The 230686-nt window shown below is 42.9% G+C and carries 194 protein-coding genes and 7 tRNA genes (2 of these 201 cut by a window edge); 88 read left to right on the top strand and 113 right to left on the bottom strand.

Features of this window, described 5'->3' with window-relative positions; genetic code table 11:
* On the bottom strand, positions 1 to 806 hold the 5' portion of the coding sequence (gene icd, locus ACT3TH_RS06485; RefSeq protein WP_444755027.1) for an NADP-dependent isocitrate dehydrogenase. It extends 454 nt beyond the left edge of the window; only the first 806 of its 1260 coding nucleotides appear in the window; the start codon lies at positions 804 to 806; its stop codon lies beyond the left edge, outside the window.
* 509 nt (positions 807 to 1315) lie between these two features.
* Here icd and ACT3TH_RS06480 point away from each other — a divergent pair.
* Both ACT3TH_RS06480 and copM read left to right on the top strand, forming a co-directional pair.
* Positions 1316 to 1930, top strand: a complete 615-nt coding sequence (locus ACT3TH_RS06480; protein ID WP_444755026.1) for a pseudouridine synthase — start codon at positions 1316 to 1318, stop codon at positions 1928 to 1930.
* A gap of 231 nt (positions 1931 to 2161) precedes the next feature.
* A complete protein-coding gene (gene copM / locus ACT3TH_RS06475; RefSeq protein WP_444755025.1) occupies positions 2162 to 2980 on the top strand; it encodes a CopM family metallochaperone in 819 nt (272 codons plus the stop codon).
* A gap of 150 nt (positions 2981 to 3130) precedes the next feature.
* Here the strand turns inward: copM and ACT3TH_RS06470 are convergent, their stop codons facing one another.
* Positions 3131 to 5095 carry a M61 family metallopeptidase gene (locus ACT3TH_RS06470; RefSeq protein WP_444755024.1) on the bottom strand — a complete coding sequence of 655 codons (1965 nt, stop codon included), beginning with the start codon at positions 5093 to 5095 and terminating at the stop codon, positions 3131 to 3133.
* A gap of 338 nt (positions 5096 to 5433) precedes the next feature.
* Between ACT3TH_RS06470 and ACT3TH_RS06465 the strand changes: the two genes are divergently transcribed.
* Complete coding sequence (locus tag ACT3TH_RS06465) at positions 5434 to 5919, top strand: FKBP-type peptidyl-prolyl cis-trans isomerase (protein WP_062843751.1); 486 nt, start codon at positions 5434 to 5436, stop codon at positions 5917 to 5919.
* Positions 5920 to 6422: 503 nt separating this feature from the next.
* Here the strand turns inward: ACT3TH_RS06465 and ACT3TH_RS06460 are convergent.
* A complete protein-coding gene (locus ACT3TH_RS06460; RefSeq protein WP_444755023.1) occupies positions 6423 to 8633 on the bottom strand; it encodes a carboxy terminal-processing peptidase in 2211 nt (736 codons plus the stop codon).
* Between the two features lie 566 nt (positions 8634 to 9199).
* On the opposite strand from ACT3TH_RS06460, the gene nagZ reads away from it, so the two are divergent.
* Positions 9200 to 10285 (top strand): beta-N-acetylhexosaminidase, encoded by a 1086-nt coding sequence (nagZ, locus tag ACT3TH_RS06455; protein WP_444755022.1) that lies wholly within the window; start codon positions 9200 to 9202, stop codon positions 10283 to 10285.
* Positions 10286 to 10390: 105 nt separating this feature from the next.
* On the opposite strand, the gene ACT3TH_RS06450 is transcribed toward nagZ, so the two are convergent.
* Both ACT3TH_RS06450 and ACT3TH_RS06445 read right to left on the bottom strand, forming a co-directional pair.
* A complete protein-coding gene (locus ACT3TH_RS06450) occupies positions 10391 to 12004 on the bottom strand; it encodes an OmpA family protein (protein WP_444755021.1) in 1614 nt (537 codons plus the stop codon).
* 613 nt (positions 12005 to 12617) lie between these two features.
* On the bottom strand, positions 12618 to 14270 hold the full coding sequence (locus tag ACT3TH_RS06445; protein ID WP_444755020.1) for a hypothetical protein: 1653 nt from the start codon (positions 14268 to 14270) through the stop codon (positions 12618 to 12620).
* A 374-nt stretch (positions 14271 to 14644) separates the two neighbouring features.
* On the opposite strand from ACT3TH_RS06445, the gene ACT3TH_RS06440 reads away from it, so the two are divergent.
* The 6 genes from ACT3TH_RS06440 to ACT3TH_RS06415 all read left to right on the top strand — a co-directional run bounded on the left by ACT3TH_RS06440 (position 14645) and on the right by ACT3TH_RS06415 (position 20038).
* Positions 14645 to 15253: a rhomboid family intramembrane serine protease gene (locus tag ACT3TH_RS06440; RefSeq protein ID WP_444755019.1), complete on the top strand. Its 609-nt coding sequence runs from the start codon at positions 14645 to 14647 to the stop codon at positions 15251 to 15253.
* Between the two features lie 112 nt (positions 15254 to 15365).
* Positions 15366 to 16331 (top strand): metallophosphoesterase, encoded by a 966-nt coding sequence (locus ACT3TH_RS06435; protein ID WP_444755018.1) that lies wholly within the window; start codon positions 15366 to 15368, stop codon positions 16329 to 16331.
* A 120-nt stretch (positions 16332 to 16451) separates the two neighbouring features.
* A complete protein-coding gene (gene purE, locus ACT3TH_RS06430) occupies positions 16452 to 17012 on the top strand; it encodes a 5-(carboxyamino)imidazole ribonucleotide mutase (RefSeq protein ID WP_444755017.1) in 561 nt (186 codons plus the stop codon).
* Between the two features lie 211 nt (positions 17013 to 17223).
* Positions 17224 to 18567 carry a 5-(carboxyamino)imidazole ribonucleotide synthase gene (locus ACT3TH_RS06425; RefSeq protein ID WP_444755016.1) on the top strand — a complete coding sequence of 448 codons (1344 nt, stop codon included), beginning with the start codon at positions 17224 to 17226 and terminating at the stop codon, positions 18565 to 18567.
* A complete protein-coding gene (locus ACT3TH_RS06420; RefSeq protein WP_444755015.1) occupies positions 18567 to 19016 on the top strand; it encodes a YaiI/YqxD family protein in 450 nt (149 codons plus the stop codon). The genes ACT3TH_RS06425 and ACT3TH_RS06420 overlap by 1 nt, the downstream gene beginning before the upstream one ends.
* Before the next feature lie 386 nt (positions 19017 to 19402).
* Entirely contained in the window at positions 19403 to 20038 is a 636-nt protein-coding gene (locus ACT3TH_RS06415) for an NAD(P)H-binding protein (RefSeq protein ID WP_444755014.1), read from the top strand.
* Positions 20039 to 20167: 129 nt separating this feature from the next.
* Here the strand turns inward: ACT3TH_RS06415 and epmA are convergent, their stop codons facing one another.
* The 3 genes from epmA to ACT3TH_RS06400 all read right to left on the bottom strand — a co-directional run bounded on the left by epmA (position 20168) and on the right by ACT3TH_RS06400 (position 23587).
* A complete protein-coding gene (epmA, locus tag ACT3TH_RS06410; protein ID WP_444755013.1) occupies positions 20168 to 21193 on the bottom strand; it encodes an EF-P lysine aminoacylase EpmA in 1026 nt (341 codons plus the stop codon).
* Between the two features lie 71 nt (positions 21194 to 21264).
* Complete coding sequence (locus ACT3TH_RS06405; RefSeq protein WP_444755121.1) at positions 21265 to 22395, bottom strand: 4-phosphoerythronate dehydrogenase; 1131 nt, start codon at positions 22393 to 22395, stop codon at positions 21265 to 21267.
* 64 nt (positions 22396 to 22459) lie between these two features.
* On the bottom strand, positions 22460 to 23587 hold the full coding sequence (locus tag ACT3TH_RS06400) for an AI-2E family transporter (RefSeq protein ID WP_444755012.1): 1128 nt from the start codon (positions 23585 to 23587) through the stop codon (positions 22460 to 22462).
* 833 nt (positions 23588 to 24420) lie between these two features.
* On the opposite strand from ACT3TH_RS06400, the gene ACT3TH_RS06395 reads away from it, so the two are divergent.
* The 3 genes from ACT3TH_RS06395 (at position 24421) to ACT3TH_RS06385 (ending at position 28678) form a co-directional block, all read left to right on the top strand.
* Positions 24421 to 26112 carry an NAD+ synthase gene (locus ACT3TH_RS06395; RefSeq protein WP_444755011.1) on the top strand — a complete coding sequence of 564 codons (1692 nt, stop codon included), beginning with the start codon at positions 24421 to 24423 and terminating at the stop codon, positions 26110 to 26112.
* Positions 26113 to 26487: 375 nt separating this feature from the next.
* Positions 26488 to 27762, top strand: a complete 1275-nt coding sequence (locus tag ACT3TH_RS06390) for a hemolysin family protein (RefSeq protein WP_444755010.1) — start codon at positions 26488 to 26490, stop codon at positions 27760 to 27762.
* A 175-nt stretch (positions 27763 to 27937) separates the two neighbouring features.
* The gene (locus ACT3TH_RS06385; RefSeq protein ID WP_444755009.1) at positions 27938 to 28678 is read left to right on the top strand and encodes a phosphatase PAP2 family protein; all 741 of its coding nucleotides are present in this window, start codon (positions 27938 to 27940) and stop codon (positions 28676 to 28678) included.
* 81 nt (positions 28679 to 28759) lie between these two features.
* Here the strand turns inward: ACT3TH_RS06385 and ACT3TH_RS06380 are convergent, their stop codons facing one another.
* Positions 28760 to 29482 (bottom strand): YggS family pyridoxal phosphate-dependent enzyme, encoded by a 723-nt coding sequence (locus tag ACT3TH_RS06380; protein ID WP_444755008.1) that lies wholly within the window; start codon positions 29480 to 29482, stop codon positions 28760 to 28762.
* 375 nt (positions 29483 to 29857) lie between these two features.
* On the opposite strand from ACT3TH_RS06380, the gene ACT3TH_RS06375 reads away from it, so the two are divergent.
* A complete protein-coding gene (locus ACT3TH_RS06375) occupies positions 29858 to 30913 on the top strand; it encodes a type IV pilus twitching motility protein PilT (protein ID WP_444755007.1) in 1056 nt (351 codons plus the stop codon).
* A gap of 150 nt (positions 30914 to 31063) precedes the next feature.
* On the top strand, positions 31064 to 32185 hold the full coding sequence (locus ACT3TH_RS06370) for a PilT/PilU family type 4a pilus ATPase (RefSeq protein WP_444755006.1): 1122 nt from the start codon (positions 31064 to 31066) through the stop codon (positions 32183 to 32185).
* Positions 32186 to 32352: 167 nt separating this feature from the next.
* Here ACT3TH_RS06370 and fur read toward each other — a convergent pair whose 3' ends face one another.
* On the bottom strand, positions 32353 to 32787 hold the full coding sequence (gene fur, locus ACT3TH_RS06365) for a ferric iron uptake transcriptional regulator (protein WP_444755005.1): 435 nt from the start codon (positions 32785 to 32787) through the stop codon (positions 32353 to 32355).
* A 326-nt stretch (positions 32788 to 33113) separates the two neighbouring features.
* On the opposite strand from fur, the gene ACT3TH_RS06360 reads away from it, so the two are divergent.
* Positions 33114 to 33533, top strand: a complete 420-nt coding sequence (locus tag ACT3TH_RS06360) for an outer membrane protein assembly factor BamE (RefSeq protein WP_444755120.1) — start codon at positions 33114 to 33116, stop codon at positions 33531 to 33533.
* Between the two features lie 41 nt (positions 33534 to 33574).
* Here the strand turns inward: ACT3TH_RS06360 and ACT3TH_RS06355 are convergent, their stop codons facing one another.
* From ACT3TH_RS06355 to ACT3TH_RS06340, 4 genes are all read right to left on the bottom strand, one after another.
* Entirely contained in the window at positions 33575 to 33958 is a 384-nt protein-coding gene (locus tag ACT3TH_RS06355; RefSeq protein WP_444755004.1) for an RnfH family protein, read from the bottom strand.
* Positions 33946 to 35070, bottom strand: coding sequence for a hypothetical protein (locus ACT3TH_RS06350; RefSeq protein WP_444755003.1), 1125 nt, complete (start codon positions 35068 to 35070; stop codon positions 33946 to 33948). The genes ACT3TH_RS06355 and ACT3TH_RS06350 overlap by 13 nt, the downstream gene beginning before the upstream one ends.
* Positions 35071 to 35315: 245 nt before the next feature.
* Positions 35316 to 35984, bottom strand: coding sequence for a c-type cytochrome (locus tag ACT3TH_RS06345; RefSeq protein WP_444755002.1), 669 nt, complete (start codon positions 35982 to 35984; stop codon positions 35316 to 35318).
* Between the two features lie 316 nt (positions 35985 to 36300).
* Positions 36301 to 36636 (bottom strand): c-type cytochrome, encoded by a 336-nt coding sequence (locus tag ACT3TH_RS06340; RefSeq protein ID WP_444755001.1) that lies wholly within the window; start codon positions 36634 to 36636, stop codon positions 36301 to 36303.
* A 410-nt stretch (positions 36637 to 37046) separates the two neighbouring features.
* Here ACT3TH_RS06340 and yihA point away from each other — a divergent pair, with 410 nt between their 5' ends.
* Positions 37047 to 37829, top strand: coding sequence for a ribosome biogenesis GTP-binding protein YihA/YsxC (yihA, locus tag ACT3TH_RS06335; protein ID WP_444755000.1), 783 nt, complete (start codon positions 37047 to 37049; stop codon positions 37827 to 37829).
* Between the two features lie 128 nt (positions 37830 to 37957).
* Here the strand turns inward: yihA and ACT3TH_RS06330 are convergent, their stop codons facing one another.
* Together ACT3TH_RS06330 and ACT3TH_RS06325 are read right to left on the bottom strand one after the other, a co-directional pair.
* Positions 37958 to 38674: an HAD-IA family hydrolase gene (locus ACT3TH_RS06330; protein WP_444754999.1), complete on the bottom strand. Its 717-nt coding sequence runs from the start codon at positions 38672 to 38674 to the stop codon at positions 37958 to 37960.
* 276 nt (positions 38675 to 38950) lie between these two features.
* On the bottom strand, positions 38951 to 39961 hold the full coding sequence (locus ACT3TH_RS06325; protein ID WP_444754998.1) for an RluA family pseudouridine synthase: 1011 nt from the start codon (positions 39959 to 39961) through the stop codon (positions 38951 to 38953).
* 1201 nt (positions 39962 to 41162) lie between these two features.
* Between ACT3TH_RS06325 and ACT3TH_RS06320 the strand changes: the two genes are divergently transcribed.
* The gene (locus ACT3TH_RS06320) at positions 41163 to 45455 is read left to right on the top strand and encodes an Rne/Rng family ribonuclease (RefSeq protein ID WP_444754997.1); all 4293 of its coding nucleotides are present in this window, start codon (positions 41163 to 41165) and stop codon (positions 45453 to 45455) included.
* A gap of 158 nt (positions 45456 to 45613) precedes the next feature.
* Here the strand turns inward: ACT3TH_RS06320 and ACT3TH_RS06315 are convergent, their stop codons facing one another.
* Entirely contained in the window at positions 45614 to 46543 is a 930-nt protein-coding gene (locus ACT3TH_RS06315) for a DUF808 domain-containing protein (RefSeq protein ID WP_444754996.1), read from the bottom strand.
* Between the two features lie 402 nt (positions 46544 to 46945).
* Between ACT3TH_RS06315 and ACT3TH_RS06310 the strand changes: the two genes are divergently transcribed.
* From ACT3TH_RS06310 to ACT3TH_RS06290, 5 genes are all read left to right on the top strand, one after another.
* The gene (locus ACT3TH_RS06310; RefSeq protein ID WP_444754995.1) at positions 46946 to 47800 is read left to right on the top strand and encodes a DsbC family protein; all 855 of its coding nucleotides are present in this window, start codon (positions 46946 to 46948) and stop codon (positions 47798 to 47800) included.
* A 166-nt stretch (positions 47801 to 47966) separates the two neighbouring features.
* Positions 47967 to 49310: a homoserine dehydrogenase gene (locus tag ACT3TH_RS06305; protein ID WP_444754994.1), complete on the top strand. Its 1344-nt coding sequence runs from the start codon at positions 47967 to 47969 to the stop codon at positions 49308 to 49310.
* Between the two features lie 164 nt (positions 49311 to 49474).
* Positions 49475 to 50656, top strand: coding sequence for a thiolase family protein (locus ACT3TH_RS06300; protein ID WP_444754993.1), 1182 nt, complete (start codon positions 49475 to 49477; stop codon positions 50654 to 50656).
* 459 nt (positions 50657 to 51115) lie between these two features.
* On the top strand, positions 51116 to 51964 hold the full coding sequence (locus ACT3TH_RS06295; RefSeq protein WP_444754992.1) for a DUF2382 domain-containing protein: 849 nt from the start codon (positions 51116 to 51118) through the stop codon (positions 51962 to 51964).
* Positions 51965 to 52200: 236 nt separating this feature from the next.
* Positions 52201 to 52812, top strand: a complete 612-nt coding sequence (locus ACT3TH_RS06290; RefSeq protein ID WP_444754991.1) for a YsnF/AvaK domain-containing protein — start codon at positions 52201 to 52203, stop codon at positions 52810 to 52812.
* 101 nt (positions 52813 to 52913) lie between these two features.
* Here the strand turns inward: ACT3TH_RS06290 and ACT3TH_RS06285 are convergent, their stop codons facing one another.
* Positions 52914 to 53459, bottom strand: a complete 546-nt coding sequence (locus tag ACT3TH_RS06285; protein ID WP_444754990.1) for a hypothetical protein — start codon at positions 53457 to 53459, stop codon at positions 52914 to 52916.
* Between the two features lie 242 nt (positions 53460 to 53701).
* On the bottom strand, positions 53702 to 56497 hold the full coding sequence (secA, locus tag ACT3TH_RS06280) for a preprotein translocase subunit SecA (protein ID WP_444754989.1): 2796 nt from the start codon (positions 56495 to 56497) through the stop codon (positions 53702 to 53704).
* A 1028-nt stretch (positions 56498 to 57525) separates the two neighbouring features.
* Here secA and mutS point away from each other — a divergent pair.
* Positions 57526 to 60672, top strand: a complete 3147-nt coding sequence (mutS, locus tag ACT3TH_RS06275) for a DNA mismatch repair protein MutS (protein WP_444754988.1) — start codon at positions 57526 to 57528, stop codon at positions 60670 to 60672.
* 97 nt (positions 60673 to 60769) lie between these two features.
* The gene (gene fdxA, locus ACT3TH_RS06270; protein WP_057758216.1) at positions 60770 to 61093 is read left to right on the top strand and encodes a ferredoxin FdxA; all 324 of its coding nucleotides are present in this window, start codon (positions 60770 to 60772) and stop codon (positions 61091 to 61093) included.
* A gap of 81 nt (positions 61094 to 61174) precedes the next feature.
* Here fdxA and ACT3TH_RS06265 read toward each other — a convergent pair whose 3' ends face one another.
* The 36 genes from ACT3TH_RS06265 to ACT3TH_RS06090 form a co-directional block, all read right to left on the bottom strand.
* Positions 61175 to 61990, bottom strand: coding sequence for a glycosyltransferase (locus ACT3TH_RS06265; RefSeq protein WP_444754987.1), 816 nt, complete (start codon positions 61988 to 61990; stop codon positions 61175 to 61177).
* A gap of 51 nt (positions 61991 to 62041) precedes the next feature.
* The gene (locus ACT3TH_RS06260) at positions 62042 to 62824 is read right to left on the bottom strand and encodes an FkbM family methyltransferase (RefSeq protein ID WP_444754986.1); all 783 of its coding nucleotides are present in this window, start codon (positions 62822 to 62824) and stop codon (positions 62042 to 62044) included.
* Between the two features lie 33 nt (positions 62825 to 62857).
* Positions 62858 to 63796 (bottom strand): glycosyltransferase family 2 protein, encoded by a 939-nt coding sequence (locus ACT3TH_RS06255; RefSeq protein ID WP_444754985.1) that lies wholly within the window; start codon positions 63794 to 63796, stop codon positions 62858 to 62860.
* 85 nt (positions 63797 to 63881) lie between these two features.
* Positions 63882 to 64835: a glycosyltransferase family 2 protein gene (locus tag ACT3TH_RS06250; RefSeq protein ID WP_444754984.1), complete on the bottom strand. Its 954-nt coding sequence runs from the start codon at positions 64833 to 64835 to the stop codon at positions 63882 to 63884.
* The gene (gene fcl, locus ACT3TH_RS06245) at positions 64798 to 65769 is read right to left on the bottom strand and encodes a GDP-L-fucose synthase (RefSeq protein ID WP_444754983.1); all 972 of its coding nucleotides are present in this window, start codon (positions 65767 to 65769) and stop codon (positions 64798 to 64800) included. Before fcl ends, ACT3TH_RS06250 begins: the two co-directional genes overlap by 38 nt.
* 35 nt (positions 65770 to 65804) lie before the next feature.
* Complete coding sequence (gene gmd / locus ACT3TH_RS06240; RefSeq protein ID WP_444754982.1) at positions 65805 to 66923, bottom strand: GDP-mannose 4,6-dehydratase; 1119 nt, start codon at positions 66921 to 66923, stop codon at positions 65805 to 65807.
* Between the two features lie 33 nt (positions 66924 to 66956).
* Positions 66957 to 67916: a GDP-mannose 4,6-dehydratase gene (locus ACT3TH_RS06235; RefSeq protein ID WP_444754981.1), complete on the bottom strand. Its 960-nt coding sequence runs from the start codon at positions 67914 to 67916 to the stop codon at positions 66957 to 66959.
* Complete coding sequence (locus ACT3TH_RS06230) at positions 67913 to 69019, bottom strand: glycosyltransferase family 4 protein (RefSeq protein ID WP_444754980.1); 1107 nt, start codon at positions 69017 to 69019, stop codon at positions 67913 to 67915. Before ACT3TH_RS06230 ends, ACT3TH_RS06235 begins: the two co-directional genes overlap by 4 nt.
* A gap of 16 nt (positions 69020 to 69035) precedes the next feature.
* Positions 69036 to 69803, bottom strand: coding sequence for a class I SAM-dependent methyltransferase (locus ACT3TH_RS06225; protein ID WP_444754979.1), 768 nt, complete (start codon positions 69801 to 69803; stop codon positions 69036 to 69038).
* Positions 69796 to 70947, bottom strand: coding sequence for a glycosyltransferase (locus ACT3TH_RS06220; RefSeq protein WP_444754978.1), 1152 nt, complete (start codon positions 70945 to 70947; stop codon positions 69796 to 69798). The genes ACT3TH_RS06225 and ACT3TH_RS06220 overlap by 8 nt, the downstream gene beginning before the upstream one ends.
* Complete coding sequence (locus tag ACT3TH_RS06215) at positions 70928 to 72253, bottom strand: flippase (protein WP_444754977.1); 1326 nt, start codon at positions 72251 to 72253, stop codon at positions 70928 to 70930. Before ACT3TH_RS06215 ends, ACT3TH_RS06220 begins: the two co-directional genes overlap by 20 nt.
* A gap of 9 nt (positions 72254 to 72262) precedes the next feature.
* A complete protein-coding gene (locus tag ACT3TH_RS06210; RefSeq protein ID WP_444754976.1) occupies positions 72263 to 73744 on the bottom strand; it encodes a mannose-1-phosphate guanylyltransferase/mannose-6-phosphate isomerase in 1482 nt (493 codons plus the stop codon).
* A gap of 2 nt (positions 73745 to 73746) precedes the next feature.
* Positions 73747 to 75015 carry a sugar transferase gene (locus ACT3TH_RS06205; protein ID WP_444754975.1) on the bottom strand — a complete coding sequence of 423 codons (1269 nt, stop codon included), beginning with the start codon at positions 75013 to 75015 and terminating at the stop codon, positions 73747 to 73749.
* Between the two features lie 42 nt (positions 75016 to 75057).
* Entirely contained in the window at positions 75058 to 75558 is a 501-nt protein-coding gene (locus ACT3TH_RS06200) for a pilin (RefSeq protein WP_444754974.1), read from the bottom strand.
* A 125-nt stretch (positions 75559 to 75683) separates the two neighbouring features.
* Complete coding sequence (locus tag ACT3TH_RS06195) at positions 75684 to 76976, bottom strand: O-antigen ligase family protein (RefSeq protein ID WP_444754973.1); 1293 nt, start codon at positions 76974 to 76976, stop codon at positions 75684 to 75686.
* A complete protein-coding gene (locus tag ACT3TH_RS06190) occupies positions 76976 to 77428 on the bottom strand; it encodes a pilin (protein ID WP_444754972.1) in 453 nt (150 codons plus the stop codon). The genes ACT3TH_RS06195 and ACT3TH_RS06190 overlap by 1 nt, the downstream gene beginning before the upstream one ends.
* Positions 77429 to 77736: 308 nt before the next feature.
* Positions 77737 to 78177 (bottom strand): type IV pilin protein, encoded by a 441-nt coding sequence (locus ACT3TH_RS06185; RefSeq protein WP_444754971.1) that lies wholly within the window; start codon positions 78175 to 78177, stop codon positions 77737 to 77739.
* On the bottom strand, positions 78177 to 78725 hold the full coding sequence (locus tag ACT3TH_RS06180; protein ID WP_444754970.1) for a type IV pilin protein: 549 nt from the start codon (positions 78723 to 78725) through the stop codon (positions 78177 to 78179). The genes ACT3TH_RS06185 and ACT3TH_RS06180 overlap by 1 nt, the downstream gene beginning before the upstream one ends.
* A gap of 12 nt (positions 78726 to 78737) precedes the next feature.
* A complete protein-coding gene (locus tag ACT3TH_RS06175) occupies positions 78738 to 82859 on the bottom strand; it encodes a pilus assembly protein PilY (protein ID WP_444754969.1) in 4122 nt (1373 codons plus the stop codon).
* Between the two features lie 42 nt (positions 82860 to 82901).
* Complete coding sequence (locus tag ACT3TH_RS06170; RefSeq protein WP_444754968.1) at positions 82902 to 83765, bottom strand: pilus assembly protein PilX; 864 nt, start codon at positions 83763 to 83765, stop codon at positions 82902 to 82904.
* Between the two features lie 15 nt (positions 83766 to 83780).
* On the bottom strand, positions 83781 to 84776 hold the full coding sequence (locus tag ACT3TH_RS06165; RefSeq protein ID WP_444754967.1) for a prepilin-type N-terminal cleavage/methylation domain-containing protein: 996 nt from the start codon (positions 84774 to 84776) through the stop codon (positions 83781 to 83783).
* Positions 84776 to 85336, bottom strand: coding sequence for a type IV pilus modification protein PilV (gene pilV / locus ACT3TH_RS06160; protein WP_444754966.1), 561 nt, complete (start codon positions 85334 to 85336; stop codon positions 84776 to 84778). Before pilV ends, ACT3TH_RS06165 begins: the two co-directional genes overlap by 1 nt.
* A complete protein-coding gene (locus tag ACT3TH_RS06155) occupies positions 85336 to 85842 on the bottom strand; it encodes a pilus assembly FimT family protein (protein ID WP_444754965.1) in 507 nt (168 codons plus the stop codon). Before ACT3TH_RS06155 ends, pilV begins: the two co-directional genes overlap by 1 nt.
* A 342-nt stretch (positions 85843 to 86184) precedes the next feature.
* Positions 86185 to 87030, bottom strand: coding sequence for a ComF family protein (locus ACT3TH_RS06150; protein ID WP_444754964.1), 846 nt, complete (start codon positions 87028 to 87030; stop codon positions 86185 to 86187).
* Between the two features lie 24 nt (positions 87031 to 87054).
* Complete coding sequence (locus tag ACT3TH_RS06145) at positions 87055 to 88464, bottom strand: phospholipase A (RefSeq protein WP_444754963.1); 1410 nt, start codon at positions 88462 to 88464, stop codon at positions 87055 to 87057.
* 400 nt (positions 88465 to 88864) lie between these two features.
* Positions 88865 to 90943 carry a protein-disulfide reductase DsbD gene (gene dsbD / locus ACT3TH_RS06140; protein WP_444754962.1) on the bottom strand — a complete coding sequence of 693 codons (2079 nt, stop codon included), beginning with the start codon at positions 90941 to 90943 and terminating at the stop codon, positions 88865 to 88867.
* A gap of 92 nt (positions 90944 to 91035) precedes the next feature.
* The gene (locus ACT3TH_RS06135) at positions 91036 to 91599 is read right to left on the bottom strand and encodes a protein-disulfide reductase DsbD domain-containing protein (protein ID WP_444754961.1); all 564 of its coding nucleotides are present in this window, start codon (positions 91597 to 91599) and stop codon (positions 91036 to 91038) included.
* 201 nt (positions 91600 to 91800) lie between these two features.
* The gene (gene gspG, locus ACT3TH_RS06130; protein ID WP_444755119.1) at positions 91801 to 92334 is read right to left on the bottom strand and encodes a type II secretion system major pseudopilin GspG; all 534 of its coding nucleotides are present in this window, start codon (positions 92332 to 92334) and stop codon (positions 91801 to 91803) included.
* A 380-nt stretch (positions 92335 to 92714) separates the two neighbouring features.
* Positions 92715 to 93917, bottom strand: a complete 1203-nt coding sequence (gene gspF, locus ACT3TH_RS06125; protein ID WP_444754960.1) for a type II secretion system inner membrane protein GspF — start codon at positions 93915 to 93917, stop codon at positions 92715 to 92717.
* A gap of 84 nt (positions 93918 to 94001) precedes the next feature.
* A complete protein-coding gene (locus ACT3TH_RS06120) occupies positions 94002 to 95063 on the bottom strand; it encodes a hypothetical protein (RefSeq protein ID WP_444754959.1) in 1062 nt (353 codons plus the stop codon).
* A gap of 322 nt (positions 95064 to 95385) precedes the next feature.
* Positions 95386 to 96321, bottom strand: coding sequence for an AraC family transcriptional regulator (locus ACT3TH_RS06115; protein ID WP_444754958.1), 936 nt, complete (start codon positions 96319 to 96321; stop codon positions 95386 to 95388).
* A 487-nt stretch (positions 96322 to 96808) separates the two neighbouring features.
* Positions 96809 to 96884: transfer RNA gene (locus ACT3TH_RS06110), tRNA-His, on the bottom strand.
* Positions 96885 to 96924: 40 nt separating this feature from the next.
* Positions 96925 to 97001 (bottom strand) — tRNA-Arg (locus tag ACT3TH_RS06105).
* 95 nt (positions 97002 to 97096) lie between these two features.
* Positions 97097 to 97173, bottom strand: a tRNA-Pro gene (locus ACT3TH_RS06100).
* 236 nt (positions 97174 to 97409) lie between these two features.
* Positions 97410 to 98957 carry an McrC family protein gene (locus ACT3TH_RS06095; protein WP_444754957.1) on the bottom strand — a complete coding sequence of 516 codons (1548 nt, stop codon included), beginning with the start codon at positions 98955 to 98957 and terminating at the stop codon, positions 97410 to 97412.
* Between the two features lie 12 nt (positions 98958 to 98969).
* The gene (locus ACT3TH_RS06090; RefSeq protein WP_444754956.1) at positions 98970 to 100466 is read right to left on the bottom strand and encodes an McrB family protein; all 1497 of its coding nucleotides are present in this window, start codon (positions 100464 to 100466) and stop codon (positions 98970 to 98972) included.
* A gap of 595 nt (positions 100467 to 101061) precedes the next feature.
* On the opposite strand from ACT3TH_RS06090, the gene ACT3TH_RS06085 reads away from it, so the two are divergent.
* Positions 101062 to 101772 carry a DUF4442 domain-containing protein gene (locus tag ACT3TH_RS06085; protein WP_444754955.1) on the top strand — a complete coding sequence of 237 codons (711 nt, stop codon included), beginning with the start codon at positions 101062 to 101064 and terminating at the stop codon, positions 101770 to 101772.
* A 153-nt stretch (positions 101773 to 101925) separates the two neighbouring features.
* Complete coding sequence (locus tag ACT3TH_RS06080; RefSeq protein WP_444754954.1) at positions 101926 to 102420, top strand: RidA family protein; 495 nt, start codon at positions 101926 to 101928, stop codon at positions 102418 to 102420.
* Between the two features lie 279 nt (positions 102421 to 102699).
* On the opposite strand, the gene gspE is transcribed toward ACT3TH_RS06080, so the two are convergent.
* Complete coding sequence (gene gspE / locus ACT3TH_RS06075; RefSeq protein ID WP_444754953.1) at positions 102700 to 104241, bottom strand: type II secretion system ATPase GspE; 1542 nt, start codon at positions 104239 to 104241, stop codon at positions 102700 to 102702.
* Positions 104242 to 104580: 339 nt separating this feature from the next.
* On the opposite strand from gspE, the gene ACT3TH_RS06070 reads away from it, so the two are divergent.
* Both ACT3TH_RS06070 and ACT3TH_RS06065 read left to right on the top strand, forming a co-directional pair.
* The gene (locus ACT3TH_RS06070; protein ID WP_444754952.1) at positions 104581 to 105405 is read left to right on the top strand and encodes a thiazole synthase; all 825 of its coding nucleotides are present in this window, start codon (positions 104581 to 104583) and stop codon (positions 105403 to 105405) included.
* A gap of 165 nt (positions 105406 to 105570) precedes the next feature.
* Positions 105571 to 106998, top strand: a complete 1428-nt coding sequence (locus tag ACT3TH_RS06065; protein WP_444754951.1) for a WS/DGAT/MGAT family O-acyltransferase — start codon at positions 105571 to 105573, stop codon at positions 106996 to 106998.
* 203 nt (positions 106999 to 107201) lie between these two features.
* Here ACT3TH_RS06065 and ACT3TH_RS06060 read toward each other — a convergent pair whose 3' ends face one another.
* Together ACT3TH_RS06060 and dxs are read right to left on the bottom strand one after the other, a co-directional pair.
* Positions 107202 to 108029, bottom strand: a complete 828-nt coding sequence (locus ACT3TH_RS06060) for an inositol monophosphatase family protein (RefSeq protein ID WP_444754950.1) — start codon at positions 108027 to 108029, stop codon at positions 107202 to 107204.
* A 501-nt stretch (positions 108030 to 108530) separates the two neighbouring features.
* Positions 108531 to 110582 (bottom strand): 1-deoxy-D-xylulose-5-phosphate synthase, encoded by a 2052-nt coding sequence (gene dxs / locus ACT3TH_RS06055; protein ID WP_444754949.1) that lies wholly within the window; start codon positions 110580 to 110582, stop codon positions 108531 to 108533.
* Between the two features lie 562 nt (positions 110583 to 111144).
* Between dxs and ribA the strand changes: the two genes are divergently transcribed.
* The 3 genes from ribA (at position 111145) to ACT3TH_RS06040 (ending at position 113504) form a co-directional block, all read left to right on the top strand.
* Positions 111145 to 111810: a GTP cyclohydrolase II gene (gene ribA / locus ACT3TH_RS06050; protein WP_444754948.1), complete on the top strand. Its 666-nt coding sequence runs from the start codon at positions 111145 to 111147 to the stop codon at positions 111808 to 111810.
* An 11-nt stretch (positions 111811 to 111821) separates the two neighbouring features.
* Positions 111822 to 112820: an oxygen-dependent coproporphyrinogen oxidase gene (gene hemF, locus ACT3TH_RS06045; RefSeq protein ID WP_444754947.1), complete on the top strand. Its 999-nt coding sequence runs from the start codon at positions 111822 to 111824 to the stop codon at positions 112818 to 112820.
* A gap of 213 nt (positions 112821 to 113033) precedes the next feature.
* Positions 113034 to 113504 (top strand): c-type cytochrome, encoded by a 471-nt coding sequence (locus tag ACT3TH_RS06040; protein ID WP_444754946.1) that lies wholly within the window; start codon positions 113034 to 113036, stop codon positions 113502 to 113504.
* 148 nt (positions 113505 to 113652) lie between these two features.
* Here ACT3TH_RS06040 and ACT3TH_RS06035 read toward each other — a convergent pair whose 3' ends face one another.
* The 4 genes from ACT3TH_RS06035 to ACT3TH_RS06020 all read right to left on the bottom strand — a co-directional run bounded on the left by ACT3TH_RS06035 (position 113653) and on the right by ACT3TH_RS06020 (position 116049).
* Positions 113653 to 113781 carry a hypothetical protein gene (locus ACT3TH_RS06035; RefSeq protein WP_444754945.1) on the bottom strand — a complete coding sequence of 43 codons (129 nt, stop codon included), beginning with the start codon at positions 113779 to 113781 and terminating at the stop codon, positions 113653 to 113655.
* A gap of 87 nt (positions 113782 to 113868) precedes the next feature.
* On the bottom strand, positions 113869 to 114636 hold the full coding sequence (locus ACT3TH_RS06030; protein WP_444754944.1) for a mechanosensitive ion channel family protein: 768 nt from the start codon (positions 114634 to 114636) through the stop codon (positions 113869 to 113871).
* A gap of 44 nt (positions 114637 to 114680) precedes the next feature.
* Complete coding sequence (gloA, locus tag ACT3TH_RS06025; RefSeq protein ID WP_444754943.1) at positions 114681 to 115250, bottom strand: lactoylglutathione lyase; 570 nt, start codon at positions 115248 to 115250, stop codon at positions 114681 to 114683.
* 160 nt (positions 115251 to 115410) lie between these two features.
* Positions 115411 to 116049, bottom strand: a complete 639-nt coding sequence (locus tag ACT3TH_RS06020) for a carbonic anhydrase (protein WP_444754942.1) — start codon at positions 116047 to 116049, stop codon at positions 115411 to 115413.
* Between the two features lie 454 nt (positions 116050 to 116503).
* Here ACT3TH_RS06020 and potA point away from each other — a divergent pair, with 454 nt between their 5' ends.
* From potA to ACT3TH_RS06000, 4 genes are all read left to right on the top strand, one after another.
* Positions 116504 to 117775, top strand: coding sequence for a spermidine/putrescine ABC transporter ATP-binding protein PotA (gene potA / locus ACT3TH_RS06015; protein ID WP_444754941.1), 1272 nt, complete (start codon positions 116504 to 116506; stop codon positions 117773 to 117775).
* Positions 117775 to 118653 carry a spermidine/putrescine ABC transporter permease PotB gene (gene potB, locus ACT3TH_RS06010; protein WP_444754940.1) on the top strand — a complete coding sequence of 293 codons (879 nt, stop codon included), beginning with the start codon at positions 117775 to 117777 and terminating at the stop codon, positions 118651 to 118653. The genes potA and potB overlap by 1 nt, the downstream gene beginning before the upstream one ends.
* Positions 118653 to 119483, top strand: a complete 831-nt coding sequence (gene potC / locus ACT3TH_RS06005) for a spermidine/putrescine ABC transporter permease PotC (protein WP_444754939.1) — start codon at positions 118653 to 118655, stop codon at positions 119481 to 119483. Before potB ends, potC begins: the two co-directional genes overlap by 1 nt.
* Positions 119484 to 119576: 93 nt before the next feature.
* Positions 119577 to 120467, top strand: coding sequence for a LysR family transcriptional regulator (locus tag ACT3TH_RS06000; protein ID WP_444754938.1), 891 nt, complete (start codon positions 119577 to 119579; stop codon positions 120465 to 120467).
* 250 nt (positions 120468 to 120717) lie between these two features.
* On the opposite strand, the gene ACT3TH_RS05995 is transcribed toward ACT3TH_RS06000, so the two are convergent.
* The 6 genes from ACT3TH_RS05995 to ACT3TH_RS05970 form a co-directional block, all read right to left on the bottom strand.
* Positions 120718 to 120936, bottom strand: a complete 219-nt coding sequence (locus tag ACT3TH_RS05995) for a DUF4926 domain-containing protein (RefSeq protein ID WP_201571752.1) — start codon at positions 120934 to 120936, stop codon at positions 120718 to 120720.
* 134 nt (positions 120937 to 121070) lie between these two features.
* Entirely contained in the window at positions 121071 to 121493 is a 423-nt protein-coding gene (locus ACT3TH_RS05990) for a hypothetical protein (protein ID WP_444754937.1), read from the bottom strand.
* 283 nt (positions 121494 to 121776) lie between these two features.
* Entirely contained in the window at positions 121777 to 122148 is a 372-nt protein-coding gene (gene crcB / locus ACT3TH_RS05985; protein ID WP_444754936.1) for a fluoride efflux transporter CrcB, read from the bottom strand.
* A gap of 213 nt (positions 122149 to 122361) precedes the next feature.
* Positions 122362 to 123399: a tRNA (adenosine(37)-N6)-threonylcarbamoyltransferase complex transferase subunit TsaD gene (tsaD, locus tag ACT3TH_RS05980; RefSeq protein WP_444754935.1), complete on the bottom strand. Its 1038-nt coding sequence runs from the start codon at positions 123397 to 123399 to the stop codon at positions 122362 to 122364.
* A 171-nt stretch (positions 123400 to 123570) separates the two neighbouring features.
* Positions 123571 to 124080, bottom strand: a complete 510-nt coding sequence (locus tag ACT3TH_RS05975; protein WP_444754934.1) for a c-type cytochrome — start codon at positions 124078 to 124080, stop codon at positions 123571 to 123573.
* A gap of 144 nt (positions 124081 to 124224) precedes the next feature.
* Positions 124225 to 124638 (bottom strand): hypothetical protein, encoded by a 414-nt coding sequence (locus tag ACT3TH_RS05970; RefSeq protein ID WP_444754933.1) that lies wholly within the window; start codon positions 124636 to 124638, stop codon positions 124225 to 124227.
* Positions 124639 to 125079: 441 nt separating this feature from the next.
* Here ACT3TH_RS05970 and rpsU point away from each other — a divergent pair, with 441 nt between their 5' ends.
* Positions 125080 to 125295: a 30S ribosomal protein S21 gene (rpsU, locus tag ACT3TH_RS05965; RefSeq protein ID WP_010195908.1), complete on the top strand. Its 216-nt coding sequence runs from the start codon at positions 125080 to 125082 to the stop codon at positions 125293 to 125295.
* 183 nt (positions 125296 to 125478) lie between these two features.
* Positions 125479 to 125928: a GatB/YqeY domain-containing protein gene (locus tag ACT3TH_RS05960; protein ID WP_444754932.1), complete on the top strand. Its 450-nt coding sequence runs from the start codon at positions 125479 to 125481 to the stop codon at positions 125926 to 125928.
* Between the two features lie 44 nt (positions 125929 to 125972).
* Here ACT3TH_RS05960 and ACT3TH_RS05955 read toward each other — a convergent pair whose 3' ends face one another.
* A complete protein-coding gene (locus ACT3TH_RS05955; protein WP_444754931.1) occupies positions 125973 to 127628 on the bottom strand; it encodes a M48 family metalloprotease in 1656 nt (551 codons plus the stop codon).
* Positions 127629 to 128016: 388 nt separating this feature from the next.
* Here ACT3TH_RS05955 and ACT3TH_RS05950 point away from each other — a divergent pair, with 388 nt between their 5' ends.
* The 4 genes from ACT3TH_RS05950 (at position 128017) to thiS (ending at position 130382) form a co-directional block, all read left to right on the top strand.
* Positions 128017 to 128475 carry a sulfurtransferase TusA family protein gene (locus ACT3TH_RS05950; protein WP_444754930.1) on the top strand — a complete coding sequence of 153 codons (459 nt, stop codon included), beginning with the start codon at positions 128017 to 128019 and terminating at the stop codon, positions 128473 to 128475.
* A 241-nt stretch (positions 128476 to 128716) separates the two neighbouring features.
* On the top strand, positions 128717 to 129580 hold the full coding sequence (rpoH, locus tag ACT3TH_RS05945) for an RNA polymerase sigma factor RpoH (protein WP_444755118.1): 864 nt from the start codon (positions 128717 to 128719) through the stop codon (positions 129578 to 129580).
* 125 nt (positions 129581 to 129705) lie between these two features.
* The gene (locus tag ACT3TH_RS05940) at positions 129706 to 130080 is read left to right on the top strand and encodes a DUF423 domain-containing protein (protein WP_444754929.1); all 375 of its coding nucleotides are present in this window, start codon (positions 129706 to 129708) and stop codon (positions 130078 to 130080) included.
* Between the two features lie 101 nt (positions 130081 to 130181).
* A complete protein-coding gene (gene thiS / locus ACT3TH_RS05935) occupies positions 130182 to 130382 on the top strand; it encodes a sulfur carrier protein ThiS (RefSeq protein WP_444754928.1) in 201 nt (66 codons plus the stop codon).
* Between the two features lie 206 nt (positions 130383 to 130588).
* Here the strand turns inward: thiS and hpf are convergent, their stop codons facing one another.
* Both hpf and rpoN read right to left on the bottom strand, forming a co-directional pair.
* Entirely contained in the window at positions 130589 to 130969 is a 381-nt protein-coding gene (hpf, locus tag ACT3TH_RS05930; protein WP_444754927.1) for a ribosome hibernation-promoting factor, HPF/YfiA family, read from the bottom strand.
* 360 nt (positions 130970 to 131329) lie between these two features.
* Positions 131330 to 132985, bottom strand: coding sequence for an RNA polymerase factor sigma-54 (gene rpoN, locus ACT3TH_RS05925; RefSeq protein WP_444754926.1), 1656 nt, complete (start codon positions 132983 to 132985; stop codon positions 131330 to 131332).
* 329 nt (positions 132986 to 133314) lie between these two features.
* Between rpoN and ACT3TH_RS05920 the strand changes: the two genes are divergently transcribed.
* On the top strand, positions 133315 to 134196 hold the full coding sequence (locus ACT3TH_RS05920; protein WP_444754925.1) for a nitrilase-related carbon-nitrogen hydrolase: 882 nt from the start codon (positions 133315 to 133317) through the stop codon (positions 134194 to 134196).
* 66 nt (positions 134197 to 134262) lie between these two features.
* Here the strand turns inward: ACT3TH_RS05920 and ACT3TH_RS05915 are convergent, their stop codons facing one another.
* The 4 genes from ACT3TH_RS05915 to lptM all read right to left on the bottom strand — a co-directional run bounded on the left by ACT3TH_RS05915 (position 134263) and on the right by lptM (position 138498).
* On the bottom strand, positions 134263 to 135297 hold the full coding sequence (locus tag ACT3TH_RS05915) for a tyrosine recombinase XerC (RefSeq protein ID WP_444754924.1): 1035 nt from the start codon (positions 135295 to 135297) through the stop codon (positions 134263 to 134265).
* A 30-nt stretch (positions 135298 to 135327) separates the two neighbouring features.
* Positions 135328 to 136215 carry a diaminopimelate epimerase gene (gene dapF, locus ACT3TH_RS05910; protein ID WP_444754923.1) on the bottom strand — a complete coding sequence of 296 codons (888 nt, stop codon included), beginning with the start codon at positions 136213 to 136215 and terminating at the stop codon, positions 135328 to 135330.
* A 343-nt stretch (positions 136216 to 136558) separates the two neighbouring features.
* Complete coding sequence (gene lysA, locus ACT3TH_RS05905) at positions 136559 to 137926, bottom strand: diaminopimelate decarboxylase (RefSeq protein WP_444754922.1); 1368 nt, start codon at positions 137924 to 137926, stop codon at positions 136559 to 136561.
* A gap of 59 nt (positions 137927 to 137985) precedes the next feature.
* Positions 137986 to 138498 carry an LPS translocon maturation chaperone LptM gene (gene lptM, locus ACT3TH_RS05900; RefSeq protein WP_444754921.1) on the bottom strand — a complete coding sequence of 171 codons (513 nt, stop codon included), beginning with the start codon at positions 138496 to 138498 and terminating at the stop codon, positions 137986 to 137988.
* Positions 138499 to 138879: 381 nt separating this feature from the next.
* Between lptM and ACT3TH_RS05895 the strand changes: the two genes are divergently transcribed.
* The 10 genes from ACT3TH_RS05895 to tdh all read left to right on the top strand — a co-directional run bounded on the left by ACT3TH_RS05895 (position 138880) and on the right by tdh (position 149827).
* On the top strand, positions 138880 to 140112 hold the full coding sequence (locus tag ACT3TH_RS05895) for an acetate/propionate family kinase (protein WP_444754920.1): 1233 nt from the start codon (positions 138880 to 138882) through the stop codon (positions 140110 to 140112).
* Between the two features lie 139 nt (positions 140113 to 140251).
* Positions 140252 to 142399 carry a phosphate acetyltransferase gene (gene pta, locus ACT3TH_RS05890; RefSeq protein ID WP_444754919.1) on the top strand — a complete coding sequence of 716 codons (2148 nt, stop codon included), beginning with the start codon at positions 140252 to 140254 and terminating at the stop codon, positions 142397 to 142399.
* Positions 142400 to 142613: 214 nt separating this feature from the next.
* A complete protein-coding gene (gene nadD / locus ACT3TH_RS05885) occupies positions 142614 to 143636 on the top strand; it encodes a nicotinate (nicotinamide) nucleotide adenylyltransferase (protein WP_444754918.1) in 1023 nt (340 codons plus the stop codon).
* A gap of 131 nt (positions 143637 to 143767) precedes the next feature.
* On the top strand, positions 143768 to 144181 hold the full coding sequence (rsfS, locus tag ACT3TH_RS05880; protein WP_444754917.1) for a ribosome silencing factor: 414 nt from the start codon (positions 143768 to 143770) through the stop codon (positions 144179 to 144181).
* Between the two features lie 359 nt (positions 144182 to 144540).
* Positions 144541 to 145308 (top strand): MOSC domain-containing protein, encoded by a 768-nt coding sequence (locus tag ACT3TH_RS05875; RefSeq protein ID WP_444754916.1) that lies wholly within the window; start codon positions 144541 to 144543, stop codon positions 145306 to 145308.
* 29 nt (positions 145309 to 145337) lie between these two features.
* Positions 145338 to 145829 carry a hypothetical protein gene (locus tag ACT3TH_RS05870; RefSeq protein ID WP_444754915.1) on the top strand — a complete coding sequence of 164 codons (492 nt, stop codon included), beginning with the start codon at positions 145338 to 145340 and terminating at the stop codon, positions 145827 to 145829.
* A 69-nt stretch (positions 145830 to 145898) separates the two neighbouring features.
* Positions 145899 to 146783 carry an N-acetylmuramoyl-L-alanine amidase gene (locus tag ACT3TH_RS05865; RefSeq protein ID WP_444754914.1) on the top strand — a complete coding sequence of 295 codons (885 nt, stop codon included), beginning with the start codon at positions 145899 to 145901 and terminating at the stop codon, positions 146781 to 146783.
* A 27-nt stretch (positions 146784 to 146810) separates the two neighbouring features.
* Positions 146811 to 147014, top strand: coding sequence for a hypothetical protein (locus tag ACT3TH_RS05860; protein ID WP_444754913.1), 204 nt, complete (start codon positions 146811 to 146813; stop codon positions 147012 to 147014).
* A gap of 533 nt (positions 147015 to 147547) precedes the next feature.
* Complete coding sequence (gene kbl, locus ACT3TH_RS05855; RefSeq protein ID WP_444754912.1) at positions 147548 to 148738, top strand: glycine C-acetyltransferase; 1191 nt, start codon at positions 147548 to 147550, stop codon at positions 148736 to 148738.
* A 63-nt stretch (positions 148739 to 148801) separates the two neighbouring features.
* Entirely contained in the window at positions 148802 to 149827 is a 1026-nt protein-coding gene (tdh, locus tag ACT3TH_RS05850; RefSeq protein ID WP_444754911.1) for an L-threonine 3-dehydrogenase, read from the top strand.
* A gap of 253 nt (positions 149828 to 150080) precedes the next feature.
* Here tdh and ACT3TH_RS05845 read toward each other — a convergent pair whose 3' ends face one another.
* The 4 genes from ACT3TH_RS05845 to purL all read right to left on the bottom strand — a co-directional run bounded on the left by ACT3TH_RS05845 (position 150081) and on the right by purL (position 157354).
* Positions 150081 to 151871, bottom strand: coding sequence for a hypothetical protein (locus tag ACT3TH_RS05845; RefSeq protein WP_444754910.1), 1791 nt, complete (start codon positions 151869 to 151871; stop codon positions 150081 to 150083).
* Positions 151871 to 152110 carry an ABC-three component system middle component 8 gene (locus ACT3TH_RS05840; RefSeq protein ID WP_444754909.1) on the bottom strand — a complete coding sequence of 80 codons (240 nt, stop codon included), beginning with the start codon at positions 152108 to 152110 and terminating at the stop codon, positions 151871 to 151873. The genes ACT3TH_RS05845 and ACT3TH_RS05840 overlap by 1 nt, the downstream gene beginning before the upstream one ends.
* Complete coding sequence (locus ACT3TH_RS05835) at positions 152103 to 153053, bottom strand: ABC-three component system protein (protein ID WP_444754908.1); 951 nt, start codon at positions 153051 to 153053, stop codon at positions 152103 to 152105. Before ACT3TH_RS05835 ends, ACT3TH_RS05840 begins: the two co-directional genes overlap by 8 nt.
* Positions 153054 to 153361: 308 nt before the next feature.
* Positions 153362 to 157354, bottom strand: coding sequence for a phosphoribosylformylglycinamidine synthase (gene purL, locus ACT3TH_RS05830; protein WP_444754907.1), 3993 nt, complete (start codon positions 157352 to 157354; stop codon positions 153362 to 153364).
* Between the two features lie 363 nt (positions 157355 to 157717).
* Here purL and ACT3TH_RS05825 point away from each other — a divergent pair, with 363 nt between their 5' ends.
* Both ACT3TH_RS05825 and ACT3TH_RS05820 read left to right on the top strand, forming a co-directional pair.
* Complete coding sequence (locus ACT3TH_RS05825) at positions 157718 to 158212, top strand: pyridoxamine 5'-phosphate oxidase family protein (RefSeq protein WP_444754906.1); 495 nt, start codon at positions 157718 to 157720, stop codon at positions 158210 to 158212.
* Between the two features lie 343 nt (positions 158213 to 158555).
* Positions 158556 to 159050: a pyridoxamine 5'-phosphate oxidase family protein gene (locus ACT3TH_RS05820; RefSeq protein ID WP_444754905.1), complete on the top strand. Its 495-nt coding sequence runs from the start codon at positions 158556 to 158558 to the stop codon at positions 159048 to 159050.
* A gap of 99 nt (positions 159051 to 159149) precedes the next feature.
* Here the strand turns inward: ACT3TH_RS05820 and pgsA are convergent, their stop codons facing one another.
* Entirely contained in the window at positions 159150 to 159812 is a 663-nt protein-coding gene (gene pgsA, locus ACT3TH_RS05815) for a CDP-diacylglycerol--glycerol-3-phosphate 3-phosphatidyltransferase (protein ID WP_444755117.1), read from the bottom strand.
* A gap of 1003 nt (positions 159813 to 160815) precedes the next feature.
* Here pgsA and ACT3TH_RS05810 point away from each other — a divergent pair.
* Positions 160816 to 161091: an excalibur calcium-binding domain-containing protein gene (locus ACT3TH_RS05810; protein ID WP_444754904.1), complete on the top strand. Its 276-nt coding sequence runs from the start codon at positions 160816 to 160818 to the stop codon at positions 161089 to 161091.
* Between the two features lie 65 nt (positions 161092 to 161156).
* On the opposite strand, the gene ACT3TH_RS05805 is transcribed toward ACT3TH_RS05810, so the two are convergent.
* From ACT3TH_RS05805 to acs, 3 genes are all read right to left on the bottom strand, one after another.
* Positions 161157 to 161588 carry an MgtC/SapB family protein gene (locus ACT3TH_RS05805; RefSeq protein WP_444754903.1) on the bottom strand — a complete coding sequence of 144 codons (432 nt, stop codon included), beginning with the start codon at positions 161586 to 161588 and terminating at the stop codon, positions 161157 to 161159.
* Positions 161589 to 161702: 114 nt separating this feature from the next.
* The gene (locus ACT3TH_RS05800) at positions 161703 to 162884 is read right to left on the bottom strand and encodes an NAD(P)/FAD-dependent oxidoreductase (protein WP_444754902.1); all 1182 of its coding nucleotides are present in this window, start codon (positions 162882 to 162884) and stop codon (positions 161703 to 161705) included.
* A 353-nt stretch (positions 162885 to 163237) separates the two neighbouring features.
* The gene (acs, locus tag ACT3TH_RS05795; protein ID WP_444754901.1) at positions 163238 to 165199 is read right to left on the bottom strand and encodes an acetate--CoA ligase; all 1962 of its coding nucleotides are present in this window, start codon (positions 165197 to 165199) and stop codon (positions 163238 to 163240) included.
* Between the two features lie 440 nt (positions 165200 to 165639).
* Between acs and ACT3TH_RS05790 the strand changes: the two genes are divergently transcribed.
* Both ACT3TH_RS05790 and ACT3TH_RS05785 read left to right on the top strand, forming a co-directional pair.
* On the top strand, positions 165640 to 166941 hold the full coding sequence (locus ACT3TH_RS05790) for an NAD(P)/FAD-dependent oxidoreductase (RefSeq protein ID WP_444754900.1): 1302 nt from the start codon (positions 165640 to 165642) through the stop codon (positions 166939 to 166941).
* Between the two features lie 92 nt (positions 166942 to 167033).
* A complete protein-coding gene (locus ACT3TH_RS05785) occupies positions 167034 to 168014 on the top strand; it encodes a pirin family protein (RefSeq protein WP_444754899.1) in 981 nt (326 codons plus the stop codon).
* Positions 168015 to 168129: 115 nt separating this feature from the next.
* On the opposite strand, the gene ACT3TH_RS05780 is transcribed toward ACT3TH_RS05785, so the two are convergent.
* On the bottom strand, positions 168130 to 169233 hold the full coding sequence (locus ACT3TH_RS05780) for an alkene reductase (RefSeq protein ID WP_444754898.1): 1104 nt from the start codon (positions 169231 to 169233) through the stop codon (positions 168130 to 168132).
* 351 nt (positions 169234 to 169584) lie between these two features.
* On the opposite strand from ACT3TH_RS05780, the gene ACT3TH_RS05775 reads away from it, so the two are divergent.
* On the top strand, positions 169585 to 170724 hold the full coding sequence (locus tag ACT3TH_RS05775; protein ID WP_444754897.1) for a hypothetical protein: 1140 nt from the start codon (positions 169585 to 169587) through the stop codon (positions 170722 to 170724).
* A gap of 47 nt (positions 170725 to 170771) precedes the next feature.
* Here ACT3TH_RS05775 and ACT3TH_RS05770 read toward each other — a convergent pair whose 3' ends face one another.
* A complete protein-coding gene (locus tag ACT3TH_RS05770; protein ID WP_444754896.1) occupies positions 170772 to 171668 on the bottom strand; it encodes a DMT family transporter in 897 nt (298 codons plus the stop codon).
* A gap of 288 nt (positions 171669 to 171956) precedes the next feature.
* Here ACT3TH_RS05770 and ACT3TH_RS05765 point away from each other — a divergent pair, with 288 nt between their 5' ends.
* From ACT3TH_RS05765 to ACT3TH_RS05735, 7 genes are all read left to right on the top strand, one after another.
* Positions 171957 to 172961, top strand: a complete 1005-nt coding sequence (locus ACT3TH_RS05765) for a lipoate--protein ligase (protein WP_444754895.1) — start codon at positions 171957 to 171959, stop codon at positions 172959 to 172961.
* Between the two features lie 218 nt (positions 172962 to 173179).
* A complete protein-coding gene (locus ACT3TH_RS05760) occupies positions 173180 to 174331 on the top strand; it encodes a PAAR domain-containing protein (protein WP_444754894.1) in 1152 nt (383 codons plus the stop codon).
* Entirely contained in the window at positions 174312 to 174782 is a 471-nt protein-coding gene (locus ACT3TH_RS05755) for a hypothetical protein (RefSeq protein ID WP_444754893.1), read from the top strand. Before ACT3TH_RS05760 ends, ACT3TH_RS05755 begins: the two co-directional genes overlap by 20 nt.
* Positions 174783 to 174861: 79 nt before the next feature.
* Positions 174862 to 175638, top strand: a complete 777-nt coding sequence (locus ACT3TH_RS05750) for a tetratricopeptide repeat protein (RefSeq protein ID WP_444754892.1) — start codon at positions 174862 to 174864, stop codon at positions 175636 to 175638.
* A 115-nt stretch (positions 175639 to 175753) separates the two neighbouring features.
* Positions 175754 to 176158, top strand: a complete 405-nt coding sequence (locus ACT3TH_RS05745; RefSeq protein ID WP_444754891.1) for a hypothetical protein — start codon at positions 175754 to 175756, stop codon at positions 176156 to 176158.
* A gap of 49 nt (positions 176159 to 176207) precedes the next feature.
* On the top strand, positions 176208 to 176624 hold the full coding sequence (locus ACT3TH_RS05740; protein WP_444754890.1) for a VOC family protein: 417 nt from the start codon (positions 176208 to 176210) through the stop codon (positions 176622 to 176624).
* 78 nt (positions 176625 to 176702) lie between these two features.
* A complete protein-coding gene (locus ACT3TH_RS05735) occupies positions 176703 to 177470 on the top strand; it encodes a lysozyme inhibitor LprI family protein (protein ID WP_444754889.1) in 768 nt (255 codons plus the stop codon).
* A 153-nt stretch (positions 177471 to 177623) separates the two neighbouring features.
* On the opposite strand, the gene ACT3TH_RS05730 is transcribed toward ACT3TH_RS05735, so the two are convergent.
* From ACT3TH_RS05730 to hemA, 3 genes are all read right to left on the bottom strand, one after another.
* Positions 177624 to 179753, bottom strand: a complete 2130-nt coding sequence (locus tag ACT3TH_RS05730; protein ID WP_444754888.1) for an FAD-dependent oxidoreductase — start codon at positions 179751 to 179753, stop codon at positions 177624 to 177626.
* Positions 179754 to 180080: 327 nt separating this feature from the next.
* On the bottom strand, positions 180081 to 181217 hold the full coding sequence (locus tag ACT3TH_RS05725; RefSeq protein ID WP_444754887.1) for an aminotransferase class V-fold PLP-dependent enzyme: 1137 nt from the start codon (positions 181215 to 181217) through the stop codon (positions 180081 to 180083).
* Between the two features lie 316 nt (positions 181218 to 181533).
* On the bottom strand, positions 181534 to 182910 hold the full coding sequence (gene hemA, locus ACT3TH_RS05720) for a glutamyl-tRNA reductase (protein WP_444754886.1): 1377 nt from the start codon (positions 182908 to 182910) through the stop codon (positions 181534 to 181536).
* Between the two features lie 563 nt (positions 182911 to 183473).
* Between hemA and ACT3TH_RS05715 the strand changes: the two genes are divergently transcribed.
* From ACT3TH_RS05715 to ACT3TH_RS05670, 10 genes are all read left to right on the top strand, one after another.
* Entirely contained in the window at positions 183474 to 185426 is a 1953-nt protein-coding gene (locus tag ACT3TH_RS05715; protein WP_444754885.1) for a tetratricopeptide repeat protein, read from the top strand.
* A gap of 160 nt (positions 185427 to 185586) precedes the next feature.
* The gene (lolB, locus tag ACT3TH_RS05710) at positions 185587 to 186219 is read left to right on the top strand and encodes a lipoprotein insertase outer membrane protein LolB (RefSeq protein ID WP_444754884.1); all 633 of its coding nucleotides are present in this window, start codon (positions 185587 to 185589) and stop codon (positions 186217 to 186219) included.
* Positions 186220 to 186266: 47 nt separating this feature from the next.
* Complete coding sequence (gene ispE, locus ACT3TH_RS05705; RefSeq protein WP_444754883.1) at positions 186267 to 187235, top strand: 4-(cytidine 5'-diphospho)-2-C-methyl-D-erythritol kinase; 969 nt, start codon at positions 186267 to 186269, stop codon at positions 187233 to 187235.
* A gap of 99 nt (positions 187236 to 187334) precedes the next feature.
* A tRNA-Gln gene (locus tag ACT3TH_RS05700) sits at positions 187335 to 187410 on the top strand.
* A 250-nt stretch (positions 187411 to 187660) separates the two neighbouring features.
* Positions 187661 to 187736, top strand: a tRNA-Gln gene (locus tag ACT3TH_RS05695).
* Positions 187737 to 187846: 110 nt separating this feature from the next.
* On the top strand, positions 187847 to 188794 hold the full coding sequence (locus ACT3TH_RS05690) for a ribose-phosphate pyrophosphokinase (protein WP_444754882.1): 948 nt from the start codon (positions 187847 to 187849) through the stop codon (positions 188792 to 188794).
* Between the two features lie 391 nt (positions 188795 to 189185).
* Positions 189186 to 189869 (top strand): 50S ribosomal protein L25/general stress protein Ctc, encoded by a 684-nt coding sequence (locus tag ACT3TH_RS05685; protein ID WP_444754881.1) that lies wholly within the window; start codon positions 189186 to 189188, stop codon positions 189867 to 189869.
* 319 nt (positions 189870 to 190188) lie between these two features.
* Positions 190189 to 190770 carry an aminoacyl-tRNA hydrolase gene (gene pth, locus ACT3TH_RS05680; RefSeq protein WP_444754880.1) on the top strand — a complete coding sequence of 194 codons (582 nt, stop codon included), beginning with the start codon at positions 190189 to 190191 and terminating at the stop codon, positions 190768 to 190770.
* Positions 190771 to 190870: 100 nt separating this feature from the next.
* Positions 190871 to 191251, top strand: coding sequence for an aspartate 1-decarboxylase (gene panD, locus ACT3TH_RS05675; RefSeq protein WP_010196068.1), 381 nt, complete (start codon positions 190871 to 190873; stop codon positions 191249 to 191251).
* 203 nt (positions 191252 to 191454) lie between these two features.
* Positions 191455 to 192435 carry a calcium/sodium antiporter gene (locus ACT3TH_RS05670; protein WP_444754879.1) on the top strand — a complete coding sequence of 327 codons (981 nt, stop codon included), beginning with the start codon at positions 191455 to 191457 and terminating at the stop codon, positions 192433 to 192435.
* A gap of 63 nt (positions 192436 to 192498) precedes the next feature.
* Here ACT3TH_RS05670 and ACT3TH_RS05665 read toward each other — a convergent pair whose 3' ends face one another.
* The 3 genes from ACT3TH_RS05665 to ACT3TH_RS05655 form a co-directional block, all read right to left on the bottom strand.
* Positions 192499 to 193113 (bottom strand): RDD family protein, encoded by a 615-nt coding sequence (locus ACT3TH_RS05665; protein ID WP_444754878.1) that lies wholly within the window; start codon positions 193111 to 193113, stop codon positions 192499 to 192501.
* A gap of 249 nt (positions 193114 to 193362) precedes the next feature.
* Positions 193363 to 193439: transfer RNA gene (locus ACT3TH_RS05660), tRNA-Arg, on the bottom strand.
* A 185-nt stretch (positions 193440 to 193624) separates the two neighbouring features.
* Positions 193625 to 193714: transfer RNA gene (locus ACT3TH_RS05655), tRNA-Ser, on the bottom strand.
* Between the two features lie 336 nt (positions 193715 to 194050).
* On the opposite strand from ACT3TH_RS05655, the gene ACT3TH_RS05650 reads away from it, so the two are divergent.
* Positions 194051 to 194845 carry a hydroxymethylpyrimidine/phosphomethylpyrimidine kinase gene (locus tag ACT3TH_RS05650; protein ID WP_444754877.1) on the top strand — a complete coding sequence of 265 codons (795 nt, stop codon included), beginning with the start codon at positions 194051 to 194053 and terminating at the stop codon, positions 194843 to 194845.
* Positions 194846 to 195030: 185 nt separating this feature from the next.
* Here ACT3TH_RS05650 and ACT3TH_RS05645 read toward each other — a convergent pair whose 3' ends face one another.
* Both ACT3TH_RS05645 and proC read right to left on the bottom strand, forming a co-directional pair.
* Positions 195031 to 195600 (bottom strand): YggT family protein, encoded by a 570-nt coding sequence (locus tag ACT3TH_RS05645; protein ID WP_444754876.1) that lies wholly within the window; start codon positions 195598 to 195600, stop codon positions 195031 to 195033.
* Between the two features lie 132 nt (positions 195601 to 195732).
* Positions 195733 to 196566, bottom strand: a complete 834-nt coding sequence (gene proC / locus ACT3TH_RS05640) for a pyrroline-5-carboxylate reductase (RefSeq protein ID WP_444754875.1) — start codon at positions 196564 to 196566, stop codon at positions 195733 to 195735.
* Between the two features lie 219 nt (positions 196567 to 196785).
* Here proC and ACT3TH_RS05635 point away from each other — a divergent pair, with 219 nt between their 5' ends.
* Positions 196786 to 197298, top strand: a complete 513-nt coding sequence (locus ACT3TH_RS05635) for a GNAT family N-acetyltransferase (protein ID WP_444754874.1) — start codon at positions 196786 to 196788, stop codon at positions 197296 to 197298.
* Between the two features lie 13 nt (positions 197299 to 197311).
* On the opposite strand, the gene tilS is transcribed toward ACT3TH_RS05635, so the two are convergent.
* The 3 genes from tilS to ppx all read right to left on the bottom strand — a co-directional run bounded on the left by tilS (position 197312) and on the right by ppx (position 201635).
* A complete protein-coding gene (gene tilS, locus ACT3TH_RS05630) occupies positions 197312 to 198853 on the bottom strand; it encodes a tRNA lysidine(34) synthetase TilS (protein ID WP_444754873.1) in 1542 nt (513 codons plus the stop codon).
* A gap of 248 nt (positions 198854 to 199101) precedes the next feature.
* Positions 199102 to 199905 (bottom strand): acetyl-CoA carboxylase carboxyltransferase subunit alpha, encoded by an 804-nt coding sequence (locus ACT3TH_RS05625; RefSeq protein WP_444754872.1) that lies wholly within the window; start codon positions 199903 to 199905, stop codon positions 199102 to 199104.
* 203 nt (positions 199906 to 200108) lie between these two features.
* On the bottom strand, positions 200109 to 201635 hold the full coding sequence (ppx, locus tag ACT3TH_RS05620) for an exopolyphosphatase (RefSeq protein ID WP_444754871.1): 1527 nt from the start codon (positions 201633 to 201635) through the stop codon (positions 200109 to 200111).
* 423 nt (positions 201636 to 202058) lie between these two features.
* On the opposite strand from ppx, the gene ACT3TH_RS05615 reads away from it, so the two are divergent.
* Positions 202059 to 202475, top strand: coding sequence for an Mpo1-like protein (locus ACT3TH_RS05615; RefSeq protein ID WP_444754870.1), 417 nt, complete (start codon positions 202059 to 202061; stop codon positions 202473 to 202475).
* Positions 202476 to 202734: 259 nt separating this feature from the next.
* Here the strand turns inward: ACT3TH_RS05615 and hemL are convergent, their stop codons facing one another.
* Positions 202735 to 204036: a glutamate-1-semialdehyde 2,1-aminomutase gene (hemL, locus tag ACT3TH_RS05610; protein WP_444754869.1), complete on the bottom strand. Its 1302-nt coding sequence runs from the start codon at positions 204034 to 204036 to the stop codon at positions 202735 to 202737.
* Positions 204037 to 204328: 292 nt separating this feature from the next.
* Positions 204329 to 204682, bottom strand: coding sequence for a zinc ribbon domain-containing protein YjdM (locus tag ACT3TH_RS05605; RefSeq protein ID WP_444754868.1), 354 nt, complete (start codon positions 204680 to 204682; stop codon positions 204329 to 204331).
* 383 nt (positions 204683 to 205065) lie between these two features.
* Here ACT3TH_RS05605 and ygfZ point away from each other — a divergent pair, with 383 nt between their 5' ends.
* Together ygfZ and ACT3TH_RS05595 are read left to right on the top strand one after the other, a co-directional pair.
* Positions 205066 to 205818 (top strand): CAF17-like 4Fe-4S cluster assembly/insertion protein YgfZ, encoded by a 753-nt coding sequence (ygfZ, locus tag ACT3TH_RS05600; RefSeq protein WP_444754867.1) that lies wholly within the window; start codon positions 205066 to 205068, stop codon positions 205816 to 205818.
* Positions 205819 to 205874: 56 nt separating this feature from the next.
* Positions 205875 to 207200 carry a D-amino acid dehydrogenase gene (locus ACT3TH_RS05595; RefSeq protein WP_444754866.1) on the top strand — a complete coding sequence of 442 codons (1326 nt, stop codon included), beginning with the start codon at positions 205875 to 205877 and terminating at the stop codon, positions 207198 to 207200.
* 78 nt (positions 207201 to 207278) lie between these two features.
* Here ACT3TH_RS05595 and ACT3TH_RS05590 read toward each other — a convergent pair whose 3' ends face one another.
* The gene (locus ACT3TH_RS05590) at positions 207279 to 209510 is read right to left on the bottom strand and encodes a molybdopterin oxidoreductase family protein (RefSeq protein ID WP_444754865.1); all 2232 of its coding nucleotides are present in this window, start codon (positions 209508 to 209510) and stop codon (positions 207279 to 207281) included.
* Between the two features lie 87 nt (positions 209511 to 209597).
* Positions 209598 to 210344: a TetR/AcrR family transcriptional regulator gene (locus ACT3TH_RS05585; protein ID WP_444754864.1), complete on the bottom strand. Its 747-nt coding sequence runs from the start codon at positions 210342 to 210344 to the stop codon at positions 209598 to 209600.
* A gap of 529 nt (positions 210345 to 210873) precedes the next feature.
* On the opposite strand from ACT3TH_RS05585, the gene ACT3TH_RS05580 reads away from it, so the two are divergent.
* Positions 210874 to 211077, top strand: coding sequence for a CsbD family protein (locus ACT3TH_RS05580; RefSeq protein ID WP_444754863.1), 204 nt, complete (start codon positions 210874 to 210876; stop codon positions 211075 to 211077).
* 820 nt (positions 211078 to 211897) lie between these two features.
* The gene (locus ACT3TH_RS05575) at positions 211898 to 212371 is read left to right on the top strand and encodes a hypothetical protein (protein ID WP_444754862.1); all 474 of its coding nucleotides are present in this window, start codon (positions 211898 to 211900) and stop codon (positions 212369 to 212371) included.
* Positions 212372 to 212477: 106 nt separating this feature from the next.
* On the opposite strand, the gene ACT3TH_RS05570 is transcribed toward ACT3TH_RS05575, so the two are convergent.
* The 4 genes from ACT3TH_RS05570 to ACT3TH_RS05555 form a co-directional block, all read right to left on the bottom strand.
* The gene (locus ACT3TH_RS05570; protein ID WP_444754861.1) at positions 212478 to 212789 is read right to left on the bottom strand and encodes an NGG1p interacting factor NIF3; all 312 of its coding nucleotides are present in this window, start codon (positions 212787 to 212789) and stop codon (positions 212478 to 212480) included.
* Between the two features lie 47 nt (positions 212790 to 212836).
* The gene (locus ACT3TH_RS05565) at positions 212837 to 213469 is read right to left on the bottom strand and encodes a DNA-3-methyladenine glycosylase (protein ID WP_444754860.1); all 633 of its coding nucleotides are present in this window, start codon (positions 213467 to 213469) and stop codon (positions 212837 to 212839) included.
* Positions 213470 to 213915: 446 nt separating this feature from the next.
* Complete coding sequence (locus tag ACT3TH_RS05560) at positions 213916 to 214194, bottom strand: hypothetical protein (protein WP_444754859.1); 279 nt, start codon at positions 214192 to 214194, stop codon at positions 213916 to 213918.
* 800 nt (positions 214195 to 214994) lie between these two features.
* Positions 214995 to 215297: a hypothetical protein gene (locus tag ACT3TH_RS05555; protein WP_444754858.1), complete on the bottom strand. Its 303-nt coding sequence runs from the start codon at positions 215295 to 215297 to the stop codon at positions 214995 to 214997.
* Between the two features lie 132 nt (positions 215298 to 215429).
* Here ACT3TH_RS05555 and ACT3TH_RS05550 point away from each other — a divergent pair, with 132 nt between their 5' ends.
* Entirely contained in the window at positions 215430 to 215714 is a 285-nt protein-coding gene (locus tag ACT3TH_RS05550) for a hypothetical protein (RefSeq protein ID WP_444754857.1), read from the top strand.
* Positions 215715 to 215938: 224 nt separating this feature from the next.
* On the opposite strand, the gene purC is transcribed toward ACT3TH_RS05550, so the two are convergent.
* The 5 genes from purC to ACT3TH_RS05525 all read right to left on the bottom strand — a co-directional run bounded on the left by purC (position 215939) and on the right by ACT3TH_RS05525 (position 221450).
* On the bottom strand, positions 215939 to 216652 hold the full coding sequence (gene purC, locus ACT3TH_RS05545; protein WP_444754856.1) for a phosphoribosylaminoimidazolesuccinocarboxamide synthase: 714 nt from the start codon (positions 216650 to 216652) through the stop codon (positions 215939 to 215941).
* A gap of 130 nt (positions 216653 to 216782) precedes the next feature.
* Entirely contained in the window at positions 216783 to 217109 is a 327-nt protein-coding gene (locus ACT3TH_RS05540; RefSeq protein WP_444754855.1) for a hypothetical protein, read from the bottom strand.
* A 127-nt stretch (positions 217110 to 217236) separates the two neighbouring features.
* The gene (gene dapA / locus ACT3TH_RS05535; RefSeq protein ID WP_444754854.1) at positions 217237 to 218142 is read right to left on the bottom strand and encodes a 4-hydroxy-tetrahydrodipicolinate synthase; all 906 of its coding nucleotides are present in this window, start codon (positions 218140 to 218142) and stop codon (positions 217237 to 217239) included.
* A gap of 362 nt (positions 218143 to 218504) precedes the next feature.
* A complete protein-coding gene (locus ACT3TH_RS05530) occupies positions 218505 to 219728 on the bottom strand; it encodes a hypothetical protein (protein ID WP_444754853.1) in 1224 nt (407 codons plus the stop codon).
* A 306-nt stretch (positions 219729 to 220034) separates the two neighbouring features.
* A complete protein-coding gene (locus ACT3TH_RS05525; RefSeq protein WP_444755116.1) occupies positions 220035 to 221450 on the bottom strand; it encodes a Do family serine endopeptidase in 1416 nt (471 codons plus the stop codon).
* A 674-nt stretch (positions 221451 to 222124) separates the two neighbouring features.
* On the opposite strand from ACT3TH_RS05525, the gene ACT3TH_RS05520 reads away from it, so the two are divergent.
* Positions 222125 to 224407 carry a cation:proton antiporter gene (locus tag ACT3TH_RS05520; RefSeq protein WP_444754852.1) on the top strand — a complete coding sequence of 761 codons (2283 nt, stop codon included), beginning with the start codon at positions 222125 to 222127 and terminating at the stop codon, positions 224405 to 224407.
* Positions 224408 to 224498: 91 nt separating this feature from the next.
* Here ACT3TH_RS05520 and tmk read toward each other — a convergent pair whose 3' ends face one another.
* Positions 224499 to 225233, bottom strand: a complete 735-nt coding sequence (tmk, locus tag ACT3TH_RS05515; RefSeq protein WP_444754851.1) for a dTMP kinase — start codon at positions 225231 to 225233, stop codon at positions 224499 to 224501.
* A gap of 93 nt (positions 225234 to 225326) precedes the next feature.
* Complete coding sequence (mltG, locus tag ACT3TH_RS05510; protein ID WP_444754850.1) at positions 225327 to 226583, bottom strand: endolytic transglycosylase MltG; 1257 nt, start codon at positions 226581 to 226583, stop codon at positions 225327 to 225329.
* Positions 226584 to 226753: 170 nt separating this feature from the next.
* Between mltG and ACT3TH_RS05505 the strand changes: the two genes are divergently transcribed.
* Together ACT3TH_RS05505 and ACT3TH_RS05500 are read left to right on the top strand one after the other, a co-directional pair.
* The gene (locus ACT3TH_RS05505) at positions 226754 to 227518 is read left to right on the top strand and encodes a DpnI domain-containing protein (RefSeq protein ID WP_444755115.1); all 765 of its coding nucleotides are present in this window, start codon (positions 226754 to 226756) and stop codon (positions 227516 to 227518) included.
* A 97-nt stretch (positions 227519 to 227615) separates the two neighbouring features.
* Positions 227616 to 227807, top strand: a complete 192-nt coding sequence (locus ACT3TH_RS05500; RefSeq protein WP_444754849.1) for a DpnD/PcfM family protein — start codon at positions 227616 to 227618, stop codon at positions 227805 to 227807.
* Between the two features lie 4 nt (positions 227808 to 227811).
* Here ACT3TH_RS05500 and ACT3TH_RS05495 read toward each other — a convergent pair whose 3' ends face one another.
* The gene (locus ACT3TH_RS05495; RefSeq protein WP_444754848.1) at positions 227812 to 228816 is read right to left on the bottom strand and encodes an aminotransferase class IV; all 1005 of its coding nucleotides are present in this window, start codon (positions 228814 to 228816) and stop codon (positions 227812 to 227814) included.
* A 3-nt stretch (positions 228817 to 228819) separates the two neighbouring features.
* Positions 228820 to 229494 (bottom strand): hypothetical protein, encoded by a 675-nt coding sequence (locus ACT3TH_RS05490; RefSeq protein WP_444754847.1) that lies wholly within the window; start codon positions 229492 to 229494, stop codon positions 228820 to 228822.
* Positions 229495 to 229890: 396 nt separating this feature from the next.
* Here ACT3TH_RS05490 and aroE point away from each other — a divergent pair, with 396 nt between their 5' ends.
* On the top strand, positions 229891 to 230686 hold the 5' portion of the coding sequence (aroE, locus tag ACT3TH_RS05485) for a shikimate dehydrogenase (protein WP_444754846.1). It continues 65 nt past the right edge of the window; only the first 796 of its 861 coding nucleotides appear in the window; it begins with the start codon at positions 229891 to 229893; its stop codon lies beyond the right edge, outside the window.

Below are 230686 nucleotides of genomic sequence, written 5' to 3'. Positions count from 1 at the left end.
TTTTTTATAGTCATCCAAGGACCACCGTCCAACAGCTCTGCACCAAAATTCTCTGCCGCTACCTCGTAGCCCCACTCTTTGAACGCGCCTTCAGTGAACTTCATGATGTTACCTTTGTGGACTAAGGTCACACTTGGCAAGTCATTATCGATGGCATGTTGAATCGCTTTTTGTACCAGACGTTGTGAGCCTTCTTTTGATACAGGCTTGATACCGATACCGCAGTCGTCAGAGAAACGGATATTGGTAACGCCCATCTCATTCTCTAAGAAGTTAATGACCTTCTTGGCCTCTTCACTACCCGCTTTCCACTCAATTCCGGCATAGATATCTTCTGAGTTTTCGCGGAAGATTACCATCTCGGTTTGCTCAGGATGCTGAACAGGGCTTGGCACACCCTCAAACCAGCGTACTGGACGCTGACACACATACAAGTCAAGCTCTTGACGTATCGCGACGTTTAATGAGCGAAAGCCGCCGCCAACAGGTGTGGTCAGTGGACCTTTAATGCTAATGACGTAGTCTTTTAAAATCTCTAGCGTCTCGTTTGGTAAGTACTCACCATCATAAATCTTAGCCGCTTTTTCGCCAAGATACGCTTCCATCCAAATGATGGATTTTTTACCGTAATAGGCTTTGTCCACTGCTGCGTTTACAACCTTTATCATGACAGGCGTGATATCCACTCCGATACCATCCCCTTCGATAAACGGGATGATGGGATTGTTGGGCACACTTAACGACAGATCAGCGTTTACGGTAATTTTTTCTCCGTCTCTTGGTACGATAACTTTCTCGTAAGACATGAATAAAACTCCTTGTTTTTATTTTAGGTGTCACAAGCGCATTTACTATTTTTTATAACTGTGCTGATTTCAACTATGATAGTTACGCTTGTTCGTTAAAATGATAATTACGCTTGTTCGTTAAAATTCTGATGAGCAAAACCATATAGTATAGGATTGCATACGATTGAAAAATTGCTTTATAGAAGCGTGAAAACGCAAACTGCTACAGGACAGTTTTTAATGATATGAGTCAAACTCACTGTATTGTATTAAAATAGAGAGTTAAGCAATAATTTTTCTCTCACATTACCGGTAGTCGATGATCAATATTACAGATACTACCCATATAATGGGGGATTTTGTTTCTAAAAATTCATACTGATGATGCCCTATTTTTGTAGTTCAATATGTAAACTATAGTAATTTGAACTCGACCTTTTCGACCTTATTTTCAGCAACAAGTGCCGCTTGCTCGGGCTTTTGCTGCGATGATCCACCTATGATTTGCCTTTAGGAAATACCATTTTATGTCGACTTCCAGTCTCATTTTATTCAATAAACCTTATGGGGTGCAAAGTCAGTTTCGTAATGACAGCAACAATGACCACACCACCTTATCGCACTATTTTACGGATAAATCCCTGCGAGTCGCGGGTAGGCTCGATGCTACCTCAGAAGGGTTACTAATTCTGACAAGTGATGGACGGGTAAATAAGGCCATTACTCATCCACCAAAAGCTAATGCTGGTCGTAAACAAGGCAAAACTTACTTAGTGCAAGTTGAAGGCATCCCTACTGCTGAGCAACTTGATAAGCTTAGAGACGGCGTGATTCTTAAAGACGGTAAAACCCTACCCGCCGATGTCAAACACGTCAATGAGGAGACATTACCAATGCCACTCTGGCAGCGTAATCCACCGGTTCGCGAACGTAAAAGCGTGCCAGACTCATGGCTGATGTTGACTATTTATGAAGGTAAAAACCGTCAAGTAAGACGCATGACCGCGCATGTTGGATTGCCTTGCTTACGTTTGATCCGCTGGTCGGTAGCAGGGTTTGAACTGGGTGATTTGGCAGTTGGTGAATTTACACGTGTTCATTTGAGTAAAGAGCGCTGCCAGCAGTTGGGTATTACCAGTTAATTAACGCTGTTTGATGAGGGATAGCTAAGCATTCATAAATAGGCCACTGCTATCCAATGCCTAGTATCTTGCCATGAATGAAGGGTTTTAATATTAAGTAAATATATTACGCCCTATTAAACGTAGCGTCTCGAATGCGTAAGGTTCATCTGCTAAACTTTAGCACTTCTTATATTATGTATAGTAGACCTCATCCACTGATCCATTAGTTTTTTACAATAGGGATATGCCATGATTGCTTCTCGTCGTTTTGTCTTGTTGACCACCAGTATTTCTGCTGCGCTTATGCTGAGTGCGTGTCAGCCAACAACAAAAGACAATGAGGCAGCAGTCGAAAATGAAGTCACGCCACCTGTCACTGACACCGCCCCTGCCCAACATCACAGTGAGCATGAAGATCACGGAGCAAGCGAAGATATTACAGTCGAAACGCCAATGAGCGACATGCTCAGAGACTACACAAAGTCAATGACAGGAATGCATGATGAGATGATGGTTGGGATGGGTTACAACGATCCTGATACAGCCTTTGCCAAAAGCATGCTTGGACACCATCATGGCGCGGTAGACATGGCAAAAATCCAGCTGAAATATGGCAATGATGATGTCATGCGTCAGCTCGCTCAAGAAATTATCGACAATCAGCAGGTCGAAATCGATATTTTGAACAAATGGCTCGCCAGCCATCCTGATACGGCCAAACCCAAACCCAATACCGAAGCAATGCAGCAAGCATATGCTAGAAGTATGGATGTCTTACATGGTGACATGATACTCGGTATCGCCGATCCTGTACCCGATGTGGCATTTGCACGCGGTATGTTACCGCATCATATGGGCGCGGTAGAAATGGCAGAGATTCAGCTGAAATACGGTACTGATGCAGAGATGCGTCAATTGGCACAAAATATCATCGATACCCAGCAGCCTGAGATTACGTTGATGCAAAATTGGCTTGCAAACGTTGAGACAGATGAGAATTCTCAAGACGTAAATGCTGAAAACAAAAATGAAGGTAATGAAAATAAGCCGCAGCAGCCTGTTTCTTAGAGGCTCTTTTACTTTTTTGGTCATTCTATAGCGCTATCGTTATCATAATAAACTCCCTGCTAAACAAGTCTTTTAGCGGGGAGTTTTTGTTTATGAATGACTAGAATATTATATAAACAGCAACTGACTTATAAATACTGACGTATAAACTTAGTCACGATCCATCACGTTGAGCCATGCCTGTGATAACGCGTTGCTACCTTCTACCAGATGCAGGCTCACTTTATAAGGCGCGACTTTTTTGGCATCGTCCGCATTGCCATTTATTTCCTGTGCTTCAGCAGCAGCTTTGGGTCGCACATTGACGCACATTAGCTCATCGCGGCGAAACAGATGGCATTCAACATCGCGCTCTGCCTGACTGAGCGCCGTTAATTGCTTATTAGTGGCTTTTATACCATCAATTGCAATGATGACATCGTGTGCTGATAGTCCAGCTTTGGCAGCAGGGCTATCACGCTGTACGCGATTGATTTGCAGTCCCGCTGGTGTCTCAGTACATCTTAGTCCCCAAGGCATGTGCTTGTCTGCCGTTTCCTTAGTATTGGTACGAAGCTTGATACCATTTGCCGTTAGCATTGCTTCAAGAGGTAGCTCTTCCACACCATTGACATAACGACGCTCAAAATCTTTCCAGTCTGCAAGCGGCATAAACTGTCCAATCACTGTATCCATGTCAGCATTGCTGATACCAATACGTTTATTGTCGTTTTGCTTGGCTTGCTCATAGAAGGATTTGACCACATCAAATAAGCGATAGCGACCCGCACTCTTTTGTAGCAGTGTCAAATCCAAGCATAAAGCAACTAGCGCCCCTTTATTGTAATAACTGATACCTGCATTGCCTGTATTTTCATCATTGCGGTAGAGCTTAATCCACGCATCAAAGCTCGACTCTGCGACACTTTGATGGGCGCGACCTGGGGTTTGGTAATAGCGGTTGATTTGTTCAGAAAGCAGTTTGAGATAACTGGTTTTATCAATCACGCCTGACGCTTGCAACATAAAGTCGTCGATATAAGACGTAAACCCTTCAAATACCCATAGCAATGGTGTAAAAGCCTCACGGCGCAAATCTACTTCTAGCATCACATCAGGGCGTACGGTTTTAACCCACCATGAGTGAAAATACTCGTGGCTACACAGTCCCAAAAATCGCTGATAATCTGCGCTTGGTATGGCTGGCTCATTAGTATTTGGTAGGTCAGCGCGCGGCGTAATTAGGCTGGTAGAGTTGATGTGCTCAAGCCCGCCGTAATCTTGCCCGCTGGCAAACGTCATAAAAGTATAATCGTTAAAAGGCGCATCACCCAACCAATCTAGATATGTCTGGCAAATCTGAGTCACATCCTGCTGTAATCTGCCCATATTGGCGCGATGCTTGCCTGAGAGATAAAACCTATGGGGCAATGTCTGATGCCCATTATCGTGAATAATAAAATCAAAAATGTCTTGTTCTGCGATTTCAAAAGGATAATCAATCAGCTCGTGATAACTGTCTGCCTCTAACGTATAGCTGTACTGTGCGGTATCATCTGATCCATCGAGACGTAGATGGGTCGAATTTAAGCCACATGCTAGTAGTACGCGATTGTCGTCTTTATCTGCCAAAAATGCGGCTGGCACAATTAAGCTTGCTTTTATTGATGCCCGCTCTTGCCCATCTATGGCAAGCGCTAAAGAGGTAAAGTTCCCGTACAAGCGCTGCTGATCAACATAGGCAGTACGCACTGATAAATCGTAACAGTAGACTTCATAGGCCACGGTTACTGTCTGTCCTGCCCCCGCTTCTGGCAGCTGCCACGTATGTTTATCTATCTTTTGTGCGCGACAAGTCTCGGATAATTTGTCACCATCCGTCACTTGGTACTGCACCGCCGTGATGTTTCGAGCAAACTCGCGCATCAAATAACTGCCCGGTATCCACGCTGGTAACCAAAGCTGAGGACAGTCGGACGTTGCTGTAAAACTAAGAGTGACGTCAACCAAATGCTCAAAGAAGCGTTCGAAATCGAATCGATAACGGATATCTGCTTTTATCTCAGTACTTAAACTGCTAGTACTGCCATCCGTATTCGTTAGCGAATTATTAGAAGTAGAGGTAAGTGAAGTCATTTTTTTATCCTTATTTTTATCTTCATGGTAGAAGCCCTGACCCAAAAACGCAACTGACAAATCATCTCCGTCAATACTCAATAACTTACCCTAAACAATAAAAAACAGTATTTATTTTTGGAAAATGGGATATTTATGAATATTAAATAACATTTTTTCTTATTTTTACCTTGAAAGTTATGTGACCCATCGCAATTAAAGATGCTAACTGCTAAAGTTACTTTAATAAACTGATGATAATGGACTAATGACGTGCCTATTTGGCTTGCTGATTGGGTTTTTTAGGTTTATTTCAACCGCATTTATTTTTTTACATAGATATATATTTAGGATAAATTATGACTACTATCGCAAAAGACACCGCCGTCACATTCAATTACACTCTAAAAGACGACGAAGGCAATATCCTTGACCAATCACCAGAAGGTCAGCCACTTGCTTACCTACATGGCCACAGCAATATCATTCCAGGTCTTGAGCAACAGTTAGAAGGCAAATCTGCAGGCGAAAAAGTCAATGCAGTTGTTGAGCCAGCTGACGGTTACGGCGAATACCAAGAGCAAGCGGTACAACATGTACCACGTGATAACTTCCAAGGCGTTGATGATATCCAGCCAGGTATGCAATTTCAGTCAGAAGCTGGTGGCCAAGTAATGCTAGTCACTGTTACTGATGTAAACGATCAAGAAGTGACTGTTGATGCAAACCATCCATTGGCTGGTAAGCGTTTGACTTTTGATGTTGAAATCCAAGAAGTACGTGCAGCAACTGAAGACGAGCTAAACCACGGCCATGTACATGGGGCAGGTGGCGTTGAGCACTAATCTCTATTAGAGATACAGCAAAAAGGTATTAAATGATAGGTTCATATTGAGCTTGTTACTTAATCCAAAAAGGTCAGTGGCTTTGTCTACTGGCCTTTTTTTATGGAATGTATGTCTATAAAAAGTTTTATGAAAAACTCATATACGATCAAGCGATAATTATAAATTACTCTCTTACAGACGTAACAAAGCCGCATAACGACAAGCATTATGCGGCTTTTATCACCAACCATCCATGTTAACGTTATATGATATCTAATCCCGAGATATCTTATAACCGACAGGCATCCAGCCTTATTATCCTTAATTAACAAACCACCTATCCCTGGTGCGACTTTCAAGATACTAATCCCTAGTACCAATGAACCGTTCCGTTCAATCATGCCGTACAGTTATAATCGCAGATTGCCCTATGATTAGTAAGAGGTCTGGGCGTCAATTGATGTAAGCATATGCTTACATCAACTTTTTACGGTGATTTTGAAAATTACCGTATTGCCTACTTATAACTTTTCTTGAGGGCTTTGTAAGGCCTCAGGTTCAGCGCTGAGCATAATATAAGCGGCTTCATTGATAAAGGCTTCGTCTTCAGGCAGTTGTGGGCGCTCATTAGCTTTCATGCGACTACGTTCTTCAAACTTTGCGTCCATTGCGGCTTGATAAGTATTCCAGTTCGAATATGGGCGCTCACCCGTTGCGATGAGGCGTCTGTTTTCAGCTTCTAATGAGCGCTTTTCAATCAGTTGCATTTTGGCACGGCGACTATTGATATCGAGAGGGATTGGTTTTTTCTCATCGTCCATATCGCGAATGTCATTCAACGCTGACAAATACACAAACTGTGGGTTTTGTTCTTGACGGATTTTAGACTGCTGATTGAGCGTTGCAAGCGTCGCATCAGTGAACTTGCCTTCAGGCTTATAAGGCGCTGTTTTGATGGTGTCCCAAGGCAATGCTTTTTTCTGCGCACGCTCACCAAAGGTTGCATCATCATAAATGTTGACCAACTCAACATCAGGCACGACCCCTTTATTTTGCGTACTACCACCAGTGACACGGTAGAATTTACGCTGCGTTAGGGTCGCTGAACCCAAAGCCAAGTTGTCGAGCTGAATTTGGGCAGAACCTTTACCAGTGGTGGTACTACCAACGATTAAGCCACGACCATAATCTTGAATAGCGGCAGCAAATATCTCACTGGCTGAAGCTGAAGCTAAGTTGGTGATAACAACCATCTTGCCATCATAGAGTTGCTCGTCGCCATCATCATCACGGTATACTTGGACATTGCCACGATTGTCGCGGATCTGTACCATTGGCCCGCTCTTGATGAAAAACCCGAGCATCTTGGCAACTTCATCCAGCGAGCCACCAGGATTGTTGCGTAGATCGACTACCAGACCATCGATATTTTCTTTATTTAATTCTTTTAACGCTTTTTCAGTATCTATACTGACACTACGATAATCTTCTCCGTTACGGCGCGCACGGTAGTTCAAATAAAAGCTTGGTATCTCAAGCACACCAATTCGTTTTGGCGTCTTATCAATGTTAGGTCGTTGTACTTGGACGACGCGATGAGTAACGCCCGACTCTTCTTGCTGAATAATGTCACGAACTACTGTGACGTTACGGGCACTGGCATCAGGGGAATTTGGCTGACGTACCTTTATCGTCACTGATGTTCCACGTTTACCACGAATCAAGCTCACGATTTCGCGCGTTGACCAGCCGACCACATCGACCATATTTTCGCCGTCTTTTGCGATACCTATAATCAAATCATTGGGCTTAATCTGACCAGACTTGGCCGCTGGCCCACCATCTACTAAGGTGACAATACGGGTATAATCTGGGTTCTTACGATCAGGACGGATCGATACGCCAATCCCTTCTAGTTGTAGACTTGATTGAATCTGCAACTCATTGGCCTGAATCGGCGCATAGTAGTTACTATGTGGGTCATAGGTCAGCATCGCTGTGTTTAAGATGGTCTCCATGATCTCGTCGCTGGTAAGACGCGTAAACTGCTCCTGCTGGCGCGATAAGCGATTTTGTAAAATCTGACTGGGTGTGCGCTGATCGTTACGTACCAAATCCTGTCCACGCGTGATGTCAGGATTATTCAAAAACACCGCTTCTTTGGCTTTCTCGTCTTCTTGACCCAAAGTGATGCTCATCAACTGAAACTTTAACTGACGCGCCCAATAATCACGCTGCTCTTTTTTGGTTTTAAAATGACTGAGCTTTTCACGGTCAAGGACAATGGTGTCATCACTCGTCAGATCGAGATCTGTTTTTAGCATTTTGCTCGCCATAGTAAAATACTCGTTTGAGCGCGTACGGTAACGCTCAAATATCTCTACTCCGGCAGATAAATCACCACGTTTGAGACGAGCACCGAAATCATCAGCGTATTTTTTCTTAAACTCATCGACATCAGATTGTAAAAACAGAGTATGGTTGGTATCTAGGCTATCGATGTACATAGACAAAATCTCACTACCAGTCTTACTGTCTAGTGGCTGATTAAGATAATGACTACGATCCAGCAAAGCGGCGACTTGACGAGTGGTAATTTTTTGTTCTGGTGTCTGTACGAAGCCTTCAGTGTTGGTATCTGCTACCGCTGTGCCGTAGCTTTGGGTAAGAATAATACCGGCGATGCCCACTGACGCTGCACTGAGTAACCACTGTGCTGGTTGTTTTTTCATCATATGTACCTAGTTATTTTGAGTTAAAAATATTACTTATTTGGTCAGAACTTTTGGTCTTAAATAAAGAGTGTTAAATCGGCTATTGTCTATCGAACTTATTGTCTTATCTGTTGCTTTGTACGTCATACAATTGCTTGCACACTACAATTCAAATAAATTGACTTACTATAAGTCTAATCTTTGGGCCTCATTATTGGCGGCCAATATAACGTTAAAAATCAATCAATATTATCATGCCTGTAAACCATGAACTGTCTCAAACTGTATAAGCAATCTTACACCCTACGTCTGCACATACCAAACTTTCTATCACATTTATTGTGGCTATTCTTATTGTGACGTTTGTCACGCGCTTCATCAAAATTCTCATTACAACTTTCGCCACGATTCTACTCGAGATAGTGACCTGTTTTTAGATCATAACGCCATCAGATTATGCGCATGTCATAATAACTGTCATAATAAGACCATTGTGACAATCCTGATAGCGGACTAAAGCCCCATTCTCATTGGCCTTTGTCCTCAAAATTTACCACACGGCATAACACAATAAGGATTACGCTATGTACGGCGTTTTAATGATTGATATTGATAGTACGGCACTGACTGCTGAAGATGTGAGCTTAATCAAACAAGCACAAGTTGGTGGCGTGATATTGTTTGCACGTAACGTCGCCGATGCCGCACAGGTGCGAGCATTGTGTGATGATATTCGCTACCATAATCCTGATATATTGATTGGGGTTGATCAAGAAGGTGGCCGCGTCGCCCGACTACGCGAAGGGTTCACCCCACTACCCGCTATGGGCAGGCTTGGTGACTTATTTAACCGAGACCCAAACCGTGCACTTAACTGTGCTTACGACTGTGGCTATTTGATGGCAGCCGAAGTTTTGGCTGTAGGCATCGATTTAAGCTTTGCACCCGTGCTCGATAGAGATGGTATCAGTCAAGTCATCGGTGATCGTAGCTTTCATCATGAGACGCAGGCCATTACTGCTTTGGCGACCCAGTTTATGCGCGGTATGAAGACAGCAGGCATGGCAACCACGGGCAAGCACTTCCCAGGACATGGCGCTATCGCACCTGATTCTCATGTAGCAGAAGCCATCGACACGCGTAGCTTAGATGAGATTATCAATAGTGACATGCAGCCGTTTGCTCAAACATTGTCATGGCTAGATGCTCTCATGCCAGCTCATGTGATTTTCTCGCAAGTGGACAATAAACCAGCAGGGTTTTCCAAAATCTGGTTACAAGAGATCCTTCGTCATCAGCTTAAGTTCGATGGTGTCATTTTCTCAGATGATTTATCAATGGCAGGAGCAAAAGCCGCAGGAAATGTGAGCGACCGCGTTAAGGCTGCGATTGAAGCTGGCTGTGATATTGCGCTGGTTTGTAATGACCGCGTTGCCGCTCATGAAGCAGCAGAAGCGGCGCAAGAGCTACCTTATCCTCATCAAAACCGCGTCAAAACCATGTGCGGCAATATTCCTATCTGGCAAGGCGATCTTGAGTCTACTTGTCAGCAGTTTGACTATTGGCAACAAGCCAAACAAAACATCACACAGACTTTTTTTGATACGCAATCCCTAACCCAGACAGCTACTAGCATCGCTGAGGCAACAGACCCTACCAACTATAAATAGCGCTTTATCAAAAATAATTAACACCAAAATAAAAACCGCTCCTTTATAAGAAGCGGTTTTTTGATGGCTAATACGTATTTACTATGTTGAAGTAAGAATAGAAGCTTAGTTTGTTGGATCTAATGCCGTACCTTGAGTGGCATCATCACCGTCTGGCAATATGTCATCATTATTGTTATCAAGTGGATTCAAATCTGGATCCAGCTCATTATTAGTACCTAACGCAGTGTTAGTAATGGGCGCATCAGTATTAGCATTGACTGCTTCATCAATAACCACAAACTCGATACGGCGGTTACGGAAACGGCCCTGTTCAGTTGAGTTGTCTGCAACAGGCTCTGTTTCACCCATGCCTTTTGTAGATAACTTACTTTCATCGACACCTTGAGAGACTAAGTACTCTTTTACAGACTCAGCACGCTCACGCGATAGCTCCATATTGTATTCATTTGATGCTTGAGCATCGGTATGACCAACAATCATCAAATTCATGTCTGGTACTTCAACCATGATCTTAGCGGCACGGTCAAGGAACGCTTTATTAACTTCAGGAATTTCAGCTTTGTCCAACTCAAAGTTAATCACCTGTATGCTCAAAGCACGAGCAACATCACGAGGATCTGGATTTTCTCCAAGGTTTGTCATAGCCAAATCGGCCGCTGCTAAACTGTCATCGATTTCACCCTGCAAATCTAGTGGACCTTCCGCTTCTACTGTCATCGATGGTGCAGCTGCCTGTAAATCAGACACTAACTGGTCCAGTGCTGCTGCGTCTGGCGCGTTGACTACAATTGTGTCGCCTTTGATAATCATGCTGGCGTTTGGTACATTTTTGACGATAGGTAGAATGGTCGCAAGTTGCGCAGCTGCAGGCATGTCTGCCGCAAAGTTATCATCAACATCAGCACGGCACTTATTGGCTTCGTCACCGAACGCACTGGTTAACGCATTCATTACGTTGGTCTGTAATGTCTCATCACCAACACTCATACTACAAGCATACAACTCGTTATTCTCACCTGTCGCGATACGTAGTGAAGCAGGCTCTATATCTGCGGCGACTGCTACTTGCTCATTACTGTTATCTGCTTGTTGTTCAGTCACAACTGGCGTTGCTACAGGCTCAGGGTTTTCTTGACAACCGCGCAACAGCGCCCAAGCAAGTGCGCCCAAAATAATCAAACCAATAATAGGTAACAAGGCTTTCATAAAGCTGCCTTGCTTTTCTTCTTCACGCTGTAACGGCGCTGTGCTGACCGTATCTGATATACGCTCACCAGCAACAGGCGTGGCAGCCAGCATACCAGCTGGTAAGACAGTACTTGCCCACGCTGGAATATGGTGCTGATAGCTATCAAGATTGTCGTTCAAAAACTGCGGTACAGGAGTGTTACCTGCTAAGCTTTTAATTTCGTGAAAAGCAAGGGGCGCAGCCATTGCAATCAAACCGCGGGTGGCTGTGGTATCGACGTTGTGTTTGTCCGCCAATTCACGTGCAATTTGATCGCGATGTGTATCGTCTGTCCAAACGCGATCATAAAACTTTTGATCTTCACGTGCGATGTTTTCATTGGCAAAGCGATCGTAGGTCTCTCTGTCAGCAAGGCGAGCAGCAAAAATCGCATAAAATTGCTCAAGCAAATTTTGCTTAGCGGGACTGCTTTCATCCCCTAATACTGCTGGGCTGACCGTTCGTGTCAAATGATTGATAATATCCATAGTATATTTTCTCCATTACTTATTAATATAATTTGAGTGCTAAAAGTCTTAAATGCTAAAAAATTTTGTATGACAAAAAGCCATACTAGAAAATTCTGACAAAAAACCACTAATATAAAATAAAAAGGCCTGACAGCTAAAACCGTCAAAGGCCATATTTAACCAGTACCATTATAAAAATTTTAAGCCCTAGTTCACAATCGGCACGTTGTTGTGCAAATGATACGTTAAGTAATGTTTCAGTTATGACACGTAACCAAAAGAGGGCTAAGGTACAAGTCACTAACATATCAACAACCATAAGGAAGAAACCGTATTTTAAATTATGATATGAGAGAGAATGGTTTGAAATTCACCACTAATAAATCTCTTGAAGTAAAGAAGCAGAAACTCACCTCTAAAAATAGCACTGTATAAAATACTGAGTATGCTATCCGAATGATGGATAGAGATACAAAACAACGCGTCTTATTTTAAAATGCTTATAACTTATATAAAAAAAGGCAGTATGATTATTCACTCATACCGCCCTTTTGGTTTGTCTTTTGATTTGATAGCCACTCGGTCTTATAAATTCTAATGAGAAGCGACAACGTTCTTATTAAAATAATTGTTATCTTACCTGCGCGGGTTCAACGACGATGACACTACTTGCCATGTCATCTACTTCTGACAGAGAGATAGGACCTGAGGGTCTAGTTGGTGCGTTGTTAGTCGGTACGCTATTAGACGGGGAGTTATTAGGTACATTGGCAGGGAGCGTGCTGGTATTATTATTAAAACTGCCATTATTGGGTGCAGGTGAGTTGGGTGCAGGCAGTACCCTATCGCCCGTATTATCATCTGATGCCTGATACTCGCCTGATCCACTGCCATTATAGTTATTATATTGGTTATTAGACACTACACCGCCATTTTCAAACTGACTGTTCGCTCCATTCATACTTGTCATACCATTGATAGGATCACCGTTGCTGTTATTAGGCAATGGCAGAGGCGCAGTGCTGTCAATAACCATAGTTGGCGCTAAGGCGCGGATGTCTGTGACCAAACGTTGTAACAGTATACTATCTGGCGCTTCCAACGTCAGACGGTCGTTTTGTAAATGGAGACGGGCAAATGGGGTTGATCTGAGCATGGTGAAGATATTAGGCAGCACCGGTGCTGGCATAGCGGCAATATCAGTTGCTACCCCTGCCCGTACGGTAAATTGACAAATACTCGCTTGCTCACCAAAGCTTGCATTGAGCGCTTGTTGCAAGGTGCTCTGTAATGCTTCATCACCGACGGTGGCGCTACAGTTGTACAAACTGCCGTTATTGTCTACTCCAACGATCAGCTCAACTGGTGTCATGACCTGTGCTGGTGGTGCAGTTGATGATGGAGGCACTACAGGCTCTGCTACTACTGGTACAACAGGTGGCGCATTGTTGGGTCTAATCAGCATTGCCCAAGCAGCAAAGGCAATGGCAGTGAGGGCGATGATTAATAAAAACACTCGTACCAGTAGGTCATTGCGTTGGTTGCGGGTGCGTATCTTTTCTCGCTTCATGCTGCCGTTGTCGCTCCAATGATGCGCTGACGGATTGGCATGAATGGCATCTGTACTGGCAGTAAAATCAGTAGCAGTACGGTTCTCATCCGCGTTTTTTAAGTAGTTCGCGTTTGCCACATCAGATGCGATCGACGTAGCGCTGATACCCGTATCTGTATCAGGTTTATGGATTGCAGCTAAAGGAGTCTCACTCATTAATGCAGTAGTAATGTCTGCTACGGTTTTTGAGTCAAGGTTTGGGTTTAAGTTGGATTCATTGCTGTGGTTTTGTGGTCCGTCAATCACAGGCACCGACCATATCGGTAGATATTGACGCAATGCTGTCTGCTCTGGCTGTAAAAACGCTGGCAAAAATTGCCCATTGGCCAATATCTTGAGTTCACGATATGCCAGTGGTGAAGCATTAATGAGCAGCTGTGACGTCGTTAATGCATCGATATGATGCGTGGCAGACAGTTCTTGAATGAGAATTTGCTGTATGTCTGGGTCTTGCCACAACTGTTCAAACAATGGGCTTTCTACTGCTCTCTCAGTCGTTATCACGTTATCGTTACGAATGAGGTGCGAGTAAACCTGCGGCAATGCCAAACGCGCCACTAAAATAGCGTAAAACTGCTCAAGTAGACTGACATAAGCCACACTACTTTTACGGTCACTCTCGCCCAATACAGCAGGCGTAACCGTTCTTTCTAACTGGTCGATTATACTCATAAACCCTTGCCTCTGTCGGCCGTCACTTTAATGCCATAAAAAACTGTATATTTGACTTATTTATCGTACTGTACTTAAAAATAATTCTGTTGTTTATTCACTATTATTATCAATAATGTGACTATTGCTCACTTTCTTTAACACCTTAATATATTATTCACTATAAAAGCATAAAAATGCATTGTTTTGTCACATAATAAATTTTTTCGCAGTTCTAACTACTGTTAGTATTAGCCTACTATAAAGACCTAATATCTAATAATGTGTCATTGGTTATGTTTTTTTATTCAGCCGTAACGCTTCGGCGTTGAACCTTGTCATTTATACCCATTTATAACCTTGTCACATATCAGGCACGGCCTAAGGATTTTCCTTTGTTTAACCATACGACTCTTATCATTATTATTACTGTTATTGTCAGCTTATTGGCATGGCAAAACAAGGCGTTATTTAACCGATTTATTTTTTATCCACCAGCGGTAAATAATGGTCAGTGGGATCGTTTTGTGACGCATGGTTTTATTCATGCTGATAGCATGCACTTACTGTTTAATATGTTTACCTTATATTTTTTCGGTCGCGCTATCGAAGGTCTCTACCGTCCCTTCTTATTTGGTTATGGTTTTGTGGTTTTTTATGTGCTTGCTATTATTGTTGCAATGCTACCAAGCTATATTAAAAACAAAAATAATGCCAGTTACTTAAGCCTTGGTGCTTCAGGCGGTGTGTCAGCCGTATTGTTTGCTTTTATTTTGCTCGCGCCATGGGAAAAAATATATCTATTTGCCATTATTCCTATCCCTGCGATACTGTTTGCTGTCGCTTATATAGTTTATAGCATTTACGCTGATAAACGGGGCGGCTCAAACATCAATCACATGGCACATCTGTGGGGCGGCGCGTTTGGTGTTATTGCCACGATTGTTCTAGAGCCAAAAGTACTGCCACACTTCTTAAACGCATTGTTATCGCCTGGTTTTTAGATTGACTAATAATTAGATAAAGTGCTTTAGAATAGATCTGAGTAACAGAAAACCTTACAGCACTGCGTTAATACACGACGCTCTTTTATACATTGAGATTTGATAGTTCATTATGATTATAGATATTATCGGTGATATTCACGGTTACGCAGATAAGCTAGTTGGCCTATTAACACAGCTAGGCTACCATCATAACGGGCAGTATTTTGTCCCACCAGTTGGTCATCGAGCCTTATTCATCGGAGACTTGATTGATCGCGGTCCACAGCAAATTGCTACGTTAGAGATTGTCTTTGCCATGCTTGATGCCGACGTGGCCGATGCCGTGATGGGCAATCACGAATACAATGCTTTGGCTTTTGCTACGATTGATCCAAACAACCCTACTCAGTATTTGCGCGTGCATAATGACGTACATATGCGTCAACATGAGGCATTTTTAGCCGAAGTGCCATTTGGATCAGACAGTCATCAATATTGGCTACAGCGTTTTTATGAAATACCTTTGTGGCTTGAGAGCGACGACGCCTGCTTTGTACATGCTTGCTGGGATGTCGATAGTATGGCCATATTAAAGCCATTATTGACGGAAGATAATTGCCTAACAACGCGGGGACTAGTAGTGACTGCTAGCGAACCTAGCGTCCCGTTTGATGCACTAGAGCGGGTATTAAAAGGTGTAGAAACACCGCTACCTGACGGTATGGCAATGGTTGATAAAGAAGGAACAAGGCGCACGCGAGTACGGGTACGCTGGTGGCTTAATGAGCTTAACAAGCGCACGCTTTATGAGGTAGCTCGCGCCCCTTCATCTGCCTTGGCTCAAATCCCAAATGATGCCTTAGCTGAAAATATCGATTTTGCATTAAAAACCGATAAGCCTGTGTTTGTTGGTCATTATTGGTTGACTGGCATGCCTGAACCGCTCAGCCCGCAGGTGGTTTGTACCGATTATTCGGCAGCAGTAGATAATGGTTATTTAACTTGTTATCAGTTTGATACTGAGCAGCCACTGCCCTTAAATCCTAGTAATTTTGTGCAGTATATTCACGATTCTCCTTTAGATACCAATCATTAGAGTGATAAGTACCAACTGGTAGAGCGACGCTATTTGCCTTGCTTTGTGATTAAACATCAAACTTGGCTTTACGAGGGCGGCAAAATTTTTGTATGATGGTCTTTTTGAGGATATGCAAGCATGAGCACGACATCGGCTACCCATAATACTGCTGAGCAAAACGGCCCTATCACCTCTCCTGCTGGTCAGCCAAAAGTTGGCATCATCATGGGATCACAATCTGATTGGGCAACCATGAGCGCTGCAGCACAATTGCTTGCAGACTTTGATATTGCCTTTGACTGCGAAGTGGTTTCTGCACACCGTACGCCCGATAGATTGTTTGACTATGCCAAAAGTGCAAAAGACCATGGCTTACAAGTGATCATCGCAGGTGCTGGTGGAGCCGCGCATCTGCCGGGTATGTGCGCGAGCCAAACGCCGCTGCCTGTGTTTGGCGTTCCTGTCAAATCTTCTATGCTCAGTGGTTGGGATAGCTTATTGTCTATCGTACAAATGCCCAAAGGCGTTGCCGTTGGCACGTTAGCGATTGGGACGGCTGGGGCATATAACGCAGCCCTTCTTGCGATTCAAGTTCTTGCCTTGCATGATGATTCGATTGCCACTAAGCTGGATGCGTTACGTACGGCGCAAACCGATACCATTCTTGCCAGCCCAACGCCAGGTATCATTAACACCTAACCGTTAATCTTCAATAAATGAAAGATAATGGATATCAAATACTGTTAATACCAGTCATATAAGCTCAAACGATTTTGGCTGAATAAGTAAGTTTAGATAGGTTTTGCTTAACACAAGGTGCATACAATGCACCTTTTCCTATTTTAATAGGTAAATCTTCAGATTTTAATATACCAAATACATTCTTCATTTTTAACTTAAAGAGCCTGCCATGACTACAGCGAACGCTTACCCTGTTACCCAAACCATTCGTACCATCGGTATTTTAGGCGGTGGTCAACTTGGTATGATGCTTGCCGAAGCTGCCATGCCATTGGGATATCAATGTGTATTTTTAGAAGACAGTATTGATTGCCCAGCAAGCCTATATGGTCGCGTTTTTCATAGCGAACAATTGGAAGATTTTATTGCGGCAGCAGACGTCTTTACGTTGGAGTTTGAAAACACGCCAACGGCCACCGTTGAGAGACTAACGGATTTGTCAAAATCTGGCAGCAAGCAAGGCATGTTTCCGCCGCTTATTGCCCTTGATATCGCCCAAGACCGTTTAAAAGAAAAGCAAATGTTTCAGTCGCTTGATATCGCAACCGTCCCCTTTATGACCGTCAACTCTGAAGCTGAATTGCAGCAAGCTTGTCTTGAATTGGGACTACCGATTGTGCTCAAAACCAGTCGCGGCGGTTATGACGGTAAAGGTCAGTTTGTCATCAAGGAAGACCACGATATCAAAGCCGCTTGGCAAGATCTCAAAGATGCCGTTAGTGGTAAAGGCGAGCTCACACCAACGCCCGCTCCCTTGATTGCTGAGGGTTTTATTAACTTTAGCCGTGAGGTGTCTATCATTGCGGCACGAGCGCAAAATGGTCAAGTACGCAGTTATGATTTGGTCGAAAACCATCATCATCAGGGCATTTTAGCCAAAACTCAAGCCCCCGCCGTTGGTACCAGTCATTTGCTCAAGCAAGCAACGGATGCCATCACCACCGTCATGAATCATTTGGACTATGTCGGGGTTATGGCGCTTGAATTGTTCGTCGTTAAAGATGAGCGCGGTAATGATACGGTACTTGCCAACGAGATTGCGCCCCGTGTACACAACTCAGGGCATTGGAGTATCGAAGGTGCTATCACCAGCCAATTTGAAAACCATATTCGCGCTGTGGTCGATTTACCCTTGGGTGATACGGACAATATCCATCCGGCCATTATGATAAATGTGTTGGGACAATATCCGGATATTAGTGCTGTACTAAACATTGATGGTGCTCATTATCACAGCTACCACAAGGCTGAACGTGACGGTCGAAAAATTGCGCATATCACCTTGATGCCCAATGACGTGACTGATTTAGAGCCAGCGCTTGCCAAGCTTGTCGCAGTATTGCCTAATAAAGTAGGTCTTGATAAAAAATCAGAGATTGAAGAGAGTCAGCTAGAAGCAGTAGACAGCCTAACGACTTTCGATGACAAGAACGTAAATAATGCAAAGCGAGCAGCGCACCAAGCGGATGATATGGTAGACGCTGAACCACAAATACAGAAGGTGCAAAAATAATGCAGATTTGGGTGGATGCAGATTCAGTGCCATTAATTGCCAAAGACTTGATTATCAAAACCGCTGAACGTACACAAACGACAGCGATATTCGTCGCCAATCAACTGATTAAACTGCGCAAGTCACCACTCCTCATTATGAGAGTGGTGCCATCAGGATTCGATAAGGCTGATGATTATATTGTGGAGCAAATCCAACCAGGTGATCTTGCCATCACCAGTGACATTCCTTTAGCCAATGACATTTTGGACAAAGGTGGTATGGTATTGACGACGCGCGGTATGATCTACGACAAAAATAACATTAAGCAAAAGCTCAATATGCGCGATTTTATGGATACCATGCGCGGCACGGGTGTGTTAGAGCTACAAGAAATGAGCGGACAAAAACCTTACGGTGACCGTGACAAAAAAGCATTCGCTGATGGTTTAAATCGTTTGGTTCGTTAGTGTCTTTTATAATTGCAGTTTGAGTCTTATCTATAGTCTATCCACTATAAAATAAATACAGTGCTGTTAAGATAAATTTTTGCAGCCTCTATCAGCAAAGGCATAGCAAGCAAGAAAATATTATTTTAGCAGTACGACTATAATGGTTGTGTCTCTTTGATCTAGAATAAACTGTATCTGATAAACTTTGCTTCCTTGCAAACGGTATACATTCTATAACTAAACTTCATGTAATCGGCACGCATCATAACGAAGCATACCGTCCATTCTTGTTACGCTATAGTCAGTTTTTAGAACGACGTTTTTCCAGCATTAGAGCAATAATCGTCTCTAATGCTAGACAAATGCTACTTTTAAAAAAACTCTCTATAAAAATAGGAATGATTATGAAAATTTTAGTGATTGGCGCAAGTGGTCGCGTAGGTACTGAACTGGTTAAGCAGTTGTTAGCAGACGATCATCAGGTCATTGGAACCACCCGTCAGGCAGAAACTTTATTCGATGCTGACAACTACAGCCAGCTTGATCTGGACATCACAGCCGAAAAAGATGATATTCAAGACCAAATTGATGAAGATATTGATGCTGTTTATTTTGTGGCAGGTTCTGGCGGTAAAGATGTCTTAGAAGTTGACTTGCACGGCGCAGTTAAGACTATCCAAGCAACCGAGGACAAGGGTATCAAACGTTATATCATGCTCAGCGCCGCATTTTCACTAGACACCAGTAAGTGGGACAGCCCTGGCATTGCTGACCTAAAAGAATACTATATCTGTAAGCATTATGCCGATCAGTGGTTGGTAAACAACAGTACGCTTGACTATACAATCGTACAGCCGGGTGCCCTAAAAGAACGTGCTGGTACTGGCAAGATTGCTATTGACGACAGCGCTGGTGAAAACTCAATTGAAGACGTTGCCACTACCCTAGCAGCTGTACTCAATGCCAGTAATACCATCAAAAAAGCCTTTAACATGCATAATGGTGACATCGATATTGCTGAAGCCATTGCTACGGTATAAATCGATTCATAATTAATAGTTAAATAACCAATATATTAATTGATTATAAGAAAGGGCCGCTCATTATTCAGCACTGTTTAGACAGGCTGATAATAAGTGGCCCTTTTCGTTATATCGCATTAGACTTAATTAGGCCAATCCGCTCGGAAAAGCAATGACATCTTCTAAGCTACTTGCTCCTGTAATCACCATGATTAATCTGTCTATCCCCACAGCGATACCACTACAAGGCATGAGATCATCAGAGGCAGCGATTAAATGCTCATCAATGGGCATCACAGGTAAATTATGGCGCTTGCGCAGTTGATTGTCTTTCTCAAAACGCGCCCTTAAGGCTTGCCCATCTGCCAGCTCGTCATAGGCGTTGGCAATCTCAATGCCGTTGATATACAGCTCAAAACGCTTGGCGACCTCATTACCCTCTTTATCAAGGGAGGTCTTTGCCAATGCTGCCGTCGCAGGCGGATAATCTATAATTAAAGTGGGCAAATCATGACCCAAGTTCGGCTCTACTGCATGACTAAACAACAAATCAAGCCAGCTTTGGCGACGATCGTCTTCACTGTCATTTGCACAACTCGCCTCACTATTAAAATCAAACCCTATCAGACCCTTGTCTTCTGCCACAGCTTGTAAGGCCGCAAGACTCGCTGTCAGCGGATGTATGCCAACGAAATCCATAAACGCATCGACGTAGCGATAGTGATTCATGACCACGGGATAGCCGTATAGCATCTCTAATAACTCACCAACCTCAGCTGCCATATCCGCTAAGCTGTAATTTGGCTGATACCATTCGAGCATAGTAAATTCGATATTGTGTCTCACGCCTATTTCATTATCTCGAAACACAGGACAAATTTGATAAATAGGCACTTGCCAGCTCGCCAATAAACGCTTCATGGCAAACTCAGGTGAAGTATGCAGATAATACGTGCGCGGTCGATCTTGATAAGTCACTTGAGCAGCAACGGACTGCAAAAAAGTATCCGTATTACCAGCTTGTGACAGTAACGGTGTCTGCACCTCCAGTACATGCCGATTGGCAAAAAACTGACGGATATTGCTTATCAATTGCGCACGCTGCTGTGCCATTGTTAGTGACATGGTAGGTGCGTAGCTTGGTTTTTGAGGGGAACTAAAAGATTGAGTCATGATTGCCTACTGCGACTGACGAATGCTAAAGAGCCAAATCGTTTTTATAAATAATTTTTTAGCCTTTGAGTTTAAGATTGCCATTCACGGCGTAAATGATAATCGCGTCTTAATCCATCAAAATCAGTACCCTCTATATGACCATCTACTGCTTTACTTCTCAGTGCCGCATCGTCTTGCATGATGTCATAAAACTTAATCAATCTGTCTGGATGCATTTTTAACTCAGACCACAAAAACATATTGACTGGCAACAGCGCCTGCATAGATTGAGCCGGTATGACGGTCAATTTTTCACATAGCGCATCATAGATGATCTGCGTACCGCGCAGCTTACCTTCTAGTGTGTAACCAGCAATATGCGGTGTGGCAATAGTTAGTTTAGATAATAAACGCTCTGAAATTTGAGGCTCATGTTCAAATACATCGAGCACCACTTGTCGCTTCGTACGCTCAATATCTGCTTTCAGGTCGCTTGCACGAATAACAGGCCCACGTGCGCTATTAATCAACATAGTATGCGCGGGCATCATAGCTAGCGCAGCGGCATCAATAAGATGACGTGTTGGATAATCAAAGTCGCTGCTAATACGTCCAGTGTCTTTTCTACTTACTGTACTTGTGCCTTTTTTGTCTGTGAGCGGCACATGCAGACTGACAACGTCACTTTGGCTAAGTACCTGCTCAAGGCTGGCATTATTCATATCTGACGCGGGTAACAATGGATCATATCCTAACACCTGCCAGTCCAAATCGCTTGCATACTGCGCAAGCGTGCTGCCAATATTACCAAGTCCGATGATACCGAGTGTGATTGATTGCTGCCAATACTGCGGGCGTAAGGTCAAGATGGCGGTCAACACATACTGCGCGACAGAGTGCTTACTACAGCCAGCCGCATTGGCAAAAGTAATCTCTCGCGTTGCCAAATAGTCTTGATCAACATGATCGGTACCGATAGTTGCAGAACCCACAAACTGTACACTGTTATTATCCGCCAACAACGCCTCGTTTACTTGCGTTACAGAGCGTATCAATAGAACATCAGGCTGCGTGTCTGCCAATAATGCGGCAGTGATATCACGTCCAGCGACCGTAACGATATTGACGGTCTGTCCTGTTGCGTGCCCAAGCGTTAACGCATTAAAAAATTCGTCTAAGCTTGCGATATTGTTGTCTGCAATTATAGTAATAGGTTTAATCGTATCCATCTTGGCCTTCATGACAGTTGCAACATCATTGTGAATATTTTTATAACCGGTATGTTTACTCTGGCTTTTCAGTCGGTGGTAACATTTGGCTATCAGATAACTCTTGCTCTTGCGCCGCAAATAGCTCATTTTTATGGTTTGAGATCCATTCACGCCATACTGCAAGTCCGATTGCTAGTACTACAGGGCCGATAAATAAGCCCACGAAACCGAAAGCCGTTAGACCGCCTAATACACCAATAAAAATAATGATAAAAGGAATCTTGGTCGCACCACTAATCACAATAGGGCGAATCAAATTGTCAACCCAACTAATAACCAGCGTGCCCCACAGTGCCAAACCAATACCCTCTACTGTATGACCTTGGCTCAACAGCCAAATGGACACACCACCCCAAACAAACGGCGTACCAAAGGGGATCAAAGCAATCACAAAAGTGACAATAGTCAATAAAATAGGACTTGGCGCACCCGCAAAATAGTAACCGACACCTGCTAGCAGTGCCTGTGCTAGGGCTGTCAGCCCAATACCATATACCACAGCGCGCGTGGTGGTGCCCACTGAGTCAATATACCCATCGATACGATTACCAATGATATTACGTAGTGCTTGGCGGATTTGACGAATCAAACTTGTGCCATCGCGATAAAAAAAGAACAGCGTCATCAGTGCCATACCGAGCTTAGCAAGACTGCTCAACACCACATCTAATGCGACCTTGCCATAATATAAATGTGACTGAACCCAAAGACGAAAAGCTTCGAGCGTGCCCTCAGGGTTTTTGTTGATGCGCCACAGTACATCTTTGACTTGCTGACCGATAATTGGCAAGTCTTTAATGGAGTTTGGCACATCTAAATAGCCGACTCTAATCCGATAGACTAAATTGCTGATTAAGCTCAGGGCTTCTTGTTGTAAAATAAATACCCCAACGACAAGCGGCACACCTATTATCAAAGAGATACTTACCGTCATAATAGCAGCGCTAAAATTGGGACTCAGCTTTACTTTTTGATAAAAAAAGTTATAAATGGGAAAAGTCACATACGCTAAAATTGCCGCCCAAATTGCGGGCACAATAAAAAACTGTACCACCTGAAAACACAATACAAATAACACAACCAATAAAGTAATGGCCAGCAAGCGCTGAATAATAAATTCTTTTGTCCAATTTTCAATCATAGCGCATAAACCAAAAGCAGACAGCATGGCTTTATTTAAGCCCTACTGGCAAGTTTATAAATATGTGATGAACGTCAACTTACAGACCATGTCCATAAACTGTATCCATTAGCGAGTGTTGTGGGTCGTCGGTATAAGGGTACAAAAACCTGTTTTGTAAGCGCCAAACTATAGAGTACCGTACCATATTTCCATTCAAAAATTCTATCAGAACCGAGTAAAATATGGTCGTTGTTGTTTCTCATTATGCAATAAAATAGGCCAGTTATATAACTCTATGTTGTAATTTTTACTTACAACTTTCTCTATCTAAGCTTACTAGACCATGACAACACTGGATAAGATGCCATACATATGCTTAACCAGTAAAAACAATGGCACCAAAACTGCTTTTGTCTTTACGCTTTAAACAAATATCTTGCAAGCTAATTCACTGGCGCGTTCTATTTGTCGTGACAATTGATGTTATACTAAAGATACTATTGTAAGATTTTCAACACAGTTACGTTGGTTTGACCTTATTTATTTTGATAATTATAAAGACATAGCATTTTTTGAATCATAAACCAAAACCCTCTTTTATCGTCCTTCTCTAGACTCTCATAAGATCTAATTTTTAGAGTGGCGCCATAATTTTGGATATTATGCGTAAGCGTTATATAGAGGTTTAAGCAAGATTTAGGCGCATCATCTAGGTTCCACATTAGAACTGAATATGAAAAGGTGATATTTTGAGTGAGTTTCGGACCTACTTTGATTTTATTTTAAATCAACACTGACCGACCAAATTTTAAATACTATTTTTAAATACTATATCGATAGGAAAAATAACAATGTCAAAAGACACTGATAATCCCAATACCACTACTTCAAACGAGACCAGCCAGAACAGTGCATCACAAGAGACCGTCACTTTTGCGTTAGCCCAGTCACATTTTTTGGTTGGTGATATCACAACCAATACTGAGAAAATGCGCACACTTGCCTTACAAGCGCGCGAGCAAGGGGCAGATGTTATTATTTTCCCTGAACTGGCGTTATTGGGTTATCCCCCTCAGGATTTATTGCTACGCCCAAGCTTGTCAGGTCGTGTGAAAAACGCGTTGTCAACTTTGAGCGATATTGATGATATCGTCATGATTGTCGGCTATCCGCATGTCGATCATCATGGTACTTTTAACTCCGCCGCTATCTTGCACAATGGTCATCAAAAAGGCTTTTATCATAAGCAAGTTCTGCCAAATTATGGCGTATTTGATGAGCGTCGCTATTTTGATAAAGGTCGCAACCAAGTTTTATTTGACTATAAAGGCATCACCATCGGTCTCCTCATTTGTGAAGACTTATGGGAAAAAAGCCCTATCTCTGAGCTAAAAAAGCAAGGGGCTGATCTGATTGTTAGCTTAAATGCCTCGCCTTTTGAGATCGAAAAACAAGACAATCGCAAAGCCATGCTCGCCAAACGCAGTCGTGAGAACAATCTGCCCATCGTATATGTGAACGCGGTCGGTGGTCAAGACGACCTAGTATTTGACGGTGGCTCTATGGCGGTACAAGCTGACGGTAGCATTGCACACGAAGCTCCGCGCTTTATGAATCAATTACTACTGGCTACGTTGGATGTCAAAACAGCCAAATTTAATAACCAATCCAAAGCGCCATTGACCCTGAGCCGCGAGTCTGAGATGTATCAGGCTTTGGTGGTTGGTCTACGTGACTATGTCAATCACTCGGGATTCTCTGGCATTATCGTTGGTTTATCTGGCGGTATTGATTCAGCATTAACACTATGTATCGCCGTTGACGCCTTGGGTGCGGATAAGGTATACGCAGTCATGATGCCGTACGAGTATACGTCTCAAATCAGCTTAGAAGATGCACAAGCACAGGCTCGCCGCTTGAATGTCTCTTACACGGTGTGTCCGATTTTTGATGCAGTTGAAGGTATTCGCCATACTTTAGCGCCATTATTTAATAAATCACCAGCAGACACCACAGAAGAAAATATCCAAGCACGTGCGCGCGGTGTGGTCTTGATGGCTTTGTCTAACAAGTTTGGTCATTTGGTTATCACTACTGGTAATAAATCAGAGTTAGCCGTTGGCTATTCGACGTTATATGGTGATATGGCAGGCGGCTTTGATGTACTAAAAGACGTTTATAAGTCACAGGTTTATAAGCTTGCAAGCTATCGCAACCGTTTGGAAGACACACCCGTCATCCCTGAGCGCGTCATCACTCGTCCTCCATCAGCTGAGCTACGTCCAGATCAAAAAGATCAAGACAGCTTGCCTGACTATGATGTACTAGACGGCATCTTGATGTCCTACATCGATGAAGACATGGGTTATCAAGACATTATAGATAAAGGTTTTGATGCAGAATTGGTCGCAAAAGTCATTCAGATGGTCGACAATAGCGAATACAAACGTTTGCAATCGCCGATTGGCACGAAAATTAGCCACAAAGCCTTTGGACGTGAGCGTCGTTACCCATTAGTGAATAAGTGGTCGATAAAAGGCTAATTGTTTTAGCTAGGTTGGCTTTTAATTTTTAAAATCTGGCCTAGGCTAATAACTTTACTTTTTATAAATAATTGAACTTTTATAATTGGCTGGGAGCTCTCCCAGCTTTTTTAGTTTCTATAAACCGAACGCCCCTGTATAGACAATGAAACGCAATGTTGATACACCACCTCGATACAGCAGTAGGTACTACTGGCACAATTTTACGCGATTGCAGTGCGTTTGCCACTCGGGAAACTCAAAAAATCTGTTCCAGTAACACTATAACCTTTTAAACTATTACAACTACCTAAAATGATTTTTCGTTAAGTCTAATCAAACCTTTTCATTTTTGACCCCTACATTGTTACCTTCACATTTTTTACCGAGACTGTCATGAGTTTGCTAACTGCTAGTGTCTTTCTTATTCTACTACTGGCTCTGAGTGGTTTCGTCTCCGCTGCCGAAATTGCCATTGCCGCTGCTCGCAAGATTAAGCTACAAATCATGGCAAAAGAAGGCGAAGTTCGGGCGTTTGATGTCCTAAAAATGCAAGAGCATCCTGGTAGTTTTATCACTGTCGTGCAAGTAGTACTAAACGCGGTCGCCATCTCAGCAGGCGCGGTGGGTGAATCAGCCATTAGCCCTTATTTGCGACTTTTAGTGAACAATGAAGCGGTGTCGTCCGTTATATCATTCGTATTGATCACCAGCTCATTCTCCTTGCTCGCTGATTTGATGCCCAGACGTTTGGCCATGTCAAACGCTGAAATTGTCGCTGTGCGGCTCGTAAGACCCATGATGCTTTTAATTTTCATATTTAAACCCGTCATTTGGGTGTTTGATGGTGGCGCCAATGTCATTTTTAAGCTACTAGGCATTTCAACCATACGCCAAGACGATATGACGCCAGAAGATATCTATGCTGTCATGGACGCAGGTGCAGAAGCAGGCGTGCTCAAAAAACAAGAACACCATCTGATAGAAAATATCTTTGATATGCAAGAACGTACGGTTACTTCGGTAATGAATCCACGCGAAAATATCGTTTATTTCGACACCAAGACCAGTACCGAAAAAGTTGTCGAGGTCATGATTGATCAGCCACATAATAAGTTTTTGGTCTGTCATGACGATGACTTAGAACACATTATGGGTTATGTAGAGTCACGCAGTTTTTTAGCATTAGTCCTGAATCAACAAGAGGTCAGCTTGACCGACAAAGCCCTACTAAAGCCTGCACTCTTCGTTCCTGATACGTTGTCTTTGTTTGAAGTATTAGAGATGTTTAAGTCTACTGGCTCTGACTTTGCGGTCATCGTTAACGAGTATGGCATGGTCGTCGGTGTCATCACGCTTAAAGACGTGATGAGTATCGTCATGGGTGAGCTTGTGACGCTAGAGGAGCAGCCTATTGTTCAGCGTACCGATAACTCTTGGCTGATTGATGGTATGACCCCTATTGAAGATGTGGTTCGAGCTTTGGATATTGTCAATCTGCCACGCAGTCAAAACTATGAAACCATTAGTGGCTTTATGATGTATATGCTACGCAAAATCCCCAAGAAAACCGATACCATTGAGTATGCTAATTACCGATTTGAGATTATCGCCACTGACAATCTCAAAATCACTCAAATGCTAGTCACCAAATTCGAAGACCCTGCATAAAAGTATTTATAAAAGCCATGCGGTTATACAAAGTACTTAAGTAGGGTTTTACTAAGCGTTCATGCTGATTGATTGCTATGCTGTCGTCCTGCATCCATAATTAAAAAGTGTTAAGGTAAGCGTTTTTGCGTGCCCATTGCCATAACAATGGGTTCATTCAAAAGGCAAGTGCATTATGGAAGTAGAAACTAAGAAAGCAGGCTTTTTAGCAATGGGTTTGATGATTGGCTTGCGAATCGCTGTTTTATTCATTTGGATGTTTGCCAAACTGGCAGAAGAAGTGTTGGAAGACAACTTAGAGAGGTTTGACAGCAGTATCATCGGATTTTTTGAAACCCTTGAAACGTCTACACTTAATGCTGTTTATACCTTGCTTACTGAAATGGGCTCGGTCTGGTTTGTGGCAAGTTTATCGGTGATATTGATTTTATTTTTGTGGTTTAAAGCCAAAGACAAATGGGCGACGCTTGTATTTGTGGTCGCCATAGGTGGCAACGGGGCGCTAACGTGGTTATTAAAACAAATTTATGAGCGAGGACGGCCTTCTATCAATGAGGCAATCGATGCAGTGGGCTTTAGTTTTCCAAGTGGCCATTCGATGGGCTCGCTGGTCTTTTACGGATTCCTCATCTATCTGACGATAAGAAGCCACCAAAAGAGAGCGGTAAAAATAGCATTATCAATGGCTTTAGGTCTTCTTATTTTGCTTATTGGTACGAGCCGAGTTTATTTAGGCGCACATTTCCCAAGTGACATCATTGCAGGTTATCTGGCGGGGACCATCTGGTTGATGCTTTGTATATTGGTACTTGAGTGGATACGCTGGCAAAGCAATAGTCAGGTAAATCTTGGCCATGCCTTGCAAGGACTTTTCTTCTCCAGCTATGGGACTACAACGCAGCAACGCAAACATTGATGGACAATCAAAAATGGCGTGCTTTGAGATACTCAAATGCACGCCACTTTGTACAAACGTATTGATAGAAATAACTCCAACTTAAAATGACTCTCTTGCCCCAAAGATTGCTGTGCCAACTCGCACCATTGTAGAGCCATTGGCTATCGCTTCCGTCATATCATCACTCATACCCATACTTAGCGTATCCCAACTATCCAGCTCTGGGTGGCGATTCTTTACTTCTTCAAATAACTGCTTGGTTCGAGCAAAAGCATCGGTATCGGCCTTAGCAGGAATAATCATCAAACCGCGCAATCGCAAGCGTTCATAACCTTTGATGGTATTTATCAATTCAGGTAGTTGTTCTGGCAAACACCCTGATTTGCTTTCTTCATTGTCGATATTCAATTGAATCAGTACATTCAATGGCGACATCTCAACTGGACGTTGATCGTTTAAGCGCTTGGCAATAATGTCACGCTCAACCGTTTGTACCCAATCAAAATGCTCAGCGATATCGCGAGTTTTGTTGCGCTGAATACTACCGATGTAATGCCAGACGATCTTTTCACATTCAGGTTGTGCTTTTAAAGTAGCGATTTTTTCGATAGCTTCTTGTAAATAGTTTTCGCCAAAATGCACTTGTCCTTGCTTGGCCAACGTTGCAATCTTCTCAGCAGGTTTGGTCTTAGAGACAGCCAATAGCATAACACTCTCAACTTGTCTTCCCGCATGTTCACACGCTTGTATCACCTGTTTACCAACCTGCTGCCAATCATTAATAAGATTTTGATTGTCCATATTATTTTCACTGTTTTTCATACGTCACTCACGAGAATATCGAATCAGTTATTTTTAATTCGCTATGATAACTGTTTTTTAATAGCAGTTTTTAGGCGTCATAGTCCGTTCACAATAAAGGAGATATCATTAAAATAGTTGTCGCCTGAAATATAGTCATTTGTCATAAGCATAACTAATTTTGCATTTTGTTGATGTAGTAGATGGTTAAATGTCAGTAGTCTTGTTATTATATTGTTACACAGATTAACATTCGCTACCAAACAAAGTAGTAATGGTACATCTTCCTAATTTTCTTTCATCAAAGTCATTGGCCTAAACAAGGTCATCTATCGATTGGCAATCGTACACTTTTATGCTCTTTTGTCTTACCCTTATTGATAGGAATATCCGATTATGGCTGAAAAAAGCACCTTAAGCATCGAAGACTTACTTCGTTTTACGGTCAAACACAAAGCATCAGATTTACATATTTCGGCTGGAATGCCGGCCATGATTCGAGCTGATGGCGAGATGACGCGAATCAATATGCCGTCGATGACGCATCAAGTGGTTCATCAGCTTATTTATGACATCATGAATGATAGGCAGCGCGCCGATTTTGAAGAGTTTTTCGAGACAGATTTCTCTTTTGAAATTCCTAACTTGGCCCGTTTCCGAGTAAATGCTTTTAATCAAAATCGCGGCGCAGGTGCAGTATTCCGTACCATTCCCTCTAAAGTCCTGACCATGGAAGACTTAGGGATGGGTGAGGTATTCAAACGCGTTTCAGAGTTTAAGCGTGGCGTGGTACTGGTTACAGGTCCAACAGGTTCAGGCAAGTCAACCACGCTTGCGGCCATGATTGACTACATTAATGAAACTCGTAAAGAGCATATTTTAACCATTGAGGACCCGATTGAATTTGTCCACGAGTCCAAGAAAAGTCTGATTAACCAGCGTGAGGTTCACCGCGACACATTAGGTTTTGAGCCTGCGCTACGCTCTGCATTACGTGAAGATCCCGATGTGATTTTGGTGGGTGAGCTACGTGACCTTGAGACCATTCGCTTGGCATTGACTGCCGCTGAAACAGGACACTTAGTGTTTGGTACCCTACACACCAGCTCAGCCGCCAAAACGATTGACCGTGTCATTGATGTGTTTCCAGCTGCAGAAAAGGACATGATTCGTGCGATGCTGTCAGAATCATTGCAGGCGGTTATCTCACAAACGCTGCTTCGTCGCCAAACAGGAGGACGTGTCGCTGCGCACGAAATCATGCTGGGCACACCTGCGATTCGTAACTTAATCCGCGAGAATAAAATCGCTCAGATGTATTCTGCGATTCAAACAGGGGCTGGTGACGGTATGATTACACTTGATCAAACACTGAAGAACCTGGTGGGAAAAGGCACCATTAGTAAAGATGTTGCCCGCCCTTATGCCAAACAACCTGAAGCGTTTTTATAGTAATATCAAGTGTGGGTCACTAATTCATAATTATTGACATAAGAGTTAGTGACACACGATATCTTTTCTTCCTATTGATCATTATTAGCGATTTTTAAAACATGATTTTAGACACTTTTTTAATCGATTTACATCGAGTGCAGGTACGATATGGACATTGATAAGCTGTTGCAACTAATGATTAATAAAAATGGCTCTGACCTTTTTATTACTGCTGACGTCGCGCCTTCCATGAAAATAAATGGAAAAATCCTGCCAGTAGGTAAAACGCCTTTGACTGCTGACCAAACCATGAGGCTGGTGAAGGGTGTGATGACGCCAAGCCAGCAAAAAGAGTTTGAAGAGACGAATGAGTGTCAATTTGCCATCTCTGATGAGGCACAACAAGCACGTTTTCGAGTCAGCGCTTTCATACAGCGTGATATGGCCGGGATGATTTTACGAAAAATCGAGAATAAAATCCCGACCGTTGAGGAACTACGGTTACCACCAGCACTAAAAGAGCTGGCAATGAAAAAACGGGGTATTATCTTGTTGGTTGGGGCAACAGGTACAGGTAAATCCACTACCCTTGCTTCTATGATTGGACATCGCAACCAGAACTCTCATGGTCATATCATCACCATCGAAGACCCTATCGAGTTCGTTCACAAGCACCGTGGCTGTATCATCACTCAGCGTGAAGTCGGTATCGATACACATTCCTTTGAGGCGGGTCTAAAAAATACCTTGCGCCAAGCCCCTGACGTTATCTTGATTGGTGAAATTCGTAATCGCGAAGTCATGAGCTACGCCATTCAGTATGCCGAGACAGGTCACTTGGTTTTTGCCACCTTACACGCCAACAACGCCAACCAAGCAATTGACCGTATCATTCATTTCTTCGAAACCAGTCGTCATAATCAACTGTTTATGGATTTGTCGCTTAACCTCCAAGCCATTATTGCTCAGCAGCTTATTCCAACCCCTGACGGTAAAGGACGACGTGCTGCCATTGAGATTTTGTTAAACTCACAACTGATTAGTGACTATATCCGTAAGGGTGAGGTTCATGAAATCAAAGATGTTATGACGCGCTCGCGCGATAGCGGAATGCAAACCTTTGACCAAGCCCTCTTTGACTTATATGAGCAAGGAGAAATTACGTATAAAGAAGCCATTCTCCATGCTGACTCTCCAAATGATTTACGCTTAAAAATCAAACTTAGCAGCAAAAACGGTACGGCCAATTTGGATGAAGGCGCTGACAGCTTGTCATTAGACATCACTTAGACAATGCTATTTTCTCAAGCTTGCTCTTAGCTTTTGTTAAAAAAATAAAAGTCACTGTCACAAAAAAAGCCTTTACTACAAAGAGTAAAGGCTTTTTTATTTTGAACATATCATATTGAACGTAGCATAAAATCCTACTTAGTTCACAATCCCAAATTCACATACAGCTACTTGGCGCTGTCCCGACACTCTTGATTATTGCAGATACCATAGAGTACGAGTGAGTGACCTGATAATTTAAAACCGTGCCTCTCTGCTACTTTGAGCTGCTCGTCTTCAATCACCTCATTGTGGAACTCTATAATCTTCCCGCAAACATCGCAAACCAGATGATCATGGTGACCTTCTTGGGTAATTTCAAACACGGACAAATTGTTTTCAAAGTTATGACGTTCGACGATTCCTGCCTGTTCAAACTGGGTTAATACGCGGTAAACAGTCGCTAGACCCACATCTTCGCCTTGTTCAATCAGTGCTTTGTAGATCTCTTCTGCACTCATGTGATGTAGCTCAGCACTTTCGAGTAGCTCTAAAATCTTGATACGAGGTAACGTAACCTTTAATCCGGCTTTACGTAAATCCTGATTGGTAAAAGAAGCCATAATATTCCTTCTGACTGTGACAGTCTTGATAAATTAAGATCCAAATATGTGAGATAAATAATCGTTACTGATTACTTTTTATTCAATATAAAATATTTTGATAATTGCAAACTGGGATGTTCTAAATGAATTACTGTCTTGTTATTTTTAAGAAAATCTCAATGCAAGTCTATGAATTTAAAATATAAATAATAAAACCACTTAGGTGGTGTTTGGTAAATAATGTCGTAAGTGGTAGGAAATTGCAAGTAAATGACGTATCATTTGTCCAAGATTGTCGGCCAGATATGCACCAATCAAATTTGGCCTTGCCTAATTCATTTCTTATGAGTCATCTTATCATGATAAAGACATTAACTTTTCGTCCATTAAGCCGTACCAGCGCATTGCGCAAAATTGTTATCACCAGTGTGCTGAGTGCTACTGTTGCGATGTCTGGCTGCTCATTATTGAGTGTTTATAAGATTGATTTGCCACAAGGCACTGCTATTACTCAAACTCAAGCACAAAAAGTGCAAGTGGGTATGAATCAAAACCAAGTACTTTATATCCTTGGTAGTCCAGCCATCAGAGACACCCTTGAACCTAAGCGTTGGGACTATATTTACGACTATCAAGCAGGTACCGAAGGCCAGCGTCGCGGCATTGCAGATGTCAAAAACGCCAGCCAACATTTGATTATTTATTTTAATGATAGTGGCTTGGTCAATCGAATTGAAGGTATAGAAAGCCTTCCAGCTTCTTAATTAAGACCGTTAATTGACTTCAAAGATTGGTAGCTTAGCCATTAGCCACGCGATTTGCTCTTGCGCTGAGACATTGGATCAGCGCTTAAGCTGCGGTACACTTCAATACGGTCAAAAGGCTGCAATATATAGTTAAGCGGCTGCTTTTTTGCATAGACGCCGATGTGCCAACGCTTAGCAGTTGGCGTGGCGATATTCATGACTTCTTGACACCAGCTCGCAAGATCTGGAAACTGAGTCAACCAGCCTGCTTGCGCAAGTGCTTCATATAGACTGGTATTATGACTTACTTGTAAAGCCAAATAATGCTGGCGCTGGACGTCTTCGGCATATGCCAAATATACTGTCATCAGCATTGACTGCGCTAAAGCTTTCACAATATTACCACTGCTCGTTTTATTACCTTCATCTATCAGTTCAACCACTGCATCACCCAGCCTATCAGCGCTAATAATAGAGCAAGCGGCACAACCAAACGTATCGCAATGCGCCACAAGTTGTAAAACGCTTCATTATTAAAGTTCAATGACTTGCGTAAATGACTGATTTTCATCTGCCAGCCCACGAATATTGATAACAATAACACGGCTATGCTACTGATGATGACTAGAATACCGACCAACCATGTAGTCGGAATAGCAACGACCAATACTAGCGCCAATACAAAAGTGGCGACCAAACTGATCAATAACCCAAACTTGTGCGCTAATTGCTGAGTGCTATAGTGTAGTAAGTAACTAACAACAAACAACACCCCTACCCAATATAACAGCTGCCCAATGGGTGGTAACGACATACCACTAAGCAGTAACGCAACCACGCCAACAAGCAACTGCAATATCCAAATCGGTAATACCAGTTTGGTTGCGCGATATTCATTGGTCGCGCGATTACGAACAGCATTTTGAGTATTTGCTGGGACTATCTGTTTGGTCACAAGATTTTGACCAAACCAATATAGGCCTGTCCCTGCCCCAACACTGACCAAGGCCAATGCTACAGCACGCGCCCATTCACTCAAATTGATATCCGTCATGGCAAAATCAATCGTAGGCAGACCATTAGCCACACCCAGTAACAACCCTACTACCATCAACCCCAACCCAATCGGTAAAGGTGCGACGCCAAGCAAGCTCAGCAATACTGTGATGACCATCAAGCCTGCTGCAATCGCAAAGCTTGGTATAACAGGAGCACTATTGAGCTCAGTGAGTGCCGCCAATATACTCGTACTGGCACCAGATATGACCAGTGCTGCGATAACGATAGACACTAGGGCTGCTAACCAACCAAAGCTACGCCATACTGGGCTGGCATCTGCTTCACGAGTAAGCTTTTGCATACCCGCCAATGGCGCATCAACACTTCGATAGGCCAAGGCTATCTCTGCATAAACGACTGGCAGCGATACCACTATCATTGCGAGTAGCCAAAGCAACCAAAAATCAATCTCCCCGACTGATGCAGGGGCAAACCAGCGAAACAGCAACAATGGTAGCAAGGCTGCGATAAAATAAGAAGCATAACGGATCATCATAATCTAAATCCAAACGATCTAAAGGTCTAAAGGGAATAACGACAATTTATAATCATACAGAGCGATGACAATTATCTATCAATGATTCTACTGCGATATTGTCTCTATAATATAGGGGACAGACAGTTATAAAAAAACCCCGAAATCGGGGTTTGATAACTAAATAGCGACGAATATATGGTCAAACACTGAGTGGCCCCAGTTACGAGAACACACTTTATGTACTCGTAAAAGACGCTGATGCGTTAGTGTACGGCGCTTATGTAGTCTGACAAGATACGAATATCACGATCCGATAGCTTTGATGCTACTGTCTGCATCATACCCATCTCGCCTTCTTTAGCAGCATCATTGACACGCTTCTGCTCATCACTGTCGATATCATCAACACGACCAGCAGCACGGAACAATTTTAGCTGAGTGGCGATATATTGTGCATGTTGACCACCCAAACGTGGAAACGCCGCCCAAACATTACCAGCAGCGTCTGGACCATGACAACCAGCACAGCCGATAATGCCACGTGATTTATCGCCGCCTAAGAAAAGCTTAGTTGCTTCTTGGTTGGTTGCAGGATTACCAAAACCAACACCCCAAGGCGCTTGGCTAGCATAGTAACCCGCCACATTGGCCAAGTCTTGTTGAGACAAGTTCGCCACTTGCGATTGCATGATACCATTCTTACGGTAGCCGGCTTTAAAGTTGACCAACTGTTTGTAGAGATATTTTACGTTTTGACCACCTAGATTAGGCTGTGCAGGAACCACGCTGACACCGTCAACACCATGACAAGCCGCGCAAACGGCTTCTGCAACTTGCTTACCAGCATTGACATCGTATTCAGGAACAATAATAGCAGCTTGTACGCTGAAACTTGCAACGCATAAGCTGGCAGCAGCGATTAACTTTTTCATTGATACAAATCCTACTAGCTCGACGTAAGCATTATTTAGAGTGATTGCACTGAGAAGATACCTGATATAAGCTGCCCTTTTATTGTCAGGCAGACATCTATTTTAAGGTCTTGGACACAAGCAGTCTGAAAGTACTTACTAACATCAGGGTTTATTTTCAATTATTATAGCAAGACTTTGTAGCATTTGCCTACTTAATCGTTACATCTGCCAGTTTTTATGAGGACGCACTAACATGTCCACTGAACAATAAGTACGTTTGTCATTATAAACCCCTTGTTCTCTTGGGTACTGCTCAATCTGATACTTAAGCCAATTATTTACTCATGTACTCAATCAGCTTGCGATAATCTTCATCACTACAGCTGCTACAAAGTCCGCCAGCTGGCATTTGTGTCATACCGCTCTTTACTGAATTGATCAATGCTGGCATGCTTTTTTGTTTCATAAGCTGTTGCCATTTGGCACTGTCACCTTTTTTTATAGCATTTAGTGCGCCACTATCGTGACAAGCAGCACATGAGTTATTATAGGTAGTAGCAATGTCAGCCGCATTGGCGCTGGTCATCATGACACTACTTAATAGTAATGCAGCCCCGCTACCTATCAAAATACGATAAGTTTGGCTGAAAATTGTGGTGATTGAGAACATAGAACACCTCCATTTGATGTTGCATTCGTTTAATCAACCATTCTATTAAACGGTGTTCATTCAACATATCTTACTAAACATTGTAACAATGTATGTCATATAAACATAGATAAATATAGTTTGGCTTTAGTAACGCGTTTCCTGCTAGCAATAACTTGGGCTAATAAGTAATTCATTTAATGTTATGCTGGCATTTATATGATGTTAATCATCGTTATTTCAATAAGTAAGACAGGTAATAGTATAGAATAGTCAGTAATTTAAGATAATTGCTTTTTGCCTATTGGACGCCGACATTGTCCGAGATAGCTTCTTATATTTATATAATGAACTTATCTTGTGTCTTGCCTATGACCTGCTGACTAGATTTTACGACCGTATCCATTTTTTTGAAGATTAATGAGCCATTTATGAGTACCCCGTTTACAGATGTTGCCGCCGAACATGCGTTGTTCAATACTAAGTCTCGTCAAAAAATTCAGCAGACTGAATTTATGACGTCAGCGCCTACCTTCCGTCTCTGTCCTCCTGATGTGGGATTGGAGGTTGCGTTTGCAGGACGCTCAAACGCGGGCAAATCTTCGGCTATCAATGCCTTAACCAATCAACGCCAGTTGGCCCGCTCATCCAAGACGCCTGGGCGTACGCAAATGATCAACTTTTTTAGTATTGGTGATAGTGATAGAAGATTGGTTGATTTGCCAGGTTATGGCTATGCTGCCGTACCACTTGAGATGAAAAAAGAGTGGCAGGTCGAGCTAGAAGAATACCTGGTATCACGCTCAAGCCTTGCAGGTTTGGTGCTGATGACTGATATTCGTCATCCGCTCAAGTTTTTTGACGAGCAAATGCTGCATTGGGCAAAAGATGGAGAGCTGCCAGTACATATCTTATTGACTAAAGCGGATAAGCTCAAATACGGTGCTTCTAAAAACGCCCTTCTTAACACCCGTAAGCGCCTTAAAAAACTAGGACTGAAGTGCACCATTCAGTTATTTTCAGCTCTAAGAAAAGAAGGCCTTGACGAGTTGGCTGGAGTGATGGGTAATTGGTACGATTATCAATTAAACGACGAAAAAATCGTTGAGACCGATCTTAGTGAGCCAGAGGGTGCTGACTATGATGTCACTGAAAACGGCGACGAACCACTGGATACTGCACACAAGAGTAATGAGCAGAAAGACGCTGAGTAAATGTCGTCTATCATAAAAAAGGGCTTATCGTACATTACGATAAGCCCTTTTTCGTCATTATATTTTATTACTCTACCTAGATTGCTTAATGGGTGAGGCTCATAAAAACTTACTATCCACAACCTATGCTACCCGTATAATAAATCCGCCAATGCTTGTGGCGTATCTACTTGATACGTGGGCTGTTCGTCAGCCAGCTCGTCACTAGAAGCCGTACCATAATTAACCGCAATACTGGTCATACCCAGTTGAGTGGCCATTTGAATATCGTAGATACTATCGCCGATAAAAACCGCGTCAGAGATTTGTTGCTGAGTATAATCCAAGATATCAAGAAGCATCTGTGGATCAGGTTTTGAACCCGCCTCATCAGCACAGCGTGTCATAACAAAATAGTGATGACTCTCGGAGGCATCCAATACCCGATCTAGCCCTTTTCTTTTTTTGCCTGTAGCGACTGCAAGGCTTTTGCCTTGACTTTGTAAGGTCTGAAGCATAACTTCTATTGGAGGAAAAAATGGGGTCCGATGACTATTAGGAATATAGTAATCGGCGTAGCTCTGCTGAATAGCCAGCTTTTGCTTACCACTTGCCTGCGGGTATAAAATCTCAATGCCATTCATTAAGCTTAGCCCGATAATGTCCTTGACTGCCTTATCCGTCGTCTGGAACCCATGTGCTTCTCCTGCCACATGCATAGACTCTACGATTAGACCAATTGAGTCCATCAGCGTCCCATCCCAATCAAAAATAATCAGCGTTTTATTAGATAAGTGATGATCGGATACTAACTGGCAAGTTCTGGTAGAGGCTAACGTACTGGCGGCTGCAGATTGTTCACTCATAAATTTACCTTGGCGAATAGCGATAGGAGATATAGTCGGTCTTAAATAAAATAAGAACAAACCTTATAACACGCGACTAAGATAAATTTGCTTGCTGTGCGTGCCCACACAGAGGCTACGAAAAATTCATCTTAGTCGCATTGTCATTGTTTTATAGTGGATAAGCTATAGTAAATACGGCAACGTCACGGCAGCTTATTGATAATAAGGTGTCGTGACGTTTCGTTCATGCTTAAGAATCAGTAGACTTGAGACTAAAGTCTATACATTAAAGTCTTATTCGGGCAACTTGGTTTGCGCTGGTAACCAGTCGATCATATCTTCTGGTGGCGGTGCCGTAATGGTGTCGTAACCGGGGATATCTAAGCGCCACGCATGCAAACACAGACGATGGACGCCTGATTTGTCATGCACATTGTATTTATCATCACCCAAGATAGCGTGACCAATGTGCGCTAAGTGTACACGGATTTGATGAGTACGCCCTGTCAACGGTTTGGCTTCAATCAAGCTAACTGGTTGACCTGCAAGCTCAAAACGACTATGGACAATGAAATCTGTCTGACTTTCTTTGGCTTGCGGATCTTGAGCATCAACTTTAACACGGCGCTCACCGCTGGCAAGCGTATAACGCAACAATGGCGCATCAACACGCTGCTCATTAAGCGCAGGCTGTCCTTTTGCCAGACACAGATAGTGCTTTTGGATGGTTTTGTCCACCAGATGCTGCTGCAATGTTTTTAGCGCTGAGCGTTTTTTGGAAATCATTAACAGCCCTGAGGTGTCTTTGTCGATGCGATGCACCAGCTCTAGGTATTTTTTACCTGTCACTTCGCGCATGGCTTCGATGACCCCAAAGTCCAAACCACTACCGCCATGAACGGCGATACCAGAAGGCTTGTTAAGAACGAGCATGCCTTCATCTTCATAGACCACACGTGCCAACAAGCTTTTGGCAAATTCAGTGCTAATAATGGGTTTGTCGCGAGTCGCAAGCTCTACTGGTGCAATACGTACCACGTCTTCACGCTGTACTCTATCATGCGCTTTACAACGCTTATTATTGACGCGCACCTCATCGGAGCGAATCATTTTATAGATATGCGATTTTGGCAATCCCTTTAAGCGATTAAGCAAAAAGTTATCTAAGCGCTGATCGTGTTGATGCCGCGTTACTTCAAGATAGTTTACCTTACCAAAGTTGCTGATCTCATCGTCAGCGCTTTGCGGGCGTGTTTTGCTATTGAAAATAGCAGGGGCTTCATGGGTCGGTGCGTCATCAGTCATTTTTGAGTTCGTCATTTTTAGTTAGGTATTTACACAAAGATTTGTTATAGTTTAGCATGTTGAGCGACAATTAAGCAGAAGCTGTGGCAATAATCATTGTTGTTTCAGATAGCCTATCATCATTTTTATTACTTGTTAATAAAACGGTATAAGCTATACACCCTGTAAAGATTGGACGTTTCATCTGATTTTAGGGCGCATTGTCTATTTACAGATATCATTTATAGATATTAAAAGATATGACCCCATAAATTGAAGAAACCGCGCTGATTATAATCAATTACATGAAATAGCCAGCGCCATAAAACAATCAGTGTTATACAATAGATAGTGACACTACATACCTTTGTGTTTATAAAATCAGCGTGAATGAACATGGCAAAGCGCCTGTTTGTTGACCGATAATGACACAACATTGACTTACAACCCGCATAACAACGACTTATTGATAATTAATTGTCTGACGGTCCTTTACGCGAGTGTGGTTGAGCAAGTATGGATGGTTTAATATTAGGATCGAGAAATATATCGATAGCTGCCTAAGTATTGGTGGTCAAACAGATAACGATAGATAAGATATGAATACTGCATCACACCGATAGTTTGGTCATGTATTCTGTTTGCCAAGTACGCCCCGCTGATAACAAAAGCTGCGATACCTAATTTTAAAGCGCCCCAGATATTATTGACACGATATATGACAGAACGATAAATAAAGAGTGACCAATTGCTTCACCTAAATGGATAATTGCTGATACGGCTATTTTATATAATAGCTCTTATTGCAGCGATATTATTGCTAGACTTTGATGGAATGGATTGCAACAGCACGATACTGCTTTAGTATCAGTATTTTTAGACCAGTACCTAATCGCTCACTCTTACAATGTGCGCAGCTTTAGCTACCAATAGAACTTACTGATTATTGAATAGTATGCTTACGCACTAATACTTAAACTAAGCCTACCAATAATAGAATATAAACACATAGTCTTACACCCTATAATCTTTATATTCATGTTAGCTCCATTAACGACTTTAGGTAAAAAGCCATTGAAAAGCCAATGTTTTTTATTAAACCCATCATTTACGTTCTGCCGTTAAGTAATATCTGTCAAAGCTAATGTCAACATTAGCGGTATTTGCCAACACACCCGAAAGCCCGTCTCATCGTTGTTATGCGTACTCATAGGATATAAATATGAAACGCATTTTGATCAACGCTACTCAAAACGAAGAAATTCGTGTCGCCTTATGTAAAGGCAACCATCTGTACGATTTCGATTTAGAAAACCGTACTCGCGAACAAAAAAAATCTAACATCTATAAAGGTCACGTCACTCGTGTCGAACCATCACTTGAAGCTGTTTTCGTTGAGTATGGCTCACAGCGCCAAGGTTTTTTACCCATTCGTGAAATTTCTGCTGAATATTTGAGCGGCAACCCACGTGATGAAAATATCAAAAAACTGATCAAAGAAGGTGATGAGTTAATCGTTCAAGTCGAAAAAGAAGAGCGCGGTAATAAAGGCGCTGCCTTATCGACTTATGTGTCATTAGCAGGACGCTATCTTGTACTGATGCCAAACAACCCTCGCGGCGGTGGTATCTCACGTCAAATCTCGGGCAAACTGCGCGAAGATATGAAGCGTATGCTGAGCAATCTTGATTTGCCAAAAGGTATGAGCGTTATCATTCGTACCGCTGGTATTGGCAAAACCCAAGAAGATTTACAACACGATCTCAACCATCTGCTTAACATTTGGCAAGCCATTCAAGAACAAAACCAAAAATATCCATCGCCGCGTTTGGTTCACCAAGAAGCAGGCGTTGTCACACGTGCTGTCCGTGACTATCTGCGCGATGATATTGCTGAGATTTGGATCGATAATGAAAACGCTTACATTGAAGCGGCAGGTTTTATCGATGCAGTGATGCCAAAGCAAGCTGAAAAACTACGCAAATATACCGATTATGAGCCGATGTTTTCGCGCTTCAATATCGAAAAACAAATCGAAACCGCGTATCAGCGTGAGGTTCGTCTGCCATCAGGTGGTTCAATTGTTATTGACCAAACGGAAGCACTGGTCTCTATCGATATCAACTCAGCCAAATCGACCAAAGGCTCAGACGTTGCCGAGACTGCTTACCATACCAACTTAGAAGCGGCGGACGAGATTGCCCGTCAGCTGCGTCTGCGTGATATGGGCGGCTTGATTGTTATTGATTTCATCGATATGAATGACAATAAGCATCAAAAAGAAGTCGAAAAACGCCTGATTGATGCCACCAAATACGATCGTGCCCGTGTACAGTTTGGCGATATTTCTAAGTTTGGTTTGATGGAAATGAGCCGTCAGCGTTTGCGTCCGTCATTAGAAGAATCAACGGGCTACATCTGCCCACGCTGCCATGGTAATGGCATGATTCGCGACTTGCGTTCATTGTCGCTATCGATCATGCGTCAAATTGAGCAAATCGCCCTAAAAGAACGTCAAGGGGAAGTGCAGGCAGAAGTACCGACTGACATCGCAGCGTTCTTATTGAATGAAAAGCGTGACAGTTTGGTCTATCTTGAGCAAGACAGCGGTACTCGCATTACTATTTTACCGCACGCGCATTTAGAATCGCCGAACTTTAAACTACACTTTAATCGCGATGGTTTTGCACCATCAAGTTACGAGCGTATTACTGACACTCAGCTGCAAGAGCACAGCGACCTTGGCTACAATGTTGATTGGCAAACTGCTGAAAAAGAACGTCCTGAACAGCAGCCGACTCGCCAGCCACGCCAGACGCCAGATAGTAGCGCCGCCAATAAGCAAAGCAACACGGTTGATCATAGTAATGATCATCGCAACAATAAAAACAACGTCACCTCTACACGCGCACCCCAAGCCAGCGAGAGTCAAAGCGTTACAGCACCTGCTGCTCCAGTAGCAATACCACCTAAAAGCGTCGAGACGCCTGCCCAGCCGCAAGCAGTGGCTTGGTTGTCTAATTTATTTGCACAAGCGCCGCAAGCATCAACAACGCCTAGTATCAGTAGCCGTGACGCTGCAGAAGCTATCGAGGCGCTAGTAAACACGGGCGCTCAAAGCTTAGGGTCATTTGGACAAATTGATAGCAGCGCTTTAAATACAGCATCGACCAATGTGCCCGCAGCTCAGCAAAACGACCAGCAAAAAAATGACGATCAATCGTCAGACAGCAATGCCAATCGTCAGCAGACGCGTCGTGGCTCAGACAGCGACACGGATGATAGCAGTAGTGAAGATAGAAGAAGACGTAAATCACGCAAGTCTAGATCTTCTAAGCCGCGTCAAAGAAAAGATCAAGCTGATGATACCAGTAATGACGTCACCAGCAATACAGATGAGCAGACGTCAAACAGTACTGATGATAAAAAGTCTGATAATCAAGACTCGCGTCAGCAGGACAACAGACGTACCAATGATCGTAGTCGCAACAGTCGTCAAGATCATAACCGTCAAGACACCAAGCGCCATGCAAATGAGAACAATGACTCTGATAATGACGGCAGCGCAGCAACTGAGCAAAACCGTACTAAGCGCAAATCGCATAGTCAACGTGGCTCACGTGGGAAATTAGAGCGCGGTGAGACGTTAACGGCTAACAATGATCAACAACACAGCGAGCAGTCGACTAAGGGTACTAACGGTAACGGCAGCAAAAACCAAGCTAACAATCGCCGCAACCAAGATCCTAATGAAGTGGTACTACAGGTCAACGAAGCGCCGGTTACGCTCAAGTCGCCAGAAGTGGTTCATCTGTCTTTAGACGATAGTAAGTCTACACAGACAAAACACCAATCAACCAACAAGCAAAGTTCAGCGAATGATGCGACAAAAGAGGACAATATAAAAGCGCAACCGACTCAGCACAATGATAATCAGCAAGACATCAATACACAAAGCTCTGATGAGAAAAGCTCTGTTGAAGAAGTGTCCACTGAGAAAATGGTAGTCGAAAGCGCTGTAGATAATCATGAGGCTAAGAGTCGTGAAGCTAAAAGTCATGAGGCTAAAGATGCTGTAAGCACTACTGATGAAAAAGTGCAGAACAGTGCTCCAAAAGCGGATCTTACTGACCAGCTTGCTGATGACAAAAATGTCAGGGACAACAACGAAGCAATAGAAACGCCCCTACCTTCCACGCACTCAGTGGACAGTCAAGTCAGTAGCTCAAAGCAAGCAACGGCTGAAGTAGATAGCGAAAAAGCATCATCAGAGAGCCAAGAAGTAAGTACTGCTGTCGATGCTAGCGAAAATGCCAGTGCGAAAACCGCTCTGGAAGATACCAGCAGTCTAGACGCTAGCAATACAAGTGACTCAGCGCTTCAACTGACACATGAAGACTTTTTTGCGGCACGCTATGTGACGGCCGAAAAATTTGGTCAAGCCAGCAATGATCCACGTGTAGTACTTAGCCAGCATTCACACGCCGTTCAAAAGTCACAAGCTAATGAGCAAACAGTAATCAATGCGCCAACTATTCGCGGCACGGTTGGCGAGTTTATTCGTGCGACTTTACCGGAAGCACAAACTCGCCTAACGGAAGATGGAGTGATTCACTGTTTCATCGACACAATTGCTTTATATAAGAAGCAAGTGCAGCAGGCTGATAGTAGTACAGATGTCAACAGCACAGCAAAGCATAGTGGAAGTAATACTGAGCTTGCCAGTCAAAGCTTTGACTTTAGTAACTATGGCTATCAACCACTCGCCGTGGATTACCTAGCGCGCTTTGAGACTATGACACAAGCGGTCAGTCAGTTCGCAGCGGCGCAAGGTAAAACCGATGTTGAACCACGTGCTATTGGCAAACGTGCAAGCAACGATCCCCGTGGTCAACATCCTGACTATGCAGAGCCTGTGCAGAAAGAAACCGCAAGTGTAAGTGCATTTGCCGAAAAAGACGCTGAAATAGAATCAGAGGTTGCTAATGAATCAGCCATTGATACTGATTCTGAGCAAATGGTTTCTAAGCAACATGAGAACGACATTGAGGCTCACGATGTTGAGGCAACGGCCTTAACCAATCAGGTGCAAACAGATAGTGTCAGTGCGGACAGCGAGCAATTGTTAGAACAAGCAATTGAAGCACAAGCTGAGACCACTAATGAACAGTCTGAAGGTAAGCGTACTGATACTCAAAACGTAGAAGCAGAAAGTACTGATAGCGCAAGCGATGAGGTGCAGGCAACTACTACTGAGGAAGCGGAGCAAATGACTGAATCCAAAGTCGAGCAACCGACCAAAGAAGAAAGTCAGGCAGCTAAGTCAAAAACCACGATTGCGAGTTATAAAAACATGATCGAAAATGTGGCTGAGCAACTTTTGCCACAAACAGGCATGTTTAATTTAACTACACCAAAAGTGCCAAAGGCGCGCAGCCGTAAGCCCAAAATCGACCATAAGAAGCCCACGCAAGCTGAAAAGCTAGAGGCTGACGATGTAGACAGTGACAGCTAGCCCTATAAGCTAAAACAAGAAACCCCCAAAGTTGGTGACAACTTTGGGGGTTTCTTGTTTTAAGGCTCTTTACTTTGAATGTCTTATACTTAAACGTTCAATCATACAGTCTGATTAAGCTTTTAAATAAAAAACGTATCTATTAGGAAGCAGTACAATTAGTGTGCAGATGACGCATGATCATCTTTACCTCGGATTTTACCAATGACTGTGAAAATAGCCACAACTACTGCACCAATGATAAAGCCAACCACACCATTTAAAATCGCGGTCGTCAGACTCTCAAAGATACCAGTTAAATGGGCAATATCTTCTACGCCATGATGTAGAAAGCCAATACCGTGTACTAAGATACCGCCACCAACCAAGAACATCGCCAATGTACCAGCGATAGACAAAAACTTCATCAGCTTTGGTGCAGCTGCAAACATAATCTTGCCAAGTTTTTGTTTGAACGTCCCTTCTTGCTCCATCAGATGCAAACCCGCGTCATCTATTTTCACAATACCAGCGACCAATCCATAAATACCAATGGTAATACTAATGGCCAAAATAGAAAGCACTAAGCTTCGTTCTAGTAATGTGGCACTGGCCGTTGAGCCTAATGCAATCACAATAATTTCAGCCGACAGAATAAAATCCGTGCGTATCGCGCCTTTAATTTTTTCTTTTTCAAAAGCAACCAGATCTATCGTTTCATCAGCATTCGCTTTTCGACGGGCATTTTGTTCTTCATCATGTGGTAACGCATGTGGCCAGAATCGGTGAATGACCTTCTCAGCGCCTTCATAAACCAAGAACAAACCGCCACACATTAATAAGAAAGTAACCAACGGCGGATAAATGGCACTAATTAGTAGTGCTGCTGGTACTAAAATAAGCTTATTAATAAATGAGCCTTTGGCTACTGCCCAAACCACTGGCAGCTCGCGATTGGCCTTAACGCCAGAGACTTGCTCAGCGTTTAGCGCTAAATCATCGCCCAATACGCCAGCGGTTTTTTTGGCAGCGATTTTGGTCATGACGGAAACGTCATCCAATATCACACTGATATCATCAAGTAGGGTTAATAAACTGGCACCTGCCATATGTGCTCCTTAATGCAATTTTTTTGAAGTAAATGGTTCGCAATTGTCCAAGACAAAAGATTTTTTATACAGATTCATGCAGACACTGTGTTAGCAGTAGCGTACCTAGACAAGCAGCAATATTACATAGTGCAAGTGTATCTCACGTTTGGAGTGGCGCTTATTAGCGTCCTTTAAACGCCTCCTTATTTACATCGTGCGCTCAATCGCTGTTGGCTGTTATTTATCATAAATATGGTAATATAGTAGATACTGTCATCCATCTTTTATTATCAATAAGTTATAAAATGCCTTTACCATTGGTTTTTAAAATACGGTTAATACCCAGTACTACATACAAAAATTTATAGCGCTTTTCTAGCGTGAATTCATGATTAGACGTGATGTCTACAGGATACCCATATGCCCTCTCCTATTATCAGAAATGCCGTTCCTCGTAATCTTTTTTCTCGAACCACCCTATCTCGTTTTATGATGAGTGCGTTATTGGTCGTCATCGCTGCTGGTTGTTCAAACAACGCGGCAGACGCCACCAGTAATACCAGTGTTGTCAATGGTACTAAAACCAAAGTCAGCTCTGCCCAAACATCAGCGGATAGTGATGCAGCAGTAGTAAAGTCTCTACAAGCGAATTTAAGCGCATCCGGTATCGAAGAGACCATCGTTTCAGCAGTGCCGACAGATATGGACGGTATTTACTGGGTAACGGCTGAAGGGTTGCCTTCGTTTTTTACGGATAAGTCTGGCAAGCATATTATTCAAGGTCAAATCATTGCAGTTGGCGAAGGCGAGCCTGTAGACATTAGTGCCGCATTGGTTGCCAGTACGGCGCAAGAAGCCTTAAAAGCTGTCGATAAGAAAGAGATGATCATTTATCCAGCAAAAGGCGAAACCAAATCTGTCATTTATGCCTTCACTGATGCAGATTGTGGCTACTGCCGTAAACTGCATGAAGAGATGAATGACATCAATGCGCGCGGTATCGAGGTGCGTTATTTGGCATGGCCACGCAGTCAGGAATCCGTACCAAAAATGGAAGCGATTTGGTGCAGTCAGGATCGAAAGGCGGCCATGGATCAAGCAAAAATGGGGGCGGATGTACAAGCGCCTAGCTGTGCCAATCCTGTCCAAGCACACATGGCATTGGGGGCAAAACTGGGTGTACGCGGTACGCCTGCTGTCTTCACAGAAACAGGAGAGCAAGTGGGTGGCTATCTTCCTGCAGCAGAATTGGCACAAGCCGTAGGTGCTAACTAAGGGCTTAGGGATTGGATAGCTTTTGATATCCAATCCTGATGGCGACATTGTATAGACGCCACAACTGCTTGTCGGTATGATACGATAAAGCGTTATGTAAAATCAGCAACTTACTTTTATTTGAGCATTTTTTATTCAACGATATATCTAACCTTTTGAGGATACTGTGAGTAACTCCATCAAACTAGCGATACTTGGTCTGGGCACCGTCGGAACGGGCGTGATCAATCTAATCAATGATAACTTAGATGAGCTAAAACGCCGTAGTGGACGCGACATTATCATTACCGAAGTAGGTACACGTCGTCAGCGTGATGATATTGATGCTAATATCATGCAAAACAGCGACTTGATGGCAATTGCTGCAAGCGATAATGTCGATATTATTATCGAAGTGATCGGCGGTACAACGTTGGCAAAAGACGTCATTATGCACGCCATCAAACACGGCAAGCATGTGGTTACGGCAAACAAAGCGTTATTGGCTGAGCATGGCAATGAGATTTTTGCATTCGCTGAAGCAAACAACGTCCATGTCGCTTATGAAGCCGCAGTCGCAGGCGGTATCCCCATTATTAAAGTCATGCGTGAGGCATTGGCAGCCAATAAAATCGATTGGCTTGCAGGTATCATCAATGGTACTGGCAACTTTATCATGACCGAAATGCGTGATAAGGGTCGCCCATTTGCAGATGTGCTGAGTGAAGCTCAAGAGCTGGGTTATGCAGAAGCTGATCCAACGTTTGATGTCGAAGGTATCGACGCGGCGCACAAATTGGCACTACTTGCCTCGATTGCCTTTGGTATCCCGTTACAGTTCGATAGTGTTTATTGTGAAGGTATCACTGGCATCACCTTACAAGATGTCAATTATGCTGAAGAGCTTGGCTACCGTATCAAGCATTTGGGCTTTGCCGTACGCCGTAATGGCAAAGGTGATACTGACGCCGCTGGTATTGAGCTGCGAGTCCACCCAACGCTGATTCCACAAGACGCTTTACTGGCTAACGTCAATGGCGTAAAAAATGCAGTACTGGTTAACTCACATCCACTCGGACAAACGCTTTACTGCGGTGATGGTGCTGGTGCTGGTGCAACTGCGTCTGCTGTGATGGCTGACGTCATGGACTTGGTTCGTGTGTTAGGAAGCAAAGACAATGATGACCAAAGCAATAACGGTCACCATGTCCCGCATTTGGCATTTATACCTGAACAGTTATCAGACACACCGATATTGCGTGCTGAACAAATGATCACGGGTTATTATTTACGAGTTCATGCTTACGATAGTCCAGGTGTATTGGCAGATATCACTCGCATCCTAAGTGATGCTGGGATCAATATCGATGCCATTTTACAAAAGCCTGCGCATAAAGTAGGTCAAGTACCAGTCATTATCTTGACGCTGCCTGTGGTTGAGAGTCAAATGAATCTCGCCATTGAAAAAATAGAAAAATTAGACACTATTACTGATAAAGTAGTACGCATTCGCTTAGATGAACTGGCATAAATCAGGCGCTCAGTAGCTCTGTTATTAGCGACTAGTTATTAGCAAACTGGTTATTGGTGAGCTAGGCAAACGCTTGCTAATAATCGGTTGATAATCAATCAGCACTTGCCTTTACTATGAGTAAAACCCTTTCATTTAAAATACGTAAAAAAGGAATAATAACGATGACAAATGATGCAATTGTAATTGTAAACGGCGCACGTACACCAATGGGTGGCTTTCAAGGCGCGTTAAAAGACATGAGTGCTACAGATCTTGGCGGCGCTGCTATTAAGGCCGCTGTCGAGCGTTCAGGTGTTCGTATTGACGATATTGATGAAGTCATCATGGGCTGTATCTTGACCGCAGGTTTGGGTCAAGGTCCTGCTCGTCAGGCAATGCGTAAAGCAGGTTTGGCTGATGCGACTGGTGCTGTGACCATCAATAAGCTTTGTGGCTCAGGTCTAAAAGCGGTGATGCAAGCCCATGATGGTATCAAAGCGGGTAGCTTCAATGTGGCAGTTGCTGGTGGTATGGAGTCGATGACCAACGCGCCTTACATCATGCCAGGCTCTCGTGGTGGTTACCGCATGGGACATCAAGACGTGAAAGACCATATGTTCCTAGATGGGTTAGAAGATGCCGAAACAGGTAAGCTAATGGGCAAGTTTGCTCAAGAGATGGCTGATGAAAAAGGTTATACGCGCGAAAAAATGGATGCGTTTGCCATCGAATCGTTGAATCGTGCTCTGACGGCTATCAAAGACGACCATTTTAAAGACGAAATCGAGCCTGTGACTTTTAGTACTCGTAAAGGCGAGCAAACGGTTGATACCGATGAGCAACCTGCTCTTGCCAATGCGGAACGTATCCCCACTTTGCGTCCAGCATTTGCTAAAGACGGTACAATCACCGCGGCAAACGCCAGTTCAATCTCTGATGGTGCCGCTGCGGTTGTAGTGATGAAAGAATCACAAGCGAAAGCGGAAGGTCTTGATTATCAAGCGCGTATCATCGCTACTGCCTCAAACTCACGTCACCCAAGCGAATTCACTATCGCCCCAATCGGAGCGATTGAAAAAGTTTTGACCAATGCTGGTTGGTCAGTGGCTGATGTTGATCTTTGGGAAATCAATGAAGCTTTTGCGATGGTTACGATGGCTGCGATGGACGAGCTAAATATAGAGCACTCGAAAGTCAACGTTGAAGGCGGTGCTTGTGCGCTCGGTCATCCAGTTGGCTGTTCAGGTGCGCGTATTTTAGTCACTCTTATCAACTCTTTGAAGCGTACAGGTGGCAAAAAAGGGGTAGCTACTCTTTGTATTGGAGGCGGTGAAGCCGTCGCGGTGGCCATTGAGTTGCCTTAAACGTCTATCAATAGATAGCTTAATGTTTTAAAACTACCTCCTACTGTACAATTGCGCTATGTGTCACTATTAAATCTTATTAAAATCAAAAGCCGTAGCGTTGATTACTCTGCGGCTTTTCTGTGTCTGCCCCCCTCTAACTGCGAGAAAACATTTCATTGTGTAAAATCGCGTTAACTTATACCCCCATCTGTGTTATGCCACTTACAGCCTATTACACGCAATTACTGCAAGTCCACACTTTGCTACCTTGCTCATATATCTCATCTAAAATCTCGATGTTACGATAATCACAAGTTGAGGTAGTGGCTACGCATTAAGTCTATAGCTGACTACAGAAATCAATTTAGATAAATTTTTTGTTTTATAAGATCTATCTTATAAAAGAATTTAATTACAAGAATTTTACTATTGAAACAATAACTATTATTCATTAACTCATAAAAAAGGAAGACAATAATGAGCCAACTAATTCGTTTAAAAGACATTCAAGCCACGCACCGCGACCTAATCGGTGATGACTATTATGATCCAACAAGCAAAACAGCTTACGGCGTTAACGAAGAAAAAATCGGTAAAATCGAAGGCGCTTTAGTAGAAGATACTACTGGTCGTATTCGTTACCTAATCGTTGATGCAGGTGGCTGGTTCAGCTCAAAAGAAGTACTTGTACCAGCAGGTTTGGCACGTATCGTTGGTGATGATGTATTCTTTGATAGCTTAACCAAGTCACAAGTTGAAGCAATGGAAGTATACGATCACGATTACCAGTACAGCTACAAAGAGCAGTATGAAAAAGATCGTCAAGCATTTACTGCCGATACACTTCCAGTAGAAGATCGTATGGATATTGAAGATCATGCGTATGATGCACCAAATACACTAGAGCTGCTAGAAGAGCGTCTAACCGTAAATAAAGATCGCATCGTCGCGGGTCTAGTAAAAGTTGGTAAGCATGTCGTTACTGAAGAACGTAATGTCAATGTTGAGTTGGAAGAAGAGCACGCTAACATTCAGCGTACTAATGTAGATCGTCCTACAGATCGCCGTATTGGTGATGTTGATGTCAATGACTCTGTTGAAGTTCAACTAGAAGCTGAACGCGCTCGCGTTGCTAAAGAAACTTATGTTGCTGAAGAAGTGAGCGTTGGTAAAACTTCTGAGCGTCATACTGAGACCATCGTTGAAACCATCCAACGTGAAGAGTTAGATATTGACCGTGATGGTAACGTCGTTGACCGTGAAGGCAACATCGTTGACCGTGATGGAATTACTGCTGAAGACGTACGCCGCGCTCGTGGTATGTAATTAGCTAATGTGTCACTTCTTTTGTCGAATAGATCTATAAAAGACAAAAGATGGTGATTCTGATAAGCAGCTGAATTTTCTAATTCAGTGATTAAGACCAGAGCATGTCTCTGGTCTTTTTTATGCTTTTCTATCTTGTATTTGTCTGCTTTGTTCGCGTTATTACTTGTATCATCGAATGATAACGTCGGTTTTGAAAATTATCTAAATTAACGAATAATAATAAGGAAATAATAATGTCTATCGATAAGCCGCATACCCTACCCAAGACTAGTTTAGAGACTACCGATAACAACTTGAGGGAAGATCAATTATTAACCAATCAAGACAACACGTTGAACTCAGAGAATGCGTTGAATAAAGCAGGACAAGTGGGCTATTTAGAGTTATTGGAAGAGCGTCCTGTCGTTAATAAAGAACGCTTAGATGTTGGCAAAGTGACTGTTACTAAGCATTCTCGCACTAAGACTATTGAAGTACCCATTGAGCTGGTAGAAGAGTACATCACTGTTCGCACTGAGTTTCATGATGCTGAAAGCCAAGATTTACTCTCTGGAAATTATGATGAGAAAGATGTACTGCGTCATGTCGAACCGTCATTGGATAGCAAAGCAGTCGTGACTATTAATGGCAAGCAGATTGAAATTGGCGAAGCACCAATTGAGATTGTATTATCGCGTCAAGTAGCGACCGTTACTAAAGAGACGTACGCCATTCAAGAAATTGATATTAGTAAAACCACGCACACGCATACGGATACAATTCAAGTCGCGCTTAAGCACGAAGAGCTTGATGTTAAAGAAGAAGGGTTTTTAGATCACGATACAGACGCTACTTATAACAAATAACATTCTGGATGTAGCATTGACATAAGAAAAGCAACGCGAGCGTTGCTTTTTTTATTGGTTTTCTTTTACTACAAGCTTTATAAAGCAGCATAGGCCTTACTTTATACGGCCCCTTCTTCTGTTTTCTTACACTCATAAGTACTGACATTGGTAGCATCTGTACCAGCCGTACGCATCACGCCTGTTTCGCGCTCTTGATGAGCAACACGCCATTGTATAAAACCTTCACCGCCCTCAATAGCATTGGCTGCTTCGAATACTTCAGGATTGGTAGCATCATTGGTCTTTGTCAACGTCGTGGTGCCTTTTGCCGTAGCGATAACCACTTGATTGTCCGCGTCTTTATAAGTGGCTTCAACTGTCAGCTCAGGTGAACATGAGTAAGTAATCTGATTCACACCAGTGTTCACAGAAGCAACGGTATCGCTTTCGACTTCATTGAGAGTAGGATCTTGAGTATCAACCACCACGTCATTTGGCTCTGCAGGCTCAGCTGACATAGGTACTGACTGTTCAGCACTAATGCTGTCCTCTAGACTTGGCTCCGTCTCTTGCTGCTGCTGGCAAGCACTGATGGTCAATGCACCAGCGAGCAAACCGGTTAAGGCAATAGAGGTGCGCCACTGTTTTAATAATTCTGTTTTCATAACACTCTCCCAAATAAATATGTTAAACACTATAGCGTGTCCATAAATGCACGCCTACGTTGAATTTGTAAGTAATCACTACAAAGCCATCCCTGATTCTAAAATCGCTATTTCTCGTCCATGATAAGTCGCTTAATACTTTTAGCGAATCTAAAAAAAGCCCCTATCTTTTGTAGATAAGGGCTATTTATCATAGCTTAACGATTTTTACTTAGCAATATTTATACTATTTGAGACAAGTATTAAATCTTACCATGACATTGCTTATACTTAAGTCCTGAACCACAAGGGCAAGGCGCATTACGACTGACATTCATACCAGCATATGGATTTGAATCATTAGCATTGTTGCTATTGCCAGCCATAGCACCACTCACGCCAGCGGCAGCAACACTGCCACCTAGATTACGGTTTTGTGGCTGGGGTGCTGATTGGTTTGAATTGCTGTCTAAATTGTCTACATCATCATGCTCAAACTGCATCTGCATATGAGCGGCATTCTCACGTTGCTGAATTTCCAACGCTTCTAGCTCTTCTTTGGTCGGAATATGCACACGTGATAAGTCTTGCACTGTTTCAGACTTGATGGCACCAAGCATCATTTGAAACAATTCAAACGACTCACGCTTATATTCTTGCTCAGGATTTTTTTGGGCATAACCGCGCAAATGAATGCCTTTACGTAATTGATCCATCTGCGTCAGATGCTCTTTCCAATGCTTATCTAAGCTTTGTAGCATAAAGTGACGCTCAAGCTGCGCGGCATCCTTTTCGCCCATCTGTTCACGGCGATCATGATAGCGATCAAGAGCAGTTTGAATGATTTTTTCACGCAATCCCTCTTCATCCAAACGGCGATCTTCGTCCAACCAATCGTTAATCGGCATTGGATTTCTAAACTCGTCCTCAAGCTCATCCTCTAGACCGTCTACATTCCACTGGTCATCGACGGAACCTGGTGGAATAAACTGACTGATCATGGCGTTGTAAACTTCACGATGCATTACTTCGATGGCTTCGAGCAAATCCATCTCTGCCAATAAGTCATCGCGCTGACCGTATATCACTTTACGCTGCTCATTGGCAACATCATCGTATTTCAGTAGATTTTTACGAGCATCAAAATCGCGACTCTCAACTTTCCCTTGTGCATTTTCAATCGATTTGGAAACCATCTTATGCTCAATGGCTTCGTCTTCTTTTAAGCCCATCGCACGCATCATATTGACCACACGATCGCCTGCGAAAATACGCATCAAGTCATCTTCAAGTGATAGGAAGAAACGCGACATCCCAGGGTCACCCTGACGGCCCGCACGACCACGTAGCTGGTTATCAATGCGGCGTGATTCATGACGCTCTGAACCAATGATATGCAAGCCACCAGCTGCCACCACTTGATCGTGCTTCACTTGCCACTGGGCTTTTAGGCGTTGCATCTCTTCCTTACTGACCGATTCTGGATCTTCGATAAACGACTGCCAGTTACCACCAAGGATAATATCGGTACCACGACCAGCCATGTTGGTAGCGATAGTGACCGATTTTGGACTACCTGCTTGGGCGATAATTTCAGCTTCACGCTCATGCTGCTTTGCATTTAGAACGTTGTGCTTGACGCCTTCTTGATCCAGTAAATACGATAACTCTTCACTGGCTTCAATGGTCGCCGTACCGACCAATACTGGCGCACCTTTGGCTTGAATTTCTTTGATTTCGCGAATGATACCTTTATATTTGCCTAACTTGGTTAAGAAAATCTGGTCATCCATATCGATACGAGCAATCGGCTCATGCGTCGGAATCACGATGACGTCTAAGTCATACGTTGATTTAAATTCTGCTGCTTCGGTATCCGCCGTACCTGTCATACCAGACAATTTGTCGTACAAACGGAAGTAGTTCTGAAAAGTCGTGGTCGCAAGCGTTTGGTTCTCGGCCTGAATCTCAACGTTTTCTTTGGCTTCTACCGCTTGGTGCAGACCTTCTGACCAGCGACGACCCGGCATAGTACGGCCCGTATTTTCATCAACGATGATGACTTCACCATCATCGACGATATAGTGGACGTTTTTGACAAAAACATGATGGGCACGAATGGCGGCTTGTACGTGTGCAAGCAGTGGTAAACGACTTGGACTATATAAGCTTTCGTTTTCACCAAGCTCGCCCACTTCGATTAAGAAGCGCTCAATTTTTTCATAACCCTTTTCGCTGATTTCAATCTGGCGGTTCTTTTCATCAATCCAGAAGTCTTCTTCTTCGTTATTCTTATTGGCTTCTTCGTCTTTTGAGCGTATCAACAATGGGATGATGGTGTTAATCAGCGCATACATGCGTGATGAATCTTCGGCTTGACCTGAGATAATCAGTGGCGTACGGGCTTCATCAATTAAGATAGAGTCGATTTCATCGATAATACAGAAGTTCAGGGGACGCTGCTTTTTTTCCGCAAGGCTAAAGACCATGTTATCGCGTAGGTAATCAAAACCGTATTCGTTGTTCGTACCATAAGTAATGTCAGCTTGATAAGCATCGATTTTTTCTTGTGGTGGCTGCTGTGAATAAATCACACCAACGTTCATGCCCAAAAACCCAAATAAAGGACGGTTCAACTCAGCATCACGTGCCGCCAAGTAATCGTTGACCGTGACCAGATGTACGCCTTTACCACTGATGGCGTTGAGATACATGGCCAAGGTTCCCATTAGGGTTTTACCTTCACCGGTCTTCATCTCAGCGATTTTGCCTTCGTGCAAAGTGATACCACCGATCAGCTGCACATCATAATGGCGCATACCATTGATACGTAGAGATGCTTCGCGGCAGACAGCAAACGCTTCTGGCAATAGGGCATCTAAGCTCTCGCCATTTTGATGACGAGCCTTAAACTCTGCGGTTTTTTGCTGTAACTGCTCATCAGATAGGGCTTGTATAGCAGCCTCTTGTGCGTTGATCTTGCTGACCACTTTACGCATGCGTTTTAGTTCGCGGTCGTTTTTGGTGCCAACGACACCGCCTATAATCTTTGATAACATAATTTTTTGACCTATGGAAATATTCGATAATTAGTGCGCATTAGCCAACGCTCAGCTTGCCGCCTTGTCATCATCCGACTAAGTACTACCTAATTAAGTATCGCCCAATTAGGGACTGTATAGAATTCACAAATAGGCACTGCTGATCGCTAAAATGGTTCCAGACAAGGCACAAGTCGATGATAATGTTAACACCTTATCAAGACTTGCAACGCAGTATGGGGCAATTTTAGCATCAGCCCTGAGGACAGAGTAAGTAAAGCACTGCTTTGCCCGTAAGCAAGACAAGAGTGATGCTCAAATCAGGACAGGACTCTTTTTTGCCGCTTCATTGCTAAAAATAGACGCTTAGAATGACTAAACTTACTATTTTTTGCGTCGAATCGCCTAAAAAATAGTCTCTGTCAGTGCCATGGTCGAATTCTATACAGTCCCTAAGTGTGACGTCATTATATATGGTTATGACGCTGATGGATACAAGGGCAGTGACCGGATATTCGCAGGCATAAAAACTCAACAAGACGTGTTAAAATAGTCCTTACCTTATTAAATTTACTCGTTTTTTCTGCTTCTTAATCTGATTGCTGTTATCCGTTTTCACTAAAACCGCGTTAAAGGTGATGGATTGCTATTGAGATGATCGTTTGATGCCCTTGTCATGCTTGCAAGCAGCACGCCATAAAGCACATAGCTGTAGCACATACTCATCGATCTATAGTCAGTTGAAAATAAAACAGTGATATAAATTTAAACGCGCTACTAGCACAAATTTTACTTGCTTGCTGTGCCGTTGCTGACAGAGGCCGCATAAAATTCATCCTAGTAGCGCTATAACACTTTTGAAGTGCATCGACTATACCCATTTAACTAGGATCTAACGCCACCAGTCAACGTTGATTTTATAAATCGGTAACTCTTGACCCTTTACTCTTCTTTTTCATTTATCCACTAGATTTTCATTTATCCAACGTCGGATAAACCAAATAACCCATTAAAAATATCTATTTAAACATTATAAGAGATACTGCATGACCGCTAAGCCATTTGCTCAAAACCCTACTGTCTCAAAATCTGCGCCATCAGAATACGTATCATCAAAAAAACCTGCCGCTGACCCATCACTCTCGGAACGACTGGTCATAGGCGATGCCGTTTATCACTTAGCAGATCACACACCGATGATGGTGCAGTATCTGACTATGAAGGCCAACTATCCACAAGCACTACTGCTCTACCGGATGGGCGACTTTTATGAGCTATTTTTTGATGATGCCAAGCGTGCAGCACAGATATTAGACATTACTTTGACTCGGCGCGGGACGGATAAAGCAGGTAATACGATTGCAATGGCAGGTGTGCCTTTTCATGCAGCTGACAGTTATATGGCACGTCTGATTGCGGCCGGACAAACAGTCGTGGTTTGCGAACAAATCGATGAATCGGCGAATAATAATACCGATGACACGGACTCCTCTCTTCCTAATATCGGCAATAAGCAGAAAAAAGACAAAAGCAAATCAGCTGCTGGCAGTATTATGCGCCGTGAAGTGGTCAAAACGCTGACCGCAGGAACGATTACCGATGATGCTTTGATTGCACCCAATCACACACCTACCGTCGTCGCTATAGATATCTCTATTCCGACTTCAAAAGTAAGCAGTAAGCAGCCTTTGCAAGCTGCCATCAGTCAAATGGATTTGGCAGCTGGCACACTCACCACACAAACATTGAATGCGCAAAACGATGACAGTGAAGGGTTACGGACCCAAATGCTAACGGTGTTGGCACGCTTTGCGCCTAGTGAGTGTATTATCAGTGAAGCTCTAAACGAGAACGCGGGGGAAGACTGGATGCTGTGGTTACGCCAACATCTTGACTGCCCTATTATAGAAGTGGCAGCAAATGACTTTCATCGTGAGCATGCGACTGCGACGCTGTGTCAGCAATTTGACGTACAGCGCCTTGATGGGCTCGGTATTAGTGATGCGCCCCTTAGTCAAGCCAGCTGTGCCGCCCTCATTCATTATGCGCGGCAAACCCAGCAACGTCATGTGCCGCAAGTAAATCAGCTGATCGTTGAACACAGCGGCGACTATTTGATTATCGATGCCAATAGTCAACAAAACCTTGAATTGTTTGCGCCTGTTAGCAGTAACGGCACATCATTAATATCGGTGCTCAATCATTGCCAAACGCCGATGGGACGACGCCTACTCGTACAGCAAATGAAGCGACCGCTTCGTCAACATACGCGTATCAATTTGCGTTTGGATGCGATAGCAAGACTGTTAAAAACAGATAGTCAATCTGACCATATTGAGCGGCCTGAGCAGTCTGAGCAAAAAAAGACAGACCTAAAAATGGCAGACAAATCTCTCGTAATGAATTTGCGAGAGACGTTACATGCCATTGGCGATATTGAGCGTATCAGTAGTCGTATCGGTCTAATGAGCGCCAAACCCCGAGATTTACGAAAGCTGGCCGATGGTATTGCCAGTAGCGCCCATCTCACCACCCTACTGAAAAATTCTAGAATCAACAGCGACGATGCAGGTTTATTGTCAATGCTGATGCAACAACTACCCGCTCAGTTACCAGCGATACAGTCTGTCGCCAAATTGATTGAGCGTGCCATTGTCATAGAGCCGCCTGCTCATATCCGTGATGGCGGTATGATAGCAGCAGGGTACGATGAAGAATTTGATCGTTTGACGCACCTGCATGACAACATTCAAGTCACTCTTGACGACATGGTAGAGCGCGCGCGGCAAGAAAATCAACTACCCAGCCTCAAAGTTGGCTTTAATAAAGTGAGTGGTTTTTATTTTGAACTGCCCAAAATGCAGGCAAAAAATGCGCCTGCTCACTTTATCCGTCGGCAAACGCTCAAAAGTAGCGAGCGCTTTATCACTGATGAGTTAAAAGACGTTGAGACCGAATATCTGAGTGCGCAAACCTTGGCATTAACGCGTGAAAAGCAGCTGTATCAAACGCTGTTGACCACACTCAGTAGCCACTTAGCGGAGTTGCAACAGCTCAGTGCTGCCATTGCACAAATAGATGTGCTGAGCAATTGGGCACAGCTTGCGGTCACTTATAACTGGCAGCGTCCGGTCATGAGTGACAATTGTGACAGCCTTAAGTTAAACCATACTTCAAGCACTAACAGTCAAACCAGTATTTATATTAACCAAGGCCGTCATGTCGTGGTCGAAGCTGCATTAAATCCTGCGAATACTGATAATAAAAAAGCCAGTAGTAACGCTAGCAGTCATTTTGTCGCCAATGATTGCGTATTGGGCAGCAACACAAATCCTGAAAGACTTCTGATGATTACTGGCCCCAATATGGGTGGCAAATCAACCTATATGCGTCAAACGGCATTGATTGTCTTACTCGCGCATTGCGGCAGCTTTGTGCCAGCAGCGCAAGCTTACATCGGTGATATCGATCGCATTTTTACGCGTATTGGTTCAGCCGATGATTTGGCTGGTGGCAAATCTACCTTTATGGTTGAGATGATAGAAACGGCCAATATCTTAAATCAAGCAACAGATAAGTCGCTGGTGCTGATGGATGAAGTCGGACGCGGTACCGCAACTACTGACGGGATGGCTATCGCCCACGCTTGTGTCAACAGGCTAGTAGAAATTGGTTGCCTGACATTATTTGCCACCCACTACTTTGAGTTGACACAATTAGCAAAGGATACGGAAGACAATCATGCTAGCATCCGTAACGTGCATGTGGCCGCCAGCGAAGTCGATGGTCAACTACTGCTCCTCCATCAAATCAGAGAAGGTGCGGCAAGCTCTAGCTTTGGATTGCATGTGGCTAAGATGGCGGGTATTCCGACTCAGGTACTCAATGACGCCAAGCGTTACTTGGTAGAAAACTTAAATACAGACCATACAAAAATAGATCATGCCAAAGCCATTGATGACAAAAATGACTTAGCTAAGTCAGTAACGGATACAAGCCTAAAGGTGAATCATTATGAGACAGAAACTCTTGATATGAACCACAGTAGTAACAATCAAAATACGACTAACATTCCTAAACAAAATCAGTTATTTAGCTTACAAGATGAGCTGAGTGCGACTGATCCTGACAGTTTAACGCCCAAACAGGCACATGATTTGCTGTATCACCTCAAAAAAATCATTAGTCATTAAAGGGAATTGTCAAATAGTGGTAAAGGCGCTAAAATACGCCTTATTTTCGACTATTCTATTTAGCCAAAAGCCAAATCAATAACAGGTAGACATTACTATGACCTTTGTCGTTACAGATAACTGCATTCTTTGCAAATACACCGACTGTGTAGAAGTCTGTCCTGTGGACTGCTTTTATGAAGGTCCAAACTTCCTTGTCATTGACCCTGATGAGTGCATCGACTGCGCGCTATGCGAGCCTGAATGTCCGGCTAATGCTATCTTCTCAGAAGATGAAGTGCCAAAAGGACAAGAGATGTTTACTCAACTCAACGAAGAGCTGGCACAAAAGTGGCCAAACATCACTGAGATGAAAGGTCAAATGCCAGAAGCTGAAAAGTGGGATGGTGTGGAAGGTAAGATTCAGTATTTAGAGAAGTAAGTAAATTTGGAAGTAGCCATATTCAAAATCAAACCCTATACCATTCAGTGGTATAGGGTTTAATTTTGAACTGCTTTATACTTATTGATCACGTAGCAGTTTAGAGTAAACTATACCTCTTACCTTATTAGGTAATAGCCTTACAGGTATTCTTAACGTCAAATTTTTACTCAACTGAAAAAGAGAAATAAATCCTATATCAAAAAAATTTATTTGCATACGTATTTCTTGTTTCAAATAATTTAACCCTCCACGCCTATCATACATTCTTTCTCCAGCACGAGCATAAACTAGAACTTCATCCATATTTGCAAGTTTACAGCCTTTTAACAACATTCTCACCCATAAATCGTAATCCTCATAGTATGGGGCATTTTGATAATTTCCTGCTGCTATAACAGCTGACTTCCTAAACATAACTGTCATATGATTCATAGGATTACGTGATTTGGCATAACTATAGATATCATCGTTAATAATAGGAACACGTTTTCTTTTCATTTTTTGTTCATAAGGATCCTGATTAAACTCAACGATTTGCCCGCCTAGTACATCAATATTAGGATTATTTTCTATAAAATTTATCTGCTTCTCAAATCTAATTAAGTCACAGATGTCGTCAGCATCGAATCGAGCAATCCATTCGTATTGACAATATCTAATACCTAATTGTAACGCAATACCTAGACCCATATTGCTATCTAACCGAATCAAGTTCAACGCCAGCTTAGTCTTATATCTGACGATCACTTGTTCTAGCTCGTCAGTTAGTAATCCATCGCAGACTAAGACAACCTCAGTTGGCTTTATTGTATTCGAGTTCACACTTTGTAAAGCCTGTTCAAAAAATCGAGGCACATCATTTTTATACACTGACATTAGTACTGAAAACTTCATAGAAATTCCGATTACATATGCGTTAATATTCAGTTTTCATGTTAATGATTATTAACTTAGTACTCTATTAATAGCGATTAGCATACCACCACTTTCATGTGGGTTCTGCACACTGATGGCAAAATTCTTTTCTAAAGCTTCTATTAGCAATAAATGACCATTATCTATATCGAAATTGTGGTATTCAATAAACATAACTTCTACTTTTTGATTGATAAAGTTCAGATCATATTTAATAACATCATACTCACCTCCTTCAATATCGATCTTTAAGAGATTAATTCTATTAATATTATTCAATTCACAAAAAGTCGAAAGCCTTGTAGTTGTCACTTCAATTGAGCGATCACTTTTAGTATTTAACTTAAAGGAATCAAATGCTCCTGAAATATCAAATGATGCCGTCCCATTTCGTCCTGCTACTGCTTTCTGTATTATATGATAATTTTCTATGTTGTTTCTGTTGAAATTCGACAAAGTAAGAGCAGCATTATCAGGATAAGGTTCAAAAGCATAAATGATAGGTTTTAGCGATTTATTGATTTGATGAGCATAAATACTAAATGAACCGATATTCGCGCCAATATCTACTATGATAGGACTGGTTGTGCTCTTCAATTTACAGTATTGTTCAGGGTACTCTATACCTGATAAAACTACGATAGCTTCGTTAATATCAGTGCTTTTTGTACGACATTCAATCACTTCACCACTACGAAACTGATATAGAATATTTTTTCCACCGATAGCTTTATCTTTGAGCAACATTGGCCAATTTTTTAAATACGTTATTAAAATTAAAAATTTACCAACTGATTTTTTTGGCTTATTCATTTTATTACTCATTCATACGCAATTTGAATAAAACTATTTTTTTATCTTACCAATAGTGGAAATATAGATAATAATTCTAGCTAAGTTTACGAACCTAGAGTCTAATAACCATGCTTTATAGATATTTTTTATATAACTACTATTTTTAGCAGTCTGTATAAAAATGGAAGAATCAACAATCCTATTTATCTTCCTAAGTGATTGTAAATTATTTTTATCAAAATCTATGGCGAACGATCTCTCTAACTCTTCGAAATAAGACTTGGAAACCCTTAGTTTTTCTATTACTTGTTGAGGCGGCATTTCTCTTTGAGTAACCGATCTTTTATGAACTCTATAAACATACATTTCTTTATTAATAGTTAACGCCGTTTTACAGTATATAGCCACGCAAAATAGGAAGTAGCAGTCTTCGTAAAGTTCTATTCTGATATCTTTGTAGCTTATGATACTTAATGCTTGCTTAGCTACCATAGTTCTAATTAACTTACCACCCATATAACCTGCTATAGCATTGTTATTGAGAAACATAGTTTTAGAAATACTTGAACCGATTTCATAGTATGGTAAATATGGCTTTGTTTTGAATAGTGACTTTTGGCCTATAAGTTTTACGTCAAAGAAGACAATATCATAGCTTTTTTTTCTCACTAATCTTATTAAGTGTTCAATAGCTCCTTCTACTAAGTAATCGTCAGCATCTAGAAATATTACATATTCTCCCCTAACATGAACCAATCCATTATTCCTAGCTGAAAATACTCCTTGGTTATCTTGATTTAGGAATTGAATATTATTATATGAATGATAGTATTCAATTGCGATTTCTTTTGAACCATCGTCAGAACCATCATTAACTAAAATAATTTCAATAGTATTTTCTAGTTTTTTAGAGATAAGACTATCTAAACATTTTCTGAGGTAAGGCTGAGCATTGAAAATAGGTATTACTATAGAAATAATTATAGGCATATTTAACGTACTCAGTATTAGCCATAAATTCGAGTAAACAAGATTTTTTCATTTTTCTATAAAAAGAAAAAATCTACAAGCGACTCTATGGACAATTTTTCTTCCACACTCTACTTTTATCTATAAAAAATTTAAATTTATTGGTAAGGTATACTGATTTTTCTTTACCCAAATATGCTATCAAGTTGGTTTTGCATATGTATTTAGCTTTTCCTATTATACGTATACCATAAGGTGCCTTTAGTCCTAGGAACTCTCTCGCATATTTCATTTCAGTATAAATTATAGGGTAACTCTCGTAACGATCTGATACACCACCAGCAACAAACTTATCTATGATAATGTTCATAAATAACATTTCATTGTTAGTTTGAAGTACTTCTAGAATAAAGAGACTATCTGCTGATATCTTAAAATTACTATCAAAATCGTATCTTTCGAATAAGCAACGATGATGGTAGATCGATGGATGATCAGGAATTTCAGGGCGAACGTAGGTACTCCACTTCCCACGATACTTCTCCCAAGGTCCACCCGAAACACAAAGCTCTTTTCTTTCTTTTTCACTGATGTGCATGACTTGACCATAGGCTAATTCATACTTTGGATAAGCATCTTTTAAATAATTGGCGACTTTTTCTAGAGTATGTTTCTCATATAGCTCATCGCCTGCACCGATAAACTGCACCCAGTCCCCTTTTATATATTCTAGTGCTTTATTCCAAGCATCGTAAATACCTGTATCTGGCTCACTAAACCAATAGTCGATAATATCATCATGCTCTTTGAGTATTTCGATCGTACCATCAGTTGAATTTCCATCAACTATTATCCACTGTAGATTCGGATAACTCTGATTTCTAATCGAATCTATCGTCCAATGTAAATCCGAGGCAACATTATAGGTTGAGGTGATGATAGTAATGATGGGCTGCTCATTATATTTGCGTACCTCATCCCAATCTCTTTGCCTTCCGCCCTCTAACCTTTGAACACTCATTTTACTCTCTAATCTCATCAGATTGACAGAACCATTCATAAGTACGTTTAATGCCTTGCTCCAATGATAGCTGTGGTTGCCATCCAAGATCTGCTAATAAGCGACTGTCTAATAGCTTGCGCGGCGTACCATCAGGTTTTGACTCATCAAAGACGATTCGCCCTTGATAACCAACAGTTTTACTAATAAGTAACGCAAGTTCCTTGACACTGATGTCTGAGCCATAGCCAATATTAATGTGAGAACACATAGGCATCACCACTTGTTCCCATATAGCTTTATCCGTATTTATAGCATGAATACAGGCTGATGCCATATCATCAACATGTAAAAACTCACGTTTCGCTACACCGCTTCCCCAAACAATAACTTCAGGCGCATTGTCTTGTAGGGCTTCGTGGAATCGACGCAGCAATGCAGGTAGTACATGGCTATTCTCAGGATGAAAATTATCGTCTTGACCATACAGGTTGGTCGGCATCACGCTCCGAAAGTCTGTACCATACTGTCTATTATAGCTTTCACACATCTTTATCCCTGCTATCTTTGCAATAGCATAAGGCTCATTAGTCGGTTCTAGTTGTCCTGATAATAAAGAGTCTTCGGTCATTGGTTGATCTGCATTCTTCGGATAAATACAACTAGAGCCCAAGAATAATAACCTTTTAACTTTACCTTGGTGAGCCGCATGAATAATATTGCTCTGAATCATTAAGTTATCGTAGATAAAATCTGCAGGATAGCTGTTGTTGGCTTGAATACCACCCACTTTTGCTGCCGCTAAAAATACATAATCCGGCTGATGCGTAGCAAAAAATTCCGTTACTTGCTGCTGTGACATCAAATCTAACGCTCTACGATCTGCGGTAAGTAAGTTACTATAGCCTCGCTTAACTAATAGGCGAACGATAGCCCTACCCACCATACCTCGATGACCAGCGACATAAATCTTATCTTCATATTGCATAGGCATTAATTGCGCACCTTTATATTTGTTCTTTGTATATATCAGTCTTCATGCATAAGTGGCAATGAATAACCATTGGCTAACAATAAAGCATGTCGCTTAGCGATTAATAAATCATGGTTAACCATTTCTTGGCACATCTCTTGCGCTGTGATTTCTGGCTCCCAATCAAGTTGTGCTTTGGCTTTACTCGGATCGCCTAGTAAGGTTTCAACCTCGGTGGGTCTGAAATATCGAGGATCTACTTGGATAATGACATCACCTACTTTGACAGCCAGTGCTGGATCAGATGACACCTGAGTAACTATACCTTTTTCTTCTACGCCTTTGCCCTCAAACGCAATAGTAATCCCTAAAGCAGTAGCTGACCACTGTACAAACTCACGCACGCTATATTGCTTACCAGTAGCGATAACATAATCGTCTGGCTTATCTTGCTGTAGCATCAACCACTGCATTTTTACATAGTCCTTAGCATGGCCCCAATCTCGTAGAGCATCCATATTACCTAAGTATAAGCACTGCTCCAAACCTTGAGAGATATTGGCTAGGCCACGAGTGATCTTACGGGTAACGAAGGTCTCACCGCGGCGTGGCGACTCATGGTTAAATAAAATGCCATTGCAGGCGTACATGCCATAAGCTTCACGATAGTTTACCGTCATCCAATAAGCATAAAGTTTCGCTACTGCATAAGGAGAACGAGGATAGAATGGTGTAGTCTCCGATTGCGGCGATTCTTGTACCAGTCCGTAGAGCTCTGAGGTAGACGCTTGATAAAATCGAGTCTTCTTCTCTAGCCCTAATAGTCTAATGGCTTCTAGCAATCGTAGCGTGCCTATCGCATCAACATCAGCAGTGTACTCTGGCGATTCAAAGCTAACTGCAACATGGGACTGGGCACCTAAGTTATAGACTTCGTCTGGCTGTATCTCTTGAATGATGCGAGTTAAATTAGAGGAATCGGTCAGATCACCATAGTGCAATATTAGGTTTTGGTGTTCAACATGTGGGTCTTGGTAAATATGATCGATACGCTGGGTATTAAATGATGAAGCACGGCGCTTGATACCATGAACCTCATAGCCTTTTTCTAGTAATAGCTCTGCGAGATAAGAGCCATCTTGTCCTGTGATACCAGTGATGAGGGCTTTTTTCATATTAATTAATCCTATCTTCATTAGTCACAAAATTCACCAATACTGCTTTTCAATCATTTTTTCAATTATTTGAGGTAACATAACCTTAGCACGCCAGCCTAGTTTATTATTTATCTTATTGGGATTGGCCTGACTAAAAATGATATCTGAAGGACGATAAAATTCATTTGATTGAACAATATGGTTTTGCCACTCTAATCCAAAACTTTGAAAAGCTATACTAATAAATTCCTCTAAAGAGTGACTGTGTCCTGTTGCCACTATAAAATCATCTGGTTCATTTTGTTGAAGCATTAGCCACATGGCTTCTATATACTCTGGAGCCCAGCCCCAATCCCTATTAATATCTATGCGACCTAAAGTAAGTCTATCAATTTTACCTTCGGAGATTGCTCTAGCACTTTCAATTATCTTTTGAGTTACAAACCTTTTAGGTCTTAAAGGAGATTCATGATTGAACAAGATTCCTGTGCAAGCGTAAAGACCATATGATTTACGATAGTTGTCTACTAACCAATATGCTGATGCTTTAGCAACTGCATAAGGAGAGCTTGGTTTGAAAGGAAAGCTTTCGTCAGCTATGTTTTTGCCGACATCTCCGTAGCATTCGCTTGAACCTGCTTGATATAGACGTACGGGTTTCGCGCTCATCCGACAAGCTTCTAAGATGTTTAAAGTACCTAATACTATACTTTGTATAGTTTCAGAAGGGAGCTCAAATGACAAACCAACGGATGACTGGCCAGCTAAATAATATATTTCGTCAGGCTCTACATGATTTATAGTAGTCAATACACTTCTAAAATCCAAAGGATCCATCGTAACAAGCTTTGTTTTATTGACTATATTTAATCTAATTAAGTTAGTATTATTAGAGTTTGTGGCATCTCTTGATGTACCCCAAACTCTATAACCTTTACTGAGCAAAAATTGAGCTAAATAACTTCCGTCTTGTCCTGTCATCCCGCAAATAAGTGCTACTTTTTGGCTCATAATATAGACCTATATACTTTCAAAGTATTAGCAGCACATTTTTCCCATGAGAAATTCTTCGTACGTTCTAATCCGGCTAATACTAGGTTATCTCTAATAGAACAATCATATATTGCTTTTTCCATAGTACAATTCATATCTTCAATATCTAAAGGCGAGAATTTCAATGCAGCGTTACCTACTACTTCTGGGATAGAGCTAGTGTTGCTACATATGACTGGACAGCCGTGATCCATTGCTTCAAGAGGGGGTAAGCCAAAACCTTCATACAGTGAAGGATAAACAAAAAGTGTGGCTTTACTATATAGAATTGATAAGATATCATCCCCACCTTGAATATTTTTGACTTGGTCTTCATGAAATCCTAATTCAGAAATATATCTTTTTTCATCTAGAGAAAACTTACCTCCGCCAAACGCAACAATGTCGAAGTCTTTCACTAGTCTCTTGGAGATAGATACAGCTTTTAAAAACTTTAAGAAATTTTTATATCCACCTCGATGCCCTACAAACAGCAAAAAAGGTCTGTCAAGATTATCTATATTTCCATCCTCAATAAAATTTGATTTTATATTTCGTAAAGAATGATAGCCTAGATAAGTGACTGAAACATTTGATTCTGGAATATCATAGATCTTGAGTAGATCTTTTTTGGTGGATTCGGAAATACAAATAACATGATCTGCCTGCTTGATAGTAATGCTCTTTAAATCAGCAGTATTGTCTTTAGCTGAAAAATCATCAGGAAACAATTCGTGAATCATGTCATAGACGGTGATTACATTGATAGATTTTTTAAGCTTGTTTTTATTGTTGTAGTAAGTACGATGTACGATATCTGGTCTTTTTATATTGAAGTAACTATCTGCTAAGACATTATTTGTGTTCAGAAATATACTTGCCGTTTTCGGTAAGTAAGTTATCTGCTTACCTATTACGAAGCTAGCGTCATACTTTTTGATGTACTCATTTCTATGGAGTCCAGCAAATATCTTCGTGTCTATGCTCTTGTCATACAGTTGTGACGCTAGTTCAGTATAATATCTCGATATTCCGCCATATTTCTGCAAATTAAATATTTGATTGTCATAAGCTATTTTCATCTAAGTAGTCCGTTTATTATCTGACGATCTGCTGATGATCTGCAAATGTTTTAGAAGTCATCAAAAACCTACTAATTACCTTAGATAGACCATAATTTGAGAGTCTGGATAATTTTAGCTTGGTAGAAGATATATGATTACGAGTCAGAATATGAATAAATCCATCTGAATAGAATTTCAAACTGTATTTTTTAGCTATGTATTCTAAGGTCTGTCTAGAATAGAAGGAAATGTGTTGACCATGATCTAATCCAAAATACCACCATTCTGTAGGTGAAGGATTATTATCTGGATAAAGCTCCGTTGTAAATACTATAGTATTAGATATTCTTAATAGATTTTCTATCTCTTCTATTGGGTTAACAAAGTGTTCAAAGACTTCAAAAGCTGTAACGGCTTTGATATTACTTTTTTCATCCCATTCAAAACCTTGAGCAAAAATATTCTCTGTATACTTATCCTCCCAATAAAAATCAAAGCCAACATCTCTCATCATTCTTACTAGAACGCCATAACCTGCAGCATAATCAAGATATTTTTCATCTTTATTAAATAAAAAATAAAGTAATAATGTAAGCTTTTTAGATATTAATAAATTTCTAGATATATAACCTGTATCGCTTATATTTATTGGTTGACTGTAAGCTTCATCTAGCCAATAAGGTTCTTCAGTTTGTACATACCTACATTTGGGACAAAAATAATACTTAATCGTATATTTATTAAGGATAAATCCTTTAAATTTTTCGATTAAAACGGCTCTACAAATTTTACATTTAGTCATTTAGTATCAGTTCCAATGATTTTTTTAGATTCATTAAGTAATTACTATGACTATTATTTATCTTAAAGTATTCTAAATTATTTCTTTGCATAGTTATTATATCTTCATTACTCAAATCCATGGTTTTCTTGATAACTTTATCAATTTCATTATAACTAAAACCATTTATAATAATACCATTTTCCAAGTTAATACTAGTTTCTTTAGTTGCAATAGGAATTAATGCGCCGTTTATTATAGTTGTTACTAAACTTGGACACCCTCCTTCTGAACAAGATGGAAATATAGAAAAGCTACATTTTTTTAAAATATTTTCAAATTTATTCGTCGTGATATCAACAAAACCATGAACGTAAATATTCTTTGATTCTAATAGTTCTTTGCTATACAACTCTATAAACTCTTTCTCATGAAATATATCACCACATATATGTAAGTTGAGATGGCTGTTTTTGGAAAAATAGTCTAGTAGTAAATCTAGTCCTTTATGTATCAACCCTAAACTTCCAAACCATAAGTAATTTCTATTGGCGTCTGGCTCTCTTTTCTTAAAGATTTCTATAGCATTTTGAGTTGTATAACATGGTACAGGAATAGAGTGAACAACCCCTGTATAATGCTTTCTATAAGTTGAAGCGCATTCCTCGTTACCTAAAGCAATAATCCCGTCAACTAGTGTTGTCTGATATGACCAAGCATTATCAACATATCTAACTGATTTTGTAATCCATTTTCCTTTCTTATTATAAACATCTTTCAAACGTCCAAGAGTAGCTGTATTTTGATGACAAACATGCATACCAGTGCCGTAGTATATAGTTTTAATGTCTTTGGTAGAGTTTTCAAAGTAGAATTGAAATATATCACCAAAACCTAGGATTACATCATAGTCATTTATATTACTTATACTACTAGTTGTGTACTCAACAATATCTACTATGTAGCCTAAATCATCCATTGATTTCGCTAAAGCTATAGCTTCGTAATAATTAGTATGAGAAAAACTCTGTTTTCTAAACGGATGAGTGATATAAGATATTAATACCTTTCTATGATAAGCTTTATTATAGTAGTTACTTATTGGTCTTTTTCGCCATAGATTCACTAAATATATTAATTTTTCTCTAAAGGTATTTTTTAGCATTTTGAATAAACTCCAAAGTAAAGATTATTTTTATAATTTTCCTCATACTCAAATCGAAGGTAGAAAACAGCAGCATAGTGATTAATAAAGCTATTATTATTGAAACTGAAGCTCCATAAGCTCCATATTTAGGAATCAAAATTATATTAAATATAATGTTTAATATCGCTGTTAGACTATGAAAATATAATATTGAATATTCTTTGCCTTGTATAATTTTAGAATAGTTCCAAGATGAGTTTAAATATATAAATACGTTGACCCATATTAGAATAACTATTATATTTGCAGCTCCTTTGTACTGAATTCCATAAGTTAGTGATACAATGTATTTGGAAAAAATCGTAGTAAGTAGCGCGATAGTGAAGGCTATCCAAAATAGAAAAGATGTCACTAAGCCCAATCTGCTATCATAATTTATTGGATCGTTTTTAACATTAATGAGTGCTGGTGCTAAAGAACTAAGTAATAGTCCAGGTAGGAAATACCAGAGATTAGTTAGTCTATAAGCAGCAGAATATAATCCAACCTGTTTTTCACTGGTGAATTGCTTCAACATTATTATGTCTATATTCGAGAAAGTTACGAAGCATAGCCCACCTATTAGCAAAGGCCAAGAGTCTCTTAACAACCGCTTCGCCACTACCTTATCAAATCGCCAATCTCGCAACGAATGATGCGTCTTTTGCCAATAGAAGTAAATCAAACCTAGCGATAGAACAATGGCATCAAATACTCCGACTATAGCAAAAGTTAACAACGATGCTTGATTTAGTATTAGAACGATTTTGACGATACTCGATATTGCCAAAGTTATCGTATTAGCAAAAGCAACATACTTCGATAGCACAGACGATTGATAATAGAAGTCGATGACATTGAAGCTTTGAAATATCGTACCGCTAGCAATGATAAAGATAATCAGATTGGTATAGCTATCATTACTAGTGAACTGCACACCGAACCATAATAGCGGCAATATACAAATAGATCCAACTAGCTTTAAGACAAATGCTGTCCCTAATAATACGTTTCGCTGAGCATTATTTTTTACCAGCTCTCTGACAACGATACTGTCGAGGCCGAGTGTCGCAATAGCCGTAAATAAGAACACAAAACTCTGCGCGTAGCTGAGGAGTCCAAACTGTTCAGGTCCCAGGTAACGTGCCACCCAAATTACTACGAATAGACCCATAAACATACGCAAGACTTTTTCGCCCATCAGCCATGCTGTATTAGCGCCATAGCGCTTGATACCTTCATGCCCTAGGAGCTGGGCTTTCAGTAGTAGTAACCTATTCCACATTAGTAACTGTTACTCACGGCCGTATTCATCATCTAATCTAACGATATCGTCTTCTTCTAAATAACTTCCCGACTGTACCTCTATCATCTCTAAGGGAATATTACCTGGATTGGACAGGCGATGAACTGCACCTAGTGGAATATAAGTAGATTGGTTTTCACTCAGTAGCATGGTTTTGTCATCGCATAATACCTGTGCTGTTCCCTTCACCACGACCCAATGCTCAGCACGGTGATGATGTTTCTGCAAGCTCAAGCTTGCTTTTGGCTGGACGCAAATGCGCTTTACCTTAAAGCGTTCACACTCATCGATACTTTGATACCAGCCCCATGGTCTATGCACTTTTTGATGAGTAGTGACCTCTACTCGCTTATCTTTTTTAAGCCGGTTGACGATCTCTTTAACCTCTTGGCTATGCGACTTATGGGCGATTAATAACGCGTCATCAGTATCGACAATAATTAAATCATTTACCCCTAATAGACTGACTAAGCGCTGCTCTGCATGTACATAGCAATTCGTAGTGTCTATACCTAATACATCCCCTAGCCAAACATTGTCATGCGTATCGGCATTATCAATCTTTTGGTAATCACTAACGGCTTGCCAAGTGCCCAAATCACTCCATCCTGTAGACAATTCAAACATGCCTAGCTCGTAGTTGTTCTCTGCATCTGTAGTGCAAGGCTCTATTACTGCATAGTCGATAGAGTTACTGGGTACTGCTTTGAACAAATCAGCATTGGGCCTAATAAAAGGCGTATCTAACTTTTTATTATGCCAAGCGGCAGTAACACCCTCAAAAATACTGTTATCAAATTTCTCAATAGCAGTTAGCCAAAACTGATCTTTTATAATAAAAATGCCGCTGTTCCAATAAAAATTGGACTGTACGATATAGTCTTGTGCCACAGAGAGGTTAGGCTTTTCGACAAACTTAGCAATTTTATGATAGCTAAACTCGGTATTATTAGTTTTACATTTAATATAGCCGTAGCCAGTCTCAGGATAAGTAGGCTTCACGCCCAGTGTAGCTATCGCAATATCATCATCGGCTACCGCAGTAATGGCATCGGCCAAAGTCATGCAGAAGTCATTGTCATCATTGATAGCATGATCGGCAGGTAAGACGACCATTACTACATCCTCGTATAGGGCACTAATATGTAAAGCAGCCAGCGTCAAAGAGGGCGCAGTGTTCTTACCCGTAGGTTCTAAAATAATTTGACCTGTGTGATCAATCTGGTGCAACTGATCCAAAACTAAAAATCGATGCGCTTCATTAGTCACAATAATTGGTTTTTCTAGCGTTAAGTTACTCTGACTCAAAAAATCCAGTCTTAATATAGTCTGTTGAAATAAAGAGTACTCACCCGTTAATTTTAGAAACTGTTTAGGATAGCTTTCACGCGATAGTGGCCATAGGCGCGTGCCCGAGCCCCCACATAGAATGATGGGCACGATAACGGTCTTATTTTTGTTATGACTCATGATTACCTCGCCCCGAACCCAGTGATCATTGTTTGAATGGTCTTAATCACGATCAACAAATCTAATGTCAGTGAGAAGTTTTTAATATAAAAAAAATCATGCTCCAGCTTTACCTTTGTCTCGTCCTCATTACTTACATAGCCATGCATCACTTGCGCCCATCCTGATATGCCAGGTTTGATAATATGGCGATAGCGATAGAAAGGAATAGTTTCATTAAATCGCCTGACAAAGTCTAACTGCTCCGGCCTTGGGCCAATAAGACTCATCTCACCTTTCAATACATTGATAAATTGTGGCAATTCATCTAAGCGTGTTTTTCTAATATAGCTGCCGAACTTTGTCACTCGCATATCGGCATCAGTAGCCATTTTGGCACCATCTTCCTCAGCATTGGGAATCATACTGCGAAATTTGTACATCGTGAATAGCTTTCCGCCCTGCCCTATGCGACACTGCTTAAATAGTATCGTACTATTACTATGACGACTTTCCCATTTGATGGCTATTCCTATTAGGATAGCTAGGGGAAGGGTAATAGGTATACTAAACAACACAACGATGGTATCCATCAGCCGTTTTACTAATAGATAACTAGGCGAAGGCAATAGTGAGCCAAGATTATTCTCATAGAGGTGTTTGATAGGTAAACGCCCTGTCAAAGACTCACTTACTTGTAGGATGTTATATACTGGTATGCCCTGTAAAGCAGACTCTGCCAGCAATTGCTCCCACCCTAAACACAAATCACTATCTGAAAGATCGACGACTACCGCATGAAAAGGCAAGTCTTGATGGCTTACTGGTTGGAAGTCTTTTGATAGCTGTACCCAAGTAACATCTTTGATATCTAATAAACTTTGATAACGTCCTATAGGTACATAACCTATCTTTACTCGGGTCACTGCCCGCAAAATCACTTGTGAGATAAAGCAGAATACCACGCCCAGCACACCACTGAATAATAGGTAATAAACGGAGTAAGGTAGCCGAAATATAAGCAAGATTAACCCTGCTAATAAACCGCTCGCCAATAGCGTTGGCAACACAGTTACCATAGATTTTTGGCCGGGAAATTGGGTCAAGCGCTCCAGTCCAATGAGACTAAAAACGATAGCGCCGCTACTTGCGATAATACTATTTATTTGAGTGATAAGAATATTATCAGTGACAATGAAATCCCAAAATAATAGTAAAGCTGGGATTATAGAAACAAGCAACCAGCCTACCAATATACGTATAACTAAATATTGCCATAAGTTTCGCTGCATAATCCTGTTATAGGCCTTTATTGGATGTAGTATACCGATTGCTTATAAACCAGCATCATTTTCGCAAGAACTAGGTAAGTAGACTGATTCGATACTACTAGTACAGTTCCATGAACCATTACTAGTTCGTAACCACTTTACCTTTTTACCTATCAGGACTGGTGTGACTTGATTAGAAACTGTTGCGGTGATACTGGTGATTGAGGTCAGCGGATTAGTAATTTGTGCTACACCCATATCATTAGGCAACATTAAACCCACTTGAGAGGCACCCATAATGAGATTAGAGGCTGATGCGCGGGGATCACAATCATTAGTACCTAATCCAATCACGTCCCTACCCGTTTGTAGACATTCTTCTACAGTCATACGCAACTGCCCTAACTCATTAATAATTCTGGTTGCCTGAGTCTTAGCAATGTATATCTGATATTGAGGAATAGCAATAGCAGCTAAAACACCGACAATAGCAACAACTATCATTAGTTCAATCAACGTAAATCCAGACTGACTAATATAGTGACATTTTTTAGTCGATAACATAGTGGTAGCCAAATTCGTGATCATATTTATACTATGCATACTCAATGCCATAAGCTTTAAATTAAGTATGAAATCTTTCAAATAACATAGTAGATGACATGTTTTTTTATAATTACTGATTTACTCTATAATAATTTATAACCATACTCCCAAAATCTTGGAGGTGTCGCGAGCATATCACTGTCTAGAAATACACTTGTGGTTGTAAAAATATAAATAAAGATAGCCATCAAAACAAAATAAATAATACTACAAACAACTATTTTACCTAATGAATTAACTTCCGGTACTTTATTGAAATAAGATGCATGCTGGAATACACGATTTTTTAATAAAAACACGAGCAACCATAATAATGCTATTTGTGTTATTGGGTATATGTGAGCGCCTGATAATGAGAGGTCTACCCCTATGGCTAATAAAGCTGCGATCGTGAAGTAGTTTTTCTCTGAACGCCAATCTACATTTTTAAAAATAACAAATATCATCGCCAACAAAAAACCCAATCCTATTAGGCCAGTTTCAGTCAATACTTGAATAAGCAGATTATGTGGATGTGCCGCTAAATACTCATAACTACCTAGTTGATAAAACCCACAACCGACTATTGGACTTTGTAACCAGCATTCAAAAGCATTCACCCATAGGTCATAACGTAAGCTAGTAGTGGTTCTAGCTATTTGTATTTCTAAAGCTGAAGAGGAATTAACGAAATTGGTAGCAGCAAGATATGTGATAGCAATATAGGCAAGCCATGCGGCAGTATAAGTTGTAAGTAGCTGCCATCGTACTGTACGGTTAAAGATAATGACAATGAATATTGTATAAGCCAGGGTCGCTGAGCGACCTGCATTCAATAAAATAGAAAAAAAGGCCAGTAATATAAATAATAGGTAAAGGCTTTTATACTTGGTCTCAGTAATATAGAGCCAAATTGCAAATATAGATATAATGAGCAAATAGCTATCATATACCCTTATATTCCATGGCATCGGATGCCAAATAGGATAATAGATACCAGTGTTAATGTAGTCTAAGACAGATAGAGGAAGCAGAGGAAAAATCAATAAGCTAGCAAATACGATGATCTTAGTCACAAGCTCATTGTATTCAAGTGAAAAAAAGCTTTTATACAATAAATAGGCCAATAGCAAGTCAACTACTATAAATTCGTAATTCTGCCAAAATAGACTAGCGACACCTATATACGCTAAAAATAATAGCTCTATCTTTGAGGTATGCTGTTGTTTATTAACAAGACTATAGACTCCAAAGCCAAACAGCAATGCTAATTCTAGCACTCTAAATTCATTATAAAATTTAGAGGTAATACCGACTGTCACTCCTAAAATGAAAAGCAAAAAATAAAGAGCTATGAATAGCTCTTTATTTTTAAATCTTCTAACAACACTAAACATTAGGTACCTGAACAACCTGCTGGCTTATATTTAGCATTGGCTGTAGTAGCACACGACCAAGTACCATTAGCTGTACGAGTCCAAGTTAAAGTACTTGCTGTACCGTCTTTAAGCGCAGCTGCAGCATTATTGTTAAACGTTGCTACAATTGGAGTAGTTGCTGTTAAAATAGCTCCGTTATTACCGTCAGTATTAGGTGCAGCACCTGCAACTGTAGTAGACTGGATATTAGAATTAGTAATACCAAGCGGACAATCACCAATAGCTGTTTTGCCTTCGTTTAAACAAGTTTCGACAGCGGTCTTAACAGCTGAAGTCTCGCCCATAGCACGGCTAACTTGTGACTTAGCGATGTAGTTCTGATACTGTGGAATAGCGATCGCAGCTAGGATACCGATAATAGCAACAACGATCATTAGTTCAATTAAGGTAAAACCTTTTTGAGTGTTCATAAGAACTCCTTTGGGGATATATGAAGATTAGATAATGAATATATTTTCTATCTTCAGGGATAAAATTATTTTTTCCATCTATATGTCTTCTTGTTGCACTTGGCGTGCCAACTTACGAATTAAATATAAAACTTTCAAATAATTCCACTTATTAGTTCTTAAATAGATCTACCCTATGATAAAGATTACAAAATGTCACTTATGTTACTAAGAGTCTACTGAAAATTGTCTATAGATATAAAGATTAAAGGTAATTAGTAACAAAAACTGACATTTTTTGTCATTATTTTCCATTCAAACGTTTTTTGTCACTTATTCCATTCATTGCTACTACCACAAATGCTAGCACGACATTTGACACCTTGATGATTTAAAGTTAGCGCACCGTCGTTATTCAATTGGGCTCCTAGAACAGGTGTAGCAGTGATTGTCCATGTGCGGTTGAGTGGCGTAGGAGCTACTGTAACGGTATACAGTGCATTGCCTTGTCTAGGATAATTTCCCATCAAATCCGTTGTAACTATCCCACCATAGTTACCCTGCACCAATTTTCGGCTCTCAATTTGGCTAGCGATATTTTGCATCTCACTCATCATATCAGTACGCTTAGTCTTGATGGTATATCGCTGATAGCTCGGAAGAGCAATAGCTGCTAGTACACCGATGATAACGACAACGATCATTACCTCAATGAGTGTCAAACCCTGTTGTTTAGATAATCCTGTAAGTGTCTTAACTGATACTGACATTACCAGTTCTCCCCTGTAGTACCACAATTGGTAGAAGCAATCGTAACCGTTCTGTCTTTAGTTTTGCACTGTACGCCTGTACTACTGGTCATTAAAATAGAAGCATTTGATTGTTTGAGTGAATCATTTGGCTGTGCCAATATTCGCCATGAGTTACCTGCTGTCGAATAGCTAGTACTTGCTGGTGCCAACGTATTGCCTGTGTTGCCATCTACTAATGTGATCAAATAGCTATAATTGGTAATATCACTGCCCTTAGGTACATAGATGGTCTTGTTATCAGCAGCATCGTAAGTATAAGTAGGCGTACCATTAGCGGTGAGTTTCTTTGGTCTAAACCCTTTATAAGTCAACGCATTGGCACGCCAGCGATTAAGCTCTATTTCTAGCTGCTGCATGCTTGCCTGCGCTTGTGACTCCGCGTTTCGCACCACAAACTGACGGTAAGATGGTACCGCGACGGCTGCTAAGATTGCCATTATGATAACGACTACCATCAGCTCGATAAGGGTAAAGCCTGACTGTTTCTCAAATATCTGTGCTTTCATATAGCTATTCCATCAGTCTGCTTCGTACCACGTTTTTGGCTGTAGCGTAAAACGATCATTGTGTAACAGACTAGGAGCAGAACCATTACCAAGTATTTGATCAGCAGCTGTCAGATTTTGTGACACACCTTTCGAATCTTGTTCACTAAGATCATAGATACCTTTGCCACCATCAGAGCCGAAGTTCACTCGATCATTCTGCAGTTCTGACAAGGTACGTGTACCAATGAGCACGCGTAGATTGGAAAGGCTGGAGCTAGCTGGTCCAAGTGTCAACTCTTGAATACCTTTACCCGCTCTAACAAAACCAGCGGTACCATTCTTGGATTCGCCAGTACCTACATCATCCAAACAGATACCGTAAGGCAAACAGTACAGCTGTCGCTCTGACCCGCCAGTGATTCTGGCAGAACAAGAGTCAACAGCGCCATAGTTCATGTCTGGATTGTAGGCAGTGGTGTACAAAAAGCTGTCAATAACCTCAGATTTGCCAATACCTTTGGTATATCTGACATTACCATAACCGTCAAACCGTGTAAGAGGATAATACCATCCTTGTCTTGTGCCTGCTTTCATCATATCGATGACGGTATTTTTTTGAGCTCTTGTATATCCTGCATCCGTCAAAGTGCCAATAGTGGATGGTAACTCAGCCAGATTACTGCTTGCTGTATTATTTGCTGTTAAATTTACTATTCTTTGGCCATTAACATTGGTTGAATCGGTAAAGTTGGTAGCGTAAAACACGTTGTCAGGTCTGGTTACATCGCTATCAATAATGCCATAGAGTCTATCTGCTTTACTGAGATCGCGTACCTTTGACAAAGGCGAGCTACGATCGCCTGAAATCACATTGACCATCGCAAACAAAGTATTGGTTATTGTGTTGCGATAAAAACTCACTACAGGTCGTTCATAAAAACGATGATTGTACTTGGTATCAGCGCCAGTATAGGCACCTTGGAGAACTCGAGTCACTCTGGTATTGGTAAAGGAAGTCTCAGGTGCTGATGCTGAAGGCTTTACAAAACCAGCATTGGTAAAATCAGCACGGAACAACTGACCACCCAAGTCTGCAAAATAGATGTGATCCATAAAGCCATCGTTATCACGATCTAGCGTAGTAACACCCGCAACGATACTGTTGGTCATCGTAGGGACTGTTCTTGAGGCACCAGAAGCACCAGATGCTGACCAGATTAGACTGCCATCCTGAGCATTGATAATATACACCGCGTTGCCTCTGGTTGACGATATATTTGAACAAGCGCCAAGTGCCGTGTCTGTCACCCCAACTTGAAAACCTTCATTTTCATAACACATATCATAGCCACCACCGAATACCAATACATCGGTCCCAGTATCAGTTGACCTGGTTTTTATTTTGGCTTTAGTAGGCTGTGACCAAATTTGTCCCATACGTGCAAATCCAGTAGTCGCCGGCGTAATAGTAAACATCATGTTAGGGTTGTCAGGATCATTAAGGTTGAGACCATAAAAAGCCTCACCGCCCATACGTAGACCACCATAAGCATAAATACCTTGGTTACCTGATGTATCGATATTTACTCGCCTATTAGCAAAATCATACCTATAGTCAGCGCTGACTAACCAAGGTGCGTCAATACCAAATTCTGGCGACCCTATTTCGGGTTTGGTTGCCTCTTTAACGAGTGCTTCTGACTGACTACTATTTCTAAGCATTTCTCTAGGAATAATAACGAATCTTTCTCTGCCGCCATTATTAGCACCAGAATCAGAAGCATTGACCAGATGTAGTCCGCCCTCTGTCGAGCCAAATAACACATAATCATCACGCGCTGCAGTGACTCGGCCATCATCATCTAAAGTCGCTGAATAGGATACTGAGGCAGGGGTAGAGTGTATCGTAGCACCGAGCACTTTGATAGGTTGAGTGGCGTTGGCACTGGTAAGCGTCATATCTTTGACACTTACCGTTGATGCTGGTAAGTTTTCGAACCCTAAAAAATTCAATAGCTTTCTTAGAGTTGCTTGATTATATGTGGCCGTGTCATTAAAAGAAGTATCAGTTAATGCCTGGTTGTTTACCAATACTTTACCTGCACCACTCACGCTCACTCTTCTTAAAACAGGAAATTGATCCGTTTTACTTCTCCAATCTTCTACAAACAAGACTCTAGTTGAATTAATGCCAGCGCCAGTGTCAGGCGTATTTAATTGCGAGTAGAACCCACCAGACTCTACCTTATCATTGGCACCCGGATAGTTTCGATCTGACCAAAAGTCTTGTGCAGCTGGATTTAGCTCACCTGCTACGTTTCTAAAGAGCCTTGTATTATTTCTACCAAAAAGCGTAGCTTCATTTAGGCGATACTTTTTCATATTACCTTCCCAAATCACTGAATTTTCAGCGACTTTGGGTTGTAATGTTGGATAATAAGCGACAGCAAGCTGACTGTCAGCACGATAAGGATCATCTGGAATGATGATAGTACCTGAAGGCGTAGATGGTAACGTTTGATTCAAATCACTAACAAAGGTGATGATACTATTGACGATGTCTTCCGTAGACTGCGCCGAATAGAAGCCGCCTTCACCAAAACCGCCTACCCCTGGCAATTCACTAGTTGCTTTTTCACCCCAGTTACAGGCATTTCTAGCATCAATATTAGTGATATTTGAACAGTTATAAAAATCACGATTAGCAGTAACACCGGTTTTTGGATTGGTATAAGGTAGGTTACGAATGACTCGATCCGCTACAAGTTTATCAGCATCTACTGCTCTATTGACGTCAAATATTGAACCAAAACCAACCACAGCGGTATAAACTTCTTTATCTGTTCCTAGGGGATTAATTGTCGGATCACGTAGGGCTTTAGCAAAAGCGCCTACTTCTGGCATACCACTACTAGCTTGACTCCCATTCGGTAAGGTTATAGATGGTACGCTGAATGATGATGAACCTAAAGCCGATCTCATTAAGGGTAAAGGAGCAGGAGAGCTGTTTGGCTCACCATCGGTCAAGAAATATATCCCTCGACCGTCACAGCTAGACGCTGATGACAAAGGACTAACATAATTGCTGCCAGATTTCGCATTTGATATAGAATTGGCAAAGCCACTAAAGCCCCACGCTTCTGCACTTTGGGTTAAATCTCTTACTAGACAGTTGTTATTAGTGTATATGCCACATCTTCTAGTCGTATAGCCACTTGAAGACATAGTTATAGTAGTGCTAGTAAGCCCGCTACATCTAGATATATCGGTAGTCTCATTCCAAGCGTTACACACGCGATATGAGTTAGTTCCCACGTTTACAAATGATTCTCTTGGACGGGTAATAGAAGTAGATGTATTCTTGCCTAACATATAGGCACCGACTTCTGCATAAGCATTGGCTGTTGGTGTGCCATTCTCGCCTGTCAAAGCCGCAACCGCTCGTCTAATCTCGGCGCGCTGTGTCGGATCAACTAACTTAGCGGGTACAACGATCTTGCCACTAGTACCATCAGCTCCTATATAGGTATTACTACTATTGCTTTGTGTTGAAAATTGCCCAATACCAATTGCGACTTTTTTGGGGTCTAGTTTAGGGTTGTCCATTAGCGCAAAAATGGCGTCTTTTAGTCGTGTCAGGCGATCATAAGATTTAGCATTTTCTGTAAAATAATAAGTATTACCGCTATTAGTCCCAGCTTGCAATCCAGTGGTTGTTGGTCTTGCTATCTCAGTCGCACACTCTGTCGTTCCAAAATTAAAACTTCCTGAACCATCACTCGCGCCGCAGCGATACCATCGATTATCGGTCAGCCGATAAAAAAACTTTCTTGTTTCACAATATCTTCTATCGTAACTAGGTGTCGTTAAAGATTTCTCAATACCTACTCCATTAGAAGAAACACCTGAAGGTAAGTCGCAAGCTCCCGTCGTAACATTAGCTGCCATACTGCCAGACGTATCTAACATCATGGTGATCGTCGTCTTACCGCCTTCTGCTGCTTTATAAATCTCTAGATCACCGATTTTTTTACCAGCCACATCTGCATGTGCTACTGGTATCGCCATCATTGATGCCACGACAACGACCAGATACTTGATGGACGATGCCTTCATATCAGTAGCTGCTAATGGTTTGTCAAAATGTCTCATGACATCTGTCCTTATATGAGATAAAAATAATCAGCAAGCTTTTTAGGGTGTTGATGGTGAAAACATGCATTGTGGATTCATCGGACCTTTACCAAAAGGAATACAAATAGTGGTAGAAGAAACGTTTTCAACTTCTGCTTGCTCATATAGCATTTTACTGGGTGTACTTGCTTGCAATAGACACTCACTCAATGATTGGTTGCCTGTTAACACATTCGATTTTATGCTGGTTTGTTCAAAGCATTTGGTACTACCTACTTTAGGTTCATTGTAGGCAGGCAGAGCAGAGGTTGCTCGAACATCAAACTTATATTTTTTACTGGTTCTATCTTCAATCTCTTTACCAATAACCATATGTCCGAATCTTTCCGCATTAGGATCAGGCGGCGTAAGGCTGACACTCATTTGTGTCATAACAGTCTGCCTAGCGCTTGTATAGCCATTAGCATTGGTATAATCACATATACCATTATTTAGACTATCAATATAACCACCCGAAACATCCTTTACGGTTGCATTTGCTTTCACGTACGTTTGGGTACGCGGATTAAAGCAGTATATAAATTCGTTAGTTGCACTCTTTTCATCTAATAAAAAATGACCAAACACACCTGAGAAGCTGGTTGCATCTTCATACTCTTTAGATGACGGATTTCCATTAATCATCATCTCTAACCTTTGATTGGCACTGTCTGATGATTGTAATAAGACAGTATTAATCTGATCACTAGTAGCAATTTTTAGATCTGTGTTACTTTGTCTAACCGCTATGGCGCCTGCCAACATAATGAGCACTAAAAATAGTAAGACCACTATCAAAGTTGCACCTTGTTCTGTGCTTCCATATATCTGATTGATACTGACATTTCTTTTTGTCTGATATGATAGGTATTGGTTGTGAATCATCTGTAGTCTCCCTACTTAAGGTAATAAGCTAGTACTTACGCTTACCACACGGGCATTACGCAGTAACGTGGTAGTCTCATAACTCGTACGCACCTGTTTACTGCGACTGGCATCCGTTTTTAATACATTGCTCTGACCTAGTAGAGTGAATGAGGTTTGATCATCACTGCTTAAGACAGGTGTCGTACCATGGACAATCAGCCCCATCTTAATAGATGTGATAGCAGGTCTATCAGCAGTGATGGCAAGATAAGCACTACTTGGTAAATACATGGTTCTTCCTACATTGGCGCCTTTGGTGTACTGTACGCCCAATAGAACTTTAAACTGATCCGCATTGACGATCAGCTCTTGCCCGGCCTGCCCAAACTGCCGTGAATCTGTTGCTGCCATCGTATTGTCTATACCACCTGCTTTATTGACACGTCCTGCATCACAAGCCAATACTAGATTTTTGATCACGCCAGCGCTTGAATCACCTGTTACTTGACGTAAAAAGTAACGTTCAATAATAATATCATTTACCGCAGCCTCAGCCCCTTCACAGTCTCTTATCGGACTACCAGTAATGTTAGTGTATTGAATGGTCAATTGGTCACTATTGATATTGGTGTTCGATATACCCGTCCAGCCATTTGAACCAACTGACGTGTCTCCTGCCCGTCTCGTCAAATACCCTGTATTGGCATAAGGCGTAGGTGTCGCTGGAACACCAATATTAAGACCTGTTAATACAACGCCTCCATTGACTGTAGTGCTATCAATTTGCGTACTGGGATTACCAAGATTTGCTAGACGCACTTTTTTTTCTAGCTGCTGCAAACCAAAAACACTGGCGTCCTGCAACTCACTACCACTGGCTTGAATACTACTTGTCTTTACATTAATTAGGTAGACCTGAATGACAGCGGCAGACACAATCAAACCGAGCACTAAAGAAATCATAAGCTCTATGAGGGTAAAGCCTGCTTGATAGTTATCGCTATATCTATACGAATGGTTAGATGACATTAGTATGCCTCCATAATAAAGCACTCTGCACCATTTTTATAAGTACCATCTGCATTAGCACAAGCATTTGGAGCGGTATCGTTTAGCTGAACTGTCGTATCACCCCAGCTTGCGACAAAACACTGACGTCGATCCGACGTACCTGGACAACCATTAGGTACCATCCCCATATTAATATCATTAGCAGCTGCATATGACTTTAGCAATAGCCCATCACGTGTCGCCAACTGGTTGATTGTACAGCTTGCTGCTGCCGCAGGGGCTGCATTGGTATTTTGCACACAGCTGTCTTTTGTAATGGCACTGCCATCGATAGTGACAGAGACTGAATCGCCATTTAGCGCTGTTCTAAAAGCATTACTGCCTGTAGGGTTGGCGCGTATCGCCTCTGCCCCTCCTCTCATAATAGTCAAAGAACGAGTGCGCATTAAGCTCTCGTCTGTCGCTTTTATGGCGGTCATTTGCATGGCACTAAACCCCAAAACAGCTACCGCAAGCAATAGTAATGCAACCATTACTTCTATGAGACCTACGCCTTCCTGTATGGTTTTAAGCTTCATCAACATCTCCCCGCATTTGTCGTATCAACGTTACCAATACGACTAAGACTCACTTGTCTAGGTGTCTCATTATTAGAACCACTATCGCAGATGGTATAGAGTACTGTTGCACCATTAGCTATTGTTTTATCAGGTCGAAAGACAATACTATTGACACCAGATGGGGAAATGGTTGGGGTAACACCGCTTTTATTATTGATATTGTAACTAGCTATATTGTTACTATTGGCTCGTAGCGTTAATGTCTTAGGTGTCGTAGTGGCATTATATATAACTTCGACATTTTGACGACGAATGATACTCTCAACTTTCGCTTCTTTTAACGCATTAGCAAGCGTAGCAGCTGTCGATTTCACCCGCTGATTGGCCAGTTGGGTACTGATATTGGGCGCGGCAATACTGACAATAATGGCAAGCACAGCAATCGTTACCATCAGCTCAATCAGAGTGAATCCTGAGCTGGTTGTTTGTCGCTTAAGTGGTAAATCATTTGCAGATGCGTTCACATCAGATTCCTATTTATAACTGCCATTGTGTGTCTAATACCAAAGCTGATTTAAAGTAGATAATGCGGGGTTCACATTATTATTTCTTTTCCATGCATTACCTTCAGATACTTAACATATACAATGCAATTTTTATTCCATGATGTTTAAAAGACATCCTATATAGTCATATTAACAATATCAGCAAGCTGACTAAGACTCGCATTTTCTGTATGTTGTTTCATCAAATAAGACACCAGAAACAACATTTATAGATAACAGTTTGATATATTTGATTTTTATAATATAGCGTTAAGATCATGCATTAGCAACACAATAGTAATGCAGAGAAACTTAAATTAGCTATGAGGAATGGCTACCATGTGCTAGCGCATAAGCAGAGATATGATATTGGTTTGCAATATAAGACTCAGTCACAGTTAAGCCAGTTACTTGAGTATACAAAGCCCGCCCCAACGCTTGCAAACTTGCCCCTGTGGTCGCAACATCGTCGAACAATATCACACGCTTAACGGGTAACTTCTCGGTTAAAGCAAAAGCATTGTCTAGATTACTTAAGCGTTCGGCACGTGTCAGACCTTGCTGACTGACCGTATTATCGATACGTTGAACGCCCTGCCACAGCGGTATTCGCCAGTGTTCGGACAATTGCGCTGCCAAAACCATGACGGGATCAAATCCACGTTTAACCAATCGTTGCTCGGTGGTTGGCATAGCGACAATCACGCTATTGTTTTGATGGCAGCCATGAGGACGTGGTAATTGGCGCAAAACATGTAACAACAATGGCAGCTTGGTCATATTTTCATGATATTTGAACGCTCTTATCGCCTGACGTATTGGATAATCATAATAAGTAGCCGCTTGAATGGGTAGATCGATGCCAGCTGCAATGTCAACTTCAAAAGGTTTTGGCAACCAAGCAATACTATGATGACACTGCGTACAAAGCAGCCCACTATTAAGACGTTGCTCTATTTTTTGGCGGAATTTGGCAACTGCTGACTGCTGATTTGGTAAAAATTTGGCGTTTGTGCGAACGCTGTCCACATCAACAGTGCTCAATGATGGGTGAGAAAGTGGAAGGTGAATTTGCGGTGTGCTACGATAAACACGACAAAGCTGGCAGCGTATATCAATATACTCTGCCAGCCATAATCCAGTTTGATAAGGAGGCAATCGGCGCATCATTGACTTTAAATATTGATACGATTAAAAACCTTTCCAGTCATTTAGCACGATACCAAAGCCAATAGACGTGTTTTCATGATTGTAATCAATAAGTGATTCGCCATAACCTTGGAATAGCTGGACAAAACCATTGACATTCTTAGTGAGTGGGTACACATAATCAATCTGAGCCGCGCCTTTATTGGTACTAGGATTGTAGCGCAAGGTACCGCTGATGCTCTGCTGGTCAGCTAGGTCATACAAAAATTTGACATCGCCATAACCCATGAAATCTTCGATATCTGGATTATCATCGTCATTAGCGCTCTCATTTTTTACTCGAGTCCATAGACGAGGTATCACTGATAATTTGCCCCACTCAGCCCCTGCCATCAGATAAGCACGGTTCCATGAGCGTGATAGTGGATCATCTTGACCGTTCGAATGGTGAATGGCACCTGCGCCCAACATACGCAAACGACCACCAAAAGGCAGGTCGGCTGTGACAGGCTGCGTCAAAAATATTTCGGGCTGATAATCAGTGGCACGAAACGGTCGTGAGTTGTCTTCATTAAAAACCTGCCAATGCGACTCTTGGGTATAACCAAACCACAAATCAGCATTGGTATCAAATAAATCTTCAGCAACTTTGCTCTTCAAAGACAACTGGAATTTTAATTCGGTATTGCGCACATCGTTAGACGTATAAGGCTCTACGGGTTGAGACGGTGTATTTGGACCTAGGTTAGGATCAAAGGTATAAAACAGCGGTAAGATATACGTCGGACGGTATGGTCGAACCGTCCATGTACCGCGTTCACTGTTTTGATCAAGATCATAAGACAAACTAAGCGGCGTATATTTTTCGATATCAGTCTGAGTAACGCCAGCGTTTTCTAACACCTCTGCTTCTTTTTGTGTCATGCCAACGGTGTCTAACCCATCTTTAGTGTCAGGCTCATTAGCGGATAAGCCTGTCGCTGTATTATTTGCGCCAGCGATCGTTGTATTTTCTTCTACAAAAACAAATTGAGGATTGCCTGAAATGGTCGTTCTCAATGTCTTTGCCAAATCGACTGACTGTTTGGGCGTGACGTAGCTTGGTGTCTTACCTTCCTCAGCGACTTTATCAAAACAAGCCAAACGCGCAGCGCTGGTCTGAACTTGAGTACAATCAAAAAACAACTTGGCTTGCTGTGCAATAAACTCTTGGCTCATCACTGGACGAGTTGGCGTCGCTGTAGTCATTGATTGCGGATCAGCACTCTGTGCCAAGCCATCACTTTGATAGTCAAATGCAGTCTCTGGCACTGCCGACTCTTTATAGGTCTGAGCAGGATTTGCCGCTTGTGCTTGCACGGTAAAACAACTGAGCGCTATCCCAACGGCTATGGTCAGATAATGCTGATTTGCTTGCGGTAAAAGGCTTTTGCGTGCTTTGATAAGATCCATAGACTGAGGCCGTGGAGTGATGTGGAAAAACATAAGTGTCCTTTGTCTAACTGACAGTATTGGCAGCAGAGTATATGAGATAATGAATATGCCCATAAATATCATTGCTAAATATGGTCAATGATATTTGGTCATAAGAACGAGTCGTTACGATGAGTAAGACTCCTTCAACATTGTTGCTTTATTGTAGTGAAAACAGGCACACTATACTAGCGTTATCGTGACAGAATACAAATGTAAATAGGTCTGAATGGCATTGAATAAAACACTTAGTCACAAGAGTTTAAATAGAATTTAATAAAATTAAAAAAGCCAACGCACTGTCTTGATAGTACGTTGGCTTTTTCATTATCAAGCCCAAAAAATACTGCCTGATTTTGTTAAGTATTGGCTCTTAATATTAGTTATTAAGCGTCGTCAAGGTCTGCTCAAACTCCGAACGACCAATTTCACCCACTTGTTGCTGAACCAATTGACCATCTTGGTAATATAATAAAGCTGGCGGACCAAACAGTTTGTAGCGTGCCAAGATTGCCTTTGAGTCATCAGTGGTCTCTGTGATATCTAGCCTCACTAACTGCCAATCTTGCATCTGGGTTGGACGATTATGAAACAAGTTTTTATCCATAATACGGCATTCAACACACCAATCTGCTGTCAAATCAACAATCACTTTGGGGTTGGCAGCGACAATCGTATCCAGTTCGGCAAGCGTCGTGATGTTTTTATCTGTTGCACTATTAGCTACTGGCTGACCCGTAGTAGATGCCACCATCGGAGCCGCACTCAATGATGCGAGGGGATGTAAGCTGTCGTCATTACCCAGGGCCGCGCCGACTATCAAACAAACGGCCCAAACACCAACGATCAAACCCAACGCTCGGGTAAGCATATGACCTTTGCCCAACCAGCTCCACGCCCATGTCGCAACAACCATAAACCATAGCGCCCATACCATGAGCATTACAGGTGAAATAAAGACCCGTTCAATCAATAACAGCGCAACGGCAAAAAGCAGTAAAGCGAAACCCAGCTTGACCCAATTCATCCACTCGCCCGCTTTTGGCATGATTTTGCCTTGAGTAGCACCAATCAAAATCAGCGGTGCAGACAGGCCAAAGCCCAGCATAAATAAGGCGGCAAAGCCAAGCAGCGGACTGCCAATCGTAGACACTGCCAACAGCGCCCCAAATAATGGTGCAGAAACACAAGGTGACACCACCAGCGCGGACAAAAAGCCAGCAATCAAGCTACCGCCCATACTACCAAGTTTGCTATCGCCCGCTTGACTCAAGCCTTGCATCTTATTACTAATGGCTCGCGGTAAGCGGAGGCTAAATACGCCCAGCATGTATAATGCCAATAGCACAAAGACGATGGCAAAGCTAATAAGAATAATGGGGTTTTGCAACCAGCCAATGATCCCTAGTGACTCACCAAATACAGCAATGACGGCACCCAAAATACCATAAGCAATCGCCACACCAACGGCATAACTGGTGGTTAAAATCACACCGCGTTTTACCGTTGGATTTTCTTCTCGTGCAACAATGTTGGCCACGATGGGCAACATCGGTAATACGCATGGTGTCAATGCCAAGCCCAAGCCCGCCAAAAACAACAATACCAAGGCCAACCAAGGATGAGAAGCCAAACCAAAAGGGTCGCTATCAGCGGCATTTTGAGTGGCAATAGTCGTATTGTTTGTCGTCGTACTACTGTTTACTTCCTCACCTGCGCCAGTAATCGTATTGGTAGCTGCAAGCTCGCCTTCTAAAGTATCGTCGCCCATCAAGGCGTAATCAATTACCTCATCCTCTACCAAACTATCTGACTCCGCCCCAGCATTAGCGGCATCTGTCACGTTGGTCGTCCCTGACTGAGCGTTGTCTATAGAAGTAGCGCTAGTAGCAGCGATGTTGACAGTAGTTTTAACCTTTTCTGGTGGATAACAAAGCCCTGCTTTGGCGCACCCTTGCCAGCCAATCACCACGGCGGCATTGTCCAGATTATTGCTACTACTCAAGACAGTGGTAGCGACCATGTTTGTTTGGTCAAACACGGGCACTTGCCCAAAAATTGGATCATCAATTGAAACGGGAGACTGACTAAAGGTAAAAGGCGCCGCTGTCACACCAGCAGGCAAGGTTAACTTGATTTTATCCTTATAAACATAATGCTCAGGCGTAATATCAAAATTAATGGCTAAGCGCGTCCCATTTTGGGTCGGCTGACTGCTACTACTGACTTGGAACGCTTGCTCCACTGGCAAAAATTTCGGCTGCGCGTCGTTTTGAGTTTCACCAAATAAATCACTCAATCCTGCAGCTTGTACTTGAGTTGGCACAACCATCAATCCAGTAGCCATCACTCCTGACAGCAACGTGCTACTGGCGAAAGCCAATGCCAACAGGTAAGACGGTTTGGAAACGCGACTTGCCGCTTGCGATAAGACTTTTTCTATTGGCTGAATGGACATAGATGGCTACCTGCTGGCGACTAGTTGTGATTAGTATGACTGATATTTTTCTTACTTATCTTATATGACATTCAAGTCGATTGACTCAATATCTATCGGCGTGTCACCGCAATATCAACCGTGGTTTTGATCTTCTCTGGTGGGTAGCACAATCCTGCCTTGGCACAGCCTTGCCAACCAATCACCACTGGGGCATTTTTTGCCGCTTTGCCATTATTGGTGGTCAGTATGGTAGTAGCTACCATGGTTTTTTGCGTAAACACAGGTACCTTGCCAAAGGTTGGATCATTGATAAAGACAGGCGACTCACTAAAAGTCAGAGGACTTGCGCTCACTCCTTTAGGGAAACTAAGCGTAAGCTGATTTTTATACACGTAATGACCAGGCTTGATATCAAAAGTAATCGATAAACGCGTGCCTTTTGCCGTCGCTTTGGTAAGAGTATTCACTTGAAAGGCTTTGTCGACTGGCAAAAACTTCGATTGCGTAGCATTGCTCTTGGCGAACAGTTCATTCAAATCTGCCGCTTGAGCACTGACAGAAACCATCGATAAGCCCGTTATTAGCGAAGCACTGATGATGGCAAATGTAAAAGGCTTTTTGGAAGCGTGTGCGTTTATAGCGACTGACTTTGATAATAGTGTTTTGATTAACATAAAAAATCACCTTTAATGACTGCTTGTAATGGCAGAGGGTTAGAGCTTAACGACACGACCAATCGTATTGGCATCGATATAAAACTTGCCCATCTAAGAATAGCCATGGCACATATTTCATTTACTGAAAAAAAATATCAACCAATAAATTATTATTGGTTGATAAGTTATGGTCATCAGAGGTTTTTAGCAGGCTATAATTTATAGCTTGGCATAAATATCAGCGTCTTGACCTTCGCCGCCCTGCTGTCCATCTGCACCCATCGAAAATAAATCATAAGGCCGACCTTCACTGCCTGGTGCCACATATTGCAGCTCATTTTCCCAACCATCTGTTGGATAACCACCTTTAATATAGCCACCATCAGGATAGTTTTTGGCTTCTGCAGGGGGCGTAGTAAGCGCTTCTAACCCTTGCGCCGTAGTTGGATAACGAGAGTTATCTACCTTATACATATCGAGTGCATTTGACACGGTAGCAAGCGCTGTTTCAGTGGTCTTGATGCGAGCTTTGTCGCTTTGGCCCACCACTTTTGGTACCACCAAACCGGCAAGAATGGCCAAAATTACAATGACCACCATAATTTCAATAAGGGTAAATCCTGATTGTTTAGAGCGGCTTACCGGACTGCGTTGCACAGAAACTGTCTTATCATTGCTCACATTATTTGCCCCAATTTTGGCAGAATGAATGCTGATTTTTGGCATCGTGTTTACTTGAGTTGTGTCAGTCATAGCATTTGTCATCACGGTTGTATGAATAGTAAAAGTGGCGTCCAATTCGCCTTCATTAGCATTGTCATAATGAGGACTGAAGCGATTATCACTATAAACCATGACTTTGGTTTTATCCAGCGCTGTCAGCAGATTGTTTGATAAGCGCCTACTATAGCGTGCTGACCGTCTTTGCCATAGTAAAAATATGCGCCAGTCAAAAATATACTACAGTAAGCAAATCTTAAGAAAGCTAATACAAGCTTTAGCAAGATAGAGGTAATAGATAGATAAGAGAATAAGAAAAATAAGCAATTAGGTAAAAAAACCCATTAAATAGAAAATACAACGGAGTAAAAAAAGCAGCTTAATGACCCATCAAACATGAGAGAGACAACGCCCTAACCTGCCAAATCATTCATATTGACAATCGGTAGCATGACTGCCATCACGATGATCATCACCACAACGCCCATCAGCACCAGCATCAATGGCTCAAGTAATGACAATAGCGTACTGATAAAGTTGGTGGCTTCCGCTTCTTGCATGTTTGCAGCACGGCTTAGCATGTTTTCAAGCTCCCCTGAATTCTCGCCACTCTTGATCATTTGTACCATCATCGGCGGGAAATAGGTCGATTTTTCGAGTTGGCTGGACAAGCTTGAGCCTTCCGTCACTCGATCAGCGGCAACAATAATAGTCTGCTTGATGTGTAAATTGGTCGTCACGGCAGCGCCAATATGCAACGCCTCAATCAGTGGCACGCCTGAACGTACCAATATCGCAAGCGTGCTAGCAAAGCGAGCGGCATTCAGTCCTTTAGACAATCGTGCCAATATCGGTAGCTTAAGCACAACACTATCGATGGCCAATTTGCCAGCTTGTGTCTGAGCAAAGCGATAAAGCAAAAACGCTGTTCCTGCTAATACCAATAGCATTAGCCACCACCACTGAGTGATAATATTTGACAAAGTAAGAACGATTTGGGTAATCAGCGGTAGTGCTTGCTCTGATTGCTCAAACACTTTGACAATTTTGGGCACCACAAAGCTCATCAAACCCATAATCACGCCGACTGCCATCACCATCAGGACAATGGGATACACCATCGCGCCTTGGATTTTCTTTTGTAAAGCAAAGCGGTTTTCTGTGTAATCAGCCAGCTGATTAAGAATTAAATCCAGATGTCCTGATTTTTCTCCTGCGGCGATCGTTGCGATATAAAGCGGCGGAAAGCTTGTGGCTTGTTGCATAGCACGCGCTAAGCTTAACCCTTCTAAGACATGCGAGCGCACCGCAAGCATCAAAGATTTAATATGGGTTTTCGGCGATTGTTTGGCGACAGCTGCCAAGGTTTCCTCAAGTGGGATACCAGCTGCAAGCAATACCGATAACTGCCGAGTCAGCAAAGCCAATTCATAAGCGGATGGTTTTTTATAGCGGCTTTTATGTTGACTTTGACGATCATTGACCGCACTGACTTCAACGGGCGTCCATTGCTTCTCACGCAATTGCTGACGGACTTGCCGCGCAGAATCACCTTCGAGTAAGCCTTTTTGGACACCGCCACGATCGTCGAGCGCCTTGAAATGATAAGCGGGCATAGCAGCAGATATCCTAAGGTGAGCAAAGATGGGCGGGGTTGAGTCCCTACTTTAAAAAAAGCATATATCTACAATCAAAAACCGTTAAAAAAGTGGCGTAGAGTCACTGCTGTCAGGCATTAAACCTTGTAATAATAAAACATCTAAATGCTGTTGTTGCAGCTTTTTATCAAAATCATTGACCTCGGCAATCAGCATTCTCTCGATACGCTTGTCACTAGCAAAAACACTGAGCCGCGCGCAAATGACTGCCAACTGATAAACACGTTTTTTACAATAACCATCCAAGCCCTGTAGCAACCTCACCATATGCGGAGTCTCTAGACTGGCATACTCATAACCCGTCACCACCTGCTGACCAAGTGCTGTGACGCCATAACTGATAGATAGGTGCGCGCAAAAATAACAACTGAACAAATACCCAATCACGTGACCAATATAATAGCCACGATCATAAGTAAAGCTACTCACACCAAAATGGCCAAGTACGTAGCTGTTGAGACTGCCCTGATCGCGAATTGGTTTGCCATGTTTCAACTTGCCGACAGTAGCAAAGCATAGCGGATTGCGTCCATCTTGAGTGGTGAGTTGCCAACCTGCGGGTTGCTGCGCTGGCATATGACGAACGATATCTGCAATGATGTCATCGACCACATGCAGCTGCTGCCAAAGACGTTCGAGCCCATCTGTATCCATCAGACCGCGCTTATCGAGCTGCTGTGCAAGTAGATATTGCTGATACTCTGCAAACTGGGATTTGAGTGTTTGTACCAAATAAGTGGGACGTGTGGCAGCAGAAGCCACGTACAGCAGACGTGTACGTTCGTGCTGATTTTGATAAAGCGCTACCCGCTGTTCAGCAATACTGTTTTCAGTCAAGGCAGCAGATGACGTAACAGACTCAGCATCTACTCTGCCTTCTTTAGCCGTTACCTCCTCAGTACTGGGCAACGTAAATAGAGCCAACAATGCTGCTTTACTCGGTGTTTCAGCCATATAATCTTCTTGCCTATCTTTCACAAAGCCTTGGTTGTCTTCGTTCTTAGCTTTGGTGATGTCACTCGTATTGCTTTGTTTTTTGGCAGACGCGGCAGAACCCAGTTGGTGATTGTCCTGTGCGTTTGGCTTTGCGGTCGGTTCAGTCATAACATACCATCAGCAGCAAAAATAAACATCCTCTAGGCCTTACTATATGACTAATCTATAGGAAAATATAGTGCACTAAAAAGCGCTGGCGACTAGACGACTCATCCCTCCATAGTACCTGAACACAAGCACATTGTCAGCTGTGCATGGTTAAAATACCCCTTGTCAAAATTACACAAAACGTTTCTATCGAAACGCCTTATTCTAATAACTTCAATAAAAAAAAGCGTTAAGAGCACAGTGGCAACCTTAACGCGTTTGTTAATGACGAGTACTTTCGGCAATTTTGAGCATTTCAATAACCATCAGCCTTTATGCTTATCTACATGAGGTTTTGCTTTTGGTATTGTTGGCGGTAGGCTTTCGGTGACACACCATAAACGCGTTTGAAAGCTTGACTAAAAGTGGAGTCTGAAGCATAACCGACCAGTTCACTAATGCGGCTGATACTGTTTTGTTGCAAGCGTAAATACCGCGCTGCCAAACGCAAGCGGTAATCAATAAGGTAAGTCAAAGGTGGCATACCAACCGTATCTTTAAAACGCTGCGCAAAACTAGAGCGTGACATTCCCGCCGTCTCAGCAAGCTTATGAAGAGTCCAATTTTGACTCGGTGCTTCATGCATCGCCACGAGCGCTTTGGTCAAAAATGGGTCCTTCACTGCTTTCAACCAATTCTCTGCGGCTTCAGGCAGGCTTTCAATATAAACGCGCAAGCATTCAATCATCATAATACCTGCCCAATGATTGATAACGGCGGTTTTACCCATACGCTCGCGCTCTGCCTCTAACATCAGCAGTTTGATCTCGACGTCAATGACCTCAAACCTACCATCAGACTCGTTGTTGATTTCAGGCAATATGGAAGGCAACATAGACAATAAAGGACGAACCATCTCTTTATCATATTTGCATTCAACCAATATCAAGGACGAATTGGCGTCGCCATTACCATTAATATCAAGCGTATTCTCTTTACACTGAGTAAGCAATTCATCCAGTGGTTCGGCATCATCACCATTGTGATTCAGCGCGTAGCTGACATGCTTGTACGTATTGGGAATCATAATGATATCGCCCGCGTATGCCTGTCGCAGACCATTACCAACATCAATACAAAAGCTACCAGACATCACCAAGTAAAATAAAAGAGTGTCTTTTCTGGTAATAGAGTAAGACCAATTCCCAGCACCATTCAAGCGATAATACTTGGTATCAAACAGATACACGTTTTGCAACAACACGCTTAATGCGTCCATCCATCACTTCCTCAATCATACAAGATCAGTAGCGGATCATTGCAAAAAAGCAAACACGCATCTACCACGACCTTAAACTCGCTTAATGTATTCGATATATTTTTTGAAATGACTTAAGAGTGTCAGTTTTATAGTTAATGGCTCATGACTAGTAAATAAAACAGATGATTCAATCAATCATAAACCATATTATGACGCATTACTTAACAGTCTATATTCCCCAGCTTATAGAGTTATTGAAGAATAATAAAGCAGGCAGGGCGATAGAGGGCTTTTAAAAAAGAGCCCATGATAAATACAAATAATGAAAAAGACCAGTAAACCTATATATAAATAGTGCCTAATAAGTTCACATTTATGAATATACTAGAACTAACACAACAGAATCAGAAAAAAAAGACACAAAAAAATGCCAAAATTGGCAAATGCTACTATTTATATAAGAAGGGTATAACAAGGTAGGAGTTAAGGATACTGCAGAATAAAATGGGGCGACTGATGGGACTCGAACCCACGACAACCGAGATCACAACCCGGGGCTCTACCAACTGAGCTACAACCGCCATAACTACTGCCAAGGATTGGCAAAACATGCAGGCTAAATGGTGCGCCTGGCAGGATTCGAACCTGCGGCCACCTCCTTAGAAGGGAGATGCTCTATCCAGCTGAGCTACAGGCGCTCTTAAAGGACTTTTACATACTAAAATCAGTTTTAAATGGATTCAAAACTAAATCATTATACATAAAAAAAAGCCTGTAAGGCTCTTAAAATAGATGGTCGGAGTGATAGGATTCGAACCTACGACCCTCTGGTCCCAAACCAGATGCGCTACCAAACTGCGCCACACTCCGAAATTCTCTATTATCACGATAGTTTTGTTGATTAACTTGTCGTTGGCAATGCCGCTAACTTGTTAATGTTCCTCGCTATCGAGGTGCACATATTAAGGGGTAAAGCCAATTGTGTCAACAACTATTTTCATTAATTTAAAATAATTTTGCACTTATTTCAAAAACGCGCATTGCTTATAAAAGCATTTGTGACAAAAATTCTTACCAACTCTGATATGTCATCGCCGATAGCGTGATTATACTACATTCAATGCGGGAAGCAAATTACTGTTTATCGTACCCGTCAAGACGTTAAACGGTATCAGCCATAACTGTGCGTGATTCGGTTCATCGTTAGCATTATTATTGTGGACTGCTTGTTTGAGTAAGACAGGCTGGCGCTCATCATCTTGGACAGGATAGACCAGCCATACCTGACCTGCTTGGTAGGCCTGCGCATAACTCGTCAACTGATAGGCGTCGCTCGCGCTAATGGCAGCGGCATGGGACAAATGCTTCCACTTAATATCGATCACATGGCTATAACTGCCTGAGGTTTTGACATCAGGCGTATCATCTATATCTTCCTGACCTTGCTGATGATTATCGTCCGTTGTCGTCTTATATATGAGTAAATCTGGGCGTATGGACAAGCATGCTTGCCCCTCTGTATCGCTGAGCCACACCCGCTGCGTTTGATAAAGGGGACAATACTGGCGACTCACTTGCGTAAATGTCGATGCAATACGTAGGCTTGCCCATTGCTCAAATGCCTGATTCATATCAACAAGCAAACATAAGCGCAATTGAGTGACAGGTTTTCTAATGCCGAGCTGTGGATCAAGGCTGTGACCCGTTCCCAGGTTTGACTGTTGTAACAACCAATAAGCCAAATCCAATAACTGCTGTGCGGCTTGTAACTGCTCCGCTCGCAGTGGTTGACTTGCTAACTGACGTTTGGCTCGGCCATAAATGGATGTCAGCTGTTGTCTTTCAAGATGCGTAAGCGTTGGCACTTGCTGCCATACTTGCAAAAAACTAGGGGAAATCGGACTAGAGACTGTAGAAAACAAAGGTCTCAGCAGAACCAGTGCGCTTTTAACCAACCGATTGCCCAGCATGTCGTGATTCAATACACTGCTTTCGCACATAAACTTATGGGGCTGCATGCTGTTATAGCGAAGCTGCTCTTTGATGAGCAAGCGCCCTTGTAGTGATGCTTGGTTACGCGTTTGTGCCTGATAGTGCTTGGATGGTTGATAATGAGCCAGTCGTTGCAAAAACTGCTCGATAAGCCACTCAGGCAATGGCAATACTGCTAGCGGTAACGGTGTGAGTTGATGGCTCAGTTGACCCAAGTTTTTTGTATTGGGTAGTTTACGATGCAGGCGATCACTACTGTTGGTCAAATCGGCTAGCATATCTTGTACCCATTGACGGATTTGTCTGATATCGCTGTTTTGAGTAGAAATATGCCGATGTTGATGCGGTAAGCGCGCATTCTCACCTTTAGCAATAAGCTTTGGCAATACTTCAAGCGTCATGCCACTAGGCAATAAAATAACGCCTATGTAATGTCCAACCTTTAACTGCCAAACTCCGTGCTTACGCTTGATCGTAAATACCGAAAACTCTTGTGCCATCAACCAATGAAAATCAGAGACGGACACAAAGTCACGCGCCGTTAGACGTTGATGCTCAAATACAGTGATGACATTGACATCAGACGCATTGATAGCATTGTGATTTGCTCGCCTAAAGGTTCTGTCAAAGGGATTGCTCTGCGGCTGACTGCTATTGATCACTGCTTGGCATCCTTATTGATACAACCGCTGATAGACAAAAGATTTGGCAAACTTGCCTGTCTTGTTAATCAGATCAATATTTATTCGATAGCTCGTTGCACTCATAGACTGACTGAGAAGTGAATGATGCCCTGAAAAAAGGGGATTTCTTACAGCATCATGGTTGTAGCTCTCCATTTGTCCATTCAAACCGCTTGACCCATCTGCTACCAGCGTTTGACCGTCTTGAATAAATTGAGCATCGAGCGGCTGCTGCTCGTCTTTAAAAATATACTGCAAAACGGCAACTTGACCGCCTGCTGCTTGCGCCAATTGCGGAATGATTTGTTCAATCAATGCCGATTGTAATTGCTCAAGATCATTGACGGACCATAAAAATGCATGGCCCAATTGCACATCTGCCCCTAGCGCTTGCGTAATACGATGATTTAGCCCCATCAGTAGTTTAGCCAAATCTAGCGTTTCTGCCGCATTACCGGCTTCTAAATCTTTGCTAAGACTAATAACAGGTAATAACTCAGGCTGCGGCGGGCAATCAACAAAGCGAAAGCGGCGACGCAGTGCCATATCCAGCGGGGCTAGAGAATGGTCTTGGGTATTCATGGTGGCATAAATATCGACATTGGCAGGCATACTAAAAGGCCGTCCAGAGTAAGCCAAGTTCACTGTCATCGCGTTTGCCATACCCGCGCGTTTGTCTGGCTCAATCAAGCTTAGCAACTCGCCAAATACACGCGAGACATTGGCGCGATTGATCTCATCAATCAATATCGCATAACGCTGCTTGGGGTCATTGGCTGCGCGCTGACAGAGTTTTAAAAATGCGCCCTCTTGAATAGCATAGCTCATCTGAGACGAACGATTATTTACATGGCTATTGTTTTCTTGTGCATGGCTGGCGTGAGCTGTGGGTGCCATAACCGGGCGAATACCTTCAACAAACTCTTCATAACCATAGGCTTGATGAAAGCTGACCATACTAAAACGTTGCTGGCTAAAGCGCTGGTTTTGGCTCGTATGATGCTCACGCTGCGCCTGCTGAAACTCTGCTAATTGCTGCGATAAGTCATTTAACAACATGATGCTCTCAGACAACAAATACCATGCCCCACTGTCGTCTTTATCAAAATACGCTTGGCTGGCTCGATTCTTCGATACAACTGTTTTAGAATGGGTAGGACTGTGGGTTTGTAGCACAGACCACACTGTATTGTTCAAATTGTTCTCACGCGCGTTTTGCGCCGCTTTTGCGACAAAAAAATCATGATTGACAATTTCAGGTACTTTTACTAAGTCTTGCTTGTTAGATTGAAAATCTAGAAATATCAGACAGATAACTTCGCGCCAGCTCAATGATTGCACCAGCTGGTTGAGCAAATCCTCATGATTCGCTTTTGGCAGATACTCTGTATAGTCTTGAGCAATTTTTAGCAATCGATAGGTTTTACCCGTACCAGCGACGCCTGTATAGATGATATTGATTGGCTTTTGATGAGACATATCAGGCATGGCATTATCCAGCAGTAAACAATCGCGCGAGAAATACATACAACACGCTAAAAACTGACTATTATAACGTGGCTCACCGCCTAGCATCCAGCGATGTATAGTTTAACGATGACCCGTCTAGTAGATACGGCCCAGCAATGCGTTGTGTGGTATATATAGTCCACTATAAAATAAGCGCAACACTACTGGCATAAATTTTGTGCAGCCTCACGTCTTTTCTTATTTTATCTAGGACGGACTATATATATTCAGGCTTCACCGACTGGCTTTATTTAATCAGCTATTGTGGTTATTCGACAAAACAGTATGTTTCAGTGAGCTAGATAAGTCACGTAATTATGTGACTGTTGTTTCATGAGCGTAGCAGTTCATGCTAATAATAGTAGGGACATATCAGTTAATGTACCATAGCTAAAATAGCTGCTAGGATAAAGCTTGTGAGATTAAGCCTACGTGATATAAGTTTTAGTAGGTTCTTATCTTTAATAAATGCGACTTTTTAATAAGTGCGGCTATTTTTCACAACCTCGTTACCGAAACGGTCTTTAAAACTGTCACTAAAACGTTAAAACCACGCCACATTAAGGAATTTTGTATGTCAGGATTACTCAAAAAACTGCCCAGCAAGCTGACCAATAAACTGCCAGCCAAAGTCTCCGACAACACAAGATTGCCAGTCGAAAAACCAAGTACTACCCTAAAGCCCATCAGCAACCAATTCACCAAGCTGTTATCTGTCACTAAGTATTTACCTGCCGGTGCGCGCTCAAGCATCTTATCTAAAGCATTTGGTAAAGTAGTGCCATACGTGGGTACGACAGGCATTTATTATGAAACAGTCGAACCCAATCAAGTGGTGGTCAGCTTAAACAACAGCAAAACGGTACAAAATCACATCGGCTCTATTCACGCCGTTGCCATTACCTTGCTTGCTGAGACTGCGACAGGCTTTATCTTGGGTCTAAATTTGCCCTCTGACCGTGTGCTACTGATTAAATCTTATTCGGTTAATTTTTATCGTCCGATTAAAAAAGGCCAAATAGCCGCCATCGCAAGCTTATCTGATGAGCAGCGCTTAGACATTTTAAACACCCCAAAAGGTGAGATGGTGATTCCGTGCGTCATTCATGATCGTGAATCTGATAGTGAACGTGATCCTATCGTGGTTGAGATGACATGGGCATGGATACCCAAAGCTGAATTAGAAGCACGTCGTCAAGGCAAAACAGACGGTAAGTCTACTGACGTTGAAACCGCTCCTAAAGTTGAGGACAAAGCTGAAGCTCAAACCAATAACGTTCAATAACAAAATGACGAGCGAAGCTGAGCAAACCGTTTAACCCACAAATTCCGCTGCAAACCAGTAGCGGATTTAGCATAATTAAAAAATACTGTGTTACTTACTTTATCGCATGTTTCAGCGAGCGAAACCCAAAGAACTTATAACAAAGGAACAGTGATGTCCAAAACAACAAAGACCTTTACTATCAAACTGTCTCAGACATTACTGGTCAGTGTTTGCGCAATAGGCTTTACGATTGGTGCCAATGCGGCGCCAGCAGTAGGAACCAACGCTAACACTATTGCTAAGTCCAGCCCTGTATTTCTTGGTAACGGCGGCGACTATCCTTTTTCAGAAGCAGTGCGTATCGGTAACACTTTGTACCTATCTGGTCAAATTGGCTTTAAAGAAGGCAAATTGGTGAAAGGCGGTATTAAAACCGAAACCAAGCAAACCCTAGATAACATCAATGCTACCTTATTAAAATACGGCTATCAAAAGTCAGATGTCGTTAAATGTATGGCCATGCTCACTGACATGGATGATTTTGATGACTTTAACAAAGTCTATCAAGCTGAGATGGCAAAGCCCTACCCTGCACGTTCGGCGTTTAGTGTATCAGAGTTGGCTGCTGGTGCCAGCGTTGAAGTTGAATGTATCGCAGCAAAATAATTACAACTACAAATATGAACCAAGATGGTTTATGTGACTAAATGCTTACCTCGTTAACTACTTATCTCGCTAATCACTGATTTAAGAGTTTATTCAGTTTAAAAGTACAATCGTGCTGGGATAAATTTCTCGAAGGCTCTGTCTGTAATGGCACAGCAAACGAGGAAAATTCATCCCAGCCGAACGCTTTTTTTCGTAACTCTTTTATTGGGAACTGACATCTCACTCATATTCAAATGCGCATGCAATAAGCGCTTGAACAAACAGATAGGTCTGCGGTTAGCCAATAATCGCATCATCCGTAAGGGCGCTCTCTTTAGTCACTCGTAGCACCTCCTCTAATGTCGTCCGCCCTTCTATGACTTTACGCAAACCGTCTGCCCGAATCGATGGCGTCTGCTGACGCGCGTATTCTTCTAGCTCGTACTCGGCAGTATTGCTATGAATCATACGACGTAAAGTATCATCAATGGGCACCACTTCATAGATCGCAGTCCGTCCCTTAAAACCTGATTGATTACATTTATCGCAGCCAACGGCTTTGGGTAAATTAATAGGCTTGCCTGTCACAGTCTCAGAACCCAATCCAATGCCAATCTCAGTAAACAATTTGGCTTGCTCACGATCAGCTGTTTGCCAGCCATGACAGTGAGAGCAAAGGGTTCGAACCAAACGCTGGGCAACGACGCCAATAAGCGATGACGATAATAAAAACGGCTCAACACCCATGTCTTGCAAACGTGTCACCGCCCCAATCGCGGTATTGGTGTGCAACGTTGATAGCACCAAATGCCCTGTCAAAGATGCTTGTACAGCGATTTCGGCCGTCTCTAAATCACGGATCTCACCCACCATCACGACGTCTGGATCTTGACGCAGCATTGCGCGCAAGCTTTTGGCAAAGGTCATATCTACCTTGTTATTGACCTGCGTTTGTCCAATACCATCGAGCTGAAACTCAATCGGATCTTCAGCCGTCAAAATATTGCGAGTTTGATCGTTCAAGTCAGTCAATGCCGAATACAGTGTGGTGGTCTTACCCGAACCTGTCGGCCCCGTCACCAAAATGATGCCGTGTGGACGATGAATCAAGCGCTTCAGCTCACTGTAGTCATTATCAGACAGCCCTAAGTAGGTCATGTTCAATCGACCCGCTTGCTTGTCCAATAAGCGCATCACGACACGCTCACCAAAGCTCGAAGGCAATGTTGATACCCGCACATCGACCTCGCGTCCCGCCAGCCTTAAGCTGATACGCCCATCTTGCGGTACGCGTTTTTCGGCGATATCCAGTTTGGCCATAACCTTAATACGTGATACCAGCAGCGGCGCCAATTGGCGCTTTGGCGTGATGATTTCCTTTAGTTCACCATCGACGCGAAAGCGGACGACCAAGCGTTTTTCAAAGGTTTCAATATGAATGTCTGAGGCGCTTAACCGTATCGCTTCGGACAACAGCGCATTAATCAGACGAATAATGGGCGCGTCGTCTTGCTGATCCATCAAGTCTTCTGTCTCAGGGACGCTATCTGCCAAACTGTCGAGGTCGGGATGGTCTTCAAGGCCGGCGGCGATATGCTGCGACTCACCCGTATTACCAGCGTAAGCCGCATTCATACGTTTTTCAAAGTCGTCTGAACTGATGCTTTCATAAGTCGGCACAGCACGTACGCCTTGCTGTTGTAAAAAGCGGACTGCCTCATTAATCGCTGATAACGGCGTGGCCTTGGTCAATACCAAAGTTGGCGGTAGCTCAGGATCAATCGCAAGTATGACCAAAATCTGATGGCGTTTCGCAAAACTGTACGGCAGTTGCAGCATAAAGGCGGCCTGATAGTTAAAAATAGTGTCGAGTAAACCATACCAAAGCATTGTAAATACGTGGCGCTTGGCTTGCTAAACCAAAAAGATTGCAAGTAAGATTGCATGAGTTTGTTATAATAGCATTTTGTTTTAAACACGTATTATTTTATGTGATTGGCGTTTTACACTTATCTCATTTAACATGTTTTTATCGTATATATAGTAAGCCTATCAGGCGATTTTTTATTTTGCTAACAGTGCGTTATTATTAGCTACTTCACGCGTTTTTTACAGCGATTAGATGGTTTATTATATTTTGTCTTTCACCTTGCTCGCTCGCTATTAGGATTGTCCGTTATGTCAGAGAACATTAGCACCCCTACCAACCCAGCCCCGCTTTTACAAGAGACTTTTACTGTCGGTAGTCGCACCTTTTCCTCTCGGCTGTTAGTGGGGACAGGCAAGTATAAAGACATGACTGAAACAGGCAACGCCATCGCTGCCTCAGAAGCAGAGATTGTCACTGTCGCCATTCGTCGCACCAATATTGGACAAAACAGTAATGAGCCCAATTTGCTTGATGTGATTTCTCCTGACAAATACACCATACTACCCAACACAGCTGGCTGTTTTGATGCAGACTCTGCGATTCGTACCTGTAAGCTTGCGCGTGAGCTGCTGGGCGGCCACAATTTGGTCAAGCTTGAAGTATTGGGCGATGAAAAAACTCTGTACCCCAATGTGACTGAAACGCTAAAAGCGGCCAAAGTCTTGATAGACGATGGCTTTGAAGTCATGGTTTATACTTCAGACGACCCTATCGTCGCGCAAGAGTTGGAGAGCATGGGCTGCGTGGCAATTATGCCGCTTGGCAGCTTGATCGGTTCAGGTTTGGGTCTGCTCAATCGTCATACGCTCAGCTTAATCATTGAAAACGCCAAAGTCCCTGTATTGGTTGACGCAGGCGTTGGTACGGCCTCTGATGCCGCGATTGCGATGGAGCTTGGTTGTGATGGTGTTTTGATGAATTCAGCGATTGCTCATGCGCAAAACCCAGTGATGATGGCGCACGCTATGAAGCATGCCGTTTGGGCAGGTCGCGCGGCATTTTTGGCAGGTCGTATGCCCATGCGCAAGATGGCAACGGCCAGCTCGCCGCAGACAGGCTACTTTTTTCAGTAGATGTCAGAGACAGCTAATAAAAAGCCCGTTATAAAATAATAATAAAAAAAGATGCCACATTTTGTTATATCAAAAGGCTCTTTTTGGTAACCGTTTGATGGTTGTTTAACGACTGTCTATTAGTGTCAGTCTCTTATTCAACTTATCATCATAAAAGGATTTATTATGCGACTTCTCACAGTAGTCGACCAGTTGTTCTTACTTCTTGAGTCGCGTAAGCAGCCCATGCATGTGGGAGGTTTGTTTTTATTTGAATTACCAGAAGATGCAGACAGCGATTTTGTCTATCAGTTGGTCAAGCAAATGCAAGACTCTGATGTGCCGCCAAGCTTTCCTTTTAATCAGGTTTTAGAGCATTTGATATTTTGGAAAAAAGACAAAAACTTTGATGTTGAACACCATTTTCATCATGTGGCGCTACCAAATCCTGCTCGTATTCGCGAGCTATTGATGTACGTTTCAAGAGAGCATGGGCGTCTGTTAGATCGCGCTATGCCTCTATGGGAGTGCCATATCATCGAAGGCATTCAACCAGAAACAGAACACAGTCCTGAGCGTTTTGCTTTATATTTTAAAATCCATCACTCTTTGGTTGATGGCATTGCTGCTATGCGGTTGGTGCAAAAATCTTTATCACAGTCACCAAGTGAGCCGGTCACGCTGCCAGTATGGTCATTGATGACGCGTCATCGCAACCAAGTCAATGCAATGTTGCCTGCCCAAAAGTCAGTGAGGCGCATCATCAAAGAGCAGATTTCCACCATCAAACCTGTGTTTTCAGAACTGCTAGACAATTTTAAAAACTCTGGTGATGAGGGTTATGTCGGTACATTTGATGCGCCAATGAGTATTTTGAATACGCGGATTTCGGCTTCACGGCGGATAGCCGCCCAGTCTTATGACATACAGCGCTTCAATAATATTGCAGAGAGACTCAAAATCAGCAAAAACGATGTTGTACTAGCCGTTTGTGCAGGCGCTATTCGTCAATATTTGATAGCGATGGATGCCCTACCAAGCAAGCCTTTAATTGCCTTTGTACCAATGTCGTTACGCACCGATAATAGTATCGCTGGCAATCAGCTGTCCTTTGTACTGGCCAATCTAGGCACACATTTGGACAATCCTTTGCGCAGAATTGAGCTGATTCACCGTAGTATGAATAACGGCAAACGTCGATTCCGCCGGATGAATCAAGCACAAGTCATCAATTACAGCGTCATCGCCTATGCGTGGCAAGGTATCAATCTGGCAACAAGCTTATTCCCTAAAAAGCAGGCCTTTAACCTTATCATCTCCAACGTTCCTGGCTCTGAAAAGGCCTTATATTGGAATGGTGCGCGTCTGCAATCCTTATACCCCGCCTCTATCGTGTTCAATGGTCAAGCCATGAACATAACCTTGGCCAGTTATTTGGACAAGATTGAATTTTGTATTACTGCCTGTAGTAAAGGACTGCCACACGTACAAGACATGCTAGCGCTCATAGAAAAAGAGCTCACGCAGTTAGAAACCATGAGTAAAGAGCTTGAGCTTAAAGGAATAACAGTCAAAGATAAAAACGCTCATCCAACAAAAAAGCTGGCTCCGTAATGGAACCAGCTTTTTCTATTAACATTACTTTTCAATAACAGCGTTTTTAGACACGAGTGCTTGTTAAACATGATCGCTTATGTCGACTCACTTTAAAAGCGTCACAGTGTGACTGAAATAAATGTTTCGCCACTTCTGTCTTAGCAGCATACGAGGAAACTTTATACCAGTCACACGCGACTATCAACTTTCTCTCAAACTGCTTATAGCGCATCGCCCCACGCAGGCACGACCGTTTGCATCAATGGCTTTAACAGTTTGACGTTACAAGCAAAGATAGAGCCTGAGGTCATAGAGTTGTGTGCGCCAGTATGATCGACAACCACACCGCGGGCTTCTGTCACGATAAGCTCGCCCGCTGCGATATCCCAAGGCTTGATAGACATCTCAAAATAGCCATCAAAACGACCTGCCGCCACGTAGCATAAATCCAGTGCTGCTGAACCCAAACGGCGTACTTGACCGCCTGCTTCAGAGACTTTTTGTAAGCTTTCAAAATGCTCTTTGGCATAAGAAATGATTTCGCCATTGCGCTTACGTTCAAGTGGATGGCCTGTGGTAAATAAACCACCGTCAATCGTTTTGCGTTCGCTCACATTGATACGGCGCTGGTTTAGACGCGCGCCTTTGCCGCGACTGGCAGAGAACATTTCATCACGGACTGGGTCATAGATAACGCCGTGTTGTGTGACGCCTTTATGCTGTACAGCGATAGACACACAGAACTGCGGTACACCATGCACGAAGTTTTTGGTGCCATCTAGCGGATCGATAATCCAGCACCAATCAGCGTCTTCGCCGCGACCTTCTTGCATACCAAACTCTTCACCCAAGAATGAATGGTTCGGATAGCTGGCTTTTAGTGTCTCAATGGTCAGCTCTTCACTAAAACGATCGATACGTGTGACCAAGCCATCAAGCCCTTTAGATTCAATATCTAGCTCAATTTTGTGGCGATTTTGATGCGCATATAAAATCTCTTTACCAACTTTTTCAGCAGTACGCGCTGCGATGACGACCATGGGTTCCATAAATAACCTATTTGCTTGATGAATGAATAAAAATAATAAGACCAAATCTGTGCCCACAACATGCCAATTAGCCGCCGCATCACACCACATCTATGCGATTTAAAAACGTACCTTTTTAAAATATGCTTTTTTAAACAAACTTTTAAAAACGACAATCGCATTATACTAAAATTGTTCGATAAAAACGAAAAAACCATTACGTACGCCAAACCAATCGTTATTTTGTTTTGGTAGTCATCGCAATGCGCAAGTTGTAAAAAAGTTATCACCTACGGCTAGCAGGTGTTCGTTCTATAGTCCGTCCTAAATACAATAGGTCTAAACATGTTAACGCGCGACCAAGATAAATTCTCCTTACTTGCTGTGCCGTTGCTGACAGAGGCTGCGCAAAATTTATCTTGGTCTCATTGTATTTATTTTATAGCGGATTAAGCTTTATCTTTTTCAATCAATACTCTATTTAAGTGAGCACAGTCAATGGTAAAAATCCAAACATACTGTTTATGACAATAATTGCTCAAGCTGTGTGACCACACCATCGACATCCAAACCACAATCAGCGAACTGCTCAGCCTGTGAGCCATGCGCGATAAAGCGATCAGGGATACCGATATTACAGACAGCAGGACGGCTGTGTTTAAAACCAGCCGACTCATTGAGCAGATACTCATTCACCGCACTACCCGCGCCGCCCATGATTACATGCTCTTCCATTGTCGCGATATGAGTGATGCCTTGCAAAAGTAATGTCTCTAACAATGCCGAATCTAAAGGTTTCACCCAGCGCATATTGACCACATGTACTTGATGATTTTCGTTAGCGTTAACGAGACGTTCTGCGGCTTGTTGGGCAGTAGCGACCGTCGTGCCAAATGCCAATAACGCAAGCTTTTTGGGTGCAGACTCACTACCAAGTACGGACTCTATCACTGCCTCACCAACGTTATACGTTTGGGCTGGCTGCTCGATCACAGCTCCTGTACCTGTACCGCGCGGATAACGTACTGCCGTGCATCCTTGATATTCGTAGCAAGTATTGAGCAAATGGTAACACTCGTTCTCATCTTTTGGTGCGGCAATCAGCATATTGGGCACACAGCGTAAGAAGGCAAAATCAAACACGCCCGCGTGCGTTGCGCCATCCTCTCCCACCAATCCTGCGCGATCAATGGCAAACATCACATCTAGGTTTTGCAATGCCACATCATGAATGAGCTGGTCATAGCCACGCTGCAAAAACGTGGAATAAATTGCCACAATAGGCTTAATGCCTTGCGTTGCCATGCCAGCAGCTAGCGTGACCGCATGTTGCTCAGCAATCGCCACATCAAAGAAGCGCTCGGGAAACTGACGAGCAAACTCAATCATCCCCGACCCTTCTTCCATGGCTGGGGTAATGGCGAGCAAATTATCGTCCTCAGCCGCTTTATCGCACAAAAACTGGCCAAACACTTGAGAGTATTTTAAAGCAGGTTTGGTACTTGGATTTGACGTTTCTTTACCCTTAGTTTGCGATTCGGGTTCAATTTCTACAGGTAACTTACTGATAGCATGATAGCCGACTGGATCTGATTCAGCAGGCGCAAAGCCTTTGCCTTTAGTCGTATAGATATGGATTAAAACAGGGCCTTTTAGCTGTTTAGCAAGTGACAACACTCGCAATAGCTCAGGAATGTTGTGTCCATCAAAAGGACCAAAATACGTAAAGCCAATAGCTTTGAATAAATTGTCTTCTAACTGCGGAACGTCGCGCATTTCTTTGTGACGTTTGCGTCGATCAAACGTTTGCATATCAGGGCGGCGACATAAAATAGGCGCGCCTGTATCAGAGATATCCACCTGATATCCTGACTCCCAAAGCATTGCCAAATGCCGCGAAAAACCGCCAATAGAGCAGGAGATTGACATGTCGTTGTCATTTAAAATGACTAAAAGATCGGCATCTTGCTGTACCGCATCATTCATGGCTTCGAATGCCATACCGCCCGTCATGGCGCCATCACCGATGATACAGGCAACGGTTTGCGCACGGCCTTGATAGCGTAGCGCAAGACTCATGCCTAGACCCGCTGAGATAGAGGTCGATGAATGCCCGACACCAAACGTATCGTAAACAGACTCTGCGCGTTCAGGAAATGCAGTCAGGCCATCCTTAGCGCGGATGGTACCCAAAAGATCGCGGCGACCCGTCAATACCTTGTGAGCATACGCTTGATGACCGACGTCCCAAACGATCTGATCTTGCGGCGCATCCAATAAATAATGTAGTGCAATGGTCAATTCAACCACGCCCAAATTGGCACCAAAATGCCCCCCACTTTGTCCTGCTGAATACAATAAAAAAAGGCGTAACTCATCGGCCAGCGTTATCAGTTGAGCCGTTGTCAGTGCATTGAGATCAGTAGGTACAGCGATACTATCAAGCAAAGGCGTCTGAGGACGCATGCGCGGGATTACAGTATAAGTTTGCTGTAAATTCGACAACTGGGCCGCAGGATCATTGGCTGACGCAGATACGGAATGAGACTGTGGGGAAGAAGGTGACTGCTGCATAAACCGTACGATACCTACCAATCTGCTGACAAGACGTTGTCTTAGCGCATGACGCTAATTAAAGGACGTCAATAATATCTACACCATTATTGATGTAATTGACCATATAATTTTTCAGGCAACTTTATACGTGCCTAATACGTGTCTGTCATACCTATGGCTTTTGGCTTTGCTATTTATAAAACAAATACGCTGTCATGATGGACAGCGATGGCTCATAGTTATGACGCTTCAATGCCGAGGGTTGATATTATGCCTTATTCTTTGGCATCAATATCGGATGCTTAGTGACGACATAGTAATGTAAGGACATAGACTTGTCACTGTGTGCGTCAAAATAGTATGGCATAATAGCATTTTTTTTTAATTATCGCTTTAATCATCGTGCGTCGTTTGTGAACTTTGTGTGTTTTTATCATAAAGACAATAAGCATGTTATTTTATGAACAGGTTATACTGATAACGTCTTAATTCTCATAATATGGTTAGGATAACGTAGCTATTTTCATGTGATTATCACACACCCTCTACCGCCACGATTATCGGCTTATGTAGGACATTAATGTCATATCAATTTATCACTAGTGCCAAACTACCCACTCGTCACGGCGAGTTTGATATTCATATCTTTGAAAACGATGACGGTCAAGAGCATGTGATGCTGACCGTCGGCCTGTCTGTGGTTGATCAAAATGGCGAGACATCCAACCAGTCAGATGACGCGCTAGCAAAACGACCAACTCCATTGATCCGGATTCACTCCGAGTGCCTGACAGGCGATGCTTTTGGTTCTTTAAAATGCGATTGTGGCCCGCAGCTCAATACAGCGATGCAAGCGATACAAGAGACGGGCTGCGGTGCTATTTTGTATTTGCGTCAAGAAGGTCGCGGTATTGGTCTGACCAACAAGATTCGTGCTTATGCTCTTCAGGACCAAGGCCATGATACCTTAGACGCCAATCTCATGTTAGGCTTACCCGCAGATGCTCGTATTTATGACATGTGCGGGCCGATGCTTGCTCATGTCGGTGTTGATGCGGTAAGGCTTATTACCAACAACCCTGACAAAGTCGCGTATTTAACCGAGCATGGTATCAATGTGGTTGAGCGCGTGCCATTATTAGTTGGGGTCAACGATATGAATGCTGAATATCTAGCAACCAAGCGTGACCGCATGGGACATCTATTCGATAAAGAGTTTAATACAGCACTACACCTTAACAAATAAATAGACATTTTATGAGTATTCCAGCGATAGACAATCTACAAAACCTGTCAGCAGCAGATTCGGCAGTGACGCCAGCCAATGATGATATCATGCGTGTGCGTGAGTTTTTAATCGATTTGCAGGCGCGTATCTGCCAAGCTTTAGAAGCACAAGAGCGTGATGGCGGCGGCGATGCCACCTTTGTGCCTGACGACTGGGAGCGGTCTGAGGGCGGCGGTGGTCGTTCATGCGTATTGGCAAATGGTAAAGTGGTTGAAAAAGCGGGCGTGATGTTCAGCCATATTCATGTACACAATTTGCCAGCATCAGCCACGGCTCGTCACCCTAATATTGCTGGACGTAAGGCGCAGGCCATGGGCGTCTCATTGGTGGTTCATCCCACCAACCCAAACGTCCCTACCAGCCATGCTAATGTGCGTTTGTTCGTGGCAGAAGCGGCAGGTGAGGATCCTATTTGGTGGTTTGGTGGCGGTTTTGATTTGACGCCATTTTATCCGGTTCTCGCAGATTGTGTCCATTGGCATCAAGTCTGTCATGATCTTTGCGCCCCTTTTGGCGACACTGTCTATCACGACTTCAAACAATGGTGTGACGAGTATTTTCATTTACGTCATCGCAATGAGCAGCGCGGTATCGGCGGTTTATTTTATGATGATGTCAACACAGAAAGCCGCGGTTGGGATTTTGAGACTTGCTTTAACTTTATGAAAGCGGTCGGTAACGGCTATCTTGACGGTATTGTGCCAATTTTTGAGCAGCGTAAAGACACGCCTTATACTGACGAGCAGCGTGAGTTTCAACTTTATCGTCGTGGGCGCTATGTTGAATACAATCTTGTCTACGATCGTGGTACTTTATTTGGGTTACAAAGCAACGGCCGAATTGAGTCTATCTTGGTCAGTATGCCACCGCTTGCCAGCTGGCATTATCGTTTAGAGCCTGCTGAAGGAACGCCTGAGCATGAGTTGACTGATTATTATTTAAAACCACAGGATTGGTTATCGCTCTGACGCTAGTATTGTTTTAGGTATTACGATGATATAACAACTATCCTAACTATTATTGCGTAAATACCCGTTACAATGAGGTGTATTTTTTGGAAAAGTGATTTAGAGGCGACAGCGCTTCTAGATGAAATTTGAGTAGTAATTTTATAATAATATTTGAAAATAAGGCCAGCATTTGCCAGCCTACTATTAGCCAAGTTTACAGGAGTAATTTATATGGCAAAGGTTTATACCAACAACTCATTGAAGTCTGTCTTCGGTATCACATTGATGGCAGCCGCTCTCGGTCTAACCGCATGTAGCAGCCCAACGAACTCTGACGTCAAAACTCGTCAAGACACGATGAAAAGCTGGGGCGATGCAATGGGCGTAATGGGTGATATGGCAAAAGCGCCTGATACGTTTGATGCTGCTGTATTCAAAGAGCAAGCCGCATTCTTAGCAGAAGATTCCGCAACGCCTTGGAGTCATTTTGAAAACCAAGCAGACGCAGGTAATGCCACTGAAGCCGTTTGGTCTAATGCCGATGGTTTCCGCGCTGAAGCAGACAACTTCCAAAAAGCAACCGCTGAGCTAAATGCCGCTGCACAGACGGCTACCAGTATCGATGATGTTATGCCAGCCTTTGGTCAAGTTGGTGAAAGTTGTAAATCATGTCACACAGATTTCAGAGCCAAAACAAACTAAGTAGCGCTCATTGAACATTGAAAAGTAATGCTATAAAAAAACCGCCGCATCGAATGATGGAGCGGTTTTTTTGATGGTGCTTAAGGCTTCAATTAAGTAACTTTTACTAAGGCATGTCCTCAATTCAATCAATAGTCATCTAAATGGACTACTCTGCCGCTGTCTTATTTACGGTCTTATGAAGATCAATCGAAGGCTGCTCATTCAACTTTTTTACGATAGACGTCACTGAGGGATCACTCAAATCAATGGTTCTGATTGGAAATGGAATGTTCACACCTGCACCATCTAACGCTTTTTTAACCTCAACGATGACTTGATGAATCGAGGCGACTTTATTTGCTTGAGTACCGTCTTCGATAAATCAGCGCACCATCAAATCAATTGTTGAATCGCCAAAACCAGTAGCAATCACACTCGGCTCTGCATTTTTTGAGACAGTATCAGCTTTATTTAGCGCTTGTATGATCTCAGCTTTTGCCACTTCGATATCGTCTTCATAGCCGATGCCAACTGCCACTTGCAAACGGCGCTGCTTATAAGCGGTGTTGACAGTCAATGCTGAGGTATACAAATCAGAGTTTGGAATCACCACTTGCCGACCATCATAAGTTCGAATGGTCGTAGCGCGTATTTTGATGTCCTCAACCGTCCCTTCATACTCGCCTGAGACAATCTGATCGCCGATGCGAAACGGCTCTGAGATTAGCAGCAAAATACCGGACAATAAGTTTTGAAAAATGTCCTTAAAAGCAAAACCAATGGCAACCGAACCGATACCGAGCGCCCCGATTAGCTTGGCAGGCGTGAAGCCCGGTACGGCGATGACCATGGCAATCATAACGCCCACAAAGATAATCAGTGCACCGCCGACCCGCTGAAAAACTTTGACCAAGTTCTGATGCCGTATACGATTGCCCAAGATTTTATGCACCACTTTTTTAAAAAAAATGGATAAAAACCAAAAAATTAGAACAACGATAAGGGCCGCTACAAAATAGGGAATACGCTGCATAAAGCCGATCATGATCTCATTGGCAGAATCAATGATGCTATGATAAGTCAGTACATCCATCGGTATCGATTGCGCTGCCTCAGCACTTACTGTGGTGTCTGCCTCAGTAGTAGGCATTTCGCTGGTACTCCTTTTATTGTTTGGCTGCTTGTCTCTTTAACTTAACCCATTAGCTCCGCTTGTACGATCTCAATCCAGTAGCCATCCACGTCTTTGATAAAAGCAATGCCTTTCATCTTGCCATCTTCGGGGCGTTTTTTAAACTCGACTTCGTTTTTATCAAACCAAGCAACGGCCTCTTCCAAATTTGGCACACTAAAGCAGATATGACCAAAACCTTGTGGATCTTGATTGCCATCGTGATAGCTAAAGTCCGCTTTTGTTTCGGTGCCATAATTATGGGTTAGCTCCAAAATACCGCGCTGACGAAAGGCAAATATTTCTAAGTCGTTGCCTTCAGGCAAGTTTTCTCGCTCGCTCTCAGTGAGTTTGGCCAAAAAGTATAAATCAAAACCCATCTCAGGGAACTTTTTTACCGCAAGTAAGGTCATGCCAAGCACACCCGTGTAAAACGCCAACGACTTGGCAGGATCTTTTACTCGTAGCATGGTGTGATTGAACGTAAAACCTGTCGTCTGAGTAGAGATTGATTGAACGCCCTCTGTCTGTACGCTGCTGGTAGGCTGAGCGATGAGGGATTTATTATTATTGTCAGTGGCTGAAGTGGACATAATTACAGTTATCCTATTTTTTACAAAATACAAAGGTTAAAAACAAGCGAGTAACCCATGTGGTGACTCGCTTAACCCTCTCATCATAATCAAAAATGGCAAAAAAATTGAGTGGGTTTTGTAAGAATACACACCTACTAGGGCAAATAAGGAATACAAATTAGCTGTCTAAAAACCGTACTTTTCCTGTCTCTAAATCATACTCTGCGCCCACGACCAGCAATTGACCACTATTGGTCAGATCCTCTAACGCGCGTGAGCCATGCTTTAGTTGACTGACTGACATGCGTACGTTAGCACGGATCGAGCGATCAACCAGCTCGTCTGCATCGACGTCTTGACCATTGGCAGTTGCCAGTTCATGCAAGTTATAAACACTTGGACGGATACGGTCGACGATTGACTGCAAGTTGGGTGAATAATTTTGCTCAGGATTGATCAATGTTTCTACACAAGCTGTGACAGCGCCGCAATGCGAATGCCCCAACACCACCACCAATTTGGTTCCGAACTTTTCGGCTGCAAACTCAATCGAACCGATCTGCGAGGGCGCCACTATATTACCTGCGACCCGAATGACGAACAAATCGCCCAGCCCTTGATCAAATACAATCTCAACGGGTACTCGTGCATCTGAACAACCCAAAATAATGGCCAAAGGGTCTTGGTCTCTGACCAATTCTGGACGGCGCTGCATCAATGTATCGGTGCTAGTGAGACTATCAACGTAGCGTGCATTGCCTTCTTTTAAAAGCTCAAGAGCTTCTTGACCAGTTTGTGGGCGTTTGTCATTGGGCATGGGAAATCCTTTATTATCAAATCATTAAAATTATGAATGGTTTTAGTTTCATTTTTACAGAGGTATTGGCTAAATTTTTCGCAAATTTTGATGAAGCAAACAAGCTCATCGTACTGCTCAGCCACGACCTAATTGTATCGCAACAAGAGTCAAAAAATGACAAAAAAAATTTTTTTAATATCAGCATATAAAGCCAACTATTGGCAATAGGACAACATAATGATATTAAAAAATCGCAAACGACGTCGATAGAATCGAAAAGCACCATGAATAACACCGTCAATCCAGCGCCCCTGTTCGCATAACTTTAACGAACTTGCACTGATTTATATCGAGGGTTTGTTATAATACGCAACAATCAGACGACCACGCTTATGCTCAGACCACTCACCTGTATTACAGCGATGTATTTTAATAACTGCACTGGCATATTCGCTGCTTAGGAACGAATACTATGACCACCTCACCTTTAGACACGCCCAAAGCCAATGCTCCCTCCGACGCAAGTTCTGTGTTATTACAATTGACTGGTCTCAAAAAAATCTATGACCAAACTGAAGTATTGACCGACATCAACCTTGATATCAGGCATGGTGAGTTTTTGACATTGCTTGGTCCATCAGGCTGCGGTAAGACCACATTATTGCGCTTAATTGCAGGCTTTGAGCAACCGAACGCTGGAGCCATCTATTTGGATGGCGCACAGATGGCAGGATTGCCAGCTGATAAGCGTCCGGTCAATACCGTGTTTCAGCAGTATGCTTTGTTTCCGCATATGACCGTCGCGCAAAACGTCGCTTATGGGCTAAAACTTAAAAAAGTCCCAAAAGATGAGATTCAAACGCGCGTGCGCGAAATGCTTGCTATGGTACAGCTAGAACATTTGGCCAACCGCAAACCGCAAGATTTATCGGGCGGTCAGCAGCAGCGCGTTGCGATTGCACGTGCCGTGATCAATCGTCCCAAATTACTTTTACTTGATGAGCCGTTATCCGCGCTCGATCATAAGCTACGCTTGCAAATGCAATCGGAGCTAAAACGCTTGCAACGTGAGCTGGGTATTACCTTTGTCTTTGTGACTCATGATCAAGAAGAAGCGCTTTCCATGTCAGATCGCATTGCGGTAATGAAAGACGGCACGTTTCAGCAAATCGGTACGCCAATTGAGATTTATGAAACCCCTGCCAACTTGTTCACTGCCAAGTTCATCGGTGAGACCAATCTGTTTAGAGCTGAAGTCAAGGGAGTCTATCCAAATCAGCCAGACCGTGATGGCAAAGTAACCAATGGACGCATCGAGGTTGAAGTCTGTGAAGCGCAAGTACAAGAAGGCCTCACGACTTTACGTAACTTACGTCGTCCAGATTTCGCCCATGACGTGCAAGTGGGCGATATCGTCAATCTGCTGCTCCGCCCCGAAGATTTGCGAGTTTACGACCCCAAAGACGCCAGTCATAGTGGCTTACTAGGCCGCGTCATTGAAAGTAACTATAAGGGCAGCACTTTAGATTCTATTATTGAATTAGAAAACGGCCATGTTATTAAAGCCTCTGAGTTTTTTGATGAAGACGACCCAAGCTTCGATTATAAGTTAAATGAAGCGGTTAAAGTCTCATGGGTCGATGGCTGGGAATGGGTATTGCCAGACGATTCTGCGTCTAAACAAGATAGCACTGTAAAAGGTGACGCTGAGCAAAACCTTACTGTACAAAAGGATGGCAGCTAATGGCCCGTATTAGCTTAGGTAACAAAAGCCCTTTTCGTACGGCAACCCTTTGGCTGATTTGGGGCTGGTTACTGATATTTGCGCTACTGCCCAATATATTGGTTATAGCGGTCAGTTTTTTGACCCGTGATAGTAGTGCCTTTATCAGCTTACCTGTCAATATCGATAGCTATGTGCGCATAGTGGACCCGCTGTATTTTGAGGTGTTTGTCCACTCACTCTGGATGGCAAGCGTCACGACGATTATTTGTCTGTTGCTGGGTTACCCTTTTGCATGGCTGGTATCCAAAGCAAAAGTGCGCTGGCAGCCACTCTTGATGATGCTATTGATACTACCGTTTTGGACCAACTCCTTAGTCCGGACTTATGCCCTCAAATTACTGTTTGCCAATAATGGTTTGATTAATAAATCCTTATTAGCAATCGGGGTCATCGATGCACCCATCGATATTTTATACACGCAAGGCGCGGTAATCGCTGGACTTACCTATTTATTGTTTCCCTTTATGGTGTTGCCGCTATATGCCGTCTTTACCGATTTGCGCAATGACATGCTGCTTGCCTCACAAGATTTGGGCGCTTCAAAAACGCAGACTTTTTGGCATGTGGTGCTACCCTTGACGACGCCTGGCATTATCTCAGGCGTACTGTTGGTATTATTACCTGCAATGGGTATGTTCTATGTGGCCGATATTTTGGGCGGTTCGCGCAATCTATTGGTGGGTAATATCATCAAAAACCAATTTTTGGATGCAAGGGATTGGCCATTTGGCGCTGCTGCCAGTGTATTATTGACAGTGGCGATGGCTATACTACTGCTCGCCTATCGCGCCAGTAGTCGCCGTATCGGCAAAACTGATTTTAATGAGGTGGCCTAATGTCTAATAGCTCACTAAACCAGTCATCGAACGGTACACCCATTAAACATAAACGCTCTATCAAGATCGGTAGCATCGTAGCTAAAGGCTATCTTGGACTGATTTATGTGTTGCTATATCTGCCCATTATCGTCTTGGTAGTCATGTCGTTTAATAAATCGAAAATTGGCTACAACTGGGGCGGTTTTAGCTTGAAGTGGTATGAATCGCTGTTTAATAACCAAGCGATGCTCGATGCTTTTTGGCACTCTATTGTGCTGGGGTTGGTCGCAGCAACAGTATCAACCGTGATTGGGACACTGACTGCCCTTGCTCTACATCGCTACAAATTTCGCGGTAAAGGCTTGCTGAACGGGCTACTATTTGTGCTAATGATGTCACCTGAAATTGTATTGGCTATTTCGTTATTGGCACTGTTTTTATTGATCGGTCTGCAATTGGGTTTTGTCTCGCTACTATTGGCGCATATTACCTTTTGCCTACCCTTCGTGGTCATCACTGTTTTTGCCCGCTTGAGTAGTCTTGATGAGCGCTTGATGGAAGCGGCGCGTGACTTAGGAGCTAATGAATCAACGATGGTGCGTACGGTATTGATTCCTGTTATTTTGCCAGCGGTGATGGCAGGTTGGTTGCTCGCGTTCACTTTATCATTGGATGATGTAGTGGTTTCGACCTTTGTCACAGGCCCTAGTTATGAGATTTTACCATTACGCATCTACTCTATGGTACGAGTCGGTCTCAAACCAGAAGTTAATGCCATTGGTACGTTGCTACTTGTCGCCTCCTTAGTATTAGTCATCATCTCGCAGCTCTTATTACGTCGACGCTAGTCATTTAATGCTTAATGACCATAAAATTTGAACAAAAATCAGCGTTATATTTACTATAATGAATTTATATCAACTTAGTGGTCAGGTAGTCTTATGCTAGAGCTTCGCCATCTCAACACCTTAACGGCACTAAGAGCGCATGGGTCGCTCGCGGCGGCGGCCGATGAGTTGCATGTCACTGCTTCTGCTGTCTCACACCAGTTAAAAGAGCTGGAGAATTACTATGACATCAGTTTGGTAAATCGCCGAACACGCCCGCTCACTTTTACGCCTGCAGGCAAGACGGTATTGGCATTGGCAGACAGCATTCTACCGCAAGTGACCCGTACCAAATCCAACCTTAAACGCTTGGCACATGGTCAAGCAGGCAGATTGCGCCTTGCCTCAGAGTGTCACAGTTGTTTTGACTGGCTCATGCCCATACTCAACCACTATCGCCGCGAATGGTCGGATGTGGAGTTAGATTTTGCCACAGGTTTTGAGCCTGAACCACATCACTTGTTGATGGAAGGTGATATCGATCTGTTGATTACTACCAGCAACTTACCGATAGATGGTATCAGTTATCAGCCTTTATTTGAGTATGAGAGTCGCTTGGTGCTGTCACCAACGCATGATTTGGCAGCAAATGATGTTATTGAACCCAAAGATTTGACTAATGAGACGTTGATTGCCTATCCAGTAGAAGCGAAGCGTCTGGATATCATCGCCAATTTTATGACGCCAGCGCAGGTAAGATTCAAAAGTATTCGTACGACAGAATTGACCGCAATGCTCATTCAATTGGTTGCCAGTGAGCGCGGTGTTGCTGCCCTGCCCGATTGGGTAGTGGCTGAATATGAGAAAAAAGGCTGGGTCGTCTCGCGGTCATTGGGCAATGGCGTACATTGTCAGCTGTATGCTGCGACGCGCACATCTAGTCAAGATACAGCTTATATGCAAGGGTTCGCCAATTTATTAGAAGGGATAGTCAAGCCAGTTTAATACTCCACTGTTTATTACATTTTTTGGTTATGAAATATCGTCCGCTTTCTTACGTTATGAGAGGCGTTGAAGTAAATGATGGTTCCCTAGTGAGGACTTGAACCTTTGGCTGTAGTCCAAGTGATTACTATGGGTATAGGCTTTTATATTGAATCAATGTACATCTGAGTGTACTTAACAAGCCTGTATTAATGGTTTTTTTGACTAGGTTATTACGTCGTCATTAATAGTAAGGACAATTCACCGTTAACTATTCGACATATGTTTCAGTGCTGGCAACCCAATAAAGGCTCATGTCTTCTTCTTTTAGAGATGCCATTTCAGTTGTACGGCCTTCATCATCTACAAACTCAATTAAGTACACAGGGGGATTTTGATCAAAAATATGTACTACAGTACCCAAATGACCTGCTCTGATATCGTCTTGAATATTTTTTGATACCTTAATAACATCGTTTATATTCAACATACTGCTAAGCCTTATATTTAATAACGTCTGTTATGGGAACGTGTTCGGTGCGCTATACAGGAGTTGAACTACCATTATTAGGTATAAATTTGAATGCTATAACATTGACAGTATGGGTAATTACACTCTAAGCACTAAATATTAGATAACAGGTTTACAGCTTTTCCTGCTCCTTCTATCACATACCAATTTAAAGCAATCAAATAAGTAAAATCTTCGTCTACTAAAAAATACTCCATACCAAAAGACTCTTCTAATATCCGACATAAAAACCTGACATCCTCAATCATCACAACCTGTCCTTCAGTTTCAGATGGTTGATCAAAAAAAATATATCCTTTACTTTCTGGTAGGCTATTTGAATAAATAAATTCATAGTCTTCCACTGGAAAAATTATAACTTCATCATTAGAGATTGCTAAATGTCCTGTTATTTTTTGGGGAGTAAATATTTGCATCACTTTATTAATTACAAGTTTTGACTTATCCTCTTCTACTAAAGTTACTTTAATATCTAGTTGACTACTCACTCTTAAAATTTCATTTATACAATTCATAATATTGCCTTTCTATTAGAGCATCTCTTCCTAGAACTTAATAACCAATGTGAGATTCGTTACAGTCCAAAAACTCTACCAAATAGTATTACCAACCTAAAAACTGAGCCGCCCCAAATATATTGCAGAGTAGCTCTTTTAAAAGATAATAGCAATTTGGGTATACCCCAACGGAACCAATTATTTCCGCCTCCAAACCTATTAATAGACCACTTAAAATAGACTGTATTCGAGTAACTACTTAAATCAGACCACTAATTAAGCAGGTGATATCGATAAAAGCTCAAAGCACGCACTTAAAGAAATAAAAACCCAGTGCTGTTGCCAATAATGTCAGTCCAACATGCAACCCTATCAATGACAAACCTGCCAGCAACCGCCCGTCATGAAAAAAACCAAACACCTCGGCACTAAACGTACTAAAGGTAGTGAGTCCGCCCAAAAACCCCGTAATCACAAACAGTCTAACATTATCAGACAACCCACTCCCCGCACGCTCAAACCATACCAATGCCAGTCCTATCAGTAATCCGCCCAAAATATTTGCGCTCAACGTGCCAAGTGGTATCCAATTGTGTAGCGCATTAAAGCGCGACAACCACGCACGCAGGCACGCGCCAAATGCTGCTCCTAGACCAATGGCGAGCCACTGCATAAACTATCCTTAATTCAGCTCTAGAGGTTAATGGATATAGTAAGTTCAGTATAAAAGTAATACAGTGGGACTAGTATGCTTATCTTTAAACGAAAAGTTTCGCAGCCTCTGTTTGCCAAGACACAGCAAGCCAGAAAAATTTATACCAGTTCTGCGTTGCCATATAATGTATTTTTTTATTTAGTATCGGCTATACAATAACGAAGAAAAAAATTACACCGCAGGCAATTCCGTCATTGGCCAACGAGGCACGCAGCTGACCGCCAAATCATCAGACTGCCCAGCCTGCAAGCGCTCGTAGCCCGCATATGCAATCATCGCGCCATTATCCGTACATAAAGCAGGGGGCGCATAATGGACCGTAGCGTTTATTTTGGCCAACTCAGCTTCTAACGTCTCACGCAAATGGGTGTTGGCACTGACACCGCCCGCAATCACCAATCGGCTCATTTCTACTTGTTTGAGTGCTTTGACACACTTTTTCACCAATGTGTCGACCACAGCATGCTGAAAGCTGGCAGCAATATCAGCGCGGACTTGCGGGTCGCTATCTGCGCCGTCAGTATCTTTGATAAGATTATGTACGGCTGTTTTCATGCCACTAAAAGAAAAGTCCAAACCGCGATGTAGCATCGGTCTTGGTAGTGCGTAAGCATTTGGGTTGCCATTCTCTGCCAATTTGGCGATATTAGGCCCCCCTGGATACGGTAAGCTCAGCATTTTAGCCGCCTTATCAAAGCACTCACCCGCTGCATCATCTATCGACTCACCCAATATTTCATACTGCCCAACACCACGTGCGGCTATCAGTAAAGTATGACCACCAGAAACCAATAGCGAGACAAAAGGAAACGCTGGCGGATTTGCGCCCATGAGCGGCGCCAATAGATGCCCTTCCATATGATGGATACCAATTGCTGGAATATCTAAGCCATAAGCTAAGCTGCGACCAAATAACGCGCCTGTCATCAACGCACCAATAAGCCCTGGGCCTTTGGTATAGGCGATTGCATCAATCTCATCTTTGCGGATATCGCATTGTGCCAAAAGCTCATTAAGCAGAGGCACAAGCTTACGTATGTGATCGCGACTGGCAAGCTCAGGCACCACGCCACCATAAAGCGCATGCAACTCTATTTGTGAATACAATACTTGTCCGAGCAAACCTTGATTGTCGCGGTCTATCTGCTCACTATCAAAAATCGCCAAGCCTGTCTCATCACAAGAGGTCTCTAAACCCAATACCTTCATACTTTTGCCTTTATGCTTTTGTTTTCATGCTGTTCTCTGTTTGCTATAGCTCATTCAATGTAAAAGAGATACAGCAAGCAAGAAAAACGGGTAGAAAAAAACCGTCGTTGTTAGTCACAATGACGGTCAGTTTAACAAATTTCAATGGCTGATATATTCTAATATACCGTATCAGCTTACTGATGCAAGTATATAGTCAACAGCCGCTTTCACTTGCGCTTCAGTGATACCGTCTACTGCTTGTGCCGGCATTTTATTGAAGCCTTTGGCAGAATGCGTATATAGCGTTTCTTTGTCTTTGCCCAAACGTGCTGACCAAGCCGCTTTATCACCGTATTTCGGCGCATTCAACAGACCGGCGTCATGACATACTTTGCAATTGGACTCATACAGTTTGGCACCTGCATCTGCCGCCAAAACCTCAGGCTCAGCGGCAACTTCTTGCTCGGTAGCGCTTGCAGTGACAGCTGTTTCGGTAGGCACTGTTTCAGGTTCAGAGCTAGCAACCTCAGACTTAGCGACTGGTGCGTCTTCTACCACTGCAGCTGTCTCAGCAGGCTCATTGACAGCGGCAGACTCTTCAGAAGTCTTATCACCACTGCAAGCGCTTAGTGCTAATGATGCACTCATACCAATAGCAAATAGTGTGAGTTTATTCGTACGCTGTTGTTTCTTCATCATGATGACACCTTTATTCGATATTTCATGTGGGCTGTTGCCTATGACAGCGCAGACACTCATCACGCTTGTTTATTACTCACACCTTTTAGATATCACGAATGCCTAAGTACCACATATTGGCCTTCTATTTGGTCAATCAAGTACCTACTGCGGAGCCGCTCCATTAGTCGCTGCGGTATCAGTGCTATCGCCACTAGCACCTGCCAAGCCTGCATCTGTACTGTCAGTAGCAGCTGCTTCTGCGGTATCGGTACCAGCTGCTGTTGCTTCAGTCGTTGCGACCCCAGTTGTTGCTGCTGCATCCGTTGTCGCTGCGCCGTCTACTGCTGCGGCATCACCTTCAGCTGCTGGCATTGGCGCCGTTTCTGGGAAATCCATCTTTTCGGCTTCAGGAGCGTTTGCACGAGCAAGCTCAGCGGCTTCATCCACACGATCTATTGCCATTACTTCGTGCGACTCATGTTCGCCTTCTTTGTCACCACTACACGCGCTAATACCAAAGCCAAGCGCGACGATAAATGCGGTACTTAGCGCCGTATTTAGTACTGATTTTCTCATTCCAACATCCTCAATAAAATGCACATAAAACGGTTGATATGCTTACTACTGTATAGAAATATCATAGCACAAACTCTGGTCAAACCGTTATAGACAGTAGGGGTTTTTTATTATCGCCATCCCGTCCAATCAGCATGAATTTTTGTGATGACTGTCATGTTTGCAAACTGAGAAGTCCGTACTATTCATATAAGGCTATCGATGTTTTTACCCTCTTATACCGTGACGCTCTGTTGCTCCATGCAACTTAATGATAAATAGGGATTAATCCATTAAAATCATTGACTTTATTGGTGTTTTTTATTAAAATACCTGCCCTTGTGCTAATGCGCAAGATTATCCTAGTTTGAGCTGATGCCTGTAATCTTGAGATATTACGGCTAAATACTAATACACAGCCAAACTAATGCCCTTATATCTCATCCTAATCAAGGAGTCTTCATGCCTGCAGTTAAGGTTAAAGAAAACGAACCAGTTGATATCGCTATCCGTCGTTTCAAGCGCGCTTGTGAAAAAGCTGGTGTATTATCAGACGTGCGTAAGCGTGAGTTTTATGAAAAACCAACGCAAGTACGTAAGCGTAAAAAAGCTGCTGCTGTAAAGCGTTATAAGAAAAAGTTACAACGCGAAACTATTCGTACGACTCGTATGTACTAATCGCTAATACGATAAGTCACATACCAGCTCTACACTAACGCCACTGTTATCCATTGATATCAGTGGCGTTTTTTATGCTACAATTTTTATTATTATTGCTAATATGAGTGTTTTCAAAAACCGCATCAGCAGGATTTTAGCCAAAAATTCAATAAATAAACTTAACATACAAGGATAATAACAGTGAGCCAACTCAAACAGACGTTGTCAGACACCATCAAAACTTCTATGAAAGCACGTGAGCTTGAGCGTGTGAAAGTCTTGCGCAATGTACAATCAGTCGTCAAACAAATTGAGATTGACCGTCAAACAGAACTCGACGATGCGCAAGTTTTAGAAGTGCTACAAAAGCAGCTAAAGCAGCGTCATGAATCGCTGACTATTTTTACAGAAAACAGCCGTGATGACTTAGCGGCCAAAGAGCAGTTCGAGATTGATATCATCAATGAGTTTATGCCGCAGCAAATGAGTGATGAGGAAATCAGTGCGCTAGTCAATGCTGAAATCGCTGAACAAGGCGCCACGTCAATGCGTGATATGGGCAGTGTGATGGGTGTGCTAAAAAACAAAACGGCTGGTCGTGCGGATCCCGCTTTAATCTCTAAATTGGTTAAAGATGCACTCCAAGGCTAACCTCTACTGCCTGCCCTATATTAAGCTTTGCACTGAATAACCGCCTAAGGCTCAAAGTCTTGGGCGGTTTTTACTGCTTTGAGTTCTGCATTAATATTGGCCAAAAGCGGACGAGCACTATTGGCTTGTTCGGTATTTTGTAGTTTTTCTGCCAACTGTTTGGCTTGTGTGAGAGACGTGAGCGCACTTTCGTAGCGACCACTCCATAACTGGTCATGACTGCGGTAGCGCAGTGCATTGATGGTCGCAATGTTGGCCAGCTGCTTTGAGGTCGTGTTTTTGGCAAGATTTTCATTGGCCAACTGCAAACTTTGCCAAGCATAACGGTCACTTGGCTGCTGCTCAGTTAACGGCTTGAGTAACGCCTGCGCCTTCATTGGCTGATTGCTATTGGTAAGCGCTTTTGCCAAATATAATCGCAAATCACGGCGCTCAGGATAAACGCGCTGCTGACTTTCCAGAATCTCTGCCGCTTGCGACCATTTGCCTTGTTCACTCAAAAGTTGGCTTTGAGTAATCGATAGCAATGGCTCTAATCCTTGACGCTGCGCTGCTGGCAATGCCGTAATCTCTGCAAATACGTCGTTGGCGTCTTCAAAACGTTGTTGTTCACCATACCAATGCATCAAGGCCAATTTGGCACCAACACCGTTTTTGGCGGCCGCCGTTAGTGTGGTTTCAGAAGCACGCTTACCCGTACTTTGTACACGCCAATACAGCAGATCAAATAACGTTTGATAGCGTTGTTGCTGGTTTAATGATAAAGGTGGGTAACTCTGAGCGCGGCTTTGGGACTCACTTAGGCGCTCAGTGCTCAATGGATGCGAGCGTATAAAACTTGGTAAAAACCGATTCTCGACTTGATTCAACTGGCTTTGTTGATTCATTGTCGCAAAAAACCGTGGCATGGCTCTTGGATCATAACCGGCTTGGGTCATGATCTGCATTCCGACCCGATCAGCCTCGCGCTCATTACTGCGACTAAAGGCCATACTGCTATTCATCGTTGCGGTTTGACTGCCCATCATCACTGCCGCCGCTGCATCACCGTCGACGGCTGATGCTGCAATCGCCGCTAGCATACCGCCTACTTGCATCAGTAAGGCTTTTTTGCGTTCATCAGCCCCACTTTCATAATGACGTTGGCTGATGTGCGCGACTTCATGGGCAACCACGCTGGCAAGTTCATCCATGCTTTTGGCAGCCAATATCGTCCCCGTATTGATACCAATGACGCCGCCTGGTGCTGCAAAGGCATTGATACTAGGGCTATCGATAATCACTAATCCCATTGGCGCTTGCTGCCGTGCTTGCGCATTCAGGCGCCACGTCATGTCTTTTACGACCTCATGAATCCAAGGATCATGCTCCATCTTGACGCGACCATTGACGTTTCGAAGTGACCATTCGCCAAGCAATTTATTTTGATATTGCTCATCAAAGCTCAAGCCCTGCCCGCGCAAATTGGGTAAACTTAATGACTCCAATTCCTTGGACTGCCATGAGTTGTCGACGAATGGCGCAGGTCGGCTATTATCAATACTATTAGCCGCCGTGGTCGCCGCCAGTAATATCGCTGAAACTCCTAACCTGATGGCGCTCGATCCTGTGATAGATAGACTGAGGATATTTCGACTATATAAGGGTACTGTCACCTTTGACGAACGTTTGATAATCACGTATGGATTTAAGGGGTTCATGAGGTCTCTATTAGGTGTTAACCGTCTGTTATAGTGGGATGAGAGCATATCTTATATAAGTCATGACAACGTTCCTTCGACTATACGAGCTTGTTTATATAAGGTCAATTCTCATCTGCAATGGACTACCAATAATCTAGCGACACGTCATGATTGTGAAACATAGCCTTGTAATTCTAATGAACCGAATATTACGTTGATAATATTCAACTGCAATTGCATACGGTCTATTTGGTATAATGAGTAACAAGTTATGGTAATGCGTTCAAATCACCATTCAGTCGTCACTATTCATTAACCGATACTGAATAGCGATATTTTAAACCTAACTATTGATAATTAAAATAGTAACACATACCAACAGATTGATATTTATAAGGTTTATTTTATGTCTGCTGATAGTCAGTTATCCGTCGTAAGCATGCTTCCTTCTGTCACTTTGTCAGCGGCTTTGTCTGATGCTGAGCAGCAAACGGTCAACACTTTATTAGCGTTATTAGGAGCGGATAATAGCGATTCAATTCTAGATGCCGATACAGATCGACCGACAGTCACTATCAAACGTTTTGTCGATGGTCGAGGCCTTGCCTGTCCTATGCCGCTATTAAAAGCCAAAGTGGCACTACGCGATGTTGCAAATGGTGAGTCACTGTACGTGGTCGCAACTGACGTTAATTCACGAGCAGACATCACCGCTTTTTGTCGACAAAGTCAGCAGACAAGCGCTGTGAATCAGTTGTCACTGACGGTTAATAAGGGCACAGCTCCGCCTCAATCTGATGCCCTGTCGTCAAAGCGTTTCGATACAATATATCACTTCATCATTACCAAAACTGATAGCAACTAAATGCTGCTATCCTTTACAATTAGAACTATAAAGATTTTTATCTGACTATTTGCGTCACTATTTAACCAAGGTCAAGAATATGGCTAATACTTCTACTGATACTGCGAAAACGAGTAAAAAAGACAACGCAGCTCCTATAAAAAACGAAGCGCGCGATGCAGCATTAAAGGCTGCAGCCCAGCGACCACCTTATGATGCAAGCGCGCTTGGTGACACCAGCACTCGTGATTTAGTACCTGCGATGCCCACGCATTTGTCAGCGCCAGGCGTCAATCTGGGTGCTTATATCAATACCGTCCATCAAATTCCAATTTTGACACCTGTACAAGAGCAAGAACTCGCTCATCGCTACTATGATGAAGGCGATGTGGAAGCGGCGCGTCTGCTTGTCATGTCGCACCTACGATTTGTGATTCACATTGCTCGCAGTTATTCGGGCTATGGTTTGCCGCAAGCGGATTTGATTCAAGAAGGCAACTTGGGACTAATGAAAGCGGTAAAACGTTTTGATCCGAACAAAGGAGTACGTTTGGTGTCCTTTGCTGTCCATTGGATTAAAGCTGAGATTCATGAGTTCGTCATTCGTAACTGGCGTATTGTCAAAGTTGCGACGACCAAGGCGCATCGCAAACTGTTCTTTAATTTGCGTAGTCTCAAAAAGACTAACAACCAGCTAACGTTAGAAGAAGCGGATGCAATTGCTGCTGACTTAAATGTTACGCGCAAGCAAGTGCTCGAGATGGAGTCTCGCTTGACGTCTTATGATGCTTCGTTCGAAGCACAGTCTAGCGATGATGACGATGGCCGTTACGCGCCTCAGCTGTTTTTAGAGGACGGCATTGATCCAGCTGAGCAGTTAGAAGAAGCGGATTGGGAAGAGAATAACTCATCAGCCCTACTAGCCGCCATGGGCACTTTGGACGATCGCTCACGTGATATCGTCGAGCAGCGCTGGCTTTCTGAGCAAAAATCTACCTTGCATGAGCTGGCAGCCGTTTACTCTATCTCAGCTGAGCGCGTACGACAGATTGAAAAAAACGCAATGGATAAAATTCGTGATGCTATGACCATTGATAGTGTGATTTTGCCAGATGACCTTCAATAGCAATGATAATCTGAAATAGCAATTGATAACAGTCAGTTGCTAGCTATTTACTCACTGTGTAACCCCTATTCTACTTTCACTAATTGCTAGGTTATCAATCGCCTTTACACCATATGAGTTTTACCATGTTAAATTGGATAGGTATTGCGGCCATCAATCTGGCTATCGCCGTCGCTTTAGGCGCGTTTGGTGCCCATGGTCTCAAAGCCATGGTCAGCACTCAGCAGCTCGAATGGTGGCATACGGCAACCCTTTACTTGTTTGTACATGCGCTCGGCTTACTATTGGTAGGTTTATTAATTCGACTCAATTATGCTACCCAAACCACGGCGTGGCTTTTGCAAATTGGTATTGTTATATTTGCTGGTAGCCTATATGCGATGACGCTTGGTGCACCGCGCTGGTTTGGCGCTATTACACCCATCGGCGGTGTGCTGATGATTGGCGGCTGGCTCTGGCTTGCCGTATCGACTTTTCGCTTGAGTCATTCAAGCCCTTAATATCCAATTACTTAAGCAGCCAATTGATTAGATATAAGGCTAAATTAATGATAATTATGAGTTACCAACAAGGACTACCAAATTATTAAGGAGCATATTTCATGAGTGACATTAGCGTGAACGGTAAACACTTACAAACGACCCATCAAACTGTGCAAATGGTCATCAATGAGCTTGGTCTTAGTCAAGGTCGTTATGCCGTAGAAGTCGACGGAGAACTGGTGCCAAAGAGTGAGCTTGCTCAATTACGTATCGTTGAAGGTATGAATATCGAGGTAGTGCAAGCGGTTGGCGGTGGCTAATGGTTAGTTTCAAATAAAAATTGGTTTTAAACACATTGGTGTAAAAAAGCATATAATAAAAAAGACCTCAACGTCTCGTACGTTTGAGGTCTTTTTTTATGTATTAAGGTTTGAAGCACTAACGTTAAACTATAAGGCTATTTGTACATTTATTATTCTATCAGCCAATATTTGTATAACGTTAAACGCCTCAAACCTCAATAAAGTTAAACAACCGATGCAACATCGTCAGTTGTAAGATCTTCGTAGCGATGATCTCGTCCTGCACCTTGAGTTTTCTTGCGCTCTTGGCGAGTTTTATACTTGCGTACTTGTCTATCGAGCTTGTCTGCCATCTCGTTAATGGCTTTATACATATCATCTTCACAGGCTTGGACAAACATTTCTTGACCTGAGACTCGCATAATTGCTTCAGCTTTATGGGTCTTTTGACCGCCATCATTCGCGCCGCTATTGTCTAACGATAAGATCACTTGAATACTTTGTATCTGATCAAAGTGTCGTTCTACTTTTACAAGCTTTTCACGAACTGCTGTGTCCATAGCTTCGGTAACACTGATATGGTGACCACTGATAGAAACATTCATATTATTGTCCTTTTGTTATTACTTGCATTGTTGCTTACAATCAACAGATGAATGAGCATTCTTGCTCTTATCACCCTGCCTTACCAACGACTACCCAATCATTTTTAATAAAAAGCAGACGTATCCTTTTATCACTGCTTTCTTATTAATATACCTCTATACTTGAAAGTTCGTTGTTGGTATGGCTCTAATTTGTCATGAAACTCGAATAGTAGCAAGACAGTATATTGTAATTAAATGTAATAAGTAATGTTGTTTCCTCAATGTTTCTATATAATCAAAAAATTTTATTTTTTATATTTAGATAAACGTATTACTATCATCTGTTAAGCTTTACTGTTGTCGTTCATTTTATACATGTCAATATTTCTGTTTCCGCTGGGTAGATGAACCGATATTCATGGCTTCTCGGTATTTGGCCACTGTTCTTCTCGCGATATCGATACCCTCTGCTAATAAAAAGTCCTTTATACGGCTGTCTGACAATGGCTTTTTGGGATCTTCATCTGAGATCAGCTGTTTAATCATAGCGCTAATCGCGGTTGATGAGATATCGCCATCTGTACTGCTGACATGCGATGAAAAGAAATGCTTGAGCGAAAACAATCCTTGTGGCGTCAAAATAGTCTTACTGGTCGTCAGTCGTGAAACCGTGGATTCGTGCAACTCCACTTCTTCTGCAATCACTTTTAAGATAAGCGGCTGCATAGCAGTAGCACCATGCTGTAAAAACTCCTGCTGATAACGTACGATGCTGGTCGCCACCTTTAATAAGTTTTGATTGCGCTCTTCGATACTACGAATAAACAATCTCGCATCGGTGAGGTTCTCACGTAAGTATTGATTGTCAGGACTGTCATCGCCGCGTTTGACCAAATTGGCATACTCTTGATTGACTCGCAGCTTTGGTAAGGTGTCAGGATTAAGACGGACATGCCAGCCTTCATCCTGTGTCTCTATGTCTGAATGCACGTTGCTCTTATGACGACGAGCAGGGGTAACCAGCACATCAGGGATATCATAGCTGGGTGTCGGGCGAGCATAATCTGGTTGATTACTCTGAAACAGCAGTCCAGGTGACGGGTTTAAGGTGCGCAATAGCGTAAGGGCTGGTGTGATGTCGCTTGCGGCAAGTCCGGTGCGCTCAGTAAGGGCTTTGATATTGTTGCTGACTAGATGCTCACTTGCTGATAGTAACGCTTTGGCTTCTTTTAGATATTCAGTATCAGCGCTCAGTTTGGACAACTGAATGGCAAGGCATTCATTCAAATTGCGCGCACCCACACCCAGCGGATCGCAAGACTGAATGATACGGAGCACAGCCATCACTTCATCGTGCTCAACGCGCTCATCCCACTGATAAAAGCTTGCCATGGTATCGAAGCTCTGTAGCAGCTCGTCAATATCAAGCCGCACAAACCCCATATCATCCATAGAGTCCATTAGATAGGTCGCGATTAGCGTGTCCGCTTCTGAAAGCCGTTTAAAGTTTAACTGCCAGCGCACGTGATCCTGAATGGTAGCAGCAGTGCCACCTTGATAAGGGTCAAAGTCGTCGTCACTTTTATGGCTGGCTGAACTTGTGGCAGCCGTTGCATGGTTGCTGCCATCAAAGTCACTGTGGTCAAAATTATCACTGTCAAAATGACTGTCATCATCGCGATCGGTCACATAACTGTCCATCGCCCCATCATCAATACTCGTTTGCTGCAACTTATCTAAGCTATCCCTAAAGTCATCATCATATTCAGATGATGTATTGAATGTGTCAACGCCTGTGCTTTGGTTCCAACTATCAAGCGTCAAAGAATCATTTAGTCCCTCTGCCCTATCATCAATGCCGTATTCTTCTTCTTCCTCAATACGTTCTAATAACGGATTGCTATCCAGCTTGGCCTGTACCTCTTGCGCAAGCTCAAGACTTGAGAGCTGCAACAATTTAATGGCCTGCTGCATCTGCGGGGTCAGTTTTTGTGAGGTACTTAGCGTGGTCGCCAATCCGAACGACATACTCATAAGTGACTTATTACACTCCGGTGATGATATTGGATACACGTAGTCAGTTAAGGGCATTTAACCTTATCAGGACACGACGATAGCATTTTTTACCGCAATTTTGCTATGATAATTTATATTCGGCGCAGATACGCTTGTGATTTGCCCTCTACAAAACTTTATTAATTGGTGTATTTTGCCATCCATCAAGCAAGCATTCCTATAAAAGTTTACCCACAATTTTAAAAATTTATAAGAAGTGTCACAAGATAGAAAACGCAAAAATATTCAAACCCATTGAGCCAGTCTTAACCTTAACTGAGAATCTTATTATGAATGACAAAGCCGATATGCCCCAATTTACCACCGCTGCCATTCAAATGAACAGTCAGCAAGACATAGACAAAAACTTAGCAGATATAGAAGCGGCGATTATCAATGCCCGTACGCAAGGCGCTAAGCTTGCGGTTTTACCAGAAAATTGCTGTAGCATGGGCGAGCAATTTGCTACCGCCGAGCGCTTCGATGACTTATCAGCAACGATAGCAGGCTATGCAAACACGCATGGCATTCATGTCCTTGTAGGCTCACTTCCCTGTCCTTATCGCCCTGATGGTATGAGCGTGCCTAATGACAGATTGCGACAAGTTAGTCAGCTATTTGCTCCTGATGGCACGCGGGTTGCGCGCTATGACAAGATCCATTTATTCACAGCGACAGTGGCAGATAAGCAAGGCAATTATAATGAAGCGGCGACTTTTGAGCCGGGCACGCAAACTGTGGTGGCACCGATTGAAACGGATGATGCAGTGTATCAGCTGGGGATGATGGTATGCTTTGACTTGCGCTTTCCAGCATTGGCACAGCGTTTGCGGCAAGCAGGGGCAGATATATTGAGCGCGCCTTCTGCCTTTACCTATCTAACAGGTCAGGCCCATTGGTCACTCTTACTGCGCGCACGTGCATTGGACAGTCAATGTATGGTGATTGGCGCAGCGCAAGGCGGCGATCATGTGTATAAAGACGGCAACATCCGTCAGACATGGGGACACACAGCGATTACCGCTTATGATGGTACAGTTATCAATAGCTATGATGACAGTACGCTCAATAACACAGCTGCCAGCGAAACAGACAAAAATTACGCACTTGTCATGGCATCATTAGACAGGCAATTTCAAAAGCAAGGTCGCCAAAAAATGCCCATTTTTGACTGTCATCGTTTGGCGTAAGATATGATTAGCTCTAAAAAAGAAAGAACGACTATTGTAACGAGCGATTAAAATAAGGTTTAGCGTTTAAAGAGCGTCGCTCTCACTCTGCGCGTGAGTCGCTCGCGGATGAGCACGGTCATAGACTTGCGTCAATTTAGCAAAATCGACATGCGTATAAATTTGCGTGGTACTGATGTCGCTATGCCCGAGCATTTCTTGCACGGCGCGCAAGTCACCACTGCCTGAGAGCATGTGGGACGCAAAACAATGGCGCAGTAGATGCGGATACAGGTTTTGCGCGATGCCTGCGCGGGTCGCAGCCACCTTTAAGCGCTGTTGCACTGCGCGGGTGGATAAACGTGTGCCCAGTTTTTCACTGATAAAAAGCGCTCGGTCTTGCTGCTCTACCCACAAATCACGGTGCGGTAGATAGCGCCTAATTGCCTCTGCCGCTTTCGCTCCCAATGGCACCAAGCGCGTCTTGTTTCCTTTACCCGTCACTCGCACCCGCAAGTCTGACAAGTCCACATCTGTCATATCCAGCGCGACCAGCTCCCCAACCCGCAAGCCACTGCTATAAAGCAATTCAAACATAGCTTTATCACGCAACCATAAGCGAGCCTGTTCTGGTGTATCAGGTATAGCCTGATCAAGAAGCTGTGTCAATAAATCCACATCTGCAATAGACGGTAATGGTCTGGGACTACGCTTTAACTGATAGCCAGTCGTTGGGTTGATACGCGCTAAGCCCTCTTCAATCAACCAACCATAAAAATGGCGGATAGCGGATAGCTCTTGCTGCACGCTCGCCAGCGCCAGCTTATCCTCATCTAGACGCTGGCTAATATGTTGAGCCAACTGACGTTTGTCACAGCGCGTCCATGACAAGCGTTTACCACGCAAAAACAGCGCCAACTGGTTTAGTCCCGCAAAATACGCCGTCAAGGTGTGCTCTGAATGATTGCGCACAGACAAGGTGTTTAGCCAACGATGAACAGGCGATAGCAACTCTTGTAGCACATCATCCGACTCTACTGTGGCAGCAAGCTTAGCCGATAGCCATGATTTTGGCTCTATAGACTGACTGTCATTATCCACCGTACTATTAGACACAATCATATTAGAACAAACCTCAATGAGAGCGCACCCTTAGCTTTCTGGCCCAGGCTTGATGCCTGCTTGCGCCATCAAACCATCGGGACTAAACACACCTTCGTAGACAAACGCAGTTGGACCCGTCATCATGACCGAATATCCCGGCTGCCATTTGATAATCATACTCCCGCCATAGAGCTGCGCGCGCACATCTTCACCTTCATCCAACCAGCCTTCACGTATACCAACAGCAACGGCTGCACAAGCACCTGTTCCGCAAGCTTGTGTCTCACCAACACCGCGCTCATACACACGCAAGCGAATGTGACGCTGGTTCATCACTTGCATAAACCCAACATTGACACGATCTGGAAAAGCAGGATGCGATTCGATGGCTTTGCCCAACGTTTCAACTTCTGCGTCGAGTACATTATCAACTTTGATCACCGCGTGTGGATTACCCATATTGGCGACATAAAGTTGCACAGGTGTCCCATTTACATCCAAATGATAGGCATTTTGAATTTTAGTAGTAGCTCGTGGCGTAAATGGAATTTCGTCTGGCTCAAACTTCGGCTTACCCATATCGACCTCTACCCAACCATAACGGTCAGTGGTCAACGAGATAATACCACTTGCCGTCTCGACACGTAGGCGCTGCTTAAATGACAGTTTACGCGCTTGGACAAAACGTGCAAAGCAACGTGCACCATTGCCACACTGCTCAACCTCTGTGCCATCAGTATTAAAAATACGATAGCTAAAATCAACGTCAGGGCGCATCGGTGGCTCAACCACGAGCAGCTGATCAAAGCCAATGCCTAAATGACGATCTCCCAGCAACTGCACCAACTCCTTGGTTAACTCTAAGCGTTGGGTCACCAGATCAATGACCATAAAATCATTGCCCAGACCATGCATCTTAGTGAATTCTATTAGCATACCCTTGATATCCTATCCGATTTTTATGTATGCCTTATCTTAGCACGCTGTTAGTTACAATCATAATAATCACTGCTATCAAATGTCTAGTTATAGCAATCGCTGTATTGCGCGCAAAAATTAGGATCGACACTGCTAAACCCATTTTTTATTAAGGGACGCGCTTATCTTTACTATCCTTGCTACTCATGTTTTGGCAAAGATATTATCCCGTCAATTTTGGTCAAATCTTGCCATAAAAAAACCCATTGTCGGCATGACAATGGGTAGTTTTTATTCATAAATTCGGTGGTTTTTCACAACGCGATTTGAGCGGCTACTTGCTATTTGGCTTTGTCAAAGTTTAGCCCTGCCACAATATTTCGTCTGCGTATAACGCTTCAATAGTCTCGCGCTTACGAATCAGCTGATGATTCTCATCTGACACCATCACCTCGCTGGCACGCGGACGCGAATTGTAATTGCTACTCATGGCAAACCCGTAAGCACCAGCACCAGTGATTGCCAACGTATCCCCTTTAGCTAAGGACAAGAGACGGTCTTTAGCCAAAAAATCACCCGTCTCACAAATTGCGCCAACGATATCCCATGCTTTTGTACCATCGGTATCGTTACCATTGTTAGGTAATACGCTTGGAATCACTGCCATTTCTGCCTGATACAATGCAGGACGAATCAAGTCATTCATCGCGGCATCGACGATGGCGAAGTTCTTGTGCTCAGTGGGTTTTAGCACGTCGACTTGGGTCAGTAGAATACCCGCATTGGCGACAATACTGCGACCCGGCTCAAAAAACACGGTTAAGCCAAGCTCACTTAATTTTGGTAATAGCGCACTCGCAAACTCATCAATAGATACGGGCGTCTCATCGATATAACGCACACCCAAACCGCCGCCCAAATCAATGTGGCGCAGCTCAATCCCCTTATCACGCAAGCTATGTATCAATTCAATCACTTTGTCTAACGCTGCGACAAACGGCTCGACCTCAGTCAACTGCGAGCCAATATGACAATCAATGCCAACGATATCAATATGAGATAAATCTGCTGCTTGCTGATAGACCGCGAGCGCATCTTCATGGGTAATACCGAATTTATTGTCTTTTAGACCAGTCGAGATGTACGGATGCGTTTTGGCATCGACGTTTGGATTGACACGTAATGAGATGGGCGCAGGCTTATCGAGTGTCTTTGCCACCTCGTTGATTAGAGCCAATTCACTAATCGACTCAACGTTAAAGCAGCCGATACCTTGAGTAAGTGCATACTCAATATCGCCATAAGTCTTGCCAACGCCTGAAAACACCACGCGTGACGCTGCACCGCCTGCAGCCAGTACGCGCATCAGCTCACCGCGTGAGACAATATCGAATCCTGCACCTGCTTGTGCCAATACACCAAGTACGGCCAAATTAGAATTGGCCTTTACTGCATAGCATATCTGATGATTGAGACTGGCAAAGCTATCGGTATACGCTTGATACACGTCTAATATCGCCTGTTTTGAGTAAACATAACATGGCGTACCGTACTGTTTGACCAACGCATCAACGCTGACTTGCTCCATATGTAGCGCATCATTACGATAATGCAGCGCTGGCAAGTGAGCGGTTAAGGCTTGAGGGTCGACATACAACCCTTGCTCAGTTTGGGTGGATACGGATTCAACAGTAACGGATTCGCCAGTTGGTAACTCAGAATGACTCATATAAACATCTCTAATTTAATCAAGGTATCAAGTTCGAAAATAAAGCATGGGAATAATTACTAATAGTCGTTGGGATCGCTACTAGGTTCTGGCAGTTCTAAATCGCCTGGTTGTTGCGCATTGTCATCGTTGATACCAGAAAAGGCAGCATCTTGTGGATGGCTGGTACTCTCTAACATATCCGTGCTACTTTGAACCGTTTGGCTATCCGCGTCTACCAAATACAAATCGCCTTTTTGTCCGCAGCCTGACAGACCTAACATCACAGCACTACTGATAATGAGCGTGGAGATGGCGCGGCGACTGGCACTAGCGGCGCTAGCAACAGTGGCGTACTTGGTTTTTGAAGCGCGACGAATAGTAAGCATATAGTAGGTAACCTGATGATGGTGTAAGTATGTTAAAAAAACATGCGATATAGCTGTTTTGAATAATAGCATTATTACATAAAGCGGTGCGCCTACTGAACACTGCTGACCAATAAATTTAGCAAAGGCAATATCCCAGTCTTGCCAAGGTTGATACATCGATGTGAGAAACGATAGTGACTCATCTTTATTTATAGTAGTCATAGTCGAACAGCTGTGTGGCTTCGTTTAGAAAAATTTTCTTACAATTTTTATTGACGACCATTTTTTGCGTTTTCCGCTGATAAGCCCTAGCCACAATCGGTGCACAGTTGTAATCGAAGCGGCGCTATCTTGGGCGTCAATCCTCATAGTTATCGTGGTATGCCCACAAAAATATGTTACATTATGGTCAGCTTTGTGGCTGTCGTAAGGCGCTAGTATGCTCCTTAACCGGTATTGGTCGGTAATGCCAGCCCAAGCAAGATCAAAATCAGCAATATACTTGCACCGCTTATATCAGCAGGGATGGGGCTGGTTTTTATTTATCTAACCGGTATTCATAAATTATGAATCCACTTATAAAATATAATCTAAGGATAGAGTATGAGCGCCAGCCTAACCACCACTTTTGATGACAAAAATACTGAAACATCAACCCTGACCAACCCTACCTTAGTCCTCAACTGTGGTTCTTCTTCCATCAAATACGCGCTGATTAGCGATGACAATGCCACTCGCATCACAGGTCTTGCCGAAAACTTAGGACTCGATACCGCTCGTATCAAACACACCACGCTAAATGGCGAGAAGCTTGAAATTTCTATCCCAGGCGGCCGTCATAAGCTCGCCCTACAAAAAATTCTTGAGTTGTTAGAGCAATATCATTTTATCGCGGTTGGTCATCGCGTGGTACATGGCGGCCGTGAGTACTCAGAAGCCGTTCGAGTCGACGATCACGTGCTTGATGAAGTAAAACGCCTAAAAGTATTGGCTCCGCTACACAATCCGGCAAACGCCTTGGGTATTGAAGCAGTTCAAGCCATTTATCCTGATATCCCGCAGGTCGTCGTGTTTGATACCGCCTTTCACCAAACCATGCCACCAGTCGCCTTTCGCTACCCCCTACCAAAAAACCTGTACGAAGAACACAAGATCCGCCGTTATGGCTTCCACGGTACGTCTCATGCCTACGTTTCAGAGCGAGCAACTGAAATCACGGACGCGAGCGGCACACATGGCTGGCTGACGGCGCATTTGGGTAATGGTTGCTCAGCGACTGCCGTGTATGATGGTAAGAGTCTCGATACCAGCATGGGTTTGACACCGCTTGAGGGCCTTATGATGGGTACGCGCAGTGGTGATGTTGATCCAAGCCTACATATCCATCTAAAGCGCCAGCTTGGTATGAGCTTAGAAGACATCGATACCATGCTCAATAAGGAAAGCGGCTTACTTGGTATTTCTGGCTTATCTAATGACTTGCGTACCATCGAACAAGCCGCCAGTGAAGGTCATAAAGAAGCCGAGCTTGCTATCGAGATGTTCTGTTACCGCGTTGGTAAATATCTTGCCAGCTTGAGCTGTGCATTGCCTGAATTGACGGGTATCGTCTTTACTGGTGGTATTGGTGAAAACTCTGTTACCACGCGTGCTCGTATTTTGGAAGTGATGCGTCATTTCGGTATCAAAGTGGATGCGGACAAAAACGCAAACTTGGTCAGAGGTAACGAAGGCAGCTTCCATGGCGAAGATAGTAGTCTTGAGCTGTGGGTCATCCCAACCGATGAAGAAGGCCGTATCGCGCAAGAAACGCGTGAAGCTTTAGGCTTGGTCTAAGCGCAACGGATTTTCGTCGTTTTCCACTGCTTTTGAAGTCTCGTACTTCTTATCAATCAAGTATAAGAAGTGCAATGTTTTACTCATTTCAGCAAGGATGAATTGAGCCTTAAAAATATAATAAACCGTAGGATACATTATGCAAACGATTTTACTTGTTCCCATCAGCCGCGGTATCGGTGTCACGTCAGCTGCGCTCGGATTGATCCGTGCCTTTGACTACAATGGTATCAAAGCCGGCTTTATGAAGCCTTTTTTACAAGACGACACCTTAGATAAGCAGCGTAGTTTGGACAGCTCAAGCGCCTTGGCTATGCATGCTTTTGGTCTAACGCCGCCCAAATCCATCAGTCGTCAACGCGTTGAGCGTATGATTGGTGATGGCAACCTTGATGACCTGATGGAAGAAGTGGTCGTCAATTATCATACTATCGGTGAGGGTCATGATGTCATCATCTGTGAGGGACTGGTACCGACCACTGAGACGTCTTATGCCTCACAAATCAACCGTGCCATTGCTCATGCATTGGATGCCAAAATTATCTTTGTTAGTACCGCTGATACCAGCAAACCTGCCTATTTGGCGGACAAACTTGACGTTCACGCTCGTGAGTTTGGTGGTATTGCCACAGCTCGTACGCTAGGCGTGATCTTGATGCGGGTTCAAGATGTACCCAATACTTTTGAGACCCAACCTGTGGCACCGGGTGAAGCCGTCGTCAGCTTGGATGACTCGTTCATGCAGGAGATGCAACGTCTGTCCCCGCATTTTGATACAGACGCCTTTCGTTTAATTGGTGTCGTACCTTTTAGCGACTCGCTATCCGTACCTCGTACTTGGGATATTGCCACTGAGCTGGATGCCGAATGGCTCAATGTGGGCGAGGCCAAAACGCGTCGTATCAGCCGTATTAGTTTGACGGCGCGGTCCGTTGCACGCGTTGATGAAGTGTTCAAACGCGGCACATTGATCGTCGTTCCTGGTGATCGTGATGACTTGCTACTCGCTGCTGGATTGGCCTGCATCAATGGTATTCCGCTGGCAGGTTTAGTCTTAACTGGCGGCGTTAAGCCAAGTGCGACAGTCGCTGAGCTGTGGCAATCCGCACTCAAAACAGGCATCCCTGTCATGAGTGTCGGAAGCGACAGTTACGAGACCGTACAAAGCTTGGTACATATGAGTGCTGAGATTCCAAGAGATGACACAGAACGTGCTGAAGAAGTGGCGCGTTATGTGGCTGCCCACTTAAACTTAGACTGGATCAAAGAGTATTTCAGTCGCGATTATGAGCGCCGTTTGTCTCCTTCTGCCTTCCGTCATCAAGTGGTCAAAAAAGCGCAAAATGCCAAGAAACGCATCGTGTTACCAGAAGGCTCTGAACCGCGTACAGTCGAAGCCGCCTGTATCTGCCAAAGCCGCGGTATCGCCAACTGTGTACTGCTCGCAAAACGTAGTGAAGTGGAACAAGTTGCCAAAAACCGTGACTTAATCATTCCAGACGGTCTAGAAATCATCGACCCTGATAGCCTGGATATGAGCAAATATATCGCTGCCGTCGTTGAGCGCCGTAAGGGCAAAACCAGCGAAGACGTCGCAGCTGAATATTTAAAAGACACCGTGTATTTGGGTACGACCATGCTGCAAATGGACGAAGTCGATGGCTTGGTCTCTGGTGCAATTCATACCACTGCCAACACCGTGCGCCCAGCGTTTCAGTTGATTAAGACCGCACCGCAGTACTCTTTGGTATCGTCTGTCTTCTTTATGCTGTTGCCTGAGCAAGTAGTTGTCTATGGTGACTGTGCCATCAACCCTGACCCAACGGCAGAAGAGTTAGCCGAGATTGCCATTCAATCGGCGCAATCTGCCGCCGCCTTCGGTATTGATCCAAAAGTTGCGATGATTAGCTACTCTACTGGCTCATCGGGCGCAGGCGCAGATGTCGAAAAAGTCACGCGTGCGACCCAAATCGTTCGTGAGCGCGCGCCCGACCTAAAGGTCGATGGCCCGCTACAGTATGACGCGGCCTCAGTCATGAGCGTTGGTAAACAAAAAGCGCCTGACTCTCCGGTTGCGGGACAAGCCAATGTCTTCATCTTCCCAGATCTCAACACGGGTAACACCACTTATAAAGCAGTGCAACGTAGTGCCAACGTCGTCAGTGTTGGGCCGATGCTACAAGGCTTGAATAAGCCAGTAAATGACTTGTCACGTGGCGCACTGGTCGATGATATTATCTATACCATCGCACTCACAGCCATCCAAGCTTATAGCGATGAAATTTAATTACTATAGTTAAATTGCTGTCTGGTCAATGATAAATAAGAGTGATGCATAGCATAACGCTGTTCTACTGAGATGAATTTTCTCGCTGGCTGTTCGCAAGCGTGACAGAGGCTTCGAAAAATCCATCTCAGTGGCGTCTTATCACTTTTAACCTTGTCACTTTTAACCTTATCAGACTAATTAAAAACTAGGCTTGATATTACCGACTGTCGTCATGATGGTCGGTTTTTTATTGATTGTTTTTCATGACTTGCGAGGGCTTTTGATGACAGGTGCCCACTCACCCTCTACAATAGTCCTTTTCACCCTACTCTTTGTCCACTTATTTATGCCAAATAATGCCATTGCGCCTCACGACCTAAAAGCTGCACCAGCCATCCGCGCATATCTTGGTGGCTCATTTGACCCCGTGCATAAAGGTCATTTGCAAATGGCAATGGTCGTCTATCAACATTTATTACCGATAGCGGAGCAGCAACAACGCGATCTGCATGTGTCATTATTGCCAAACGCTCGCTCACCCTTTAAAACGCGCAGTACCGATCCCGAACATCGCTTATCGATGCTAAAACTTGCGACACAAAATACGCCGCTACAGATCGATGAGCTTGAGCTGTGGCAAGCGCCACCTGTCTATACTATCGATAGTGTGCGCACATTAAGACAGCGCTACCCCAATGACAGTCTGATATTTATCATGGGTATGGATAGCGCGCGTAGTTTGGGTCAATGGAAGGATGGACTCAAACTGACGGATTATGTCAATCTTTGGATTTTTAGTCGTCATGGCATGAATAGCATATCTGACACTTATAACGATTTGAGAGCAGATATCCTGGTTGAGGAAGATTTAACGAAGCAGAATACGTTTGCGCTACAGGCTCAGCTACCTATGCCGTTGCAAAAGTTAATCGTCAGTTCACCGACGGCATTGCTCTTACCCACTTCTCGAACACTGACCGATAGCAACGCCTTGAAAAGTGCCAATAAAGGCCATATTTACATAGACCATTGCCCCGTAGTAGCGGTGTCGAGTACTCAAATACGCCAACAGTTACAGTCAACGAAAAACTGGTCGAATATAATGCCTTCGACAAAAACTCAAATTACCTCTGTAACGCCAATAAATGCTATCATTAGCAATACTACATCCAATTCATTCGCTAAATGGCTAAATCCTGCTGTTTATCACTATATTATTGCCCATCAGCTATATTCTGCTGCTCAATTCCGTTAAAATCGCCTTATCTATGTCATTTTATCCTTTTTGTCTTTATACGTGACTGGCGATATCCGGTCAGTTAGACAATTCAGATTGATGCTTTACCTTTTTATTTTATATATTTACGATTCAAGAGATTAAAATTTATGACCAATACCATGACCGAAGAACGCTTAACAGTGTGCTTAAACCTTGTCCAAAGCGCGCTAGAAGATATGAAAGCTAAGAACATCACTGTATTAAATGTAGAAGACTTGACTGACGTCACGGAACGCATCGTTATCGCTGACGGTACCTCAAAGCGCCATGTGCGCGCGATGGCTGACAGTGTCGGCGCTGAAGCCAAGCAAGGCGGCTTTATGCCACTTGGCCGTGAAGGCGGGATTGACTCTGACTGGACGTTGATCGATTTGGGCGCTGTTGTCGTCCATATGATGACGCCACAAGCGCGCGAGTTCTATGACCTAGAAGGCCTATGGTCATCACCTGAGCAGTTGGCTGAGCTGGTTGCTACCCCGCGCGAAAAGAAAACCGCAGGTCGTCGCAACAAAAACAAATAAGACTATTGAGTGCGATGCACGTATAGACTTGCAACGCATAAAATCAAAAGACCAGATACCCATTCTGGTCTTTTTTTATGTCTGAATGTTGATAAATATGCGCGGTATAAATAAGCTGAAAGCTGTCCATGATTGCGATAAGATAAGGGCAATCATTACATTGTAAAGTCGATTCTAAATAAAACCGATACATGATATTCCAACGCTGAACTGGTATAAGTTTTTCTGGTTTGCTGTGCTTTCGCAGACAAAGGCGGCGAAACTTCTCGTTTAAAGATAAGCATTTCAGTTCCGCTGACTCATTTTTATATTGAACTCACTACATTTGCCTAAAAAATGACCCGCCATTAGGAAACCCAATGAGCATAAAACCCGCCGAAACAGCCATACAAAAACACGTCGAACCTACCTTCAATACTGCCCTGCCACTTCACATCGCCAATTTGACCTGCGTGCGTGCTGGCAAAGCGATGCCGTTCACTCGTGAGCAAATGAGCGCCATTGACAAAGCGCCGATCAAAGCCCCTGTCGCTGTCAACTTCATGGGTTTGACCACCGATGAGCAAGCCGAGCGTAAGCATCATGGCGGCGCCTTAAAAGCAGTGCATCAATTACCCATCGCGACTTATGACAAGATCAACGCAGAATTTGGTTTAAAAGTGCGCGTCGGTACATTGGGCGAAAATCTCACCACCGAAGCGGTCAATGGTATGCCTGAAATGGACGAGTCTACCGTTTGTATTGGTGATGTCTATCATTATGGGCAGTATGATTTCGACCAAGTGGCAGACAGTGACAGTGTGCAGCTGCGTATCGTCCAACCGCGTCGTCCGTGCTACAAGATCAATGATCAAATTGGACAATTCACTAAAGTGCCCAATATTGCAGCTTGGGTCAGTAAACAAGGTATCTCGGGTTGGTACTTTGAAGTGGTGCGTGACGGATTAATCGATGCCGATTTACCTGTGTATTTGATTGAACGTCCCTATCCGTTTGCCACGCTTGAGACACTGTGGCAACTGGCGAATAGTAAAGAAAAGTTTGATGCTAACATCATTGAGCCGTGGCTTAAGATTGATTGTTTGGAGGACAGTTGGAAAAAGGTGTTGGCTAAGAAGGTTCTTTAAAGCGATTCAATATTTTAAGTGAGTAAGAGATGGGTAAGTATGAAATAGACTGGTATGCGGATATTATCCCAGGCAAAAGTATTGCTAGTTTAGAAATTTCAAAATATAGCCATCAAGATATAAAAGCTATTTTAAGAAAATCAGATAATAATACTTTTCATATCAGAGATAATGGTGACAGTTTCGATATTTATAGTAGTGATAAAGTCGATGCTGTTGATACGGATTTGTTAATGAAGTTATCTTTCAATGAACAAATGATATTGGACTGTATCATAGTTTATATCACAAGAAAGCCAAGTCAGTATCAAGGTAAGATATATGGAAAATACGGTCTTGGAGACAAATTAAAGCATGTCTCTGAGTTTGGTGTACTTGAAAGAAGTACAACGGGTGAAGAATTTTTTTTAATCAATGATGAAAATAAGTGTGGTCTGGATGTTGCAAACGGTCTTGATGTTTCTCTACAAGAAGACCCAAACCAAAACATAGCTATAATTAAAGTTCATGAATTTTTTTAAATAAACGTACGTCACTATAGATTAGTGCATTTTCAATTAATATCTTAGTACTCCCACACAGAGCATTTAATGACAAAAAATATTATATCGACGGCATTGGCCTGTGGATTAGCACTTTCTTTGGTTGGTTGCGTGACAACGGCTCCGCAAGTAGCAACGACCAAAAGCTATATCGTAGATAGCGACACCTACCAAGCGACTGGCAAAAGCCAGCGCATCAAATTCATCGTCCTGCATTATACGGTCTCGGATAATGAGCGTTCGATAAAGACACTGACCACGGGCAACGTGAGTGCGCATTACCTTATCTTGTCCAATGAAGACGATAAAATCTATAACCTCGTACCAGAAAGCGAGCGAGCGTGGCACGCAGGCGATGGTGGGTTTTCAGGTAGAACCATCTTAAATGATACGTCTATCGGCATCGAGATCGTCAATGCAGGTATCAACCCTGACTATCGAGATGCTCTTAAAAACGGCACGCTCGCCTACCACCCATACGAACATTATGTCGGATTTGACGAATTACAGATCAAAAAAGTCGCCCAACTGGTGCAAGACATTGCAACGCGCTACGACATCTCACCAAAAAATATCATTGGTCACTCAGACATGGCACCGTCACGCAAGATAGACCCCGGTGCGAAATTCCCTTGGGAGCGCTTATACAAAGATTACGGTATCGGCGCTTGGTATGACGAGGCGGACAAGCAAGAATTTATGAATCGTCGTACCTTGGTCGCGCCAAGTGTGCAGGAGATCAAGCAGGAATTCCGAAAATACGGCTATCAGATCAATAATAGCGATGAGTGGGACAAAGCAAGCCGTGATGTGATCTATGCGTTTCAATTGCATTTCAGACCGCAGCAGCCAACGGGTGTGATGGATAGCGAGACCTATGCGATATTGCAGGCACTAAATATGAAATATGCGGGCCGAGATGATTTTTATTAACCTATAAAATATTAGGAGAAATAAACCATGAGCAATTTTCAAAAAGATGAGCAAGATGAGCTGCAAAAACACCTAGAAGAAAAAGCTAAGCAAGAGCAAGAGTTACAAAAAGAAAAAGAGTCGCAATCACTCTCAGCTTATGACGCGTGTGTGCTCAAGGAAAGCGCGAAGATTCATGAGTTGGTGGCTAAGGCGCAAGGTGAGACTCCTGATAGCTCGAAGAATGAATAGCCATCTACCCGTCAATACCTTCTGTAGTCAACGCTGAATGAAACAGATGCATTATATAAATGCACTAGACTGGTATAAATTTTACTTGCTTGCTGTGCCTACGCCGACAGAGGCTGCGAAAAATTTATACCAGTCTATCTGTATCCCTTTTATAGCGACCTAACTATATCATTGGCATGGTGATTGGCGTCCCTCTTTATCTTGTATTTTATGCTTTCATTAATAAGACATTGCTTGCGCATAATTTCCTTTAATCGCATCACACTTTACGCAAAAGTATCTATATCAAAGCAAGTTTACAGCTACTCAACATAGGATTTTTGTCGGGGCTACTTATTGCGATGAGCTAATGATAAAATTAGCGCTTACGGGATTATAGATAGCATCACTGCTTGCACCATATCGTTGGTTTGACTCAAAGATAAGATGAGGCGTGGCGTTGATCGTTTGTTCCCATTAGCCGTCCTAATATCTGCACTACTAATATCTACATCATCAATGCAGACTCTAATAATATTGAAAAAGGAATACTTATGTATCAAGCCTTTCAAAAACATCTACAACAAGAAATCAGCGACATACGCGAAGCAGGATTATATAAAAACGAGCGTATTATCACCTCACCGCAAAATGCCATGATTAAAATCACTGATGGCCGTGAGATGCTTAATTTCTGTGCCAATAACTACCTTGGCTTGTCTGACCATCCTGAGATTAAAAAAGCGGCTATCAGTGCCATTGAAAACTCAGGATATGGTATGTCATCGGTACGTTTTATTTGTGGTACGCAAGATTTGCACAAGCAATTAGAGGCGTCGATTTCTAAGTTTTTTAATACCGAAGATACGATTCTGTATGCAGCCTGTTTCGATGCCAATGGCGGTGCCTTTGAGCCACTGCTGACCAGCGAAGATGCCATTATTTCTGATTCGTTAAACCATGCCTCAATCATCGATGGTGTGCGCCTGTGTAAAGCCGCGCGTTATCGCTATGCCAATGCGGATATGCAAGATTTAGAGACGCAATTGCAAGCGGCGCAAGCACAGCGTTTTCGTTTGATAGTGACCGATGGTGTGTTTTCCATGGATGGTAACGTAGCACCAATGGATGAGATCTATGCGCTCGCACAAAAATATGATGCCATGGTGATGATTGATGAGTCGCATTCAGCAGGTGTCGTCGGTCACACAGGTGGCGGCGTCACTGAATTGTTTGATCTACGCGGTGATGTTGAGCTGATCACGGGTACGTTAGGCAAGGCATTTGGCGGTGCGATTGGCGGCTTTACCACAGGTAAAAAAGAGATCATTGAGATGCTCCGTCAACGCTCACGCCCATATCTGTTTTCCAACTCCATTCCTCCTATGGTGGCTGCCGCCGGGGTAAAAGCGTTTGAGATGCTGTCGCAAGACAATACGCTACAAGACAAACTGCATGAAAATACCGGCTATTTTGTTAAGCAAATGCAAGATGCAGGCTTCGATATCAAGCCCACCGAATCGGCCATTTGTGCAGTGATGCTTTATGACGCCAATGTCTCGCAACAAATGGCCGACGCACTGCTTGAAGAAGGCATTTATGTGATTGGCTTCTTCTATCCTGTCGTACCCAAAAATGAGGCTCGTATTCGTGTGCAGCTCTCTGCTGCCCATACGCGCGAGCAGCTCGATCAGTGTATCGCCGCCTTTATTAAAGTCGCCAAGCAAATGAAGGTGATTGATTAAGCGCCGTTCGGTATTTATCTAGATTTAACAATAAAATGCAACGTACAGAAATAAGAGAAAAATATGAAAGCACTGGTGAAAGCTCATGCAAAAAAAGGCATATGGATGCAAGACATGCCAGAGCCGACAGTCGGTATTAATGACGTTAAAATAAAAATTAAAAAAACCGCCATTTGTGGGACAGATTTGCACATTTATAAGTGGGATGAATGGTCACAAAACACCATCAAGACGCCAATGATTATCGGACATGAATATGTCGGTGTCATTAGTGAAATGGGCGATGGCGTCAAGCATCTTGAAGTGGGCGACCGCGTCACAGGCGAAGGCCATATCGCTTGTGGACATTGCCGTAACTGCCGCCGTGGTAAGCTGCATGTGTGCGAAAACACCATAGGCGTGGGCGTTGACCGCGATGGCGCGTTTGCCGAATATTTGGTGATACCTGCCGATAATGTCATCAAACTCGATGAGCGTATCAGCGATGAGATGGCGGCCATTATGGACCCCTTTGGTAATGCTACTCATACTGCCTTATCCTTCCCTGTACTCGGTGAAGATGTACTAATTACGGGTGCAGGTCTGATTGGGTCAATGGCAACGGCGATTTGCCGCTTTGCAGGAGCACGTAATATTGTGGTCAGCGATATTAGCGATTATCGTCTGGAGCTTGCCAAAAAAATGGGCGCGACGATGACCATCAACCCAGCCAAAGGTGAAACCATCGAAGGCGCTATCGAGGAGCTAAAAATGCATGGCTTTGACATTGGGCTTGAGATGTCAGGCTCGCCTCAGGCCTTTGATTCGATGATTAGTAATATGTATAACGGCTCTAAAATTGCTCTGTTGGGCATTTTACCGAACACCACCACGGTGGATTGGAGCAAGATTATTTTTAAAGCGTTAACCCTAAAAGGTATTTATGGCCGTGAGATGTGGGAGACGTGGTATCAGATGGAGCAAATGCTGATTAGCGGTATTGATCTGTCGCCAATCATCACCCATCGCATGCACATTGATGACTTCCAAGAAGGCTTTGATATCATGGAAAGTGGGCAATGCGGTAAGGTGATTTTAAGCTGGGATTGATTTTGGTGATTCGTGATTAACTTTTAAATTGTCATAACTCATAAAACGGCGCTGATTTCAGTGCCGTTTTTTTTGGATATTAAAGAGTGATGAGATTCATGAGGTGTTTGCTGAGGTTCAAAAAGAAAATCAAGTACGTTCAAAGAATTAGTAATTAGCTACTTTCGATTTAATTGAAAGTTTACAATATTGATTTTAACACTTTAATTTAGAATAAATATTGTTCAATACATTAGACAAAAGAATAAACAAACTACCAAGCTTGCATTTTGAATAGTCTACCCTCTCTTCCGTCATCATGTAGAGTCAAAACAATCTCCTCCTGAGTAAAGGGGATTTCATTAAATCCCGAAATTTCAGAGCTAATTGATGTAATAATGATTTGTATCCCCAAGTCACTATATTTTCGGAAAATCTCTAATAGAAGCTTCCTTTTTCTATCGTCAAGAATTTCAAGCGCGCCATCAATGTATAAAAACTTAGGGTAATTTTTATCTAGATATGCACGAGCAACCGCTAAATCAAAAGCAATACATAAAAATTTACCATAAGTATTACCATCTCCTTCACTAGTATTATTACCTTGAATATCTTGGTAAGTTGCTTCAAACTCAAAATTACCTTGCTTATTGAGATAAACAGTTATTTCACCTTCTTTATTAAAGACTTTAGATATAATTTCATTAAAATAAATACGGACGTTTGAAAATATGCTATTTTGCGATTCATTAATTTCCGTTAGATTGATACTCATATCGTCTTGAATAGCTATGAGCTCATTTTCTAAATCTCGTTTATCCTTAGTTAGAGCTTGGATTTTATCGATATTTTCTTTCTGTTTTTCTAAGAAAGCAATATCTGCTTGAATTCTTGCTATTTCTTTGTTAGATTCTTTAAACTTTTTAACTAATTCTGTTTCAGATAAGAATCCTAAACTTTCAGATCGTTTAATATTTAAATAGGTTAGACGCTCTTTAGTATTTATCAGTTCTAACTGTAACTCTGCTTGTTCTTCCCTTAAGAACCTCTGCCTCTCTTTGGTAATTTCCTTATTAAAATCTATTAACTGGTTAAAGTCTTTACTAACTTCTTTTGGAAATAATATATTTGCTTCTTCGAAAAGCTTTTCTACCTCTATAGTATCAAACTTTATACTGGTAGTAGCAAGTGACTCATTTATACGATTTATATTATTTTTAACACTATATTCTTGCATATTGAGATCAGAAATTTCATTATCTATACTATCGACTAATTTTTCAATTTTTTCTTGGTCAATCTCATCAAAATTAAAATCATCAATAAATGTTTGCAATGTCGTTAGCTCTTTTTGACGTAATAAGAGCCTACTATCAATTTTACTAAGCTCTCTAGTTACGTTATCCATATCAGATAATGAACTTGCTGAAATTTGAGCTTTTAACTTATCAATTTTCGCTAACTTTTCATAATGTTGCTTTGCTAAGCTTCCATCAAAACCTAACAAATCAGCCATATAAGGCTTCCAATTTGAATCTTTGCCGCGCTCTTTGTTTAGTTTAAACACATTTATAAAATCATTTTGGGTTCTTACTAGATACCCAATTATTTTTCTATAAGGATACTGGTTCAATATGTCAAAATCAAACCAACTTTCAAGTAATGTTCTGGCATTGTCTATTGCAACATCACTATGCTCCCACAACTTGTTATCTAATAAAGAAAAATCCTGATGTTTCTTACTATGTTTTTTAAAGAATATTTTCGTATTATCTTTCACACTACGTTTTATAGTGAGATAAGAACCATCTGTAAACTTAAGCTCTAAGAGGAAAACAAAGCTCTCAAACTTCTCTTCATGTTTAAACAAGAACTGTTTTGGATTTCGTTTAGCTAAAAACATAAAATCTAAGAGTTTAGCCAATGTAGTTTTACCAAGGTTATGAGTATCTAGCTCATAATTTTCGGGATGCCTAATATCACCATACACAACGTTAAACCCCTCATTAAAAATGATAGGTTTGAAAATATCTTCGTTGTTGCTGTATAGTTTAGATAGCTTCATTAATTTTTCTCAATATATTCGATTGAATCAGTTTTTACTCTATATTCAATTAAACCAAGCAGAAAAAGAAAGTTTAGAGAAGGCATGAATAAAAACTCTCCACTAGTAACCTTACTTTTTATCAGTTGGTACAAATCAGAATAACTAACTACTCGTTTTTTACGCAGTTCTTTTAGCATAATAAAACTAGTATAAATAACAGTTTTATCAGGGTGATCGTGTTTTGAAGGTTTAATCATCGTTTGATTTCCCTATATCACAATTATAGTACATATAGAAAACCAATATTCGAGTTAACCTTTTATTTGTTCTCAGAATATGATCTCTATCAATTAATAAATTTACTAATTCATTAAAAACTTCGTCAAAAAACTCTAAATCCCTTTGACGAGGAATGATAAATGTATGCTGAAATTCCTCGATAGCATTTTGATACAAATCTTGTAATTTCGTATTTTGAGGATTATTTAAAAAATCTTGAACCTGAAAAGTATAACTCATATAGCTTTTTCGCAATGCCTTGGCAAATTCATCACTCATATTGTTTAGTTGATTTTTTTCTGCATAGCTAGTTCTACTAACAGGGGCAAAATCTTTATTTTTAACACTACTGTTAAAAGCCTTTGCAAAGTGAGGTATTATTTCCGCTAACTCATCAGGTCGTATTCTAGGGGACATTGTCAACGGTGATAGCCTCAACATACTAACTATATGGCTATATTGACTCAGCCATCCATTTAGATCATTGATACCATAGACACCGACATTTTCAATATCTAATCCTATATTGTCACATATATATTTTTTTATTCGTGGCTCAGCACCACCTGTTAACTTTCTATTTGCAAAAAGTATGTAGTTATTAAGTTGACCTGTATCTACAAGTTTCTTTATTTTAACTACTTCTTCGCTAAGGGTAGCGCTGTTAGAATCTTCACTGAAAAAACCTGAATCAAGAAAATGTTGATTCATACTAGATGTATGTTTAGCTTGAATGATTGTTATGCCTGTCCAAGGCTTATTTCTACTAGGATAATCATTTGCTGTACCTACAAACTTTCCGTCACGTCCACCATCGGGACCTGCCGCGAAACCTTGAGTTGCTTTACCTAAGAGCTCTTTACAGATTTGAACTGTAAGACTTTCAAAATCCAATTCGTTCATGTCTTGATATTGGTACATATTAGCTCTTATTTTAATGCCTATTTATCTATTATAGTCTAGTAGCGCTAATTTTTCTCTATCAACTTTTTAAATGATTAGTTATCTTAAGAACTATGCCACCCACCAATTAACAATACATAATGTATCTCAAACTACGAATAATACTCGTAAGGACATAATGTAACCGCTAGCCCTGTGTCAGCCAAGATAGTAGCGAAAAGCAGGATCAGCTCCCCTATTTTAAAACCCAAACCCCAAACACAAAAAAGGTGAGCATTACGCCCACCTTTTTTTATGCCTAAAACAATACTCTAAACCAATTTAGTCTATCTTAACCAAGCTCGCGCATTACGGAACATACGCATCCACGCGCCGTCCTCATCCCACTCTTCTGGTTTCCAGCTGTGGTTATGGGCGCTCAAGTTACGCTCAGGATGCGGCATCATGATAGTGACGCGACCGTCCGTGCTACACAGACCCGTGACACCGCCGAGTGAACCGTTTGGATTGAGCGGATAGGTCTCAGTTGGATGACCTTGGCTATCGACATAACGCATCGCGAGCTGACCATGATTTGCCATACCGTCGATCTCGTTGTTGTCTAGCGTGGCATAGCCTTCACCATGCGCCACAGCGATTGGCAAGATGCTGTCTTGCATACCTTTGAATAAGATCGACTTGGTACGCTCGATTTTGACATTGACTGTACGCGCTTCAAAACGAGCTGATTTGTTAGCGATAAAGCGTGGGAAGTTTTCCGCGCCTGGGATCAAATCTTTTAACTGTGCCATCATCTGACAGCCGTTACAGACACCCAAGCTAAAGGTATCAGGACGGGCAAAGAAGCGCACGAACTGCATGCGTAGCTCGTCATGGAACAATATAGAGTTCGCCCAACCAGAGCCTGCGCCGAGTACGTCACCATAACTAAAGCCACCACAAGCCACCAGACCATCGAAGTCACGTAGATTGATGCGACCATTTAATAAGTCACTCATGTGTACGTCAACCGCTTCAAAGCCCGCTCGCGTGAAGCCTGCTGCCATCTCCGTCTGACCGTTGACGCCTTGCTCGCGCAGGATAGCGACTCTTGGTTTGTTTTCACGGCTGTTTAAGTACGGCTCTTCCACCTTTTGATTAAGATCGTAGTTTGGTGCAGCGATAAGTCCTTGATGGCTGGCATCACTGATTAAGTCATACTCTTGCTGTACGCACGCAGGGTTATCACGGCGGCGCGCGATCTGATAGCTGACCTGCGTCCATGCTTGCTGTAGCTCACTACGGCTAAAGCGTAAGGTGTCGTCACCCATGTTCAAAGGCGTTTGGATAAGCAGGCTGTCTTCTTCAGTGCTTTGACCGACGAGGCTTAGCATATCGCTGACATTAAACTCTTCTGCCAATTGCATGAGCGCCGCGACGTTTTCTGGTAATACCTGAATGACCGCCCCCAGCTCTTCACTGAACAGCTGACCCAGTAAGTTGTCATCGGTCAATGACAGCTTGATACCTTGACGACTGGTGAACTGCATCTCTGCGATAGTGGCCAGCAGACCACCGTCACCGATATCGTGATAAGCGCTGATGACGCCCTGCGCATTACCTGCTTGCACAAAGTTAAAGAAGTCGATCAAATCGCTTGGCTGTGCCAAATCTGGGCAATCGTTACCGAGTTGGCTAAGCGTTTGCGCAAGAATTGAACCGCCTAGACGCAGTTTGCCTTTAGACAAGTCAATACGGTAAAACGCGCTGTCACCATTGATTAATTCAGGCGTTAGCGTTTTTGCCACATCGACGACTGGAGCAAATGCGGTCACAACCAAACTCATGGGCGAAACGACAGATTTATCCGTGCCCTCTTCATCACCCCAGTTGGCTCGCATCGATAGCGAGTCTTTACCAACAGGAATAGCGATACCGAGTGCTGGGCACAGCTCTTCGCCAACAGCATGTACCGCATCAAATAGTGCCGCGTCTTCTGCATCATCACCGCACGCTGCCATCCAGTTTGCCGACATCGTGATATCAGATAACTGAGCGATACGCGCCCCCGCGATGTTGGTAATCGCTTCGCCCACTGCCAGACGGGCAGAGGCTTTTGGATTAATCAGTGCAACAGGCGTACGCTCACCGATACTCATCGCTTCACCAGTCATTGGCTGACCATCAATAGCGATTAAACCAGAGGCCGTCACTGCGCAATCTGACACAGGCACTTGATAACGACCCACGTACTGATCGCGCACGACCATACCTGTGATCGAACGATCGCCAATGCTGATCAAGAATGACTTGCTTGCCACCGTTGGATGACGCAAGACATCGGTAATTGATTCGGCCAAATCGACACTATCCAACTCTAACGCTGGCAGCGAAGTCTCTTGACGGCTAAAGCCGCGCTCCATCTTTGGCGTACCACCCAGCAATACTTGCATTGGCATATCAACTGGCTGCTCTGGTAGCAACTCATCATCGACGATAAGCTGACGCACGTCGGTTGCTGTGCCCAAAATGGCATACGGGCAACGCTCACGAGCACAGATGGCATCGAACTGATCTTTGCTCTCTGGGCGAATCGCAAGGACATAACGCTCTTGCGCTTCATTCGACCAGATCGCCATTGGCGACATGCCAGCTTCTAACGATGGAATCTTACGTAAGTTTAAATGCGCGCCCATTTCATGGTCATTGACCAGCTCTGGCATGGCATTTGATAGACCACCTGCGCCCACATCGTGTAGTGAGACGATTGGGTTGCCATCTTGACTGTTGTTGCTCGCGTCTACATCATTGCCTGCAAGCGCCCAGCAGCGATCGATGACTTCTTGGCAACGACGTTCCATCTCAGCGTTGTCACGTTGGACAGACGCAAAGTCCAAACCTTCATCTAATGAGCCACTATCGACAGAAGACGCCGCACCGCCGCCTAAGCCAATTTGCATGGCAGGGCCACCAAGGACGATCAATAAATCGCCTTGTTGAATGGTGTTTTTTTCGATGAGGTTGCGTTTGATGTTGCCGTAGCCACCTGCCAGCATGATTGGCTTGTGATAGCCGCGCATCTCACTGCCGTCTTTGGCCGCTGACGTATCAAGCTGGAAGCTGCGGAAGTACCCACAGAGATTGGGACGACCAAACTCGTTAGAGAAATTGGCGCTACCTAGTGGCGCTTCGGTCATAATCTCAAGGCTGGTGGCCATACGATCTGGCGTGCCATAGTCTTGCGTGCTTAGTTGACCGGACTGCTCCCACTTCTCAGACAGCTCTGGGATGTGTAGATGTGACACATGAAAGCCTGTCAAACCACCTTTTGGTTTACCGCCACGACCCGTTGCGCCTTCATCACGAATCTCACCGCCCGCACCTGTCGCTGCGCCTGCATAAGGGGCAATCGCTGTCGGGTGATTGTGTGTTTCGACCTTCATCAAGATATCGATGTCTTCTTGATAGAAGTCATAAGGATGGATTGAGCTGGCGTCCATCGCATCGGTCGGTACTGGATAAAAGCGCCAACCTTCAGACCCTGCCATGACCGCTGCGTTGTCTTTATAAGCGGACAAGATACCTTGCGGGTTGGACTGATACGTATTCTTAATCATCTGGAACAATGATTTAGCCTGCACTTCACCATCAATCGTCCATGACGCGTTGAATATTTTATGACGGCAATGCTCTGAGTTCGCTTGAGCAAACATCATCAGCTCAACGTCCGTCGGATTGCGACCTAATTCATTGACATAAGCATTCATCAAATAATCAATGTCTTCAACTGACAACGCAAAGCCAAATGTCGTATTGGCTGATTCTAGCGCCGCGCGCCCTTCGCCAATCACATCAATATGGTTCAATGACTCAGGAGCATGATCGTCAAACAGTTTGTTCACATCATTCAAGTCATAAACCAAGCTTTGCGTCATGCGGTCAAACAATAACTGCTCAGCAGCAGCTGGCAGTTTCTTATCAGCCGCACTATTATTAAGCGTTAAGGTATACACAATGACACGCTCAACGCGATTGATCTTAATTTCACAGTTATTAAAAATGTCGGTCGCTTTACTTGCCCAAGGTGAGATCGTACCAAAACGTGGACTAACGATGACTTGTAGTTGGTTATCTTGCGGGGCGTTAAGCGTTGTCGCTTTGTCGACAGCGAGCAAATCTAGCGCTTTTTTGTGCTCATCGCCGGAGAGTGTTCGTGATAGTACATATACTTGCTGCGTACTTATTTGGTTGACATTTAGCTCGGTTTTTTGCTGGAACTGACTGATGAGTTGCTGCGTCTGAAAATCGGTGAGAAACGGTTGTCCGGCGATGGTCATCATAAAGGCATAATCCGTAAGATCAAGGCATCTCTGCCATGCAAAGTAAATGGTTTGCGTATTATAACAAGAAGCCTTATAAGAAGCAGGTCAAAACCAAGATAAATTGCCTATACGGCATATAAATTAATAGTGCATAGATTTACTGTACCCAATCTTTCTACAGCAGCAAGCTTTAGTCGTGATCGTCACAATTTTTACTTAACCCTTCTATATCTTACAAACACTAACATCACATTACGGGCAACCCATATATCTATAGGGGTGTCTATCGGTACTCTTCAACTACGCAATAATCATAATAATGAATAGCAACACATTACTAAACTTCCTCCTCTAATAATTTTAATGCAATAAGGATATACCATGAATAAGCAAGAGCAACTCGATAAAATCCAAGCGGTAATTAAAGATGTAAAATTTGCCATGATGAGCACCGTCAATAGTAAAGGTGATATTCATGCTTGGCCAATGACGACCAGTGAAGCCAGTATCGGTGGCAAAGAAATCTGGTTCATCGGCGATAAGACTTCAGACGTTGTGAAAGACATTCAAGATAACCCAAAAGTCGGTTTGTCTTATGCCACTCAAGACGAAAAGAACTACGTGTCTGTCAGTGCCAACGCTGAGTTATCAACCGACAAAGACAAGTTGGATGAGCTATGGTCGCCAGTTTACAATGCGTTCTTTGAGCATGGTAAAGAAGATCCAAACGTACAATTGATTAAAGTCGTACCGCATGGCGTAGAGTGTTGGTTGAGCGGTAGCTCTACTATCAACATGTTTAAAATGGCCGCAGCAGCCTTACAAGATGGCAAAACTGCTGAAGGTATGGGCGAGCAGTTCTCAGTATCTTTATAATATAAAAGCAGGTATAAAAGCCTTTGTTATAAAAATCATAGTGCTATAAATTTTAGTGCTATATAGAGCGCCAATAAGCAGCCGTTTATTGGCGCTTTTTATGGAGTAAATCTTAATAGCTAAGACTATCGATATAAGTGATAAAGATAATATTACAAACCGTCACAGCGCATTACAGACTCCCTGTATAGTTTTATAGGTAGGTTTGGCTATAGTAATAGCTGGCTATAAAGTCATTGAAGTACTCATTAAAAACAATATTAACCAATAATTTTTAACGTCTATGAGATCAATTGGTAAAGACGTTCGAACCCTAAATATAAAATAGTAAAGGATAACTATAATGAGCAAACAAGAGCAGATGGACAAAATCCAAGCGATGGTCAATAAGATCAAATATACGATGATGACCACGTGTAATAACGAGAATCAACTTCACTCATGTCCGATGAATACCACTGAGACAAGTATTGGTGCCAAAGAAATTTGGTTCATCGGTCATACTCCTTCTGAGACAGTCGAGAATATTAAGAAGAACCCAGAAGTAAACTTGGCATATGTCAGTCAGGACGACAAAAACTACTTATCCATCGCAGGTAAGGCTGAGCTGGTTGAAGATCAAGAAAAACTCGATGAGCTATGGTCAGTGATGTACAACGCCTATTTTGAGAAAGGCAAAGAAGATCCAAGCGTCCAGCTTATCAAGGTCGTTCCTCATGGTGCTGAATATTGGGCAAATGGCAATGCGATAGCAAGCGCGTTTAAAATGACTGCTGCTGCCGTCACGGATACGGCTATTGAGAAGAGTTTGGGTGAGAATTTTTCGATAGAGTTGTAATATTTTACTAGTGTAATCTTAAGAATAAAAAACGCCAGTGGCTGATGCGACTGGCGTTTTTTATGTCTTATAAGATTGATACTTTATAAATTTAAACTCTTAACCGCTTTGCTTGAGATACGGCCAAGCGGCTTTTAGATAAATCATCATCGACCATAAGGTCAAGATTACAGCAGCCACCATCAGTACATAACCAATAGTCTCAAGCGATTGCCAGTTCAGCAGCAGTACCGTAATAGCTATCATTTGAAACGTGGTCTTGAGCTTACCGACGTAAGAGACTGCCACACTGGTGCTCTTGCCCAGCTCTGCCATCCATTCACGTAATGCCGATACAGCGATCTCACGTGAGATAATCACGATAGCAGCGATTGCCATGATGATGTTGGGATGCCACTGTACTAAGATTATCAGCGCGACTGCCACCATGAGTTTATCTGCGACTGGATCCAAGAAGCGACCAAAGGCCGACACAACATTTAGCTTACGAGCAAAATAGCCATCGAGCCAATCAGTAATTGCTGCAATGACAAAGACGCTCGTCAATAATAAATGACGCAATAAGCTGTCACTAAATTCACTCATACCTACCCGTGCGATCACGTTGTCTGAGATAGGAGGCAGGCCAATACCCATCGCAGGTGGCCAGTAAGCAATCGCTACAAACAGCGGAATCATCAAGATACGCGCAATTGTAAGATTATTGGGCAAGTTAAAAATACTTTTTTCACTGTGCACAGGCTTTGGTTCCTGCTCTGACATATGCCGCGTTGTACTCTCGGTCATGGAAAACCCAGTCTATGATGGACGTAAGAATGCTGGTTGCTAGCTTAGCACTTTTCACAGATGCCGTCATGCCATCTCTGTATTTTCCTTATTACCAGCAATGTCATAAAATATTTCTGTTGTCAGCTTCATGGCTATCTCAACCATTATTTTTGCTTAGATTCAGCATTCACTACACATAGCAGTAAATCATCACAAAGACCGCTTATTCTCATAACCTATAAGTCTCTGATAATGTAGTGAAACAGTTTATCGAGCGATGCCATATCAACAAATCAAGAAGAAACAGCACGTCAGTCATGATATTCTACTACTGGTAATACATCTGTACACTAGAAGTTGTAAGCAGATGTAAGAGTTCATTGAAATATGACATTTTGGTATTATCTTAATAATAAGAACAATAAAAATTTAATACTTACTCTGCTTTTTTGTCGCATGATAAGTTTCCTCAGCCCACAGTCTCCTCCTCTGTGGGCTCTTTTTTTGCCTATTAAACCACCTCCATCTCTTGTCCTTTAATTCTTTATCTGCGATTGACTGCCAGTTTGACCAGCATCTGCTCAAAAACTCAATCTTATAATCATCATAGTAATAAGACATAACGGTGGGCATTTGCATTGAATAGTCTTTAGATTATAAGTGCTGGCATGCAATAAAATACTTGCTAGATTAAGAGCTTACGTAAGATATTACTGGTCAAGTCCTGATAATCACTTGGACATATTTTCTTAGATCATCTAATGTGCGCATAAATATAGAGTCCAGCTCTATTCTTAGTTGCTCAATGGCTAACAATCCGTTAAAGTCGAATGAAATCAACTTTATAGATAAGACGCTTATTATCTATGATACTTACTGTCTATAAAGTATAAATGATCGATTTTTCACAAATAGTTTTATATGTGACGTCTTTAAGCCTGCCAAACCAGTTGACGCTGCCTTTAATCAACATATAACTCAGAAAAGGATTTCATTCATGAAAAAGCTACTATTAGCGGCAGCACTTTCTATTTTCACACTGTCATCCAATGCCGGTGTCACTACGGTAGATAATCCATTTGATAAAAACGTCGAGATTGACCATCCCCTATTCGCCAAAGGTAAAGGTGGTGCCGAGTGCAAAAACCTACCTAGTACTTGTGGGCAAATGGTTAACTGCGAACAAGCTAAGTTGGCATTAAAGTGTGGTAATACCAAATTGGATAGAGACAAAGACGGCGTACCATGCGAGTCCATTTGTCCCGGTGGTTAATTGGCCTAACATCCTTATCACTATCTGCATCGACTTCTGCACATAGTTACTTCCCACTACAACAACTACAAATTCTCCTTGGTCTTAAAGTTCTCTGAAAAGTGAAGGATCAAAAAGCCAACCACAGATAAGATAATCGCAATCTCATAACGACCGTAAGCGACTGAAATACCGATAGCGCCAGTATTCCAAAGACTGGCCGCTGTCGCTGTACCTTTTGAGCCTTTTTCATTCTTAAAAATAGCACCACCGCCAATAAATCCCATACCAGTAATGACGGCATACATAATTCTTGCCTCGCCAGCATCATTATAAATATCCATACCCACTAGCATAAAAGCACACGAGGCAATCGTCACCAAGGGGAATGTCCTGAGTCCGGCGCCATTGTCTTTCATCTCTCGATTGAGCGCGATTGGCAAAGACAGAATAAAAGCCACACTCAGTTGAAAAAAGTGATACCCCATCAGACCGAAATCAATATCGAATCCAAACATAGCCTGCTCTCCCTATCTTGTAAAAATGATCCCTTCACATCCATGTACTGCCCCATTGAGCGAATAATTCTATATTCCTATGGTCTTTTAGATGACTAAATTCATACTTGTCTATCAACGAGAGACAATGGCTTTGACCGTATCTTGTGCCATTTGAAAGCAGCTCTCGATATTGCCTTGTCCGCACCAATCGCCACTGACAATCCAGCGATGCTGCTGATCAATTAAGATGCCTAATACGTCGTTGTTTTCTTTACTTTGCGCATCAATGTCGGTGGCAGCATAACGCCAGCGATGACAGTCGACTTGACTGGGCGCACTATCAGTATTCCATCTTAACAACTGCTGCGCGGCTTGTAAAAGTTGTGTTTTCACGGTTTCGATATCGGCATCGACATGCGCTTGTGACCAGTCATTACGCGCATGAATCGTGACACTCGGCAGCAACTCGTCGTGTGCAGGCTTTTGATGCTCAACGAATATTCTGTCTAGTGGTGAATCATTCACATAAGCCACATCCCAAGGATCTTTCTGACTGTTTATAGCCTCAGGCAGTTGCTGTCCCGCATCCCAGCCCAGCATCAACGTATAGCACGCCAGCATTTTCGGTTTGAGAATATCGGCTTGCCGCGCAAACTCACTGTCTGCCATCAGCTCTAATGCTTGACCATTAGGCGCTGTACAAATCACCCAATCAAACCGGCCAAGACTAACGCCCGTTTCATCAAATAGCTCAGTTGTTTTATCGGTTTGGGTTGGTGCATATTGAGGCAATGGTGCCACACGTGTCTGAAACTTGATGGTCGTTTGCGTCAACTCATCTGCCAATGCTCGTCCCCAAGCCGTCATTTTTGGCGTGCTGACATAGCGTGGCTGCACCGTATTCCATTGCTCTTTGTGTTGGATATCAGGCAATTCTTCACTGCTAGCGGCTGGCGCTATAGTGACCACTTGCGCGCACCAAGATTGTAATAACCCTGTCTTGAGCCAAGGCGTGATAAACTGCTGAAACTGGGCAGTCTTGGCGGTAAAAAACTGCGCACCAAACGCCCATTGCCAGTTTTGCTTATTATCACTAGTAGTATGGCTATCGGTACGATAACGGGTGGCGAGACGCCCAACACTGCGCGACTTCTCAAAGATAGTAATGTGCGGGCTGCCGGACTTTTTTTGGTTTTGGTCTTGACTGAACGCACGCTCAAGTAATGTCGCCGTCAATAGCCCTGTGAGTCCACCACCGATGATAGCGATTTTTGGTACTGCCGTATCGGCAGGATGCAAAGAATGATTGGTCATAATGACAGTAAGCCTTGTATAGCGTTAAATAAAATTCGATTTATATAATCGATCCACTATAGAATAAATCCAGTGCTATTAAGATAAATTTTGCGCGGCCTCTGTCTGCGCACACGCAGCAAGCAAGGAAAATTTATCTTAGTAGCGCGTTGAGATACTTGTAATCATTTTACTTAGGACTAATTATAGTTTGTGAAAAAGACAGCTGCCCCTGAAGTAGTGTTCTGCTGGGATAAATAATATTGAACCCTTAAAACCCTTTGATAGCAATATCGTCTACGTAAAAAAGCCATGCTACCTTTCAGAACATGGCTTTTTTCTTTTGCCTTTAACAGCTTAGGATTAGCAATCGCTTATTTTTTGCGCTCCGCTTTGACCAGCTCAATCAGCTCATCAATCACAGAGCTATCCGCCAACGTAGATAAGTCGCCCAATCCATCATACTGCCCTGCGGCAAGATTGCGCAGGATACGGCGCATGATTTTGCCAGAGCGGGTTTTTGGTAGCGCATCGACGATATAGATCGTATCTAAGTTGGCGATCGGTCCAATCTCAAGGCGCACGTGGCGATTTAGCTCTTTTTTCAGGGATGTTGTCGCTTCTTCACCAGACTTTAGGATAATAAAGGCGCAAACACCTGTACCACGTATCTCGTGCGGCATACCGACAATTGCTGCCTCCGCTGTGGCAGGGTGAGCGACGACAGAGCTTTCGATCTCAGCCGTTCCCAAACGGTGCCCCGAAACGTTGAGTACATCGTCGACACGTCCAGTAATCCAGTAATGCCCGTCTTCATCACGCTGCGCCCCATCACCCGTAAAGTAGTAGCCGGGATAATCACTGAAATAAGTCGCCAAGAAGCGCTCATGGTCGTTATAAATCGTGCGCATTTGTCCCGGCCAGCTACTGTTAATCAGTAAATTTCCTTCAGCAGAACCTGCCAATATCTCGCCATCACCGTCGATGATTTCTGGCTTAATACCATACAGAGGGTTCATCGCCGCGCCCGGTTTGAGCGCCTCAGCACCTGGTAACGGTGACATAAGAATGCCACCTGTTTCGGTCTGCCACCACGTATCGACGATAGGGCAACGACTGTCACCAACGACATGATAATACCAGTCCCATGCTTCTGGATTGATCGGTTCACCGACCGATCCAAGCAGACGTAGACTTGAGCGATCCGACTCACGAACGAAGGCATCGCCCTCTTTCATCATTGCGCGAATCGCCGTCGGTGCCGTATATAAGACCGTTACATTGTGCTTATCAATGATATGCCCAATGCGCGCCCACGTTGGATACTCTGGCACGCCTTCAAACATTAAGGTCGTCGTACCATTGGCAAGCGGCGCGTAGGTTGAGTAAGTATGTCCCGTGATCCAGCCGACATCTGCGGTACACCAGTAGACATCATCGTCTTTGATATCAAAGACATCTCGGAAGGTAGACAAGGCATAAGTGAGATAGCCGCCAGTCGTGTGCACCACGCCTTTGGGTTTGCCTGTAGACCCTGAGGTATATAATAAAAACAGCGGGTCTTCGGCATTCATAACCTCAGGCTCACAGTGTATGGACTCGCCATCGACCAAACTGTGATACCAAGCATCACGGCGACCGCTCATCGGTACTGAGTTGCCCGTGCGGTGGACGACAATGACGTTGGTTACACTCTCAGTGCCATCCATGTCTAAGGCACGATCGACATGAGCTTTGAGCGGGGTACGCTTGTTGCCTCGTACGCCTTCATCGGCCGTGATGACGAGCTTTGATTGGCTGTCTATCAGACGATTGCCCAAGCTCTCAGCAGAGAACCCACCAAATACCACTGAATGCACAGCACCGATACGGGCACAAGCCAGCATCGCAATCATTGCTTCAGGTATCATCGGCAGATACAGGGTTACGCGATCGCCTTTCTCCACACCAAGCTTGCGCATGGCATTGCCTAAACGGCAGACGGCGGCATGCAACTCTTTAAATGAGATGATTTTATGGAGCGAAGGATGGTCGCCCTCCCAGATAATGGCGGGCTTATAAGGGTTGTGTTTAAGGTGTCTATCAAGGCAATTGACAGAGATATTCAACTCACCGTCTTCGAACCATTTGATACGAAAATCGTCTAAGTCATAGTTGACGTCGCTGATCTTTGTGGGTTTTTTTATCCAGTCAATCAGCTCGGCACGCTCGGCCCAAAAGGCATTATTGCTCTTGGGCGATTCGATAGATCGCTGATAGTCTTTGGTGTATTGTTCGGCTGAAGTGTTGGCAGCAGCGATGAACTCAGCCGCGATAGGAAATGATTTCTGTGTCATAGTATTCATCCTTTTTAGTTATTATAATCTGTATAAATAACCGTCGATAACGGTCGTTCGTGCAGATAATAAAAGTCATCTTCCATAACGTTTGACACTTTCTATAGCGTTCGATACTTTCTATCTATAAAGCTCTATCTATAACGCTTAACATCAGTTTGCCAAATAAGCCGAATGGTTGCAAGGCATCAACTGCCAATCATAACAAATCCTTTATACAACTATGGTCAAGCTGTTATCCAGTCACTACTGCATGACTAGGATGCGTTGGCAAGAGAACACTTAGTCCTTGTAACCTAATAGGAAATGTGGACAATAGCCACTCTAAGCCATCGTTTAAAATGATAAAATCACTCTGATTTTTAATGATTAACGTTTGATAACCATAGACGCCTAACTTTGTTACCCCCTTTTTACCTTTATTATTTTATGAGACCACAATGAGCAATCACCGCAACTCACAACCCCATACTCACTATGATGTGATCATTATCGGCGCGGGCGCGTCAGGGTTATACTGTGCGCTCACTGCCGGTCGCCGTGGTCGCAGCGTACTGGTGTTAGACCACGCCAATAAAGCGGGCAAAAAAATTCTGATGTCAGGCGGGGGACGCTGCAACTTTACCAATTATTTCGTCGAGCCTGAGTATTTTATCGGTGCCAATCCGCATTTTTGTAAATCGGCGCTGAGTCGTTACCCCAGTTGGGAGTTTATTGGCATGGTTGAGGCGCACCAAATTCCTTATCATGAGCGCGAGCACGGTCAGCTGTTTTGTGATGATTCGGCTCAAGATATTTTAACCATGTTGCTTGATGAGTGTGCGGCAGTCGGTGTACAAGTAAGGCTCAATGCACAAATCGACAGTGTTCAAGCGCTTGATAGTCTTCAAAAGATTGATAGAGAGGATAAAGCCCGTTTTCAATTAACAACCAGTAAAAAGCTAAATAAAAAAGACGTTGCGAGTGACGTTAAGTCTGCGCAAACGCGCTATAGCTGCGAGTCGTTGGTCGTTGCGACAGGCGGCTTGTCTATCCCAACCATGGGCGCAAGTGGTATAGGGTATGAGCTGGCACAGCAGTTTGGGCACACGCTTATCGCGACCGATGCAAGCTTGGTGCCCTTTACCTTTACCGATAAAACAGGCGAGCTGATTCGCGCGCTTGCTGGCATCAGCCTGCCTGTGATTGCGAGTAATGAGCGTATGTCTTTTAAGCTGCCCGTCTTGTTCACGCATCGTGGACTCTCAGGCCCAGCCATGCTCCAGCTCTCCAACTACTGGCAGACGGGCGAAACCATCCGTATCAATCTGCTACCAGACATCGATGTGACGGCTATGCTACTTGACCGCAAAAAATCGCACCCAAGACAACTGATTCGTACGGTACTGACAGACAACACTGACAGTGCACTGCCCAAAAAGTTATTGTCTGCGCTGCAAACCCATTTATGGGATGATATAAAAGACACTGAGCTTGCCAATATTAAAGATGAGCGCCTAATTGAGCAGGGTGATACGTTGAATGGCTGGACGCTAAAACCTTCTGGTACTGAAGGCTACCGTACAGCTGAGGTAACGCGTGGCGGTATCAAAACCGACGAGGTCTCCTCAAAAACCATGCAAAGTAACTTACAAGAGGGTTTGTATTTCGTCGGTGAGGTACTTGATGTCACAGGCTGGCTCGGTGGTTATAACTTTCAATGGGCTTGGGCCAGTGGTTTTGTTTGCGGTGAGGTTGTCTAACGAAGAATTCGGTTGTATAAATAATAAGACAGAGTCATTTCATCGCACGTTTTATGACTGGCAATCACACATATCATTTTATGAGGTAACAGATGCGTCCAATTAAACATATTCATGGTGATAAAGCGCCGCATTGGGTCGGCGATGGTTTTTTTGTAAGAACCCTTATCAATTATGCTGAAGACAACCCGACCTTTAACTATAGCCATACCGATCCCTTTTTACTATTTGATTATGGCGAGCCAACGATTTTTGCACCCAACGCCGATTATCAATCGCAGCCGCATGGAATTGGTAAGCATCCACATAAAGGCTTTGAAACCGTCACAATTGCGTACTCAGGCGAGATCAGTCATGCGGACTCTACAGGTGGTCGCGATGATATTTTGGAAGGGGACGTGCAGTGGATGACAGCGGGACGCGGCATCTCGCATGAGGAGTTTCACTCAGAGGCCTTTGGTCAGCGCGGCGGTGTTTTTAGTATGGTGCAAATGTGGGTCAATCTGCCAAGTGCTCATAAGCTTACTGAACCAAAGTATCAATCTATTAAACGCGCCAAGATACCAGTTGTTGAATTAAGAGACAATCACGCTACAGACAAGGCTATCGGTAAAGCCGCCATCATCGCTGGTGACTGGCAAGGTATCATAGGCGCGGCCAGTACGTTTACGCCCATTAATGTGTGGGACATTGAGCTGCATACTGCTGGCTCAACGACCCTTCATGCGCCAAACACGCACAATACGCTGTTGCTGGTGCAAGAAGGCGAACTCTTGGTCAATGGCACGCCAGCTATTGCAGGTAATTTGATTCAATTTGAAGCGCCCTCTCAAAGCAGAGCAGACACTCAAAACCCGCTAGTTTCTGACGCTTCTGTATCAGTGACCGATACGATTGAGCTGCACTACCCAGCCTCTACCGATGACGAACCATTAGCGCCTGTCAAAATTTTGCTGTTTAGCGGTGAGCCTATTGGTGAGCCTGTCGCAGGTCATGGGCCTTTTGTGATGAACACACAAGACGAGCTGCGCCAAACGTTCCGCGATTATCAAACCGGTCTTTTTGGTGAGTAGGTGTTACTTAACAATGTATGTTTTGATATAAAAAAAGCCCCCTGACTGTCTTAGTCAAGGGGCCTTTTCATATGCGTTTTTTATCTTTTAGCCATTAGAGTGGACTAATAAATCATTACGCTTGATCCAAAAATGGATAGTCTGTATAGCCTTCAGTACCGCCACCATAGAAAGACTCTGGGTGTTGCTCGTTAAGTGCGGCGCCTTTTTGGATACGCTCAGCCAAGTCAGGATTGGCAATATAGTCACGACCAAAAGCAACCGCATCGATGTAACCTGCCTTAATGTTCTGCTCTGCTTTTTCAGCCGTATAGCCACCAGCCGCGATAATTAGGTTATCAAAAGCATCACGGACTTTTTGACGGAATTCATCGCTATAAGGCGTACCACCTGCCCAATCTGGCTCTGACAGATGTAAGTACATTAACCCACGTGTATTGATCTGCTCAACCAACCAAACATTGTCGTCTTCATGGTAGCCAGCTTCCACATTGTTAAACGTTCCAAGTGGAGAAATACGAATACCAACATGCTCGGCGTCCCAAGCGGCAACACAAGCGTCAATGACATCTAGCGTTAAGCGTGCGCGGTTCTCACGGCTACCACCGTATTCATCGTTACGCTGATTGGTCTGCTCAACCCAGAACTGATGCAATAAATAACCATGAGCACCGTGAATCTCTACCCCATCAAAACCCGCTTCTTTCGCATTTTTGGTTGCCTGAGCAAAATCAGCAATCACTTGCTTGATTTCATCAAGCGTGGCTGGACGCGGCGGCGTTGCATCAACACGAATGGCCTGATTGTCGCTATCACGAAGAGAAGTACGGATACCAACGTCAACATCAGAGGCAGAGATGGGCGCTTTGCCATCAGGCTGTACGCTTTTATGCGACACCAGACCTGTGTGCCATAACTGTACGACAATCTTGCCACCTTTAGCATGGACATTATCGACGACCGTTTTCCACGCAGTTATTTGGTCTTGGGTATGGATACCAGGCGCGCCAGCATAGCCTTTTGCCTGAAAAGAAACCTGCGTCGCTTCAGTAATAATTAAACCAGCGCCCGCGCGTTGTGAATAATACTCTCCTGCAAAGGGAGTCGGTACATCGCCTGGTTCAATTGAACGAACACGCGTCAGTGGTGCCATGATAATGCGATTTTTTAGGGTCTGCGTACCCATTTTGACGGGTTCAAATAAGATATCGTGTGCCATAAAGTGTCCTGTTTTTTATCAATTATAAAAATTATTTATAGTCAAAAAATGTATTAGAAATGCTTATAAAAGCATAGGTCAGTATGCTCTTACTGGTTTTCTTTATAAGGGATAGATAAAGTTATTCAAGGAAAATTTACAAACAAAAATATCGATACGGCATGATATCGGTATTGATAATACTCATTATTCAAGTCCTCTTATCATGATATTAAGCGTATGACTTTAATAAGACTTGCCAACAATGTCATAGATTAGAAAAGTTGCTATATACTTATAACTTTTAGACAAACAATTGTTATGCTTATTGTGGTTATTATGGTTTTAGCACGTATTTAAAGGATGCTGCATATGCAAAATCTTCAGTTCTCATGGACAACAGTGGGATTGACAGCCAGCCTAGTTCTTGGCATGAGCGCTTGCCAACCTCAGGCAACAGAGTCATCTATATCAAATGAAGCAGACACTACAGAGCAAATCGCTCAAAAACCAGCGATAGAAGCACCGCTCAAATCAGTCACGGCATCAGCGTCAGCCATAGACGCCAAAACCTGCTTAGCGCTAAACGATGCCATGCAAAAAGTAAACAACGAGAGCAACATTGAGGCTATTTATGCTGTTCAACAAACGTTAAAAAATTGTTTGCCAACTGCTAGTAATGCTGAGGTAATAGCGTTATTAAAAAGCTATCAGGCGATGTATAGGCGGTTTTTAGCAAGTGATTTAGATTCAGAAGCGGACTACGAAACTTTTAACAGTGCTATATATGAGCTGTATTATGGTGAGGGCTTATCATCAGCACAATTAAAGACATTAACGCCACATGACCAGTATTTGGTCAGTCTCGTTAAGAGTGACGCGGATATCAGTATATATGATGAAGGCGAAGGGTATTTTTCCTTTACCCATGACTTACAAGCCATGGTAGACATCTTTGCCCCCTATCTGCGTCCAGACCAGCGCGATTTTGTCCAGCGCATGGCAACAGACAATCAAGAGAGTTTTTGGAGCGATGCGTCGGTTACGGTAACATTTGAGGCGTTGGTTGATCGAGCGATGTTTTGGGAAGATTATATTAAGCGTTATCCAAATGGTTACGCGGTGGCGGACGCCAAGTCTTTATTAGACTTTTATCGTTATATCATATTCTTTGGATCAGACAACACACAATGGACGGATGATGCGATACGTGAGTTTATTGAACCACAAGATAGACAAATGATAGTTCAGTTAGTCAGACGCCCCAATAGCCTTTTGGCCAAAGACGCACAAAACTTCCTTAAATTTTTAACACTGTCCGATAACGAGCGTCAAGAAAAATACCCTATCCCTAGAACTCCTGATAATGATAGTACCTATGAAATAAATGAAGGGGCAGCAGCACATTATCAGTTAGATGAGGCGATGCAAATTCCTTCTATATGGGACGATTACCAGAATAGTCGCGATTGTATGAATGGTATTTTTTGCCAAGATCCCGATAGCGAATAAAAAATAATTAAGCATACGTCTTAGTTAATCATAGGGCAGTAAAACAGTTATAGTTTTAGCATCTTCTTAAGCGACAGCTCCAAAGACAAATACGTACCAAACAGTATCACCACTGAACCGATGATCGCTGGCGTGTCCAAGGCCTCGCCCAGCAATAAATAACCCAAGATAATCGCAAAGATAGGAATAACCAACGTAATACTGGTCGCTCGCATTGGCCCAATGCTTTTAATCAACTGATTCATAAAAATCAAAGCGATAGCGGTCGAAAACACTCCGATACAGATGACAGAAACCCACGCCATTAGACTGATGCTCTTGCCATATGGGAACTCGTAAAACGCAACGGGTAGCATAATGACACTACCGATAATAAGCGAGCCTGCGGTAATTGCCACTGGCGAGACATTATCCAAGTAGTTTCTGGTAATGTTTGCGCCAACGGCATAACCCACACATGCCAATAAGGCGTAACCCATCGGCCACAATCCTGAACCTGACGTCGCCCCTTCCCCGCCAAACAAGCTTTCACTCATTAAAATGATGACGCCGATAACCCCAATGACGAGGCCAAGTATTTGTCTTTTTGAGAGTCTGTCTTTAAAAAACGTGCTGGCAATAAAACCACTCATCATGGGTACAGAAGCGTTGAGCACTGATAATACACCCGCGTTCACTGAGCGCGCCGACAACGAAAACAGCACAAAGGGAATGGCCGCAGAAAACAGTCCGACCAGCGTCAATACTTTCCAATTCTCACGGATGCCCTGTCTGTTTTTCTTTTTTAATAACACAAAAACCAACATGGTAAGTCCTGCCAAAATAACCCGCAGACTAGCAAAGGCTAATGAGCCAAACTCGGGCACGCCCACGCGATAAAAAATAAAAGACAGCGACCACATAAAGGAGAGTGTAATAAAAATAATGAGGTCACGGTTGGTCATGGGATTATCCTATCGAGCGTTGGACGGCACTGGCATATGTAAAAAATGCTCGGTCGTAAAAGTGGCATGCGCTAAAAAAACCACGATGATAACTTTTTACGCGCTCAATGGGTGTTGTATTTTTTGTATTTATCGAGGGTTTTTATCTATAAATCGACCTGGCCCAAACTATTCTCCCTACCAACCACCCATTGAATTCCAACCTCGCATCAGTAAAAATGGGGTTATCTAATTTATAAGCTTATTGATAAAATCCAAATCAAAAATATATTCTAAAAAGGATAAATAATGAACCTGCGTATTTTAAAATCTGCCGTGACCAATCCTTGGTTTAACCTTGCGACCGAAGACTGGATCTTCCAAGCACTGGATGCCCACTCGCACACGCTATTTTTATGGCGCAACTCTGAAACCGTGGTGATCGGGCGCTCACAAAACCCGTGGGTGGAATGCAAAATCGATAAGATGGAAGCAGACGATGTGTTTTTGGCACGTCGTCAGAGCGGTGGTGGCGCCGTGTTTCATGATTTGGGCAACACCAACTTTACCTTTTTATCACCCAAAGATAGCTACGACCAAGAAGCGAATTTCACAATCATTATCAATGCGCTAAAAAAATTAGGTATAGATGCTGAGCTGTCTGGTCGTAACGACATGCAGGTTGGTGAGCGGAAAATATCTGGCAATGCCTTTAAACATGCAGCCGATCGCAGCTTTCATCATGGGACATTACTCGTAAATGCCAACATGCAAAAACTGGGCGATTATCTCAATCCTCATCCGCTTAAACTCAAAGCCAAGGGTATTAAATCAGTACGCGCCCGCGTCGCTAACCTCGTTGAGTTTAATAAAGATATCAATCACGAAAACTTATCCGATGCGATTATCGAAGCATTCTGTGAATATTATGGCGAAACTGCGCCAGTAGAAGAGTTGGATGAAGCCAGCCTTGCAAAGCAGCCGACGCTCAATAAATACTATGAGCAAATGGCAGATTGGGACTGGCGCTTTGGCAAAACCCCTGAGTTTAGCCACCACATTGAGACGCGCTTTGATTGGGGCATTATCGATATGCATCTCGATGTGAAGCAGGCTATTATTACTGAAGTGGTCATTTTCTCCGATGCGCTGAATGTTGAATTGATTGATCTGTTGCAACAGACCTTGGCTGGCGTTAAATATAATAAAGACGATATCAAAGCGAGGTTTGATGAACTAAGTCAAAGATATCCTGAATTGACCGCGCAAATTGACGATGTATCAAAGTGGCTGATTGGTGAGATGGAAGGTTAGATTTTTGCTCGTTATTATTATTCAGAAAATCAGTCTAACTTTCTTTACACTCCTATATCCAATGACTTCCAGATTCAACATAAAATGAAACTGCTATATGAGCTTAAACTTAGACAAACTTAAGTTTGATATTTATTGCTTTAGCCATCTATAATGTCTTGCAAATAATAGATTCGTGATCAGAATCTAAACGTTGAGCATTCTATTAAGGTGGCACTATGGCAGCCTATATCACCGTTGGCGCAAAGACCTCTCACGGCGGGACAGTAATCACTGGCTCACCGCACACCACTCATAACGGTATCCCCGTCGCTCGCAAGGGCGACCAAGTCATGTGCAAAAAATGCAAAAAGGTAACCACCATTGTGAGTGGTGACGCTTCTTTTGTGGTCGATGGTGCACCCATTGCACGCGGTGGCGATGTGACGAGCTGCGGCGCGAAACTCATTGCCAATCAGCAAGCGTTTGCGGAGTCGGACTTTAGTGTAGGGAGTGTTGCGCAGGCAGCACAAATTAAGCGAGGAGTCGAAGATTTTATTGATAAAGTCATGGGTGAGAAACGTTACGATGATATTTTCCAGCTTATCGATGAACTAACTGGTGAGCCACTGAGATCTGTAGAATACATTATTGAACATGCCACTGGGGCTATAAACGGTAAGACAGATGAATATGGCAATACCAAAAAAATTGAGCTATCACAAGCCACTACTGTCAACATCAAAGTTCCTGTTCAAAGTAATAATAGTGACGCAAACTTTAAAATATTTACGCATAGTTTGACACCTACAAACGACACCAGCACTAAACAGTTCAAATTACAGACTAAACGTGCCTTAACAATAGGAGAAATTGATATGGCAAAGCTCGTCTTTGCTGAATCAATCGATTATTCCGATGTCTATATACATAACGACGAGTTTTTGCCTTTTGGTTTGCAAAACGACAATACAGCAATGACACCTAATGGAGAAATTTATTTTCCAACAGGGCTTTATCGTGAGGATTACTCTATAGCAACCGGAGCTGATGCTAGTTTAAGACATTTATTTATGCATGAGATGGTACATGTTTGGCAACATCAGTTAGGCTACTCGGTAATGATAAAAGGTGCCTTGCTACATCCATTGTGCAAACTGACTGGCTGTGACCCCTATAATTACGTACTAGATTCTTCCAAGGCGCTGGGTGATTATAATATGGAGCAGCAAGGCGATATTATTGCAGATTATTATTCTTACTTTCATGATACTGATATCAATAGAATTGTTAGTCTATCAGGTACGCATTACATGACAAATCAGAACATCTATAAAATCATACTATCGAATTTCATTAAGGACCCTTCAGATGCAAACTTACTACCTTAGATGTCAGTTATTGATAGTTGCAACAGTTTTTCTGAATCTCACAGCTTGTGAGAGCAACCCGTCTCATAGACCAACTATTGGCGGCGCCATTAAGCTGGTAGATAATAAAGAGAAAGGATTGTGCTTTTTACCAAATTTTGAGACTGCTTATCTAACGTCAACAAAGAAATATGAAGACTTAAAGTTTATAAATCTATCTTATGTAGACGTAACACGTGGCGATGATCCATTATCTAATAAATTAGTATGGCAAGCATCTACAGCCCCTAATCAATTTTATAAATTAAAAGAAGGAGAAAGTATCTGTATGAATCAGCATTCTTCAGAATTGAATGTAAGAAAGTATAATTTTTTGAATAATGACAAATATACGGTGACAATAAGAGGGATGGATGATAAAAAAGAGTACAACTTAAGATTTATTGAAAGATTTATTTATCCAATTAAATAAAAACTCTCTTTATAAACTAGCATAAAAAATTTAATCCCAATAAGTCTACCAAATAAAATTTTGCTCAATAAGAAATATTATGATTGTCAAAACGATAGTTTTATTAGCATTATTAACCTCATTTGTTAATTCAGCAGATACTCAAAACCAGAATCACTATGGGCATCCAAAAAATATTAAGCAAAGCACCCCTAATGAAATGTACGAACTTGGCCTTGCTTACTATGAAGGCGATTCAGTTCCTCAGGATTATGAAAAAGCCTTTAGCCTATTTAAAAAAGCTGCAAATCAAGGCTATGCCCCTGCTCAACTTCACCTAGGCTTTATGTATTATCAAAGTAGTGTTGAACAAAATTACCAGAAAGCATTTGAATGGGTTCAACAATCTGCCAACCAAGGATACGCTGATGCTCAATTCAATCTCGGTGTTATGTATCATGAAAGTATTGGTATTGAGCAAGATTATCCAAAAGCAATGGAATGGTATCTAGTAGCAGCTAACAATGGAAGTTCTCATGCTCAAAATAATATTGGTGAGCTATATTACTTTGGTCAAGGAGTGAAACAAAACTATGCTAAAGCTTTAGAGTGGTATACCAAAGCCGCCAATCAAGATTTAGATGTAGCACAACTTAATATCGGTGGTCTCTACGAGAATGGTTATGGCGTGCCGCAAGATTACGACAAAGCTTTTGAGTGGTATAAAAAGGTAGCTGACCAAGGCAATCAAGAAGCCAGTAATCGCATCGGTAAATTGGTCATGAATGGTAAAATCGATGATAAGAACATCGTTATCTATAGTACCCAAGAAACTGGTCTTACCTTAGGTAATTTAGAGGATAGTTCAGAGAATTGAGAAGATATTAACAACGATAAAAATGAGATTTCAGTAGGCATTGCCTATTATAATCTGAATCGGCTATGCGATAAAAAAATATAACATGTCAAAAAAATTCGTCCTAATAATACTTATGTTTCTTACTTTATTACTCCTTGATCATAAGATATATCAACCTCCAATCCTAGGTAAGTTAAAACTGAGATATATCTCTAGCGAAAATTACCAATTAACTTATAAGGGTGAAAAACTGGCAGGCAAAGTTACAGCCGTTGATAGTTGGTATGTTCAGAAACCTTATGTTTATGGCTCAACTACGAATTTTGAAACGTCGACAGGCGACGACATAATTTATTTTTTTATTAATGTGTGTGACGGAAATATTTTCGAAACAGAGAACTTTATAGAATTTGAAAATTATTTGAACGGCAAGAAAATACCGAAAGATAAAAGAAATTGGATGAGTGGTGATAATGCTATAGATATCAAAAAGTCTGAATACTCTTCAAGTATTAATTGTGATGACTATAAACACTAAACCACTTTGTCTAAGATTTTTTAGACAGAATTAACCTAAAGGCGTGATTATGAAATACTTACATGCAATGATCAGAACAAATAAACTAGAAGAGACGTTAAGATTTTACTGTGAACTGATGGGCTTAAAGCTTCTTAGAAAAAAGGACTCTGAATCAGGTAGATTCAGTTTGTACTTTTTAGCGACCCATGAAGGTGCTCCAGAAATTGAACTCACTCATAACTGGGACGAGGAAGAGTATCCAAACGGCAGAAATTTTGGCCACTTTGCCTTTAAAGTTGATGATATCTACGCGCAATGTGACATCTTTATGGCAGCGGGTGTCAGTATATTGCGACCACCTAGAGATGGGCATATGGCTTTTGTCAAAGACCCTAACAATATCTCAATTGAGCTGCTACAAGATGGTGAGCATCTGGCTCCAGCTGAGCCATGGATTTCAATGGAAAATATAGGTAGTTGGTGAGTTTTGCTGCTAACTACTACTCCTTTCTCTACCCTGGCTTCATTAAAATACAATTGAGCGATAAAAAACGATAATAATATGAAAAAACTGTCTTTAGCCATCATAAATATTTTAGGTACTGCCCTATTATCTACCACAGCGAATGCAGCCAGTTTTGATTGCAACAAAGCCAATACTTGGGTAGAAAAAACAATTTGTGCAAATGCTGAATTATCAACGCTTGATAACGCTATGGCTGAAAAATATAAACGAGACCTCGCTAATACTTCTGATTACGAAGACAGCGAAATCTTTAAAGGTAATATGATTATCGATCAACGACTTTGGCTTAGATTTCAGCGCAATACCTGTAAAGATACAGAATGCCTTAGCCGGGAATATAAAGAGTATATTGAAGATAAAAATTATCATGGTGTGGCTTGGGATTTTACAGATAAGCTAAATCGTTCTAATTTACCTAGCAAAAATTCATTTGGTGAGTTTTCTCAAGATGTGGACGTTCCGATGTATAGCTCGGAAACTAACAACTGGAAGGTAATAGCAAAGACAACAAATAGTGTCTCGATTCATAGGGTCGTTAATAAGCCTTATCTTGCCATTATCGAGGGGATTTTAATTTTTACTAATGGACATACCTGTGAGATTGAAGCGAGCAAAGCAATATGGTCACAGAACCATTGGGTCATCAATGATGATCAGCAAGATAAAACCGCTGAATTGCGTTTGTATCCAGCACTATATAAAGGTAAGCCTCAATTATTATTAAAAGACATGGATAATAAATATAGAGAATTACATTGTGGTATGCGAGGCTATTTTGACGGTATCGTATTAGAACGAGAATAAGTGCGCCGAATCTCTTAATTTTCTCATGACTATTAAAAGCTGAACTGAAACTCTAATCTAAGAGGCTAACTTTACGAGATCAAAAAAACGGCAAAAAATTACTTCTCTGCCGTTTTTTATTTTAAGCTACTATTGTAAATCTTGACGTTAAATCTAAATACTCGCAGCGACCTCTGCCCCATCACGAATTGCGCGCTTGGCATCCAGCTCGGCCGCAAGTTTGGCTCCGCCAATCAGATGATATTGCGCGTCTGGTGCATCACCCACGTTTGGCATTAGCTCAACCACCGACTCTTGACCAGCACAGACGACGACGCTATCGACACGCAACAGCTGCGTTTGTCCTTGGTTGTTGGTGATCCAAATCCCTTCATTGGTGATTTTATTATACTGTGCGCCCGATACTTGGATAACACCGTGCGATTTGACATGGGCACGATGTACCCAGCCTGTGGTTTTATTCAAGCCGCCGCCCAAACGACCCTTGGTACGCTGCATGAGATAGACTTGACGAATCGGTTTGATGCCTTCAGGCTTAATTAAACCACCATCGGTTTGATAATTATTATCCTCTGTCACACCCCACTCTTCGCGCCACTCGCTGACCGACTGAGGATTTGGACGGTAGCTTGGGTCTTTTAGCAGCTCAGGGCCTAGCTCATCAAGTGGCTGACCGTGACGCGCGGTGAGGTATTCACTGACATCAAAGCCAATACCGCCCGCCCCAATGACCGCCACGGTATCGCCAACAGACTTTTCACCAGAGAGGAGTTCAGCATAACTCATAACTTGCGGCAAATCTGCTCCTTCAAGCTTACCTGCCAGACTTCTCGGTACGACGCCCGTTGCAACGATCACATGATGAAACTTGGCTTTCTCAAGCATGGCTTTATCGACTTTGGTATTGAGTTTCACCTCAACGCCTAGATGCTCAAGCTCATTGATATAGTAGCGAATCGTTTCAAAGAACTCTTCTTTACCTGGGATCACTTTGGCATAGTTAAACTGCCCACCCAAGATGTCTTTGGCTTCAAACAGCGTGACGTCATGACCACGTAGCGCGGCCACGTGCGCCGCTGACATGCCAGCCACCCCGCCACCGATGACCGCCACCTTTTTAGGTTTTTTCGCCTTTTTGTATACCAACTCCGTCTCATAGCAAGCTTGCGGATTGACCAAACAGGTTGAGCGTTTGTGCTCAAAGGTGTGATCGAGACAAGCTTGGTTACAAGCGATACAGGTATTGATGCGATCTGCTTGACCGTTTTTGGCTTTATTAACCCAGTTTGGATCGGCTAAGAACGGACGCGCCATTTGAATCATATCCGCTTGACCACTAGCGAGAATTTCTTCGGCCGTTTCTGGCATATTGATACGATTGGCCGCCATCATCGGGATGCTGATATGCTTTTTAATCTCAGCACTAAAATCAACAAAGGCGGCACGCGGTACACTCGTCACAATGGTTGGTACACGCGCTTCATGCCAGCCAATACCAGTATTCATAATGGTCACGCCAGCCGCTTCCAGCGCTTTGGCAACCGTGATGACTTCGTCCATGACGTTACCATCTTTGACCAAGTCAATGACAGATAAGCGAAACAAAATAATAAAATCTGTCCCGACCGCTTCGCGTACGGCTTTGACAATGTCTACCGCAAACTTCATACGACCGTCAATATCACCACCATATTCGTCCGTACGCTTGTTGACATGACGTGACAAAAACTGATTAATCAAATAGCCTTCAGAACCCATGATTTCAACGCCATCATAACCCGCCTGCTTGGCCAAACGTGCCGAACGGGCATAGTCTTTGACCGTTTGCTCGATGTTTTTGATGCTCATCTTACGTGGTTTAAAAGGTGAGATTGGTGACTTGATAGGACTGGCTGATACGACAAAAGGATGATAGCCGTAGCGTCCACTGTGCAAGATTTGCATGATGATTTTGCTGTCGTACTTGTGAGCAGCACGCGTGACACGCTGATGATTGAGCACGTCAGTTTTGGTGTTCATTGTACCGCCAGCAGGTAGCAGCCAGCCTTCGCGATTGGGCGATATGCCGCCCGTAATCATCATTGCCACGCCGCCTTTGGCGCGCTCGGCAAAATAAGCGGCAAGCTTACCGTAATTATAAAAACGGTCTTCAAGGCCAGTATGCATAGAACCCATGACCAAACGGTTTTTTAACGTGGTAAAGCCTAAATCTAGCGGCTCAAACAAATGCGGATAGTGTTCGTTGGTGCTAGCAGTATCAATCGTATTGGCGCTGGCGGTCATATCATTTTCCTTATGAAACGGTTGTGAAACTAAACATGCGATAGGAGTTAGCGTTACTGTCATCGTAACACACCGCTATTATCATCAGCTATGCAGACAAGCGACTGATGAGTGAACACTATGATGGTTAAAAGAATACAAGGTTGTTGGGATGAGTTTTGCGAAGCATCTGTCTGCAACGGCGCAGCAAGTTAGGAAAGTTCATGGCAGCATAATTATTTTATTTTAAGCCAAATTTGATACAAGACAAAAAAATACTGAACCCAGCACGGTTCAGTATTTTTATTGAACATTCGATAATTTGAATAAATTGATTGGTAAATCGACCTATTTTGCCAACACGGTATCAAGCGCTGATTCAAAACGCGTAACTGCACCATCAACGTCCGTCAATTTATCCAGACCAAACAGACCCAGACGGAACGTCTTAAAGTTATCAGGCTCGCCCACTTTTAGCGGGACGCCAGCAGCAATTTGCATACCTGCTTCAGCGAAAGCACTACCTTTATGCATATCATCACGATCGGTATAAGAGACGACCACACCTGGCGCTTCAAACCCTTCCGCGGCAACGCTTTCAACGCCTTTACCTACCAATAGCTTGCGGATACGCTTGCCTAATTCCCACTGGGCGTCACACAATTTATCAAAACCAATCTCTTTGGCTTCCAATAAGGTGTCGCGGAATTGGCGTAAGCTGTCAGTCGGCATGGTTGCATGATACGCGTGACCGCCATTCTCATAAGCGCGCATGATATTTAGCCATTGCTTTAAGTCTAAACTAAAGCTGTCCGACTCGGTGCTGTCTACTTTTTTGATAGCCGCGTCACTTAGCATCACAAGACCGGCACAAGGGGTACTACTCCAGCCTTTTTGCGGAGCACTGATAAGAACGTCAATACCCAAATCTTGCATATCCAACCAGACACAACCAGAGGCGATGCAGTCAATAACAAGCAAGCCGCCCACGCTATGGACAGCTTCGCTCAACGCCTTGATATAGTCTTTAGATAAAATGATACCCGATGAGGTTTCGACATGCGGGGCAAACACAAGGGCGGGTTTTTCGTCTTTAATCTTGGCAACTGCCTTGTCGATATCCACTGGCGCGAAAGGTTTTGGCGACTCACTGTCATCCGCACGTTCAGCGGTCAGCACAGTAGATGATTTGGCAATCTTGCCCTTTTCTAGGATTTGCGTCCAGCGATAACTGAACCAGCCGTTACGGATAATGAGACAGTCTTCATCTTGCGCCAATTGACGGGCAACCGCTTCCATACCATACGTGCCAGCACCGGGCACAATCACGACGGCGTCAGCGTTGTACACGGATTTTAGTTCGCGAGACAAGTCATTCATCACTTGCTGAAAGACTTTAGACATATGGTTAAGGGCACGGTCGGTGTAGACCACTGAATACTCTAACAAGCCGTTTGGATCAATATCTTGACGTAATGCGGTCATCGGACACTCCTAGTTTAGGGTTAAATCATTGAATATTTCTCTTAAATTAATTACAACAAAATCTATGTACTATTTTGACCAGCTCAGCCAAATCCTATCAGCGAACTTAGCCAACTATTAGTCTTGTTAATTAATAGGATCATTAAATACTACTATAGATTGATAGAGATAATGCAAAAGAATGACGACGACGCGTTCACGTAATGACAGCACGCGCAGTCATTAGAATGATGTTATAAACGAGGTCGTTTAATAATTAGAGAGGATACTCATTAGAAAGGGTTAATAATTAAAATTACTGAGAAATAACAAGTTACTATTGATGACCACGATGAGAGTCTTTCAGTCCTGAAACCACAAAATCGAGTAATTCACTATCACCCTCGCGAGCCGCTTTGCGCATAAGCTTTGATGGTGCGTGTGTCAGCGATTGTGTCAAACGCCGTGATAGCTCCACGATGATATCTTCAGGGCTAGTATTGCCTTCCTGCAATTTGGTAATAGACTCATGCAGCAGCTTATCCACTTGCTCATGGGTACGCGCTCGATATTGCTGAATGTCTTTGCCCACCTGTCGCACTTGAAAGCGACGATCCATCTCAACGACCAATTGACTGACCAGCAGCTCCGCATCTACGGCCGCTTGCCTGCGCTGTTCGATATTACCAGCGATGACATGCTGTAAGTCATCGACAGAATATAAATAGATATCATCAATGCGGCTGATGTTTGAATCAATATCGCGCGGTACTGCCAAATCAATCATGAGCATAGGCTGATAACGACGACGCTTTAGCGCCTGTACCGTCATGGTTTTATCAATCAATAAATCCATACTACCGCTACAACTACTGACAATATCGGCTTCTGCCAGCACTTGCGGTAATTCTTGTAAGGTTCTGACTTCTACTCGGCGATTGGGATGGCGCAGTTCAGCCGCCAGTGCTTCTGCTCGTTCAGGATTGCGGTTACAAATAATAACGCGCCCTACTCCAAGTCCAGCAATGTGCGTGGCGACCAAACGATTCATCTCACCCGCTGCGACAATCAATAAAGTGCGACTGGCCAAATCATCAAATATTTGCGTGACCAATTTTGCCGCCGCAAAGCTCAAAGAAACCGCTTGAGCACCCACCTTAGTTTCACTACGCACGCGTTTTGCCGCTGCAAACACTTGATCCACGATCCAGCCAAGCTGATTACTCAACGTGTTTTGGTCTTGCGCAAGGTGTACTGAACGTTTGATTTGACCAAGTATCTGCGGCTCACCCAATATCATCGAATCCAGCCCTGCTGCGACCCTAAGCCAATGAGTCAAGGCATGAGTATCACGGTGTACATAGAGATACGGATCAATGTCAGTCAGTGACAAGTGCTTGAAATCGGCCAGCCACGTTTTAATCTTGACAATGTGAGCGCTGATGACAGCGGCAGAAACATTGCCACTGCTCATAGCATGCGTGGTCTCAGCAACCTGTGTATATGTTTGTGAGGCTGTATCTTGTACCGTCAGTGCTTCTGGGACGAGCGCATAAATCTCAGTGCGATTGCAAGTAGAAACAATCACGCTGCCATCATTAAAGGTTTCTAATTGTTTGAGAGCGACGGTCACATCTTCACCCACAAGCGCCAAGCGCTCTCGCAGAGCGACTGGTGCGGTTTTGTGATTGACCCCAATGACCACTAATCTCATTATTGATAGACCATAAACATGACGCTCACCTACCAACCGCGCTATCTGATTAGTTCTAAAAGACAGTTTTGGACGACATGGCTGAGAGGAAGATTCTAAAAATCGCTTATTATATCATTATTGCCAGCTTTAATTAACACTCGCCCCTCTATGAGGCGCATTTGCTTGTATCTGGGCGCATATGTCACAAATCAACAACTTATATGATTGATAAAACCAATGGTTAAGTTTCACCCCATAGCCGTATAAGTAGACACAAATTGGTCGCTTAGTTCACGGTAACTTGCTATATTTTCAAAGCGTTACAAGCACATTCCTAGTTAGAGAAAAACAAAGCGCATTTTAGTCGTCAGCAGATTTTATCAGTGGTAACTGATTCCTGATGACAGAGCGGTAAGTGGAGGTATTTTGCCAATCTCACAGTAACATGGGCGCTATTGTTTATCGTCTTACTCTACTCGTATAATGTTTGTCATGGGTACTTGCTACCAAAATTTCATTGACATGATTAAAATAAAATTGCTTTATCATTATAGATAAGCAATGGGCGAATACGGCTATCTATGATGTTTTTTGGGTCACTATTTCAATTTCAGTGTCGATCACAGCTTCGATCACCACTTGTGCATGACGACCAGTCTAGCTTTCGTGCTTTATGGCAGGCCGTTATCGACAGACTGTGCCAACGTTACAAGCTAACCTTATCGTTGGCCGTTTGTCTGTGCCTGATAACCCCAGCCCATGCCAATCACGCTGATACTGCGCTAGAAGAAAATGTAGCTGCTATCTCAATCCCTCTTAAAAGTAATACTGTGATGGATCACAATGAATCTATTGATCCCTCTGTTGATGATAGCGAAGAGTTGATAGAAGATGTCAAAAACATCGATAGCCTAGCACCAGCAAGTTTATGGCAGTCTGAGTCTAATGAGCCAAGTTTGTACGCCTTGTTGGATGCAGAGTTTGCAGCGGATCGCGGTGACAAACGACGAGCCGTGACTATTTACAAACAGCAGTCCTTTAAAGAAGATGCGACTGCCGTGTTTGAAAGAGCATTGAGCCTATCCTTGCGCACTGAAAGGGTTGAAGACTCATTACACTTTGCTAAGTCATGGCAAGACCAAAACCCTGATCATGTGCCCGCTTGGTTTTATGTCGCGCACTTGGCGTTACGCGCACACGATTATCTCTTAGCGGGTGAGACGCTCAACCGTATTCTGCGTTATGACCCGCGGGCAGATTTGAGTGAAATCCTCATCGGCATTTATCCAAACAATGATGAGGACAAGCGTGAGTTACTCGCCGCTTTGCAGCCACTTGATAGCGAACAAAACGCGTCATTGTCTGTCTTAAAAGCAGGTTTGCTCTATCAGTTCAATGAGCCTGAGATTGCCATCGTGCATATCAATCGTGCTTTAGAACATCAACCAGATTATGTCCCTTTTATCACTTTAAAAGCAGACATATTACGCAAAATTGTTACGGCCGAAACCGTTGTGAATTACCTCAGCCAAGCACGCTTGCGCAATCCAGACAGTAAAAGCTTATATCTTTATGAGATTCGCTATTTGCTAGATTTAAAGCAAAGCCAAGAGGCGTGGGAATTATTGCTCAAAGCTCATGAGCGTTTTAGTGATGACGCTGAGATTACGCTGCTTGCGGCATTGGTAAGCTTAGATATCGAAAAATACGAGAGCGCCGACCAGCTACTTAATGCGCTTGCCAAAACACCCGCTTATCTTGATCGCGCCTACTACTACCTTGGTATCAGTGCCGAGCGCCAACAGCACTTTGAGCAAGCCAAATACTATTTTAATGGCGTAATGCAAGAAGATTTGGTGTTAGAAGCACGTAGAAAAGTAGTGGCCTTTGAATTGGTGAACGACGATATCGATGCCGCCATAGCCACTCTAGAAAAATTGCGTAAAGACTTTAGTGTATTTGCTCCTGATACGTTTGTGATCCAAGCCGATATTTTATGGCAGCAAAACGAACCTGAAGAAGCATTGCGTCTTCTCACTCGAGCGGCTCGTAAATATCCAGACAATGAAGCGTTATTGTTTGCACGCGCTCAGCTCCTTGATGACAAAAACGACTATATAGTGAAGCGGACATTGCTCAATCATTTGCAAGCACTAGATCCCAACAACTTGTCTTACCAGTTAAGTTACGCCCAGCTCCTGCTTGCCAATGAACGTAGCTCCGAGCAAGGATTGGCGTTAGCAACGGCCATTATTCAAATTCGTTATGATGACCCGCGCTATGACAATGAGTTGCACCTACAAGCACTTAACATACTGGCCAGCGATTCACTTGCCAACAAAGATTATCAACAAGTTATCGATTATCTACAAACGCCTTACGATGTGTTACCTAGCCTGCGTTCAGGAACCTTATTGCTACGCGCCTATCAAGGTTTAGGTGATAACGAAAAAGTCGAAGCATTACTGACAGATTTGCAGCAGCGTTTCTCATTCGGACAGCGCAATATTAATGACCGTATACAATTATATTAATAAAATGTTTTGCATTAGATAAAGCGTCTTGAGTTAGCTAAAACGCTTGGGCAATATGATTACAAGGCTCTTATAAGAAGCTAACAACCACGTATAACTGAGTAACAAATTAGATTTAAGCTAATATCTTTGTAGATTTGTCCATTTTTGAGGAAACATCATGTCGTTATTCAAATCGTCTTATAAGCACAATAAATTGGCTCTGTTTACTGCTATGACAGCTGCGATGGTCATTACTTCTGGTTGCCAATCGTTAAAAACGGGCAACGCCGCCAACCAGCCAATGACGACAGTCCAGGGCCAAAATGCTGAGCAACCAAAGAAGCTTGAAAACTTTAATATTACCGGCAAAATCGGTGTCACGACTCCGGCGAATGACAGCACAGGCACCCAAGGCGGTAGTGCGTTTTATGCATGGGGACAAGAAAATGATCGATTCGCGATTGAATTAATTGGTGCTCTTGGCATTGGTAAAACCAATATAGAATACAACGGTCAAACGGCTACTTTGGTCAGTGAAAAGACTGGAACCTTAACCGCTGATGATCCTGAGACCTTGTTGCAAAAAGCCACTGGCTGGCAAGCACCCATCTCGCAACTGCCGTACTGGATATCTGGTCGTCCAGCGCCGTCAGACAGCGCACCACAACTTGATTCCCAAAACCGTCTGATCAGCTCAGTAAATGGCGAATGGCGTGCCAGCTTCACTTATAAAGGCTCGGATAAATTGCCGAATAAAATCACCGCTGTACAGTCACAAGGCAATAAGGTTGTGATGACGATCAACCATTAAGCAATTATTGATACATCCACAACCACTGCTTTTTAAGACCGCTTTTTATGACTGAGAACCTAGCCGCTTCATCTGCTTCTGTTATCACCCGTTTATCGCCCGCAAAGATCAATTTGTTTTTGCATATCACTGGCAAGCGCGCTGATGGTTATCATGATTTGCAAACTGTTTTTCGCCTGCTTAATTGGGGTGATTATTTGCATTTTTCTGTAGCAGATAATACGGTCGATACAACTAATACATCGGATGTAGAGACGCTTTGTGGTTGTCTTATAGCATTGGCAGGCGCTGAAACCATCACCACCAATATCCATGACAATTTAATTTTCAAAGCGGCACGCGCCTTACTTGTGGCAGCTTTAGAGTTGAGTAAATTACCAGAGAGCCTTTCGCAAGTTCATATTACTTTAGATAAGCACTTACCAATGGGGGCAGGATTGGGTGGCGGTTCTTCCAACGCTGCAACGACCATGTTCGTGCTCAATGAGATCTGGCAGCTTAACTTTACGCGCGATAAGTTAATGTCTATTGGCGCAAGGATTGGCGCAGACGTGCCTATTTTTATTTTTGGGCAAGATGCGATTGGTATGGGCATCGGTGAGCAATTGACCGCCATTGACTTGTCTGATCAACAGTATTTGGTATTGACGCCTGATGCACATATCAATACGGCCGAGCTGTTCGCGCACCCAATACTACAGCGAGATATCGCTTCGTTGTCGATTGAAACCATTCAAAGTCAATCCAACCATTATATCCAAACTTCACTCGCACCTTATCAAAATGTCTTTACACCAGTGGTGACTAGTCTTGCATCCGCTGTAAAAGAAGCTTTGAGTTATTTGCAAGGCTTAGAGGCGCAAGCACTGGGTACAGCACGCATGACTGGCTCTGGTAGCGCAGTGTTTTTACCTTTGGATGCGAGCGTTGCCAACGATGAAACGCTGTTGGCAAAGTGGGTTAAAGATGCGCCTTGTGCGGGGTATGTGGTGGAGAGCCTAAAGCGGAAATTTTGATAAGCTAGCATTGATACCACCCCATTACGAATAAATCCCAGAAAAAGGCGCAAAGCACTTGCATAATCTGAAAATTTACTTATAATAGGTCGCCTTAATAGGGGTATAGCCAAGTTGGTAAGGCATCAGGTTTTGATCCTGACATCCGTTGGTTCGAGTCCAGCTACCCCTGCCATTTTTAAGTTCAAAGCGTTTGATAGACACTGATTGTAAGTGGTTTATTTTATAGACCGTCACTTATCTTATTGTCATTGACAACGTTATCCCAGTTTCGGTATAGTTCGCAATGAACACCGCTAGGGAAAAGTTATATTTTAGACGGTTTATCCGTTTTTTAGATAACTAACAGGTCGTGACACCAGTCTAAGAATGACAATCATTAAAAGTTGTGATTAGATATCGGACGTACACAGCCTAGACATTACAGGGGTATAGCCAAGTTGGTAAGGCATCAGGTTTTGATCCTGACATCCGTTGGTTCGAGTCCAGCTACCCCTGCCATTTTTTACTGTAATAGTATACTTCAACCCTTTTCACCACTCTTTTCTTAATTTGAGCAGTTTGACACTGCTTAGCGGTCGCTGCTTGAGTCAATCAATAGGACTTCTGTCATGCCTTATTTGGCGATTTTTACGGGTAATGCCCACCCTGAATTAGCAAAAACCGTAGCCGATCATCTTCATATACCTCTTGGTAAAGCTGACATCACGCGTTTTTCTGATGGCGAAATTGCCGTGGAAATCAAAGAACACGTACGTGGTAAAGACGTGTTTATCATGCAGCCTACTTGTGCACCGACCAATGACAACTTAATGGAAATCATGATGATGGCGGACGCTTTGCGTCGCTCTAGTGCTGGTCGTATCACAGCCGTCATGCCTTACTTTGGCTATGCTCGTCAAGACCGTCGTCCACGCTCAGCTCGTGTACCCATCTCGGCCAAAGTTGTCGCTGACATGCTAAACATCGTCAGTATCGATCGCGTGATGACCGTTGATTTGCACTCAGATCAGATTCAAGGTTTCTTTGATATCCCTGTTGATAACATCTATGGCACGCCTGTGCTATTGAATGACTTACAAAAACAAGATTATGACAACATCATGGTAGTCTCACCTGATGTAGGCGGCGTGGTTCGTGCGCGTGCAATGGCCAAGCAATTGGGTGATACCGATATGGCAATCATCGATAAGCGCCGTGCGCGTGCCAATGAGTCGCAAGTCATGCACATCATCGGTGACGTGCGTGATCGTGATTGTGTGATTGTTGATGATATGGTTGATACCGCAGGTACGCTATGTAAAGCTGCTGAAGCACTCAAACAAAATGGTGCACGCCGCGTTTTGGCCTACATTACTCACCCTGTCCTATCAGGTAATGCGTTGAAAAACATCAACGAATCGGCTTTAGATGAAGTCGTCGTGACCGATACCATTCCATTGTCAGCTGAAGCCAAAGCCTGTACCAAAATTCGTCAAGTGAGTATCGCACCGATGCTAGCTGAGAGCTTACGCCGTATCAATAACGAAGAATCTATCAGTGCGATGTTTGACGTTTAAGTTGTATTTTTAAACAATCATACTAGTTATGGCAAAGAATCGAAAATAGAGCGTCAAGTGTCATCACTTGGCGCTTTTTTTGATTGACAGTTTTGCACAGTCATTTTGCGTAGGTCTTTATTATTGTTATAAAACCACGTATAATGCGCGCCTGTGTCGACCGTTTTTGATGTTATTAGGTCGGCGTTATTAAAAGTGCTGATCATGCTTACCCATAACGACTGCCAATGACTATCATATCACTCGTTAGGATGAGCAAATGGCAAAATTTGAGCGTTGTAAGTATTATGAACAACGACAAGTTTTAGCTATCAACACCCATTAGTGGATTGGTCGCAAATCCACTTTTTATGACCAGACACTTCCTCATTTTTTTTATAGGATTATATCCATGAGCATTAATCATTTTGAACTAAACGCAGTTGATCGTTCTGCTGAACTACAAGGTAAAGGTGCGAGCCGCCGCCTACGTAAGCAGAATCTAGTTCCTGCTATCATTTATGGTGGTAACGAAGAACCAACAGCGATCTCTATCAAGATCAACGAATTGGTAAAAGCACTTGAATTCGAAGCGTTTTTCTCGCACATCTTGACCATCAATGTTGATGGCGAAGAGCATCAAGCAGTTATCAAAGACTTGCAGCGTCACCCTGCAAAAGGCTTCCCAATGCATGCTGATTTTCAGCGCGTTGTAAAAGGTCAAAAAATCCACATGAATGTTCCTGTGCATTTTGTTGGTCGTGAAGATGCGCCAGGTACAGCTGCTGCTGGTATCCTATCAACGCTTGTTTCTGATATCGAAATCATCTGCTTACCATCACAATTGCCTGAGTACCTAGAAATAGATGTATCTGGTATGGAAATCGGTGATTTGTTCCGTTTATCAGATATCAAACTACCTGAAGGCGTTGTTATTCATGAGCTTGAGTTAGAAGACGGCCATGACCGTACTATCGTTAACATGCAGCCACCAACGGTTGAAGAAGTTGACGAAAGCACTGACGACGTTGATGCTGACGAAGTACCAGCCATCGAGCAAAATGACGGCGCTGAAGAAAACAAAGACGAAGAATAATCATTTATCCATATAGCTACTTATTGTAGTATGTGTGGTCGATGATTCATTCAGTCAAAAAAACAGCAGGTGATTTTTATCTCCTGCTGTTTTTGTAAGTAAGGTTTGAGCAAATACGATATAGTCCATTTTAAATAAAAGAAGCACAACTATCATAACGTGCTGCAAGAATAAATTTGTCTTTCTTGCTGTGCTTATGCAAACAGATGCTACGAAAATTTATCCTAGCAGCACTGAGCTCATTTTATATTGAGTCGCCTATGTCTTTTGTTGTATCAAATCTTACTACCTATTTCTTAAATCTAAGCAGGGTATTTTTATGGCCATAAAGCTTATTGTCGGTCTCGGTAATCCTGGTCAGGAGTACATGTTTACGCGTCACAATGCTGGGTTTTGGTTTGTCCATCATTTGGCTCAAGAGTTCAATATCACCCTCTCCCATGACAAAAAATTTCATGGCGTGACTGGACGCGGGCGCATTCATGGGTCTGATGTGCGTCTATTGATGCCCCTCACCTTTATGAATAAGTCTGGTCAGTCAGTAGTGCCGATGGTGAAATTTTATAGCATTGATAATGATGAGTTGTTGATCGCTCATGATGAGCTTGACATTCCTGCTGGTAGTATCAAACTCAAAACCGATGGCGGACATGGCGGTCATAATGGACTGCGTGATATCACGCCTCACATTGGCAATGATTTTCATCGTCTGCGCGTTGGTATCGGTCATCCTGGTCACAAATCAAAAGTGAGTGGACACGTTCTCTCAAAAGCTGCGCCTGATGAGCAAATTGCCATTGACAGTGCTCTGACAGCTGCTTTTGAAGCGCTACCCTTATTATTAGATGGTGATATTGAAAAAGCTCGTTCGCAAATTAACGGTTTTAAACTGCCTGAATAAAATTGTACTTACCAGTCAGCAATCTTTTATTTTAGCAAGTTAATCCCTATTAACCTATTGATCTAGTAAATCAATATCAGCTACGCTAAGGAAGTAACCTATGCTACTTAATATGCTCAAATGCAAATTGCACCGCGCTCGCGTCACTCATGCCGAACTGCATTATGAAGGGTCGTGCGGTATCGACGGCGATTTGTTGGATCTTGCTGGATTGCGCGAAAATGAATCCATCGATATTTATAATGTGACCAATGGCAAACGCTTTCGCACCTACGCTATCCGCGCTGAAGCTGGCTCTGGGATCATCTCATTAAATGGCGCTGCCGCTCATATGGCAGATTTGGGTGACATCGTCATTATCTGCGCTTATGCCCATTTTGACGAAGTAGAAGCGTCGACGTACCAGCCAAAACTGGTCTATTGTAACGAAGACAACACCGTAAAAGACACTGCTAATATTATTCCTGTGCAAGTGGCTTAGATTGATAAAATACAAAAATATTTGAATAAAGCCATGGTAAGGAATTGACTAAGCTGTTGAAGTTATTGTCATTATTTAACCAAAACCTTTATGCTAATATGAAAGCTGAATCTGTACGCAGATTCAGCTTTTTTTATGCCATTTTACATGGCGAATTTATACTTTTTATGACAAATTTTAATCAAAAATAAGGAATGATACCGATGTGGTTGGCAGTGATTGCAATACTGATTGGATTGGGAGTTTTGGTTTGGAGTGCAGATGTTTTTATCGATGGGGCAACAACACTGGCAAAAAAGTTCAGTGTGCCTAGTTTTTTAATCGGTGTTTTGATCTTAGGAATAGGAACGTCAGCACCTGAAATGGTGGTATCAGTGTTGGCCGCGATAGATGGCAGGCCGGAATTGGCATTGGGTAACGCTTACGGCTCCAATATCATCAATATCGCTTTAGTACTGGGCGCAACGGTGTTGATCAGCCCTATTATCATCCGTAAGGCCATCGTAAAGCGCGATCTGCCTCTTCTAATAGGGGTCACGGCCATCGCCGCATGGCAGCTACGTGATGGCATGTTGGGAGTAGCTAATGGTCTCATACTGCTATTGTTGTTGGTCGGGGTACTGGCAATGCAGATAGTGCTCAGCCTACGAGAAGGCTATCATGAGCACGAAGGAGAAGTTTTAGTAGATGGCACTGAGGCAGCTCAAGCAGAGCAAAGCGTCGCACGAGGGCTTGGTGGTTTGTTTATCGGTATTCTTATGCTGGTTATAAGCTCGCGTGCCATCGTTTGGGGTGCGGTAGAATTAGCCACGTTTTGGGGACTGAGTGAGTTGATCATCGGATTGACAATTGTCGCGATTGGTACGTCATTGCCTGAGCTGGTATCAAGCTTGTCAGCGGCCCGCAAAGGCGAGCACGATATGGCATTGGGCAATATTATCGGCTCGAATATCTTCAATACGTTGGGCGTCGTCGGTCTTGCCGCATTGGTTGCACCAATTACCGTCAATCCTGTTATCTTGTCTCGTGATGTACTCACAATGGGTCTGATTACTTTGTTGCTTGCCGCTTTATGCGTCTTTGCATTTATGACCAAGCGTCCATTTGGCCGTCCTGCTGGTACCACATTGGTGCTCTTTTTTGTGGGTTATACAGGATGGTTGATTCAAACGGTTAATATGTAGTTTTTTAAAGCCACAAACGCTAAATTATTTGAATACATCTAAACCATCGGCACAGTAACGACTTTACTGACTTTTCTTGCGATTTTTAAAGCCACGCCATAACCCTTCATGTGCCACTTTTGGCATTTTTAGGGTAATGGTGTTGGACAGCATGTCTTGTACCGCAAGGCCGCGACGATTAAACAAGCAAAACGCATAATTGAATACCAACCCCAAAAAGGCACTGGTTAATAATAAAGTACGTGTCCCACCGATCAAACTGCCAATAATGCCAAAAATCAACGGCATCAAACAAGCGGCCAAAATTCGTTTAAAAGACTGGCCCCATGTCAGAAGATGACCTGAATTATTCACGGTTTTTAGTCGCCATGTTTGCATCCCTAATGTCTGCCCACCGCGCCGCCAAAAAATTCCATAAAACGCCACGAGCGTCAGTACAAAAGAGGGTGTCATAATCACATTCTGATACCATGTCGGTAGCGACTGTGCTTGCGATGACTGCGTGCCCGTCTCCATAGTTAGCAGTGTACCCACTACGGTGAGTATCGTTCCTACCAAAAATAACAATGCCAAAATCAACATACCATCATAGATAATGGCCACAACGCGAGTCGTCGGCTTAGCAATCGTTGGTTCTTCATCTAAGGCTTGCTGTACAGATAGATCGTGCTTAGGCATTGATTTCTTGACAGTTTTTGAGGGGCGTTTAGATAAACTTTTTGACATGGTACCGGCTCATAGCAAGCAGTGAATAGTGGCTCTATTGTACCGTAATTCACGGTCTTATAGTACATTATCCTAAGATGTCCCTTAGCTCAATGATAATGCATTAAAAAAAATTGACAGACATAAAAAAATCGCCAGAATGTCATAAGACAGGCGATTGATTTAGTGTTTCTTAAGCTTATAAATAAGCTATTATGCAAATGGTGCGCTTGGAGAGATTCGAACTCCCGACCCCTTAGTTCGTAGCCAAGTGCTCTATCCAACTGAGCTACAAGCGCGTACTTTGCACATCACTTACTGCATTTATTAAATAACATTTGCAGTAAATTAGGTTGGTCATTATATAGATAATATCGCTTGTGTCAACATCTTTTTTTATTAAAATAAAATTAATTTTTTTAATAAAATTAAAGGTCGTTAACGCCAATATACTGCGTTACTACTCTAACAACAACTGAATAAATGGCGGTGAAGGAGGGATTCGAACCCTCGATACGCTTACACGTATGGTTCCTTAGCAGGGAACTGGTTTCAGCCACTCACCCACTTCACCGAACGATATAAAACGCTTATAAAATAACTATAAACACAGTATCGATGCTAACGATACGTCTTATGCCGTGGGCGAGTATTATAGCAAAGCCAAAACGAATTGCAAGCGTTGTGTGCCGTTTTAATGATGCTTTTATAATAATTATTTATTTATCAGATCCTTTACTCTTTTAAAATCTCAAAATACTGATAAAAATCAGGTCTATACCTTAGGAAGCTGTGTTGTTTAATTGGCAACTAAATTATTTGAGTGTGTGATTTAAACGACTGTGGATTTTTTAGCAATGGATGGCTATAGTATCCGTTACTTATTTTGGCATATATAAAAGGAGGGGCTATGCGACCAGTGGTACTGTGTTTTTCAGGGTTAGACCCATCAGGCGGTGCTGGACTACAAGCAGATATTGAAGCCATCGGTCAGGCAGGTGCGCACGCCACCGTTGCTTGTACAGCGATTACTATCCAAAGCTCGCAGCAAGTGTTTGGCTTTGAAGCGTGTTCATCGGATCTGGTGGAAGCACAAGCGACGACGGTGCTTGACGATTTAACAGTTGGCGTGATCAAATCTGGCATGCTTGGCACCACGGATAATGTTGCCTTGCTGACTCGCTTATTTGCTGACCATACTATCGCTGACGGTACCCCTTTTGTATTAGACCCTGTATTGGTCGCCAATAGTGGCGGCAGCTTAGGCGATGAGCAGACCTTGGTGACAGCCTTTCGCAAGCTTTTGCCTTATGCCACCTTAGTCACCCCAAACACTCATGAGCTTCGTGCCTTAAGCGGCGAGCAAGACTTGCATATTGGCGCGCAAACCTTATGTGCGCAAGGTACTTATGCCGTGTTGGTAAAGACCTCTCATGACTTTGATAGCGGGGATATCGAGCAATATCTATATGTAGAGGGTGAGATGGTGCATCAGAGTATTTTACCGCGTTTAACAGGCGAATTTCATGGTTCAGGCTGCTCACTGGCGAGCTTTATCGCAGGTCGCTTAGCGATGGGAGATGTGCTGATCGAGGCTGTCAAAGCAGCAGACAGTTGGATTACTCAAACTTTACGCGCTGCTGATGTTCCTCATCCTAATAGTGCCAGCGCCCAATTGATTCCCAATCGCTTTGCCCGCGTTTAGTCGCCGTGTCTTTTATTTATACTCCATCCTAAATGAAGCAAAGACAAACACTTTATCGCACTCCTAATATAAAAAAGGCGCTCTATATAAATAGAACGCCTTTTTTGCTTTACAGTCTTATCTGGTAGTCAGTGTTTCTTCAACTAACTGGCTTTGACCCAACATTGGCTTAGCCTAACACTGACTTAACCCAACATTGGCATAAAGTTCGCTGCCAAACCGCCAATGAATATCTCGAGCAAGTAAAAAGCCAAGAAAGCGACCATTGGTGACAAATCAAGCATGCCTAAGTTTGGCGTAATACGTCGAAACGGTGCCAAAATCGGCTCAGCGAGGTTAATAATAATGCCGATAATCGGATGCTGGGATTGCGTAAACACCACAATCCAGCTGACGATAATAGATCCTATCACCAAATAACGGCACATGCGCAAAAAGTCTAAAAGCAAACTGGTAGTACCGGTAAAAAATAACGGGACAGGGGCAATACCTTTATGAGTCAAAGCGGCTTTACCAGCGATATCGATCAGACGAATCAAAAACATCAGCACGATGGCGGCAATACTGATACGACCTTGTCCGACGGTTGGAAAAATACGCCCAAAGACATCAACGATGTGGGTCGCTTTGTAGGCCGGGGCAATCATAGGATTTTTGGCATCCATGCCTGCAAACTGTAGCATAAAGCGAATGAACACCAACATCATGGCGAAGGTGGTGACCAAATCAAAGATTTGAAATAACATGTTGTTCATGAAGTGCTACTCAATGTGACATTATTAACAGGTTCTAGAATGACGACTGTCATTATCAGAGGCTTAGTATTACCACTCAAGTGCCTCATTAACTTTTAGAAAATGACGCACATTACAACAATATAGAGACGATTATTGACTCATCTCTTTGCTCAAGGCTTGGCTGCGATCATAGCAAGCCTGCATGGCTTCACCAATTTGACGACCAATATCGTTGTCTTGCATCGACTCAATTGCAGCTTGAGTCGTTCCATTTGGTGATGTCACTTTGCGACGTAATTCAGCAGGCGCGTCCTCGCTGTCCATCGCCATTTTTGCAGCACCTAGCATGGTTTGCATCGCAAGTGCTGATGCCTGCTCTTTGTCTAGCCCTAGAGCAACTGCCCCATCGACCATCGATTCAATAATGTAAAACATGTAGGCAGGCGCGGAACCTGAGACTGCAGTGACGGCATGCATGTGCGTTTCATTCTCAACCCACATGACCAATCCTGAGGCTTCCATCATGGCGGTTGCCAATTGCTTTTGTTCATCAGAAATGTCCTCGGTCCCATAAAGACCGGTAGCACCCATCTGGATCATAGCAGGGGTATTCGGCATCGCACGCACGATATTACGATAACCATGCAACATATCAGATAAAAGCTTGGTCGATAAACCTGCCGCTACTGAGATGACGAGTTGCTTGTCCAATACATCAGCGAAAGCGCCAACGACGGCTTTCATAACTTGCGGCTTTACTGCCAGTACAACAATATCAGCATCAACAACAGCTGCTTTTGAATCAGTAGCAGGATCGACAGTGTTTAACCCTTTGGCAGTCAGTTGTTCACGTACATGGATATTGGGATCAGCAACTGTGATTAGATTCGGTTGAATACCGCAGCCAATCAGCCCGCTAATCAAAGCCTGCGCCATGTTTCCGCCGCCAATGAAGCTAATTTTCTTATGATCTAATACTGACATACTTGTCTCCTGCTTACAAAATTCAAAGGCATTTAAACTAACATAACGCTAGATAAAATGACACTCAGTTTATCATACTGCCACTATCGCCGTTTGAGAAATTAATATCATCTAGACCTACTACAAACTTCGTTAAGACACTGAATTAAAATCGACTATTGCCCATTTTAACTGTTAAATTAATATAGAGCGCAAACAGAATAGAGTGTCAGGAGAAGTATGTTTTTCATTCGTAAAGCCGATCTAGAAGATTTTAAAGATATTGCTAGCATCCACTTCAAAAGCTGGCATGCTGCCTACTTAGATCTACTACCCAAATCTTATGTCGAAAGTCAAAATAATCTATTTGAAAAAATAAAAATGTGGCAGGAGGTGATTGCACATCCTGATGTCATTATTTGGATAGCATATGATGCAAATCATAATAATTTAGGATTTATTGGGTATTTTAACAACAGTAAATGTTATGAAATCACAACGTTATATGTCTTACCTGAATATCAAGGTCTAGGCATAGGCACTAAATTAGTGAGAACATCGTTGCAGGCAATCTTAGAATCTAATATCAATACTTCTTTTTACTTATGGGTATTAGAAGCTAATATAGCTGCTATTCATTTTTATGAGAAATTCGGCTTTGTATACACTGGAGAAAATAATAAAGAAAACTACAAAGGTACTCAAATAACTGATGTCAAAATGGTAAGAAATACTGATGCTTTGCTGCCCTAATTTATTGAGTCGTTTAAGTGATATTAACGTTTAGAGCATCTATAACCACTCTGTCTAAGATATCCGAAAGATTTATCGGATTTATCAGTGATTCATCTATCTTTAGCACCCAACGTTCAAATGGCGATACCAATAATAATGGTAACTCTCTCTCATGATGGATGGACGCAACACTCACCACAACCAAACTACCACGCAACCAAAAAGGAATACCCAACGTTTGGAATAATTTCTTTCCAGATTGCGGGCGCGTAGAAAGCGCCGTGTTGAGACGCTGTTGACGATCTAGCGGCGTTATTTTTAATATGGTCTTGTGTGTTTTCTCAACCTTATGCATGTCCAAAAGCGACGCCAATGATTGTAGTCTAATATGTAATTGCCAAACAAAATCTTTATTCGTGCGTAAGGTAACGGCTGTAGAGGCAGTGCCTAATGACTCACAGTCAAATAAGCCAATTTGATCGGTAAGTGGCGTATTAAGCCACGCTAACCATTCAGTGCTTAAACGATAAAGCTGTTGACGATAACGGCGAATAGTATAGGAATGCTTACGACCTTGCCAAAATAGCGCCGTTTGATGGTCATGATCTTTGCGTTGACTGAGGCCTAATACATCATCGATCAGTTGCTTAGCAGGCGGTAATGGCTCATCTTGGCCTAGCCAGTAGTGCAGTAGTTGTCGTTGACGATACTCAGGCAGCGCTTTTAACTTATCAATATCAAGTACTCGCTGTGCAGGCAATAATTGCAACGAATGGATAGCCACTTGCTGCATGTCCTGTGCCGCTTGGGTTCGAACAGTTACTTCTGCATCGGTCAACAACTGCGCACTACGAGTGATGTTATCAATGACGTTTGGATTGTATTTCATCAATGCTGGCATGATGTCTCGTCGCAGTCCACTACGGACATTGTCGCCTGATTTATTGGTCGGGTCATCGATATAAGACAGTTTTAAACGTTTGGCATAGGCGCTGATATTGGCGCGTTGTATAGTAAGCCAAGGTCGCCATAACACAATGCGATGCGTACCTTGTGTTTGTATTCTCCAAGGCTGCATCCCTGACAAACCATTGACACCTGCTCCTTGAATCAGCCGCATCAATATCGTTTCCGCTTGGTCATCGGCATGGTGTGCCAATAGCAACACATCGTTTTGATTCATGTGCGCACGCATGACGTCATAGCGTGCTTGGCGCGCGGCTTGCTCATTATGACCGCTCACTTTCGCATGTAAAATATGGCAGGGAATCTGCTGCGTGCGCGCCCAATTTGCCACGTGCGCGGCCCACTGACGACTGTCCGCTTGTAGACCATGATCCACGTGTAGAAGCTGCGGTAAAAATGGCAATCGTCCTTGATAATAAAGCTGCACACATAACGCTGCGAGTGCCAATGAATCTCGGCCCCCACTGCAAGCCAGCCAAATGCGGCGACCGTGTAACTGACTACCGTACTCAGCCATACTACCCAATAAGGCTTCTGCCAAATTATTATCCGTTGGCAGTGATGCTACTGGTTCAATAGAATACGGAATGATGGCGCTACTGGTCATAATCAGCCTTAATTTTTTGGAGATTATGTGAATGATAGTTGATTGACTTTGAAAATGACATAGCGCTAATGGCCTGAACGCTTCTAGAATACTGTTTTGTAGACACAAAAAAAACGCGCCATTCAACGACACGTTTTTATTTTAACATCAAGAGTAGGTAATCAATATGAAAAACCAATCGTTAAAGACTTAGTGCTAAATTTCAATATTGAATCAGCGCCCGATTAGATCGCTGGCGCGTTTACCAATTAGCAAGGCAACATCACTTCTGAGTTAAATGACTTCAGCTTCTCATAGCGTAGCTCGCAACGCTTTTGTGCGTCCAAGTCTTTAATCTCATCCAATTGCTCAGCGATAAGTGCTTTCAACGCATTCATCACAGGCTGCGGCTGGATATGAGCGCCTTCCCCTTCTTCGATGACGGCATCAATCAATCCCATTTGATACAAGTTGATCGCATTTAATTTTAATGCTTCACTGGCATCTTGCGCTTTTTCAGCCGTTTTCCATAGGATGGACGCACAGCCTTCAGGCGAGATGACCGAATAAATACTGTTTTGCAGCATATTTACTTTGTCACCTACCCCAATTGCCAACGCGCCACCTGAGCCACCTTCGCCAATAATGGTCACGATGACCGGTACTTTTAAGCTTGAAAATACTGCGATACTCTCTGCAATTGCCTGCGCTTGCCCGCGTTCTTCAGCACCAATACCGGGATAGGCACCTTGGGTATCCACAAAGGTCATGACCGGAATATCAAAACGTTCAGCCATTTTGACCAAACGAATGACTTTGCGATAGCCTTCGGGGTTAGCCATACCGAAGTTATGAGCGATACGCTCGCGAGTGCTACGACCGCGATGCTGACCAATGACCATGACAGGCTTGCCGTCGAAGCGCGCCAGTCCGCCCAAAATGGCTTTATCATCGGCATAAGCACGGTCGCCATGCAACTCATCAAATTCGGTAAATAGCTGATTAACATAGTCCATAAATAATGGACGCTTGGCATGTCGTGCAAGCTGCACACTATCCCAGACAGTGCTCATAGACGCTTCCCTTTAATAATTATACTCAATAATGTCATCGTTATCGATTTTCAGATAATGTTGGTTTTCAGATAATGAAAGTACAGTTGTAAACTCAATACAAGCTATAGTAGCACATCTTATATGGCATGACATTACCGACAAAGCAGCTTTTGTTACGTTAATCTTTAACGCAATCATCACAATAGTAACTTCAAAATGCTTTAAGCAGCGACAACGTTTAGCGTCACGCCCCATTTGGCGAACTGATCGATTTCAGTATAAAGGTCTGGCAACAAGAACGCATAGTGCTCACTACTATCTGCCACAGTGATTTGCCAGCAGTTGTCATCAATAATTTCTAATTTTAATTCTGGTAGTTCTTGATCGCTGCGGCTATGGTGCGCCAATACGGCCAGACGCAGTAATAAACATAGATAAACGAGCTGATCGCCGCCAATACTACAGGTCTGCTCTAACATATCGGCCTTGAGCTTACGACGATGGTTGAGCATGAGCTGTGCCATGCGTTTTTGGTCAACTTGGGAAAACCCTGGAATGTCCGAATACTCAAGCAGATAAGCACTGTGCTTGTGGTAGCTGCTGTGACTGATCGCAAGCCCTATTTCGTGCAAAAACGCTGCACGTCTGAGCAAATCACCGTCTTCATTACTAAGAAGCAGTCTGGCTTTTACTTGCTCAAATAGATAACGACTGGTTTTTACCACTTGTTTGGCTTGTTTTTTGTCACCTGAATAACGCTTAATCAGCGCCAGCACACTACGGTCACGCACATCTTCGCTCGCAAAGCGGCCGAGCATGTCGTACATGACGCCTTCACGCAGCGCGCCATCCGAGTAACTAATAGTATCAATACCCAGTACTTGCATCACAGCACGCAATACCGCTACGCCCGCTGGAAAAATTGCTTTGCGGTGTTCTTTCACGCCTTCTAAGTCGATGTCATCCACATTACCAGTTTTAATCAGTAGTTTTTCAAGGTTTTTGACACCTTTATAAGTGATGCACTCTTGCTCATCGGCCCAGCCTTTTGAGACAAGGACATTGCGTACCGCTTTGATTGTACCACTAGAGCCAACCACACTACTCCAGCCTGTTTTTTGGTAGCGGCCATTAATCGCAAGCACTTCTTTGCGCGCGCCTGAAATAGCATTATTAAAGGCTTCTTTGGTGATCAGACCGTCAGAAAAATACTTTTGTGTAAAGGCGACGCAGCCCATCTGCAAACTTTCAGTCAACAGCGGATCAAACTCTTGACCGATAATAAACTCTGTCGAACCACCGCCAATATCGATGACCAAGCGTTTGTCACTACTGGCGTTGGTATGCGATACGCCCAAATAAATCAATCGCGCCTCTTCACGTCCCGCAATAATCTCAATGGGCTTTGGCAAAATTTTATTGGCACGGCTGATAAAGTCGTTGGCATTTTTGGCTTGGCGTAACGCGTTCGTCGCAACCACACGCAGACGTTCTGGCGGCACTGAATCCAAGCGCGCAACAAAACGACTCAAGCATTCAAGCCCTCGCTTTTCAGCAGCCGCGCTCAAAATATTATTTTCGTCTAGCCCAGCAGCAAGCTGAACCTTTTCAGACATAGAGACTACTTTTCTTACCTCTCCATGGTCGAGACGAGCAATGGCTAAATGAAAACTGTTAGAACCAATATCAATGGCTGCCATCATCTCATCATCGGTGAGTGGTGGGTTTGTAAGGTAGTCAGTAGGCATAAGAGAGATCGTTACCATGTTAGATAAATAGGAAAGAGAAAGATTAACATTGAACAATTAATGGACAGCGTAATTACATGGGGCGCAAAACATGATATTTACGCTGGCCGATGCAGTGGTCACCATTAAAGCATTTATGCCAAAAACTGGCAAGTGACACAAAACCCGAGTACAAACACAAACGCATCTTCAATAAAATCATAGACGTATGCTTCATATCTCGTACTTGTATTAACCATATTGGTTTGCTACATTTGAAGTCAGCAACATTATAATAGATAACAGTAACTTACTGCCTATTTATTAATGTAGATTAAGGATTATAAACGTGGATTAAGGAAAAACTGTCATTATACGTATTAAAATCTGTACTCGACTGTTTTCCGATTGACATACAATAAACGATTAGCAAGGACGCTAAAAATGACTCATATTGATACAAAAAACCAGACCAAAATCGCTGACCATCAAGCTACTGCAAACAGTAGTAAGGATGTCACAAAAACCAAGCCGCTAACCGAACAAAAATTTTACGACTTTTACTTAGATGAGCATCAAAACATGGCTTGCCGTCGTCTGCATTTTGCTGGCAGTAGCTTTGGCTTATTAGGTTTGGCAAAGTCTGTCAAAGACCGTTCGCCAAAACCCTTACTTAAAGGCATTGCCGCTGGATATGCTTGTGCTTGGGTCGGTCATTTCTTCTTTGAAAAAAACAAGCCAGCTTCTTTTAAGTTTCCGTTAAAGAGCTTTGCCAGCGACTTTCGTATGTATGGCGATGTACTGCGCGGCAATTTAAGCTTAAAAGATCGTAAGTATGACAAAGCCAGAAAAACCTATTGATTCTTTATTTCATATCACTATTGTCATCACAGCTACTATTTATCATGGAGGTATTTTAAAATAACATCGATACGTCAATAGCCACGTGCGACTGGTATACATTTTCCTTGCGGACTGCTAATACAGAGGCTACGAAAAATTCATTCCAGTCACACTATATCGTTTTTAAAATGGATAGACTATAGCCACAAAAAAAGCCAGCACCGTAATAGATTTACTGGTGCTGGCTTTTATTTAAAGCGTATCAAACGTTAAACGATTACTTATTTGCCATTTCTGCAAAAATTTCATCGGCCGCTTTAATCGATGCGTCAATGTCTTCTGCGCTATGCTTGATCGACATAAAACCTGCTTCATAAGCAGACGGCGCCAAATAAATACCGCGATCGAGCATGCCGTGGAAGAAGGTATTGAACACATCCATGTCACACTCTGTGACTTCATCAAAGTTCTTTGGCGTAGCCGTATCACTGTCTTTGACAAAGAACATACCAAACATGCCGCCCAGCTTATTGGTGCGAAGGTTGATGCCATGTTTGTCAGCAGCTGCTTGGAAACCGCCGATTAGATGATCTACTTTTGCAGAAAGCTCATCGTAAAAACCGTCAACCGTTAAGTCTTCAAACATCGCAATACCCGCGCGCATCGCCAGCGGGTTACCTGACAATGTCCCCGCTTGGTAAACGCCGCCCAGTGGCGCGATACAAGACATAACTTCTTTTTTGCCGCCAAAAGCGCCAACTGGCAAGCCTGCGCCAATGATTTTGCCAAAGCACGTCAAATCGGGGTCAATGCCGAAATGCGCTTGCGCACCGCCAAGTCCCACACGAAAACCTGTCATCACCTCATCAAAGATAAGCACAGCACCATTTGCGGTACATTCGGCGCGCAACGTATCATGGAATTCTTGCGTTGGGATGACCATATTCATGTTGCCCGCGATAGGCTCCAAGATAACGCAAGCAATCTCTTCACCCCATTTGGCAAAACAGTCTTTAATCGCTTGTGGGTCATTGTAAGGAATAGTAATAGTGTGTTTGGCAAAATCTGCTGGTACGCCTTTCGACGTTGGCTCACCAATATCAAGCATGCCTGATCCTGCTTTTACCAGCAAGCTATCCGAATGACCATGGTAACAACCTTCAAACTTAACAATTTTGTCACGCTGAGTATAACCGCGCGCCAAACGAATTGCGCTCATGGTCGCCTCTGTACCCGAGCTTGTCATACGAATCATCTCAACGCTCGGGACAATCTCACAGATTTTATCAGCAACCGTCGTTTCAAACGGCGTTGGTGTACCAAAGCTCAAACCATCATCAGCCGCCTTTTTAACAGCATCGATTACCTTTGGATGCGCGTGCCCCAAAATCATTGGCCCCCACGAACCCACATAATCAATATATGCATTGTCTTCGGTGTCATAAATTTTGCTACCGTTGGCACGGTGCATAAAGATAGGTGTACCGCCCACGCCAGCGAAAGCACGAACTGGTGAATTGACACCACCTGGAATATGCTTGCGAGCTTGTGCAAATAACTGTTCGTTTTTAGTGCTCATAATTATTCTCTACTTGTAGGTCTTTGCTATTTTATATAGTTAGCCCTAAATAAAAAAGATATACCTATTACAACGCGCTACTGAAACAAATTTTTCTTGCTTGCTGTGCCTTCGCAGACAGAGGCTACGCAAAATTTATCTCAGTAGCGCTGTATTTATTTTTATAATGGATTAACTATATCGATGCGTGTTTATATACTGGTGATTAAATTTTTGGTTTCAATCACATTTACACTCATTGGTTCGAGCTTACTGACACGTTTGGCTATTTTTGCAACAGCCACAGTAAGTATTAGGCTTTTTTAACCACAGAGGATTTGAGCTTCATCGGGCCATAGCCGTCAAGCTTACAATCAATATCGTGACCATCAGAAGCGTCTGGCAACAAACGGATACTTTTTGCTTTGGTACCAACTTTGATGACAATCGAGGAGCCTTTGACTTTTAAGTCTTTAATCACAGTGACCGCGTCGCCGTCTTGTAGCTCGTTACCGACAGCGTCACGAATGACGGCATCTTGGTCTTCGGCTTGAACCGCATCTGTCTCAGCCACCGTCCACTCATGAGCGCACATGGGACATACCAGTAACGCACCGTCTTCGTACGTATATTCAGCATCACATTTTGGGCAATTGGGTAAGCTCATTGTTTCCTCGGCAGCCATGATAAATTGGGTTTATTGTGGAGCAAACATTGTACCGTAACTTGCCACCTTTAACCAATTTGTACATTGAAAACTGACCGCTGTCCCCAAGTTAGACCTTAACCATGACATTTTTTATGAGAGCATGTTTTGTGGTACTCTTCTTAGCTGCATTTGGTTTTTTATAATAGATTCAATTTAAAGAGAAGACAGTGCTGCTGGGACAAATTTTTCTCGCGTGCTGTGTGCTTCGCACGCCAGAGGCTTCGAAAAATCTATCCTTGCTCTCATCTCAATTGTGTCTCTTTGACTTTTAGATGACTGTATCATTGAACTTTACTACCCCTATCTTTACTGAATAAACTTTTATTAGAAGGATAATAATAATGACCCCTGCTTCAAATACATCAGTACTACCGCAATTTTCCCAATTAACCATCCAAGGTGAAGACGCCGAAAAATTCCTACAAGGTCAGTTAACTTGCGATGTCACCAAGCTTGGCCTTAGCTATCAAGCGGCCGCCATCGGTAATTTGAAAGGTCGGATCGAGTTTGGCATTTGGATTAAAAAACAAGCAGAAAAACAGTATGACGTTGTCATCAGTGCCGACTGCGCCGCTGCCCTACAAGCCCATTTAAAAAAATTCGGCGCATTTTCTAAGTTTGATACCAGTGAACCGGTCGCGATTTATCCTTGCGTGCTGGCAGATATGCCGACTTTTAGCCATAAGGACGATCATAATACGCCTGACGATACAAAAGCGTGGATGCAATGCAGTATCGCCACCGGTAATTACTGGATAGTAGCCGCCACTCAAGGTGAGTTTCAGCCGCAAGAGCTGCGTCTGCATCAGCGCGGCGGCATGGATTACGACAAAGGCTGCTATCTTGGTCAAGAAGTCATCGCCCGTATTTACTTTAAATCAGCGCCCAAGGCGTTTTTGCACTATGTTAAAGGTGCAGGTACTGCCCCAGCGGCAGGTGACAAGCTGGATAAAATCCAAGTGGTCAATACAGTGACGACAGCTGAGGGCTTCGAGGCGCTCGTGGTGGCTCGCTCAGAGCATCTTGCTGAGAGTGAGCTGACCGTATTAGATTTACCACCTGCGCTACAAGCCGATGTCGCTCGTCCCAAGTGAAACCAAACGATAAGCGTCTTTTAATGTATCTTTACTAAAACGCAGCAGAGCGTCCTATGACACATATTGCGGTACTCGGAGCAGGCGTGGTCGGCGTGACCACCGCGTGGTATCTACGGCAGGCAGGTTATGATGTGACCGTGATTGAGCGCGAATCTGCCGCAGGGATGCAGACCTCCTTTGCCAATGGTGGACAGATTTCTGTCTCACATGCCACGCCTTGGGCAAATCCTGCTACGCCGATGAAAGCGCTAAAATGGCTGTTTAAAGAAGATGCGCCACTACTATATCGCATGCGTGCAGATAAGGCACAGCTTAAATGGGCATTGCAGTTTTTACAGGAATGCCGCGCCGACCGCGCCGATGCCAATTTGGTACAAATGGTACGTTTGGGTTTGTATTCACGCGATGCCTTGCAGCAGCTGCGCGCCGATATCGGTATCAATTATGAGCAGCAAACGCGCGGTATCATGCATTTTTATACCAATCAGGCTGAGTTTGATGCGGCTATTGCCCCAACGCAACGCATGCAGGAGCTTGGCTGTGAGCGGCACGTGATTGACATCAATAATGCGGTCAGCTTAGAGCCAGCACTTTACCCCATTGCCCATAAGCTTATTGGTGCGACCTATACCAGCCGTGACGAGTCAGGCAATGCAAACCTGTTTACTCAGCGTTTGGCTGAACGTTGCACCCAAGCTGGCGTACGGTTTTTATATGATACTGAGATATTGGCTATCAATACCGATACGCAAGCAAGTCGTCCGCACGTGCACAGTATTACCATTCGCCCTAAGGGTCAAAATGCGCAAACCTTTAGCGCTGACAGCCACGTATTGGCGCTTGGTAGCTATAGTGTGGCGCTGATGAAACCACTGGATATGCATTTGCCTATTTTTCCGGCAAAAGGCTATTCAGCCACTTATCAGGTCAATCCTCGCGCGCCGCACCACGCTCCTTTTGTCAGTCTGATCGATGATGAATTTAAACTCGTCACCTCACGCCTTGGCGATAAATTACGGGTGGCAGGTACGGCAGAATTTAATGGCTACAATATGGATTTGAACCCTGTGCGCTGCGAAGCCATTACTAAGCGCGTGCAGCAGTTATTTCCCAAAGGCATTGTTGCAAGCTCTGTGCAATACTGGACTGGGCTGCGTCCCATGACACCTTCTAATGTGCCATTAATTGGACGCGCTCATCTGGGTCAAGTGCGTCATGGCAGTCACAATGCAAGCGCCACCTTTGACAATTTGTGGCTTAATACTGGTCATGGTACGCTTGGCTGGACGCATGCTTGTGGTTCAGCAAAAGCCATCAGCTTGCTCATACAGGGCGAGACGCCATTGGTCGATTTTGATTTTGTGGGAATAGACGCATAAAAAAAGGCGCTTAACTAAAATATTATAGTTAAGCGCCTTTTTATTATACAAACGAGATAATTCTAATCTAGCAAAATCTTACGCTGCACTGCTGGATTCAGTCTCGGACTCGTTCATTTCTAGATTAGCCGTTTCTAAATCAGTAGCGTCTAAACTTGCCTTCTCTGGCGCAATGGCCTCTAATTGTACGGGAACGCCATTGACCGCTGCATTGCCACTTAAAGAGTCTATTAGCGTATCATCTGTCAGATCATTTACACTAACGCCTGCATGTGCTTGTGCAATCTTTTGCTTCACGCCTTTGCGACCATGACCCCAACCATGAGGAATACTCACGACGTTAGGCATCAGCTCATCCGTGACTTCCGCTACGATAATGACGCTACCAACGCGTGAGGTTACTTTTACGTCTTGACCGTCCTCAATACCGTATGCCTTGGCAGTATCAGGATGAAGCATCAAAGTACAACGTGGCTTGCCTTTGACCAGTCGATGGCTGTTGTGCAACCACGAATTATTACTGCGTACATGACGACGACCTATCAATAACACTTGCTGATCATCATAGTTCTGCATCATCTCTTGTACGCGCTCTAAGTCTGCCTGATAAAAATCCACATTCAGATGAATCTGTTTGTCTTTATGCTTCAAGGCTTGCGGAAGCATCTGTTTAAGTGGCCCTAAATCAATGCCATGTGGATTCTTTTTAAGCTTCCTTAAGTTTAAGCCTTTATAAGGCCCACGTCTTAATCCTTGATCAAGTAAGAGATTTGGACCCAAGACTTTGATAAGCAAGCGTTCAACCTTGGTCGCAATTGGAGGTTTTTTGTCTAGCCGTTTGGCCAGCTCTAAATAAATTTGCCAGTCGTGTTTGGCCTCTTTTTTCTTACGAAATAGGGCTTTTGAGTACTTTGCCACGTTATGCACGGCAAAACCATTAAAGGTAAGGTCATAATGGTCGCGTTCTAGTGGCGATACGGGTGGCAAGATAATATTGGCATGACGACTCGTTTCATTAACGAAATAATCCAATGAGACCATAAAATCTAGGTTTGCCAAGGCTTTGTCTAATTTTTCGCCATTGGGTGTGCTGAGCACTGGATTGCCAGCGACTGTCATAAATCCTTTTAATTGTCCCTCGCCTTCCACCAACATCTCTTCCGCCATAGTAACGACTGGATAATCGCCATTAAAGTCAGGCAATTTACTGACTCTGCTATGGCGCTTACCTAAGTAACCTGGGCCTGAATTATTGACCACATCGACGGCAGGGTGCGGGAACATCAGCCCGCCTTCTTCATCCAATCGGCCTGTGACGATATTAATCATCATAATCAGATATTGACTCAATAACCCGAACTCTTGCACTGAGACACCCATGCGCCCATAGCAGACAGCGCTTTCGGCCTCACAAAACTCTTTTACCATACGCTTGATTTCGGTGGCAGCCATACCTGTAATACTGGCAACCGACTCTGCGCTATAATCCTTGGCAAACTCTGCAACTCGCTCAATATCTGGTGCTAATGCCGCAGCTCTATTATTCTTAGCACGGGCTTTTTCGGCATAACCTTGTACGTAGATTTCATTCAACATCGCCAACAATAATAAAACATCGGTCGCTGGGCGAATGAAATGATGCTCACTTGCAATATCTGCTGTTTCTGTTCGCCTTGGATCTATCACGACCACCTTACCGTCGCGCGCTTTAATATCTTTTAACTTTTGGCGCATGTTTGGTGCAGTCATGATACTGCCGTTAGACGCCAGTGGATTACCACCAATGATGAGCATGTACTGGGTACGATTGACATCGGGTACTGGAATACGCAGCATATGCCCAAATAAATGCAAACTCACGATGTGGTGTGGCAATTGGTCGATGGAGGTGGCGGAGAAGCGGCTGCGCGTTTTGATACTGGTCAATAAATATTTAATCGTTAACATACCGCCCAAGTTATGGACATTTGGATTGCCTAGATAGATACCAAGTGCATTTTTACCATGTTTTTGCTGTACTGATTCGATGCCAGCAGCCACCTTATCCAACGCATCAGTCCAGCTGATCTCTTTCCAGCCATTGGTTGTCCTTTCTACTGGTTGGCGCAAACGGTCGCTGTCTTCATGCAAATCTTGTAAAGCAGTGGCTTTTGGGCAGATATAACCTTGCGAAAAAGGATCGTCTTTATCCCCTTTAATCGATAAGATTTTTTCGCCCTTATGTTCGATGACAATCCCGCACATCGCCTCGCATAAATTGCAGGTTCGAAAATGAGTTTGTTTTGTCGTCTCAGCTTGTTCACTGCTCATGATTGCACTCCCTGTGATTGTTTTTCGGTAGTTACTCCGATATAAATTCCGTTTTATAACTGTCTTCGCTTAAGCCACCTGAACCACTTAATAGGTCACTAGATTCTTATAATCCTCTTGAGAAAAGTTGCCAAAAAGTGCATCAAAGTTTCTGCAAAGCATACTGATGGCTTGTTGCCTTGAATAACGCGCCTGATGACAACCCAATATCAGCTCATGCACTTGTGCCGTCGCAATGTCGACACAAAGATGCACTTCAGACCACTTAAACGAGCGATCGGCTGATGACAGTCCTTGAATGAATATCTCTACCCACTCCTCTTTTATCTCACCGATCAAACCTTCCAACCCTTGAGCTACTGAACGATGACTTCTGTTGCTCTCATTGGATAAGGGCAAGTTTTCTTTTAGATGACAGCGAAGACTGTCTTCAATCAGACGTTGAAATAAGTCAATGTTTTGAAACGCAGCATCAAAAATCATGGTCAAACAATGCTGGCAACGCTGATGGAATTCCTCATCAGTTAGTGTGGGATAATCCTTTAGCATGCTTATCCAAGCCAGACGCATAGGAGAAAGATAATTGTGTTTTAGCTGCTCGCTCAATTCGACTTGCAATGCCTCTAAGCTATCAAAATGATTATAAAAACTTGGCTGTGCGATACTCGCGCCTTTTGCGACTTTGTTCATGCTCAAGCCGCAACTGCCCTCCAAACTATATAGCTGCAACGCACTTTTTAACAAGGCACGGCGCGTTTTGGCTTTTGCCAGCTCACGCGTCGTTTGCACTGGGGTTTTTGACACTGTGTCTGAGAGGGTATTGAGTGCATTCACTGTCGATTTATCCTAACTTTGTCAGACATTGTAATTTATAAAATATCGCTTTTTATGACATTCTGAAAATCGGTATTGTTTCAACTATAAGCTTATAGCCATTTTGCTCTTAAGTCTATGAGTAAATATTTAGTCAAGTTTTTAGTCAGCCAAATCTAAGAAGAATAAAATAGTATTAGAAATAAACGCCCAAGCCAATCAGTCAATATTTCGCTAATAACTCTTAAACTCATTAACATTTTTGACTATTATGTTTGCCAAAACACGCTTATGATTGCCAAAACACGCTGACTATTACACAAATGAGTGGCCCATAACACAAATGTGCAGTTATCCATAATGAAGTAACACTCTAAACATTGCCTATACAGACAACGCAATTTTGAACGCCTATATTAGGTGTTACCAGCTGACTTGCTAGCTTGTTTTTACTGGCTTGGAGCAAACGCTGCGAAGTAAATCGATTATTAAAGACAGACGGAATAATTGTCTTAATGATCAATCTCACAATAATAGAAGGAATATAATAATGAACGAACATACTTTGAAAGGCGAATGGAACCAAATGAAGGGTTCAGTCAAACAGAAGTGGGCAGAGTTAACTGATGACGATATGACGCACATTGAAGGTAGCCGCGATAAACTGGTGGGCCGTGTACAAGAGCGTTATGGTCATGCCAAAGAAGATGCAGAGCGTGAAGTCGATGACTGGCGCCGCGAAAACAAATACTAATTTGTATTGCTGATACTGACTTGTACCGCTGATACTAAAGCGAACAAATAATGATCTGACTAGCAATCGAGAAAATAAGACCGTATGACAGCTCATACGGTTTTTTTGTGGAAAAAAGTATGAGTGAGCAACGGGGTTATAGATTCTCTACTCTATGGAGATAGATGAGTATGTCCATACCCCAGACACGATAAAACCGCATAACACTCTTGTTATGCGGTTTTATTGTTAACCATCCATGTTACCTATCACGACTGTTTCCTATGCATCCTTGCATACTCTTCAGTATATTGTGATACTGGGCATCCTGCCCTTTTTACTATACTTAGCAACGATTACTGCTGCTATCAGCAAAGGCTATATGTCCTTACTTCACTTAGTATTATCATCCTGATGCTACTAAATAAATCATTATCCCTAATGCGGTCAACTCAATCCTTGAGTCATACTTCCTAATGCCGTATGACTATAATGCTCTGATCCTAATCTGATGTTAAGTCGCGTAAGCGTCATTGTGTGTAAGCATATGCTTACAACACTATTATTGTTGAAGATAATTACAACTTATTAACGCAAACGACACGTAATATAAAGCTTTGTACTTTATTATCAATAATGTAAGAAAATATTTCTGCATATTTTATGATTGCTTCTAAAAATTATGGAATCTTTTAAGAAAACAGTTATTTGGCCAGAACAAACGGTATAAATACTTTCTCAACATTATCGTGTCAAAACTTATCACATGCGAGGTACTTTTAAATACTCGCTAGCCTTCATAGTGGTATGACGTTTGACAAAATTATAGGACATTGGATTTATGAATATTCAAAAGCTATTTTCATTTAAGACAGTGATATCTACTGGCCTTGTGGCTGCACTATTAGGGACTACTGTTGGTTGTACCGTGGCAGGTCCAGGCTATGGTTATGACAATCGACCTGTCTATCGTGACAACAATAACAATGCGAATTACAATCGTGCTAGCCAACAACTGCGTGAGAACTTACGCCGCCAAGGCTATCAAGTTATGGATATTCGCTCTGACAGCTACCGTGGTGATCGCATCCTGACTGCTTATGCTAGAAAAAACAATCAAGACTATGAGCTTAAGTATGCTTACCCCAGCCTTAGACTTATTAGCTCAAATAGAACTGGTTGGTCGAATAATGGGCAGCACAACAAATATGATAAGAAGCATCCTAATAAAAACAAGTACAAAAATAATGGCAAGCACAATGGTAAATATAACGGAAAGCACAATAGTAAGTATAAACACAACAACCATCGTTAATATTAAGATGCGTTTAAGCGTTTAAGATCACCACCCTGTCATTACTTTCGGTCAAATAAACCAACCATTGGTATATTTGACCTTTTTTATATCAGCATGAGCCCTATTAAAAATCCAAAACTTTTATAACATCGTAAGCTGGCGTCTCGTAAGGGTGCGCATCTTTTAAAGCGATAATAACGGCTTCTATAGCGTTTTTATCAACCACCATCTCAACCCGCCACTCATCTACTTCTTCAAGACGGTTATGCGTTCCAATATGCGGAGTACTGCCTGCCAATGGCATAAACTGTCTTGTCCCCTTTACTTGCCAACAACACTGCTCATAGTCACCAATGGCTCCAGCACCAGCTGCAAACAAGGCCGACTTGACGATTTCTAACGCCTCATCGGGGATAAACACTGTCAGTTTATACATATCTCTACCTCCAAAAATTTTTAAGATAAAAATCAGTATTTATGAGCTTATTTTTTGGATAAAGATGGATGATCCGTCCATATATAGCGTAGCAGCCAATCCTTAGCGTCACCTGCGTAATCAATACCGATCCGTGGTCGCAATGATATTGGTGGCATACAACCATCGTCCTCTACCCATACGTTAGATTCAGGCAAAATTGGTTTTCCGTATAACTCGCGATCGATTTGTAAGCGCTTAGTCAGCTTACCAGGGCCTGCAAACTGCTTGGGATGCGTCAGCTGTTTATCTGGGCTTTGTGCCTCTTCATCCAGCAGACGATCACTGTCCTCTGTCAAAAATCCTGCTCGAATCAAAACCGACTCAGGCGACTCGGCAGCCGCCGTGATCATATTGAGTAAGTGATGGATGCCATAGGTTAGATAGACATAAAACACGCCACCTTGCGCATACATAATCTCAGTACGCGGCGTTCGTGTTCCTGCATGCGAGTGACAAGCAGGGTCGTCTTCACCAATGTAGGCTTCGGTTTCTGAAATGCGCATACGCAGTATTTTGGACGTGCCATCAGTATCTATGAGCTTTCTACACAGCACCTTACCGACCAAATCAGCAGCCACTACGCAGGTAGGACGAGTAAACCAAGCTGGCTCTAAAATGGTCGCGGTAGATTTTGACATTAGAAGACACCTTTTCTGATTTTTATATGATTATTAATATGAATAAGTATTGATAAAGTAGCATAAGAATCAGATAAGATATTTGGGACAACGTTTACGCTCTGTTTGATTTTTTATACGAGTTAAGCGACAAGCCTGTGTCTAAAAAGATAATGTTAATACCCTGTAGCAAACATCAATAATTATGGTTAGGGAGAAGTTTGTCCTTAGTCATTATTGATAAATGATCAAAAACCGTAGTCTGTTTTGAGTGGTTTATTAATTGATTGAGAGGCCTGTTTTGATCGTTCCGGTAGGGTATATTCTAACTGAACTACATATATAGAACTGGTTTGGCTACCAAGGTAACAAACGATGATCAAACTTTCTATTTAATCATTTAAGCTAAAGAAACGAAAAAAACCACGACTTCTCGTGGTTTTAATATTTAGAAATGTGCTTAATTTTTATAAAATTTCAGCACGTTTAGCGATGAATTTACTATTAGGTAAGATTGTCATCAGTTGGTTATTTCCATCCAATCGATTTGAAATCATTACTTCGACTTTATCCCTAATTGCCGTTAATTCTAATCCAAAAGTACACGCTCGGTCATTCTTTTCTTCTTTACTTTCAGCTGGATAGTCAACTGAAAATTCTTTTATTTTTATCGATATTAATTGATCTCTCAGGAAATTCTTAATTATACCTAACTCGTAAACGGTCAATCTTGTGTCGTTACTCATTTTGTATCACTTATTTTAAAGAATTAAGGAGTAGTTATTACAGACCTGTAAGACTTATTGTAGGCTCTCCAACAAACCTTTAGTGTTTGTTTTTAGGTGTACATGTGTATAAACTTATGGTCAGAAATATATAGTCAGTATTTAAAATATATTTCGCTAAAAACTATATTATCAATCATTTCTGTCAATCATACAAAGCGAACTAAATATTCAATTTACCTGATAGACAGGTTAGACGAGTAAACCAACTAGGATTTAAAACAGTTGATGAAGCAGTGGACATTAGCGAAACCTTTTCTTATTTTTATCATCTAATTGACATGGGTGAGCATTAACAAGTTAGTATAAAAGTAAGATTAGATATTGAAGGCACTGTTGGTGCAATGTTTGTTTTTTAATATGAATTAAGCTACAAACCTATGCCTACAATTTTGATATCGGTAGTATGTGGTAACCATTGATAATTATGACTAAAAAGAAATTCATTATTGCTGGTTATTGATAAATAGATAAGAATAGCAGTCTGTTATAAGTGTTTCCATTATATAAGTCTATTTTAAGTGGTCTATTAGTAGGTTTATTGGTCTTACTATAAAGTCATTTGTCATAAACTTTGTTTAAAGACTCATAGTCGACATAATAGATCTAATAATTAATCTATATGAGAATGATAATACTAAAACAATCAAGATCAGGATAAGTATTTTATTATTTCTCATTTTTACTTAACCTCTTGCCTACAGCAATCAAATGTTTTGGGATATACTTTTATGAACTACCGAATTCTATTAAGCTCTAAGCTAAAGGGTATTCATATTGAATATTAATATTTGAGAGTACAATTGATTGTTTTCGAAGAAAGCAACCAATCTCCATTGGTCGTTGGGTGCATTGATATCGCTTAGCCAACACATATATACATTTAGCCCCATATATTCATTATTATAAGTATCTTCATCTATATAATTTCTAAAATTTACCCAATCACCACTAGAGTGTCCAAAAATATCCCTAAGAATTGGCTGAGAACTTTTTTGAGCTATAATTTGAGCTATAAGCATATCAAACTTAAGACTCAAATCATTTTCGTCTACATTACTCATATTATTGCGCTCTCAAATTAGTTACTAGAATATCAGAAATAGTGAGTATACAGTTAGAGTTCGATACATGTATGGTGCACCGACCACAGATAGAACATGTATGGTTTATACGTTTTTTATAAGGAGCTTATTATGGCTTGGGAGAATTGGGAATACTATTTATCAGAAAGAGATTCACATGAAAAAGTAAACATACCAGAATGGTTCAAGGTTGTTCAATTGAAACAAGAACAACATTTAGACGGTCGCATTTATCACTTCGATATATTCCCACGTTCTGAAATTATTGAAGCATTAAACCAGTTTGAACCTTCTTGTTATGATTGGATAAGTTCAACTTGTCATCAAAATGGAATAGATTATTTGAAAAAATCAGAAGTCAAAGAATTTAAAATAACCGCAACATGTTGGACTTAAAGTAAATCTTGAGTACGGTTTACATGTAGCATACCGATCACAAATAGGATATGTATGGTAGGTACACCATGAATTACACTACGATTATCACGATAATTCACCCTATTGCTACCATTGTTCTACAACCCAACATTAAAGTCCTCACTACGGAACCAACATTAATATAATGCCATAAAAAAACTGAGCACAAGGCTCAGTTTTTTTTGACGCTGGATATTAAATCCTTAGCTCAGTGGCACACCAATACGGTTGGCGACTTCTTCATAAGCTTCGATCACATCGCCCAATGATTGACGGAAACGATCTTTATCCAGTTTTTTCTTGGTATTTTTATCCCAAATACGGCAGCCGTCTGGTGAGAACTCATCACCTAGAACGATACGATTGTGGAATACACCAAATTCTAATTTGAAGTCGACCAGTACCAAATCACCTGCATCAAACAAAGCGGTTAACACATCGTTCACCTTATGCGTCAGTGCTTCCATTTCTGCCAACTGCTCTTTGGTTGCCCAGCCAAGTGACACAGAAAGGGATTCATTCACCATTGGATCACCAAGCGCATCATCTTTATAAAACAGTTCGTAAGTAGGCGGCGTCAATGCTTGTCCTTCCTCTAAACCCAAGCGACGAACCAAGCTGCCTGCCGCAAAGTTACGCATCACACATTCAACTGGAATCATATCCAAACGCTTGACCAACACTTCGTCATCAGACAGCTGCTTTTCAAAATGCGTTTCGATGCCAGCATCCGCCAACTTCTGCATAATAAAGGCATTAAAGCGGTTATTGACAACGCCTTTACGTGCCAATTGTTCGATACGCTTACCATCAAGCGCTGAGGTATCATCACGGAAATGTAGAACCAAAAGATCGTTGTCTTCTGTTTCATAGACAGATTTGGCTTTGCCTTTATAGAGCAATTGTTGCTTTTGCATGAGAGGAGTTCCTGTTCGTTCAAGCTTATGTGGTAAAAACGCGCAGCGACCGCTGAGTCTTGTATTACTGTATTAATTTTATTCAAATTAATAACAATAAAAAACCAGCGGTACAAATTGGAAAATAGAGTTAGTTTGAAGGAGTACTTACAGTACGTTGAGGTTTTGGCAGTTGATACTGGCTACCAGATTCGTTCTGTAATGTGAGCGTGTTTGCCCCTGCATTAGGCGTTGGGTACAAAGGTACAAAGGGAGCCGTTTCTTTGTCAGCTGGTAGGGCTATTGGCGCAAGCTTTTTGCTTTGCTGGTACTCTAAGCTGCCGTTGTCACGCTTGCCAAGTAAGTTTTTTGCACTTTGGCAGCCGCTCAATACCACAGCGCTGCCCAAAACTACAGTCAGCATTGCAGGGAATAGTTTTGCAGTCGTCGATGATACTGTCTTCGATGATATTGTCATCAGGTTATCTCTCTGAGTTAGCAATAATTGCTCATTTAGGCAATTGGCTTATCGTTTTGTAAAATCTTAGAGGCTGTTACCAAGCCTACAATGTTGGTCGTAGATTTGGCAGTTACCAGTTTGATTTTTAAAGTAAGTTGGCTTTTACTAAAGCTTCATTAATAGTTGCATGATGTCGTTCAGCGAGCCACACTAGCGGCAAGCGAATACCTTTATCTATCATGCCCATTTTATGCAAAGCGTATTTTGCTGGGATAGGACTTGACTCAATAAACAAGTCACGGTGTAAGTGTTTGACGATGTCATGGACTTTATGAGCGGCGTCAAAATCACCACGTAAACCTGCTGCGAAGGCGTCGCTCATGGCTTTTGGTGCTACGTTGGCTGTCACCGAGATATTGCCTTTACCACCGAATTTCATCAATTCCAGTGCCGTGCCATCATCGCCCGATAATACGACGATTCTATCACCAACGGCTTTGATCAATTGCTCACCGCGAACAGCAGAACCAGTCGCATCTTTAATCGCAACGATATTTTCGATATCCGCTAAGCGTTCAACCGTTTCTTGAGCGATATCAACGACCGTACGTCCCGGCACATTATAAAGCATCTGCGGTATATTCACTGCTTTGGCAATTGCTTTGTAGTGTTGATATAAGCCTTCTTGCGGTGGCTTATTGTAATAAGGGGCTACCAATAAAGCACAGTCTGCGCCAGCGTCTGCCGCATCTTGAGTCAACTTAATCGCTTCAGTTGTGTTGTTAGCGCCTGTGCCAGCGATGACTGGGACGCGTCCTTTGACATGCTGGACAAAATAGCGAATAACATCGCTGTGCTCTTGCATAGACAATGTCGCTGACTCACCAGTGGTGCCAACAGCAACCAGACAATGCGTGCCTTGCTCAATCTGCCAATCTATGAGGTCTGCCAGACGTTTATAATCAACCGTGCCGTCAGGATGCATGGGCGTTACCAAAGCTACCATTGAGCCTTGTAGTCGGGTTTTGATCTCGTCGTATGCTGTGCTCATAACCGTGCCTTACTGTATTATCCTAGCTTTTGTCAAAGCTGTCACATGATAGGTCGTTTGCAAGTATCCATTGTCATATCAGCACTTATAAATTTGTGCAATCATAAGCCTTATTGACAATTTCTTGCTCGATAACATTTTGCTTGATATTAATACTGAGTATTTGGTTATGGTAGAGACACTGAGAACATAGATTTTGTGCCCTCAAATCAGTATCGGCGACATTTTCGCCAATCTCTAATTCTGCCTACCAAATAATAAACCTATAATAATAAAAACGCCTGCTAGTGTAGCATATTTTGATTTGACCGCTATCAATCAATTGACTCAATAAATGAGTGACGGTCAGATTTTGGACGTCATTAACGAATCGTCAACACATCGATAGTAGGACGATACAACCGAAAAGGCAAGCCTCGCGTGCCGATACCACTGCTGACAAATATCTGGGCGCTGCTGTACTGGTATAAACCGCGCTGTTTACTCATGCGGTTGTTATTCAGCAATGTTGATTGCTTGTTATGACGCTGGATATCTTTTTGTTTTTGCGCCAACCGTATGTTTTTTTGAGTCGCTTTTGCTGCTCCAGTGATCAGTAAAGGTCGCGGTTGCGAAGACTTTGGCAAATGGTTAATGCTATCAAATCGTGATGCTAAGATAATAATAGGCTGCTCGGCTTGCGCAATCTCGTCACTGAGCGCGGCTTTCTCAGCAGTACTTGGTAACTCAAGGCCAGGGAGTTGTTTAGGATTTTCTTGCCAGCCGCAAAGCAATGCGACAATAGGATTACCTTCTATACTCTTTTGCTTAATAAAATTCTGGTTATTTATATGATGTTTTACTTGGTTCGCTAATGCTGGATGTTTTACTGAGTGAGCATTTGCAGTTACCGCGCATTTTAAAGGCAACGAAGTACACTGCTGACCGATATAACTGATATCTAATACATCAAAGGCACTGGCCAATGTATCCTCTAATAAAGGCTGGCCCTGCTTGGTTGTATTAATCGACTGATAACGCAAATCTGAGACACTCATTACTGTATAAACTGGCTTATTCAGTCCTTTAAACAGCATGAGTTGCCCAACCAAATCAGCACTTGGATAATACAACCAGTCACCAGTAATCAGTACTGCATCTGCTGACAACGCATTGATGGTAGCGACCAGCTTGCGAATATGGCGAGGCTTGCCGCTATACAGTCCAATACGCAGATCGGCCAATACAGCGATCGTAAGTGGTGTGGATAAGCCCAAGTCAATCGAATGAGGCTCTAGACGCAGACGGTTCGGCTGTACAATGACGGTAAAAAAATACAAACCCATCGCCAATAGGACTATTAACATGAGTGGCGTTGAGGTTTGCACCCATATCGGTAGTGCCGCTTGCGACCAACTCAAGATCAATAGTGCCGCCCAAACTGGCATCGTATAGGCGGCATAATACAGCATGAGCTTAATCCAAATGCGCAAAAAGCGCTTGGTTGGATTGGCATTGAACGTTTGCAGTCCTGACCACAGTACTATATACGCCAGCAAGGCTGCTGCCGTAGAGCTACTTAGTATGTAAAAAGCGTGGTCAGTCATAATTACCTGATGGTTACGTAAGAATATGAGCCGAGCAAGCGGCTTATCCTATGTTAGAACGTATTGAGCAATAAATAAAATCACTCGCGAAATAAGTTGATGACGGTATTTCGTCGTTTTCAGTCATTTGCCAAAAAAATCAGCCATTATAGAGGTCAAGCTTTGTGATAGACAAGTACAATTATTAACACTAACGGCTAAGCTATCTTTAATGGTTCGATGATTCGATGGCTATGTTACCGCTGCATCAGTACTGACGCTTCCTATTCATACTTGATACTGACGTTCAGTACTGACGCTCATCACCTACTCAATGCGTAAGCCAATAATAGCTGGGACGCCTTGGCGAACCACCTCAATGGTCACTACCCCCTTTTCGGGCAAGGATGAGATAGCATCTGAAAAATCCGTTACTTTTTTAATCGACTTTTGATGAAAATTGGTAATCACATCCCCTGCCAAGATACCAGAGCGCGCGGCCAAGCCAGTCGGGTCCACGGTAGTCACTAAGATACCGGATTTTTTATCTGTGCTGATTTCTGCTTGTTCATCTGGTGTCAGGTTACGTAGACGTAAACCCAGCTGCACCCCGTTATTCTGCTGGTCGCCACCTTGCGCTCTGACATCACTGGGCGCCTGTTCGAGTTTACCGCTCACGAGCATTTGCTGACCATCACGCTGAATCTGAGCGCGGAAAGAATCACTAGGCTTGGCACGATTGAGCAAGTTTAGCAAATCTGAGGCACGCATAATCTGCACATTATTATATTGCAGAATGATATCGCCCGATTTTAGGCCTGCTTTTTGTGCTGGTGAGTCTGGTGATACGCGGGTCAGTAAAGCGCCTTGCGGGCGAGCCAAATTATAAGCCTCAGCCAAATTGCGATCGATATCTTGTGGATAAATACCCAAATAAGCGCGCGCCACTTCACCATCATTTTTTAGCTGCTCATAGATGTCCATAGCCGCGTCAATCGGAATCGAGAACGACAGTCCCATATAACCGCCAGTGCCGCTAAAGATACGTGAGTTGATACCGATGACTTCGCCGCGCTGATTAAATAGCGGACCGCCTGAGTTGCCAGGGTTGAGTGCCACATCTGTTTGAATAAAGGGTACACTGATGTCACGCGAGAAGCTACGTGATTTGGCGCTGACAATACCTGCAGACGCTGAGTAATCAAACCCAAATGGTGAACCAATGGCAAGGACTGGCTCCCCTACTTTTAACGCATTTGAGTCCCCAATGGGTAGTGCTGGGAACTGACCGCCTGCAACTTTGAGCACGGCCACATCAGAGCGCTCATCACTACCAATCAAAGTCGCATCTAGCTCTGTTCTGTCGTTAAGCGTGACTGTGATTTTGTCAGCGCCTTCTACCACATGGTGATTGGTCAACATATAACCATCAGATGTGATAAAAAAAGCAGTGCCATAAGCGTGTTCGATCGCTGGCGTGGCAGCCTGATCGGGGATACGCAGACGATCACCAAAGAACTGACGCAGCAATTCAGCCGTCTGCGCCTTAGCAAGCTCGGCCTCACTAACTGTTTTTGTGACGTTCACGCGGGCAACCGCTGGCGTGACTTGTTGTACTAGGCCAGAAAAGTCGGCGGTGGTTACTGCTGCTTGAGCAGAAGTCATGGCAGTGGCAATGACACCAGTTGCCATCGCTGTGCTGACAGCAAGCGCGAGCGTACCGCGTTGCAACCAATGCTGCATACTAGATGTAGAGTGCGCTTTGAACATATTGATAGGCATATCGTCCTCTGTATAAATGGTTAATTATTATTAGGAGCCGTATTGGCTGTTATCGGTCGTATCTTATGCAAGCTCAGGCGATCTTAGACGACGTCACCTTCATATGGGCCAATATAAAAAATACAGCGTGGCTGAAATTGGTTTTTTGTCGCCTCTGGTAGCAACGACGCAGCAAGTAAGAAACATTTGTATCAGTCATATATTGTAATGTCGCGTATCTATTTTATTGAATATCGACTATAGCTGACTGACAGCGCTGCACGATGTCCAGTCATAGTAAGTAAGAAATAAAATCATGGTATGATAGCAAGCCAAATACCTTCTAAATAAAACAAACGTTAAATTTACTGACGGTAAGTTTATCAAATTGGCAGTCATCACTCTTATTTTCAACTTTTGCATTCCTATAATGACGCTATATGTCTGGGAATGCTTATGTCTTTACTACTTTATAGTATATATATCATATTTAGCTCATGTTGTGATTCATGATGGCTATCATTGTTGTAGCTCAGATTCTGTAGAAATTGACCACTCTAGATAAAGGCGTCTATTCGTTAGGCTACCGATGGTCATTTTTCTATAAATACTATTGATAGATATAAAATATGACAAGAATATAAAAGGATTAACTTATGGATACCGCCCTATTATTATCTGGCGTGGTTGGGATTGGCATTGCTGCCCAATGGTTGGCTTGGTATTTAAAGCAACCGTCCATTTTATTTTTATTACTGATTGGCATTGTCGTGGGACCTGTGTTGGGGGTTTTTGACCCTGACTTGGTACTGGGAGAGCTGATGTTCCCCTTCATATCTTTGGGCGTGGCTATTATCTTATTTGAAGGCTCGTTGACGTTAGAGTTTGAGGAGATTAAGCAGCATGGTACAGTGGTGCAGATGTTGGTCTCTGTTGGTGTCCTTATCACCATCGCTATCGTTGCTTTATCGACTTATTTATTATTTGATGTCGATCCGCTGATTGCTCTGCTATTTGGTGCGCTGGTCTGCGTTACAGGCCCAACCGTCATTATGCCGCTACTGCGTAGTGTGCGTCCCAACAAGACAATATCCAATATCCTAAAATGGGAAGGCATTATCATTGACCCAATCGGCGCGATCGCTGTGGTGCTGGTCTATGAATATATTATCTCAGGCGGCGAAGCCAGTAGTATATTGCTGTTTGCCAAAATCGTTGTATTGGCGACAGCGCTTGGCATGGCAGGTGCTTGGCTTCTGGCATTTCTCATGCGCCGCCATATGGTTCCTGAGTTTTTGCGCAATGTTTTCACCCTTGCCTTCGTCTTGGTCTTGTTCTCTGTATCCAACCATTTAGAACATGAATCTGGATTATTGACGGTCACAGTACTGGGCGTGGCTTTGGCAAATTGGCCTAAATTCCCACGCGAGACGATTCTTGAGTTCAATGAATCATTGACCATTTTACTTATCTCAGTGCTCTTTATTATTCTTGCGGCTCGTGTAGAGCTGGCGAGCTTACTCAGTGTTGGTTTTGCAGGCTTAGTATTACTCGCCATTGTGATGTTTGTGGCGCGTCCATTGTCGGTATGGGCATCGTCGATTGGCTCGAACCTTAGAACCAATGAAAAGCTCATGATTAGCTGGATTGGACCGCGCGGTATCGTCGCCGCTGCTATTTCGTCGCTGTTTGCGATTCGTTTGCAAGAGTATGATATCCAAGGCGTTGAGCTACTGGTGCCTTTAGTATTTATGGTCATCATCGGCACCGTGATGATTCAAGGCTTAGGCGCAAAAATAGTCGGCAACTTGCTGGGTGTACGTGAACCTGAGACCAATGGTATTCTCATCGTCGGCTCAAACCCGATAGCGCTTTTGGTTGCTACCTCTTTAAAAGATCAAGGTTTTGATGTCATCGTCGCGCATAATAACTATACCAACATTGCGCGCGCGCGTATGAGTGGCTTGCGTACCTACTTTGGCAACCCCATCTCTGATCATGCGGATCGTCATCTTGATCTGATCGGTATTGGTCGTCTATTTGCTATGAGTATGGATAAAGAGATGAATACTTTGTCTGAGATTCATTACCGTCATGAATTCGGCGAGCGCAAATTGTATCGTCTCAAGTTCAGTGACGAAAAAGTCAGAAGTGAGCGTGATGACAAGCAATCAAATTTTCATTCGCAGTGGTTATTTGGCAAAGATGTGACATATACCAAGCTTGCCAGCATGCTATCAAAAAAAGCCCGTATCAAAATTACCAACATCACTGATAGCTACAGTTTTGAGCAGTACAAAGCTGATAATAAGCAATTTGTCCCGCTTTACACCATAGACAAAGAAGGTAAGCTGCACGTCATTACAGACAAGTTCGATGGCAATGTACCGCGTGATCGTAAGCTTATCTCGTTAGTGGTAGAAGACGAAGTGCAGCCAAAACCAGTGGATGTGACCCCGAAACAAGAACAAGCACGTATGGCGGCAGATGCTAACTTTGAGTCCAATTCAAAAGCTCCTGAAAAGCGTAAAGAAAAAGAGCTAAGCGATGATGATGCTCAAACGATAAAGCCAGAGTTTGTGGTCGGTATGGAAAAAGAGAACGAGCAACATGCTGTCAATGACTCATTAACGAAACTAGGCAGCTCAGAACCCTCAACGAGCGCAGCAAAAACCACCAATGATAAAGTAGCCGAGTCGAAAGATGCTGCTGCTAATACTCTCAATAAGGGTGTGATGTCTGCCAACTCGACAGCAACGTCAAAAACTAAGGCTTCTTTGACTAGCAGCACTAATGGCAATGCACCGAAAAACAAAAAAGGTGCGCTTGACCCAAACCGTCTGCCCGACTCTGGACAAGATGCTGGCACCAACGCCAATGTTGATAGTCATAAAAGTGCAGAACAAACAAGCTTAGATAACAACGCAGATAAGCCATAAGTCGCTCTGTATCGAATGCTCTTAAAACACAAAAGCCCCAACGCGATGTTGGGGCTTTTTTATATAAGCGGTTTAAAATAAAATCGATACGTCAATAATCGCGTGCACCTAGTATGAGTTTTACTTGCACGGTTTGCCATACTCGTGCGCTCACTTCATCTGCTGTACCAGACGCATCGATGCGCTGAATCCTCATCGGGTATTCGACCGCAAGGCTGCTAAAGCCTTTATGCACCCAAGTAAAAAACTCAGTGGCTTGCTGCTCAAACCGATCAGCAGCGCTACGCTTGTTAGCACGTGCCATGCCCTCTGATACTGGCAAATCCAACCACACTGTCAAATCTGGCAGTTGCGGCACAAACTGACTGATAAGCCCGTCAATCTTGGCACGCATAATATCGTCACCATGCGCACGTCCAAAACCTTGATAAGCGATGGTCGAGTCGGTAAACCGATCACATATCACCCAGACACCGCGTCGCAGTGCTGGCAAAATCACTTGCTGCATGTGGTCGCAGCGCGCCGCAAACAGCAGCAATAACTCGGTGTCGTCCGTAATGTCAGTCGCAGGATCGAGCAATATTTCGCGCAAACGCTCGGCAAATGGACTGCCACCTGGCTCACGAGTACGCAGATATTCGATACCATTATCGTGTAAGCGCGTGCACAGATGCTCAATCGCCGTCGTTTTGCCCACGCCTTCGGTGCCTTCAAAGCTAATAAAACGACCTTGAGTGAATGCTGTAGAAGTTTGAGACGGGTTGAATGATTGATGAGATAGCGATGAACTAGATAAGGCAGAATTGGCTTGCAAAGATGCTGACATGATATGACCTTGTGCCACTAATAAGCGTTATATCTTTTATATAACACTCATTAGATGATAGGTGATTTGATGAGTGATGGCGCAAAAAACAACTTACTGCGGCGGCGTTTGCGCTCTTTTTTCACGCATGACGCTCAAATATTCTTTTACGGCTTGATTGTGCTCCGCCAAACTATTGGTGAATTTGTGTCCACCTGTGCCCGTTGCCACAAAATACAATACTTCGCTATCAGCGGGATGCAAGGTCGCTTCTATAGAGGACGCAGAAGGTAGTGCAATTGGTGTTGGCGGTAGACCGTCAATTTGATAAGTATTATATGACGTTTTTTCATCAATGTCGCGGCGGCGAATATTGCCTTCATAACGACTGCCCATACCATAAATAATAGTAGGGTCCGTTTGCATACGCATGCCTTTATTCATACGATTATTAAACACGGCGGATACTAAAGGACGCTCCTCAGGTACGCTGGTTTCTTTTTCGATAATAGAGGCCATCACCAGTGCTTCATAAGGACTCTTATAAGGCAAATCTGGCGCACGGTTTCCCCAAGCCTTCGTTAGCGCTTGCTGTTGACGTTTGTATAAATCTGTCAATACCTGCTTATCACTGGTGCCTTCCCCATAATAATAAGTATCAGGAGCAAACCAACCCTCAAGATTGTGATTGACGATAGGATCATTACTATTGATCACCGCATCTGGCAGTATACCAACCAAATCCAACGCTTGAGCAATACTTTCATTATCGCTGTCAGCGGTCAGCACTTCTTTTTTGATGCCTGGATTATCACGTAACGTCTGATATAAATCTTTAGAGGTTTTTCCTTCGATAATCTGTACCTTTACCATGGCCGCTTTTGCACCTTGTTCGAGCACCTGTAGCGCTTCAGCGATGGTTGGGTTTTCTGGCAATTGATAAATCCCTGCATGCAGAGGTGCATCCACTTGTGACTTTATATAAAGCTTGGCCACACTGGCAGAAAAAAGCGGAATCTGTTGTTGCCACTGAGGTAACAAGCCATAGTAGGTCTGACCTTGCTCAATGGTGACCATCTGCTGTGGCTGCTCAATACGACCAAATAAGGTTTGATAGACCATTGCTAAGAAAAACGCCGCAATCAGTCCTAGCACGAGCAATATCTGATAACCACGCTGCATAAAAAACGATTGATTGTCCGTTTTATATTTACGTGGTTTACTCTCCCCACTGATGAGCGAGACGTCTGTGGCTGGCGTATCCTTTATTCCATCTTTTACTGGTTGTGAATCTGGTAGTGCGGTGTCATCTTGTTTATTCAATGGTGTGTTAGGACGTTCAGGAGGCGTTTCAGGGGTAAGCTTACTCATGGCAACTCGCGAGGCAGATGTTTGCTAGAATTTAGCATTGAAACGTCTGATTTTCAATGTTATTTGCTTAGCTTATGCATTAACTTGATACTGACACTAAAAAGTGTGGCTTAATATTCTCACCTTTTACAGGCATTTCTGCGACCCTATATTACTAACGAAAACTTATGATGAATCTAAATTTTGACCAAAGTCTTGCTAAAAACTATCGCTCACCCAGTCAGATCATTCGAGTATTGAGTGAAGCGTGGGTCGCTCATCAAAGCTATTGTCCTAATTGCAATGCCGAGCCCTTATTCGAATACGCAAACAACCAACCTGTCGCTGATTTTTATTGCTCAAATTGTGACGAGCAGTATGAGCTCAAAAGTAAACAGGGAAAAATAAGCAATGTTATCAATGATGGCGCTTATAAAACGATGATTGAACGCATCAATAGTACAAATAATCCAAGTTTTTTCTTTTTAACGTACTCTAAAGAACTGACCGTTAATAACTTTTTGATTATTCCCAAGCAGTTTTTTACGTCCGATATTATTATTCAGCGTAAACCTTTATCAGTCACTGCCAAACGCGCAGGTTGGGTTGGCTGTAATATCAACTTGCGACACGTACCCGAATCCGGAAAAGTGTTTTTAGTCAAAAACCAGCAAGTGATAGCGCGCGAAAACGTCACTCAACAGTTTCAAAAAACCTTATTTTTACGCGAACAATCCACAGCATCGCGTGGCTGGACATTGGACATACTGCAATATATTGATAGGCTCGATACTACCTTTTCTTTAAATCAGGTTTATGCTTTTACAGAGGAATTAAAACTTAAACACCCTGACAACAACCATATTCCTGACAAAATCCGTCAGCAATTACAGGTCTTGCGAGATAAAGGCATGATTGAGTTTTTGAGCCGTGGTCACTATCGCAAATTGTATTAAACGCTTCTCGTGTTTTCATAACAAAAGACGATCACTCCTCTAAATTGCTTTTGCTACGATCACGGTCACAGCACATTTAGCAAAAGTGAGAGCGGCAATGAACAACACAACAGGCTTAACCACCTATCAAGTAGAAATCGTTGAAACCATGAGCTGCATTGTTGAAGTAGTCGCTATAGATGATTCCTCTGCTATTTTGCAAGCTCGAGACATGTACAGAAACGAAGACATTGAACTGTTTTATGATGATTTGATAGACACTAAATTTAATATTTTCGATAAAAAATAGTGTTTTATACGGACGTTGTTACTATGGCATTATTTAATAACATCAAACTGCTCATCGGCATGATGCCGCGCAGCGCATTGCAAAAAAACAGCCGCTTTAATCGAGGTAAATCCTCATCTTGTAACGACCTTATAATAACGGGACTATTTGTGTTGGATAAAGCATCGATAATCACTTGCCGCATCACGCCAGCCACGCCCGATTGTGCCATAGATGGCGTGTACCATTGACCTTTGGTTAAATAATTAATGGGGTTGTCATTCAGATTTGTTGGTTCTGATGAGCGTGCCTTTGATACGCGCAAAGACGCAGGCTCCTCTACCAGTTGATAAAACACATTGCTCATTGTGCCCTCAACCCAATGACCGCTCATGTCGCGCACCAGTCCTTCACCAATATCTAATGCCGCATGAGACTCTGACGACTTGCCTTTTAGCAAATCTGCTTTGATGCGTTGCAGCTCAGCACTTGCTAGCACAGTATCGAGTCGATTAAGGCTTTTGAGACCTGCTAGCGGTGGCGGTAAGCAAGCGATTCGTGAAGACAAGCAAACAGCAGTACTGGCAGACTGTATAGGAATTGGTTGGTTATCAGCCAAGTGGATTTGCTTCTCAGTAGCGACAGTCATTAGTGAGGATTTTAGCCAAACCTCGCAAGCGCTTCCAGATGCGCTTGATTTATAGCCATAACCACGAATGTCTTGCGCGGCACGCGTTACTATAAGTTTGAGCATGCCTCGTGGTAAACGCTGAGCATGGCGTTGTAAGGCAGTTATTACAGAATGGCTGTCTAACTCAATTTGCAAGGCACTGGCATGGGAGGTGAGGCGTTGGTGATGATGATCCAACCACAGTATCTTGCCATCAACGACGCCCATGGTAGTAAAAAAACCATCACCATATGCCAGTCCCCGATTGTCTAATGACAAGGAGAGATGAGAATCATCTGCCCTGTCATCTGATGTATGTAGACATAGCCAGCCGTTCGCCGATGGCATTGTGATTGCCACAGCCTAGGTATTGTCTTTTGGGGCGTCAGCTTTATTGATGACCAGCATACAGCTGTAAAACTCACACTTTGCCAGTTCTACTTTTTGCCCACCAACGACTTTGTTTTTAATGATTTGATTGATGAGCATATCACCAACCATTTTACCACCCTCATCGCCCATTAACTGACGCGCAAGCTTGTATGCCTTTTTGGCATGGTTTTGGCTCAGCTCTTTTTCTTTGTCAGTGTCGGTAGGATTAGCATAGTACCAACCAAGCTCGAGGTATTTTTCAGAATCAATAATGTCTAAATAAGGCGCATCGGCCTGCATAAAGCGATATTTAGTAGCGGCATTACTGGCGTAATCTAAGCTGTTTTCATCCGTGCTTACCACTTTACCAAAAGTCGCTTTGATACCGTCTAATTCATCAATACTGAGCGGCGTGACCTTGTCCTCACTCCATGCTGTGACATCGTATCTCACTGGCGTGGCTTGCTGAGCAGTCGCCCCATCTAGGTCAGCATTCACAGAAGCACTGCCTTTTGCTGGCGCATTATTGGCAACTGCCGTTTCGCTGGTGTCCGCATTAGCGTCTTGATTTTGAGCATCGTTTTGACTACCATCACAGCCACTCAACGACACACCTACTGCCATTATCATACCGACCAGAAGGGTCTGTAGGTTATTATTCCACATGGACAATTTACTCACACTTTTAGATTGATCTCAAAATAGTATTAACGAGCGAGCAGATATGCCGCTGATAACGAACAATGTTTTTATTGGCAAACTTTCTTGGGTCGAAACTTCTTATAACCGAACCATCACTAGAGTAGACCCTATTTTTTACAATCTATAGTTTACCCAACTGCTTAACACTTGACTACCCTTTACGTTACGGATAACACTCCAAGAGAGTACAGATTTGTTAAAGGCCTACATGCCAAAACCTTCTTCTGATTCATATGGTTATTCACTCAGTCTAAGGTTTGTTAAATATCGTGGTATCCCTTATGATAAGTAATGTTGCACGATGAGCTTAAACGACGCTCTTATTCATAAATTTTACTTTTTACCGCCAGCGGAGCGTTTATGACTCAGCACTTTATTGTTATTGGCAATCCGATTGCCCACAGCAAATCCCCCCAAATCCACACGTTATTTGCCGCCCAAGTAGGCATTGATATTCGTTACCAACGTCAGTATTGTCCCGATGATGAGGCCAGTTTTACGGCAGTTATTGAAGCGTTTTTCTGTGGTGGCGGCGTGGGTGCCAATGTGACTGTTCCGTTCAAACAAGTTGCTTATGATTGCTGTGTGGCGCGAGGCGGGTTATCAGAGCATGCCAAAGTGGCAGGCGCTGTCAATACACTGCTGCTAAATAAAGCGTTGCTAAATCAGGGTGTGCCAGTAACAGAAGCCATTTATGGCGATAATACAGACGGTCAAGGATTGGTCAATCACATGACAAGTTTGAAATGGCCACTCAAAGGCGCTCGCGTTGCCCTTATTGGCGCAGGTGGTGCAGCACGTGGCATTATACTGCCGCTGATTGAGTCTGGTATTGCCGCGCTTACCATCGCTAACCGCACAGTGAGCAAAGCGACTAATCTGGTCAACGAATTAAGTGCAGCCAGTCCTACTGTCAATGAGCAGCAGATCGAAACGTGCCGCACTGCCGAATTAGACGGACAATTTGATATCATCATAAACGCCACCTCTATTGGCTTATCAGATGATACGCTCCCCATTAGCACCGAGCTGAACTGCCACTACGCCTACGATTTAATGTATGGACGCCCGCTGCCATTTTTGCAGCATTTTGCCGCTCGCGGGGCGCAGACGTCTGACGGTTACGGTATGCTTATCGGACAAGCCGCCTTAAGTT

The sequence above is a fragment of the Psychrobacter sp. AOP22-C1-C5 genome (assembly GCF_052378885.1).
Classification (GTDB): domain Bacteria; phylum Pseudomonadota; class Gammaproteobacteria; order Pseudomonadales; family Moraxellaceae; genus Psychrobacter.
This window is presented reverse-complemented; position numbering and strand designations above follow the sequence as displayed.

What these genes read in the sequence shown, in the direction of transcription:
- ACT3TH_RS06210 (WP_444754976.1), bottom strand. Translation starts at nt 73,744, where the DNA reads ATGAGTCATAACAAAAATAAGACCGTTATCGTGCCCATCATTCTATGT.
- ACT3TH_RS06115 (WP_444754958.1), bottom strand. Translation starts at nt 96,321, where the DNA reads ATGGACGCATTAAGCGTGTTGTTGCAAAACGTGTATCTGTTTGATACC.
- hemA (WP_444754886.1), bottom strand. Translation starts at nt 182,910, where the DNA reads ATGAGATTAGTGGTCATTGGGGTCAATCACAAAACCGCACCAGTCGCT.
- ACT3TH_RS06145 (WP_444754963.1), bottom strand. Translation starts at nt 88,464, where the DNA reads ATGGATCTTATCAAAGCACGCAAAAGCCTTTTACCGCAAGCAAATCAG.
- ACT3TH_RS06020 (WP_444754942.1), bottom strand. Translation starts at nt 116,049, where the DNA reads ATGCCCAATGACAAACGCCCACAAACTGGTCAAGAAGCTCTTGAGCTT.
- ACT3TH_RS05650 (WP_444754877.1), top strand. Translation starts at nt 194,051, where the DNA reads ATGCGACCAGTGGTACTGTGTTTTTCAGGGTTAGACCCATCAGGCGGT.
- ACT3TH_RS06435 (WP_444755018.1), top strand. Translation starts at nt 15,366, where the DNA reads ATGATTATAGATATTATCGGTGATATTCACGGTTACGCAGATAAGCTA.
- ACT3TH_RS06065 (WP_444754951.1), top strand. Translation starts at nt 105,571, where the DNA reads ATGCGACTTCTCACAGTAGTCGACCAGTTGTTCTTACTTCTTGAGTCG.
- ACT3TH_RS06340 (WP_444755001.1), bottom strand. Translation starts at nt 36,636, where the DNA reads ATGTTCTCAATCACCACAATTTTCAGCCAAACTTATCGTATTTTGATA.
- ACT3TH_RS06040 (WP_444754946.1), top strand. Translation starts at nt 113,034, where the DNA reads ATGGCAAAGGTTTATACCAACAACTCATTGAAGTCTGTCTTCGGTATC.
- ACT3TH_RS06385 (WP_444755009.1), top strand. Translation starts at nt 27,938, where the DNA reads ATGGAAGTAGAAACTAAGAAAGCAGGCTTTTTAGCAATGGGTTTGATG.
- ACT3TH_RS05605 (WP_444754868.1), bottom strand. Translation starts at nt 204,682, where the DNA reads ATGAGCTTACCCAATTGCCCAAAATGTGATGCTGAATATACGTACGAA.
- ACT3TH_RS06135 (WP_444754961.1), bottom strand. Translation starts at nt 91,599, where the DNA reads ATGTTAATCAAAACACTATTATCAAAGTCAGTCGCTATAAACGCACAC.
- ACT3TH_RS06060 (WP_444754950.1), bottom strand. Translation starts at nt 108,029, where the DNA reads ATGGAACCCATGGTCGTCATCGCAGCGCGTACTGCTGAAAAAGTTGGT.
- ACT3TH_RS05785 (WP_444754899.1), top strand. Translation starts at nt 167,034, where the DNA reads ATGCGTCCAATTAAACATATTCATGGTGATAAAGCGCCGCATTGGGTC.
- ACT3TH_RS05915 (WP_444754924.1), bottom strand. Translation starts at nt 135,297, where the DNA reads ATGATTGTGTCTAATAGTACGGTGGATAATGACAGTCAGTCTATAGAG.
- ACT3TH_RS05990 (WP_444754937.1), bottom strand. Translation starts at nt 121,493, where the DNA reads ATGAATTGTATAAATGAAATTTTAAGAGTGAGTAGTCAACTAGATATT.
- ACT3TH_RS06465 (WP_062843751.1), top strand. Translation starts at nt 5,434, where the DNA reads ATGACTACTATCGCAAAAGACACCGCCGTCACATTCAATTACACTCTA.
- pth (WP_444754880.1), top strand. Translation starts at nt 190,189, where the DNA reads ATGGCCATAAAGCTTATTGTCGGTCTCGGTAATCCTGGTCAGGAGTAC.
- ACT3TH_RS06300 (WP_444754993.1), top strand. Translation starts at nt 49,475, where the DNA reads ATGACAAATGATGCAATTGTAATTGTAAACGGCGCACGTACACCAATG.
- ACT3TH_RS05735 (WP_444754889.1), top strand. Translation starts at nt 176,703, where the DNA reads ATGAAAAAACTGTCTTTAGCCATCATAAATATTTTAGGTACTGCCCTA.
- purC (WP_444754856.1), bottom strand. Translation starts at nt 216,652, where the DNA reads ATGCAAAAGCAACAATTGCTCTATAAAGGCAAAGCCAAATCTGTCTAT.
- ACT3TH_RS06215 (WP_444754977.1), bottom strand. Translation starts at nt 72,253, where the DNA reads ATGTGGAATAGGTTACTACTACTGAAAGCCCAGCTCCTAGGGCATGAA.
- ACT3TH_RS06390 (WP_444755010.1), top strand. Translation starts at nt 26,488, where the DNA reads ATGAGTTTGCTAACTGCTAGTGTCTTTCTTATTCTACTACTGGCTCTG.
- ACT3TH_RS05670 (WP_444754879.1), top strand. Translation starts at nt 191,455, where the DNA reads ATGTGGTTGGCAGTGATTGCAATACTGATTGGATTGGGAGTTTTGGTT.
- proC (WP_444754875.1), bottom strand. Translation starts at nt 196,566, where the DNA reads ATGTCAGTATTAGATCATAAGAAAATTAGCTTCATTGGCGGCGGAAAC.
- ACT3TH_RS06250 (WP_444754984.1), bottom strand. Translation starts at nt 64,835, where the DNA reads ATGAATGGTTCTGTCAATCTGATGAGATTAGAGAGTAAAATGAGTGTT.
- tsaD (WP_444754935.1), bottom strand. Translation starts at nt 123,399, where the DNA reads ATGAAGGTATTGGGTTTAGAGACCTCTTGTGATGAGACAGGCTTGGCG.
- ribA (WP_444754948.1), top strand. Translation starts at nt 111,145, where the DNA reads ATGTCATATCAATTTATCACTAGTGCCAAACTACCCACTCGTCACGGC.
- ACT3TH_RS05715 (WP_444754885.1), top strand. Translation starts at nt 183,474, where the DNA reads ATGATGTTTTTTGGGTCACTATTTCAATTTCAGTGTCGATCACAGCTT.
- lptM (WP_444754921.1), bottom strand. Translation starts at nt 138,498, where the DNA reads ATGACTACTATAAATAAAGATGAGTCACTATCGTTTCTCACATCGATG.
- dapF (WP_444754923.1), bottom strand. Translation starts at nt 136,215, where the DNA reads ATGCTAATAGAATTCACTAAGATGCATGGTCTGGGCAATGATTTTATG.
- ACT3TH_RS06225 (WP_444754979.1), bottom strand. Translation starts at nt 69,803, where the DNA reads ATGACTAAATGTAAAATTTGTAGAGCCGTTTTAATCGAAAAATTTAAA.
- fur (WP_444755005.1), bottom strand. Translation starts at nt 32,787, where the DNA reads ATGGCTTCTTTTACCAATCAGGATTTACGTAAAGCCGGATTAAAGGTT.
- ACT3TH_RS06480 (WP_444755026.1), top strand. Translation starts at nt 1,316, where the DNA reads ATGTCGACTTCCAGTCTCATTTTATTCAATAAACCTTATGGGGTGCAA.
- ACT3TH_RS06460 (WP_444755023.1), bottom strand. Translation starts at nt 8,633, where the DNA reads ATGAAAAAACAACCAGCACAGTGGTTACTCAGTGCAGCGTCAGTGGGC.
- gspE (WP_444754953.1), bottom strand. Translation starts at nt 104,241, where the DNA reads ATGCTGCAACTGCCGTACAGTTTTGCGAAACGCCATCAGATTTTGGTC.
- ACT3TH_RS05955 (WP_444754931.1), bottom strand. Translation starts at nt 127,628, where the DNA reads ATGAACCCCTTAAATCCATACGTGATTATCAAACGTTCGTCAAAGGTG.
- thiS (WP_444754928.1), top strand. Translation starts at nt 130,182, where the DNA reads ATGAGTGACATTAGCGTGAACGGTAAACACTTACAAACGACCCATCAA.
- ACT3TH_RS05555 (WP_444754858.1), bottom strand. Translation starts at nt 215,297, where the DNA reads ATGAGTAATGTAGACGAAAATGATTTGAGTCTTAAGTTTGATATGCTT.
- potA (WP_444754941.1), top strand. Translation starts at nt 116,504, where the DNA reads ATGACCACCTCACCTTTAGACACGCCCAAAGCCAATGCTCCCTCCGAC.
- mutS (WP_444754988.1), top strand. Translation starts at nt 57,526, where the DNA reads ATGACCGCTAAGCCATTTGCTCAAAACCCTACTGTCTCAAAATCTGCG.
- nadD (WP_444754918.1), top strand. Translation starts at nt 142,614, where the DNA reads ATGATGGTCGGTTTTTTATTGATTGTTTTTCATGACTTGCGAGGGCTT.
- ACT3TH_RS06230 (WP_444754980.1), bottom strand. Translation starts at nt 69,019, where the DNA reads ATGAAAATAGCTTATGACAATCAAATATTTAATTTGCAGAAATATGGC.
- ACT3TH_RS05750 (WP_444754892.1), top strand. Translation starts at nt 174,862, where the DNA reads ATGATTGTCAAAACGATAGTTTTATTAGCATTATTAACCTCATTTGTT.
- nagZ (WP_444755022.1), top strand. Translation starts at nt 9,200, where the DNA reads ATGTACGGCGTTTTAATGATTGATATTGATAGTACGGCACTGACTGCT.
- ACT3TH_RS05565 (WP_444754860.1), bottom strand. Translation starts at nt 213,469, where the DNA reads ATGTCAAAATCTACCGCGACCATTTTAGAGCCAGCTTGGTTTACTCGT.
- ACT3TH_RS05995 (WP_201571752.1), bottom strand. Translation starts at nt 120,936, where the DNA reads ATGTTGAATATAAACGATGTTATTAAGGTATCAAAAAATATTCAAGAC.
- ACT3TH_RS05490 (WP_444754847.1), bottom strand. Translation starts at nt 229,494, where the DNA reads ATGTGGAATAATAACCTACAGACCCTTCTGGTCGGTATGATAATGGCA.
- fcl (WP_444754983.1), bottom strand. Translation starts at nt 65,769, where the DNA reads ATGCCTATGCAATATGAAGATAAGATTTATGTCGCTGGTCATCGAGGT.
- lysA (WP_444754922.1), bottom strand. Translation starts at nt 137,926, where the DNA reads ATGAGTCATTCTGAGTTACCAACTGGCGAATCCGTTACTGTTGAATCC.
- rsfS (WP_444754917.1), top strand. Translation starts at nt 143,768, where the DNA reads ATGACCAATACCATGACCGAAGAACGCTTAACAGTGTGCTTAAACCTT.
- ACT3TH_RS06375 (WP_444755007.1), top strand. Translation starts at nt 29,858, where the DNA reads ATGGCTGAAAAAAGCACCTTAAGCATCGAAGACTTACTTCGTTTTACG.
- epmA (WP_444755013.1), bottom strand. Translation starts at nt 21,193, where the DNA reads ATGACTCAATCTTTTAGTTCCCCTCAAAAACCAAGCTACGCACCTACC.
- tdh (WP_444754911.1), top strand. Translation starts at nt 148,802, where the DNA reads ATGAAAGCACTGGTGAAAGCTCATGCAAAAAAAGGCATATGGATGCAA.
- ACT3TH_RS06170 (WP_444754968.1), bottom strand. Translation starts at nt 83,765, where the DNA reads ATGATTCACAACCAATACCTATCATATCAGACAAAAAGAAATGTCAGT.
- ACT3TH_RS06185 (WP_444754971.1), bottom strand. Translation starts at nt 78,177, where the DNA reads ATGTCAGTATCAGTTAAGACACTTACAGGATTATCTAAACAACAGGGT.
- purE (WP_444755017.1), top strand. Translation starts at nt 16,452, where the DNA reads ATGAGCACGACATCGGCTACCCATAATACTGCTGAGCAAAACGGCCCT.
- ACT3TH_RS06220 (WP_444754978.1), bottom strand. Translation starts at nt 70,947, where the DNA reads ATGCTAAAAAATACCTTTAGAGAAAAATTAATATATTTAGTGAATCTA.
- acs (WP_444754901.1), bottom strand. Translation starts at nt 165,199, where the DNA reads ATGACACAGAAATCATTTCCTATCGCGGCTGAGTTCATCGCTGCTGCC.
- ACT3TH_RS05635 (WP_444754874.1), top strand. Translation starts at nt 196,786, where the DNA reads ATGTTTTTCATTCGTAAAGCCGATCTAGAAGATTTTAAAGATATTGCT.
- ACT3TH_RS05790 (WP_444754900.1), top strand. Translation starts at nt 165,640, where the DNA reads ATGAGCAATCACCGCAACTCACAACCCCATACTCACTATGATGTGATC.
- ACT3TH_RS06400 (WP_444755012.1), bottom strand. Translation starts at nt 23,587, where the DNA reads ATGATTGAAAATTGGACAAAAGAATTTATTATTCAGCGCTTGCTGGCC.
- ACT3TH_RS06345 (WP_444755002.1), bottom strand. Translation starts at nt 35,984, where the DNA reads ATGAAAAAGTTAATCGCTGCTGCCAGCTTATGCGTTGCAAGTTTCAGC.
- hpf (WP_444754927.1), bottom strand. Translation starts at nt 130,969, where the DNA reads ATGAATGTTTCTATCAGTGGTCACCATATCAGTGTTACCGAAGCTATG.
- ACT3TH_RS06310 (WP_444754995.1), top strand. Translation starts at nt 46,946, where the DNA reads ATGCCCTCTCCTATTATCAGAAATGCCGTTCCTCGTAATCTTTTTTCT.
- ACT3TH_RS05595 (WP_444754866.1), top strand. Translation starts at nt 205,875, where the DNA reads ATGACACATATTGCGGTACTCGGAGCAGGCGTGGTCGGCGTGACCACC.
- ACT3TH_RS06000 (WP_444754938.1), top strand. Translation starts at nt 119,577, where the DNA reads ATGCTAGAGCTTCGCCATCTCAACACCTTAACGGCACTAAGAGCGCAT.
- mltG (WP_444754850.1), bottom strand. Translation starts at nt 226,583, where the DNA reads ATGAGTAAGCTTACCCCTGAAACGCCTCCTGAACGTCCTAACACACCA.
- ACT3TH_RS05810 (WP_444754904.1), top strand. Translation starts at nt 160,816, where the DNA reads ATGAAAAAGCTACTATTAGCGGCAGCACTTTCTATTTTCACACTGTCA.
- ACT3TH_RS05805 (WP_444754903.1), bottom strand. Translation starts at nt 161,588, where the DNA reads ATGTTTGGATTCGATATTGATTTCGGTCTGATGGGGTATCACTTTTTT.
- ACT3TH_RS06120 (WP_444754959.1), bottom strand. Translation starts at nt 95,063, where the DNA reads ATGACTGAACCGACCGCAAAGCCAAACGCACAGGACAATCACCAACTG.
- ACT3TH_RS06370 (WP_444755006.1), top strand. Translation starts at nt 31,064, where the DNA reads ATGGACATTGATAAGCTGTTGCAACTAATGATTAATAAAAATGGCTCT.
- ACT3TH_RS05615 (WP_444754870.1), top strand. Translation starts at nt 202,059, where the DNA reads ATGACTCATATTGATACAAAAAACCAGACCAAAATCGCTGACCATCAA.
- ACT3TH_RS06190 (WP_444754972.1), bottom strand. Translation starts at nt 77,428, where the DNA reads ATGAACACTCAAAAAGGTTTTACCTTAATTGAACTAATGATCGTTGTT.
- pgsA (WP_444755117.1), bottom strand. Translation starts at nt 159,812, where the DNA reads ATGTCAGAGCAGGAACCAAAGCCTGTGCACAGTGAAAAAAGTATTTTT.
- ACT3TH_RS05550 (WP_444754857.1), top strand. Translation starts at nt 215,430, where the DNA reads ATGGCTTGGGAGAATTGGGAATACTATTTATCAGAAAGAGATTCACAT.
- hemF (WP_444754947.1), top strand. Translation starts at nt 111,822, where the DNA reads ATGAGTATTCCAGCGATAGACAATCTACAAAACCTGTCAGCAGCAGAT.
- tmk (WP_444754851.1), bottom strand. Translation starts at nt 225,233, where the DNA reads ATGTCAGCATCTTTGCAAGCCAATTCTGCCTTATCTAGTTCATCGCTA.
- ACT3TH_RS05875 (WP_444754916.1), top strand. Translation starts at nt 144,541, where the DNA reads ATGAGCATAAAACCCGCCGAAACAGCCATACAAAAACACGTCGAACCT.
- gloA (WP_444754943.1), bottom strand. Translation starts at nt 115,250, where the DNA reads ATGTCCACTTCAGCCACTGACAATAATAATAAATCCCTCATCGCTCAG.
- ACT3TH_RS06315 (WP_444754996.1), bottom strand. Translation starts at nt 46,543, where the DNA reads ATGGCAGGTGCCAGTTTATTAACCCTACTTGATGATATCAGTGTGATA.
- ACT3TH_RS05625 (WP_444754872.1), bottom strand. Translation starts at nt 199,905, where the DNA reads ATGAGCACTGTCTGGGATAGTGTGCAGCTTGCACGACATGCCAAGCGT.
- ACT3TH_RS06325 (WP_444754998.1), bottom strand. Translation starts at nt 39,961, where the DNA reads ATGACTGATGACGCACCGACCCATGAAGCCCCTGCTATTTTCAATAGC.
- ACT3TH_RS06180 (WP_444754970.1), bottom strand. Translation starts at nt 78,725, where the DNA reads ATGAAAGCACAGATATTTGAGAAACAGTCAGGCTTTACCCTTATCGAG.
- ACT3TH_RS05525 (WP_444755116.1), bottom strand. Translation starts at nt 221,450, where the DNA reads ATGCAGCATTGGTTGCAACGCGGTACGCTCGCGCTTGCTGTCAGCACA.
- ACT3TH_RS06295 (WP_444754992.1), top strand. Translation starts at nt 51,116, where the DNA reads ATGAGCCAACTAATTCGTTTAAAAGACATTCAAGCCACGCACCGCGAC.
- copM (WP_444755025.1), top strand. Translation starts at nt 2,162, where the DNA reads ATGATTGCTTCTCGTCGTTTTGTCTTGTTGACCACCAGTATTTCTGCT.
- ygfZ (WP_444754867.1), top strand. Translation starts at nt 205,066, where the DNA reads ATGACCCCTGCTTCAAATACATCAGTACTACCGCAATTTTCCCAATTA.
- ACT3TH_RS06290 (WP_444754991.1), top strand. Translation starts at nt 52,201, where the DNA reads ATGTCTATCGATAAGCCGCATACCCTACCCAAGACTAGTTTAGAGACT.
- ppx (WP_444754871.1), bottom strand. Translation starts at nt 201,635, where the DNA reads ATGCCTACTGACTACCTTACAAACCCACCACTCACCGATGATGAGATG.
- ACT3TH_RS06150 (WP_444754964.1), bottom strand. Translation starts at nt 87,030, where the DNA reads ATGCGCCGATTGCCTCCTTATCAAACTGGATTATGGCTGGCAGAGTAT.
- ACT3TH_RS06070 (WP_444754952.1), top strand. Translation starts at nt 104,581, where the DNA reads ATGTCAGAGAACATTAGCACCCCTACCAACCCAGCCCCGCTTTTACAA.
- ACT3TH_RS05800 (WP_444754902.1), bottom strand. Translation starts at nt 162,884, where the DNA reads ATGACCAATCATTCTTTGCATCCTGCCGATACGGCAGTACCAAAAATC.
- ACT3TH_RS06265 (WP_444754987.1), bottom strand. Translation starts at nt 61,990, where the DNA reads ATGAAGTTTTCAGTACTAATGTCAGTGTATAAAAATGATGTGCCTCGA.
- pta (WP_444754919.1), top strand. Translation starts at nt 140,252, where the DNA reads ATGCAAACGATTTTACTTGTTCCCATCAGCCGCGGTATCGGTGTCACG.
- purL (WP_444754907.1), bottom strand. Translation starts at nt 157,354, where the DNA reads ATGATGACCATCGCCGGACAACCGTTTCTCACCGATTTTCAGACGCAG.
- ACT3TH_RS06425 (WP_444755016.1), top strand. Translation starts at nt 17,224, where the DNA reads ATGACTACAGCGAACGCTTACCCTGTTACCCAAACCATTCGTACCATC.
- ACT3TH_RS05690 (WP_444754882.1), top strand. Translation starts at nt 187,847, where the DNA reads ATGCCTTATTTGGCGATTTTTACGGGTAATGCCCACCCTGAATTAGCA.
- secA (WP_444754989.1), bottom strand. Translation starts at nt 56,497, where the DNA reads ATGTTATCAAAGATTATAGGCGGTGTCGTTGGCACCAAAAACGACCGC.
- ACT3TH_RS06165 (WP_444754967.1), bottom strand. Translation starts at nt 84,776, where the DNA reads ATGTCATCTAACCATTCGTATAGATATAGCGATAACTATCAAGCAGGC.
- ACT3TH_RS05870 (WP_444754915.1), top strand. Translation starts at nt 145,338, where the DNA reads ATGGGTAAGTATGAAATAGACTGGTATGCGGATATTATCCCAGGCAAA.
- ACT3TH_RS05730 (WP_444754888.1), bottom strand. Translation starts at nt 179,753, where the DNA reads ATGACCGCCAGCGCCAATACGATTGATACTGCTAGCACCAACGAACAC.
- ACT3TH_RS05940 (WP_444754929.1), top strand. Translation starts at nt 129,706, where the DNA reads ATGTTAAATTGGATAGGTATTGCGGCCATCAATCTGGCTATCGCCGTC.
- ACT3TH_RS05770 (WP_444754896.1), bottom strand. Translation starts at nt 171,668, where the DNA reads ATGACCAACCGTGACCTCATTATTTTTATTACACTCTCCTTTATGTGG.
- ACT3TH_RS05505 (WP_444755115.1), top strand. Translation starts at nt 226,754, where the DNA reads ATGAATCTAAATTTTGACCAAAGTCTTGCTAAAAACTATCGCTCACCC.
- ACT3TH_RS05860 (WP_444754913.1), top strand. Translation starts at nt 146,811, where the DNA reads ATGAGCAATTTTCAAAAAGATGAGCAAGATGAGCTGCAAAAACACCTA.
- ACT3TH_RS06380 (WP_444755008.1), bottom strand. Translation starts at nt 29,482, where the DNA reads ATGAAAAACAGTGAAAATAATATGGACAATCAAAATCTTATTAATGAT.
- ACT3TH_RS05745 (WP_444754891.1), top strand. Translation starts at nt 175,754, where the DNA reads ATGTTTCTTACTTTATTACTCCTTGATCATAAGATATATCAACCTCCA.
- ACT3TH_RS05500 (WP_444754849.1), top strand. Translation starts at nt 227,616, where the DNA reads ATGAACAACACAACAGGCTTAACCACCTATCAAGTAGAAATCGTTGAA.
- ACT3TH_RS05760 (WP_444754894.1), top strand. Translation starts at nt 173,180, where the DNA reads ATGGCAGCCTATATCACCGTTGGCGCAAAGACCTCTCACGGCGGGACA.
- ACT3TH_RS06285 (WP_444754990.1), bottom strand. Translation starts at nt 53,459, where the DNA reads ATGAAAACAGAATTATTAAAACAGTGGCGCACCTCTATTGCCTTAACC.
- ACT3TH_RS06090 (WP_444754956.1), bottom strand. Translation starts at nt 100,466, where the DNA reads ATGCCTGATATGTCTCATCAAAAGCCAATCAATATCATCTATACAGGC.
- ACT3TH_RS05970 (WP_444754933.1), bottom strand. Translation starts at nt 124,638, where the DNA reads ATGAGAAAATCAGTACTAAATACGGCGCTAAGTACCGCATTTATCGTC.
- gspG (WP_444755119.1), bottom strand. Translation starts at nt 92,334, where the DNA reads ATGACTGACACAACTCAAGTAAACACGATGCCAAAAATCAGCATTCAT.
- ACT3TH_RS06195 (WP_444754973.1), bottom strand. Translation starts at nt 76,976, where the DNA reads ATGTTTAGTGTTGTTAGAAGATTTAAAAATAAAGAGCTATTCATAGCT.
- ACT3TH_RS06450 (WP_444755021.1), bottom strand. Translation starts at nt 12,004, where the DNA reads ATGGATATTATCAATCATTTGACACGAACGGTCAGCCCAGCAGTATTA.
- ACT3TH_RS05950 (WP_444754930.1), top strand. Translation starts at nt 128,017, where the DNA reads ATGTCTGCTGATAGTCAGTTATCCGTCGTAAGCATGCTTCCTTCTGTC.
- gspF (WP_444754960.1), bottom strand. Translation starts at nt 93,917, where the DNA reads ATGCCCGCTTATCATTTCAAGGCGCTCGACGATCGTGGCGGTGTCCAA.
- ACT3TH_RS05725 (WP_444754887.1), bottom strand. Translation starts at nt 181,217, where the DNA reads ATGACCGCATTACGTCAAGATATTGATCCAAACGGCTTGTTAGAGTAT.
- crcB (WP_444754936.1), bottom strand. Translation starts at nt 122,148, where the DNA reads ATGCAGTGGCTCGCCATTGGTCTAGGAGCAGCATTTGGCGCGTGCCTG.
- ACT3TH_RS05840 (WP_444754909.1), bottom strand. Translation starts at nt 152,110, where the DNA reads ATGATTAAACCTTCAAAACACGATCACCCTGATAAAACTGTTATTTAT.
- ACT3TH_RS06330 (WP_444754999.1), bottom strand. Translation starts at nt 38,674, where the DNA reads ATGAGTGAACAATCTGCAGCCGCCAGTACGTTAGCCTCTACCAGAACT.
- ACT3TH_RS05575 (WP_444754862.1), top strand. Translation starts at nt 211,898, where the DNA reads ATGAATATTCAAAAGCTATTTTCATTTAAGACAGTGATATCTACTGGC.
- ACT3TH_RS05740 (WP_444754890.1), top strand. Translation starts at nt 176,208, where the DNA reads ATGAAATACTTACATGCAATGATCAGAACAAATAAACTAGAAGAGACG.
- ACT3TH_RS05975 (WP_444754934.1), bottom strand. Translation starts at nt 124,080, where the DNA reads ATGATGAAGAAACAACAGCGTACGAATAAACTCACACTATTTGCTATT.
- pilV (WP_444754966.1), bottom strand. Translation starts at nt 85,336, where the DNA reads ATGAAGCTTAAAACCATACAGGAAGGCGTAGGTCTCATAGAAGTAATG.
- ACT3TH_RS05820 (WP_444754905.1), top strand. Translation starts at nt 158,556, where the DNA reads ATGAGCAAACAAGAGCAGATGGACAAAATCCAAGCGATGGTCAATAAG.
- ACT3TH_RS06255 (WP_444754985.1), bottom strand. Translation starts at nt 63,796, where the DNA reads ATGCCTATAATTATTTCTATAGTAATACCTATTTTCAATGCTCAGCCT.
- dapA (WP_444754854.1), bottom strand. Translation starts at nt 218,142, where the DNA reads ATGAGCACAGCATACGACGAGATCAAAACCCGACTACAAGGCTCAATG.
- rpoH (WP_444755118.1), top strand. Translation starts at nt 128,717, where the DNA reads ATGCCCACGCATTTGTCAGCGCCAGGCGTCAATCTGGGTGCTTATATC.
- ACT3TH_RS05835 (WP_444754908.1), bottom strand. Translation starts at nt 153,053, where the DNA reads ATGTACCAATATCAAGACATGAACGAATTGGATTTTGAAAGTCTTACA.
- potB (WP_444754940.1), top strand. Translation starts at nt 117,775, where the DNA reads ATGGCCCGTATTAGCTTAGGTAACAAAAGCCCTTTTCGTACGGCAACC.
- ACT3TH_RS06360 (WP_444755120.1), top strand. Translation starts at nt 33,114, where the DNA reads ATGAGTCATCTTATCATGATAAAGACATTAACTTTTCGTCCATTAAGC.
- ACT3TH_RS06260 (WP_444754986.1), bottom strand. Translation starts at nt 62,824, where the DNA reads ATGAATAAGCCAAAAAAATCAGTTGGTAAATTTTTAATTTTAATAACG.
- ACT3TH_RS06445 (WP_444755020.1), bottom strand. Translation starts at nt 14,270, where the DNA reads ATGAGTATAATCGACCAGTTAGAAAGAACGGTTACGCCTGCTGTATTG.
- ACT3TH_RS06085 (WP_444754955.1), top strand. Translation starts at nt 101,062, where the DNA reads ATGTCAGGATTACTCAAAAAACTGCCCAGCAAGCTGACCAATAAACTG.
- tilS (WP_444754873.1), bottom strand. Translation starts at nt 198,853, where the DNA reads ATGACCAGTAGCGCCATCATTCCGTATTCTATTGAACCAGTAGCATCA.
- ACT3TH_RS05775 (WP_444754897.1), top strand. Translation starts at nt 169,585, where the DNA reads ATGCAAAATCTTCAGTTCTCATGGACAACAGTGGGATTGACAGCCAGC.
- ACT3TH_RS05685 (WP_444754881.1), top strand. Translation starts at nt 189,186, where the DNA reads ATGAGCATTAATCATTTTGAACTAAACGCAGTTGATCGTTCTGCTGAA.
- ACT3TH_RS06080 (WP_444754954.1), top strand. Translation starts at nt 101,926, where the DNA reads ATGTCCAAAACAACAAAGACCTTTACTATCAAACTGTCTCAGACATTA.
- ACT3TH_RS05780 (WP_444754898.1), bottom strand. Translation starts at nt 169,233, where the DNA reads ATGGCACACGATATCTTATTTGAACCCGTCAAAATGGGTACGCAGACC.
- ACT3TH_RS05920 (WP_444754925.1), top strand. Translation starts at nt 133,315, where the DNA reads ATGCCCCAATTTACCACCGCTGCCATTCAAATGAACAGTCAGCAAGAC.
- gmd (WP_444754982.1), bottom strand. Translation starts at nt 66,923, where the DNA reads ATGAAAAAAGCCCTCATCACTGGTATCACAGGACAAGATGGCTCTTAT.
- ACT3TH_RS06235 (WP_444754981.1), bottom strand. Translation starts at nt 67,916, where the DNA reads ATGAGCCAAAAAGTAGCACTTATTTGCGGGATGACAGGACAAGACGGA.
- lolB (WP_444754884.1), top strand. Translation starts at nt 185,587, where the DNA reads ATGTCGTTATTCAAATCGTCTTATAAGCACAATAAATTGGCTCTGTTT.
- dsbD (WP_444754962.1), bottom strand. Translation starts at nt 90,943, where the DNA reads ATGTCCATTCAGCCAATAGAAAAAGTCTTATCGCAAGCGGCAAGTCGC.
- ACT3TH_RS06200 (WP_444754974.1), bottom strand. Translation starts at nt 75,558, where the DNA reads ATGTTATCGACTAAAAAATGTCACTATATTAGTCAGTCTGGATTTACG.
- panD (WP_010196068.1), top strand. Translation starts at nt 190,871, where the DNA reads ATGCTACTTAATATGCTCAAATGCAAATTGCACCGCGCTCGCGTCACT.
- ACT3TH_RS06350 (WP_444755003.1), bottom strand. Translation starts at nt 35,070, where the DNA reads ATGATGATCCGTTATGCTTCTTATTTTATCGCAGCCTTGCTACCATTG.
- kbl (WP_444754912.1), top strand. Translation starts at nt 147,548, where the DNA reads ATGTATCAAGCCTTTCAAAAACATCTACAACAAGAAATCAGCGACATA.
- ACT3TH_RS05865 (WP_444754914.1), top strand. Translation starts at nt 145,899, where the DNA reads ATGACAAAAAATATTATATCGACGGCATTGGCCTGTGGATTAGCACTT.
- ACT3TH_RS06030 (WP_444754944.1), bottom strand. Translation starts at nt 114,636, where the DNA reads ATGCCTACTACTGAGGCAGACACCACAGTAAGTGCTGAGGCAGCGCAA.
- potC (WP_444754939.1), top strand. Translation starts at nt 118,653, where the DNA reads ATGTCTAATAGCTCACTAAACCAGTCATCGAACGGTACACCCATTAAA.
- ACT3TH_RS05570 (WP_444754861.1), bottom strand. Translation starts at nt 212,789, where the DNA reads ATGTATAAACTGACAGTGTTTATCCCCGATGAGGCGTTAGAAATCGTC.
- dxs (WP_444754949.1), bottom strand. Translation starts at nt 110,582, where the DNA reads ATGCAGCAGTCACCTTCTTCCCCACAGTCTCATTCCGTATCTGCGTCA.
- ACT3TH_RS05530 (WP_444754853.1), bottom strand. Translation starts at nt 219,728, where the DNA reads ATGACTGACCACGCTTTTTACATACTAAGTAGCTCTACGGCAGCAGCC.
- ACT3TH_RS05645 (WP_444754876.1), bottom strand. Translation starts at nt 195,600, where the DNA reads ATGAACAACATGTTATTTCAAATCTTTGATTTGGTCACCACCTTCGCC.
- ACT3TH_RS06175 (WP_444754969.1), bottom strand. Translation starts at nt 82,859, where the DNA reads ATGAGACATTTTGACAAACCATTAGCAGCTACTGATATGAAGGCATCG.
- ACT3TH_RS05825 (WP_444754906.1), top strand. Translation starts at nt 157,718, where the DNA reads ATGAATAAGCAAGAGCAACTCGATAAAATCCAAGCGGTAATTAAAGAT.
- ACT3TH_RS05540 (WP_444754855.1), bottom strand. Translation starts at nt 217,109, where the DNA reads ATGACAATATCATCGAAGACAGTATCATCGACGACTGCAAAACTATTC.
- rpoN (WP_444754926.1), bottom strand. Translation starts at nt 132,985, where the DNA reads ATGAGTATGTCGTTCGGATTGGCGACCACGCTAAGTACCTCACAAAAA.
- yihA (WP_444755000.1), top strand. Translation starts at nt 37,047, where the DNA reads ATGAGTACCCCGTTTACAGATGTTGCCGCCGAACATGCGTTGTTCAAT.
- ACT3TH_RS06320 (WP_444754997.1), top strand. Translation starts at nt 41,163, where the DNA reads ATGAAACGCATTTTGATCAACGCTACTCAAAACGAAGAAATTCGTGTC.
- hemL (WP_444754869.1), bottom strand. Translation starts at nt 204,036, where the DNA reads ATGAGCACTAAAAACGAACAGTTATTTGCACAAGCTCGCAAGCATATT.
- rpsU (WP_010195908.1), top strand. Translation starts at nt 125,080, where the DNA reads ATGCCTGCAGTTAAGGTTAAAGAAAACGAACCAGTTGATATCGCTATC.
- ACT3TH_RS05765 (WP_444754895.1), top strand. Translation starts at nt 171,957, where the DNA reads ATGAACCTGCGTATTTTAAAATCTGCCGTGACCAATCCTTGGTTTAAC.
- ACT3TH_RS06205 (WP_444754975.1), bottom strand. Translation starts at nt 75,015, where the DNA reads ATGCAGCGAAACTTATGGCAATATTTAGTTATACGTATATTGGTAGGC.
- ACT3TH_RS06420 (WP_444755015.1), top strand. Translation starts at nt 18,567, where the DNA reads ATGCAGATTTGGGTGGATGCAGATTCAGTGCCATTAATTGCCAAAGAC.
- ACT3TH_RS05755 (WP_444754893.1), top strand. Translation starts at nt 174,312, where the DNA reads ATGCAAACTTACTACCTTAGATGTCAGTTATTGATAGTTGCAACAGTT.
- ACT3TH_RS05520 (WP_444754852.1), top strand. Translation starts at nt 222,125, where the DNA reads ATGGATACCGCCCTATTATTATCTGGCGTGGTTGGGATTGGCATTGCT.
- ACT3TH_RS05665 (WP_444754878.1), bottom strand. Translation starts at nt 193,113, where the DNA reads ATGCCTAAGCACGATCTATCTGTACAGCAAGCCTTAGATGAAGAACCA.
- ACT3TH_RS06395 (WP_444755011.1), top strand. Translation starts at nt 24,421, where the DNA reads ATGTCAAAAGACACTGATAATCCCAATACCACTACTTCAAACGAGACC.
- ACT3TH_RS06470 (WP_444755024.1), bottom strand. Translation starts at nt 5,095, where the DNA reads ATGACTTCACTTACCTCTACTTCTAATAATTCGCTAACGAATACGGAT.
- ACT3TH_RS05895 (WP_444754920.1), top strand. Translation starts at nt 138,880, where the DNA reads ATGAGCGCCAGCCTAACCACCACTTTTGATGACAAAAATACTGAAACA.
- ACT3TH_RS05560 (WP_444754859.1), bottom strand. Translation starts at nt 214,194, where the DNA reads ATGAGTAACGACACAAGATTGACCGTTTACGAGTTAGGTATAATTAAG.
- ACT3TH_RS05590 (WP_444754865.1), bottom strand. Translation starts at nt 209,510, where the DNA reads ATGAGCAGTGAACAAGCTGAGACGACAAAACAAACTCATTTTCGAACC.
- ispE (WP_444754883.1), top strand. Translation starts at nt 186,267, where the DNA reads ATGACTGAGAACCTAGCCGCTTCATCTGCTTCTGTTATCACCCGTTTA.
- ACT3TH_RS05845 (WP_444754910.1), bottom strand. Translation starts at nt 151,871, where the DNA reads ATGAAGCTATCTAAACTATACAGCAACAACGAAGATATTTTCAAACCT.
- ACT3TH_RS06415 (WP_444755014.1), top strand. Translation starts at nt 19,403, where the DNA reads ATGAAAATTTTAGTGATTGGCGCAAGTGGTCGCGTAGGTACTGAACTG.
- fdxA (WP_057758216.1), top strand. Translation starts at nt 60,770, where the DNA reads ATGACCTTTGTCGTTACAGATAACTGCATTCTTTGCAAATACACCGAC.
- ACT3TH_RS05580 (WP_444754863.1), top strand. Translation starts at nt 210,874, where the DNA reads ATGAACGAACATACTTTGAAAGGCGAATGGAACCAAATGAAGGGTTCA.